This window comes from Micromonospora sp. NPDC005324, assembly GCF_040607155.1.
Taxonomy (GTDB): domain Bacteria; phylum Actinomycetota; class Actinomycetes; order Mycobacteriales; family Micromonosporaceae; genus Micromonospora; species Micromonospora trifolii.
In genome coordinates this window covers 171,501-383,036 of record NZ_JBEXGE010000002.1, presented here as the reverse complement: position 1 = coordinate 383,036, position 211,536 = coordinate 171,501, and the positions used below count along the sequence as shown (strand labels likewise).

The following is a 211,536-nucleotide window of genomic DNA, read 5'->3' as shown; positions in this document are numbered from 1 at the left end:
TAACACCCCCCACCCACACATAAAGTGCGGGGGGGCCCCCCCACAGCGCCCCCCCCCCCCACCGCTTGCGAGATCACTGTCAGACGCGGGTGAGGCGTACGGCGTCGGCGATGACCAGGCCGGTGGTGTTGCTCCACCGGCTCACGCCCACCCGGTTGGCGTCACCGGCCGGGAGTGTGAACGTGCCGAGGATGCGCCACTGCCCGCCGGTGGCCCGTTGGTCGACCCGGACGGTCTGGTTGCCGGTGCTGGTGGCGACGATGTACGGCGCGGCGCTGTTGTAGCCCGAGTTCGCCGGCCACCAGGCATCGACCCGGTAGCTGGCGGTGGCCGGGACGTTGAACCGGTACCACGCGACGTCGCTGGCGGCGACCGGATCCGCGTAGCGGTAGTCGGCGCCGTACCGCTGACTGGAGTACGACGACACGCCCCAGTTGGCGCTGGCGGTGAACCGACCGCTGGTGGTGTTGTCCACGGTGGAGGACCATGCCGTGCCGCCGCCGGCCATTCTCGCCGCCACGTCGGCGCGCATGACGTTCAGGTCGATGAACGACGGGTCGATCTTGCCGGTGGTGCTGGTCTCCCGGTGGCCCCGGGCGTAGCTGCTGTCCCGGCCGAGCCGGGTGAGCACGGCGGCGGTGGCGGCCAGCGACGCGTTGTACTGCGCGGCCGTCATCTCCTGGTTGACGCCGTTGTAGTCGATCTCCCACCCGATCAAGAGGGTGTTGCCGTCCCCGGCCGGGATCGGCCCACTGCCGCCGCTCACCCCGGCGTGGTTGCACCGGCCGGCGGAGATGACGTGGAAGACACCGTTGTAGTCGACGAGCGCCTGGCACAGCGGCCCCGGCAGGTCGGATCGGCCGTTGATGCAGATGCCGAGCGCCGGGTGCGGGTTGCTGGCGCTGGAGGTCGAGGCGGTGTGGTGCCAGAGCACCCCGATCGGGTCGAAGGAGCCGGGCCGCATCCGGTTGAGCCAGTCGCCCTCGACCACGACCTGGACCCCGGCGGCGCGCAGCACGTCCACCAGCCAGGGAATCGTCGCCATCAGGCGTCCTGGAGCAGGTCGGCGAGGCACTCGGCCTTCGGCGCGGCGCTGGCCGCGGTGGGTCGGGCGACGACGGTCAGCGCGGCCACCACCAGAGCGGGGATGCCGAGCACCCCACGGCGGCGCAGACGGATGGACGGGGTTCGGGCCATGGCGATCCTCCAGCGACGGCGGGTACGAACGGATCGACGAACGTGATGACGGGCACGCTATACCGTCACGTACGTCGATGTCGATACCCTTCACGGCCGCGTCGCAGGCTGAAGGAATTCGCCGATTCAGACCTCGCCGAGCGCGTCGATGTCGCGCATCTCCTCGGCCGTGAGCGAGAAGTGGAAGACGTCGAAGTTGGCGGTGATCCGCTCCGGGGTGACCGATTTCGGGATCACCACGATTTCGTGGTCGATGTGCCACCGCAGCACCACCTGCGCCGGGGAGACAGCGTGCGCGCCGGCGATCCTGGTCAGCACCGGGTCACTGAGGTCGCTGGTCTTGAACGGGCTGTACCCCTCCAGCACCACCCCCCGGTCCCGGTGCTCGGCGTGCCGCTGCCTGTCGTACAGCGACGGGCTCCACCGGATCTGGTTGACCGCCGGGTTCTCCTCGGTGGACTGGATCAGCTCGTCGATCTCCGCGGTGCTGTAGTTGCTCACCCCGACCGCCCGGGCGAGGTTCTCGTCGCGGGCGGCGAGCAGCTCGCGCCAGAGCGGGATGCTGTCCCCCGGTGACGACGGCGGCCAGTGGATCAGCCAGAGGTCCACGTGCTCGACGCCGAGCGCCTCCAGGCTGGCCTCCAGCGTCGCGCGCTCCCGGCCCACCCGGTCCGGCGGAAGCTTGGTGGTGATGAAGAGATCCTCCCGACGCAGCCCGCTCTCCCGCACCGCCCGGCCGACCTCCCGCTCGTTGCCGTACACGGTGGCGGTGTCGAGGTGCCGGTAGCCGGTGTCGAGCGCGGCCAGCACGGCGTCGTAACCGGCCTGGCCGGTGGCCTGCCAGGTGCCGAAGCCGAGCAGGGGCATCCGCACGTCACCGGGGAGCAGGGCGGTGGGCTGGTCGGTGAGGTCCATGAGGTCCGTTCTACCCCGCCGCGGCCCCCGCCGCCGAGCGAACCGGACACTCCGGCACCCAGCGGCTGGTCTTGGCCGGTACGCACTGGCAGACTCCCCATCGACGCGGTGTGACGGCGAGGAGCGACGTGTACCTGACCCACCTGGACTGCCCGCGCTGCGGCAAGGAGCACGCCGCCGACCGGTTACAGAATCTCTGCGAGTGCGGGTCGCCGCTGCTGGCCCGCTACGACCTGCCGGCGGTGGCGAAGGCGGTCACCCCGGAACGCTTTCCCCTGCGCCCGGCCGACCTGTGGCGCTACCGGGAGGTGCTGCCGGTCGCCGACCCTCGGCACGTCACCACGCTGGGTGAGGGCTGGACTCCGCTGTTGCGCGCCCCGGCGTACGGCACCGAGATCGGCATCGCGGACCTGATGGTCAAGGACGAGGGGTTGATCCCGACCGGCTCGTTCAAGGCCCGGGGCGCTGCGGTCGGGGTGAGCCGGGCCCGCGAGCTGGGCGTCGAGCGGATCGCGATGCCCACAAACGGCAACGCCGGGTCGGCCTGGGCCACGTACGCCGCGCGGGCCGGAATGGGCGCGACAATCGTCATGCCGCTGGAGGCGCCGAGCATCTGCCGGCGCGAGTGCGTCGCCGCCGGCGCCGACCTGCGCCTGATCGACGGCCTGATCGGCGACGCCGGTCGGCGGGTGGCCGAGCTGATCGCGGAGTCGAATGGGGCGATCTTCGACGCCGGCACGCTGCGCGAGCCCTACCGGCTGGAGGGCAAGAAGACGATGGGGTACGAGATCGTCGAGCAGCTCGGCTGGCAGGCGCCCGACGTGATCATCTATCCGACCGGCGGCGGTGTCGGCCTGATCGGCATCCACAAGGCGCTGCACGAGATGCGCGAGCTGGGCTGGATCGGCGACAAGCTGCCCCGGCTGGTGGCGGTGCAGTCCACCGGCTGCGCGCCGATCGTGCGGGCGTTCGCCGCCGGCGAGGATCGGGCGCAGCCCTGGGCGGACGCGCACACCGTGGCGTTCGGCATCACCGTTCCGGCCCCGTTGGGCGACGAGCTGATCCTGGCGGCGCTGCGGGAGTCCTCCGGTACTGCCGTCGCCGTCGACGACGCGGACATCCTGGCCGATCTGCGGGACTTCGCCGCCCGGGAGGGGCTGCTGCTCTGCCCGGAGGGGGCGGCCTGCCTCACGGCGGCGCGGCAACTGCGCGCGGGCGGGTGGATCCGGGCCGGCGAGCGGGTGGTGGTGCTCAACACCGGCTCCGGGCTGAAGTATCCGGACACCGTCGACGTCTCCGGCGTACCCCTGATGGGGTGAGGTGACGGCACCCCGCGGACCGGGGTACGCGGGGTGCCGTCGTGCCGGTCTACTGGTAGGTGATGTCCGAGGGCGAGTAGAGGCAGTTGACGCCGTCGGCGCCCTCGCCGATCTCGGTCGGCTCGCTGCCCTTCGGCACGCCCTTGTACTTCACGCAGATCGAGGTCTCCCGGTCCGGGTCGCCGACGATGGTGATCCGGCTGAACCGGGCGGTGTCGCCCCAGTTGGTGTTGATGCCGGCGATCGCGTCGGTGTTCCGGACGATCACGTTGTCGAACACCACGTGCCGCTGGTACGACGTGGAGCAGTTGCCGCAGGCGCGGTAGAGCTTGCCGGCGTTCTCCACCCGGAAGTTCTTGATGTAGACGGTGCCCGAGCCGTTGTGCTGGAAGACCTTGTCGCTGGCGGAGCGGGCCCCGCCGCCGTCGACGGTGTACGTGGTGCCGCCGCGGAAGGTCGCGGCGTCCTCGCCGACGTCCTCCCACCAGACGTTGATCAGGGTGCAGTTGCCCTCGCAGTGCACGCCGTCGCCGGCCGGGGCGCCGATGATCACGTTGCGCAGGGTGGCGCCGGCGGCCAGCTCGAACATCGGGTCCTGGCTCTCGCTCTGCCCGCCGTCACCGATGCCGTAGTAGCGCTTGAGCCCACCGTCGAAGGTGCCGGAGACCGCTATCGTCGCGTCCACCTTCTGGCTGCTGGTGGGCGTCGGCCAGCCAGCCGGCGGAGGTGTGGTGGTCGGCGGTGGCGTGGTGGTGGGTGGTGGGGTGGTGGTCGGCGGCGTGGTCGGGGTGCCGCCGCCGGAGGAGTCGACAGCCACGTCGTCGAAGCCGCCACTGGCGTACACGGTGACCAGTCCGATCCGGCCCGCGCCGGCCAGGCTGTTGCTGCCGGACGCGATCTGGGTGCCGTTGACGAAGCCGCGGATCGTGCTGCCGCTGGTCTCGATGCGCAGTGTGTACCAGGTGCCGGTGCCGACGCCCAGCGCGGCGGAACCGATCGCCGTGACGGAGCTGCCGTTGACCGCCTGGAGCTCGGCCCGGCCGGAGCCGAGCAGGGCCAGCCGGTACATCTTGGTGCTGCTGGTGGAGCGGGCGGCGAGCCCTACCAGGGCGCTGGACGAGCCGAAGTTCACCGGCCTGACCCGGGCCTGCACGGAGTAGTTGGTCCAGCTGGTCTGGCCGGCGAACTGCCGGGCCAGCTCGCTGCCGGCGTTGGACTGGTTGAGCACGCCCGAGCCGTCGACGGTCCAGGTGCCGCCGGACTTGGACCAGCCGGAGGTGTCGCCGTCGGTGAAGTCGTCGCTGAAGACGGTGGCCGCGAAGGCCGAGGTCATGCCGGCGGCGAGGGCCGCCGCTGTCACCCCGGCACCCACCGCCAGCAGGAGTGGTCGGCGGCCGGTGAGTCGTCTTTTCTGCACAGGTGTCCTCCTTGACGCATGTGGTGGTGATCCCTCGGCGGCCGTACCGAGACGTGTCGGCACGGCGTGCTGCGCTGAACGGGATCGGTGTGCGCCCCCGCCGGACGCCCGGATCCGAAGCGGAGTGAAGCGGGATCGAAGCCCTGGGGAAAGGGCTTTCCCGATGCTTCGAGGCTAGGACTGTCCAACCATCAGCGTCAATGCCTGGCGCTTGCAGGTCTGTTGCAGGATTCCGGCCCTGACGGAAACGCCGACCGATCAGTAGCTCTCCGGCTCGGTGATCCGCCAGGCCGCGTTGATCAGCCCGATGTGCGAGAGCGCCTGCGGGGTGTTGCCGAGCTGCATGCCGGTGGTGAGGTCGATCTGCTCGCTGAACAGCCCCACGTCGTTGGAGTAACCGACGACCCGCTCGAAGAGCGCCTCGGCGCGCTGCTGCTCGCCCGTCATCACCAGGCACTCCACCAGCCAGAACGAGCACAGCAGGAATCCGGCCGGGTCGGTCGTCCAGCGGCGCAGCAGGCCGTCCTCGGTGCCCAGCTCGCGCTCGACCATCGCGATCGTCGAGCGCATCCGCGGGTCGGTGGCCGGCAGGAAGTGCGTGACCGGCAGGGCGAGCACCGAGGCGTCCAGCTCCGCCGAACCGAACGCGCCGGTGAACGCCCCGATCCGCTCGTTCCACCCCTCGCGCAGCACGGTGTCGCGGATCTCGTCGCGTACCCGGGCCCAGCGAAGGGGGTCGGCCCGATCACCGAGCCGGTCGGCGAGGCCCACCGCCCGGTCCATCGTCAACCAGCAGGACACCTTGGACGAGACGTAGTGGCGCTCCTCGTCGCGGGTCTCCCAGATGCCCCGGTCCGGCAGGTGCCACGTCGCGGCCACCTGCTCGGTCAGCCCGAGCACCATCTCCCGCAGCTCGTCCTCGAACCGCGCGCCGAGGTAGTCGCGCAGCCGCCACACCGCCGACATCACCTCACCCGGCACGTCGAGCTGCCGCTGCCGCCAGGCGTCGTTGCCGACCCGCACGGGTCGACTGTCGCGGTAGCCGCGCAGGTGGGTGCAGTGGTGCTCGGAGAGGTCGCGCTCCCCCTCCAGCCCGAAGAGCACCGGCACGGGCTCATCGCCGAACCTCCCGATCGAGCGGGTCGCCCAGGCGAACAGCCGGGACGTCTCGTCGGGGCAGGCCGCCACCCAGAGCGCCCGCATCGTCAACGAGAAGTCCCGCAGCCAGGAGTAGCGGTAGTCGTAGTTCCGGTCGCCGCCGATCTGCTCCGGCAGCGAGGAGGTCAGCGCGGCGGCGACAGCGCCACTGCGGGCGTACGTGAGGCCGGTCAGGACCGTCGAGCTGTGTGTGACGAGTTCGGGGTAACGGCCGGAGTACCCGTGCGTCTCCCGGAACGCCTGCCACGCCGCTGTCGTCTCGGCGAGGGTGGTCAGCGGGTCCACCCGGGCCGGCGGGTCGCCGTACGCCTCGCCGAACGCGAGGTCCATCCCGATCACCTGACCGGCGGAGACCTCGAACTCGTGGGTCACCCGGTCGGCGCCCGCCCGCAGGTGCAGGCCCCCGGCGCGCAACATCAGCACCACCGGGCCGGCGCCGGCCAGCACCCCGCCGTCCGGCTGCTCGTGCAGGTACGGCGTGAGCAGGCCGTACTCCGGGCGGGGCGCGAAGTCCAGCGCCATCCGCACCCGCCCGGAGAGCCCCTCGACCACCCGGATCAGCACGGCGGGTGAGTTCTTGCCCAGCTCGTGGGCGCGGGCGCCGACCTCGGCGGCCAGCGCGTCGGTGACCGCCACGCTGCCCTGCGGGGTGTGGTGCACCGTCCGCAGAACCAACGTGTCCGGCAGGTACGCGCGCTCCACCCGGTGACCCGGGCCGCCGACACCGACCGGCGCCAGCCGGAAGTGGCCGGCCCCCGGGTCGAGCAGCCGCGCGAACACCGACGCCCCGTCGAACCGATGCGGGCACCACCAGTCGATCGAGCCGTCCTTGCCGACCAGCGCACCCGAACGAGAGTCCGAGAGGAACCCGTAGTCGGAGATCTGCGGCTGCTGCTCCACCCGCCGGGGGTACCCGCATCGGCCCGGATCAGGCCGGAGGCGATCACTCGGTCGGTGGCTCGTCCTCGCCCGCCGCCTCGGCCGCGTCGGCCTCTTCCTTGGTCTTGTGCACGGCCTTGTCGGCGTGCTCCGGCGGCCCGTAGACCGTGTACAGCACCAGCGGGTTGGGGCCGGTGTTGACGAAGTTGTGCTTAGTGCCCGCCGGCACCACGACCAGGTCGCCCGCGACGACCTTCCGCTTCGCGCCGGCGACCCGCGCCTCGCCGACGCCGCTCACGAAGGTGAGGATCTGATCGGTGTCCTCGTGAACCTCCTCGCCGATCTCTCCATCGGCAGGGATGGTCATGATGACCAGCTGAGTGTGCTCACCGGTCCACAGCACGCGCCGGAAATCCGGGCTCTTCTCGGCGACAGTCGCGATAGTGAAATGCTCCATGTCCACGCTCATACCCCGTCCGGCGGCCCGCCACGCCGGGACTCGCGAATGGTGGAATTTCCCACGCTGGGCGGGTTTGGATCCGCACGGAACGGGGATCGAGAAGCGGACCGGCACGATGGGCCGGTCGAGCCAGGTCCCCGCTGGCGTACCGCCGAACGGCTGCGATGGTGGGAGACGGCCAGAGCGCGGCGACGTTCCGATCACGGAGCGGCGCCGCGCGCTCTTGTGCGCCCGTAGGGCTAGCGGTGCAGCCAGGTGAGCAGGTCGGGCGGGGCCAGCTTCGCGGCCCTCTCCCGGTAGCGGGCCAGGCCGGCGTTGTCCAGGAGGTCGCGTCCCTGACCTGAGCCGCCTCGGCGGAAGAACGCCTGGCGGTCACGCAGCACGCCCAGCGTGTCCGGTGCGAGCCGGTCGGCGCGCTCCCGCATGCGACCGAAGGTGGCGGCCTCCACCAACTCCGGCCCCGGGCTCGGGAGTTTCCACGGGTCGGCGAGCCGGCGCATCTCACCGCCCAGATCGGCCAGCAGGTCGTCGTAGTGCACCAGCTCGACGTTCGGCTCGTGCCGGCGGGCCCACGCGTCACTCAGGTGCATCAGCACCCCGGGCAGTGAATCCAGCTCGGTGTGCGGGTCCACCTCCCGGTCGACCCAGCTCAGCAGCCACTCCCGCACTCCGGGCCGCTCTCGGGGTGGCCCGGCCGGGGCCGGTTGACCGGTCAGCTCGGCGAGGCGCGCCCGGTCCAGGTTGGCGCCCTGGTGGTAGAGGGAGACCGCCATGTCCAGCGGATGCCGGGCCACCACCACGTAGTGCGCCCGAGGGTCGAGCGGCACCCCGTCCAGCGGGGTGTGCGTCTTGATGAACCGCCGGTGTTCCTGGGCGGCCAGCCGGTCGTACACAGTGGCCTGCGGCTCGCCCAACCAGTCCAGCCACGGCGACAGCACCGTCAGCGGCGCCGGCAACTCCGGGGTACGAAGCACCAGGAGCGCACAGATCATCTGCATCCAGGTGGTGCCGCTCTTCGACCGGGTGCTGATCACGATGTCGCCGTCACGGAACGGGAAACCGCTCCACCGCGCGCTGTCCTCGTCGTCGGATCGGTATCTGTGGATTGGCTTGGGCACCGGTGGATGGTAGTCGCCGAACCGACAGTCCAGCAGCCGAATTCCGGCTTACATCCCTGGGTGATGTGCGTATGCCTGGCTAGATTGAACTATGGTGCCCGCCGACGGGGGCCGGGCGGCGGCACCGGTCTACCGCCCCATCCTCGCCAACCGACGGGGCGAGCTTGAGGCCCTGAACCACCTCGATCCCGCGTACGTCGCACTGGTCGCCCCGATCCTGGACATCGGCGAAATCGGTCGGTCCACGATGGACGCCATCCGCCGGTTGCCGTCCGGGCTGCTGCCCGCCATCGACGTCAGCGCGCTGCCCGACATCCCCGAGGCGGAGCTGACCCGTTGGGGCGTACCGGTGGTGCCGGTGATCGGGCTCTCCGAGAGCGACCACCGGCTGGTCGCGCACGGCGCGGCGGCGCGGGCGTACGGCCGGCGCGCGCTCATCCGGCTGCGGGCCGGTCGGGACCGGGCCGGGCCGGACGCGAGCACCACCGCCGTGGAACGGATCTGGCGGTTCACCGACCTCGTCCCGGAGGAGTGCGACCTGCTGGTGGACGCGGGGGACGTCTGCTGCCCGGCGGACGTGCGGGCCACCGAGCCGCGGGTACGCCACCTGCTGGACTGGGCGCGCCGCCACGCCTGGCGGTCGGTGACGGTGGCGGCGGGCGGTATGCCGCCGACGCTGTCCCGGTTGCCCACCGACGAGCCGGTCCAGCTGGACCGTTGGGACTGGCAACTGTGGCGACGACTTGCCGACGCCGGGGTCGACTACGGCGACTACGGCGTCCACCCGGCCGGGCCGGCCACCGGTGACGGCGACCGGTTGCCGACCGTGCGGTACACCGACGACGGCAGCTGGTGGGTCTACCGCTGGGCGCGACGCGGCGGCCGGGGCGACGACCGGTTCGCCGACCTGTGTCGCACGCTGGTGTCGGCGCCACACTGGCCGACCAGCGGGGCGGCCTTCTCCTGGGGTGACCACGAGCTGCTGCGCCGGGCCCGCCGGGGCGCCGGGGCCGGCTCGACCGCCAACTGGGCGGCGTGGAGCACCTCGCACCACCTGGCCCACGTGCTCGGCACACTGTTGCACCCGGCCGGCGACGGCGCGCCGCGGTGGCACCCCGGGCAGGGTCCACCGCAGCGGGGACGACCGCTGCGCTGAGGCCGGGTCTACTGCTTCTCGGTGAAGCCGAACTGGATGATGCCCTCGTCGTCGACGGTGGCGTCCACCGACGCGTCGCCGAGCAACTCGGCGGCGTCCTCGTCCAGGAAGATCCGGGCGCCCTGGTTGTCGACCACCCGATCGCCCTGTACCGGCTCGGGCACCAGCTCGACGCTGAGCGAGCCGGCCTCGGTGTCGGCGGCGATACGCACACCGCCGTCCTGGGCGACGTCCTGTTGGTTGGCGAGGTCACGGATGACGAGCACGGCGTTGTCGGTCATGGTGAGCATTGTTGGAACTCCTCGTGGATTCTCGGCTCGCGGTCGGATACCACACGGACCGGACAGTCAGCCCGCGTACGAGCACACGTGGGAGGCGACAGAGGGGCGAACGGTCATCGCCGTCGCATCGGATCGGGGCAGCTGACGGCCCCGTCACTCCCACCGTGCCCGCTGCCGGACCATCCGTCAAATAGAGCCAGGTCAGTGGAGAGCGGGGGCCGGCGCCAGCCAGGCGCGAATCTCGTTGACCGCCGTGCGGCCGGCCCGGTTGGCCCCGATCGTGCTGGCCGAGGGGCCGTACCCGACCAGGTGAACCCGTGGGTCGGCGACCACCCGGGTGCCGTCCATCGTGATACCGCCGCCCGGCGCGCGCAGCCCCAGCGGGGCGAGATGGTCGATGGCCGCCCGGAAGCCGGTGCACCAGAGGATCACGTCCGCCGACACGTTCCGCCCGTCCGTCCAGGCCACCCCGTCGGGCGTGATCCGGTCGAACATGGGTAGACGGTCCAGGACGCCGCGCTCGCGCAGTCGGCGTACCTCCGGGGTGACCGGAAGCCCGGTCACGCCCACCACGCTCCCCGGCGGTCGGCCGGCACGGACCGCCTCGTCCACCCGGGCCACCGCGGCGCGACCCAGTTCCGGGCCGAACTCCTCGTCGTTGAAGATCGGCGGCCGGCGGGTCACCCAGGTGGTGGCCGCCGCGACGGTGGAGACCTCGCCGAGCAGTTGCACGGCCGAGGTGCCGCCTCCGACCACCACGACGCGCAGGCCGGTGAACTCGGCCGGCCCCCGATAGTCGGCGGTGTGCAGTTGCCGCCCCCGGAAGGTCGACCGGCCCGGGTAGTGCGGCCAGAACGGTCGCGTCCAGGTGCCTGTGGCGTTGATCAGGGCCCGGGCGGTCCAGGTGCCCCGGTCGGTGTGCACATCCAGCCGGCCGTCCGGGCGGGAGCGCACCGCCCGGACCCGCACCGGCCGCCGCACCGGGAGGTCGAAGGCCCTTTCGTACGCGGCGAAGTAGGCGCTGACCTGCTCGGAGGCCGGGCGTTGGGGATCGGTGGGCGGCAGCGGCAGACCGGGCAGGTCGTGGAAGCCGTGCACCCGGTCGAAGACCAGCGTCGGCCAGCGGTGCTGCCAGGCGCCGCCGGGCCCGTCGTCGGCGTCGAGGATGACGAAGCCGCTGCCGGGCGCGAATCCGGTGCGGTGCAGGTGGTGGCCGGCGCTCAGGCCGGCCTGCCCAGCGCCGATCACCACGACGTCCGCGGGGTGGGTGTCCACGTGGACTACAACGCGTCGGACGTCGTCGCTGTGCCCGTGCTCGACCGTCGCGCCGATCACAGACGGCCATTCCGGCTTCGACCACCTGACCTGCACTTACGCTGAGTGCATGAGCGACTTCCGTCGGTACGCGGCCGAGTTCCTCGGCACCCTGCTGCTGGTGTTCTTCGGGGTGGGCAGCGCGGTCGCCGCACGGGTCCAGGGCGGCGTGGTGGTGGTGGCGCTGGCCTTCGGGTTCGTGATGGTGGCCCTCGTCTACACGATCGGCCCACTCTCCGGCAGCCACGTCAACCCAGCGGTCACGCTCGGTGTGCTGCTCTCCGGCAAGATCTCGCTGCTCGGGGCGGTGGCGTACTGGATCGCGCAGTTCGTCGGCGCGACCGTCGCGGGCTTCGTGCTCTGGGCGCTCACCCGGTGGGGTGACGTCGCGGACCAGACCGGGGCCCTGGGCACCAACGGTTACGGCGCGCACATCAACCGGGGCGGCGCGGCAGTGCTGGAAGTCGTGCTGACCTTTCTCTTCGTGCTGGTCGTGCTGGTGGTGACCAGTCGGAGCGAGAATCCGGGCACCGCCGGACTGGCCATCGGGTTGGCCCTCGCCGCGACCCAACTGGTGGGCGTGACGCTCACCGGCGCGGCGGTCAACCCGGCCCGCGCGTTCGGCCCGGCGGTCTTCGAGGGCGGTGCAGCCCTGCGGCAGCTCTGGGTGTTCATCGTCTTCCCGCTGCTCGGCGGGGCGCTCGCCGCACTGGTCGCGCCCATGGTCATGGGGGCCCAGCGGCACTACTGGGGTGGTCACGAGAAGTCGGTCGGCGGGCCGAAGTAGCCCAGACGGCAACATCTTTCGCCGGAGGGCCTTCTCCGGCGAATATCTCCGTGACAGCATCAGCGGATGCATCGCCGTCACTTTCCCCGGGCCCTCGCGCTGCTCGCGCTGGTAGCCACCGCGGCCACCGCCGGCGCGCCCGGCGCCACGGCCGAGTCGCCCACCGCCGCGACGACCCAGTTGCGCGCCACCATCGACACGATCCTCGCCGACAGCCGGCTGGCCGGCGCGCAGGCGTCGGTGGTCGTGGTCGACACCAGCACGGGACAGACGCTCTACGACCGCAACGGCGACCGCCGGCTGGTCCCGGCGTCCAACACCAAGCTGCTGACCTCGACGGCCGCCCTTGAGCTGCTCGGCCCGGGGCACCGCTTCAGCACCGACGTACGGGCCAGCGGCAAACGCCGTGGGGGCCTGCTCTCCGGCAACCTCTACCTGCGCGGCGGGGGCGACCCGACAATGCTCGCCGCCGACTACGACGCGCTCGCCGCGCAGGTCGCCGCCGACGGCGTCCGGGTCGTCAGTGGAAACCTGGTCGCCGACGACACCCGCTACGACCGCACCCGACTCGGCCCCGACTGGACCTGGGACGACGAGCCCTACTACTACGCCGCCCAGGTCTCCGCGCTGACCGTCGCCCCGGACACCGACTACGACGCGGGCACCGTGATCGTGCACGCCGCACCGGCCGACCGGGCCGGCGCCCCGCCGGTGGTCACCACCACCCCCGCCACCGGGTACGTCCACGTCGACAACCGCGCCCAGACGGTCAGCGACGGCGCGACCTCGATCTCGATCGAGCGCGAGCACGGCGGCAACACCGTCGTGGTGACCGGTCAGATCGCCGTCGGCGACGAGCCCGCCAGCGACTGGGTCACCGTCTGGGAACCCAGCGGCTACGCGGCCGACGTGTTCCGGGCGGCGCTGCACCGACACGGCGTCCGGGTGCTCGGCCAGACAGTGCTCGGCCAGCCGACCCCAGAGAGGGCGCACCCGGTGGCGCGCCACGACTCGATGAGTCTGGGCGAGCTGATGACGCCATTTCTGAAGCTGTCCAACAACGGGCACGCCGAGGTGTTGACCAAGGAGATCGGCCGCGTGCTCTCCGGCTCGGGCACCTGGACGGCCGGTATCACAGCGATCAGCGAGTACGTCGCCGACACCGGGATGGACACCGGGAAACTGCGCCAGCGTGACGGCTCAGGGTTGTCCCGGCGCAACCTGATCCCGGCGGCGGAGTTCGTCGACCTCCTGAGTGCCGTCCGCGCCGAACCGTGGTTCGCGACCTGGTACGCGGCGCTGCCGATCGCCGGCCGGCCCGAGCGGTTCGTCGGCGGCACCCTGCGCAGCCGGATGGTCGGCACGCCGGCGGCGGGCAACGTGCACGCCAAGACCGGCAGCCTGACCGGTGTCTCCGGGCTCTCCGGCTACGTCACCAGCGCCGATGGTCGACTGCTGGCGTTCTCCATCCTGCTGAACAACTACCTGACGGCGTCGGTGAAGTCGCTGGAGGACCAGATCGCCGTGGCGCTGGCCGGCTTCCGCGAGGGTGGTGCGTCGAGGGCACGGGTGGCCCCGCCGGCGGTGCCGGAGACGCCGCGCACCCCGGAGGGCGTCGAGTGCTCCTGGGTCAAACCGATCACCTGCTGAGCGGCGGCCGGGAGGCGCGAACGCGCCTCCCGGCCCGGCGAGCGCTCAGGCCGGACGGTCTGGTGGGGGGACCACCGCCGTCGGGTCACCACGTTCGATGAGCGCGGCGATCTCAGCGGCCCGCAGCCCGCGCAGCGCCAGCACCCGGGTGCCCCAGCGGTGCAGGCGGCACGGGTGCGGGCTGGCATCGTTGCGGCAGACCACACCACCGGACCACCGTCGGGGGGCGTGCACCACCACCGCCCGTACGGCGAACTGGGTGTCCTCGCCCGTCACGTACGGCGGCAGGGGGATGTCGCGAAGAACCTCCCCGGACGCTTCACCGATACCGGACGAAGCGGCATGACGGACGCGGTGGGCGGTGCTGCTACTCATCTCCGCTGCCTCCACACTGGATGGTCGGATGGGGACAGCAGAAAGTTACGACGCATTCGACAGTCCGCGACGGACAAACTGTCCCGCTGTCCCGATGCGCAGCGATCAGTCAGTCAGTCAACGCACCGTCACGGCCTGGAGGCCGACGTTGCCGCAGTGCTGCGTGAAGACCTTCTCGACGGTCCAGTTCAGCAGCAGCCGGGCGCCCTTCGGCACCGTGAAACGGATGGTGAACTGGGCGCTCTGACTGGTGTAGGGGTCTTCCAGTCGAGCGGTGCTGGCGGGTCCGCCGGTGGACAGCCGCGCCTCCAGCCGCCCCCGGGCCATCCAGATGCCGGCGTAGAGCTGGACCGTGCGCGGCTCGCCGCTGCCGGCGACGGCGAGGCTGAACCCGTTCCCGGCACCGCAGGCGTAGACGCCGTTGGAGCTGCCGTTCGTCGACCGCTCCGGTGTGCCGTCGGACCAGCGCACGTACTCCTGGTTGCCGTCCCAGCCGACCCGCCGGCCGGCGCCACCCCCGTCGATGATCTCGCCGGAGCCGGAGCGCTTACGGTTCGTCGACCGGCCGCCGCGCTCTCCCCAGTGCACCCAGTCCCGGGCGCCCACCGCAGTGAGGTCGACGATGGCGGGCATCTCGCCCCTGCTCACCGTCAGCGCCGGCGCACCGGGCTTCGCCGGCGGCGGGGCCGGCGCGCTGGCCGACGGGGTCGGCTCCGGCGAGGGTGGGCGCTGGCGCGGACGCAGGCCGGGCGTCGCCGGCCCCGCCTCGCCGGTGCGCCCGTCGGCGGCCGGGAGACCGGGGGAACGGGCCCCGACGGGCACGCCGCCCGGACCCGCCTGGTCGTCGTCCGGCGCCGGACCGGACCGGGTGGCGAGGTAGGAGATCAACACCACCAGGCAGACGAGTACGGCGGCTCCCTCCACCGCCCAGCGTCGCCGCTGTCGGGCGCGGCGCAACAGGCTGCGGGTCACCCCGGCGGTAATGGCACGCGGACGGTGCCTCGGCGGCGCGTCGCCAGCCCTCGAACCAGCCCGCGTGCGGTCTTCGTCCGCCACCGACCCCTCCAACTCCGCCGCCCGGCCGTTGTGGACCGCCGAGGACCACACCATCCACTGTGGGCAGTTTCACGTTTGTCCGGGCGTGGACGACACGCTAGATCCGGACTACCGGACGTGTCCAGCCCACAATGGGACGCTGTCGGACAACCCGGCCCGCCCGGACGGACACTTCGGCAGACCACGAGCGCCTTTCCGGTCAGCCGATCCGGAAGCCGAGCAGTTGTGCGACGACCACGGCCTGCTCGACGTCGATCACGGCACCGGCCCGTTCGACGACCGTCGGGTCCAGCGCGGTGAGATCGCTGCCCCGCAGGTCGGCGCCCCCGAGCCGGACGTTGGTCAGCTGCGCCCCGGAAAGATCGACACCGGTGACCGTAGCACCGGTGAGATTGGCCCGGGTGAGGTCCACCTCGCGCATGCGCACCCCGGTCAGCCGAACACCACGCAGGTCGGCACCGGGCAGCGCGACGAAGGACCAGTCGCCGCCGTCCACCGTCAACGGACGCAGATCACACTCGCTGAAGGTGCTGCCGACCAGCTTGCAGCCGGTGAACTCGGCCTCGAAGAAGTTGCACCGCCGAAAGACGCAACGGGTGAAGGCGGAGTCGACATGCCGGGAGGCGTTGAACGCCACGTTGCCGAACGTGCACCCGGTGAAGACCGCCCCTCTGCTCACCGCCTCGGTCAGGTCCACCCCGAAGAACTCGCAACCCACGAAGTGCCGGTCGGTCAGCTCCTCGCCGTACCAGTCCTCGTTGCGGAAGGTCACGTCCTCGGTCAACTCCGGCATCCGGCCAGGCTAGTGGGCGCCGCCGACAGCCGACGGCCGGCGGGCCGGTGCCGGCCCCTTCCGGTGTCGGTGTACCGGCGAGTACGTTCGGCGGCGTGAGTGTGGCTCGGAGCAAGGACCCGGATCAGATCGGTTTCGACAGGGCGCGGCTGGCGCGGATCGACGAGCACTTCGGCCGGTACGTCGACGACGGCCGGCTGGCCGGCTGGCAGGTGGTGGTCACCCGTCGCGGCGAGGTGGCGCACTCCTCGACGTACGGGCTGCGCGACCGGGAGTCGGGCGCACCGGTCGAGGCCGACACCCTCTGGCGGATCTACTCGATGACCAAGCCGGTCACCTCGGTCGCGGCGATGATGCTGTGGGAGGAGGGCCGGTTCGAGCTGACCGACGAGATCAGCCGCTGGCTGCCCGAGTTCGCCGACCTGCGGGTCTACTCCAAGGGGTCGGCGCTCAAGCCGTACACGGTGCCGGCGGTCGAGCCGATCCGGGTCTGGCACCTGCTCACCCACACGGCGGGCCTGACGTACGGCTTCATGCAGACCTCGGTGGTCGACGGGCTCTACCGGGCCGCCGGCTACGACCTGTACCCGCCGGCGGACGTCGACCTGGCCGGCGCCTGCGCGGCCTTCGGCGAGCTGCCGCTGCTGTTTCAGCCCGGCTCCGCGTGGGGCTACTCCGTCGCCACCGACGTGCTCGGTCGACTCGTCGAGGTGATCTCCGGGCAGAGCCTCGACGCGTTCTTCGCCGACCGGATCTTCGACCCCCTGGGCATGACCGACACCCGCTGGTGGGCCGACGGCGACGAGGCCGACCGGCTGGCCGCGCTCTACGTACCGGAACCGCGCAGTGGCCGGGCCGTCCGCTACGACAGGCTCGGGTCGCTCGCGTTCAGCAAGCCGGCCCTGCTCTCCGGCGGTGGCGGCCTGATCTCCAGCGCCGCCGACTACCACCGGTTCACACAGTTGCTGCTGCGCGGCGGCGAGCTGGACGGCGTCCGGCTACTCGGGCCGCGCACCGTGCGGTTCATGACCCGCAACCACCTGCCCGGCGGTCAGGACCTGGGCACCCTGTCCACCGGCGGCTTCGCCGAGACCACCCTGGACGGGATCGGCTTCGGCCTCGGCTTCGCGGTGGTCGACGACCCGATCCCGAGCCGGGTGCCGAGCAGCGTCGGCGAATACTACTGGGGCGGGGTGGCCAGCACCGCGTTCTGGGTCGACCCGGCCGAGGAGATCACCGCGTTGCTGTTCACGCAGCTGATGCCGTCGAGCACCTACCCGCTCCGCTCCCAGCTGCGCCAGCTCGTCTACGCCGCCCTGGTCTGACGGACCCCGCACCGGCCCTACCGGACGGTCAGTCGGCGAGGCGGGCCGGGAAGCCACCGGTGGCGATCGGACCCCAGGCGTCGATGGTGACCCGGATCAGCGACTTGCCCTGGCGCACCATCGCCGCCCGGTAGTCGTCCCAGTCCGGGTGCTCGCCGGAGATGCTGCGGAAGTATTCGACAAGTGGCTCCAGCGCCTCGGGCAGATCGAGCACCTCGGCGGTGCCGTCGATCTGCACCCAGGGGCCGTTCCAGTCGTCGCTGAGCACGCAGGCCGAGACCCGGGGGTCGCGGCGGAGGTTGCTCACCTTGGCCCGTTCGGGGTAGGTGGAGACGACCAGCCGCCCCTGCCCGTCGACCCCGGCGGAGACCGGGGAGGACTGCGGGCGCCCGTCGGCCCGGGTGGTCAGCAACACGACGCGGTGCCGGGGCCGGAGGAAGTCGAGCAGGCCGTCGCGGTCGACCCGGGTGTTCCTTGCGATGCTGCGTGCCATCCCCCGTTCCTACCAGGGCGCGGGCGCAGCCGGGCCGGCGGGTCAGCGGGGCGGGGCCGCGGCGCGGTGCACCGCCTGGGTGGGCACCCGGGGACGGCCGGACGGACGCCAGGCCCGACCGTTGGCGTAGATCACCCGGAAACCGAGGTACGACGCGAGCGGCGCCCAGTGGGCGGAGCCCATCCGCAGCTCGGCGGCATTGTGTCGCTGGCCGTTGGCGAGCACGTCGAGGAGCACTGTTTCGAAGGCCGCCGATTCGACCCAGTCGACCTCCCGGGTGAACCCGCAGATCAGAGCGGCTCCGGTGACCTCCAGGAACTCGCGCAGCACCGCGTCCGAGGCGCGCAGCACCGAGCAGCTGCCGAAATAGAGTCGTCGCCCCTCCGCGCGGCCGGCCATCAGCTCGGCCACCTCGTTCAACTCCACGGACTGCCAGTCGGTGAGGCAGAGCCGGCTCGGCTCGCCGTGCATGGCGAAGAAGCCGACCCGGTGGTCGGCGTACTGCTTGAGCAGCCAACGGTCCAGGAAGTAGAACAACTCGTCGCGGGTGGCCGCGTCCTTGTGGATGAAGCGGATCTTGCCCAGCCGCTCGAGCAGCTCCAGGGTGGGCAGCACCGAGCCCCGCTCGTTGAGGTCACGGTGCCACTGACCCTCGACACAGAAGACGCCACCGCGTGCCACGCGCACCTCCGCCAGTCCGCCGTCCCGAGGCTGACGTTACCGGCCGCCATCGCCCCGGGAACATCACCCTCCGTGTGGCAGATTGCGACGTTCGGTGCGCTTGGTGGTAGGAGGGGTGATCGGTCGGAAATGGCTGTTTCGCAAATCAGCCGAATTCCCAGCCAATACCCAGGGACAGCGGATTGTGAGCACGATTCTCGTTAACCACCTCCAACGGCACTGATCAGTGCGAGGGTGGAAATCACGGGACTTCTCGGTCGATGTCCTGGTGCCACCCCATTCGCTCTCCTATCGGGAGGACTTCTGTGCGCGTAAACACCTTGAAGCGGGTCGCCGTCGCGTTCGCCCTGGCACTGCCCGGGGCCGCAATCGCCACGGTGGTCGCCGCACCGGCGGCGCACGCGGACGGCTGTTACACCTGGAACCGCACCCTGACCCAGGGGCGCTCCGGCGATGACGTCCGCCAGTTGCAGCTCCGAATCGCCGGATGGGCCGGCTACCGGGACATCGTGGAGAACGACGGCCGCTACGGGCCGAAGACCGCCGCCGCGGTCAAGCGGTTCCAGCAGGCGTACGGGCTGCGCGCCGACGGCATCGCCGGCCCACAGACCTTCGCCAAGCTGTACCAACTCCAGGACAACGACTGCACGCCCGCGCACTTCAGCTACGGCGAGCTGGACAACGGGTGCGGCGGCAGCGGATACAGCGGCGGCCCGCTGTCGGCGAACCAGACCAAGCAGAACGCGCTGCGCACCATGTGGAAGCTGGAGGCGCTGCGCAAGAGCCTCGGCGACAAGCCGCTCAACGTGTCCAGCGGGTTCCGCAGTCGCGCCTGCAACAACCAGGTCGGCGGCGCGTCCGACAGCCAACACCTGTACGGCAACGCGGCCGACGTGACCTCACGGACGTCCTCGCTGTGCCAGGTCGCCCGCGGCGCCCGTAACAACGGCTTCAGTGGGATCTACGGGCCGGGCTACCCCGACCACGACGACCACGTGCACGTCGACTCGCGTCGGGAGAACAACAGCGACAGCAGCTCGAACACGACGAGCTGGTCCGCCCCGGACTGCGGGGTCGGCAACTGAGCGCACCCGCTCGGAGCGACGTCGGCCCGACGCGGAGGGGGAATCTTCGCGCCGGGCCGACGTGGTGTCGCCCCGGGTCGGGTGGGCGGAGGGGGTAGCGCGCTCAGCTCGCCCGGGGCCAGCGCGGCGCGGTGACGGGGGGAGTCACCGGCCGGCCAGCAGCGGTGGGCCGTACCCCCTGGGCGACGACCCGCGCGGCCTGTTGCCGCGACGGCCCGGTCGCCGTGAACGGGAAGGGCACGTGCACGAACGGATTGCCGTGCCGGATCAACGCCTCGATCTGCCGCTCGTTGAGCCCGTGTGTCTCCAACACCCGCCGCCCCCAACGGTGCAGGCGGCACGGGTAGGAGGCGCCGTCGTTGCGGCACAGCGGCCCCGTGGGCCACTCCTCGGCGGTGTGCACGACCACCGCCCGGACCGCGAGCCGGACATCCTCCGGGGTCAGAGGTGCCGGCATTGGCACCTCACCCAGTACCTGATCGATGGGATCCGTCGACTGCTCACCAACTCGCACGGCAGGCCTCCCGCAGTTCGGCAGCGGTACGGCGGACCCACCGCACCGACATCCTCGGCCATGGGTACGGCGGACACCTGACGAAAGTTCAATTCCGGTACGCGGTAAGCAAATCCTCCGCCGACAGCACCCGGATGCCGTCGACTGCAGTGCCGCTGCGCGACACGGCGACGACCGGCACCGAGTCGTCAGCGCCGGGAAGCAGGGACCGGTGCAGGAGCAGCCGGCCCAGGTCATGCGCGTCGAAGGGTCGGCTCTCCTGCCACTTGACCGATCCGACGAAGCTGATGCTCCGAGCGACGGGCCCACGGTCGGCGCCGACTATGTCGATCTCCGGATCGTTGGTCCGGGTCCAGTAGCCGCCGATCATCGCCGCCTCAGCCGGTAGCTGGTCACCGGGCAGCCGGCAAAGCGCCTCCCGGACGACAGGTTCGATGGCCCGCCCCCGCCAGGACGTCCACGACCTGTCGATCCGGTCCAGGGTCAGATCGCCCCGCCCCCGCTCGATCTCGGAGAGGTGTGGCCCCAGGAACGACAACCAGAAACGCAGGTACGGATCGGCCACCACGTACCGGGTCTCCCGCGACGGCTTGGTCGACAGCGGAACGGTGACCTCCACGGCCCGCTTCTGGGTCAGCAGGCGCAGGGCGCGATTGAGGGACGCCTGCGGAAGATCCCCTGCCGCGCGGGAGATCAGCGAGAAGGTCCGCTCACCGGAGCCGATGGCCCGCAGCACCAGACCCGCCTGGGACTGCGGCGGGAACTCCGCCGCCAGTGCCCGCTCGCCGCTGACCAGCAGGGCAGAGGTCGGATCCCGTACCGCGTCGGTCAGATACTCGTGGACGGACGCACCGGTCGGCCACTCGTCGAGGATCAGTGGCAAACCGCCGGACACCAGGTAGGCGTCGAACGCGTCGGCGGCGGACAGGTCGAGCATGTCGCTGACGTCGGCCGGGCTCAGCGGCGGAATGACCATCTCCGTGGCTCGCTGGTGGAACGGCCGGCCGTAGTCGTTGAGGGCTTCCATCATGGCCAGGTCCGATCCGACGCAGATCAGGAGGACCGGTCGCCGGGACAACTCGCGATCGAAGACCTTCTGCAACGTTCCCTCGAAGCCCGGGTCGCCCGCGATGAGGTACGGCATCTCGTCCAGGACGACGACGCTCGGCCGGTCGGACGGCAGCGCGGCGGCGAGCAGGGTCAGCGCGGCGTCCCAAGTCCGTGGTTGCTGTTCCCGAAGAATCTGCGCACCCGGCAGCGTAGAGGCGGCCGCCTCCTCCACGAACAGGGCGAGCTCGGCCGCGACGCTCGGCTGTGCCGAGGCGGTGAAGAAGAGGTACGGCACCTCGGCCCGCTCCACGAATTCCTCGACCAGTCGGGACTTGCCAACCCGCCGGCGGCCGCGCATGAGAAGGGCCCGCCCAGGCCGACCAGCACGACCACCCCGTTGCACCCGAGAAAGCATGCCGCCCAGGAGGTCGAGTTCACGGTCCCGCCCGACAAAGCCGTCCACGATCACTCCTGACACAACCAACGATGGAACAATCAAAAATGAGTGTAACCTTATCCACGTTGGTGTACCCGGCCGTCTGGGCCAGCGAACCGTTCGTCAGACGAGGCCGGCGTCGTGCACGAGCAGCGCCACCTGGACCCGGTTGTTCAGCTCCAGTCGGGTCAGCAGCCGGGAGACGTACGCCTTCACCGTCGCCACGCTCATGAACAGCTCCCCCGCGATCTCCGCGTTGGTCTGGCCGCGCCCCAGCGCGACCGCCACCTGTCGCTCCCGCTCGCTGAGCCCGGTGAGCAGCCGCAGCGCCCGTTCGCGGCGCGGGTCCGGGCCGACCGGGCCGGGGGCGGCGGCGGTCACGTGGGCGATCAATGTCCGGGTCACCGTCGGGGAGAGCGTCGCCTCGCCCGCCGCGACCCGGCGTACGGCGCGCACGATCTCCGCCGGTGGGGTGTCCTTGAGCAGGAAACCGGCCGCCCCGGCGCGGAGCGCCCGCAGCACCTGTTCGTCGGCGTCGAAGGTGGTCAGCACCAGCACCTCCGGCGGATGCGGTTGGGTACGCAGCGCCTCGGTGGCGGTCAGCCCGTCGACACGGGGCATCCGGATGTCCATCAGCACCACGTCCGGGGCGTACGCGGCGACGGCCGCCGGCACCTCGCCACCGTCGGCAGCCTCGCCGACCACTGTCAGGTCCGGCAGACCGCCGAGGATCATGGAGAGCCCGGCCCGGACCAACGCGTCGTCGTCCACGATCAGCACGCGCACCGGCGGCGCGGCCGCGCCGGCCGGCCCGGTCGTGTTCGGCGGCCCGGTCGCGCCGTCTGGGCTGGTCACGCCGGCCACGGCAGCCAGGCGGCCAGCCGGAAGTCACCGCTGTCGTCCCGACCGTAGGCGAGCCGCCCACCGGCCAGGGTGACCCGCTCGCTGATGCCGACCAGGCCGGTGCCCGCTCCCGGCAGGGTGCCGCCGGCCGGTGCGCCGACCGGCCACCGGTTGCCGATCGCCACGGTCAGCCCGTCACCCGGCCGGCCGGCCACGTCCACGGTGACGGCAGCACCGGCCGCGTGTTTGCGGGCGTTGGTCAGCCCCTCCTGCACGATCCGGTAGGCGGCCCGGCCCAGCGCCGCCGGCACCTGCTCCGGGCTGGCGACGCTGTCGCTGACGTTCACCCGCACCCCGGCCGACCGCGACTCGGCGATCAGGCCCGGCAGGTCGGCGAGGGTGGGCTGCGGCGGCTCGGGGGCGTCGCCGGCACCGTCGTCCGCGGCGCGGAGCACCCCGATCACCTCCCGCAGGTCCTGTAGGGCGGCGTGCGCGCTGCCCCGGATCACCCCGGCGGCCCGCGCCACCTCGTCGGCCGGCGCGTCCGGGCGGAACTCCAGCGCACCCGCGTGCAGGCTGAGCAGGGAGATCCGGTGGGCCAGCACGTCGTGCATCTCCCGGGCGATCCGGGTGCGTTCGAGGTGGCGGGCCTGGGTGACCCGCAGCTGCTGCTCGGCTTCGGCCCGCTCGGCCCGCTCCCGCAGCGACACGATCAACTGCCGGCGGGCCCGGACGAACATCCCCCAGGCCAGCACGGCGAAGCTGAACACCACGCCCCACGACGCGGTGGCCCAGTACGCCATGGTCGGGTCCGGGCGCAGCCAACTGAAGACCAGGTTGGTGACCAGACCAGCACCGGTCACCGCCATCGCGACGGCGGTCCGGCGATACACCACCACGGTGAAGAACATGATCAGCAGCGGAATGGCGGCGGCCATCGAAAACATGGTCAGCGGCGTGGTGGCCACCAGCAGCCCGAGCGGCCACCGCCGACGCAGCCAGAGCAGCCCGCAGCAGACCAGCCCGATCAGGGCGTCCGCGACGACCATCCAGTCGTGCGGCAGCGGGATCGCCATTGTCGGATCCGGGGACAGGGCGTCCGCCGTGACGACCAGCACCCAGAGCAGGGAGACCAGGAACGCGAGGACGTCCACGACCCAGTCGCGGGTGGTGCGGCGCGGACGCGTACGCCCACGGTCGGCCGGCACCACCAGCTCCCCTGGCAGCAGCCAGGGGTGCTCCGGGACGGCGAGGCTGGTCACGCGCCCATGCTAGGCAGCATCGGGCCCCGGTAACCAGCTACCAAAGTCGAGATCCGATGATCGACCAAGGTCGACGCGGCACCGACCGGTGGCCGCAGCGGATGGCCAGGCGGAGCGGGCAGGCTCAACCACATGATCACCGTGGAGAACCTCACCAAGCGATACGGGCCACACCCGGCGGTGGACGACGTCTCGTTCCACTGCGAGCCGGGCACCGTCACCGGCTTCCTCGGTCCCAACGGCGCCGGCAAGTCGACCACCATGCGCATGATCTGCGGGCTCACCGCGCCGACGGCCGGCCGCGCCACCGTCTCCGGTCACCCGTACCGGGACCTGCCCAACCCGGGACGGGAGGTCGGGGTGCTGCTGGACGCCTCCGCCCAGCACGCCGGGCGCACCGGCCGCGAGGCGTTGACGCTGTCCGCGTACACCATGGGGTTGGACCGGCGCGAGGTCGCCGCGAAGCTCGACCTGGTCGGTTTGAACGCGGTGGCGGCGAAACGTCGGGTACGGGCGTACTCGTTGGGCATGCGCCAGCGCCTCGGCCTGGCGCAGGCGCTGCTCGGCGACCCCCGGGTGCTGATCCTCGACGAGCCGGCCAACGGCCTGGACCCGGAGGGGATCTTCTGGATGCGCGGCCTGCTGCGCGACTTCGCCGACCGGGGCGGCACCGTGCTGCTCTCCTCCCACCTGCTGCGCGAGGTGGAGGCGGTCGCGGACCGGCTGGTGGTGATCGGGGGCGGCCGGATCGTGGCCCAGGGCGACAAGAACGAGTTGCTGGCCGGCGGCGGCACCGTGGTCCGGGCCCGCGACGGCGCGGCGTTGCGCCGGGCGCTGGAGGTGGCCGGGCTGAGCGCCGCCGACAGCTCCGAAGGACTGCTCGTGCAGGCCGACGCCGAGGCGGTCGGCCAGGCCGCCGCGGATGCCGGCGTCGCGTTGGCCGAGCTGCGCCCCGGCAATGGCGGCGGCCTCGAACAGCTCTTCCTCACCCTGACCGCCGGCGAATCCACCAAGGAGGCCGTCCGATGACCACCACCGCGCCCGCCGCCGGCGCCGTCGCGCCCCGGCACCACACTCCGGTACGCCGACCGTCGCTGCTCCGCCTCACCGGCGTTGAACTGCGCAAACTCGTCGACACCCGGGCCGGCCGCTGGCTGTTGATCACTATCGGCCTGATCGCCGCCGTGGTCGTCACCCTTCAGTTGATCTACGCCGAGGAGGCCGACCAGACGTTCGGCAGCTTCTTCGTCCCCTCGCTGCTGCCGGTGGGGGTGCTACTGCCGGTGCTCGGCATCCTCTCGATCACCAGTGAGTGGTCGCAGCGGACCGCTCTCACCACGTACGCCCTGGTGCCCCGCCGGGAGCGGGTGGTGACCGCGAAGCTGGTCGCGGTCATGGTGGCGGCGCTCGGTTCGGTGCTGGCCAGCCTCGCCCTCGCCGCCGTCGGGACGCTGGTGGCCTCCGCAACCGGCGGCGCGGGCACCTGGCAGCTCGACGGCTCACTGGTCCTGAACGCGGTGATCCTCCAGGTCACCAGCGTGCTCATGGGCGCCGCCTTCGGCCTGCTGCTGCTCAACCCGCCGCTCGCCATCGTCGGCTACTTCCTGCTGCCCACGGTCTGGGGAGTGCTGGGCGAGATGGTCCGGCCCCTGCGCGGCCCGTCCGAATGGCTGGACACCAGCAAGACCATGGAACCGCTGTTCAGCAGCGACGCGCTCACCGGGGAGCAGTGGGGGCGGATCGTCGTGTCCCTGCTGGTCTGGATGGTCCTCCCGCTGGCCGCCGGCCTGTTCCGGACGCTGCGCCGCGAGGTGTCCTGACCATGGACACGGCCGGCTACCGTCCGCGCACAGTGGTCAGCGGAGGCCCGCTGGAGCTGGCGGTCCTGTGGGGTGGCTTCCCGCTGCTCGGCGCGGGCGCCGGATGGCTCCTCGCGGCGGCGACGGGCTGGCTCGCCCGGCTGCCCTGGGTGCCGTTCGGCGACCTGGTCGAGTGGTTGGACCGGCTGCCCGAGCCGCAGGCCACCGCCGGCACCATCGCGGTGGGCGTCATCGCCGGCCTGGTCATCGCCGGGATCGGCACCGCCGAACGGCTGATCGTCACAGTCGACGCGGCGCAGGCCCAGCTGCGCCGCTCCGACGAGAACCGGACCATCACCCGGGCCGACACCCGGGTGGTCTTCCTCGCCGACAAGCACCTGGTGCTGCTCGACGCCGACGGCGCGGAACTGGTCCGGGAGTCGACGGACCTGCCGGCCGCCCAACTGGCGGCGGCGTTCCGGTCGCACGGCTGGGGTTGGGCGGACGACGACCCGCACCGGTCGGCGTACCGGCTGTGGGTGCCGGACCTGCCCGGGTTGCCGGCCGGCGCGGATGCGCTGCTGCGCGCCCGGGAACGGGCGATGCAGCGGGACCGCCGCGACGACGCCCGGGAGTTGCGCCGCGAACTGGGCCAGATGGGGGTGGTGCTGCGCGACGAGGGCAAGCGGCAGTACTGGCGGTTGACCACCCGGGCCCACGCCCCCGGGCCGGAGCAGCCGACTTCGGCCGAGCGGGAGGCGGACGGGCGGTAGCGTCTGTCCCAGCAGACCCTGGGAGCCGCGCGATGACCGAACAGCAGCCGTACCGGGTGGTGTCCCGACACCCCGGCTTCGAGCTGCGTCGGTACCCCGCCCACCTGGTGGCCGAGATGCAGATCCAGGCGTCGTTCACCCGGGCGCCGATCGAGGCGTTCCGGCCGCTTGCCGCGTACATCGGTGGCGCCAATCGGGCCCGGCACCCGATCGGCTCCGCCGCTCCGGCGATGGCGACGGCCAGCGGCTCGGAGAAGATCGCCATGACCGTGCCGGTGGTGCAGATCGAGGGTGAGTGGCCGGGCGCGTACCTGATCCAATTCGTCATGCCAGCCACCTTCACCAGCGCCACCCTGCCCGAGCCGGTGGACGCCCGGGTGCGGATCCGCGCGGTTCCGGCGCGGCTGGCGGCGGCGATGCGGTTCTCCGGACGGTGGACGGAGCAGGCGTTCAGCCAGCGGGCCACCATGCTCGGCCGGTCGGTGACCGCTGCCGGGCTGCAACCGACCGGCGCCATCAGGTACGCGCGCTTCGACCTGCCGTGGAAACCGTGGTTCCTGCGCCGCAACGAGGTGGTGCTGCCGGTCGTCGAGTGAGCTACCTGAGCTGCCGACGATCCTCGACGCTCGGTCGCGCCAGCAGCACTGCCATTCCCAGCCCGGAGAGCAGCCCGGCCAGGGAGACCAGCAGGTCGGAGTCGGCGGCGTGGATCGGGCTGTTGCCGGCCAGCGCGGTGAGACTCGCGCCGATCGGCATCATGATCATCATGGGGACGGCCGTGGCCACCAGGAAGACCACCGGGCCCACCAATGCGATGAGCGCGGCCACTGCGTGGTGCCACCAGATCGGCCGGCCACCCGGCCAGTCCCAGGCCAGCACTGTGACCCCGGTGAGCAGCACCGCCCCGAGAGCGACCTCCGGCAGGAGTCGAGCGCCGGGCGCTGTGGCACGGACCAGCCCGACGCCGAGCAACGCCACCACTGTGAGACCGACAGCCAGCCCGACCCGGGCCCGGGTCCGCGCCGGGGCCGCCGCCAGCGCGGCACCGACAGCCACTGCCACCAGCAGCGCCGCGGTGGCCAGGGCGCCCTGGTTCAGCTCCGGCTCCCGGTCGGTCGGTGACTCCATTGCGGCCGCCACCAGCGTCAGCACCCCGGCCACGCAGGCCACGCCGGTCAGCACCCGCCGGTCGGCCGCCGGAGTCGTGCCAGGCTCGCGCGTCTGCGGGGTGCGGCGCTCCCACCAGAGCAGCAGCGTCGCGACCACGCCGAGCACCGCACAGCCGGCGACGGCGAGCAGCACCGTCGCGTCGACGCCGATCGGGTCGGCCCGGTCGATCGCCACGTCGGCGGCGATCCAGCAGCCGCCCAGCACCACCGCCGGGCCGCCCCACCGCACCTGCCCCCGGCCGGCCAGCACCAGCCCGAGCGGCACCGCCATGATCGCCATGAACCGCAGGTCGCGCGCCCAGTAGGCGTTGTTGCCCGGCAGGCGCTCCGACCACGGGCCGAGCGGCTCGGTCAGCGGTTGCCACGTGGTCATGCCGTACGCCCAGAGCGCGACGGCGGCGGCGGAGAGGAGCAGCCCGACCGGGCGCGCGGATCGCATCCGTGGACGGTAGCCGCACGGTCGCCCCCGCGGGGGGCACTGTCATCCGCCGACCGGTGAGCGGGCGGGACGGTGACGCAGCAGCCGCCACGTCGGCAGCACACTGGCCAGCACCGCGAGCAGCAGGCACAGCCCCACCACCCCGGCGACCACCGCCCACGGCACCACCAGGTCGACGGGGGCGCCGACCTGCTCGGCTAGGCCGGCGCTGATGCTGAGCAGACCGACGAACGCGACAGCCCCACCCAGCAGGGCGCCGATCAGGACCACCAGGGCGGACTCCGCCGTGACCAGCCAGATGACCTGCCGTCGGGTCGCCCCGGCCATCCGGATCAGCCGCAGATCCGCGGCCCGGCCGGCGGCGGCCAGCAGCAGCGTGTTGGCCACCGCGATGGCCCCGTAGCCGGCGGACACCCCGATCAGCAGCACTGTGAAGAGCCAGACGAGGCGGTCCTCGGCGGCGTCCGCCTCGGCCGCCCAGCCCGGGACGTCGAGGATCCGCGCCCCGACCGGCGGATCGATGCGGTCCCGGACGTACACGGTGGACGTCAGCGCCGACGGGTCGTGCGCCCGCACCACGGCCCGGGGCACGAGCAGGTCGCCGGGGATCGAGGTGTCGTCGACCACTGCGACGACGCGCAACGACACCGATGTCCCGTCGGCGAAGACCACCGGGTACGGCTCGGACGGCAGCCGGTTCGCCGAGGCGGTGACCACCACTGTGTCGTCACCCAACAGGTCGTTCAGCGAGCCGGCGACGACGGTGAGCACGCGGTTCGCGGCGGCGAAGCCCTCCGGATCCACGCCGAGCGCCGTCATCGGCTGGTTCTGCGGCGACGTTCCCGGATCGGTGCGGTAGACGGTGGTCGGCAGCAGGGCGGTGCCACCGGTTGCCGCGACTGCCCGGTCGGACAGGCCGGGCGCGCGGTCCGGCACGACGATCCAGCCGGCGTTCACGTTGTCCGCCCGACCTGCCGCGTACGCGGCGGTGGTGGTGCGCACCATCCCGGACACCAGCACCGCGAACGCGACAGTGAGGAGCACCGGCGCGGCGATGGCGGCGGTCCGCCGGGTCGCGGTCAACGCCCCGCCCCGGACCAGCATCCCGATCGCGCCACCGGGCCGACGCACCGGAGAGCGCAGCAGTCGCACCAGCGGCCCGACCACCACCGGGGCGAGCACTGTGGTGCCGGCCACCAGCGCCATCACCGCGTAGAGCGCGTACTGGGCGCTGACCCGCGCCTCGTCGGCGGTCGCCGTGCCGATACTGAGAGCCGCCCCCGTCGCGAGGAGCAGCCCCCCGCTGACGACGCGCAGCCGTCCGATCGGTCGCTGTTCCACAGCGGCCTCGCGGAGCGCCTCCAACGGGCGCACCCGCGCCGCGCGGCGGGACGCCGACCAGACGGCCAGCAACGCGATCACCGGCCCGGCGGCCAGCGAGACCGCGACCGGCCAGAGTTCGTAGCGGACCCGGAAGGTCGACGGTTCGTAGCCGACGTCGACGAGCAGCCGACCCAGCAAGGGGGCGAGCGCCGCGCCCACCAGCAGCCCGACGAGCCCCGCCGAGACGCCGACGGCGAGCGCCTCGGCGTAGACCATGCGGCGGACCTGGCGTCCGGTGGCGCCGACGGCGCGCAGCAGTCCCAGCTCACGGCGGCGCTGCGCGATGGTGAAGGCGAAGGTGGAGGCGACCACGAACACCGTGACGAAGCCGGCGAGGGCCGCCGTGGCGGTGAGCACCTGCATGCCGATCCACCGGGTACGGGCGTCGCCGCGCGGCTCCAGCGCACCACGGGCGTCACCGGTCGACACCTGTCCGTCGTCGCCGACGACTCCGCGAGCCGCCGTGGCGACCCGCTCGGCATCGGCGCCCGGCGCGAGCACCAGCCCGATGGCCCGCACGCCGGGCGCGAGCGCGGCCGCGACCTCGTCCGCCACATGGACGCCGGGCCCGTCGACCAGACCGGTGACGGTGTACGGCTCCGGGCCCACAGCGGTCAGCACTGTGACCGGTGCGCCGGCGCGCAGCCCGAGCGCGCTGTCGACGACCACCTCGCCGGGCCGGCGGGGTGGCTCGCCAGCCGTGAGGCGCAGTCCACCCAGTTGGGCGCTGGACCAGCCGTGCCCCTGGTAGGCGTCCTCCCTCCGGGTGTCGGCGGCCGAGGGCCGGCCGTCGACGAGCGGCTGCGCGTAGAAGGTGCGGTCCGGCACCGCCGCCACCACGTCCGGCAGGCCGCCCAGCCTGCCGACGAACTCCGCGGCGGTGGTGGCGGACCAGGGCCGGGTCGGCACGAACTCGTCAGCGGACGCACTCGCCTCGGGGCTCTGCACCACGACCGCCGCCCGCGCCAGCCGGTCCGGCACCTGCGGGCGGCCCGACGCGAGCAGCACTGTGGCCGCCGCGACCAGCGTGACCCCGATGGCGACGGCCACGAACGCGCTGGCCGACCGCCGGACGCTCAGCACGACGACTCCACGACGGTTTCCCGCTCGGTGATCCGGGCGGCGACGACGGCGGCGGTGATCCCGTCGGTCAGCTCGTCCACGACCCGGCCGTCGGCCAGCAGGAGGACCCGATCGGCGTACGCGGCGGCGGCGGGATCGTGGGTCACCATCACCACGGTCTGGCCGTGGTCGTCGACGAGTGCCCGCAGCAGCCGAAGCACCTGCCGGGAGGAGGCACTGTCCAACGCCCCGGTCGGTTCGTCGGCGAAGACCACCGCCGGGCGGCTGATCAACGCTCGGGCCACGGCGACGCGCTGCTGCTCCCCGCCGGACAGTTCGCTCGGCCGGTGTCCGGCCCGGTCGGCGAGGCCGACGGCGTCGAGGGCGGCGGCGACGTCCCGGGCCGGCGGGCGGCGGCGGGCCAGGCGCGACGGCAACTCGACGTTCTGCGCGGCGGTCAGCGTGGACACGAGGTTGAACGCCTGGAAGACGAAGCCGATCCGGTCCCGCCGCAGCCGGGTCAGCTCGTCCTCACCGAGGTCGTTGAGGCTGGTGCCGTCGATCGTGACGGTCCCCTCGGTCGGGCGGTCCAGCCCCGCCGCGCAGTGCAGCAGTGTGGACTTTCCCGAGCCGGAGGGGCCCATCACCGCCGTGAACGTGCCGCTCGCGAAGCCGGTGGTCACGCCGTCGAGCGCCGTCACCCGCCGGGTTCCGGTGCCGTACACCGCGCGCAGCCCCGTCAGGGTCACCGTCTGTGTGGTCATGACCGTTACGGTGCCGAATGCCGGGGCTGCGGCGCGTCGTGCCAGGGCGGGCACTTCCCGGCCCTCCCCTGGGTGGAGTCGACGGCCCGCACACGCCGGTACGTCGTCCTGCGGGATGACCACCCGCAGGCGGACGCGCCCGACCCAGCCGGCCGTTACCGTTCGACGGGTGACCGCTCTCCTGCTGACCCGACGGATGCGGCCGGTGGACCTGTACACAGTGGACGCTCTGCTGGCGGTGGCCGTCGGTGGGCTGCTCTGCCCGTACGCGGCGCTGGAGTCGCCGCTGCACGGCGGCGTTCGCGAGCCGCTCTGGGTGTCGGTGCTGGTCGGGATGGCCCTCGGGCTGCCGTTGGCCGTCCGGCGGCGGTGGCCGATGGCGGTGGCCGTCGTGATCAGCTCCATCACCACCGTTGCCCTGGTCACCGGTGTGATACCCAACTTCGCGGCCGCCGCGCCGGCGTTCGCCATCGGCCTGTCCTTCTACACGGTGGCCGTGGCGACGCCCACCCGCCGGTCGATGCTCTGCGCCGCCGGTTGTCTCGCGCTGGTGAGCGTCGGCCTGGTGCTCACCGCTGGCGACCTCTGGTCGCGGACCGGCGGGGTCGTCTACGCCGCCGTCATGGTGGCGCCGGCCTGGGCGATCGGTTGGCTGATCCGGGAGCGACGCGCCCTCGCCACCCGGCAGAGCGACCAGTTGGTCCGTCAGGCCGCCACCGAGGAGCGGTTGCGGGTGGCGCGTGAGCTGCACGACGTGGTCGCGCACACGCTGAGCCTGATCGTGGTGAAGGCGGCCGTCGCCAACCACGTCGCCGAGGCCGACCCCCGCGAGGCGGGCGCAGCCCTCCGGGTCATCGAGGAGACCGGCCGCAGCGCGCTGACCGACGTGCGTCGGGTGCTCGGCGTGCTGCGCGAGGACAGCCCGTACGCGCCGACGCCCGGGCTGGACGAGTTGCCCCTCCTCGCCCGGCAGGCGGCGATCGGCGGCGTCGATGTGCACCTCGACGTGCGGCGGGACGAGCCGGCCGGCGCGGTGCCGGAGTCGGTGAGCCTCGCTGTGTACCGGATCGTGCAGGAGGCCGTGACGAACGTGGTGAAGCACGCGGCGCCGGCCGCCTGCCGGGTTACGGTGACCGTCCTGCCCGACGAGGTGCGGGTGGAGGTGACCGACGACGGCCGGCGGCCGGTCCTGCTCGGCGGGGAGGGGCACGGGTTGATCGGCATGCGGGAACGGGTGGCGTTGCACGGCGGGGAGTTCCGCGCCGGCCCACGCTCCGACGGTGGCTTCGCGGTGACGGCCAGCCTGCCCTACCGGGTGGCCGCGTGATCCGCGTGCTGATCGCCGACGACCAGGCGTTGCTGCGCGGCAGTTTCCGGCTGCTTGTCGATCTCAGCCCGGATTGCACCACCGTCGGCGAGGCGGGCACCGGCGTGGAGGCCATCGCGTTGACCGAGCGGCACCGGCCGGATGTGGTGCTGATGGACGTCCGGATGCCGGAGATGGACGGCATCGAGGCGACCCGGCGGATCTGCGCCGACCCGGCGACGGCCGGCACCCGGGTCATCATCCTGACCACGTTCGACCTCGACGAGTACGTCTACGGTGCGCTGCGCGCCGGGGCCAGTGGGTTCCTGCTCAAGGACACCCCACCGGCGGACCTGCTGACCGGGATCCGGGTGGTCGCCGCCGGCGAGGGGCTGCTCGCGCCGACGGTGACCCGCCGGCTGATCGACGAGTTCGCCCGCCAGCCGGTGCCGACCCGGCCGCTGCCCCGGCAGCTCGACGGGGTGACCGATCGGGAACGGGAGGTGCTCGCGCTGATCGCGCGGGGCCTGTCCAACGCGGAGTTGGCCGCGCACCTCAACCTCAGCCAGGCCACCGTCAAGACGCACGTCGGGCGGCTGCTGACCAAGCTGGCGGTACGCGACCGGGCGCAACTGGTCATCGTCGCGTACGAGACGGGCCTGGTGGGGCCGGGCGGCCTACGCTGAGCCGGTCGGCCACACCCGAGGAGGAGCCATGACCCGGTACGTCGCCCTGCTGCGCGGGGTCAACGTCGGCACCACCCGGCTGGCGATGGCCGACCTGCGCCGGATCGTCACCGACCTCGGGCACGATGACGTCAAGACCTACCTGCAGAGCGGCAACGTGGCCTTCGGCAGCACGGTGCGCGACGCGGAGAAGCTGGCCGCCGGGATCGCACGGGCGCTCACCGACGAGCTGGCGTTGACGGTGCCGGTGCTGGTGCGCAGCGGCCGGGAGTTGGCGGCGATCGCCGGCGGCAACCCGTACGCCGACCGGGAGGACGACCCGACGCGACTGATGGTGGCCTTCCTCGCCACCGCGCCGAAGAAGTCCACAGTCGACGCGCTGGCCGTGCCCGGTGGTGAGAACGTGTCGTTCACTGTGACCGGCCGGGAGGCGTTCCTGCACTACGTCGACGGCGGTTACGGGCGGTCGAAGTTCACGAACGCGTACCTGGAGAAGAAGCTCGGTGTGGTGGCCACCTCCCGCAACTGGAAGTCGGTGCGGGCCCTGGCGGAGATGACCGCCTCCTGACCGCCGGGGTGGGGGCCGCCGCTCGGCGACCCCCACCGTCGCCGCTCAGAAGTGGTACGCGGTCTCGTACTCGGGCACCAGCACCCGGCTGCGCGGCGAGATCCGGCGCACCGCCGCGATCATCTCGTTCAGCCGGGTGCGGTCGGTCGGGGCGACCGGCGGCGGGTTCTGCAACGCCGTCTCGAAGTTGTCGTAGTGCACCGGCACCACGACCTTCGGGTAGTCGAGGCCGGCCAGCAGCCGGGGCAGGTAGTCGCCGGTGGTGGTGGCGTTCTGCATGGCCACCATCGCCACGTCGGGCGCGAGGCCGGTGAGGTTCCGCTCGGCGACGTCGCTGGCACCGGTGAAGTAGACCGACGGCCCGCTGTCGACCCGCAGCAGGTACCCCAGCGTGTCGCCCTCCGGCAGGTCGGCGATGGTGACCGGCTGCGGCGGCGGGCTCACCCGAACCCCGGGGAAGGCCACCGAGTACGACGGGTTGCGGCTGTGCAGCGCGCCGACCACCTCGACGCTGTGGTCGCCGAAGTCCAGCACCTCCCCACCCTTCACGGCGCTGAGCTGCGTCGACGGCAACCCGTAGGCCAACCCCAGGTGGTACGCGGTGAGCGTGCCGAACACCCGCGCGCCGGTGCGCTTGGCGATGTAGGGCACGTCCATGAAGTGGTCCCAGTGGGTGTGCGTGACCAGCACCGTCATGGCCCGGTCGACCCGTGGGTCGATCACGTCGGTGCGCACTGTCAACGCCTTGGCCGGGTTGAACGGGCCGGTGAACAGCCCGGTGTCGATCCGGCTGAGGAACGGGTCGACGAGGACGGTGCGCTCACCGATGTCGACGCGCCAGCCGGCAGTACCCCACCAGCGGAAGCTGACCGCACCCCTGCGGCGAGCGGCCGGCGTGGGCGCGGCGGTCGATGGCGCGGCCTGGGCCGGGGTGGCGACGCCGGCGGCGAGGCCACCGGTGGAGACCAGTGCGCTGGTGGCGGCGGCGTCGCGCAGGAAGCGTCGGCGGTCGAGACTGGGCATGCGGATCTACTCCCCGTGGTCGGGCGATGTGTCGACCACGAGCCAACCAGCGGCACCGGGCCCTGGTCCAAGATCAAGGGCCGTCGGCTCCGATACGCCAGCGGATATCGGTCCTGCTCGGCGGGGGTGCGGCGCCCCCTGGACGAGGGCGAAATCAGTCGCCGCGCAGCGCCTCGACGGCCGTCCGGGCGGCCTCCCCCATCGCCAGGTCCACGTCGATGCGGCGCGGGGTCAACTGCTCCGCGCGGGCGAAGACGGCGATCGCGTACCGGCCGCCGTCGGGGTATTCGGCGACCCCGGCCTCCAGGTGGAACCCGGGCAGGGTGCCGGTCTTTCCGGAGACCCGCACGCCGGGCGGGAACCCGGCGGCCAGCCGGGTCCAGAAGATCTGTCGGGCCATCCAGGTCCGGACCATCGCACAGGCCGCCGCCGGCCCGGCCTCGTCCCGCCAGATCAGCGTGAGCAGCCGGGTGATCTCCCGGGCGGTGCTGGACGTGGTGTGCGCGGGGTCGAAGACCCGCATGGCCCGGACCCGGTCCGCCGGCAGCGTGGGGAAGATCCGGGCGAACTCCGCCTCGGTCCGGGCGCCCACGTCGGCGAGCATCATCTCGACCAGTTCCCGAGGACCACCGAGGATCTGGGTACGGGTCAGCCCCAGCTCGACGGCGAGCATCGGCAGCAGGTCCGGGCCGACCCGGCGCAGCAGCAGGTCGGCGGCCGTGTTGTCGGTGACCGACATGGCGAAGTACGCGAGGTCGCGCAGCGACACCTCGGCGTCGTCGGCGCACCCGGCCAGACCCCACCCACCGAGCCGGTCCGCGGCGGTGACCACTACCCGCTCGGTCGGGTCCAGCTGACCGGCCTCGACCTGCCGGGCGAACTCCAGCACCAACAGGATCTTGAAGATCGAGGCGATCACCACCTGCTCGTCGGCCCGCACCCCGACCTCACGAAGACCGCCGCCGACCGGTCCGCCGTCTTCGACGGCGCTCAGGTCGACGGCGTCCAGGTCCACGACGTGCAGGCTGGCCGTCACGCCGACGGCGGCGAAGATGGCTCCGATGCGTTTCTCCACGTCCACGCCAGCACGGTATCCAGCGCCACCGCGGCCGCGCTGGCGTAGGGTCCCGGCCGTGGATCTGCTCCGGCACCTGCGGCACTTCGTGGTGGTCGCACACGAACTGCACTTCGGCCGGGCCGCGGAGCTGCTCGGGATGGCCCAGCCGCCGCTGAGCCAGTCGATCCAGCGGCTGGAACGGGAGCTGACTGTCGAGCTGTTCGACAGGTCCCGCCGCCAGGTACGCCTCACCACCGCCGGTGAGCTGCTGCTCGGCGAGGCGGAGGAGCTGCTCGCCGGCGAGGGTCGACTTCGCAGCCTGATGGGGCAGATCCGCGCCGGTGAGCTGGGCGTACTCCGGGCCGGGGTGCCACCGGAGACGCCCGCCGTGACGCTGCGTTCGCTGCTGGACGGGCTCACCACCCGGGCGCCCGGCCTGGACGTCGAGCTGCACGAGCTGACCACTGCCGAGCAGGTGCGGATGCTCACCGAGCGGACCCTCGACGTGGGGCTCGTGCATCACCCGGTGGCGGCGGACGGGCTGCGCTTCGGCGCCCCGGTCGACGTACCCCTGGGGGTGCTGCTGCCGCGCACCTCGCCGCTGGCCCGCGGCCGCGAGGTGACGCTCGCGTCGCTGGCCGGTCTGGATCTGGTGGCCGCGCCGCGCGCCACCGCCCCCGGCTGGCACGACCACCTGCTGGCGGTGTGCCGGCAGCACGGTTGGCGTCCGGCCCGGGTGCGTCCGGCCCGCAACCCGGAGTTTCTCTTCGGGCTGGTGCTGGCCGGAGGCGGGGTGGCAGTGGAACCGGCGGCGGTGGCCCGCCGGGAACCCCGGATGGCCTGGCGGCCGATCACGGATGCGCCGCTGGCCAAGCGCACCTCGGCGGCCTGGCCGGACCGGTCGGCGCACCCGGCGGCGGCGATGTTCGGCCAACTCGCCGCGGAGGTGCTGGCCGACGCCGAGCCCACCGCGCCCGCGCCGCACGCTACGTCGGTGCCGGCGGCACGGCCGTGGCCGGTGCTGTTCGACACGACCGGGTGAACCGACGCGCCGTTGCCTTCGTCACCCTCGGTTGGGCGGTGGATCGTCCACAGACCCGGGTATGGATGACAGGTAACGAAGACGCGAAGGAGCCGCAGTGGCACTCACGATTCCCGACATCAGCCTGAACGACGGCAACACCATTCCGCAGCTTGGCTTCGGGGTGTTCCAGATCGAGCCGAAGGACACCGTCGCGGCGGTGACCACCGCCTTCGAGGTGGGCTACCGGCACATCGACACCGCTGAGATGTACGGCAACGAGGCCGAGGTCGGCGAGGCGGTACGCGTGTCCGGCCTCGACCGGAGTTCGGTCTACGTGACCAGCAAGCTCAACAACGGCTTCCACCGCCCCGACGACGCCCGCAGGGCGTTCGACTCGACCCTGGCGGCGTTGAAGATGGACTACATCGACCTGTTCCTGATCCACTGGCCGCTGCCGACCCTGTACGACGGCGACTACGTCTCGACCTGGAAGGTGCTGGAGGAGTTCCAGCGCGACGGCCGGGCCCGCTCGATCGGCGTGTCTAACTTCCAGGTTTCGCACCTGGAGCGGCTGGCCGCCGAGGCGAGCGTCGTGCCGGTGGTCAACCAGATCGAGGCGCACCCGTACTTCGGCAACGACGAGGTCCGCGCCTACGGCCGTGAGCACAACATCCTCACCGAGGCGTGGTCGCCGATCGCGCAGGGCAAGGTGCTCGACGACCCGACGGTGGTCGACATCGCCGGGCAGCTCGACCGGACCCCGGCGCAGGTGGTGCTCCGCTGGCACGTGCAGCGCGGCGACATCATCTTCCCGAAGTCGACTACCCCGAAGCGGATCGAGGAGAACACCCGGATCTTCGACTTCGAGTTGGACGACGCGGCGATGGAGCGGATCACCGCGCTGAACAAGGGCGAGGCCGGCCGGCAGGGCCCGAACCCGGACACCTTCGCCTACCTGCCCAACTGACCTGAGCCGCCGACCCGTCGGCGGTGATGCCCCGGTGAGCGCCGTACCGCACAGTCATTTTCACCTGACCCTGAGGTACGGCGCTTCTCGGCGTCTGGGCGCTTGACCTGGAGTGCGCTCCAGCCGGCAGTGTGACTCGTGCGCCCACCGGTAGGGCGCACGAGAGGAGACCCCCATGCGGTACCGCACGATCGGCGCTGACCCGAAGACCCGGCGCGAGGTCAGCGTGCTCAGCCTCGGCGCGATGCTCTTCGGCAGCGCCACCGACGAGGCCACCTCGTACGCGATCCTCGACCGGTACGTCGAGGCCGGCGGCACGTTCATCGACACGTCGGACAACTACGCCTTCTGGGTGGACGGCGGGCAGGGCGGGCAGAGCGAGGAACTGCTCGGCCGGTGGCGGCGCAGCAGGGGCGTCGGCGCCGAGATCGTCATCGCCACCAAGCTGGGCGCCCGACCGCTGGCCCCGGGGACCAGCTACCTGGACAACGCCGAGGGCCTCTCCGCCAAGGTGATCCGCGAGTCCGCGGAGCGCAGCCGGGAACGGCTCGGGGTGGAGCGGCTGGACCTGCTCTACGCGCACATCGAGGACCGGACCGTGCCGCTCCAGGAGACCGTCGAGGGCTTCGCCGAGCTTGTCGCCGAGGGCACTGTGGGTCTGCTGGGCGCCAGCAACCACCGGGCCTGGCGGGTGGAGCGGGCCCGCTCGTTGGCCGCCACCGCCGGCCTGCCGGGGTACGAGGTGCTCCAGTACCACCGCAGTTACCTGCCGAACCGCACCGACATGGTCAGCGAACTGGACCCGGACGGCGAGCCGGGCGGCGTCAGCGGTGACCTGCTCAGCTATCTGCGTGCCGAGCCCGAGCTGACGCTGGTGGCGTACTCGCCGCTGCTCAAGGGGGCGTTCACCCGGGCGGACAAGCCGCTCAGCTCGGCGTACGACCTGCCGAGCGCGCCCCGGCGGCTGGCCGCGCTGCGGGAGGTGGCCGGGCAGAGCGGCGCGACTGTCAACCAGGTGGTGCTCGCCTGGTTGCTGGGCGGTGAGCTGCCGTCCATCCCGCTGGTGGGCGCCTCGTCCGTGGCGCAACTGGAGGAGAGCCTGGCGGCTGTCGACCTGGAGCTGACCGCCGAGCAACGGCAGCGCCTCGACACCACTTGGTGACCTGTCGCCGGCCGCCCCGCCGACCTCAGCTTCCGGTCGGTGGGGCGGTCAGGTCGAGCTGCCAGTCGTTGGCCCGCATCATCTGCCCCGGCGGGTATTCGAAGCCGGTCTCGCCGAGCAGCGTGAAGCCGGCCTTGCGGCACACCGCGTTCGAGGCGGGATTGTCGACCGAGGGGTAGGCGTGGGCGTGGTGCCGGTCCCGTCGGGCGCGAGCGACGTCCACCACCGCGCGCACCGCCGCCGTGGCCAGCCCCTGCCCCCGGTACGCGGGCAGCACCGCCCAGCCCAGCTCGTACACCGGCTGGTCGCGCCACTCGCGGGCCCAGTAGCCGACGCTGCCCGCCCGTGCCCCGTCCGGCAGCACCAGCGTGAACATGCAGCCCTGCCCGGTGCCCGAGAAGTGCACGTACCTGTCGTGCCGGGCGAGCACCTGCTCGTCGGTCTCCGGGCCGCCGGTGTGCTTGCGGGTGTCCGGTGAGTTGAGCTGCCTCAGCAGGTCGAGGTCGTCCTCGTGCCATGGCTCGATGCGTACCTGTGCCATTCCGCTCCCCCATTCGTCGACCCCAGTCAAGCCGATCCCACCGACATTTCGCCCCGACACGCGCCCGCTAGATCGGATCTAGCGGGCGCGTGTCGTCACCTCGCGCCTTCAGTGTGGAAGGGGGTGGCCATGACACAGTTGCGGATCGCCGTGATCGTCGGCAGCACCCGGGAGGGGCGGGTCGGCGACCGGCTCGCCCACTGGTTCGTCGAGCAGGCCGAGCGGCACGACGACCTGGCGGTGAGCGTCGTTGACCTGACCGAGTACGACTTCCCGGCCACCTACCCCGCCGAGCCGACCGCGTCCATCCGGGCGTTCGTCCGCGAGGTGGGCCGGGCGGACGCGTTCGTCGTGGTCACCCCCGAGTACAACCACAGCTTCCCGGCACCTCTGAAACAAGCCATCGACTACGCGTACGACGAGTGGCAGGCCAAAGCGGTCGGCTTCGTGTCGTACGGCTGTCGGTCCACCGGCCTGCACGCGGTCGACCAACTACGTACCGTCTTCACCGCACTGCACGCGATGACGGTGCGCGACGTCGTCGGGATCGACCTGCTCGCCGGCGAGCCGACCGCCCAGTGCACCGACGAGCTGCAACGCGACGTCGGCGTCCTGATCGACCAGCTGCGCTGGTGGGGTCTGGCACTGCGCGACGGCCGGGCGGCTCGGCCCTACGTCTCCTGAACACGCCCAACACGAAAGGTAAGGATCATGAGTAGACGCACCACCGGTCTGGCCATCGAGGCCGAAGGGCTCACCCGCTCATTCGGTGACACCAGGGCGTTGGCCGGCATCGACCTCCAGGTGCCCGCGGGCACCGTCTACGGTCTGCTCGGCCCGAACGGCGCGGGCAAGACCACAGCGGTCCGGGTGCTCGCCACGTTGTTGCGGCCCGACGGCGGCTCGGCCCGGGTCTTCGGGCACGACGTGGTCACCGAGGCCGACAAGGTCCGTTCCCGGGTCAGCCTCACCGGCCAGTACGCCTCCGTCGACGAGGACCTGACCGGTACGGAGAACCTGGTGCTCCTCGCCCGCCTGCTCGGCCTGCGCAAGCCGGCCGCTCGGGAGCGCGCAGCGGCCCTGCTCGCCGCTTTCGGGCTGACCGAGGCGAGCGACCGCCAGGTGAAGAAGTACTCGGGTGGGATGCGGCGACGCATCGACATCGCCGCCAGCATCCTGAACACCCCGGATCTGCTCTTCCTCGACGAGCCGACGACCGGCCTCGACCCGCGCAGCCGCAACCAGGTGTGGGAGATCATCCGGGCGGTGGTGTCGCACGGCACGACGGTGCTGCTGACCACCCAGTACCTCGACGAGGCCGACCAGCTCGCCGGGCGGATCGCGGTCGTCGACCACGGCCGGGTGATCGCGGAGGGCACCCCTGGTGAGTTGAAGTCGTCGATCGGCTCCGGCACCGTCCACCTGCGACTGCGCGACCCCGCTCAGCGCCCCGAGGCGGAGCGGGTGCTCCGGGAGGCGCTCGACGTGCCGGTGCAGCTCGCCGCCGACCCGGTGGCGTTGACCGCCCGCGTCGGTGAGGCCGGCACCGACCTCGACGCCAGCGCCCAGGCCGCTCGCGTGCTCAGCGACCTGGCCCGTGCCGGCATCGTCGTCGACAACTTCTCCCTCGGCCAGCCGAGCCTGGACGAGGTCTTCCTGGCCCTGACCGACCACCCCGCCGTGCCGACCGACGAGCGCGACGACGAACTGGAGGCAGCCCGATGAGCGACACCACCACCACTACCGAACGGGCGCCGACCGTCTACGTCCCGTCCGCCGAGGCGCTGGCTACCGTGCTCGCGCCCGGTGCCCGACCGCCCCGCCCGAGCGCGCTGAGCGCGTCGCTCACCTTCGGCTGGCGGGCCATGCTGAAGGTCAAGCACGTGCCGGAGCAGCTCTTCGACGTGACCGCGTTCCCGATCATCATGGTGCTGATGTTCACGTACCTGTTCGGTGGCGCCCTCGCCGGCAGCCCGCGTGACTACCTTCAGTTCTTCCTGCCCGGCATCATGGTGACCAGCGTCGTCATGATCACCATGTACACCGGCGTCGGCCTCAACACCGACATCGAGAAGGGCATCTTCGACCGGTTCCGGACGCTGCCCGTCTGGCGCCCGGCCGCCCTGGTCGGCATGATCTTCGGCGACGTGCTGCGCTACATCCTCGCCGCCGTGGTGATCCTGAGCCTCGGGCTGGTGCTCGGGTTCCGCCCCGAAGGCGGGGTGGTCGGGGTTGTCGTCGGGATCGGGCTGCTGGTCATCTTCTCGTTCGCGTTCTCCTGGGTGTGGACGTTCTTCGGGCTGATCCTGCGCAGCGAGAAGTCGGTGATGGGGGTCAGCATGATGGTGCTGTTCCCGCTGACGTTCCTGAGCAACGTCTTCGTCGAGCCGAGCACCATGCCCGGCTGGCTCCAGGCGTTCGTGAAGGTCAACCCGGTGACGCAGCTGGTCGCCGCGATCCGCGGAGCGATGAGCGGTGAGTCGGACCCGTCGGCCACGATGTGGCTGCTGCTGTGGAGCGCCGGCTTCGTCCTGGTCTTCGGCACCCTGACCATGTACAAGTACAACCGCCGCTAACCAACCCCACCCCCGCCCCGCCCTCGCCCTCGCGATCTTGCACTTGCTGTCCCGACAGAGGTGGCAAATCAACCTCGATCGGCGACCGAAAGTGCAAGATCGCGGAGGGCTGGGGGTGGGGGGTGGGGGCCGTGGGGATCAGAGCCGCCAGGGCAGCGGGGTGGGGGGTAGGTAGCGGCAGGTGGTGCCGGTGGAGACGGAGTCGCGCAGGTGGCTCGCCAGTGCCGGGTGTCGGTCGTCCAGCTTGCGCAACGTGTCGCGGATTCGCGCGGTCACCGTCTTGCGGGCCCGCTCGGCCTCGTCGCCCAGGCGGCGGCTCCGGCCGGCGAGGCCCGCCGCGGCACGCAGCTCGTCGAGCAGAGCACCCCGTTCGGCGTCCAGCGTGGACACCTTCCGGTCGTCGTCGCGGGCGGCGGCCCGGTCGATCTCCTCGTCGAGGCGGGCCAGGTGCCGCCGGTAGCGGGCCTTCGCCTCGTCGTCGAGGACCGGGTCGGCCCCCATCCGGCGGGCGGCGACCAGCTCCGGCCCTGCCGCAGGGTCGAGCAACTCGACGGCCGGTACGTCGCTGCCCGGGCGGCTGAGCAGCAGGTGCAGGTCGTGCAACCCCTTGGCGTCGGGCAGGTGCACCACGACACCGTCGTACGCGAGCTGCCAGACCGGCCCGTTGCGCCGAAACTCGTACCCCTCGATCGCGGTCGCGACCGGCGCGGCCTGGCCGGACGCGACGACCTGACCCGACCCGACGGCCCGGCCCCAACCAGCAACCTGGCCCGGCGCGGTGATCTGGCCCGGCGCGGTGATCTGGCCCGGCGCGGTGATCTGGCCCGGCGCGGTGATCTGGCCTGACCCGACCGCCTGGCCCAGCCCAGTGGTCTCGGCCGGCCCGGCGGCCCGGTCCGGGAGGTCGGCGTCGGCGGCCGTCGGGGCGGCGAGCCGGTGGAGCACCTGCGTCATGCCGAGGGCGGTCGCCTCCCGAACGGCGGCGGCGCGCAGCGCTGTCGACGTCGCGGTGTCGCCCGGGTGACCTCGGCCGGAGAGGGCGTTCGCGAGGCCGGTGCGGGCGAGCAGCGACCAGGGTCGCGAGCCCAGCCGGTCGGCGGAGTCCCGAGCGGCGGTGAAGCCGGCGATGGCGTCGTCCCAGCGTTCCTGCGCGGCGTCGATCAGCGCCAGCCAGTGGTCGACGGGGCCACTGATGTCGCAGCCGAAGAGCCCTACCGTCCACTCTCCACGGTGCGGGGCGAGCGCGGCCCGCGCGGCGTCGCAGCGCTGCGGGTCGGCGGACGCGGCGGCGGCCTGCGCGCGTAGCCGTAGCCAGAGCGGTGACACCGGGCGCGGGTACCGGATGGCGGCGGCCTCGATGCCGGCGGTCAGCCGGATCGCCGTCTCGCCGTCGCCGCGCTCGGCCGCGGTGATCGCCCGCAGCAGCTCCCGGTAGGGGTAGTCGATCGGGGCCAGCCCGTCCACCAGCGCGGCGGCCTCGGCGCCCCGGCCCTGGAGCAGCAGTCGGGACCAGCGCAGGTGGTGGCCCATGAACCCGAACTCGGTGTGGCCCGGGTCGCTCTGGTCGGTGAGGATGGCGAACCGCTCGTCGGCCGTGGCGAAGTCACCCTGGAACGCCGCGATGATCCCGCTGTCGACGGCCGCGGCCATCCGGTGCCGGGCGAAGTCGCCCTGCCGTTCGGCGTCGACGAAGGTGGTGAGCTCCTCGGCGAAGCGCGGGTCGCCCAACTCCAGCAGTGCCACCCAGCGCAGCGAGGTGGCCCACAGCTCGGTTTCCCGGTCGCCCGTTCGACGGGCCACGTCCCGGATCTCGGCGGTGAGCGCCGCTCGGGCCGCGGCGGTGCCGAGCCCCCAGGTCGTGTCGTGACGGGCCCAGAGGCTGAAGGTGAGCGCCTCGTCGTCCTGCCCTCGACGGGCGATCGTCTCGCTGGCGGTGATCAGGTCCGCGACCAGGGCGCCGACCGTCGCCGCGGCGTCCGGTTCGCCGATCAAGCGGCGGTACGCCTCGCGCACCAACTCTGCCGACTCGATCGACTGGGCGGTATCGACCTGCCGGGAGCGGTTCACTGTGAGCGCGACCCGGGCCAGCAGCACCGGGTCGTCGAGTGAACGGGCCAGCTTGGCGGCCTCGGCCAGGAGTCGCGTGACCTCTTCCCGGCGGGCGTGGTGATAGTGCGACTCGGCGAACTCGACGAGGATCCGCACACGTTGTGCCGGGTCCTCGACGACCTCGAGGGCTCGGCGGAAGTGCACCGCCGCCTCGTCGCCGGCCAGCCGGGCGAAGGCGTCCCGCCCGGCGGCGACCAGCAGCGTGGCCACCCGGGCCCGGTCGAGCGCGGGGCCGGCCAGGTAGGCGTGGCGGGCGAGGTCGGCCGGGATCAGCCGGTCAGTGAGCTCCCGCAGGTCGTCGACAGCCCGGACGACAGCGCCATGGCGGGCCCGCCGGTCGTCGTCGGTCAGCCCGTCGTAGAGGGTTTCGCGGACCAGGTCGTGGGCGAAGGCGAAGCGGCCACCGCCCCGGGTGACCACCAGTCGGGCGGTCACCGCCCGGTCGAGCAGCCGATCGACCTGCGCCGCCGGGGCGGCCGCGCAGGCGGCGAGGACCTGACGGTGGAACTCGCGACCCAGTACGGCGGCGACGGTCAGCGCCTCCACCACGGCGGCGGGCAGCTGGGCCAGGCGGCGGCGCACCGCCTCCCGCACGCCGGGTGCGATGGTGCCGACCGCGTCGTCGGCGTGCCACAGCCGTGCGGTCTGCTCGACGAAGAACGGGTTGCCGCCGGTGCGCCGGTGCACCTCGTCGACCAGGCTGGCCTCGGGCTTCCGGCCGGCGGTCCGGGTCATCAGTGCGGCCACCTCGTCGCGGGTGAAACCGGTGAGGGTGATCGTGGTGGCCTTCGCGACCAGCGGCATCAGCAGCGGGCGCAACGGATGCTCGCCCGACTCGACCTCGGCGTCGCGGTAGGTGCCGATCAGCAGGAGCCGCTCGAACCAGGTGTGCTGGGCGGCGAAGCTCAGCAACCGCAGCGAGGCCGGATCGGCCCAGTGCAGGTCGTCGAGGACGACCACCACCGGCCGGTGCTGGGAGACGGCGACCAGCGCGGCGGTCACCGCGTCGTACAGCGCGAACGCCTCCTGGTCGGCGGTGTCCGGGCCGGGGTCGACGCCGGCCCAACTGGCCAGGCGACCGGCCTGCTCGCCACCGGTGCCGGACTGGCCGAGCAGGGCCGCGAGGGCCGGCTCGGCGGACTGCCGCGCCACCGCCCAGTCGTCGGCGGAGCGCCGCAGGGCACGCAGCACCTGCACCCACGGCCAGTAGCCGGGGGCGCTGTCGGAATCCCAGCAGGCGGCGCCGAGCACCAGCGCGCCCCGCTGCCGGGCCTCCCGTGCCGCCGACGTGACGAGGGTCGTCTTGCCGATGCCCGGCTCGCCGGTGACCAGGGCGAGACCGCCGTGGCTGGTGGTGGCGCGATCCAGCTCGGCGCGCAGCAGGCCCGCGGGGTGATCCCGCCCGATGATGGCGTCGCCGAGCGCGTCCATGGTCCCCAGACGGTACTGGAACCGTCCGACAGCGCGAGCGAGTTAGCTGGCCGAACGCCCCCAGGGCCTCGCCGTCCCAGTGGGTCCTTTCGAGCTGATGTCGCCAACGAGTCGACCCAATCACTCCCCATGCTTCCCTATTCGGGTAGCATAAGTAACGATGACGGAAGAAATATACTCAGTTGAGCAGGTGGCCGACCGGCTCAACCTGCACGTGCGGACCGTGCGCGGCTACATCCGCTCGGGCCGGCTGCGCGCGGTGCGGATCGGCAAGCAGTACCGGATCGCCGCCAGCGACCTCGACGCGCTCACCGGGCAGGCTCCGGCCGCGCCCAGCCTCGCCAGGCAGGCGGAGGTGTCGAGCATCGTGCAGATCGACGGCGTCGACCGGGCCGCCGCCGACCGACTCGGCACGCTCGTGCTCACCAGCGCCAACACCGCCCACGACCAGGCCAACCCGCTGCGGGTGCAGACCGTGTACGACGAGCAACGCCACCGCATGAAGATCATCATCCTGGGTGACCCGGCCGCCACCGCCGAGTTGCTGCACCTGCTCGATGCCGTCCTCAACGCCGACAACGGCCTGCTCGACCGGGAGGTCCACGATGTCTGACGAGATCCAGGAACGCGCCGGGGTGCCGGTGCTGGTCTGCGACCCGGCGGGGCCGCCGGTGGCCACCGAGCAGGACGCGCTGGACCTGATCGGGGCGGCGTTCCTCGGCGCCCAGGTGGTGGCCGTGCCGGCCAACCGACTCGACGAGCGCTTCTTCTCGTTGGGCACCCGCTTCGCCGGCGACGTGATGCAGAAGTTCGTCAACTACCGGGTGCGGCTGGCCGTCGTCGGCGACATCTCGGCGCAGCTCGCGGAGAGTTCCGCGTTGCGCGCCCTGGTGCACGAGTCGAACCAGGGCGGGCAGATCTGGTTCGTCCCCGACCTCGACGCGCTGGACACCCGCCTACGCGCCGCACGGTAGCCACCTCACCGGTCGGACACGACCGCCATCTCCACCGCGTCCGGCTCCACTCCCCTGATCCGAGCCTGCTCGGCCGCCCACCGCAGGTAGGCCAGCCACTCCTCGGACGACCAGCCGTTGCGCCGGCCGACACCCGCCTCGGCGGGAAGTTGGCCGGCCACGACACGGTCGAGGATCAGGGGCTGCACGCCGCCCACCCCGCGCCGGTAGCCGACGAAGTAGAGAACCTTCGTGAACAGGCCCGGCCCCAACCAGGGCAGGCGAGCGTGGTCCGGGTCGCGGAAGCGGCGGTACGCCGTGAGCAGCGCGTCCTCGTCGGGCGCCGGCGTGGACACCTCTTCCAGCGCGTACGCCAGGCGTTTGCCCTCCGGATCGGCGTCGAGCGACCTTGCGGCGCGCCACGGGCCGTACCCGATGGGGCCGTAAGCCCAGGCCAGCACGGCCGTCAGTAGTTGCCGTGGGCTCGCGGACCCCGCCCGGTACGCGCCGGCCACCGCGAAGACGTCGCGCCGGCAGAATTTCCCGCTTGCCGGAAGAATGTCGGGCCACGCGTCCGGCGGCAGCCCCGCGCGCCACCGGTCCACCCGGACAGTGACCGAGGCTCGCTCTCCCGACAAAGGATCACGCATGTTGGCCTCCCTCGACTCGCGTCCTCTCCTCCGGACGCTATGGCCGAGGCACGCCTGCCGACCGCCCGCTGACGCCATATCGCGGTAACGAGCACGGGTGTGGCCGCCCCGCGTGCGGGGCGGCCACGCATCAGCGTTACGGCGTGGCGCAGATGGCGTACGCCGTGTCGGACCAGTTCCCGGCGAACGCGTCCTCCTCGTACGCGCCGGACGCTGCGGACGTCGGGGCGGTCGCGGGGCCGCCGTTGGGGCGGAAGTCGTCCACGATGCCCTCGCCGGTCACCCCGTTCAGCTCGTAGCCGGCGCCGGTCAGCACCTTCCCGACCGGACAGGTCGCCGTGACGCTTCGGAAGTCGAGGGAGTTGCTGGCCCCCACGGCTGAGGCGCGCACCAGGCCCGCGAGGGGGTTGGCGCAGATCGCGTACGCGGTGGCGGACCAGTTCAGCGCCGTCCCGACTCGTACGCGCCGACGGTGACAGCAGTCGGTGCCGTGGCGACGCCGCCGTTGGGCCGGAAGTCGTCGACGACACCTTCGCCGGTGACGCCGTTCAGCTCGTAGCCCGTGCCGGTCAGCACCTTCCCCGCCGGGCAGGTCGCCGTGACGCTGCGGTAGTCGACCGAGTTGCTGACGCCGGCCGTGGTGACCCGGACCAGGCCGGGCAGCGGGTTGGCGCAGATCGCGTACGCCGTCACCGACCAGTTCCCCGCGAACGCCTCGGTCTCGTAGGCGCCGACGGTGACAGCTGTCGGCGCCGTGGCGACGCCACCGTTGGGGCGCAGGTCGTCGACGATGCCCTCGCCGGTGACGCCGTTGAGTTCGTAGCCGGTGCCGGTGAGCACCTTCCCGACCGGGCACGTCGCCGTGACGCTGTGGTAGTCGGCCGAGCTGCTGACGCTGGTCGCGGCGACCCGCACCAGGCCGGGGACCGCGGCGGACGCCGGGCTCGCCGGGGCGAGCACCGCTCCGGTCGCGACAAGACCGAGCACGAGTACGGACGCCCGAGCGCCGAACCGCCGGCTTGTGTTCTGAGTACGCATAGGTTCTCTCCCGTCTGAGGCCGGACGGGGCGGCAGGTGCGACGCCGACGTCGAGGCCGTTCGTGATGACGGGTTGACGCTAGGTAGTCCCCTGACCAGGCATTATCTCCAAACCGACTACGTCGCGTAACGGACTGGATCCGCCCTTGGCGTCACTGGACTGACGGACGATGCCCTGGCATCGATGCCTGTGCATATCATTCGGCTATGCCTGCTCGCCGCGTGACCGCCACCATCGCCCTCGCCGCGCTGGCGAGCCTGCTCGCCGTCAACGCCGCCCGCGCCGACGGCCCGGCGATCAGCACCCCGGGCACCCCGACGGTGGTCTCGAACGAACCGCATCAGCTCACGCTCAGCTGGGCGCCCTCCACCTGGGTCGAGCCCGGCGCGGAGCAGCCGATCAACTATGAGGTGCAGGTGCCGCTGGGGCCGAACACGTACCGCTTCCTCGGCGCCACCACCGACACCACGATCACGCTGACCGATCTCGCACCCGGCACGACGTACCGGATAGCGGTTGCCGCCCGCGCGCTCGGCGGCTACTCCGACACCTCGCCCACCACCACAGTGCGCACCGCGGCCGGCCGCGCGACGGTCAGCTACCTCAACCTGGACTGGTCACCCACGAACAACCAGATCCAGCACCTCCTGAAGGTGACAAACACCGGCACCGGGCCACTCGACCTGAGCACGGTGCGGGTGCGCTATCACCTGCGCTTCGAGGGCGGCAACACCTCGCTGGTGCCGAACTGCGACTGGGCAGCGCTGGGTTGTGACCGGATCCGGCAGACAGTGCAGTTCTTCGTCCCGCCAGGCGGGCCCTCCGCGATGACGACGCCGGCGCCGCCCGGCCCCCCGCCGGGCACACCGGTCCCCGGCTGGGTGGAGCTGACCTTCACCGACGGCACGCTCGCGCCAGGCCAGTCGACTGGGCCGATCCAGCTACGTCATCACCGGCACAGCTGGAGCACCATCGACGAACGCGACGACCCGAGCTGGCTCGCCGCCACCGGCCAGTGGATCGACAACGGGCGGATCACGCTGGACGTCGACGGGGTACGCGAGTTCGGCGACACCTCCTCCTGACCTTTCCGACCATGCGCCGGGCGACCGGCGTGCCCCGGGTGCGGGTGGCCTTGTCCCTGACGAGCGTGATGCCTGTGAGTCATCACGCTGACTGACAGGCATCACGCTTCTCGGGGAACTACTCCCGACCGTCTGGCGCCCCGGGTGCTGGGCAGGCGGATGCGGGCGGCGGGGATGCCGAGGTCGATCAGCCGTGACCGCGCGCCGGTCAGCATCGCGGGCGGGCCGCAAAGGTAGACGTCCTGGCCCGGCTGGTGGTGTTCGAGGGCGATGGTCAGGGCGTCGCCCTGTTCGGCCGGCTCGGCGCAGGGGTCGTCGGAGAGCGCCGGCACGATGGTCAGCCAGTCGTGGGCGGATTGCAGCTTGTCGAGGGCGATCGAGTCGTACAGGTCGGTGAAGGTGCGCGCGCCGACGATCAGCGTCACCCGCCGGCCGTCCGGAGCAGCGGCGACCTGCTCGACCAGGGCGCGCAGCGGTGCCAGGCCAGTGCCACCGGCGACGAGCAGCAGATCGCTCGTGCTCGCCGGGTCGAGGCTCAGCCCGGTGTCGACGGGTGGGCCGAGCCAGAGCAGCTCGCCGGGGCGTACCTCATGGACCAGGCGGTGGGAGACGGTGCCGGCGGGTACGGCGCGGACGTGCAGCTCGACGGTGCCTTCCGCGCGTGGGGCGTTGGCCGGTGAGAGCCAGCGCCAGTGCCCGGGCAGGCGCGGCGTGCAGACCGGAACGGCCTGACCTGGCTGGAAGGGCAGCCGCCGCCAGGGACGTACCGTCAGGATGGCGATGTCGGGCGACGGCCGGTCATGGCCGATCACCTCGACGTGCCACCAGGCCCGGCCGTCGCCGGCCTGCGCGGCGGCGCGTCGGACGGCGCGCGCGGCGCGGCACAGGGCGCGCTCGGCGGCGACGGTGAGCTGCGGCGTCCACAGTGGATGAGCTTGGCGGGCCACAGTGGCGAGCAGCGCGTCGCCGATGGTGGTGGCGTGCGGGAGCAGGTCGAAGTGACGGTACGCGCTGCCGAGCACCCGGAGCAGCGCCGCCCGGTTCGCCGGGTCGTCACCGCCGACCAGGAGGCGGCCCAGCGCGGTGAAGAACAGCGGCGCGTCGCGGTGTGGGAGCAGCCCGGGTCGGCGGTCTTCGACTGTGCACCAGAAGTCACCGGCGGCCCGCACGTCGACCGACTCCCAGGCAGCGGCCAGGCACCCATTGGCGGGGTGGTCGTCGTCGATCACGGTGGGCATGCCGGCTCCAAGAGGTTGATTCATGGGCTGGCACCGGGGCGGGAGGAGCTGCGCCGTTGAGGGCCGGCGCAACTCCGGGACAGGGCACCCGCCCCGGGCCATGCGTCGACTCTCGCGGCTGACCAGGGACAACGGCATGTCACGGTGATCGTCGGCGGCATACGTGATCGGTATGCGCTCGACGCCGCGACTGTCGAATCGGGCAGACTGCGGGCATGACAGAACGCCCGGTGCTGTACCTGGTCGTCTGCGCCGCGGGCCCGGCGGAACACATCGACGAGCTGGTCGACCTCCTGATCGCCGACGGGTGGCGGGTGTGCATGATCGTCAGCCCGACCGCCGCGCCGTGGCTCGACCGTCAGGCGTTGCAAGACAAGACCGGCTATCTGGTACGCGTGGAGTGGCGGATGCCCGGCGACCCGGAGCCCCACCCGCCGGCTGATGTGGTGGTGGCCGCGCCGCTCACCTTCAACACGGTGACGAAGTGGGCGTTGGGCATCAACGACACGCTGGCGCTCGGCGTCCTCAACGAGTCGCTGGGGGCGGGGCTGCCGATCGTGGCGTTTCCGCACACCAAGGCGGAGCTGGCCGCCCATCCGGCGTATGCGGGTCACCTGGCGGTGCTGCGCGCTGCCGGCGTGGTCGTCGCAGATGGGAAGCCGTTGAACTCGGTGAACGGGCCGGGGCGTTGGGGCGTGGTCATCGAGGCGCTGCGCTCGACTCGATGGTCTTGAGGGCGTCTCCTGTCTGCTTTGTCGAGCCGCCGCGCCCCCGGTAGGCCGACCACCAATGCGCCGCATCCAGGAGCGGGCCGTGGTGAGGTGCCGACGCGGCAAGCTGCTTGCGTCGCCAGAGCCGCGTCAGGGCGTCGGCGAAGCTAGTCACCGACTGTTCGGGTGCGGAGACGTACGCGGGGATCTGCGTCGCCCAAGCCTCGGCGGCAGCCGGTGTGTGACCAGCGCGAACGAGTCGGAGCAGAAGAAATGCGGCGTCGACCCAGGCGGCGCCACGGGCGGGGCTGGACCAGTCGACGAGTCGAACTATCGTCGCTGACCCTGCTTCTCCCGTGGACACCAGGAAATTCCGGGGCGTCATGTCGGTGTGCAGGAGGGTGTCGCCTTCGACCAATTCGGGGGCGATCAGGCTGTCCCAGCGCTCGGCGAAGGGCCGCACTGCGACCGGCGGGCAAGGCGTCAGTTGGCCACCCAGCTCGATGAGCAGTGCTGCCAGCAGCGGCAGGTCGGGTGATCCGGGGGCCAGGTCGGGGTGCCTCCCCGCGACGTGCTGGAAGCCCAGGAGTAGCCACCCGTTGCGCTCAACGCTCCAGAGCAGGCGGGGCGCCGCCTCCGGCAGCCACGGGTTGACGCGAGCCTCGTTGCGGTAGAGCCAGGCGGCCGGGCTGGTCGACTCCCCGCCCTTGCAGAAGACTCGACCTGCGGCGGTGTCGAGGGTGACCGCCACCTGACAGGCGGCCCCGGTGCGGATCGTCTCGGTCGAACGGATCGGGCCGGTCTGCCGCTCGACTTCTGCCCGTACCGGCTCGGGAAGCTCGTGCCAGTGACGACGGCGTGGCATGCAGCGGCCCTCCCAACGGCGAGCGGTCCCGGGCAGTCTATGCCCGGGACCGCTGGTCACCCGCCCTATCCGGTCGGGCTGTCAGTGCACCCGGCGTGGCACTGGGTGCACTCGGCCACGCCCTCATTCGTCCAGAGCGCAGCGTCGACGATGAAGCCGGCGGCTCGCATCGCGTTGACCGTCCGCGAGATGGGGGCGCCGATCGGTTGCGGGACGTCATCGTCAGGGGTGGGCTCGGGCTCGTGGTGGATGAAGCGGCCGGCGATGCGGTGGCAGAACTGCGCATAGTCCTGGGTGTGAAGGATGAACGCGTGCCAGCCGATGTCGACCAAGGCGCTCGGACCGATCGGCTCGGCGGCGACGGCGCAGGCACCGAGGAAGGCGAGCGCCTGGTCCAGGATCCTGGGCAGCAGATGGGGGGCTAGCTCGGGGTGGTCGTGGGCGATGCGGGCGGACAGCCGGGTGAAGAGTTCGTCGGAGACGAGCTCCCTCCCCGTGCTCGGTCGGGTTGTGGTCAGCACCATGGTGCTCCTTTCGGTGGCCTTCACCGACGATGCGGTCCGGCGGTCCGGCTGCGGATGACGGCGCGAGCATCATCGATATGCGCGCTGCGTATACCGCGCCTCCACGGAGCGGGTTCAATAGATAGGCTCGATGAAGCTGGATGGATGGAGCCGCCGGTGACCCACTCGAACTGCCCCCGATGCGGCGGACGGCTGGCCCGAGACAACGGCAGCGGAAGGTGTACGCCGTGCCAGGCCGCCGAACGGGACCGGTTGAGTGCGCCGCCGACGGTTCCGGCGAGCTTCTGGGACCACGAACCGGTCCGGCGGGCGCTCACGGAGCGGCATCTGGGGCGGGTGATCAGGGCTTACCGGTGCCATCCGTACCACGGGCGCGTCGCGTTGCCCCAGACCGTGGTGGCAGGGTGGCTGGGGATCACGCAGGCGCAGCTCAGTCGGGTGGAGAATGGGCCACCGCTGGTGCACCTGGACCGGCTGGCGCACTGGGCGAAGATCCTTCGAGTGCCGCCGGAAGACCTCTGGTTCCGCCTTCCTGATCAGCATTGCTGGACCGACGCAAGCCCCATGGGTGGCGGAACAATCAGCGCACATGCCGACGATCAGGTGGTCGAGCGAGGCGAACGGGCAGCCTTGGCGGTTAACGTGGAACAGGCACCAAGCCAAGGGGGTGGCGTTACGGACCGCCGGCGCTTCAACGTAATGGCCGCACTCGCCGGACTCGCTGCGGGCGGCCACACGTACCTGCTCCCCGGGCCGCCTGCTGAGGTGCCGGGAAACATCGGCATGGAGCAGGTTCGGCTAGCGAGTTCCCTGGTTGCCGATCTCCGGCGGGCTGATGCGGCGGCCGGCGCTGACCTACTCTGCGACATCGCCATACAGGCGCAGATCAGGCTGTCGGCCTGGGCAGCACGGGCGAGCTACACCAGAGAGGTCGGCGACGCGCTCCAAAGCGCCCTGGCTGATCTATCCATCGAGGCCGCCTGGCTCGCCATCGACGCCGATCGACGGCATGAGGCGAGGCCGTACCTGCATGAGGCCATCACTCGTGCGCGTATCGCGGACGACCCGCAGGTAGAAGTCCGTGCCCTCACGCACCTGTCACTGTTGATCCGCGAGAGTCAGCCTGGCGAGTCGCTGCACTGCGCCGAAGCAGCCCTACGGATATCCGCCGGGTGGGCCACACCTCGACTCACCACGTTGCTGCACCTACGACGGGCACCTGCATACGCGGTTCTCGGGGATGCCAGCGGATTCAGTCGCGAGATGACCAAGGCTCGCCGGGAGTTGGACCGCGGCTCTCACGAGGATGACCAGGGTTTCGTGCACTTCGTGAACGCCCAAGAGCTGAAGGGGATCGAAGGGCTCTCCTACCTTGCCCTCGACAGACCCGAGCGCGCTGTTCAGTCGTTGCGCTCAATCACTACCAACCCCTCCCCTAGCCATCGACGGAACCAGGTCTACTACACGGTGCGGCTCTCGGAGGCCACGTTTCAGCAGGGCGACGTCAACGAGGCGGCACGTATCGCCCTGGACGTCCTGCCTGCCGTGCTACAGATCAACTCCAAGCGAGTGAGCCAACATCTCGCGCAGGTGCGCCGGAGTCTGGCGGCTCCACGGCAGGCGACCACGACGACCCGCCAATTCGTCGACGCCTACGACCAGGCGGTGAGCCTGTGATCGAGGGTCTGCAACTACGCCATCACGGCGCTGACGGGGCTAGGGAGATCCTCGATCAGCTCTTGGACCTCTACCTAGAGGTCTACGCGGGTGGAGGCGAGTTCTACAGCGAGGACCGCTACCGGCGTCAGCTCGACTTACATATGCAGCGAGCTGGGTGGGAGTTGGTCACCGCAACGGTCGACGCGGCATTGGTCGGCTATATCTATGGGTTTCCACTACCTCCGAAGACACGGTGGTGGGATGGAATCCACGAGCCTGTGCCGCCCGGGTTCACCGAGGAGGACGGGAAGCGCACCTTTGCGGTCAGCGAACTGCTGGTACACCCCGACCGGCGACGTCAGGGCATTGCGGTGGCGCTGCACGACGAGCTGCTCGCCAACCGGGGTGAGCCGCGAACCACGCTTTTGGTCCGCCCCGATAATTCCGTTGCCCAAATCGCGTACCACTCTTGGGGATGGAGCAAAGCCACACAATTGCAGCCAAAATGGGACGGTGCACCAATCTTTAATGTTCTGGTTCGCCCCGCAGACGTCCGCCCACGTCCGATCAGTGAGCCGAAAGTTCCGAAGACACCCAGTCAGACAGACTGCAAGTGATTCTGCAGCGACGACACGGGCGAATCCTAAGCCAGCCGAGCCAACTAAAGCATCACTGCCCCTTGCAGCCAGAATCGACTAGCACGCCAAGCTTCAACTCCATTGTTCAACCCACCCCCTCGCGAGCGGCTCGCCTATGATCTACACGTCCGACGCCGCGACCGCATGCTGAGACATCGGAAATCAACGGCGTGGATGAACCTTGGCGCTGTCATTATTCTAGACTCACGCCTGTCGAGGTTCTTTTTGGTCCGAAGACTGTTCTAGCTGGAGTTCGCGCTTCCGCTGCTCGTCCTTAAGCTCCTCGACGGCTTGAGCAAAAATCCGGAGTGCTTCTTCCTCAGTCTTTCCGGCGTACTCCCGAATTCCCAACTCTAGAGCCTTTTGATGCTTCTCCATAGCATCCGCCGTCTGTTGCTGATTGAATCCGCGTTCCCTGAACTTGAAGAATCCAGTCACACCCGCTGCGATACTAACGACGGCACTCACCCCGGCCGCGACCCACCGCACCCACTCAGCGCTCGCAGCAGCAGCCCCGGCCGTAATGCTAGTCAGGCTTGTGGCGGCAACCGAACCAACAATAATTGCCCATTGAAGAAAATTGCTATAGCGCCGACTAACCTTAGCTTTGGCCCGATATTGGTCAATGTCATCCAGTGCTCCGATTCGGTAAACGCGAAGAGCAGCCCTCGTGTCAGATGCCGCCTCCGCAGCCAGCCGAAGGCGATCTGACTGGAGTTGCACAAGATCGTACTTTTCGGCGTCGATTCCAGGTTGGTGCTGCAACAGAAAATAGGCGGCGGCCACGGTCGACAACATCGCTGCGACCGTTCCTATTACACTAAAGGGACCCCTGTAGCTCGTCCATATTCCAACGAACATGGCCCAGCCAAGAAAGCCAACACATAGGATGCTAGCGATTAGCCACGCAACGCGAAGTCGCTGGAGAGTCCGTAGAGCGCGGAGGCGCGTCTCACGAAGATCAAGCTCTTTGGCATTCTCCCTACGCTTACCATCGTTGGACCCTAAAGAACTAGTTTGCATCAAATCCTCAATTGTCGGCCCTGACATTACTCGTGAGTTCATTTCTGGTGCAGCAATCCCGGTCGACCCTCGTCAGCCAGCCGGTCTTACCCTCCGGGCCACTGCACGCCTCCCACAAGCCCTTGCCAGGACATTACCGGTAGAACCCCGACCGGCGGGACCCACAAATGGGGCCCGACGACCAAGCCGGGACCTATTGCTAGTCAAGTAGGCAACTGCCTGCACGCTCATCGAGGCATCCGCTGTCTACTTAAGGCCGGATATCTGCTGGTCATCCCCATTGGCTGCGGGCAGGAGACCCCTCAACAGGGTGACAGCGGGACGATTCAGCTGAATTTGTCGGGGACCCGACAGGCTGGAAACTAAGAATGTGCTTGCCATCCCAGATCCCGTTGCAGCTGCCAGGCGGTGGTCGATCGAACGTCGAGCGGCCCGGGGTCTGCGGAATTTCTGAAACAGGCCGCCAGCACACGCGGAGCACGCCGGAAGACGGCTACCGTGTTCGGATGACGGATCTTGAGCGGGGTGTGTATGAGCACCTGATCACCCGTGAGCTGGCCACCCGCCTTCAGCACGTCGATCCCGCCCTGATCCAGCACCACAAGCTCGACCCCGCCGACGCGCACAACACCCTCGCCCGTCACATCGCCACCCTGGCCGCCCGCGCCCTCCAGTCCGTCCCCAACGGCGACGACAAGCTCCACCACCAGGTCGAGTTGGCGAACCAGATCGCCGAAGCCATCGCCACCCTGAACCCGAAAGCCGCGACGGATCAAGACCAGGTCACCGACGCCAAGCACCTGCTGCACGCCATCGCCGCCCCACCAACCGCACCCGCGCAAGCCACCTTCCCGCAGCGCCCCACCACTCCCCTCTCCACCGGCGCGCTGCTCGTCAACGGCCGCCACCAGCCCCGCATCGGCCACGAGGTCAACCACGAGATGGCCTCCGCCGAGAGCGTCGACCTGCTCTGCGCGTTCATCAAGTGGTACGGCCTCCGCATCGTCGAGCCAGCTATCCGCGAGCTGATCGCCCGAGGCGGCAAGATCCGCATTATCACCACCACCTACCTCGGCGCGACCGATCAGCGAGCGCTAGACCGGCTCAAAGAGCTCGGCGCTGAGGTCAAGGTGTCCTACGAGACGCGGACCACCCGCCTGCACGCCAAGGCGTGGCTGTTCCGTCGCAAGAACGGCACCACCACGGCGTACGTCGGCTCGTCGAATCTGTCCAAGACCGCGCTGGTAGACGGCGTGGAGTGGAACGTCCGCATCTCGAACATGGAGCAGCCGCACGTCATCGACACGTTCACGGCGACGTTCGAGGACTACTGGAACGATCCGGCGTTCGAGGCGTACGACACGATCAGGGACGCCGAGCGGCTGCGGCATGCGCTCACCGGAGAACGCCGCGATGAGTCATCGACGGAGATCTCGAACATCGACGTACGCCCGTACCCGTACCAGGCGGAGATCCTGGCCGACCTGGACGCCGAGCGTCTGGTGCACGGGCGCTGGCGCAACCTGGTGGTGATGGCGACCGGTACCGGCAAGACCGTCGTCGCCGCCCTCGACTACCACCGGCTACACAAGGCTGGACGAGCAGATTCGCTGCTGTTCGTGGCTCATCAGGAGCAGATCCTGCGGCAGAGCCTGTCCACGTTCCGGCAGGTTATGGGTGACGGCAGCTTCGGCGAGATACTTGTCGCGGGCGAGAAGCCGAACGGTTGGAAGCACGTCTTCGCCTCCATCCAGTCGCTGCACCGCCGCGAGGTCGACCCCGAGGCGTACGACATGGTGATCGTCGACGAATTCCACCATGCCGAGGCCCCGACGTACACGCGGCTGTTGGAACGGCTGCGTCCCCGCGTACTCCTGGGCCTCACCGCGACCCCCGACCGGGCCGATGGCGGCGATGTGCGCCGGTGGTTCGACGGGCGCGCGGCCGTTGAGCTGCATCTGTGGGAAGCGTTGGAGCGACAGTTGTTGTCGCCGTTCCAATACTTCGGGCTGCACGACGACGAGGACCTCTCGCACCTCGCCTGGAAGCGCGGCCAGGGCTACGACCCGACGCAGCTGAGCACCATCTACACCGGCAACGATGCGCGGGCGCGGACGGTGCTGCGCGCGGTCCGCGAGAAGGTGGACGTTGGGCGGATGCGCGCGCTCGGGTTCTGCGTGAGCATCGGGCACGCGGAGTTCATGGCCAACTCGTTCCGGAAGCACGGCGTCGAGGCGGCGGCAGTGACCTCGCGCGCCGGCACCGATCGGGCCACCCTGCTGCGGGACTTCAAGGCCGGCAAGTTGCGGGTGCTCTTCACCGTAGACCTGTTCAATGAGGGCGTTGACCTGCCGATGGTCGACACGATCCTGATGTTGCGACCCACCGAGAGCGCCACGATCTTCCTGCAACAGCTCGGCCGTGGCCTGCGCCTCGACGACGACAAGCCCTGCCTCACGGTGCTCGACTTCATCGGGGGGCAGAACGCCAACTTCCGCTTCGACCTGCGGTGGCGTGCCCTGACCGGGGTGAGCCGGCGGGCGATCACCGAGGCCGTTCGTGACGACTTCCCGAGCCTGCCGAGCGGCTGCCATGTCGAGCTGGACCGGGTGGCGAAGGAGATCGTGCTCGCCAACCTGCGATCAGCGCTGCCCACCTCGAAGACCGGCCTGGTGGCCGAGCTGCGGCAACTCGGTGACGTCACCCTCGCCACGTTCCTCCGCGAGACCGGCCTGGAGATCGAGGACGTGTACCGATCGGCCAGCATCGGCGGCTGGACCGGCTTGCGACGGCTCGCCGGCATCGAGACGTCCGCGCCCGGACCCGACGACCGGGAGTTGGGCCGGGCCATCGGTCGCATGCTGCACACCGACGACGTCGACCGGCTGGAGCTGCTGACGAAGGTCGCGGCCGGACCGCCCGCGCCAGGCCAGCAGGTGTACGCGGGCGGCAACCGACTGCTGGACATGCTGCACTTCAGCCTTTGGGGACCGAACGCCCCCCTCGCAACGCGGGACGAACGGCTGGCGCGACTGTGGAAGGAGCCGGCACGCCGCGCCGAGTTGCGGCAGGTCGCCGAGGTGCTGCGGGACCGCATCCACCGGGTCACGCCGACCGCCGCCCCGGGAGCGGTGCCGCTGCGGGTGCACGCCCGCTACAGCCGCAACGAGGCATGTGCCGCCTTCGGGATGACCAACCCCGGATCGCTGCGGGAGGGAGTGAAATGGCTGCCCGACGCCCAGGCCGACCTGTTCTTCGTCACCCTGGTCAAGTCAGAGGCGCACTACTCCCCCACCACCATGTACGCCGACCGGGCCATCACCGACACCCTGTTCCAGTGGGAGTCGCAGAGCACCACCTCGGCGGCGTCGGCGACCGGGCAGCGCTACAGGTCGGGCGGCTCGGCAGTGCACCTCTTCGTTCGGGAATCCCGCATCGCGGACCGCGACCTGGGCGCGCCGCCGTACCTCTACGCCGGCACCATGACCTACGACTCGCACACCGGCGACCGACCCATGCGCGTCCTGTGGCAACTCGAACATGCCCTACCCGCCGACGTGTACGCCACCGCCCGAACGATCGCCGCCTAGCCTTCTCCGGCCATTGGTCAGGCTGCATCCAGATTCGGTGTGAACCTGACGTCCAGTCGCCTGTCCAGGGCTCGGGCTAGCCGCTCCAGGACCGGCAAGGTCGGCACGGTCCCGCCTGCCTCGAAGCGGGCCACCGCGGACTGAGTCATGCCGGCGGCGCGGGCCAACTGGCTCTGACTCCAACCGTGCCCTTCGCGCAGGTGGCGCACCTCCTGCCCAAGCTCGAAGGCGATCCGAGTCGCCTCGTAGGTCTCGGCCGCCCCTGACTCCACCATCCGGCGCTCACGCAGGTCGTTCCAGTCCAGGCGATCACTCATCGCTCTGCCCCCTCGTTCACGATGTGCCGCTCCGCCACGCACCGGCTACCCCAATCCATAGCATCGATGCTATGGGTTGGGCCGTTCCCACCGCACTTCATCGAACGCGTGTCGGCGATGACTTCAGCGATGCCCTTGCCGCGCCCGGGTGGCAACAACGTCGAGGCCGCCTGCCGCGACTCCGCGTGATCGCGCGTTAGGTTGAAGACCATGGAGCAGCGAATCAGCCTGATCACCCTGGGCGTCGCGGACGTAGCCCGCGCGAAGGCGTTCTACGAGCAGCTCGGCTGGCAGGGCCAGGAGGTCGAGGAGACGGTCTTCATCCAGGCCGGTGGCATGGCCCTCGTCCTGTGGGGCCGCGACAAGCTCGCCGACGATGCGGGCATCGACGACCCGGGAACCGCCGGTTTCGGCGGGATGACTCTCGCCCAGAACGTCCGCTCCCGCGCGGAGGTCGACGAGGTGATCGCCACCGCGGCCAAGGCCGGCGCCACGGTGACCAAGCCGGCCGAGGAGACCTTCTACGGCGGCTACGCCGGCTACTTCGCCGACCCGGACGGTCACCTCTGGGAGATCGCCTGGAACCCGGGCTTCACCCTCGCCGAGGACGGCACCCTCACCGTCCCCGACTTCAGCGCCACGAACTAAGCCGCGCGCGGGCGAAGACGCTGATCAGGGCGCCGGAGTCGGGCAGAGCAGCGGATCCAGCACCGGCAGTTGAAGAGGGTCCAGGCAGATCGCCAGCAGCCCCGGATCCGGCGAGGGCGTCGCGCTCGGGGTCACACTTGGCGTCGGCGAGGGCGACGCGACGGGCGGTGTCGGCAGTGCTGACGCGGGCGGGGCCGTCGTCGGGACCGGACCAGGCGTCGGCACCGAACTGGCCGACGGAATCGGGACGACGGACGGCGAAGCGGCCGGCGGCAGGGCCACCGCCACGACAGGGGAATCCACTGTAGAGCCGACTGCCGGAACCGACGGCCGGACAGCCGGAGCATGCGGCGGGCTCCACACGGCACTATCGGCCAAGCCGACCCGCGACCTGGGTGCCACCGGCCCAACAGAACCAATCGGAACGAGGACCGCCCCAGCCCTCGGGGCGTCCAAGGCGACGACCTCCGCCGAGGGCACCGCTCCGCGAGGGCCCCACGCGCCAGGCCCCAGGGCGCCCGGCCCGAGCGTCACGAACACCACGGCCGCGACGGCGGCAGCGCCGAGCGCCCGGCGGTCGGGGCGTACCGCGGTCGGCGGTGCGTCATCGGGGTGCACCAGACAAGAAGGCGCAGGCCGGGCGTCCTGGTGCGCGGCCAGCAGCGCGTCGACCTGCGCGATGACGTCAGCGCGGTCGTCGGCAGCCGCGAGGGTGAGGTAGAAGCGGAAGTTCACCACGGCACCGGCCGGGACCAGCAGCCCATCAAGTCGACAGCGGTTGGGCAGCAGCGTGACCGGGACATCGGGGTGGTGTGCGGGGCCGACCAGGTCCGCGTACCGCCACTCGCGCCGGTGCTCACGACCGCCGAAGGCCACCCGTCGACTGGTCACGACGGCCATGCCGGTGTCGACGATCCGCAGGCCCGCCGGCAGGGCCTCGGAAGAGGGCTCAGCAAAGGAGCACAGACCAGGGGTAGGCAGCCCGGGGATGTGTCGCGCCTCGGCCTCGACGAGCTGGGCGATGGGGAGGACGCGGAAGACGAGTTCGTCGTCGTCGAGGTCCACCGGTAGGCCGGTGCGGGGCTGCGTACACCCGAGGAAGCTGGCGGCTTCGATGCGGAGCCGGGCCAGGTGGTCGTCGCGGCGCACCCAGGCGTCGGTGGCGTCGCGGTACGCGCGCTGCCGGCGCTCGTTCTCGCGCTCGGCCCACGCGATCCGCCATGGGGCGCAGGCCACAGAGGTCACGGTCACACGCGGTACAACCGCTCACGTACGTGACAGGCAACGCGGGCCGGATCGATGTATCCCGTTGCGGGCGAAAGGAGAGAATTGCAGGATCACCGAGTCCCGGTCGATGCTGCTAGCAGTCCATCGGCTCGGTCAGGAAGTCGATGATGAGGCGGTTGCACAGGTCGGGCTTGTCGGCGAGCAGACCGTGACCGGTGCCCGGCACCACGGCGAGTTGCGCCTGCGGCAGTCCTTCACGCAGCGCCAGGGTGTGCTCAACGCGTACCTCGTCGTCGTCGGCGACCATCACCAGCGCCGGACCGGGATAGGCGGCCAGGTCGGCGACGGTCAGCGTGGGTTCCTCGCGGTGCATGCGGTCCAACTTGTCCTTGACGATCGGGAACTGCTGCGGCCCGTCCGGGGACACCTCGCCGTGGTATTGCACGAAGAACTCGACGGTCTCGTCGTCCAGGTCGATGGCGCCGTCGATCCAGCCGGTCTGGTGGAACACGCCGGCGGCGAGCACCAGCCGGCGGACCAGGTCGGGTCGGCGCAGCGCTACCAGCAGCGCGACCGGAGTGCCGTCGCTGTGCCCGACCAGGTACGCGGGCCCGCCCACCACCTGCTCCAGGAAGGCGATGGTGTCCTGAGCCATCAGCTCGTAGCTGATCGGGCCTTCGACGTCGGGAGTGCGGCCGTGCCCGCGGCGGTCCGGTCGGTAGACGGTGAAGTGGTCCGCCAGCCCCGGCACGTTCTGCCCGAAGGCTCGGGAGTCGGCGAAACCCGGGTGCAGCAGCACGAGCGGCTCACCCGCGCCGTCCCTCTCGTAGTACGTGTTGACCTCGCCGAGCTGGACATAGCCGGACATCCGGGCTCCCTTCCGGGCGGAGGTCGCCCGGGCGTGATGACTGTGCGGTATCGATATACCCCAGAGGTATCACGCTCGTCCGACACTTCCGCCCGCCGCGCCGCGCGGCCAGCCGTCAACCGGCCTGTCGGCGGTACGGCTGCGGCCCTCGGGCCGGAAACCGCGACTGGGTACGCGGTGGGTACGCCTCGCAGTGCTCGGCCCAGTGCTCGGCGGCGGTGACCAGGGCGTCCGCGGAGACGGTGAGGACCAGCGGGTAGATCGCTGTGGACGGGCGGCGCATCCACGGTGGCAGTGACTCGGCGGAGAACTCCACGACCAGCTCCAGCCGGCGGCGACGCAGCACCCGGCTGCGCAGGGCCAGGTTGGGTTCGGTGAAGCGCACCATCGCCGGTGGCGCGCTGAGCCCGAGGGCGGCGGTGGCCTGCCCGTGCAGCCAGCCGCCGAGCGCGCGGGCCTCTTCCACCATGAGGCTCGGGTAGTGGTGCGACCAGGTCTGGCCGTCGGCGGTGCGGGCGTCCACCTCAATGAGCAGCCAGTCGTGCCAGCCGGGCGTGGCCCCGTCGGGGTCGTCGGGCGGGTCGATGCCGGGCTGGTAGCCGACGGGGCGTACCCGCACCCGAGCGCCATCGTCAGACCGGATCTCCACTCGATCATTCTGGCCGAGCGAAGCGGACTTTAGGCACCGAATCGGTCACTTCGTGATGGTCCGCCGCACGCCCTGGTGCTCGGCGCAGGCGTTGGACCGGCCGCCGGCCAGGCTCACCGAACCGTCGCGGCACTGCACGAGGTAACCGCGTCCCGCCCAGAACTCCGGTACGCAGTCGAACCAGTCGCACACCTCGGCGGCCGGCTTGCGGATCCGTGGGCCGCCACAGAAGTCGTACCCCAGCGGGTTCTCCGGTGCCCCGCAGCGCGGGCCCTGGGTCGCGCTGGGCGACGGGCGTGGAGACTCTGCCTGCTTCGGCGGCGGGTTCTTCAGCGCGAGCGCCGGGCCGGCCGGTCGGATCAGCGCGGGTGCCACGCTGGTGGTGGGCGCCGGGGTGGCAGCCGCGGCGACCTCCGCGCCACCTGTCGGGTCGGACGGGTCCGACTCGATCAGCGCCGCCGGCACCAGCAGCGCGATGGCCGCCGCCACCGCGATGGTCCTGCGGCCACCCGGTACCCGCGCGGAGAACCGGGCCTGCGCCGGTGTGTTCACTGCCGGCCGGAACGGCTTGAGCTGGGCGTGCTCGGCGATCAGCTCGTCGAGTTGGGCGATCACCGCGGCGCGCTGTTCGATCGCGTCGGCGAAGGCCAGCGTGAGCTTGAACCGGAAGTCCGGCGCGGCGTCGGTGGGCAGCAACAACCCGGAGGTACGCCGCCGGTCCAGCACCTGGATCACTGTGACCGGCGCCGCCGGGTCGTGGGCCAGGCCGGTTATTCGGCCGTACGCCCAGTCGCGCCGGCCCCGCCCGCCGAGCAGCACGAGTCGACGGCTGGTGATCACGGCCATGCCGGCGTCGGTGACGCGTACGCCGTCCGGGCGGCGCGGGCGCAGCGGCCCGGTTCCCGGGGCGACAGTGAGGTCCGGCGCGGGCAGCACCGTGGTGTGCCGTACCTCGACCAGTTGCGCTGCGGGTAGTGCCCAGAGCACCACCTCGTCGGCGGCCAACTCCAACGCCAGCCCGGCGCCGGCGGCTGCCGAGCCCTGGAAGTCGGCGGCCAGGGCGCGTAGCCGTCGTAACTCGTCGTCGCGTCGCCGCCACGCCGCCTCGGCGCCGCGGTACGTGCTGACCCGCCGCACGTTCTGCCGGTGCGCCCACCGGTACCGCCATGTGGAACCCGTCGAATCAGTCTTCGCCACGCCGACTCCTTCGCCGCGCTGGCCACCAATCAGGGGGTGTCACACGGTTTAACAGGTCCGGCGCGGCGCCCGGACACGCCGAAACGGGCGAACTACCCGATCGGCGGAGCAACCAGCACGATAGGGCGATAGTGTTGCGTCGATTCACGTTTCGGAAAGGAGTGACGCCGTGCCGCACGTCACGCTGCCCGGGGTCGTGATCGGGGTCGACATCGGCACCACCAGCACGAAGGCCGTGGCGTACGACACCGACGGGCGGCAGCTCGGCAGTCACCTGGTCGGCTACCCGCTAGACAACCCGCAGCCCGGCTACGCCGAGCAGGACCCGCAGCTCATCCTCGAAGCGGTGTTCAAGACGATCAGCATGGTCGTGGCCGAGCTGGTCCAGCCGGTGGCCGGGCTGTCGTTCGGCTCCGCCATGCACAGCCTGATCGGGTTGGACCGCGACGGCAATCCGCTCACCCCGTCGGTGACCTGGGCCGACTCGCGGTCCACCCGGCAGGCCGAGCGGTTGCGGGCGGTGCCGTCGGGGCTGGCCCTGCACCGGCGCACCGGCACGCCGATGCATCCGATGGCACCGCTGCCCAAGCTGCTCTGGTTCGCCGAGCAGGAGCCGAAACTCTTCGAGCGGGTGACGCACTGGGTCGGCATCAAGGACTGGGTGCTGCTGCGGCTCTGCGGCGCGCTGGTCACCGACCACTCGATCGCCTCGGCCACCGGCCTGCTCGACATCCACAAGCTGGAGTGGGACCGCGAGGCGCTGACCATCGCCGGCATCACCCCGGAGCAGCTTCCGCAGCTCGTCGCCACCACCGCCGTGCTGCCCAGCCTGATCCCGCAGGCCGCGGCCGAGACCGGCCTGCCGGAGCGCACCCCGGTGGTGGTCGGCGCGGGCGACGGACCGCTGGCGAACCTGGGCCTGGGCGCTGTGCACCCCGGCATGGTGGCCTGCTCGATCGGCACCAGCGGCGCGATGCGGGTGATGGTCGAGCGGCCCGGCGTGGACCCGCTCGGCGGAGTGTTCTGCTACGCGTTGACCGAGCAGCGTTGGGCGGTCGGTGGCGCGATCAACAACGGCGGCATCGTGCTCAAGTGGGCCGGCGCGGCGCTCGCCCCGGATCTGGGCGAGCACTCCGAGGAGGACCTGGTCGCCCTGGCGGCCCGCGCGCCGGTCGGTTCGGGTGGGCTCATCATGCTGCCGTACCTGCACAGCGAACGGGCACCGCACTGGAGCGCCCTGCCGCGCGGCGCGTACGTGGGGTTGACCCACGCACACCGTCGCGAACATCTGGTGCGGGCCGCGTTGGAGGGCGTCTGCCAGCAGCTCGCGCTGGTGCTCAGCTCGGTGCGCGCGGCCGGCAACGAGGTCCGGGAGGTCCGGGCCGGTGGCGGCTTCGCCCGCAGCGGCCTGTGGCGGCAGATGCTCGCCGATGCCCTCGGCCTGCCGGTGAGCTTTCCGGCCGCGCACGAGGGGTCGAGCTTCGGCGCGGCGCTGCTCGGCATGGAGGCGCTCGGGCTGATCCCCAGCATCGACGTCGCCGCCGACCTGGTGCGGATCGAGGAGACGGTCCGCCCCGACCCGGCCGCCGCCGCCACCTACGCGGCGCTGCTGCCGCTCTTCGCCGAGCTGTACGAGGCCCTCACGCCCACCTTCGCCTCGATCCGTCGGATGGCACCCGGCCTGCCCACCGGCCCCCTGCCACCGGCGTGATCGTTGCCGGCTCGCCGGTGGGTCAGGGCGCCTCGACACCGGCGATCAGGTAGCGCTGCACGTCGGCGTCGAGGATGGCCGCTTCCTGCGCGTCCTCCGGCCCGGAGCCACGGAACGCGGCCAACTGCTCTGCGGACTCCCACCGTTCGTAGACGTGGATCCGGTCGGGCTCCAACGGGTCGGCCACCAGCAGGAAGTCGAGGCAGCCGGCGGTGGCGCGCGCCCGCGCGATGACCGTGCCGCAGTCGGACAGGTAGGCGTCGCGGGTGGCCGGTTCGACACGCAAGCTGCCTGCGATGATCAACAAGGTGGACCTCCAGGGGATCGGGGTTGCTGATGAGCATGATGCCTGTGAGTCATTGTGATGTCTCTGTGTCATCACGCTCGTTGGGGCATCGCCGCCCGGACGGGTGACACCGGTCCCGCTGGCCTCACCCGCCCCCAGCGCTTCATATCGTGCAAACGTGAGAAAAAGCGACAAGAGGCGCTCATCTTCCCTGCTGGGGAACTCTGCCCGCGTACCCCTGAAGTGGCTGACGGCGGCGGTCGCGCTCGCGGTGCTCGCGACGACCGGGCCGGCCACCGCGGACGGCCCGGGCCACGAGCCCGTCGCGGAGAGCCACGAGCCCGGGGTGGACCCGACGCCGGAGCGCCCGCCGACCAGCGAGGTGTCCTGGCTGTCGTTCCCCGGCGGGGTGTTCGCTGTGGACTCGCTCGGGCATACGGTGCGCTACCGCGCCTGCGACGGCGACACCGGCCGCGTCGCCGACCCGACCATGCGGGTCGCCGCCGGAGTGGCCAGCGGGGCGGTCGTCGTCGGAGGCACTGCCTACCGCTACCGGGTGCCGCTGGTCGGGCGCGGCGAGGGCACCCTCGAGGTGATCCAGCGGCACCGCGCGCCGACGACGCTGACCGGCGTGGTGGTCACCAGCCCGCAGCCACCCACCGACCCGGTCGCCGGTGCCCGGCTGTTCCCGCTCAGCGGGCAGCTCGCCCGGGTGGTCGCCGACGCGAGCCTCAACCCGTCCGGGGTCACCGTCCGCGACCTGTCCGGCCGCTACGGCGACCAGCAGATCGCCGTCAACGGATCGCTGCGCCCCAAGGCGGCCAGCGTCATCAAACTGTGGATCCTCGTCGAACTGCTGCGTCGCGTCGACTGTGGACAGGTCTTCCTCGACGACGGGGTGCTGGTCACCCCGGAGGACGTGGTCGGCGGCACCGGTCAACTTCAGTTCGAGACGTTCCCGCAGGTCGTCACAGTGCACCGGCTCGCCCAGTACCTGATCAAGTACAGCGACAACGTGGCCGCGAACGTGCTGATCACCTACCTGGGTGGGTTCGCCCCGGTCAACGCGCTGATCGACTCGATGAACCAACGCTCCACCATCCTGGCCCGCCGGATGCTCGACAGCGCGGCGGCGCAACGCGGCGAGGAGAACTACACAAGCCCCGGACGACGTGGTGTCACTGCTCGGCGCGGTCTGGGACGGCGAGATCCTCACCCCCGCCTCCCGCGACCTGATGATCGGGTTCATGCGGGAGCAGACCCTGAACACGAAGATCCCGGCGGCGTTGCCCCCCGGCGTGCCGGTGGCCCACAAGACCGGTGACCTGCCGGACGCCTCACACGACGTCGGCTACTACCTGATCCCCGGCACCGAGACCGCCGTCGCGTTCCTCACCGCCGGACCCATGGCCACCGGCGACGAGACGGTCCGGCGGATGGCCCGCACCGTCTACGACTTCCTGGTCACCCCGGTCGACGGGGCGGTCGAGGAGTGAGCCGACCTCAGGCGCCGGGAATGTTCGCCGGCGGGTCCTCGCCCACCAGGTCGGCCGCCGGCGGATCCGCCGACACCGGCAGCCCGAAGTCCGAGTACGTCAGGTCGAGCTGGGCGGTCTGCGACTGCTCGCTGGCCAACTCGATGCGGTAGCGGACCAGCCGACCCTGCTCGTCCACGGCCGCGGTGAACGGCACCGCGCCGGCCCGCTCCCCGAGCACACGGCCGACGCCGCTGCCCAGCACCGCTCCGCTCTGCCGCAGGTCCAGCGTGCCCGCGTACTCCCGCTCGCCGGTCGACCGGACCCCCGCCGGCGTGCCCAGCGTGCTGGCCAGCCGGGTGTTGTCCAGGCCCTGCTTGGCCGCCGGGGCGCCCGGGGCGCCGACGTGCCACCAGGTCTTGCCGTCCCAGACCGGCACACGGCGGTCCGGGGCGGTGACCCGCACGTACACGTCCGGCCCGGTGGTCAACCGCTCGATCTTCACCACACCTGTGGGCACCTTCAGTGACGTGGTCTCCAGACCACGTTTCGCCTTCGGGTCCCACAGCAGCACCGTCGCGTCGCCGTCCGTACCACCGGTGCCCACTGTCAGCTTGTACGGCTGCTCGTCGGCCTTCGCGGCGGCGGCCTTCAGCACACCGACCGGGTCGGCGCTCGCCGACGCCGCCGGGCGACCCGCGTCCGGTTCGTCGTCTCCGGCGGCGACCAGCGCCCACGCTCCGGCGCCGACCGCCACCACGAGCACGGCGACAGCGGCGATCAGCTTCGGTTTCTGCACTGTCATCTCCCCCGGGCGGTGCGGTCCGGCCAGACTAGCCGGACCGCACCTCGTCACGCCCGGCTGATCGCGTTGGCGTGGATCGCCTCGTGCAGATAGCCGGCCAGCCCCGGGGCGATGTTCTCGAAGTACGCGGTGAACCGCTCGTCGGCCAGGTACATGTCGGCCAACCCGGTCTGCATCTCGTACGAGCACTCGTAGAACCAGCGGCTGATGAGCTGCCGGTGCTCCTCGGCCAGGTCCATCGCCTCCGGGCTGTCCGCCGGCACGCCCGAGGCCAGCACGGCGACGATCCGCCGACCCCAGTCCTCGTTCTCCGCCTTATTCCGCAGCCAGTCTTCCTTGCTGTAGCGGGCGACCCGCCGGTTCGACTCCCGGTACGCGTCGGTGTCACCCCACCGCTGCTCCGCCTCTGCCTGGTGCTCCTCCGGATCGACGTCACCGAAGACCTCGAACCGCTCCTCCGGCGTGAGTTGGATGTTCATCCTGCTCGCCTCCATCGCGAACTCGATCGCCGTGACCATCTCCTGCAACCGCTTGAGCCGTACCGTCAGCAGTTCGTGCTGTCGGCGCAGGTGCGCGGCCGGATCGGCCGCCGGGTCGTCGATGATCGCGGTGATCTCCTCAAGCGGGAAACCCAGCTCCCGGTAGTACAGGACGAGTTGCAGCCGTTGCAGGTCCGCGTCGTCGTAGCGGCGGTAACCGGCCGAGGTGCGCCCGCTGGGCGAGAGCAACCCGATCTCGTCGTAGTGGTGCAGCGTCCGCACCGTCACGCCGGCCACCTTCGCGACCTGACCCACCGTGTACGCCATGGTCCCCCTCCCTTCCGGGAACCAGGCTCCTGCCTGCCGTTACGTGAGAGTCAACTCCGATTCTGGCCCACCATGGCGGGGGCGTCCGGCCGCCCGTACAGATAGCCCTGGCCGCGTGGGCAGCCGATCGCGGTGACCGCCTCGTGCTGACGCTCGGTCTCCACCCCCTCGGCGACCACAGCCAGGTCGAACGCGCCGGCCAGGCGGGTGACCATCTCCACAGTGGCGTACGCCCGGTCGTCGGTGCCCAATCGGGCCACGAACGACCTGTCGATCTTCAGCTCGGTGGCCGGGATGCGGTGCAGGTAGCTCAGCGACGAGTAGCCGGTGCCGAAGTCGTCGATGGCGATCCGGATGCCCAGCTCGCGGAGCTGGTGCAGCCGCTCCAGCACCGCCTCGGTGCCCTCGATCAGCGCCGACTCGGTCAACTCCAGGGTCAACGCCCGCGGTGCCAGCCCGGCGGCGCTGGTGGCTGCCGTGACAGTGGCGATCAGGTCCGGCCGACGCAGGTGCGCGGCGGCGATGTTCACAGCGACGGTCGCCTCCGGCGCCCGGCCCCGCCAGGTCGCGGCGGCCCGGCACGCCTCGTGGATCACCCAGCGGTCGATCGGCAGGATCAGCCCGGTCTCCTCGGCCAGCGGCAGGAACTTCGCCGGCGGCAACATCCCCAGCCGAGGGTGCCGCCAGCGCACCAACGCCTCGGCGCTGCGCACCGCGCCCGTGGTCAGGTCGACGATGGGTTGGAACTCCAGGTGCAGCTGGTCCTCGTCGACAGCGCGGCGCAGGTCGGCGATCAACTCGGCGCGGGAGACGGCCGACTCGCGCAACGCCGGCGTGCACGTCCGGTACGCGGACTTTCCGGCCGCCTTGGCCGCGTACATGGCGATGTCGGCGTCGCGCAGCAGGTCGGTGTGGGAGGCGTGCTGCGGGCCGTACTCGGCGATGCCGATGCTCGCCGACGGGTGCACCCCGACGTCCTCCTCGTCGTCGGAGGGCCGCAGCGCGTCCAGCAGCCGCTCGGCGAGCCGCTCCGGTGAGACCGGTCGCTCGCCGTCCACCAGCACCGCGAACTCGTCACCGCCGAGCCGGGCGATGGTGCCGTCGCCGTTCACGGCGGTGTGCATCCGGGCCGCGAGCCCGGTCAGCAGGGTGTCACCGGTGGCGTGCCCGAACCGGTCGTTGACCTGCTTGAAACCGTCCAGGTCGAGCAGCAGCACGGCCACCGGTCGCCCGTCGCGCAGGGCCAGGCGCAGCCGCCGGTTGAACAACAGCCGGTTGGGCAGCCCGGTGAGCTGGTCGCCGTAGGCGAGCCGGCGCAGCCGGGCCACCAACCGGAGGTTCTCGTTGGCAGCCAACCCCTGCCGAACGGCGAGGGCCGCCAGCAACACCATCATGGTCACGAACACCAGCTGCGGGGTCTGCCCGGTGGGCCGACGGGCCAGCACCACAGCGATGATCGCCCCACCCACCGGCAGGTACGGCAGCGCCACCCGCCACCAGGGCGGCAGCGGCGACTCGGCGGTGTCGTCGGTGCCGTCGCAGTCCGGGGGCGGCGGGTTGCGGGTGGCCAGGCCGATCAGCAGGTAGCTCAACGGCCAGCACAGGTCGATCGGGTGACCAGCGGTGTAGTCGGCGCGGGCGACCAGCGACACGTAGACGACGTCGGCGACGACCCGCAGCGTGAGGCTCGCCGCGAGGACGGTCATCGGCCGCCACATCGGCCGGGCCGGCCCGGAGACCGCGACCAGGATGGTGAGCTGCATCAGGTCGAACATCGGGAAGAGCAGCCCCAGCGTGCGCGCCGGGTCGGCCAGCTCGGCGGCGGCGACCCCCCGGAAGACCAGCACCCAACCGATCGGCACCAGGGCCAGGGCGACGATCACCCCGTCCAGCAACGTACGGGCCCGCCCGACCGCTGTCCTCGGTGCGGACGGCGAGCTGAGCAGCGCGGCCGTGCCGGTGAGGATGCCGGCGGTGAAGACCACCCCGACCACCGGTGTGTGCGGCAGGTCGCCGCCGACGAGCCGCAGCACCGTCCAGATCGCCCGGCCGGTCGCGGCGAGCGCCATGGTGAGGGCGAGCAGCGTCCAGAACCGGCGCAGCGGCGCCGGATGCCGACGGGCCACCCCGACGCACGCGAACGTCGCCCAACCGGCGACCAGCATCGCACCGATGTCGCTGACCAGCGCGGCGCCGGGCAACGCGGCGACCAGCCAGCCCGCCTCCACCAGGATGACCGCAGCCGCGACGAACACGCCGGCGGGGTTGAGCGTCCCCGCAGCCTGCTTTCCGTCCTGTCGGGACACGATCGCTCCGGCTCTTTCGTCGTGCGTGCACCCTCGGCGGCGCCGGTCCACGGCAAACCCCGAAAGCCTAACCAGCGCTCAGAAACGCCGCCAGAGCCGAACGTTCACCCCGCTGCGGCTCCAGCCCTGGGCCCCGGCCTCCGGGGATCGGCCAGGGTCAGCGGCCCGCAGATCGGTTCCAGGGTGAACGGGGCAGCGCGGTGCCGGCCAACGGACGGCGGGCGCGGCGGCGTCTACGCCGGCCAGGGGTGCAGGGCGGGCGGGCAACGGTGTGCACTGCCACGTCGGCCGAGGACGTTTGTCGGCCGATCAGCCAGCAGAGGAAGCGTTCCATCGTCGGATCAGCCGACCGGAAGGCGCTCGGCATCGGACCTGGAGATCTCATACTCCGCCCCGCAGAACGTGCACTGCTGCGCGTACCGGGTGCGGATCGGAATGAGGGGGATGAAGAAGAGTGTGAATTTCGTCGAGCGGCGGGTGATCACCTGCGCGGCCTGGTTGCCGCAGTGGCGGCAGACCTGCTGCACGACACCGGACCGGGCGACCTTGGTACGCAGACCAAAGATGAAGAACATCGCCAGCCAGTACCCACCCAACAGCGAAAAGTCACCAGATCCCGCCATCGGATCCCCCGGACCCCACGCCCGCACACACAAGATCGTGCTCGACCCAGGAGGTAGTGGCCTCTTCGTGGAACGAGGCCACTACCTCCCTGATCGAGCACGATCAAGGCGAGACGGTCAAGACGAAACGCTCAGCTGGCCGGCGCGGGCTCCAGGCCGGGGATCTCCTCGGAGATCCAGATCGGCTGCCAGTTCGGCACCTCGTGGAAGCGGCGCAGCTCGAACAGCCCGGCAACCGACCCGCTCCAGGCCCCGTACGGGGGGTTGGCCTCGTCGAAGCCGCTCTGCACGAAGGTCAGCGTGGTCCGGCCACCGGACTCGGCCAGCTCCCAGTTCGTCACGCCGGTCGGTCCCCAGTCCACGGACATGCGCCGGCCGGGCTCCAGGTCGACCACCTTGGCCGCGTAGCCGGTCTCGAAGCCGCCCATGGCGTACCGGCCGCCGACCCAGGGCTCGATGCCGATCGGGTAGCCGAACCAGGCGGTGGCCTGCTCGGAGTCGGTCAGCGACTCCCACACCTTGTCGGCGGGGGCGGCGATGACCAGCTCACCGCGCAGGTCGGCGGAGGTGAAGTCGGTGCGGGGCAGCAGTGGCTTGCCCTCCACGTGGGCGGCCAGGTTGGCGATGGACAGCGCCCAGTAGGTCTGGAGCACGCCCCGGATGGTGGAGCCGCTCATCGCCTCGGCGAAGTCGAAGTGGCTCTGGATCAGCGTCAGCACGGTGCTGTCGGTGCCCTCGGCGGTCAACTGAAACTCGGTGGTGGTCTCCACCCCGTCGAGCAGCCAGCCGAAGCGCAGCGTGTCGTCGTCGGCGTGCAGCAGCCGCTGGTGCGGGGCGTCGCCCTCGGGCGTGTAGCGGCCCCAGAACTCGTACCGCTGGGGCAGCTCGACCTCGGCGTGCTCGGCCAGCCAGAGACGCAGCTCGCCCGGGTCGGTCAGGGCCTGGCGGACGCGCCCGACGGGCGCCGAGAGACGGGCCTGGACCTTCATCGGCTCACTCATTGTCGTTCCCTTTCGGATAGCAGGCGACGGCCAGCTTGAAGGCATCTCCTTCGCTGCCGCCGTAGCGGGTGAACAACTCCTGAAGTGCGGTTTGCAGGTCGTGCAGGAACTGCTGGCGCTGCTCGGCCGGCACCCGGATCTCGCCGGAGACCCCGATCGAGGGCAGCTCGGGTGCCGCCCGGTCCAGGCCGGCGATGTCGGCCTGGACCTCCTCCATCAGGTCGAGCAGGTAGCCCAGGCTCAGCTCGTCGCGGGCCCGGCGCAGGCCGATCCGGCCGACGAGCCGCGGGGAGAGCCAGTAGGACCGGGCGGCGGCCTGGTAGATGCCTTCGGTGATGCCGCGGACCTTGCGTTCGTTGACCAGCTCGACGAGGCCGGCCGCGACGAGCTGCTTGACGTGGTAGTAGACGCGCTGCGGCGTCTGGTCGAGTCGGGCCGCGACCTCGGTGCAGGTGCGCGGCTCGGCCAGTTGCCGCAGCACCTCGACGCGCTGCGGCTTGAGCAGGACTTCGGCCTGCTCGATCTGCTCCAGGTACAGGACATCTCTCATGGCAAAATCAGTTTGTACGTACAAAACTTCTTTGTCAATCGCTTCGCGAGAAGCCGCGCCGACTTTTTCGGCGCGGCTTCAGGCAGCGCTCAGCGGGTGATCAGGGCAACCAGTCCGGTCGCAGCGGGTAGCCGCTCACGCCGTTCGGGCCGTTGTGGGTGGCCAACACCTGGTGCAGCTGGATGCCGTTGCGTTCGAACGCCATCCGCGACCCGGCCATGTAGAGCCCCCACACCCGGGCGGTGCCCGCGCCCACCTCCGAGACGCAGAAGTCCCAGTGCTCGACCAGGTTGCGGCACCAGGCGGCCAGCGTCAGCGCGTAGTGCTGGCGCAGGTTCTCCTCGTGATGCACCTCGAACCCGGCGTCGTGCACCTCACTGATCAGCCGGCCCGGACCGGCCAGCTCACCGTCCGGAAAGACGTACCGGTCGATGAACGCGCCCGAGCGGTGCGGCGCGCGGTTGTCGGCGCGGGTGATGCAGTGGTTGAGCAGTCGCCCGCCCTGCCGCAGACGGCTGCGCAACGCCCCGAAGTAGGCCGGGTAGTTGCGCACCCCGATGTGCTCGGTCAACCCGATCGAGGAGATGGCGTCGAACTGCTCGGCCGGCGCGTCCCGGTAGTCGAGGTATCGCACCTCCGCCAGCTCGGTCAGCCCCTCCCGCTCGATCGCGGCCTGCGCCCACTGCGCCTGCGCCTTCGACAGGGTCACCCCGAGGGCCTTGACGCCGTACTCGCGGGCGGCGTGGCGCACCATGCCACCCCAGCCGCACCCGACATCCAGCAGACGCATCCCCTTCTTCAGCGCCAGCTTGCCGGCGACCAGGTCGTACTTCGCCGCCTGGGCCTGCTCCAGCGTGTCGTTCGGAGACCGGAAAACCGCGCAGGTGTACGTCATCGACGGGCCGAGCACCTTCTCGTAGAAGGCGTTGGAGACGTCGTAGTGATGCGAGATGGCTGTGCTGTCCCGCACCCGCGAGTGGACCAGCCCGTTCATCACCCGCTTCCAGCGCGGAAGCGCCTCCTGCGGTGGTGCCGGCGGCGGCATCAGCCGCTCCCAACCCAACCCTCGGACCAGCGCCAGCCCCTCGGCCAGCGACGGCGAGCGCAGCCGCAGCTCGTCCTTGAGCACCGTCAACGCCTCGTACGGGTCGCCCGGGTGCACGCCCTGCAACGCCAGATCACCACTGACGTACGCCCGGGCCATGCCCAGGTCGCCGGGTGCGGTGAGCAGGTAGGACAAACCCCGCTCGGAATGGATCGCCAGGGTGATGCCGGCGTCGGACGGGCCGACGGCGCTGCCGTCGTACCCGGTGATCCGCACCGGCAACGGCCCCGTGGTGACCGCGCGGATGACATCCGCGACGGTCGGACCCGTGTGCCGGCCCCCCGCCGGCGGGGTGGCGGCGGCGCTCGCCGCCCCCTGATCTCTGTCGGTCAGGCTCATGCTCGTGCTACCGCCTTTTCGTACAGTCCCGTCAGCCGGTGGTCCGGGTCGTAGCGGTCTTTCACCGCGCGCCACGTGTCGCCCCCGTAGAGGCGATCAAAGGCGTCCCGGTCGTAGTACGCGTCGGAGTAGAGCGACTTGTGCCCGCCCGACTCCGACACCCTGCGTTCGATCGTGCGGTTGACGTCGCCGTCGGCGGCGCCCGGCGCGATCGACACGCTCCCCCAGAAACCGATGTTGACGTAGTCCTGCCCCGGCCGCAGCGGATACAGCGGCCAGGACCGCGCCGAACCGGGCCCCGCCGGCTCACGCAGTCGCAACGGGCACAGCCACACCGGGTTCATTCCCACACTGCCTGCGAACCAGCGCAGGAAGTCGGCAGTACGGTCCAGCGGGATCTCCACGTCCTGCACGACCCGCTCCCGGGCCGGCTGCCCGCGCAGCCGGTCGATCCGGGCCGCCACCTGATGGCGGTGCTCCAGCCGGACCAGTCGGTGGTAGAAGTCGCTGCGCCGGTAACGCGCCGGCCAGAGCCTGCGCACGACCGGGTGCTGCGCGCCGAACGCCGACGAGCACCAGAACCAGTCGGTGTCCCAGCGCCACAGATAGTCGTACGCGGTGAGCACGTCGCGGGTGCGCCGGCGCAACGACCGGTAGTAGATCGCCTGACCGGTGTAGTCGCTGGGCGGGTCGGCCGCGTCGGTGAACGTGGCGAGGACCAGGTACGCCTCGCCGGGGCTGAACATCACCCCGTCCATCGCGTCCACCGGTTCGCCGGCCCAGGACCGGGTGGCGCTCACCTCGGCGATCGCGTCGGTCAGCGCCTCCAGTTCGGTGAACCGGACGTTGCGCAACGCCACGTACCGGCCGACCGGTTGCAGCTCGATGCGCAGCCGGGTGGCGTAACCGAGGCTGCCCAGCGAGTTGGGGAACGCGGTGAACAGGTCGGCGTGCTCGCCGTCGGGTCGGGCGGTGATGATCTCGCCGGAGCCGGTGAGCACGTCCAGCTCCTGGACCGACTCGTGCGGCAGGCCGTTGCGGAACGAGGTCGACTCGATCCCGAGGCCGGTCACCGCGCCGCCCAGCGTGATGGTGCGCAACTGCGGCACCACCAGCGGCATCAGGCCGTGCGGCAGCGTCGCGTCGACCAGGTCCTCGTAGGTGCACATGCCCTGCACGTCAGCGGTACGGCCGGCCGGGTCGACCGACAGCACGCCGTTCAGGCCACTCACGTCGAGCCCCGGAGTCCGGGGAGCGGACCGGGGGCGGAACAGGTTGGAGGTGCGTTTGGCCAGCCGGACAGGCTCGCCTGTGGGCACCGCGGCGTACGACCGCCGCAGCGTGTCCACCGCTTGATCATGGTCAATCGGTTGATCCACACGCTCAGCGCGCATGTGATCACCTTACGCTCGCCGTTTCGAAACCGTGGGATGTCGGCGGTGGCAGTTTCCCGTCCGGTGGCAGGCCAGACGGCTACCGTGGCGGGCATGCCATCGCCAGCGATCACCGCACTGGACGCCGCCGAACTGCCGTATCGGCTGGTCAGCCACGGTGCGGTCGGCAGTCTCGCGGAGGCCGCCGCCGCCCGGGGCGTGGCCGTCCCCGACGTGGTCAAGACGATAGTGGTCCGGCGCGGTGGGAACGATCACCTGTTCGTGCTGACCCCCGGCGACCGGGTCATCTCCTGGCCCAAGCTGCGCGCCCTGCTCGGGGTGCACCGGCTCTCCATGCCGGACGCGGCGGGCGCCCTGGCCGCCACCGGCTACGAACGCGGCACCATCACCCCGTTCGGCGCGAGCACGGCCTGGCCGGTGGTCGCCGACGAGCGACTACGCGGCCGGGAGATCACCCTGGGCGCCGGCGAGCGTGGTCTCGCCATCGCTGTAGACGCCGACGCCGCGATCGCCGCCCTCGACGCCACAGTGGCCGACGTCACCGACCCGCAGCCCACCCGCTGAGCGCGGCCGGGGCGGCGGCGCGGCCTACTGTTGGGACATGCCAAGAGCCGTGTGGAACGACCTGGTCGTCGCCGAGAGCGACGACACCGTGCTGGTGGAGGGCAACCACTACTTTCCCCGCTCCGCCCTGCGCGACGACCTGATCCGCGAGTCCGCCACGCACACCGTCTGCCCGTGGAAGGGCACCGCCTCCTACTACTCCCTCGAACACGAGGGCAGCACCAGCAAGGACGCGGTCTGGTATTACCCGGAGCCCAAACCGGACGCCGAGATGGTGCGTGACCGGGTGGCGTTCTGGAAGGACGTCCGGGTCGTCGACTGACGGCGCCGACTGGCCGCGGCCGACGGCGGTGGGTGAGGATGGCCCGTATGTCCGCGCCCGAGGAACGCCCCGACCCCGCCGGCACCGTCTACGGCGGTCACCGGGCACCGCGCTCCGGCCCGCTGGCTGATCCGTTGCTGCGGGTCGCGGTGGCCGTCGGGGTCGTCGGCGTACTCCTGGGGGTCGTCTTCGCCACCGGGCTGCTCGACGGTGACGACGAGCCGGCGGTGCCGGCGTCGGTCGGTACCCCGTCCAGCGCGGCGCAGCCCAGCGTGCCGGTCGGCGAGCCGAGCCCCACCGCGCCGACCGAGCCGTCACCGACCCCGGCGGCCAGCACGCCGGCCGCCCCGCCCACCGGGCCCCGGGTGTTACGCGCCGCCTCGGGCCTCTGCCTGGGGCTCGACGGTGACGGCGAGAAGGCCGAGGCCGAGTTGGCCGTGTGCAACGGCGCCCCGGAGCAGCAGTGGGTGGTCAGCCCGGCCGGCGCGGGCGTGCTGACGTTGACGAACGCCGCGTACGGGCAGTGCCTCGACGTCGAGGGCGGCAGTGGGGAGGACGGCGCGCGGTTGCAGCAGTTCCCCTGCCACGGCGAGGCCAACCAGCAGTGGCGGTTCGGCGGGACCGGCACCAGTGCGGTGCTGCTCGTCGCCGCCCACAGCAACAAGTGCGCCCAGGCCGACGACGACGCCGTCGAGGCCGGCGAGGACATCCGGCAGCGACAGTGCGACGGCCGGCCGGCCCAGCAGTGGACAGTGGGCTGACCGGCCGACGCGTCGCGGTTCAGCCCCGGAAGCTCCACGCCCTGGGCGCGGTCGCGGCGACCAGCACGGCCTCCGGCACCGGCCGCCCCGGGCGGCGGCGCAGCAGCAACGACAGCCCGGCGGCGCCGATCGACAGCGCGCCCGCCACATACCAGGCCATCGCGTAGTCGCCCAGCCGGTCCCGCACCAGCCCCGCGCCGGTCGCGGCGACCGCGGCACCGAGTTGGTGCGCGGCGAACACCCAGCCGAACACCACCGCTCCGGCGCCACCGAAGTACTCCCGGCACAGCGCCACCGTCGGCGGCACGGTGGCCACCCAGTCCAGACCGTAGAAGACGATGAACACCAGCATGCTCGGCTCGGCGGTGCCGGAGAACAGGCTCGGCAGCACCAGCAGGGACAACCCGCGCAGCGCGTAGTACATGCCGAGCAGCAGGCGGCTGTCCACCCGGTCGGTGAGCCAGCCGGAGGCGATGGTGCCGACGATGTCGAAGAGCCCCACCAGGGCGAGCAACCCGGCCGCGGTGGTCTGGGCCATGCCGTGGTCGTGCGCGGCCGGCACGAAGTGCGTACCGACCAGGCCGTTGGTGGTCGCCCCGCAGATCGCGAACCCTCCGGCCAGCAGCCAGAACGGTCGGGTCCGAGCCGCGGTGGCCAGCGCTCCGAGCGCCCGGGCCGCCGCTCCGCCGGTCGCCGGCGGCGCCGCGACGACAGCCGTCGCCCCGTAGGCGGGCAGGCCGAGATCCGCCGGGTGCTCGCGCAGCAGCCACACCACCAGGGGTACGACCGCCAGCGCCGCCGCGGCCACCACGAGCGCGGCGGTACGCCAGCCGTGGTCGCGGACCAGGATGGCGATCAGTGGCAGGAACACCAGTTGCCCGGCCGCCCCGCCGGCGGTCAGCACTCCGGTGACCAGGCCCCGCCGGTGGACGAACCAACGGCCGGTGATGGTGGCCACGAACGCCAGCGCCATCGAGCCGGTGCCCAGCCCCACCAGCACACCCCAGCAGAGCAGGAGCTGCCAGCTGGCCGTCATGAAGATCGTCAACCCGCTGCCCGCGGCGACCAGCAGCAACGCCACCGAGACCACCCGGCGGATGCCGAACCGGTCCATCAGGGCGGCCGCGAACGGCGCGGTGAGGCCGTAGAGGAGCAGGTTGACCGAGACGGCCGCGGAGATCGTGGCCAGAGGCCAGTCGAACTCCTCGTGCAGTGGGTGCAGCAGCACCGACGGGGTGGCGCGGAAGCCGGCCGCGCCGACCAGCGCCACGAAGGCGACGGCGGCGACCAGCCAGGCGGGATGCAGACGGCGGTTCTTTGTCACGGAACAAGTCTGGGCCGGTCCACCCACCTCGACGAGTGGCCGGAAAGCCATCATGCGCAATAATCGGGCCATGAGCGCTCGCCCGCACCGGATCGCCGTACTCGCTCTGCACCAGGTGGTTGGCCTGGACCTCGGCACCCCGTCCCAGGTCTTCAGCACCGCGCGGGCCGCCGACGGGACACCCTTCTACGACGTCCGGGTGTGCACCCCGGGCGGGCAGCCGGTGCGCAGCACCGCCGGCTTCCAGGTGGTCCCCGACCACGGTCTGGAGCTGCTCGACACCGCCGACACGGTGATCGTCCCCGGCATCCACGACGGCACCGCGTTGACCTCGGGCGTCGTCGAGCCGGAGGTGACCGGGGCGCTGCGCGCGGCGTACGAGCGGGGTGCCCGGGTCATGTCGATCTGCACCGGGGCGTTCGTGCTCGCCGCCGCCGGGCTCCTCGACGGGCGGCGGGCGACCACCCACTGGGCGTACGCCGAGCGGTTCCGCCACCTGCACCCCCGGGTGGACCTCGACCCGGGCGTGCTCTTCATCGCCGACGACCGGGTGCTCACCTCGGCCGGAGTCGCCGCCGGCATCGACCTCTGCCTGCACGTCATCCGCCTCGACCACGGCAGCGAGGTGGCCAACCGGGCGGCGCGCCGCTGCGTGATGCCACCGTGGCGCGACGGCGGTCAGGCGCAGTACATCGAGCAGCCGGTGCCGAAGGCGACCGACACCAGCACGGCGGGCGCCCGGGAGTGGGCACGGCAGCGACTGCACGAGCCGATCGCGCTGCGCGACCTGGCCGAGCAGGCGCGGATGAGCGTGCGCACCTTCACCCGACGCTTCCGGTCGGAGACCGGCCTGAGCCCGGCCCAGTGGCTGCTGCAACAGCGCACCGACCACGCGAGACTGCTGCTGGAGACGACCGAGCTCACCGTCGACCAGATCGCCCACCGCTGCGGGTTCGGCACCACCGCCGCCCTACGCCAGCAACTCCACCAACGAATCGGCGTGGCCCCGTCCACCTACCGCCGCACCTTCCACCCCCGCCCAGCCCTAGCCAAACCCTGACCCACCCCCGCACCCGACGGAGAGCTTGGGGTGAGGTCGGGTGGGGCAACGAGCGTGATGTCTGTGAGTCATCACGATGACTCACAGACATCACGCTCAATATGGCAAGACCCCCGACACTCGCCGCCACGCCGGCCGGCCGACGGCTTCTCGGGGCCGTTCGGGCCGAGTGTCTCTGGCCGCTCAGGACCGGAGCAGGTGCAGTTGGGACTGGTGCTTCGGCAGGTGCACCCGGGTGTGCAGATCCAGGGTGCGGGACCAGGGCAGCGGCTCGTCGACGATGAGGTCGAAGCCCTCGCGCAGGTGCGTCTCGACCGGCGTCTCCGCTGCCAGGCCGAGCTGGTCGACCAGCCCGCACAGCCGGTCGCTGGTGCCGTGCAGCAGCGCGGTCAGGCCACGCAGACCACCCTGCTCGGCGGCGAGCGCGTCGAGCTGCGGGCGGTGCATGTCCTCTGCCAACTCGTAGTAGGCGAACGGCGACCCGGCCAGCAACGCCTCGGTGGCCTGGATCATCAGCTCGTCGTTGGCGACCAGATGCGCGACGATCTGCTCGGCACTGAGCTGCCCCTCCGGAGCCGGACCGAACCCGCCAGCGTCGACCTCCGCGAACAGGGCGCCGTAAGCCCGCCGCAATCCCCCGCTCTCCATCCCCCCAGTCAACCCGCCGCGGCGGGAGTTAGCGGCGGGATTGGCGGGAGCGGAGGTAGTCGCTGACCACGTACTCGCCCAGGTCGTCGGTGTCCGGGGTGAACATGCGGCCGCGGCTGCGGCGGGCCACCGCGTCGACGAAGCGTCGCAGGCCCGGGTCGTCGCCGAGCATGAACAGGTTGAGCGTGGCGCCGTAGCGGCTCAACCGGTCCACCTCGCGGACCGTCGCCTCGATCGTCTCCGGCAGCGGCGGCCAGTGGAACAGCGCCTCCCCGTCGTCCGGGTCCAGGTGCGCGGTCGGCTCGCCGTCGGTGACCACCAGCACGATCGGCTCGGCGTCCGGGTGCCGGCGCAGGTGCCGGCCCGCCAACCGCAGCGCGTGCTGGAGGTTGGTGCCCTGCTCCATGTCCGGCTCCACGGCCGCCAACTCCTGCTGGGTGAGCGTCATCGCCTCCCGGCCGAAGCCCACGATCTGGAGGGCGTCCTGCGGGAAGCGCGTCTCCATCAGGTGTGCCAGCGCCAGCGCCGTCTGCTTCATCGGCCCCCAACGACCCTGAGAAATCATCGAGTACGACAAATCGACGCAGAGCACCACAGCGGCCGAGGCCCGTCTCTCGGTCTCCACCACCTCGAAGTCGTCCACAGCGAGCTGCACCGGGACCGTCGGCCCCGCCCGACTGACCGCCCGGGTCAACGTGCGGACCACGTCCAACGGTTGCTCGTCGCCGTACTGCCAGGGCCTGGACGCGCCGCTGACCTCGCCCGCCGCGCCGGCCGAGCGCAGGTCGTGCTGGCCGCGCGGCCCGGCTGTCAGCTCCGCGAAGACCTGCCGCAGCGCGGTCCCGCCGAGCCGGCGCAGCGCCTTCGGGCTCAGCGTGAGCCCTTCGGCGTCGCGGCTCACCCAACCCTGGCGGCGCAGCTCCCGCTCCAGGTCGCGCAGCCGGCGAACGTCGTCGGCCGCGTCCCGGCCCAGCGTGCGCGCCACCGCGTCGACGTCCACGTCGTCGAGGGTCGCCCCCGGGTGTTCCTGGTCGAGCTGGTCCAGCAGGTCGTCCAGGTCGCCGATCTCACCCAGCGCGCCAGCCGCGTCGGCGTAGTCCAAGGGTTGGTCGCCGCGGACCCGCTCGCCCCGCCCCCAGCGCAGATCGGGTCGCAGCGCCCGCAGGTTCGCGTCGAGCGCGGACAACTCCCCGGCGAGGCGGTCGCCGAGCGACTGCTGCATGAGGCCGGCCAGCTCGGCGCGCTGCCGCTCGGAGAGCGAGTTCATCAGCCGCTCACCGGCCGCCGCCCGGCGGGCCAGCACATCGATCAACTCGTCGACGTTCGCCGGCTTCTCCGGAAAGAAGTCGCCGTGTCGGCGCATGAACTCGGCGAACGCGTCGGTGGTGTCCTCCGCGCGACCGTGCCGGGCGAGCAGGTCGTTCAGGTCGCCCATCATCTCGGCGAGCCGCTGCTGGGCGGCCGGATCGGCGGAGGCGCGCACCGCGTCGCGCAGCCCGGCGAAGCGCTGACCGAGCACGTCGTCGCGGAGTTGGTCGAGGATCTGCTGGTACGAGCGGCGGGCGTCGTCGCTGGCCCACTGGTAGCCGGACAGCTCCTCCACCGCCCGCGCCGTCGAGCGCGGCAGATTGTCGAGCACCGCCTCGGCGAACCGCGCGGCGTCGTCGTCGCGACCCCGCAGCTCGTCCCGCTCGGCGGCGAGGGCCTGGTCGAGCAGGGCCTGGGCGCGGGTCACCGCGCCGTCCAGGTCGCCCCTGCGCAGCGCCTCCCGGCGCAGCCGCCGAGCCCGGGCGGCCAGGTCGTCCAGGCCACCCGTTCCCTGCGGGCCACGGCGCAGCAGGTCACGCAGCGCCTCCCGCAGGCTGCCGCCGGCCAGCACCTCGGCACCGACCGCGTCCACCGCCTCGCGCACGTCGTACGGGGGTGCGAGCGGGTCGGGCCCGCCGTTCCACTGCCCGTAACGGAACCGGTTGCCGGCCACTGTCAGCCCCGGCCGCCGTAGACGGTGCGCCCCGAGTCGGTGACGTCCTTGCCGAGCCGGCGGGTCAGGTGCAGCCCTTCCAGCACGAACTCGACGGCGGCGGCAGCCTCTTCCGAGGTTGGCGCGTCGCCCAGGTCGAGCCGGTCCAGGACCTTCGCCAACCCGGGTACGGTGCCGACCTGGCGCAGCAACTCGGCGGCGCTGACCAACTCGCCGGTCTCGATCGCGGCACCGTCCTCGACCAGGGCGGTGAACCCGGACAGGTCCAGCCCGGCCAGGTGGGCCCGGAACGTCTCGGCGGTCGCGGTCCGCAGCAGGTGCGCGAGGATCTCCGTCTCCCGGCCCTCCTCGCCGCTCTCAAACTCGACCTTGCCGCGCAACGTGCTGGTCACCGACACCGCGTCGCCGACGCGGGCAACGGCGGCCTCGGGGCGTCCGTCCGGGGTGCCGGAGGCGGCGAGCAGACCGGCGCGGCGCAGCGCGGCACCGGCGACCGTCTCGGCGGCGGCGATGGCGAATCGGGCGGAGACGCCGGAGCGCGGGTCCACCGATGGCGACTCCCGCACGGCGCGGGCGAAGCGGGCCAGCACCTCCAGCACGTGCTCCGGCACCTCGGCGACCAGGTCGGCCTCCTGGCGGATCAGCGCCAGCTCCAACTCCAGGTCGACCGGGTAGTGGGTGCGGATCTCCGCGCCGAACCGGTCCTTGAGGGGGGTGATGATCCGGCCCCGGTTGGTGTAGTCCTCCGGGTTGGCGCTGGCCACCAGGAGCAGATCCAGTGGCAGGCGCAGCTGGTAGCCGCGAACCTGGATGTCCCGCTCCTCCAGCACGTTGAGCAGCGCCACCTGGATGCGCTCGGCCAGGTCGGGCAGCTCGTTCACGGCGAAGATGCCCCGGTTGGTGCGCGGCACCAACCCGAAGTGGATGGTCTCCGGGTCGCCGAGGGTCCGACCCTGGGCGATGCGGATCGGGTCGACGTCACCGATCAGGTCACCGACGCTGGTGTCCGGGGTGGCCAACTTCTCGCCGTACCGCATCGAGCGGTGCAGCCAGCCGATCGGCAGCTCGTCGCCGGCGTCGGCGACCTGGGCGACCGACGCCGGGGTGAGCGGGTGCATCGGGTGCTCGTTGAGCACCGAGCCGGGCAGAACGGGGGTCCACTCGTCGAGCAACGCGCCCAGTGAGCGGATCAGCCGGGTCTTGCCCTGGCCGCGCTCGCCGAGCAGCACCATGTCGTGCCCGGCGAGCAGGGCCCGCTCGACCTCGGGCAGCACTGTGTCGTCGTAGCCGACGATGCCGGGGAAACGGGTCTCGCCGGAGCGCATCCGGGCGAGGAGGTTGTCGCGGAGTTCCTGCTTGACGGTGCGGTACTGGTGACCGGCCGCCCGTAGCGCGCCGAGCGTGCCGGGCAGGTCGGCCGGTGGAACCGGGATTACCGGGGTAGGCGCAGTCACCCGACCCACGCTAGCTCACATTCGCCGGGGCGCCCCGGGCATCAGGGGCACCCCCCGCTGCCACCCTCAGCCCCGGTCGCACAGCTGGCAGGTGCCGCGGCGGCGCAGGTGGTACGCGTAGGTGGCCGCGCCGAGCGCCACGCCCCACACCGGCCAGAGCAGCATCGGCGCCCCGGTGAGGCTCAACCCGCCGGTCAGCCGCCAGAACTCGGGGTTGCTGAGCAGCCCCAGCGAGGCCGCGGTCACGGAGATGGCGACCAGGGTGGCCGGCACCACGGCCAGCTTCACCGGCACCCGCCGGCCGGCGAGGCCGATCATCCAGCGCGGGAACCTTTCGCCCCAGCGCTGCACCAGGCCGAGGGTGAGGATCGCGCCGACGGTGGCGAACGCGGCCAGCCCGAACCCGGCCCAGACCAGCCCGGTGTCCTGCATCTCGGTCAGGAACTCGCGGGAGATGCCGAGCGGAATGCCGGCCGCCCAGGCGAACCGGGTCAACGCGTACGTGAACGGGATGACCGCAGCGATGCCCACTGCCCACCGGCCCCAGCGGGTGGCGGCGGCCGGGGTGGTCCACAGCTGGCCGGTGTCGGCGCGGCCGCAGCCGACGCAGGCCCCGGCGGTACGGCGCTGCCAGGCGAGCACCGCCCCGGCCAGCAGCAGCCCGCCGGCCAGCGCCGCGAACCGAGCGAACAGCGCCCAGTTGAAGAGGTCGGAGTAGTCGACCGGCGGCCAGCCGAACGGCGCTCCGACGATCAGTATCGGCAGGTAGCCGAGCATGAGCAGCACCCGAACATCCGGCACGACCAGGACGAGCACGAACGCGACCGCCCAGCCGTATCCGGCGAGCAGCCCTCGCAGCGGGCCGGGTGGGCGTGCCGCCGGGCGGCTCATGGCCAGGGCGGCCACCGCGGCGGTGAGCAGTACGCCGGCGAAGAGCGGGGTGGCCACCTCCGCCGGCACCAGACGCAGCAGGCTGACGTCGCCGCCGTTGCTGTCGTTCGGGCCGAACGGGTAGCCGGCGCCGGTGAGCGTGCCGATCAGGGCGAGCACGCCCCACAGGCCGAGCCAACCGGCGGCCAGTGGGGCGAGCCGGTCCGGCCAGCGGGAGTCGGTACGGGGTGGGGAGGCAGTGATCGTTGTCATGCTCTCAGCCTCGACGGACAGCCGGCGGATTCCCTCCCGGCCGGCGGTGAACCCGCTCCCCCGGTGGAGGGACCGATCAGCCGGACGGGGTGACGAAGCCGGACTCGTAGGCGGCGATGACCGCCTGCGTGCGGTCGCGGACGCCCAGCTTGGCCAGCACGTTGCCGACGTGCGTCTTGACCGTCTCCACCCCCACCACCAGGTGCGCGGCGATCTCCGGGTTGGACCGGCCGGTGGTCATCAACCGCAGCACCTCGGCCTCCCGTTCGGTGAGCCGGGCGGCGCTCAACCGGTCGCCGCCCGTCGGCCCGTACGCCCCGACCAGTTGGCGGATCGCGGCCGGGAAGAGCAGCGACTCGCCGGCGGCGACCACCCGGACCGCCTCCACCACCTCGGCGGGGCGGGCCCGTTTGAGCAGGAACCCCGAGGCGCCGGCGCGTAGCGCCTCGTAGACGTACTCGTCGTTGGCGAACGTGGTGACCACCAGCACCCGGGGCGGGTCGGCGGAGGTGGCCAGCAGGTGCCGGGTGGCCTGGATGCCGTCGATGCCGGGCATCCGCACGTCCATCAGCACGACGTCGGGCCGGTGCCGGGCGACCAGCGGCGGCACCTCGGCGCCGTCGGCGGCCTCGGCGAGCACGTGCAGGTCGGGCTGTGCGTCGAGAATGGCACGCAGCCCCACCCGGATCAGCTCGTCGTCGTCGACGATGAGCACTCCGGTGGTCATAGCGTCTCCTCGTAGGGCAGGCGGGCTCGGATCAGCCACCTGTCGCCGTCCGGGCCCACTGTGAGCCGGCCGCCGAGCAGCAGCACCCGTTCCCGCATGCCGTCCAGGCCTCGACCGCCCCGCCCCGGCTGGGCCCGGTCGGGGCGGCGCACCCCGTTGACAAGCTCCAGCTCCAGTGCGTCGCTGTGCAGGTCCAGGCGTACCGTCACCGGCCCGTGGCCGTGCCGGGCCGCGTTTGTCAGTCCTTCCTGGACGATCCGGTAGCCCTCCCGGGAGACCACAGCGGGCACCCGGGTGGGGTCGCCGACGCGTTGCGCGTGCACGGCCAGGCCGGCAGCGCGGGCGTCGGTGACCAACCGGTCCAGGTCGGCGAGGGTACGCTGCGGCGCCACCACGGGTCTGTCGCGTCCGTTCTCCCGGAGCAGCCCGAGCACGTGGTCGAGGTCGTCCATGGCGGTCCGCCCGACGTCCTCGATGGCGGTGAGTGCCCGCCGGACGAACTCGGGGTCGGTGTCGAGGACCTCGCGGGCCGCCCCGGCCTGGAGGGTGGCCACTGTCAGCGCGTGGCCGACCGAGTCGTGCAGCTCCCGGGCCAGCCGGTTGCGTTCGGCGAGACGGGCGGCTTGTGCTTCGAGGGCGGCGATCCGCTCGGCCTGAGCCGGGCCGAGCAGCACCGGTGCCATGGATCCGGCGAGCGCGCCGAGCCCGGCGACGGCGTAGCCGAGGCCGACCAGCATGAGCACCCCGGTCACTGTCAGCCAGCCGCTGTCCTGCCCGTCCAGCGGCCCGAATCGTTCCCTGCTGGTCAGCTCTTCGCCGATGCCGAACTGCTGGGCGATGAACGCCAGCGCCATCGGCAGGGCGCTGAACAGCGCGAGCCCCACCAGCGCGCCGACGATGAGGTGGGTGGCGATCCAGAGCGCGCTGCGCAGCCGGGTCTCCCGGTCGCCGTGGTGCCCGGGCGCGGGTTCGGGCAGGTCGACGCCGAGCAGGGCCCGCACGGCGGCGATCTCCAAGACCCGGCTGCCGTCGAGCAGCAACGGGACGACGGCGATCAGCACGGCGATGAGCAGCAGGACGTAGACCAGTGGGCGCGGGATCGCCGAGTCGGCGAGCAGTTGGGCGAAGGTCACCGCGAGCAGCCCGTACGGCAGCGCCAGCACACCGCCGAGCAGCAGGAACACGCCGCGTCGCCAGGTGGTGCCGGCGACCAGCGGGGCCAGCGCCGCTCGGAGGGTCACCTCGTCATTCTGCTGCCCGGCCGGGTCCCGGCGACTCCCCCGTGCCGGGGAGATGTCAGCGGTGGTCGGCGACGTACCGCTGGGGGTCCTTGTCGCGGAAGGGAAGGTTGCGACCGTTCTTGTGCTCGCCGTAGAAGGTCAGCCAGCGTTGGCCCAGCTCGGCGCGGAGTTCGGTGCTGGCGTGCCGGCGGAAGTCGGGCAGCGCCTCGTCCTCCTCCTCGGCCAGGTGTTCGCTGTTCTCCCGGCGGGCGGTGCCGACCGCCTCCCACCACTGGTCCGAGCCGACCGGGTGCAGCTTCGCCTCGGCGATGGCGTCGCGGATCTTGTTGTGGTCGCCGATCGCGTCGGCGGTCTCGTCCTCGCCGTCGTCGCCGTGCTTGACCAGGTGTGGGTAGAGGATCGCCTCTTCCGCCTCGGCGTGGATGTCCAGGTGCAGGGCGAGGGCGTCCCAGATGGCGAGCATCTCCTGCTCGTCGCGGGCGTCGTCGAGCCGGGCGAAGCCACGCCGGAAGGCGGCGTGGTCGTCCAGGATCAGCGCGGTGATGTCGTCCACTGTGCTCACTTTCCGGTTGGGTTGCCGAACCGGGCACGCAGCATCGCCGGCATGGCGGCGAGGCCGGTGATCGGGCGGAAGCGTTTCGCGGCCTCGGCCAGCGCCGTGTACTCGTCGTCGGCGAGGTCGATGTCGGCTGCCGCCGCGTTGCGTTCCATCTGCTCGACGCCGGACGCGCCGGGGATGGCGAGCACGTTCGGGTGGCGCAGCAGGTACGCCAACGCGATCTGGCTGGGGGTGGCGTCGTGGGTGTCGGCGACCTGGCGCACCGTGTCGATCAGGGCCGCGCCGCGCTCCAGGTTCTCCGGCAGGAAGTACGGGTTGGCGCGCCGTACCGCGCCGGTCGGCGGGTTCCTGGCGTCGTAGCGGCCGGAGAGGAAGCCCTGCGCCAACGGGCTGTACGCGATGACCACCCGACCGGCCTGCCGCGCGTACGGCAGCAGGTCCTGCTCGGGTGCGCGGTCCAGCATGCTGTAGCGGACCTGGTTGCTGAGCACCCGCCGGCCGAGCGCCGCTTCGGCTACCTGCCAGCGGCGCAGCCCGTAGTTGCTCACGCCGACCTCGCCGACCAGCCCGACGTCCTGCAAGGTCCGCATGCCGCGCATTGTGGTGTGGTCGGCGACCAGCGGGTTGGGCTGGTGCACCTGGTAGAGGTCGATGCTGGTGACGCCGAGCCGGGCCGCCGAGGCGACCGCCCGCTGCTGCACCACTGCGGCCACCGGCAGCACCGGCAGGATCTTGCTGGCGACCACCACCTTCGGCCGGTCGTCGCCGAGGGCCGCGCCGAGGATGCGTTCGCTGCGTCCGAAGCCGTAGATCTCCGCGCTGTCGAAGACCGTCACGCCCAGCTCGACGGCCCGCCGGACGATCTGTGCCGCCTGCCGCTCGAAGTCCGGGCCATACCCCCACTCCCGGGAGCCGAACTGCCAGGTGCCCAAGCCGATCTTGGACAACGGTTTGGGGGTGTCGAGCGCAATGAAACGCATGGCGTCGAAACTACCCCGATGTCCCGGTTTCCACGCCCGATCCGCGTCACGGTGGGCCGGCACTAGGCTCATGATCGTGACTTACCTCGCCGCGGATGACCGCTACGACACCATGACCTACCGGCGCAGCGGACGCAGTGGCCTGCGGCTGCCCGCCGTCTCGCTCGGGCTGTGGCACAACTTCGGGCCGGACCGCCCGTTCGAACGGCAGCGCGACATCGTGCGCCGCGCCTTCGACCTGGGTGTCACCCACTTCGACCTGGCCAACAACTACGGCCCGCCGCCCGGTTCGGCGGAGGAGAACTTCGGCCGGATGCTCGCCACCGACCTGAAGCCGTACCGCGACGAGGTGGTCATCTCCAGCAAGGCCGGGTACCTGATGTGGCCCGGCCCGTACGGCGAGTGGGGCTCGCGCAAGAACCTGATCTCGTCGCTGGACCAGTCGCTGGGCCGGATGGGGCTGGACTACGTCGACATCTTCTACTCGCACCGGTTCGACCCGGACACCCCCCTTGAGGAGACGATGGGGGCGCTCGACGCCATCGTCCGCTCCGGCAAGGCGCTCTACGTCGGCATCTCGAACTACAACTCGCAGCAGACCACGCGAGCCGCCGCGATCCTGCGCGAGCTGGGTACGCCGCTGCTGATCAACCAGCCGTCGTACTCGATGCTCAACCGCTGGACCGAGTCCGACGGGCTGCTCGACACGCTGGAGCAGGTCGGCGCCGGCTGCATCGCGTACAGCCCGCTGGCCCAGGGCCTGCTGACCGACCGTTACCTGGGTGGCATCCCGGCCGACTCGCGGGTTCGCACCAGCGTCTTCCTCAACGAGAGCGACCTCAGCGAGGAGAAGATGGCCACGATTCGTGGGCTCGGCGCGGTCGCCGAGCGGCGCGGTCAGTCCCTCGCTCAGCTCGCGCTGGCCTGGGCGCTGCGTGACCCGCGGATGACCAGCCTGATCATCGGGGCGAGCAGCGTCGAGCAGTTGGAGACGAACATCGCCGCGCTGGACAATCTCGACTTCACTGCCGACGAGTTGGCCGAGATCGAGCGCCACCTGGGCTGAGCGCCGTCGGACCCCGGGCGGGTCGGGTCACCAGATCCGGCGCCGCCCGGCCCGGTGGTTGCGTACCTCGCACTGCCGGCCCACCGGTGCGGCGGCGCTGCGGCGGCGCCGTCCGGCACCGATCAGCAGCGCCAGGAGCAGCACGGCGGCGGCACCGGCCAGCACCGGCCACCGGTCGCCGAGGTTGGTCACCGACGCCACCGGCACGCCCGGGTCGGCCGCCGCCGCCACCGCCGGCCCCGTGGTGGCCGGTCCACTCGCGGCGGTACGCGGGGCAGCCGCCGTGCTCTTCGTCGCGGCGGCCTTCGCCGGGGTGGCGGTGGCCCTGGCACCCCGGAACACCACGTCCGAGCAGGAGTAGTAGGTGTCCGGGGTGTTGGAGTTCTGCCAGATCGTGTAGATCAGGTGTCGGCCGCTGCGGCCCGCCGGCAACCGACCCGCCAACTGGTACGCCCCGGCCCGCACCGGCGGGTCGGTCAGCGTCAGAAACGGGCGTGACTCCAGATCCGCCCAGGTCAGCCTCTTGCGGGGGTCGTAGTCGGGCGTGGTGACGTAGAGCCGGAAGGTGCCCCGGTGCTCGATGGTGGTCCGGTACCGGAAGGTGAATGTCGCGCCGGTGGTCAGCGTGGTACTGGGCCAGTCGGTGCGGGGCAGGTCCAGTCCCCGGTACGCGGACAGTCCGCCGCTGCACAGCTCACCGTCCGGGATCCGTTCCCGATCTCGCCCGTTGATCGTGGAAACGCGTATGTTGTCCCATTCGCGGACGGCCGCGCCGGCCTCGATCGCCGCCCGGCAGGCGCTGGTGGCCGCGTACCGGCCCTCGGGGCCGCAGGCCGCCGCGCGACTGATCGGGTCGGTCGGCGCACCGTGGGCGGCTGCGGGTGTGGCGGCCACTGGCACTGTCGCGGCAGCGACCAGCACCGTGGCGAGGAGCCGGCGTACGGGCATGAGGATGACCTCCGCCCAGAGGTACGGCCCGGAGACGGCAAAGGTTCGACGCCGGCCGGCCGGGAATCTGGCGGGTGGGTGCGGCGTTTCGATACTCGGAACCGCTTGCACCGAGGAGGCAGAGATGAAGGTACGTAGCTCGTTGCGTGCACTGAAGCAGAAGCCGGGTTCGGTGGTGGTCCGCCGTCGCGGCCGGGTGGTCGTGGTGAACCGCGCCAACCCGCAGTGGAAGAGCCGTCAGGGCTGATCCAGCCCGGCGTGATCTTGTCTTGAGAACAGTGAAACGCCCTGGTCGGATTATCCCGACCAGGGCGTTTCTCAAGGGTGGAGCCGAGGGGACTCGAACCCCTGACCCCCACACTGCCAGTGTGGTGCGCTACCAGCTGCGCCACGGCCCCTTGCTGTCGTCCCGGTCGCCCGGGCACTGGGAAACTATACACAGACCGGCAGGCATGGTCATCTCGCGGGGTCCCCCGCCGAGCCGGGTCAGTTGAGCGCCACGTCCGGTGGGAAGTGCGCGACGGCGGCCATCATCCCGCCCTGCCGCCGCAGCACCATCGGCCACAGGTCGTCGGGCCGGTCGACGAAGGCGTCCCCGGGCAGCCCGTCCAGCACGAACCAGGACCCGTCGGCGATCTCCTGCTCCAACTGGCCGCTGCCCCAGCCGGAGTAGCCGGCGAAGACCCGGATGCCACCGATGCTTTCCCGCAGCCGCTCCGGGTCGACCGAGAGGTCGATGGTGCCGACCGCCCCGGAAACCTGGTGGAAGCCCTTCACCCGGCGCATCGGGTGCCGCATCCGGGCCAGGCAGATGGCCGAGTCGGGCTGCACCGGGCCACCCTCGAAGAGCACCGCCGGGTGGCGGGCCAGGTCGCTCCAGTCACCGAGCACCTCGGCCACCGGCACCTCGGTGGCCCGGTTCAGCACCACGCCGAGCGCGCCGCCCGGCTCGTGGGCGACCAGCAGCACCACCGTGCGGTCGAAGTTCGGGTCCTTGAGCGCCGGAGTCGCGACCAGCAGCCGCCCGGTCATCAACTCCATCGCTCGTCCGCCGATCGCCTGGCCCTCTCCCTGCATGCCACACACCCGTCAACCGTGAGCCCGCGCCGAAGGCCGGTCATCGACCGGATCCGCCTGCCGCATCGGGTTCAGCCGCCCTGTCAACGCCATGCCTGGCACCATAGCCTGCGTGCTGGGTGCTGGCTAAGGTCTGACCGGCGGGTGATCGGACAGTTAAGACGAAGGGCCGGGGCACCCGACGGCGGACCTTGCGGTGATCGACCGATCGGGACCACCGGCGGCAGAGAAACGCCCGAAAGGTCCGTCACATCCCGATAGATTCGGCTGATCGGGAGGGCGACCGCGGTTGCCCCTGCCCGCGACACGGAGGCGGGTGGCGATGGCAACTGTCCGGGACGCGACGTACGACGTGCTCCGCACCCTCGGTATGACCACCGTCTTCGGCAACCCCGGCTCCACCGAGGAGCCGTTCCTCCAGGACTTCCCCACCGACTTCCACTACGTCCACGCGCTGCACGAGGCGACGGCCGTCGCGATGGCCGACGGCTACGCCCAGGCCAGCGGAGTGCCAGCGCACGTCAACCTGCACACCGCCCCGGGCACCGGCAACGGCATGGGCAACCTGGTCACCGCCTGGCACAACAAGACTCCGCTGATCGTCACCGCCGGCCAGCAGACCCGGGAGATGCTGCTCCTGGAACCCCGGCTGGCCAGCCGCCGACCGACCGAGCTTCCGCAGCCCTACGTGAAGTGGGCCTACGAGCCGGCCCGGCCGCAGGACATCCCCGCGGCGATGCTGCGGGCGTACGCGACGGCGGTGCAGCCACCGGCCGGGCCGGTCTTCCTCTCCCTGCCGATGGACGACTGGGCCCAGCCAGCCGACCCGCCGCCCGCGCCGCGAACGGTGGCCACCCGGTTCGCGCCGGACCCGCAGCGGTTGGAGGAGTTCGTCCGGGTGCTGGCCGGCAGCCGCAACCCGGTGCTCGTGTACGGGCCGGGGGTGGACCGCTCCGCGAGCTGGGCGACCGCCGTCGCGCTGGCGGAGCGACTCGCCGCGCCGGTCTGGTCGGCTCCCGCCACCGAGCGGGCGGTGTTCCCCGAGGACCACCCGCACTTCCGCGGCGTGCTGCCGTACGCGATCGGTCCGCTCGCCGAGGCGCTGAGCGGACACGACACGGTGCTGGTCGTCGGCGCCCCGGTGTTCCGCTACTACCCGTACGTGCCGGGCGGGCACCTGCCCGACGGCGCCCGACTGCTGCATATCACTGACGACCCCGACGAGGCCGCGCGAGCCCCGGTCGGTGACAGCCTGCTCAGCGACCCGGGGCTGGCCCTGACCGCGCTCGTCGAACGGGTGCCGCCGAGCGACCGGCCGGCACCCACGCGGCGGGACGCACTGCCACTGCCGGAGGTCGGCACCCCACTGAGCGCGGACGCCATGTTCGCCGCCCTGGCCGCACACTGGCCGACCGACGGCGTGCTGGTGCAGGAGTCACCATCCAATCTGTCCGCGCTGCGTCGTCAGCTGCGGATCAGCCGCCCGGCGTCGTACTTCACGATGGCCAGCGGCGGCCTCGGCTACGGTCTGCCGGCGGCGGTCGGCATCGCACTGGCCGAGCGGGACAGCGGGCGCGGTCGCCCGGTGGTGGCGGTGATCGGCGACGGCTCCTTCCACTACTCGGTGCAGGCGCTCTGGACGGCCGCGCGCCTGGCGCTGCCGGTGGTGGTCGTCGTCCCGGTCAACCAGCAGTACGCGATCCTCAAGGCGTTCGCCGAGCTGAAGCACACCCCCGGGGTGCCCGGCCTGGACCTGCCGGGGTTGGACGTCGTCGCGATCGCGGCCGGTTACGGCTGTGCCACGCAGGTGGTGGAGACCCCCGATCAGCTCGGCGCGGCGCTCGCCACCGGGCTGCGCGCCGACCGGCCCACCGTGTTGCCGGTGCCGATCAGCACCGACGTGCCCAGCCTCCTCTGAGCCGGGTCAGCGCGGTGCTGTCGACAGCGGGGCGCCGGTGAAGACGTCCAGCACCGGCCGGCTGCCCAGCGGCGCCGCGAGGGTGACGGTGACCGGCGCCAGTTTCAGCAGGGCGATGCATTCGCCGGTGGCCCGGGTGACGCCGCCACCGACCACCACGACGTCCGGCCGTTCCCACACCAGCGGCGTGATCCCGGTGTCGCACGCGCCGACGCCGAGCCGCACGGTCAGCCGGGCGCCGTCAACGGCGGCCAGGTCCTGGGCCGCCACCAACCCGTCCGGCAGCGGCCGGGCCGGCGCGGTGGGCTCGGGGACGGGAGTGACCGCCGTCGGCGCGACGGCGAGCCGGACCACCGGGGTGGCCAACTCCTTGATGGTGAACAGCCAGGCCGGGACCTGCGCCACGCCCCGACTCGTGCGCACCGGCACGGCGCCGAACGTGACACCGGTGACGGTGAGCGGGAGACACGCGGTCTGCGTGCTGCTCGTGGTCCACCCGTCGGGCCCAGGTTCGACGGTGGGGCCGCCGGGGGTGGGCCGGCCGGGCTGCTTCGGCCGCCCCGGGCAGGGCAGTGGGTCACCCTGGTCGAGCTGCCGGTACGCCTCGGCGGCGCTGACCAACGGCAGCGTCAGCCGTCCGTCCGGGAACTGGATCTCGCCGCCGACCCGGGTGGGGGGTATGCCGACCTGCTCGCGGTACCACCCGGCCCGGAAGGCCGCCTCGGTCTCGGGGGTGAAGCCCGGGTCAGCGGTGAGCACTGTCGGCCCCTCCAACGGCACGTAGCCAGTGCGCCAGTCGGGGCCGGGCCGCCACGCCTCGGCGACCTGAGCGGCCCGCTGGTCGAACGCCTCCGCGCCGCGCGTCGGGCTGCGCGGGCCGCCGGCCGGACCGGCGTCGGTCGCGGCACATCCCGCCACGAGCAGCAACGGGAGCACGAGCAGCAGGGCAGGCCGATTCATGTACGGTTCGACGCCTCCGCCGACCGACCGGTTCCCGACCTGGGCTCAGGTCTCGCCACCCAGGTCCGTCTGGTACGCCTCCCAGAGCAGGTCGGCGCCGCGCCGCCGATGCCGGGCCAACCTCCGCAGCAGATGCCCGGCCCGGTGTCGCAGCTCATCGGGGTGCGCCTCGGGCCGCTCGGCGATCTGCTGGACCGCCAGGATCGCGGCGACGATAGCCACGTGTTCCCGGGTCAGCAGCCGCACGCCGTGGACCAGTCGCGGCGACTGGGTGAGCAACTCCCGGTAGAGGCCGGTGGGGCCCTCGGTGACCCGGACGTGCTCGGCGAAGCCCTGGCGCACCGGACGCAGCCGAAGGAGAACGTCGTCGCGCCAACGCGGCTCGGTGCTGGCGACGGCGACGGCCCGGCCGAGGGCGTGCACGTCACCGGCGAGGCCGGCCGGGCGCGGCTCACCGGGTAGACCGATGGATTGGGGATCGGCGGGAAGCCCCGCCGGATGCGCGACGCGCGGTCGGGTGACGAGTGACGGCTGCTGGACCGGACCGGTGACCATGGCACCTCCCGCGCGGCGGCGCTGCTACCCCGTACCGCGATGGTGAGGCTGCCCGGCACGCCCTGTCCAGAGCCCTGAGCCGTCTCTTCTGCCCCTGTGAACCCACCGACCCCACCAGCCCCGCTGGTGCGCCCTCACCACCGCACGGGCCGCCTGCGACGTACGACCGCCTCAGTCGGTCGACTGGTGCTGAGCGTAAGACCCTTTCGACACAACGAAGCGCCCCGGCCGGTGGGCCGGGGCGCTTCGTTCGAGGTGGTGGAGGTGCCGGGAATCGAACCCGGGTCCTTCGCCGGTTTGTCAGGGCTTCTCCGAGCGCAGCTCGCTGTGCCTCTACTCGGCCCCACCGCTCACGCGAGCAAGTTGGTGTGACGGGCCCAGTCGCTGATTAATCTCGCCGCACGGACCCCGCGACCGGGTCCGATTGGCCAGCCTCCTAGCTGATGCCGGCTACTGGGACGAAGGCGTTCCCAGGCCGACAGACTTAGCTACTCGCCTCAGGCGGCGAGAGCGAAGTCAGCGCGATTTTGCTTGGCGCTTATAAGTTTCCGACGACCGATTCTCGAGACGACGTCGGCTTCCTCGGCTCGCTTCCCCTGTCGCTGCGTACGAAGTCGAAACCAGTCACCCCCTCGACAGGCCGCCGATGTGGCGGCACTGACAAGACTAACGCCTGCCGCAACAGCTTTCATCCCGAGCCCCGGGCCGGCACGCCGACCCGGACAAACAGGATGAGCTAGTCGTCCATGCCCTTGCCGCGTCGACCGGACACCCGGGCGATCTCCCGGTCCGCGTCCCGCTTGGCGAGGTCCTGACGCTTGTCGTACGACTTCTTGCCCTTGGCCAGGGCGATCTCGACCTTGGCCCAGCCGTCCGAGAAGTAGACCTGCAACGGGACGATGGTGAAACCGCCCTCGCGGGTCCTGCCGAGGAGCTTGTCGATCTCGCCCCGGTTGAGCAGCAGCTTGCGGGTACGCCGGGGCTCATGGTTGGTCCAGGTGCCCTGGGTGTACTCCGGGATGTGCATCGCGTGCAGGAACAACTCGCCGTCACGTTCCTGCGCGAACGCGTCGACAAGTGACGCACGCCCGGCCCGAAGCGACTTGACCTCGGTGCCGGTCAGCGCCATGCCCGCCTCGTACGTGTCGAAGATGGCGTAGTCGTGGCGCGCCTTCTTGTTGGAGGCGACCACCTTGCGCCCCTTTTCCCGTGGCATCGGTGCCACCCCCTCTCCTTCGTCAGCGGCCGGGCTCACCCCGGCCGGACAACCGATCATGCTACCCGAATCACAAGGACCCTCCCGCGCCGTTTATTTCCGGCTGCGGGAGGGCCCTCGGGAGACGACGGGACGACCCGTCCGGTGCCTAGACCCGCAGGTAGAAGCGCAGGGTGACCCAGGCGGTGCCCGCGCTGACCAGAACACCGACGCCGGCCATCAACGGGAAGATGAACAGGATGTCGCCCCAGGTGATCGGCGAGAGCAGACCCTGCAACGCGCTCAACGACCCGTCGAAGAGCAGATACTTCGCCGCGACCAGGGCCACCAGACCGAGCAGTGAGCCGATCAGGCCGGCCACCACGGCCTCCAGCACGAACGGCGCCTGGATGAACCAGTTGGACGCGCCGACCAGCTTCATGACCGCCACCTCACGCCGCTTGCTGTACGCGGCCACCTGAATGGTGTTCGCGACCAGCAGCAGGGCGGCGATCGCCATCACGACGGCGGCAGCCAGAGCGATGTTCTGGATCGAGGTGAGGATGTTGAAGATCTTGTCGAGCAGTCGACTCTGGTCGATGATCTCCTCGACGCCCGCGGTGTCCTTGTACTGGTCGTAGACGTTCTTGTACTGCTCCGGGTTGTTCAGCTTGAGCCGGAACGCCTCGGGCAGTTGGTCCGGCTTCACGGCGTTCACCAGGTCCGGCGCGTCCTGGTACATCTCCTTGAAGCGCTTGTACGCCTCGTCCTTGTTGACGTAGATGACGTCCTTGACCAGGGGGTCGCCATCGAGCTTGGTCTGGAGGTCGGTGCGCTCCTGCTCGGTCACCTCCTGGGTCAAGAAGATCGAGACTTCGATGTTCTTGTAGTAGAGGTCCTTCATGTCGTCGACCTGGCGGTACATGAGACCGCTGGCGCCGAGCATGGTCAGCGAGACCGCCATCGTGATGATCATCGCGATGGACATGGTCACGTTGCGCCACAGTCCGACCAGTACCTCGGACAGGACGTATTTCACGCGCATCGGGATTTCCTCCGGGTCTCCGGCATGAGGTGTTCGTCGTCAGGCTGCGCAGGGGTGGAGCGCCGGCTCACCCGTAAACGCCGCGGGCCTGGTCACGCACGATGCGACCGCTCTCAATCTCAACGACGCGGCGGCGCATCTGGTTCACGATGTTGGAGTCGTGGGTGACCATCACGACGGTCGTGCCGGTGCGGTTGATCCGGTCCAGCAGGCGCATGATCTCGATCGAGGTGTCCGGGTCCAGGTTTCCGGTGGGCTCGTCCGCCAGCAGGATCAGCGGACGGTTCACGAACGCCCGGGCGACGGCGACCCGCTGCTGCTCACCACCGGAGAGCTCGTGCGGATAGCGGTGCTCCTTGCCACCGAGCCCGACCAGCTCCAGCACCTCCGGCACGACCCGGCGGGCAACCGCCTTCGTCTTGCCGATCACCTCGAGGGCGAACGCCACGTTCTCGTAGGCGGTGCGGTTGGGCAGCAGCCGGAAGTCCTGGAAGACACAGCCGATCGAACGCCGGAAGTGGGGTCGCTTCCAGGAGCGCATCGACGTGACGTCCTTGCCGTTGACGACGACGCGGCCCTTGTTGGGGGCCACCTCGTGCAGCAGCATTTTGATGATCGTGGACTTGCCGGAGCCGGATGGACCGATGAAGAAGACGAACTCGCCCTTCTCGATCGAGACGGACACGTTGTCGAGCGAAGGCCGGGACGCCTTCGGGTACGTCTTCGTCACTTGCTCAAGCTGAATCACGGGTGGTGAGTCTACGCGGTGTAACAACTGAGCCAAGCCCCACGCCCCGCCGATCCGGCGCGAGTCGTCGAATCAGGCTCCTACCTGGAGATCGACGACGCGCTCCGCCCGCGCACCGTCACGCACCGTCGCCGGCGAGCTGCCGCTGCTTGCGCCAACGGATGCCCGCCTCGATGAAGCTGTCCAGATCGCCATCGAAGACCCCGCTCGGATTGCCGGTCTCCTGCTCAGTTCGGAGATCCTTCACCATCTGATACGGGTGCAGGACGTAGGAGCGCATCTGGTCGCCCCACGAGCCGGCCGCGTTCTCCTTGAGCCCCTCGAGCTTGGCCTGCTCCTCCTGGCGCTTGCGCTCCAGCAGTCGGGCCTGGAGCACCCGCAGCGCGGAGGCCTTGTTCTGCAACTGGGACTTCTCGTTCTGGCAGGTCACCACGATGCCGGTCGGGACGTGTGTCAGGCGCACCGCCGAGTCGGTGGTGTTGACGCTCTGCCCACCCGGCCCGGAGGAGCGGTAGACGTCGACCCGAATCTCGTTCTCCGGGATGTCGATGTGGTCGGTCTGCTCGGTCACCGGCAGAACCTCGACGCCCGCGAAGCTGGTCTGCCGACGACCCTGGTTGTCGAACGGGCTGATCCGGACCAGCCGGTGCGTGCCCGACTCGACGCTGAGCGTGCCGTAGGCGTACGGCACCTTGACCGCGAAGGTGGCCGACTTGAGGCCCGCCTCCTCGGCGTACGAGGTCTCATAGACCTCGGTCGGGTAGCCGTGCCGCTCCGCCCAGCGCAGGTACATCCGCAGCAGCATCTCGGCGAAGTCCGCGGCGTCCACGCCACCCGCGCCGGCCCGGATGGCGACCAGCGCCTCCCGGGAGTCGTACTCGCCGGAGAGGAGCGTGCGGACCTCCATCTCCTGGATGGCCTTGGTCAGCCCGGTGATCTCCGACTCGACCTCGGTCAGCACACCCGGGTCGGCCTCGGCCTCGGCCAGCTCCAGCAGCACCTGGGCGTCGTCGAGGCCGGAACGCAGGCTGCCCAGCTTGCTGATCTCGCCGTTGACGTACGACAGCTGCGAGGTGACCTGCTGGGCCTTGGCCTGGTCGTCCCACAGGTCGGGGGCGGAGGCCTCCTGCTCAAGGCGGGCCTTGTCCTCGTGCAGACGGTCGAGGTTGAGGACGGCCTCGATGTTTCGCAGGGTCGCGTCGAGTTCCTTGAGCTGTTCGGCGTAATCGGCAGCGGTCACGACACACAAGCGTACTGCGCGGACGAGGAGTGAGCTTGCGAGCCCCGCAGGTTCGCGCCAAATCGGCCCTGCGCTCCCGCTGCTGGAGCAGCGCGTCTGCTGTCGGCGAATCTGCCGGCCGTCACCCGACGGGGGCGGACTTCAACCACGACAGGGCCGCCCGGTGGTAGGCGACGGCGAACTCCAGCGCGCTGGCGTCGTACGTCTCGCCGTCCCGTTTGGCGTTCTTCACCTGCTCCCGGACCTGGGCGAGGGCCTCGGTGTGGTATTCGTTGGCCGAGGCGTACAGGCCCTTCAGCTGGCTGGCGGAGTGCAGGTTGCCGAAGGCCATCCGGAGCGCTATCGGGTTGCGGATGGTGTCCCGCCCCGGGTTCTCCGCGAGCCAGCGGGAAAACGTTCGTTTTCCGGTGGCGGTGAGTGCGTAGGGCTGGCTCATCCGCGGGCCCGGCTTGCCGAGCCGCACGAAACCCCGCTCAGCCAGCACCGGCAACTCGCGGTACACCTGACTGCGGGTCATCGACCAGTACGGCGCCAGACGGCGCTCAGCGGCGGCCATCAACTGACCGCCTGTCATCGGGCCCTCGTGGAGGAGGCCGAGCAGGGCCGCCGCCGTAGGGTTGACTCCGGAATCCGCCATGCCCACTACGCTGCCACTTTGCGCACCCGGCGTCCAGGATTTGCCGGTTTGCCACCCGACAGGACTTCCTAAGTGCACTGTCGGCGACAGACTGTCCGTTGAGGACTATCGATGGATTGCCACATTCCGGGCGTCCGCCGGCGGCGCCAACGCGCGCCGCCGGCGGGTCGGCGCCGGTCAGCCCATGTGGGGGTACGTGTGGTCGGTCGGCGGCACGAAGGTCTCCTTGATCGTCCGCGGGGAGACCCAGCGGACGAGGTTGAGCCAGGAGCCGGCCTTGTCGTTGGTGCCACTGGCGCGGGCGCCTCCGAAGGGCTGCTGCCCGACCACCGCGCCGGTCGGCTTGTCGTTGATGTAGAAGTTGCCGGCCGCGTACCGCATGCGTTCACCGACCGACTCGACGACCCGGCGGTCGGTGGCGAACACCGAGCCGGTCAGCGCGTACGGGGCGATCGACTCGGCCTGCGCGACCACCTCGTCGAACCGGGCGTCGTCGAACACGTGCACGCCCAGGATCGGCCCGAAGTACTCGGTGGTGAAGGTCTCGTGGGCGGCGTCGCCGCACTCGAAGAGCGTCGGTCGCACGAAGTAGCCGACCGAGTCGTCGGCGGTGCCACCGGCCAGCACCCGGCAACTGTCGTCGCCGGCGATCAGCTCCAGCGCGGCGGTGTGCCGGGCGAACGCCTTGTCGTCGATCACCGCGCCGCCGAAGTTGCCGAAGTCGGCCACGTCACCGTAGGTCAGCGAGTCGGCGGTGGCCGCCAGCCGGTCCCGCAGCCCACCCTCCCAGATAGAGCGCGGCACGTACGCCCGCGAGGCCGCCGAGCACTTCTGGCCCTGGTATTCGAACGCGCCGCGGATCAGCGCGGTGTGCAGCGCGTCCACGTCGGCGCTGGTGTGCGCGACGACGAAGTCCTTGCCGCCGGTCTCGCCGACCAGGCGCGGGTAGCCCCGGTAACGGGAGATGTTGTCGCCCACGGTCCGCCACAACTGCTGGAAGACCTTCGTCGAACCGGTGAAGTGGATGCCGGCCAGATCCGGGTCGGCGAGCACGACGTCGGAGACCTCCTCGCCCCGGCCGGTGACCATGTTGATCACGCCAGGCGGAAGGCCGGCGGCCTCGAACAGCCGCATGGTGAAGTGCGCGGCGAACTGCTGGGTCGGGCCCGGCTTCCAGACCACAGTGTTGCCCAGCAGGGCCGGCGCCGACGGCAGGTTGCCGGCGATGGCGGTGAAGTTGAACGGGGTGACCGCGTAGACGAAGCCCTCCAGCGGGCGGTGGTCGAAGCGGTTCCAGACGCCGGGCGAGGACGCCGGCTGCTCCTCGAGCAGGCGACGCGCGAAGTGCACGTTGAACCGCAGGAAGTCGATGAACTCGCACGCCGCGTCGATCTCCGCCTGGATCGCGGTCTTCGACTGGCCGAGCATGGTGGCGGCGTTGAGAGTGTCCCGCCAGGGACCCGCGAGCAGCTCGGCGGCGCGCAGGAAGATCGCGGCGCGCTCCTCGAAGGGCAGCGCCCTCCACATCGGCGCGGCGTCCTTGGCCGCCCTGGTCGCGGCGCGCGCGTCGTCGTGGGTGGCGTGCGCGGTCACCCCCAGCACGTGGGCGTGCTTGTGCGGCTGCACCACGTTGATCGGGTCACCGCCGGCCATCCGCTGCTCACCGCCGATGGTCATCGGCAGGTCGATGCGCTCGGCGGCGAGCTCGGTCAGCCGCCGCTGGAGCCGGTCCCGGTCGGGGCTGCCCGGCTCGTAGTTGCGAACCGGCTCGTTGCGCGGCTCGGGAACGGAGAACACGGCATCCATCAAGGCTCCTGGCGATCTCGACAGCAGTGGCGAAACCGGACCCGCGGGCACCGACCGGATGGCCGGACACCGGACGCCACACGGGAGGCCGAGCAGCGGCGGGACCTCCCGTGATCCTCCCACGGCGGGCTACGCGACCCACGTCCGCCATCGCCCTGCGCCAAGGACCGCCCCACCCCTCCTCCCCTTACCGAACGGCCTCGATCCGTCCCGCTGTCCCGGGGCGACAGGCTGCCCAGCCGGCCCGCGTACCCTGAATGGTCGGTGACCTGCCGCCTCGAAGGGGAGACGATGACCAAGCAGCCCGGCCGCGTCCCGGCCGCTGAGTCGGACGAGCCGGCGGTCGACGCGGCCAGCGCCGGCAGTCGGCCGCTGCCCGCCCCCGGCGCAGCAGTGCTCGCGCTGCTGGCGCTCGGTTGGCTGGCTGCCATGCTCTGGTCCACCCGGGAGGCCATCACCTCGGCGGCGGCCGGGGTCACCGCGATCAGCCTCTCCGCGTTCGCCCTGCCCGGCGTGATCTCGGCCGCGCTGGTGGCCGGGGCGGCCGTCGCGCTGGCCGGTGGCAACCTGCTGGCCCGCCGCTACGGCGACTGGGCCACACTGCGCTTCGCCGGGGCGATCGGCGGCGGAATGCTGGTCGGGCTCGCTGCCGCGGTGGCCATCAACCTCACCTACTTCGACACGTCCACCACCAACGTGATCGCCGGCACCACGGCGGCGGCGGCGATCATCGGGGGCGCGCTGGCCGGCGCGCGGACCGCCCCGGCGATCGGTGCTGTGGTCACCGCCGCGCTGGGCACGCTGATCTTCGTGGTCGCGTTCAGCCGCGCCCGGGACCCGCTGTTCGACCTCTTCGGTGCCGGCGACAGCCAGGAATCGTTGATAAACGCGGCCAAGTGGGTGTCCCGTACCGAATCGCTCGTCGCCGGGCTGCTCGCCGGGCTACTGGCCTTCGGCTACCTGACCTGGGCACGGCGTCGCGCCGTCCGCCGCGACCCGGACACCCCGGCGCTGCGCTGGCCGGCGTATCTGCTCGCCGGGGCCGGCCCGGGGCTCCTCCTGCTGCTCGCCGAAGTGATCATCCGGATCGGCGGCCGGTCGCTGCTCGACCTCGCCAGCGCGCTGAGCGAGGCGGACGCCGTGGCGCAGACCTCGCTGGGCACCTCGCGGGTGGACAACGGCATCTGGGTGCTCTTCGTGGGGGCGCTGACAGCGCTCATCGCGTTCGGCCGCACGCTCAGCCCGGCCCACAGCGACGACGACGAACCGGCCGACGGTCCGGACCCGGTGGCGGACCAGCTCGCCCCGGAGGACGACAAGCCGGGCTACGCCAAGGCGTTCGACGCCGACCCGGCCGAGACGTCCGACGGCGACGCGGCTGAGACGTCCGACGCGGACCCCGCGAAGGCGGACCCGGCTCGCTGACCAGGCGCGCCAGGACGTTGGTCCTCATGGACGGCATGATCGCGGTCCTGCGGTGGCTTCAGGAGAGAGGCGGATCTCCTGGGGCTGTTGGAACTCGCCGCGCTGCCGACCATTCGGGAAGAGCGCCATCAAGGTCGTCGATGGCGGTGTTGACGTCGTCTCCGAAGGCGACTGGAGACTGATCAACCCCTGACCGGGACGTCCCTTCAGCCGAGCCGGGTGTCCGGCTCAGGCTGCCGCTCCGGGCTCCGACCTGCTCAGTCGGTCGCGCCTAGCAACTGGTCCAGCTCCGTCACGTCGTACCACTCCAGCTCGTGGTCCTCGGCGCCGTCGACGGTGAACTGGGCGTCCGGGTCACCAGCCGCCGCCTCGGCCACCACGTCGGCCGCCGCGCCGATCCCCTCGGCCGCGTCCGCGCTGTCCACGTGGATGGCCGCGACGGCGCCCACCGGCACGGCGTCGGTCAACGTCACAGTGCTGGAGCCCAGCTCACCGTCGCCACGACCGACAGCTGCCGACGGCAGGTCGACCGAGACGACGACGCGTCGGCGAGGAGCGGTCGGGTCGGCCCGGAGCAGGTGCAGGGCGTCCTGGGCAGCTCGGGTGAAGGCGACGTACTCCAACTCCTCCTCGTCACCCTCGGCGTACCACTCGCGCAGCGCCGGGGTCACGGCGTGCGCCTGGTCGGCGGCCAGCCCTTCCTCACGCAGCCGGGCCAGCATCGGCACGGTCGCCGGCACGTACACCCGGACAAGCTCGTCGGTCACCGGTCGTCTCCCCGCGTCGTCCTCCACCGGCGGCCGCCGGCACGGGCGCAGATCATGCCGCACGCCGTGACCGTCATACACCCCGCCTCCGCCCGGAGGAAGCTCCCAGCCGGTGTGTCCCGCGTGGTCGCCCCGGCCCCCGACCCGGGGCTGGTGCTGGGCGGCGGAGGCTGTCGGTGGCAAACTGAGCCAAACGACATCAACCCCGGGAGTTCCTGTGGAGCCGAGGTTCCTGCTGCTCTCCGACGTGGCCGCCGAGCTCAACGTGTCTGACTCGCAGGTCTACCACATGGTGCGCAGCGGAGAACTGCCGGCGATCAAGATCGGCGGGCGCGGCCAGTGGCGCGTCGAGCGCGCCCGCCTGGAGGAGTACATAGCGCGCAAATATGACGAGACGGCAGACTGGGTGCAGAGCAACCCGCTGGTCGACCGCGACCCCGAGTAGCACAGCCCCGACCTGACTTGTTCGCCCCACCCGCGCCGGAGCGTGATCCACACGGTTTTGCGGAAGTCGGGGTATTCGGACCGCTTGGGACCCCGCGATTTCAAGGAACCCGAGTGGATCATGCGCCTCGTCGGGCGGAGGCTGCCTCGAAGCCATTGACCGGGACCGTTCTGTCGCTCAGAATTGAGCTGGTCGTAGGCAAACGAAGGCAAACGCAAGATCAAGGGGGCCATGATGAGCGGAGCGCGACCCGGTCCTTCCCGACCACCCGTGCGACTGCGCCCCGTCCCGCCCTTCGACCCGCCGTACGTTGACGAGGCCGACGGGTCGTACTGGCCGGTGCCGACCGACGGTCAGCTCGCCCTCGACCTTTTCGCCTCCACCCGGCCCAGCCCGGTCCGGCCGCCGGAACGGCGAGCAGCCCTGCGCCCGGTGCCCAGCCGGTCCACCACCACCCATCCGGTCGCGTCGTTGCCGCCGTCGACCGCGCCGGAAACCACCCGAGCCGCGCACCGCTTCGTCGGCACGTGCCTGGAGGTGGTCAACGGCTACCGTTCGCCGACCCAGGTGCGAGCGCTGCTCGACCCGGCCAGAGCGGGCGACCTGCTCACCGAACTCGCCCGCGCACCCGGCCGGGCCGGGACATCCCGCCGCCGCACCGGCCGGCCACTGGTGCGGCTGTTACGCCTGCGAGTCTGCGAGCCCCGGGAGACCGCTGTAGAGGCGGCAGCCGTCCTCACCGGCACGGGCGGCCGCAGTTGGGCGATGGCACTGCGCCTCGAACATCGCCGGGGCCGCTGGCTCTGCGTTGCCCTCCACGTGCTCTGACCACACCTGCCCCCGGTCGTCGGCGGGGGCTCGACGACACCGACGGGCCCCAGCCTGGGTAGGCCGGGACCCGTCGGTCAGACGCTGTCAGTGCGGCTGCTGTCGGCGCAGACGCTCTCGGTGCAGGTGCTGTTGGTCAGTTGCCGCCGTTGGGTGCGCCATGGCAGCGCTTGTACTTGCGGCCCGAGCCACACGGGCACGGCGCGTTGCGGGACGGGCCGTTGCTCGCCTCCGCCTGGTTCGGCGCCGGCCGGCGGGCGGCCGACGGAACAGTCGGGCCACGCAGCCCGGACGCCGGCCGCTGCGGAGCGGACGGCGCGCTCTGCCCCGGTGCCGCCGGAGCACCCTGAGCCGGTCGGCCCACACCGAGCGCCGGAGCCTGCTGCTGGGCCTGCTCCACGGCGACCGCGCCGGGGCTGGCCTCACCGTCGATGGTGGGCGCGGAGTATTGCAGGCCCTGCCGCCGCGGTGCCTGGTTGAGGCCCTTGGCCCGGATCTCCACCGGCTTGTCGAGCAGGGTGACCTCGTCGGCCCCCTCCTCCGGCTCCGGTTCGGTCACCTGGACGTCGACGTTGTAGAGGAAACCGACGGTCTCCTCCTTGATGCCGTCCATCATGGTGGCGAACATGTCGAAGCCCTCGCGCTGGTATTCCACCACCGGGTCGCGCTGGGCGTACGCACGGAGGTTGATGCCCTCCTGGAGGTAGTCCATCTCGTAGAGGTGCTCGCGCCACTTGCGGTCGATGACCTGGAGCAGCACCATCCGCTCGAGTTGGCGCACGCCCTCGGAGCCGACCTCCTCCTCACGCCGGTCGTACGCGGCGTTGGCGTCCTCCTTGATGCGGGCGACAAGGAAGTCGGCGTCCATGCCGGCCCGGGAGCCACCGGCCTCCTCCTCCAGCTCCTCGATCGTCACGCCGACCGGGTAGAGCTGCTTCAGGCTGGACCAGAGCTGCTCAAGGTCCCAGTCTTCGCCGTAGCCGTCGGAGGTGGCACCCCGCACGTACGCCTCGACGGTGTCATCGATCATGTTGCGGACCTGGTCGGAGAGGTCTTCGCCGTTGAGCACCCGGAGCCGCTCGGCGTAGACGACCTGGCGCTGCTTGTTGAGCACCTCGTCGTACTTGAGCACGTTCTTGCGGATCTCGGCGTTCTGGCCCTCGATCTGGGCCTGGGCGCTCTTGATCTGCTTGCTGACCATCTTCGACTCGATGGGCACGTCCTCCGGGATGTTGAAGCGCTCCATCACCGCCTCGACCGCGCCGGCTCGGAAGCGTCGCATCAGCTCGTCCTGAAGGGACAGGTAGAACCGGGACTCGCCCGGGTCGCCCTGCCGGCCGGCGCGACCGCGCAGCTGGTTGTCGATCCGCCGGGACTCGTGCCGCTCGGTGCCCAGCACGTAGAGGCCACCGGCGGCCGAGACCTCTTCCGCCTCGGTGTCGCAGGCCTGCTTCCAGGTGGGAAGGACCTCCTCCAACGCCTTGGCGTAATCCTCCTCGTTCTCCAGCGGGTCGAGGCCGCGCTGGCGCAGCTCGTTAGCGGCGAGGAACTCAGGGTTGCCGCCGAGGAGGATGTCGGTGCCACGGCCGGCCATGTTGGTGGCCACGGTGACCCCGCCCTTCCGCCCGGCCTGGGCGATGATCTCGGCCTCCCGGGCGTGGAACTTGGCGTTCAGCACGTTGTGCGGGATGCCGCGTCGGCGCAGCAACTGGGAGAGGATCTCGGAGTTTTCCACCGAGACGGTGCCGACCAGCACCGGCTGGCCCATCTGGTGCCGCTCGGCGATGTCCTCGATGACGGCGTTGAACTTGGCCTTCTCCGTCTTGTAGATGACGTCCGGCCGGTCCTCGCGAACCATCGGGCGGTGGGTCGGGATGGTCACGACGCCGACCTTGTAGACCTTGTTGAACTCGCTCGCCTCGGTCTGCGCCGTACCGGTCATTCCGGACAGCTTCTCGTAGAGGCGGAAGTAGTTCTGGAGGGTGATGGTGGCCAGGGTCTGGTTCTCCTGCTTGATCTCCACCCCCTCCTTGGCCTCGATCGCCTGGTGCATGCCCTCGTTGTAGCGACGGCCGTGCAGGATGCGACCGGTGAACTCGTCGACGATCAGGACCTCACCGTCGCTGACGATGTAGTCCTTGTCGCGCTTGTAGAGCTCCTTGGCCTTGATGGCGTTGTTGAGGTAGCCGACCAGCGGGGTGTTCACCGACTCGTACAGGTTGTCGATGCCCAGCCGGTCCTCGACCTTGGCGACACCCCGCTCGGTCACCGCGATGGTGCGCTTGGAGTAGTCGACCTCGTAGTCGCCCTCACCGTCGGTGCCGGGCTGGAGCCGAGCCACCACGCCGGCGAACTCGCCGTACCAGCGGGCGGAGTGCTCGGCCGGGCCGGAGATGATCAGCGGGGTGCGGGCCTCGTCGATCAGGATGGAGTCGACCTCGTCGACCACCGCGAAGTTGTGCCCGCGCTGCACCAGCTCGTCCTTCGACCAGGCCATGTTGTCGCGCAGGTAGTCGAAGCCGAACTCGTTGTTGGTGCCGTAGGTGATGTCGCACTCGTAGGCGGCCTTGTGCTCGGTGGCCGGCCGGTTGGGCAGCACCACGCCGACGGTCAGCCCGAGGAACTCGTGCACCCGGCCCATCCACGCCGCGTCACGCTGGGCGAGGTAGTCGTTGACCGTGATCACGTGGACGCCCTTGCCGGAGAGGGCGTTGAGGTAGACGGCCATGACCGAGGTCAGCGTCTTACCCTCACCGGTCTTCATCTCGGCGATGTTGCCGAAGTGCAGCGCCGCGCCGCCCATCACCTGGACGTCGTACGGGCGCTGGCCGAGCACCCTGGCGGCCGCCTCGCGGGCCACCGCGAACGCCTCCGGCAGCAGGTCGTCGAGGGTCTCACCCTCGTCGAGCCGCTCCCGGAACTGTTCGGTCATGCCGGCCAGTTCCTCATCGGTGAGGTTGACGTAGTCGTCCTCGATCGAGGTGACGGCGGCGGCGATGGCCTTGAGCCGTCGCACCATGCGGCCCTCGCCCGCGTTAAGGACCTTTTCCAGAATCGACACGGATCAACGCTCCCCTAGACAGTCTCGAACCATCGTAGGCGCTCCATCGGCGCGATGGTCACTGGTGGCGGTGCTCGACCCCACCGAACCCGACATAACTCGCGTCCGGCGCACGCTCCAAACGTTATCCGGTTACGCCGTCGGCGAACGCTACGGCAGGATGCACGAGTGGAGCCTGTGGAGATCATCGAGGACGGCGTGCTGCTGCGGCCCTGGCGAGAGACGGATGCCGAGGCCGTGCACCGAGCCTGCCAGGACCCGGACATTCAGCGTTGGACCACCGTACCGCGCCCGTACCGGCCGGAACACGCGCACGGATTTGTCACCGGGATGAGCCGGACGGCGTGGGCCGACGGCACCGGGGCACCGTTCGCGGTCTGCGATCCGAGCACCGGGGAGCTGCTGGGCTCCAGCGGGCTGATCTCGATCGACAAGGACGGCACCGGTGAGATCGGCTACTGGACGGCGCCCTGGGCGCGTGGTCGGGGCGTGATGGTCCGGGCCGCCCGGGCAGTGGCCCGCTGGTCCTTCGACACCCTCGGGCTTCGCCGGCTCATCTGGCAGGCCGAGGTGGGCAACCACGCCTCCCGGCTGGTGGCCCTCCGGGCTGGTTTCCGGATCGACGGCCGGTTGCGGCTGGCCAACCCGGCGCTGCACGGCAGCGCGGACGGCTGGATCGGCTCGCTGCTGCCCGGCGAGGTGCCGGCCGCCGGGTCGACCGGGCCGGCCGGACCGGGCACCCTCGCCGCCCGGCGGGCCGCCGTCTTCGGCCGCCCGCAGCCCGTTCTGTTCGCCGAGTCCAGGGCCGGCGAGCTTCGTCTGCGGCCCATGGAGGAGCAGGACCTGGACGCCGTGGTGCAGACCTCCCAGGACCCGGAGACCATCCGCTGGACGACGGTGCCGGACCCGTACGAGCGCGCCGACGCGCAGGGCTTCCAGGCTTACGGCCGGGACGCCTGGGCTCGGGGGGACGCCGCCTGCTTCGTGATCGCCGACCCCGACGACCGGTACGCGGGCACGCTCGAACTGCGGCTCTCCCCCGCCGACCCGCTGGTGGCCGACGTCGGCTTCGTGACCGCGCCGACGGCCCGGGGTCGGGGCTATCTGCCTGCCGCGCTTGTCGCGGTCAGCGCCTGGGGCTTCAGCACGTTGGGCCTGGCGCGGATCGAGTGGAAGGCGAACGTGGGCAACACGGCCTCCCGCCGGGCGGCGGAGAAGGCGGGCTTCCTGATCGAGGGAACCGCCCGCGGCGGTGTGCAGCACCGGGGTGAACGGGTGGACGTGTGGGTCGGTGCGCTTCTCGCGAAGGATCTGGGATGAACCTGCGGCCGGTCGTCGAGGCGTACGGGGTGCGGCTGCGCCCGTTCCGCGCGCAGGACAGCGCCGACGTGGTCGACGGCTGCGCGGACCCGCTGACTCAACGGTTCGTGTCGAACCTGCCGACGCCGTACACCGAGACCGATGCCCGCTGGTGGATCGACGTCGGCGCCCCCGCGGCCTGGACCGGCGGCGGCACGGCGTACGCCGTCGCGGACCCCGCTACCGATCGGCTGCTCGGAGCTGTGGGGTCGAACAACCCGGTGCCCGCCCGGGGTCAGCTGGAGATCGGCTACTGGATGCGGCCGGTGGCGCGCGGTCGCGGGCTGGCCACCGCGGCGACTCGCGCGCTGAGTGAGCACGCGTTCGACGCCGGGGCGGCCCGACTGGAGCTGCTCACCGAACCGGAGAACGGCCCGAGCCAGCGGGTCGCGCTGGCCGCCGGCTTCGGCTACGAGGGTCTGCGCCGGTCGGCTGGTGCGTCCCGCGACGCGGGCCGGCACGATCTGCTGGCCTGGGTACGCGTCGCCGGTGATCCGCCCGGCCCGGCCGCCCGGCTGCTGCCCGACCTGCCCGGCGGGGTGCTCACCGACCAGGTGGTGGCGCTGCGTCCGCTCGCGCCGGACGACGCGGCGCTGATGTACCTGCTGCACAGCCGACCCGAGGTGGTGGCGAACCAGGCGCCGCCGGTGCCGCCGACCCGTGAGGCGATGGAGCGGCGTTGTCGTCTCTCCCAGAGCGGCTGGCTGACCGGCGAGATCGCCCGGCTGCTGATCACGGACGTGGCCAGCGGAGAGCCCGTGGGCAGTTGCGGGTTGTCGTACACCGACGTGGCCGTCGGCGAGGCGTCGGTCGGCTACGCGTTGCTGCCGGACTGGCGTGGCCGGGGGTACGCGACGCGGGCGGTCCGGTTGCTCGCGGGCTGGGCGTTCGGCCCGGCCGGTATCGCCCGGCTGTCGGCCGGCACGGTGCCGGACAACACCGCGTCGCACCGGGTGCTGGAGCGGGTCGGGTTTCGGCGCGAGGCCGTTCAGCGCGGCCGGCTGCCCGGGCTGGCCGGCGCCCGTCTGGACGACCTGACCTTCGCGCTGCTCCCCGCCGACCTCCGCTGACGGATCATGGAGTTGTGGTGGGCGTTTCCCCACCACAACTCCATGATCGACGCGGATCGGCTACCTGTCAGGTGGCGAGGGAGATGATGCCGTAGTCGTACGCGTGACGCCGGTAGACGACGCTCGGGCGGCCGGACTCCTTGTCCTGGAAAAGGTAGAAGTCGTGGCCGACAAGCTCCATCTCGAACAACGCGTCGTCGATGGTCATCGGCTCGGCCGGGTGCACCTTCTCCCGGGCGATGTGCCACGGCTGGTCGTCGTGCTCCTCTTCGACGCGCTCCGCGACCGCGGTGCCGGCGCGGGCGCCATCGCTCGGCGCGCTCAGCGCGCTGGGCACCAGGTCCGCGACCGGCAGGCCCGCTGTGGCCTCGGCGACGGAGATCGGCGCGTGCCGGCCCCGGTGTACGCGGCGGCGGTCGGCCGCGCGGCGCAGTCGGGTGTCGAGCTTCGCGATGGCCGCGTCGAGCGCGCTGTAGAAGTCGTTGGTGCAGGCTTCGGCCCGAATGACCGGGCCCCGGGAAACGCAGGTGATCTCCACCCGCTGGCAGTGGTCGGCCTGGCGCGGATTGCGCTCGTGAAACAGCTCGACATCAACGCGAATAAGTTTGTGGTCGTAGCGTTCGATCTTCGCGAGTTTCTCGGCTACGTGTACCCGGTAATGGTCCGGCACTTCGACGTTTCGGCCCTTGACCACGATGTCCACGTGACCTCCCTTGTTCGGACGGTCTTCGATCCGGTTACCCGGCCGCGCGCCGTGGGGAGACCCGCTGGCGTCGACCGGTTGGTACGGCTACGCCTCCTCTCACCGCCAGGGGCGGGTGGAACGACCTCCTACCCCCGACAGCGAAACGCTAACTCTTGTTTGCCCGGCCGTCACCCCATGTTGCCGAGACCGCCCAGGATTTTTCGCACCTCATACACCAACGGGTGAAACGGAAACACTATCGGTTACGACTGGTGTCTTTTCTCGGTCGCCGCGAGCACCGCCGCGACGCTCGGTCCCCATCCCGTCGCGGTCAGCACCCGGCTCGCGGCGGCGAGGGTCACGCCGGTGGTGACGATGTCGTCGAGCAGCACCACGACCGGCGCCGCGCCTCCGGCACGACCCCGGACCGGCCCGGTCGAGCGGGGCTGGAAGGCCGCCTCGGCCGCCGCCGCGCGCCCGGCGCTGTCCAGGGTGACCGAGTCGGGCCGGGGCGACGCCCGCAGCGGACGATGCACCCGCACCGCCCAACCGCTGCGGTGGAGCCGGGCCGCGCAGTGCCGGGCCAGCCGGTCGAGGTGGTCCCCGTAGCGGGACCGGGCCGCCGCCGCGGTGTCCGGGACCGGAACCAACGCCAGCGGGCGGGCCCCACCGACGGCCGCCGCGACGACCTCGGCGAGCAGCGCGCCGAGCGGGCGGGCCAGGCCGTGTCGGCCGTGTTCCTTGTACGCCAGCAGAGCCTCGCGCAGCGGACCCGCGTACGGGCCGAGGGCGACGCAGGACGGCAGGCCCGGCGGGGCGGGGGTGGGGCGGACCGCCCGTGGCCGCAGTTCACCCAGGGCCACGACACAGGCTGGACAGACCCCGTGCCGCAGGCCGGGTCGGCGCTCCCGACAACCGGCGCAGTCGGCGGGCAGCACCAGGTCGGCGAGGTCCGCCCAGAGACCGCTCACCGTGTCAGTAGAGGAAGAACGGCGCCGACGGGTTGCTCGGCCGGACACCTGTCGGCACCGGGGCGATGTCGCGTACCCGGCCGGGCTCGATCCGTTCGAACGGGCTGCTGCGGTAGGCCACCCCGTTCGCCTCGTACATGTAGGCCCCGCTGGGCGCCCGCACGCTGCGGTTGGTCGGGTACGCGGTCAGGTGGGTGACCTTGGCGCCGAGTTCGGTCTTCAGCGGCGTCTCCAGGGCGCCGTCGACACTGACCTCGTAGATCGCCGGCTGGCCGAACGACCCCGCCACCACGAGCTGGTCCTCCCTGCCCCAGTCGACAGCCGTCGGGTTGGTCAGCGAGGTCACCAGCTCTCGGGGCGGGCCGATGGAGACCCCGCCGCCGTCGAGGTTGACAGCGGCGACGTAGAGACGGCCGCCGGCGATCAGCGCCACCCGCTGGCCGTCCAACGCGGCGGCCACCGCGGTGACCCCGGCGGAGGGCAGGTTGAGCGGCACCGGATACATCCGGGCCGCCTCGTCGAACCGGTAGAGCTGCCCGTCGGCCACCACCAGGCCGCGGCTGGGACGGTTGTCGACGGTACGCAGCCAGACCGGTCGACCTATCGCGGAGTAGTCGGTGCCGCTGCGGCTGAGCACGGAGACCGGGTCGGCACCCGTGCCGACGGCGAGTCGGTACCGGTTCTTGCCGCTGCCGGAGACCACCATCGCGGCGAGGATCCGGCGGTCCTTGGCCAGCCCGAGGCTGGCGGAGACGACGTTGCGGTTGGCCTCGGGTGTCAACGGCACCGTGCCGCTGGGCTCGCCTTCGAAGTCGAGTGGGTGGATCGCGCCGTCGTACACACCGAAGCGCTGCGGGCTGGCGGCATGCGGGTAGAGCGCCCGGGAGCCTCGTCGCTCACCCAGGTCCACAACGGGCTGCGCGTTGTTGCGGATCTTCAACTCCAGTTGGCCGGGGAGGTCGCCCAACGACCAGGCGATCTGCGTGATCAACTGATCGATTCCGTTCTGGTCGTCACCGGACATGTCCAGGTTGACCTCCCATCGACCGTTCCCGCCGGTGGCGTTGTTGATCAGCTCGGTGCGGTCCGGCAGCCCGACGACTCCCGGGCGCAACCAGTCGGAGGGGCCGCCGACCAGCCACTTCACCACCTCGTTGACCTGCCGCTCAACCGGCACCGCCTGCGGCCGGTAGCGCTGGTCGGGCACCAGGCGGCTGCGGTCCGAACTCCAGAAGTAGATCGTCTCGTCCTGGTAGTACTGACGAAGGGCGATGTCGCTGAGCAGCAGCACGTTGGGCGGGTTGATGATGTAGAGGCCGGCCCGGTCCTCGTTGGCGCCGCTGTTGGAGGACGCGATGCGCAGGCCGAACTCGTACTCCGTCTCGGTCGCCACCGGTGGGGCCAGGGTGCCGTTGGTCCGCAGCACCCCGATCTGCTGCACGGCGATCTTCACGGTCGTGGTCGTGTCTCTGTTGAGGGTGTAGACCGCCTCGCGCAGCCGGACCACGTTCAGCGCGACCTCGCTGCCCTTCTTGTCCTGTAGGCGGATCCTGTCCTCCGGGGCGATGAACGCCTTGACCCGCTCGTACGCCCGATCCGGCTCGCCTGCGGCGGCGGACAGGAAGTTGCTGACGAACGTCTCGTTGACGCTGCCGCTGGCCGACCGCGTCGGTGGCTCACTGCCCCGACTGATCACACCGGCCTCGGTCGCGGCGCCGCCCTTGCCGTCGACCCGCACGTCGGATGCCGCCGGGATGCCACAGCCGGCGCCCAGCAGCACCATCACGCCGAGAGCCCCGAGCACAGTTGGCCGTCTCACGAGCGCACCTCCGTCCGCTGCCCGTCCCCGGCCGGAGCCGGGCCGATCGCCAGTGCCCCGCCGGTGCCGGGACCGATGGCCAGTGGGCCACCGTCGCGGGGGCCGAGGAACGGCAGGGCGGCGTCGGCCGGCACCAGCCGCAGCGGTGAGGTGGTCAGCCGATCGCCCGCGCGGGCCGGCAGGGTGAGCCGGAACTGCGCGCCCTGGCCGGGAGCACCCCACGCCTCCAGCCAGCCGCCGTGCAGCCGAGCGTCCTCCAGGCTGATCGACAGGCCCAGGCCGGTGCCCCCGGTCTGCCGGGCGCGGGACGGGTCCGCCCGCCAGAACCGGTTGAACACCAGCTTCTCCTCGCCCACCTTCAGCCCCACGCCGTGGTCGCGGACGGTGATCGCCACGGCGGTCTCGTCGATGCCGAGGGTGATCAGCACCGGGCGGGCCTCACCGTGTTCGACGGCGTTGCCGACGAGGTTGCGCAACACCCGCTCGACCCGGCGCGGGTCGACCTCGGCGATCACCGGCGTGCCCGGCAGGTCGAGTTCGATCGGTACGCCCACCCGCTCGGCCAGGCCAGCCAGCCGGTCGACCACCCGGTGCACCACCGGCACCAGATCGGTCGGCTCGGAATCCAGCATGGCGAAGCCCGCGTCGAACCGACTGATCTCCAGCAGGTCGGTGAGCAGCTCCTCGAATCGATCCAGCTCGGCCTGGAGCAGCTCGGCGCTGCGGGCGACCGCCGGGTCGAACTCGTCGCGCTCGGCGAAGATCAGGTCGGCGGCCATCCGGACCGTGGTCAGCGGGGTACGCAGCTCGTGGGAGACGTCGGAGGTGAAGCGGCGCTGCAACCGGGACATCTCTTCCAGGCGCAGGATCTGCCGTTGCAGGTTGGTGGCCATCTGGTTGAACGACGCGGCGAGCAGGGCCAGGTCGTCCTCGCCGTTGACCACCATCCGCTGGTCGAGCAGGCCCGCGGAGAGCCGCTGGGCGGTTCGTGCGGCGACCCGGACCGGGTTGACCACCAGCCGGGTGACCAGCGCCGCGAGCAACCCGAGCAGGATCACCAGCGCGACCCCGGTGGCCACCACTGTGGCTCGGGCGTCGCCGGCGGTGACGTCCTGCCGGCCCAGCGGCACCAGATAGTAGAGCTCGATCTGGCCGAAGCGGGTGGGCACCGGCGAGCCGTAGACCAGGTATTTGGTGGTATCGCCGGTGAGTCGCCCGGTGCGGATCTGGCTGGCGACCTTGCCGTCGGCGATCGCGGCACGCAGCTCGGGGCTGATCAGCGACTGGACGTTCGCGGAGGGCGAGGTGCGCGTCTGGATGTCGTTGGGGTAGTCGTCGGCGGTGATCGCCACCACCACACCGCTGGTCTGCTGGGGGTCGCCGCCGGCCAGGTAGTTGACAGTGCCGTCGATCGTCTCCTGGAGCTGCGCCTCCTGCGGCTGCCCGTAGAAGGAGACCTGCTTGGCCGCGTAGCTGGCGCCGCTGGTCACCCGCTGCCGGACGTCGCTGCGAGCACTGTCGAGCAGGATCGTGGTGATCTTGTCGGCGATCAGGAACGCGAACCCGCCGACCAGCAGGCTGGACGCGACGAGCGTGATGGTCACGACCCGGACCTGGAGCGAGCGGCGCCAGGTCTGGTGCGCCCGACCCACCGCCCGGGCGACCCGACCGCTCACCGCACGCCAGAGCTCCCCGCCGGCGCTGGGCCGGCGGGCAGCAATACTCGGGGCGGGTGGGGGCGGCGAGGTCGACACAGTGCGACCAGGCTATCCGGTCCCTGCCTTGTAGCCCACGCCCCGCACGGTCAGGATGATTTCCGGTCGCTCCGGGTCCGGCTCGATCTTGGCCCGCAACCGCTGGACGTGCACGTTGACCAGACGGGTGTCGGCCGCGTGCCGGTAGCCCCAGACCTGTTCGAGCAGCACCTCGCGGGTGAAGACCTGACGTGGCTTGCGGGCGAGCGCGACCAGCAGGTCGAACTCCAGCGGCGTCAGCTTCACCTCCTCGTCGTTGCGGCTCACGGTGTGCGCCGGCACGTCGATGGTGATCTGGTTGTCGGGCGGCCCGATGGTGAGCATCTCCGGGGCCACGTCCTCGCCCCGGCGCAGTCGGGCCCGCATCCGGGCCACCAGTTCCTTGGGCTTGAACGGCTTGACCACGTAGTCGTCGGCGCCGGACTCCAGGCCGAGCACGACGTCCACGGTGTCGCTCTTGGCGGTCAGCATGACGATGGGCACGCCGGACTCCGCACGGATCGACCGGGCGACGTCGATACCGCTCATACCGGGAAGCATCAGGTCAAGCAGCACGATATCGGGACGACTGTCGCGAAAAGCGGCCAACGCCCGCTCGCCGTCCGCCACAAACGAGGGCAGGAAACCCTCACTGCGCAGCACGATGCCGAGCATCTCGGCGAGCGCGGGGTCATCGTCGACCACCAGTACGCGGGCTCTCATGGGATTAATATTGCATCCTCATTCAGTTCGGTGGGACCGGCGTCCGCCGGTAATGCTTCGCGCCGCCGTCAGAACGGTGACCGCGGTCCGCCGCGGCGGCGCCACGGGCTGCGGTACCTGGCGCACGGATGGCCGTCGCCAGGCTGCCACCATGATCCCCCTTCGGCGCCGCCCGGCGCCACCGCAGGCCGGGCCGATCCGGTTGTCGCCATCCGGACGACGGTCAGCCGAACAGCCCACGCCCCCAGTGGTCCCCGCCGTCGCGTACCCCGGGCGGACAGGCGAACACGCCGCTGGAGACGTGTCGTAGGTACTCGTTCATCACGTCGTGCCGGGCCAACTGCGTCTGGATCGGTACGAACTGACGCCGTGGATCGCGCTGGTAGGCGATGAAGAAGAGACCCGCGTCGAGCCGGCCGAGGCCGTCCGAGCCGTCGACGAAGTTGTAACCCCGGCGCAGCAGCTGGGCGCCGCTGTTCCGGCTCGGGTGGGCCAGCGCGACATGGGCGTGCTCGGCGATCACCGGCTTCCCGTCCGCGCCACGCGCGGCGAAGTCGGGCTGGTCGAACTCGTCGCTTCGACCCAGTGGCGCGCCACTGCCCTTGGTCCGGCCGACGATCTCCTCCTGCTCGGCGAGGGAGGTCCGGTCCCAGGTCTCCACGAGCATCCGGATCTTGCGGGTGACCAGGTACGAGCCTCCGGCCATCCAGTCCGGCCCGTCGCCCGGCTGCACCCACAACTGGTCGCGCAGCAGCTCGGTGTCCTCGGCCTTGAGGTTGGCAGTGCCGTCCTTGAACCCGAAGAGGTTGCGCGCGGTGGCCTGGTCCCGTGAGGTCGACGAGGTGCGGCCGAAGCCGAGCTGCGACCAGCGGACGCTCACCACGCCCATGCCGAGCCGGGCCAGGTTGCGGATCGCGTGCACCGCCACCTGCGGGTCGTTGGCGCAGGCCTGGACGCAGAGGTCGCCGCCGGAGAGCTGCGCCTGCAACGCGTCGCCGGGAAACTTCGGCAGCTCGGCAAGGGCTGCGGGCCGACGGTCGGCGAGGCCGAAGCGGTCCCGCCCGTCGGCGTCGCGGAACAACGTCGGCCCGAACCCGATGGTGAGGGTGAGCTGCGAGGGAGGCAGGCCGAGCGCTTCGCCGGTGTCGTCCGGTGGGGCCTCCGGCATTCCGCCGACCGCACCGAGCACCCCGGCGTCGCGTCCCGCGGTCATCCGGGCGGCGGCGGCCGTCCACTGCTCGAGCAGTTCGATCAGCCGGGCCCGGTCCTTGGTGATCACGTCGAAGGCCACGAAGTGCAGCCGGTCCTGCGCCGGGGTGACGATGCCGGCCTGGTGCTCACCGTGGAACGGCACCGCCCCGGCCGGGTGGTCGCTCGCCGCGGCCGGGCCATGGGAGCCGTTCAACAGCGCCCCGGCGCCGGCCGCCACTCCGGCGACCCCGGCCACCCCGGCGCCGGCCAGGGTGATCGCCCGGCGCCGGGTGAACCTGCTCCCGCTCATCGACTCGACCCTTTCTGCCAGGTGGTCACTTCGCGACGGCCGCGGCGACCTTGCTGATCGGCTCGGCGAGCGCGTTGATCCCGTCGGAGAGCTCCTTGAGCTCGGCCTTGCTCAGCGCGGTGTGCAGCTTCCACCCGTCGCCGTCGCGGTGCTTGCCGAGCAGTCCCTCGACGTTGGTGAACTCGGTGTCCAGCTGCGTGACCAGCTCCGGCGAGCGCTGCTGCAACGCGGGCCGCAGGGCGGACACGGCGGCCTTGGAACCTTCGAGGTTGGCGGCGAAGTCCCACAGGTCGGTGTGCGAGTAGCGGTCCTCCTCGCCGGTGATCTTGCCGCTGGCCACCTCGTCGAGCAGTTCCTTGGCACCGTTGGCGAGCTGGAGCGGGGAGAGCTTCTCGGCGTTGGCCTTGGCCACGATCTCCTTGACGTCGACCAGCAGTCGGTCGGCGATCGGGCCGTCCTTGCTGATGTCACCGGACTGCCAGAGGTCCTTCTCGATCCGGTGGAAGCCGGTGAACTCCATCCCCTCCTCGATGACCTCCTCGCGGCCGTCGATCTTGGGGTCGAGGTCACCGAAGATCTCGGCGACCGGCTCGATCCGCTCCCAGTAGGTGCGGGCGACCGGGTACAGCGCCTTCGACTTCGCCACATCGCCGGCCTTGACCGCGCCGACGAACTCCTCGGTCTTGTCCAACAGCGCTGTGGTCTGGCTCTTGACGTAGCGCTGGTAGTTGTCGGTGGCGTCACCCAGCGCGGCGTCGGCGGTGAGCGGCTGCGCCGACCCGCTGACCTTGAGCGCGCCCCGGATGCCCTTGCCACTCATCCCCGGCTTGCAGGCCGTCTGGTACGTGCCGGCAGGCAACTCCACGTGCAGCTCGCGGCTCAGCCCGGGGGCGATGTTCTCCACCTCGCCCATCACCCGGTCGCCGTCGGCGTACACGTAGAACTCGGTCACCTTCACGCCCGAGTTGGTGATCTTGAAGGTGGCGGTGCCGGCGCCCAGGTCGGTCGAGCCGACCTCACAGGCGGTGTCGCTGGCCTTGACCACGATCGGTCCCCCGGACGCGGCCGGGTCACCCTTGTCGGAGTCGGAGCAGGCGGCCAGACCGGCCGTCGCCAGCACGCCGGCGGCGGCCAGCGCGAAGAACTGGGTGGTACGCATCTGGGCTGTCTCTCCTCGTGGGTCAGGCACGCTGCGGCGTGGACGCCGCCTCGGCCTCGGCGCCGGTGTCGGCCCCGCGCTCGGTGACGGTGGTGGTGGTCGCGGTGGGTGCCGGCTTGCGCCGGGCCGGTCGCAGGAAGAGCAGGAGCACCGGTACGGCGTACGCGACCCAGGCGATCATCTCCAGCACGGTGGGCGCGGGAGTGACGTTGAACATGCCGGCGAGCAGGGCTGCGTACCAGGTGCTCGGGTCGAGCACGCTGGTGATGTCGAAGGCCAGGTCGTTCAGGCCGGGCAGGACGCCGGCCTCCTGGAAGTCGTGCACGCCGTACTTGAGGATGCCGGCAGCGACCAGGATCAGCAGCGCGCCGGTCCAGGTAAAGAACTTGCTGAGGTTGATCCGCAGGGCGCTGGCGTAGAGCAGCACGCCGAGGACCACGGCGGTGACGATGCCGCCGATCAACGCGAGCAGCGGGCCGCTGTCGCCGGCCGCGCCCTGGGCGGCCGAGTAGAAGATCAGCGCGGTCTCCAGCCCCTCGCGGATCACCGCGAGGAAGGCCATGCCGGCGACGGCGAGGGACCCGACGGCCAGCGCCTCGGTGAGCTTGCCCCGCAGTTCGCCGGCGATGGTCCGGGCGGCCCGACGCATCCAGAAGATCATCCAGGTCACGAAGACCACGGCGGCGACCGAGGTGATCGCCTCGAACAGCTCGCGATCCTCGGAACGGGACAGCAGCGAGGTCGACGTGTACTCGATCAGCCAGCCGAAGAGCACCGAGAGCGCCACGGCCAGGCCGACGCCCGCCCAGACCTGCGGCAGCCGATCCCGCCGCTGCGACTTCACCAGGAAGGCGACCAGGATGCTGACCACCAGGGTGGCTTCCAGCCCTTCCCGCAGACCGATCAGGTAGGTGGCGAACATCCGAGCTCCGAGTAGGTTAGGCACGCCTTGGCTGACTTAGGGCAGGCATACCTTCCTCCCTGCTCAGGGCGCTCGTCAAGTCGTTCACGACAAGCTCACTGGCCCGTGACGAAGACCCACGGCCGCCCGGCACCCGGTCGGCTGTGGGAGGATCCCCGCCGTGAGGGGATTCCTGCCGTGGTTGGCGGTGCTGGCCGTGGTGCTGCTGCTCAGCGCGCTACGTCTGCGGGCGCTGGCCACAGTCGTGTCGGTCGGCTGGCTGGTCTGGTGCCTCTGGACCTGGTTCCGCCCCACCCGCCGCAGCTGACCGCGCCCCCGCCCCCGCCTTCATCCCCGCGATCTTGCACTTCCTGCGGCGGCATATCGCGCCAAAAGCCGCAACCCTCCAACCGAAACTGCAAGATCGCGGAAGTGGTGGGACGACGAACCGGGCCGGCTGCGAACAGCCGACCCGGTCCGGAGATGTCGATCAGTAGCGGTAGTGATCCGGCTTGAACGGACCCTCAGTGGAGACGCCGAGGTAGGCGGCCTGCTCCTTGGTCAGCGTGCTCAGCTTGGCACCGAGCGCGCCGAGGTGCAGCCGGGCCACCTTCTCGTCCAGGTGCTTGGGCAGCACGTAGACGCCGATCGGGTACTCCTCGGTCTTGGTGAAGAGCTCGATCTGGGCGATCGTCTGGTTGGCGAACGAGTTCGACATGACGAAGCTCGGGTGCCCGGTCGCGTTGCCCAGGTTCAGCAGGCGACCCTCGGAGAGCACGATGATGGCGTGCCCGTCGGCGAAGCGCCACAGGTCGACCTGCGGCTTGATGTTGATCCGCTCGACGTCGGAGCGCTTGGCCAGCCCGGCCATGTCGATCTCGTTGTCGAAGTGGCCGATGTTGCCGACGATGGCCTGGTGCTTCATCCGGGCCATGTGCTCGTTGGTGATGACGTCGAAGCAGCCGGTGGCGGTGATGAAGATGTCGGCCTGCTCGACCACGTCGTCCAGGGTGGCGACCTGGTAGCCGTCCATCGCGGCCTGCAACGCGCAGATCGGGTCCACCTCGGTCACCACGACCCGGGCACCCTGGCCGCGCAGCGACTCGGCGCAACCCTTGCCCACGTCGCCGTAGCCCATGACGACAGCCATCTTGCCGCCGATCAGCACGTCGGTGGCGCGGTTGATGCCGTCGATGAGCGAGTGCCGGCAGCCGTACTTGTTGTCGAACTTGCTCTTGGTCACCGAGTCGTTGACGTTGATGGCCGGGAAGATCAGGGTGCCGGCCCGGTGCATCTCGTAGAGCCGGTGCACGCCGGTGGTGGTCTCCTCGGTCACGCCCTTGATGCCGGCGGAGATCCGGGTCCAGCGCTGGCCGTCCTCGCCGAGCGAGCGGTGCAGCAGCTGGAGGATGACCGCGTACTCCTCGGAGTCGGCGGACTCGACCGGCGGGACCGCCCCGGCCCGCTCGAACTCGGCGCCCTTGTGTACGAGCAGAGTGGCGTCGCCGCCGTCGTCGAGGATCATGTTGGGGCCATTGCCGGCTTCGCCGGTATCGCCAGCCGAGCCCGCAGGCCATGTCAGAGCCTTTTCGGTGCACCACCAGTACTCCGGCAGGGTCTCGCCCTTCCAGGCGTACACCGGAACCCCGGCCGGAGCCTCGGGGGTGCCGTCCGGGCCGACGACGATCGCCGCCGCGGCGTGGTCCTGCGTGGAGAAGATGTTGCAGGACGCCCAGCGCACCTGCGCGCCGAGCGCGACCAACGTCTCGATCAGGACGGCGGTCTGGATGGTCATGTGCAGGGAGCCGGTGATCCGCGCGCCGGCGAGCGGCTGTGCCTCCGCGAACTCGCGACGGATCGCCATCAGGCCGGGCATCTCGTGCTCGGCGAGCTGGATCTCTTTACGCCCGAACTCGGCGAGGGACAGATCCGCCACCTTGAAGTCGCCGTCGGCGAGCGTGCTCGGCCGGGCCTCGGACGGCGTGCCGCTGGCGGCTGCCGGGAGGGTGCTGGTCATGAAAGCTCCTGTCGAACGATGTCTGCGCCGACCCTCCACCTTACGCGCGTCGACAACGGGCATCAGGCACGGTCCGCGGACAGCGCACGGGGCGGTCGGTGGTGGACGGACCTTCCCGCCCACGTCCCGCCCGCCCCGTGCATCCCCCCGGTTTGGTTCCCCCGCACGTTCTCGGACCGTCGTCGCGATAACGCTGCGTACTCATAGAGTCACACTCAGGCAAGTCGGCGTCAAGCTATTCCGGGAAAGTCGGACTTGTGTCGTTGTTCGGAGCTGGAGTCAGCGCAGCCCGGACGTCGCCACGTACGCCACGCCGGCACCCTCGATGCGCAGCGGCGCTCCCGACGCCGTGCCGATCGCCGCCTCGCCCGAGGCCAGCGTCAACGCGCCGGCACCGTCGTCCACGGTGATCGAACCGCCGGCGCAGAGCACCACCCGAGGGCCGGGCAGCGGCAGCGGCAACGTCACCGAGGGCACCGCCGCGTCGACCCGCACCCGGTGCAGCGCGAAATCGTCCACCGGCACGGGCCACCAGTCCACGCCCGGGCCGACCGGCTGCGCGGCCCGCACCGGATCATCGAGCACCTCGAAGCGCAGCACCCGCAACAACTCGTCGACGTCCACCCGCTTCGGGGTCAGGCCGCCGCGTAGCACGTTGTCGCTGGCCGCCATGATCTCCACGCCGCAGCCGCTCAGGTAGGCGTGCAGATTGCCGGCGGGCATCCAGATCGCCTCCCCCGCCTCCAGCCGCAGGTGGTGCAACAGCAGCGCGACAAGCGCACCCGGATCCCCCGGGTACGCCTCGGCCAGCCGGCGGGTCAGCTCCGCGTCCGGGCCGTCGGCCGGCGATGCCACCACCGAGGCCAGCAGGTCGTGCCGCTTGGCGACCGGCCAGCCGAGCAGCGTCCGCACCGCCGTCCGCAACCCCGCCGGCCCGGCCCGCAACGCGGCGACCACCGGCGCCAACGCCGGTACGCCGAACGCGGCGATCGCCTCGGCCGACTCCGCCGGATCCCGGAACCCGCACAGCGCATCGAACGGGGTGAGAGCGACCAGCAACTCCGGCTTGTGGTGCGGGTCGGAGTAGTTGCGCCGCCCCTCGGGGCGCCCCGCCTCCGCCGCGTAGCCGGCCTGCGCCTGTTCGGCGTCCGGGTGGGCCTGCAGGCTCAGCGGGGCATCGGCCGCGAGCACCTTGAGCAGGAACGGCAGCCGGCTGCCGAACCGCTCGGACACCCGCTGGCCGAGCCACTGACCTGGTTCGTCCCGCACCAGGTCACAGAGGCTCACCCGCAGACCGGCGCGATCCACGTGGGCCGGGCCGCCCGGGTGGGCCCCCAACCACAGCTCCGCCTCCGGGCCCGCGCTCGGCACCGATCGCCCCTGGAGGAGGGCGATGGCCGAGCGCGAGCCCCAGGCGTAGTCCCGGATCGGCCCGTACAGTGGCTCCACCCGTCAGCCCCCGGGCCGCCCGGCCGCCTCGCCCGACGCGTCCTGCGGCTGCGGCACGGCGGTGTCGGCAGCGGCACCGGTGCCGGCCTCGGCGGCGGCGGCGCTGTAGACGTCCGGCTCCAAATAGATCACCCGGGCGACCGGCACCGCTGCGCGGATCCGCGCCTCGACGGCGTTGATGCCACGGGCCAGGTCGTGGGCGCTCTCCCACTCCGGAACGGCGATCTTGGCAGCCACCATCAGCTCTTCCGGGCCCAGGTAGAGCGTCTTCATGTGGATGATCCGCTCCACCTCGGGGCCGTCGGTGACGGCCCGCTCGATGGTTGCCAGCTCGGACGCCTCGGCGCCCTCACCGAGCAGCAGGCTCTTCGTCTCGATGGCCAGCACGACGGCGATGACGACCAGCAGGATGCCGATCATCGCGGTGCCCGCGGCGTCCCACTCGCCGTTGCCGGTGATCAGCGTCATGGTGACGCCGAACAGGGCGAACACCAGACCGACCAGCGCGCCGAAGTCCTCCAGGAGCACCACCGGCAGCTCCGGCGCCTTGGCGCGACGGATGAAACGCACCCAGGACTGGTTGCCCCGGACGTGGTTGGACTCCTTGATGGCGGTGCGGAAGGAGAACGACTCCATGATGATCGCCGCCACCAGCACGACCACCGGCAGCCAGTGCCAGGACTCGATGCCGCCCTTTTGATGCCACTTGTGGTACGCCTCATAGAGCGCGAACAGGCCACCGATGCTGAACAGCACGATGGACACGATGAACGCGTAGATGTAGCGCTCCCGGCCGTACCCGAACGGGTGTTCCGGGGTGGCCGCCCGCTTCGCCCGCTTGCCGCCGAGCAGCAGGAGGCCCTGGTTTCCGGAGTCGGCGACCGAGTGGACCGCCTCGGCCAGCATCGACGACGAGCCGGAGAGCAGGAACGCGATGAACTTGGTGACGGCGATGCCGATGTTGGCCAGCAGGGCGGCGACAATCGCCTTCGTCCCACCGTTGGCGCTCATGCCACCGCTCCGCTTCGCCGCACGAAGCCGACCGGTCCGCGCATGACGCGCCGCCCCCTACGTTCGTTCACTGGTTCGACAGCTCCTTCATTTCGGTGATGGCCGGAACGGCCATCGGGTCAAGCCCGTGTGCCAGGGCAAGGTAGATCGAGGCGAAATCCGGAACGGCGATCAGCGACGCCAGCCGCTCCAGCGCGGAGCCGCCCTCGGCGGTCACCACGTCGCACCGCACGCCACGGCGCTCCGCGAGGGTCTGCACCGCGTCCGCACGGCGCTCCTCGACGGCGAGCGGCTCGTCGGTGTCGTCCTCGGCGTTGAGCCCGCCGTCGCGCAGCAGCACCAGCCGCAGCCGGGTGCCCTCGCCGTCGTCCTCGGCCGGGTCGGCGAAGATGTCCCGCTCCCCCTCGGCCAGGCCGCCGAAGACGCCGTCGAGCAGCCCGACCCGACCCCGCCCGGCCTCACCCAGCGCCCCGGTGACCACCGGGTAGCGGGCGTTGGCCGACAGGGTGTCGCCGAACCGGCGGGCCGCCACCGTGGCCAGTGGGGACGAACCCCAGACGATCGGGATCGAGCCGGCCAGAGCCAGCGCCAGCGACTTCGCCGGGTTGACGAAGGACTCCGCGGCGGACCGGCAGCGGTCTGCGTCCGCGTCGAGCCGGGCAGCGGTCTCCGCCAGGTCCGCCTCGTTGACCTTCACGAGCCCGAGGGAACGGGCGGCGAGCAGGACCGGCACGGTCAGCGCCCAGAGGCTGGCCCGGGCCGGGGCACGCCGGGGCACCGGGATGAACGGCGCCCGGGCCTGCTCGGCGATCGACTGCAACTGCGAGTCCGGGGCACCCACGGCGACGAGTCGGGCACCACGGCGGTGGGCCGCCTCGGCGGCGCCGAGCGCCTCCGGGCTACGTCCGGACGCGCTCACCGCGATCACCACGTCGGCGGCGCCCACCCAGCCGGGTACGCCGGCGGAACGGTGCCCGATGATCGGGACCGGGCAGCGTGGCCCGGCGACAGTGGCCAGCACGTCCCCGGTACGCCCGGCGGTGCCGATGCCGGCGATCACGACGGCTCGGGGCCGCCCGTCGTCGGCGAGCACCGCGAGGTTCGCCTCGGCCGCCAGCGCGGCGCTCTCGCGAACCTGCGCACCGGCCGACGCCGTGTGCCGGAGCATGCCGCCCGGGTCGGCCTCGGCCAACGCCTGCGGGTTGTCGAGCAGGGCCTCGTCGGCGTCACGACGCCCGCTGACCCCGGCCGTACCGTCGATCATGAGGACTGCCCGGGGCCGCCGCGCGCCTCGTCGAGCAGCAGCACCGGCACGTCGTCGCGGACCTCGAAGATCCGACCGCACTCCGTACAGGTCAACGTCTGCGCCTCGGCGTCATAGGAGAGCGGGGCGTGGTGCGTGTCCGGACAGGCGAGGATCTCGAGCAACTGCGGATCCAGGGCCATGGCGCGGCTCCTTCCACGTGTACGGCTTGACCGACGGCGGTGCCGACCGGCGCAGGCGATCTTATCGGCGAACGCGGTCGAGCACGTCGTCCCGGAGCGAGACCATCCGATCCCGGGTGGGCGCCTCGACGTTGAGCCGCAGCAGCGGCTCCGTGTTGGAGGCGCGCAGGTTGAACCAGGCGCCGTCGGGGAAACGCAGGGTGAGTCCGTCCATCTCGTCAGCCACCGCGTCGGGGTACGCGGCGCGCACCTCGGCCACCGCCGCCGCCTGGTCGGCCACCGTCGAGTTGATCTCGCCGGAGGCGATGTAGCGCTCGTACTCACCGGCCAACACGGACATCGGCAGCGACTGCTCGCCCAGCGCGGCCAACGTGTGCATCGCCGCCAGCATCCCGGTGTCGGCGAACCAGAAGTCCCGGAAGTAGTAGTGCGCGGAGTGCTCGCCGCCGAAGACGGCGTTGGTGCGGGCCATCTCCGCCTTGATGAAGGAGTGCCCGACCCGGGCGACGACCGGCTGCCCACCGTGCTCGCGGATGATCTCCGCGACGGCGCTGGAGGTGATCAGGCCGTGGATCACCGTGGAACCCGGGTGCTTGGCCAGCTCACGGGCGGCGACGAGTGCGGTGATCGCCGACGGTGAGACCGGCTCCCCGCGCTCGTCCACCACGAAGCACCGGTCGGCGTCACCGTCGAAGGCCAACCCGATGTCGGCCCCGTGCTCGACCACCGCGCGCTGGAGGTCGACCAGGTTCGCCGGGTCGAGTGGGTTGGCCTCGTGGTTGGGGAAGCTGCCGTCCAACTCGAAGTAGAGCGGAACGATCTCCAGAGGCAGCGGCGACAGGGCCGCGTCGCCCAGCACTGTCGGAACGGTGAAGCCACCCATGCCGTTGCCGGCGTCGACGACCACCTTCAACGGCCGGATGCCGGAGAGGTCGACCAGCTTGCGCAGGTAGCCGGCGTAGTCGGGGAGCAGGTCGCGCCGCTCGGCGGGCCGGGTCGGCGCACCGGCGGGACGCGCGTCGCCCGAGTCCAGGAGGGCCTGGGCCCGCTCCCGGATCTCGGCCAGGCCACTCTCCTGGCCGATCGGGCGCGCGCCGGAGCGGCACATCTTGATGCCGTTGTACTGCGCGGGGTTGTGGCTGGCGGTGAACATCGCGCCGGGCAGGTTGAGCGAGCCGGACGCGTAGTAGAGCAGGTCGGTGGAGGCGAGGCCGATCTCGATCACCGAGCGCCCCTCGGCGCGTACGCCGGCGGCGAACGCGGCGGCCAGGCCGGGCGAGGTGGCCCGCATGTCGTACCCGACGACGACGGCGTCTCCCGGCTCGTCGGTGGAGGTGAGAAGCTGGGTGAAGGCGGCGCCCAGTGCCCTGGCGGCCCGTTCGTCCCACTGGTCCGGCACCGTCCCGCGGACGTCGTACGCCTTCACAATCTGGGACAGATCAGACACGTGTTCCACTCCTTGGCCGCAGGTTAGACACCGATCCTGAGCCTAACGGAGGGCCAGGCCGTACTCCGCTCAGCCGGGGAGCCGGGGAATGAACACGGTGTGGCCGCCGCCGTCGGTGGGCGGATCACCGGGGTTCGGGCGACCGTCGGGCCGGGCCGGCATCGGCTGGGTGGCCTCCGGTGCCGGGGCGGGGGTCGTGTCCGGCCGGGCACCGTAGACCCCGCCGGCGGCGGGACGCGGTGACGGCACCGGACCACCCCAGGCGGCGGCCGGCGGCTGCTGGCCGTACACCTGACCCGGGCGACCGGGCGCGGCCGGCAACCCACCCCCGGCGCGGTAGGTGGTGCCGCCGGGGTTGTCCGGCAGCGTGCCGGGCGCGTCGTCGGACGGCTTCCGGTCCTGCCGCGAGCGACGGAACAGCAGCACGATGAGCAGCAGGCCGACCGCCACCAGCACGATGCCGAAGTACATCACCGGGGATCCTCCTCCGGACGACTCGGCGGCGGTCGCCGTGGTGTTCGGCGCGGCGGTGACGCCGCCCTGCGCCGCCGGGTTCACCGCCTCGTCGACGGTCGCGACCTCGGTCGGGCTCGGAGTCGGCGTCGGCTTCTTCGACGGCGACGGCGTCGGCGACGGGGTGACCCGCGCTCCGGTCAGCCGCGCCGCGTCGGTGGCGTGACCCAGCGTCTGGCCGGCTGCGCTGATGCCCGCGCCCGTGACCACGAGACGGCCGCCCGGCGAACCCGCCGCGAACGCCACCCGGTAGCGCACCGTGATGCCCTTGCCCTTGCACAGCGTCGGCTTCGAGGGTGACGTCTGCGCTGTCGACACGGTCCCGGCGCCACCGGTGACGGCCACCGGGAACCAGCGCCCGCCCGCGTTGACCTCGACCGTCACCTGGTTCGGCTGGAGACCCTCCAGGCTGAAGCCCAGCGCGGTACGCAGCAGGACGCACCCGTCGGTGCGCTTACGCACCGCGACGTTCACCCCCTGCGCGGAACCACCGGCGGCGAAGCTGCTGGCCGCGCCCACCCGGACCGAGTCCTGATCGGCCAGCGCCGGCGACGCACCGAGCATCACCAGGCCGCCCGCAAGACCGCAGACCGCCGCGAGCCGTGCCGCGCGTCGACGCACTGTCATGATTACCTCGCCGTTCTCCCCGGGTGGGGTCCGCGGGTCAGGCTACTACCGGCCCACCTGCCCCACCGGTGATAGAGCGCCCCGGATGTGTGCGGCGTTACGGTTTACGGCTCGCCGCGCCGACCTGCTGGTGACCGGACTGACCAGCCAGTCAGCGCTCCTGCTCTGCCTCGGCGAGGACGTCGCGGCACAGTCGGTCGGCGGTGCGGGTCGTCTCCGGCAGTCGGTAGCGCGGAGTCAACGCCAGCACCTGCGCGGTCGCGTTCTCCAGGCTCATTCGATGGCCGACGCTGACGAAGACCGGCTTCACCCCGTCGCGGGTCCGCAGCACCCGACCGACGACCTCACCACCGTCGCGCAACGACGACCAGGAGCCCCGCTCGGCGGACGGCGGATTCCACACCCCGACCAGCGGCGTCTTCGCCACCCCGATCGCGGGCAATCCGGTGACCACCCCGAGATGGCAGGCGAGCCCGAACCGGCGCGGATGGGCCAACCCGTGCCCGTCGCAGACCAGCAGGTCCGGGATGGTCGTCAGGCGGTCGAGCGCGGCGAGCAGCGCGGGCAACTCACGGAAGGCGAACAACCCCGGCACATAGTCGAACGCGGGTCGCCCCACACCGACAGCGGAGTCCACCACCGCCAGGGTCCGGGCGTCCAGGACCGTCACGGCCGCCGCCAGCAGGTCACCACCCTCGGCGTACGCGACGTCCAGGCCGGCCACCGTCGCGGGCAGGCTCGGCCCCGGCCCGACCAGGTCCACCAGCGGCCGCAACTCCTCCTGTACGGCCACGGCCTCGGCGACACTGCCCGGCCCTGCGGTCCGCGTGGCCGCCGCGCTCGTCGCTTGCGGTGATCCACTCGGCTCCACGGAAGTCGGGCCATCCCACGGCCCCGGATGCCCCGACTTCAAGGAACCGGAGTGGATCACCCTCGGCCGGAGGCGTCGGCGCCATCCCCGGCGGCGCTACCGTCCGGGCGACCCCGGGCAGGGTCACCGTCGGTCCGACCCCTGATCGCACCCAGGCCGAGCGCGAAGGCAATGCCGAGCGCGACACCGAAGGCGACGCCACCCTTCGCACCGAACACGGGTATGCCGATCGCCAGGCCGATCAGGATGCCAACCGGCCAGGTCCAGAGGTAGGACTTGTCGCTCTGCATACCGGATCTCGCCATGCGTCGATCTTATTCGGCTCCGCCGGGGCCCCGCCGATCGCCTTTCACGCTGAGGAAAGCCCCAACTCGTCGCGGGCCTCCTCGACCCACCGACCAACCCCGTGCGCGCCGCTGTCGGCCGCCAGCCCGGCCGCCTCGTCGAGCAACTCACGGGCCGCATCCCGATCACCGTCGCTCGCGGCGAGATCCGCCAGACCGATCAGATTCGCCGCGACACCGGCGGTGAAGGACAACTTCCGGCGCAACCGGGTCGACTCGGTCAACAGCTCCCGCGCCCCATCAACACGACCGGCGGCCTGCTCACCGAAGCAGAGGTGCCGCAACACGTACGACAGCGTCAGCTCATCCCCTGCCGCGGTAGCCAACTCGCGCGCCCGGGCGAAGACCGGGTCAGCGGCCGCCTGGTCCTGCCGGATCACCTGGTGGACCGTCCCCACCCAGAAGAGCGACTCGCCCTCACCGCGGGCATCGCCCAACTCCCGGTAGAGCCCCGCCGCCCGCTCGAAGAGCGGCAGCTCCTCCGCGTCCTCCACCCCGGTGTCGAGGAAGCGGGCGTGCAGGAGCCGCCCCCGAGCCAGCGCCACATCCGCGTCCAACGCGGTGAGGTCACGCTCCGCCTCGTCCAACGGCTTCGCGTCGCCACCGAAGACCGCCTGCTCGTACCGCACCCGCGCCCGTACCAGCCGGGCGTCCAGTCCATCGGTCGTCATCGACCCGTCCCTCCGTCTGTCCATCCGCGAAGCATGCCTACTTCACTCTCGCTATATCGGGGTCCGCGCCCGGATCACCGGCCGCGCGAAGCTGCTCCTTGAACATGACAAACGTCCGCTGCCGAATCCCACGAATGAGCGCCACCTGTCCCCTCGCACGCTCAATCACTGCCGACCAGATGACTGCGGGCCACTGGCGCTGGCACCAGGCGTGAACATGGCTCGGATGCCGTCCTCGTCGGGCAGCGCGGTGCCCCCGCTGACGGTCTCAGCCACCCTCTCGGCCGTCGCCCGATCAACGGTTTCGAAGCGGTCGACGTTTCGATAGTCGTTGACGAAGCGCACGACCAGTGCTGGATCGAAGGCCCAGTGCCCACTGCGGTGATCCCAGAGGATGGCGTTACCTGCGCCTACGTCCATCACGAAGAGTCCGGCTGGACCCCCGAGCCTCTCGTCATTCCGGTAGATCACGTAATACGTCAACAATCTCTTTCTCCAAATTGGTGGCGACGTCCGCAGCTATTGGGAAATCAGAAGAATCTAAACCCAAGTCATGCAACACCTGTGAGAAGCTGATCCCTTGACGTTCGAGCCACGACCGATACTTCTGCCAGGCGTCTCCGTTCTTGCTCAACCACTTGGCAAAGCTTGCGTCCTTGGTCGGGAAATAATCCTCCAAGCCGGGCGGGACAGAGTCCGACATCCGGCGCTCACGGTTAGTGGCAAGCATCCGGAGGAACGCGTGCACATGCTCCTCCGGCCGGCTAGAAACCCGGCGCAGGATCTCGTAGTCGCCGTGAGTCTGCATCCACGCTTCCCGTGAGTCACGCGTGTGCAACTGCAGTTCAACTAGGAATCCGTCGGCAGCTCGTAGGGTGCAGTTGAATCCGTAGAACCTGTTGCCTGCCCTCCAAAAGTTCTTGAGGTCCGACTGTGGAACGGAGAACCCGGCTTCCGTGAGGCCCGCGAGCACCAATTGAACGCCCCGCCGATAGTTCTCCCCCGATGGCATCTCGAACAAGAACCGGAGGACGTCGTTCACCGTCTGCGAGAATTCCTCGACCCCAATGTTCAGACCCCGTGCCTCATCGACGAACTTCCGTGCCAGCGAGCCCAGCCCTTTCACGCGAAAGTCGCGGTCGCGCAGCTGCACCAGCTCTTCAAGGCCCAGAGCCTCCGTCACATTGCGCCCGACCTGGGTCAGAGTCTCTTCGACTCGATCGGCGACTGCAAGGGCGCGACGTTGGAGCTCCGTCAGAGCCGCCAACTCGCCTACGGAAAGTCCCGCCAACTCAACGGCTGGATTAGCTAGTTCATTCGCTGCGGTCGGATCACTACCCAGCCTGTCCGGATGCTGCGAAGAACCTGGGCCGTCGAGGAGCAGGTACATCCGGTTGATGTACGGGTCGCCGTGGCCGCCGTCGTCGTGCGTCGGCGGGTGATCCGGCAGGTCGGGCCGTTCGCTGAACCTGCCCCGGGGTAGTCCGCCGAGCGGCATCGGTCTGCCGTCCCCGCTCAGCACCAGCGCGTCGATGCCGACCACGTCGCTGTAGAGCGGTCGGTCCCGGACCACGCCGTTCTGCGGGTCCACGTAGAGCACAGTGCCGTTCTGGTTGAGCGCCACCCAGGCGTGCGAACCGCCGTGCGCCCACTCGGTGACCAGGAACGAGTAGCTGCCGTGGCCGCCCAGCAGCAGTTGGTCGTGCAGGTTGCGGTAGCCCCGGTCGGCGGCCTGCCGCGCTTGGGCGGCGTCCGTACGTTGGCCGGGGGCGAGGAGTTGCTGGAAGCGCCCGCCGGTCGCGTCCTCCACGCGGCCCGGGCCGCCCGACTCGCCACGAATGGGGCGCCGGATGTCACCGTCGAGGTAGCCGTCGAAGGTTCGGGGCGCCGACACGCGGGGGCGCCCGTGCACCCATGTCTCGAACAGCGACAGTGTGCAGTCCAGGCAGTTGATGCCCCGGGTGGCGTCGGCCGCGGGACCACCGTCGTTGAGCAGCCCGAACCAGCCGCCCCGTCGGGGGTCGGCAGTGCGGGTGACGGTGCCGTCCGGATCGCGGGGCATCTGTCGCTCGACGTCGACCTGGTGCAGGGCGAGCGGTGGCCGGAGTCCTCCGGGCTGCCCGTACGGCCGGAAGTCGTCGATCGGCGGCGGATCGTCGTCGCCGGTGAGCCTGGACGGGCCGGCAGTCTCCACAGCGCCGAGTGCGAGGGCGCCCACGTCCCGGTTGGCGTGCTCGAAGGTGGCGCTGATGTCCACGACCGGCGGGGCCGTGGTGCCGGCCAGCACCGCGTCTGCCAGGTCACGCCATTCGGAGTACGCGCGAGCTTCCTCGTTCGCGGCGCGCTGCCAGCCGTCGGCCCACTGCCGGTTGCCGGCCTGGTGCAGTTGTCGGGCGTAGGTGGCGTACTCGACGGCTCGGCGATCGTGCTCCACGGCACGGGTGCGCAGTCGGGCGGCTTCGGCCTGCCGGCGGTTGTCCTCGAACCCGATCCGCAGCGATTCGTAGTGGTCCTGGTAGCGCCGCCGCTCGGCGGCCTCCGCCGCTGCGGCCCACTGCGCCGCGTACGCGTCGTTGGTCTCGGGCTCACGCACCCTCGGGGCGCCGAACGCGGCCACGTCGACGGGGATCGACGCCCTTCCCCGGGCCGGATGGTCGGGCGCTCGCACCGGTGCGGGTGTCTCTCGGGTCGGGATGCGCGACGGCACGGCGAACCGACCCACCACTGGTGGGGTGGGGGCGACCGGCAGCGGGCCGTTGGTGGTGGTGGGGACGCCGAAGGTGACGGGTGCCGCCAGCCCGGGGTTGATCGTCGGTGTTGAGGGTCCAGTCGCCGGAGACCAGGCGGTCGGTCCAGAGGTGGTGGCGTGCGCCGAACCGCCGGGGTGGGCCGGCGGCGCACCGGTGGCAGTCGGCCCGCCGCCCGATTCGAGGGGGCCGGCCACGGGCGCGGACACCGACGAAAGCCTCGGATCAGCACCCATCGCCGATGTGGCCGGATCAGCACTTACCGCCGACGTGGCCGGATCAGCACCCACTGCCGAGAGCGTGGGGTCGGCCGCTACCGGGTGCGGGACTCCCGCTCTGTCCCCGAGCGACCCGCCCGTCGACGCTGTCGCCTCGGAAGCGCCTATCGGCTGGTCAACCGCGTCCATGTCGGACACGGCACCGACCGGCATCGGTGCGGGCGCGACCGGAGATGCCAGCCCGGCTCCCCGTGACTGCTCGACAACCGGTGGCGTCGGCGCAGCCAACTGGTTCGGCGACGACGCGGCGACGGGCTCCGTCGCCTGCGCCGGAACGCCCGCAGCCGTAACCAGACCCCCCGAAGCCAGACCACCGGCAGCCCCCGCAGACACAGCCCCCGCCGCAGGCGGGACGGCCGCAGACGCGGCCTCCGAGGAGGAGAGAGCCGCATCCCCCGCGACAGGCAGCACGGACGGCAGGGAGGGTCCGGTGAACGACGCTCCGGCGAGGGCGTTGGCCTGCGCGTCGAGCCGGGCGCGTAGCGCGTGGTCGGTCTGCCCGGTCGCCGAGCCGGTGGCCCCGGACGCGGCGGCGCGCGCCACGTCCTCCATCGAGGTCAGGCCCTGACCGGTGGCCAGGCTCGCCGCGCTCTCGGCGAGCACCTCGCCGGTCATCTCCCGCCCCAGGTGCTCCCCGACTTTCGCCGCTCGCCCGGTCGCGTGCCGGCCCAGGCCGGCCAACGGCGCCACCGCCCCGCCGGCCAGCCCGCCCACCGCCGAGGCGCCGAGATCGGTCAGGTCCAGGCCGTGTGCCCGCCCGGTGGAGTTCTGGTACGCCTGAGTGGCCAGGGTGACACCGGCCTCCTCGGCGGCCTCCTCCAACCCTCCCCGGGTGGCCCGCTTGGCGAGCCCGCGTGCGCCACCTCGGGCGACCTCCTTGGCGGCCCGCTCGCCGGCCTCCTTGAGCCCGTGTTTGAGGGACTTGCTGGCCAGTTGGCCCATCAGCCGCTTGAAGATCTGTTGAACCAGCAGCCGCGTCGCGGTGATCGCCGCGCCGGCGGCCGGGGTTGCCGCACCGGCGGTCAACACCGCCGCCACTGCCACGGTGAGCAACTCGATGACCAGGATGCCCAGCTCGATCCAGACTTCCAGCTTGGCGCCCTCGATGTCGCAACCGCACTCCTCGACCAGTCGGCCCAGGTCGGCCGTGACCGCGAGCAGCACGGGCAGCGGGGCGTCGGCGCCCTCGGCGATCCCCCGCCAGGCCGCCTCGAACGCCGCGTCGACAGCCCCGACGCCGCCGTACCCGTTGTGCACCTCGACGGCGGCCGCCGCGGCGTCGGCGTGCGGCCCGGCGAGCACCGAGGCGACCGCGTACCACTGGTCGGCGACGTCCCAGACGGCCCGCTCGTTGCCCTCCGGCCACTGCACGCCGACCACCCAGTCGAGGGCCTCGTAGATCCAGCCGGGCACGTCCCAGGGCGCGTGGTCCAGCGGGTGCGGGATGGGGCTCGGCAGCACGCTCATCTCAGATCGTCGGCCGTCAGCGCCGGTCGGCGGCCCGACCGACCCGGGCGGCGCTGGCCCCGTCGGTCTGCACGCTCGCGTCGACCGCCTCGACCACGTCGCTGCCCAGTTCGGTGATGCGGTGCCCGACGCCGGCCCAGGCTCGCAGCACGGTCTGCTCGAACCCGCGGTAGTTGCGCTCGAAGGCGGCGCCGATGTCGTCGCGACCCCAGGGTCGGACGCCGCTGGCGGCCTCGATCGCGCCACCCTCCGCCGCACGGCGGGCAGTCACCGCCTCGCCGGCGAGCGCCAGGTCGGCACCACCCCGGCGGGCCCGGGACGGATCGAGCCAGAGCTGCCCGTCGGTCATGGCGTCGCCTCACCTTTGCCGAGGACGGCGTCGGCCCGACCGAGCAGCGTGGCGTAATCGCCGGTCTTGAGGAAGTCCATCGTTCCGGAGCCGGCCGGCATGGTCTCGGCGACGAGGTCGCGGGTGGCGTCGGCGGCGGCGGTCGCGGCGGCCCGGATCGTTTCGGTGATCTTTCGGCTGAGCGCGTCAGCGTCGCGGTCCCGGTAGATGGCCGGCGTCAGCTCGACCTCGATCACCTGGCCCTGCGCGCCCACTGTCGCCGTCACCTGCCCGTCGGCCGACCGGCGGGTCACCCGCAGCGCGGCGAGTCGCGTCTGGAGAGTGTCCAAACCGGATCTCAGCTGCCGGTACTGTCCATAAACGTCGTCGAATCGGGCCCGTAGCTCGCGATTGACGCCGCGGTCCGCCTGTTCGTCCACCGCCGCCCTCCCGTCACCGTCGGTAGAGCGAAACAATACCGGCTGCCATCGATCCGTGTAGTCCGGTAGTTTCAATGCGTGATCGACCGTCAACAGGCCGAGCAGCTCGCGGCCACCTGGGCCCGCCGTGACTCGCAGCGCCTCGGCCACGAGTGCACGGCGATGGTCGACGAGTTCGACCTGGGGTGGGTCATCACGTCCGTCGTGCCCACCGAGGTGCGCACGGTGCCGGGCGACCTGCCGACGACAGTCATCGACAAGCAGACCGGCACTGTCACCACCTGGCCTCGGGTGCCGAGCACTGTGGTGGCGGAGCTGTACCGGCGCAGCCAGCCCCCTGGGCCGACCGCTCCCCGCACTGTCGACCCGTCGAGCCTGCTGCTCCGGGAAATCCATCGGGGCGCCACCCCGAACACCGCCGCGCACCTGACCATCGACGGACGGCTCTGGACGGCTCAGGGCACGAAGGCCGACGTGCCACTCCGCCATCACCCGCTGGTCCGCGACTATCTCGACCAGTTGCCACCCGGCGAGCTGGTTCGCGGCGGGGAGGCTCACGCCGAGCTGATCGTGATCTCCGACGTCCTGCACGAGTACGACCACCGCCGCGCCGCCGAGGGCATCGCGCCGATGGGGCGGGCCGAGGCGGCGGCGCTGCTGGAGGGCGCTCGCTTCGAGATCTTCCGGGTCCGCGAGCCGGGTGATCCCGCTGGTGGGCCCGCCGAGCGACCCTGCGACTCGTGCATCTCCTTCCTGGTGCGGGCGAACGTCCTGCCGGAGTCGGCCCGCGCCTACACCGAGACCTGGCAGGCGCCGGAGGCCCCCGACCCCGATCCTGGGCGGTTCCCGGCGGAGGTCGCGAACGCGCTGGTCGCGGCCGGTTGGCGGCCACACATCGGGGATCAGATCATGGCCGCCGCCGCCGTACGGGACGTCACGTCGGTGCCGGGGCGCAACCATCGGCACGAGGTCTTTCCCGCCGCCGTGGAGGCGCTCACCGCGTTCCCCAGCCTGGTCGGTGCGCGGCGCGGCCGGGGCGAGCAGGTGTGGATCTCCCGTTTCGACATCCGCCCGCACGCCATCGCACACACCGCCGACACCCTCGCGGACTTCGGCGTGGTGCTCGGCGTACGCCTCTTTCCGATCGGCACCGAGCAGCAGGACAGCATCCTGGCGGTGGACGAGCGCGGCCGGGTCTTCGCGCTCGACCAGTCCGGCGAGTGGTTCCTCGGTGACACCATCGACGCCGCGCTGACCACCCTGCTGCTCGGCCGCGCCCCCGCCCGGGTGCGCGACGACGGCACCTGGCAGGCCGACCAGGTGCCGGCCTAGAGCGTGAGGCCGGTCAGCACCATGACCCGGGGCTCGGTGTAGTCGTCCATCGCGCTGCGCAGCCCTTCCCGGCCGACGCCGCTGCCCTTCACCCCGCCGTAGGGCATCTGGTCGGCGCGGTACGACGGCACGTCGCCGACGATCACGCCGCCCACCTCCAGCGCGCGGGCGGCGGCGAAGGCCACGTCCAGGCGCCGTGTGAAGACGCCGGCCTGCAAGCCATACGCCGAGTCGTTGACAGCTGTGAACGCGGCCTGGTCGTCGGCGACCGGGGCGACCACCAGCACGGGTCCGAAGACCTCCTCGGCCACGACCTTGGCGTTCGCCGGCACGCCGATGAGCACCGTCGGGGGGTAGGTCGCGCCGTCGCGGAGGCCGCCCACCTCGACGGTGCCGCCGGCGGCGACGGCCTCGGCCACCCACGTCTCGACCCGGCGGGCCGCGTCCTCGGACACCATCGGCCCGACGTCGGTCAGCTCGGACGCGGGGTCTCCGGTCCGCAGCCCCCGCACCGCCGCCACCAGTCGGGGCAGGAAGTCGGCGTACAGGGCGTGGTGCACGTACACCCGTTGGACGGCGATGCACGACTGGCCGGCCTGGTAGTTGGCGAACGTCGCGATGCGCTGCGCGGCGAAGTCCAGGTCCTCGTCAGCGGTCCAGTCCGCACAGAGCACCGCGGCGGCGTTGCCGCCCAGCTCCAGCGTCACGTGTTTCTCCGGCACGGCGCGGCGGATGGCCGCGCCCACCGGCCCGGAGCCGGTGAACGACACCACCGGTAGCCGGGGTTCGGTGACCAGTTCGGCGGCGCGGTCGTTGGGCAGCGGCAGCACCGAGAACATCCCGGCCGGGAGGTCGGTCTCGGCCAGCAGTTCGCCGAGCAGCAGCGCGGTCAGGGGCGTCGCGGGAGCGGGCTTGACGATGATCGGCGCGCCGACGGCGATGGCCGGCGCCACCTTGTGGGCGACGAGGTTGAGCGGGAAGTTGAACGGCGTGATGCCCAGCACCGGCCCGCGCGGCACCCTGCGGACCAGGGCGATCCGCCCGCCGGCGGCCGGGTCGGTGTCGAGTCGTTGCAACTCGCCGGAGAAGCGGCGGGCCTCCTCGGCGGCCCAGCGGAAGGTCGACACCGCACGCCCGACCTCGGCGCGGGCCCACTTGAGCGGCTTGCCGTTCTCCGCGGTGATCAGGGCGGCGATCTCGTCCGCGCGCTCGGCGAGCCGTCGGGACACGTGGTCGAGGGCCGCCGCGCGGGCGTGCGCGGGCAGGGCCGCGGCCTGCGCGGCCACCCCGGCCGCCGCGGCGACGGCGGCGTCGACCTGGTCGGGCGTGGCGACTGTGGTACGCCCCACCGGGCGGCCGTCGTACGGGTGGTGGACGGTCAACTCACCCTCGCCGGTGGCGGGGCGGGAGGCGACGAAGAAGGCTGCGGGCTCCACGCCGAGCAGCGTAGCCGAGCTACCAGTCGACGGAAACAGTCGCGATAACCCTTGTCTGCCGCGAATTCAGTAGCGAAGATGGCAGAGAGATTGCGATAACCGCCGCAGAACCGCGCCCCCGGCCCCCTCGGAGTGATCCCTCATGAGTGACCAGCAGCAGCTGCGCAACTTCGTCAACGGCTCCTACGTCGACCCCTCCGATGGCGGTTACGCCGACCTGGTCGACCCCTGCACGGGTGAGGTGTTCGCCCAGGCCCCGGTCTCCGGCGCCGCCGACGTGGACGCGGCGATGAGCGCCGCCGCCACCGCGTTCGAGAGCTGGCGGGAGGTCACCCCCGCCGATCGGCAGCGGGCACTGCTCAAGCTCGCCGACGCCGTGGAGGCACGCGCCGCCGAGCTGGTCGACGCCGAGGTGCGCAACACCGGCAAGCCCCGCCAGCTCACCGCCGAGGAGGAGCTTCCACCGGCGGTGGACCAGTTCCGGTTCTTCGCCGGTGCCGCCCGAATGTTGGAGGGGCGGTCCGCCGGGGAGTACCTGGCCGGGCACACTTCCTACGTGCGGCGTGAGCCGATCGGCGTGTGCGCACAGGTCACTCCCTGGAACTACCCGCTGATGATGGCGGTCTGGAAGATCGCCCCCGCGCTCGCCGCCGGCAACACCGTGGTGCTCAAGCCGTCGGACACCACCCCGGTGTCCACGCTGCTGCTCGCCGAGATCGCCGCCGAGTTCTTCCCGCCGGGGGTGTTCAACGTGGTCTGCGGCGACCGGGACACCGGTCGTACCCTCGTGTCGCACCCGACCCCGCAGCTGGTGTCGATCACCGGCTCGACCCGCGCGGGCATGGAGGTCGCCGCCGCGGCGGCCCCCGACCTGAAGCGCACCCACCTGGAGTTGGGCGGCAAGGCCCCGGTGGTGATCTTCGACGACGCGGACGTGTCGGCGGCCGCCGAGGCCATCGCGCTGGGCGGCTACTTCAACGCCGGGCAGGACTGCACGGCGGCCACCCGGGTGCTCGCCGGCCCCGGCGTCCACGACGACTTCGTGGCGGCGCTCGCCGAGCAGGCCCGCAACACGAAGACCGGCGCCCCGGACGACGCCGACGTGCTCTACGGTCCGCTGAACAACGCCAACCAGCTCACCCGGGTCAGCGGCTTCGTGGACCGCCTGCCGGACCACGCGGCGATCCAGACCGGCGGGTCCCGGCAGGGCGAACGCGGCTACTTCTACGCGCCGACGGTGGTCTCCGGGCTGCGTCAGGCCGACGAGATCATCCAGGACGAGGTGTTCGGGCCGGTCATCACCGTGCAACGCTTCTCCGACGAGGACGAAGCGGTGCGCTGGGCCAACGGCGTCGACTACGGCCTGTCCGCGTCGGTCTGGACGCGCGACCACGGCCGGGCCATGCGGATGACCCGTCGACTGGACTTCGGCTGCGTCTGGGTCAACACGCACATCCCGTTCGTCTCCGAGATGCCGCACGGTGGCTTCAAGCACTCCGGGCACGGCAAGGACCTCTCGGTCTACAGCCTGGAGGACTACACCCGGATCAAGCACGTCATGCACAACCTGGGGAGCTGACCCATGCCGACTTCCGAGGAGCTGCACAAACGGCGCGGCGATGCCGTGGCCCGGGGTGTCGGCAGTGTGATCCCGTCCTACGTGGACACGGCGGCGGGCGCAACGATCACCGATGTCGACGGCCGGGAGTGGATCGACTTCGCCGCCGGCATCGCCGTGACCAGCGTGGGCAACTCGGCTCCGAGGGTGGTCGAGGCGGTCCGGGCGCAGGTGGAGCGGTTCACCCACACCTGCTTCATGGTCGCGCCGTACGAGTCGTACGTGGCGGTGTGCGAGCAGCTCAACGCGTTGACGCCCGGCGGGTTCGCGAAACGCTCGGCGTTGTTCAACTCCGGCGCGGAGGCGGTGGAGAACGCCGTCAAGGTCGCCCGGCACGCCACCGGGCGGCCGGCGGTCGTGGTGTTCGACCACGCGTACCACGGCCGGACCAACCTGACCATGGCGTTGACCGCGAAGAACATGCCGTACAAGCACCGGTTCGGGCCGTTCGCCGGGGAGATCTACCGGGTGCCGATGTCAAACCCGCTGCGCGATGGTGGGCTCTCCGGCGCGGAGGCGGCGGCCCGGGCCGTCGAGATGATCGAGAAGCAGGTCGGCGCGGAGAACGTCGCCGCGCTGCTCATCGAGCCGATCCAGGGCGAGGGTGGCTTCGTCGTACCCGCGCCGGGTTTCCTGCCCGCGCTGCGCGCGTGGGCGACGGCGGCCGGGGTGGTCTTCGTCGCGGATGAGATCCAGACCGGTTTCTGCCGAACCGGTGACTGGTTCGCCTGCCAGCACGAGGGCGTCGAACCCGACCTGGTGACGCTGGCCAAGGGCATCGCCGGTGGTCTGCCGCTGGCCGCGGTGACCGGCCGGGCCGAGCTGATGGACGCGGTGCACGTGGGCGGGCTCGGCGGCACGTACGGCGGCAACCCGATCGCCTGCGCCGCCGCGCTGGCCACCATCGAGACCATGCACGAGCTGGACCTGGCCGGCGCGGCCCGACGGATCGAGTCGGTGCTGGTCCCCCGGCTACGGGCCATCGCCGAGCGGAACCCCCGGGTCGCCGAGGTACGCGGCCGGGGCGCGATGCTCGCCGTGGAGCTGGTGCTGCCAGGCACCCTCACCCCCGACCCGGTCGCCACCGCGGCGATCTCGGCGGCCTGTCACGCCGCCGGCCTGCTCACCCTGACCTGCGGCACGTACGGCAACGTGCTGCGCCTCCTGCCCCCGCTGGTGATCTCCGACGGGCAGCTCGGTCGGGGTGCCGACCTCCTAGACGCCGCCTTCGGCTGAGCGGCAGAGCAGGCTGGGCGGCCGAGCAGGCTGGGCGGCCGAGCAGGCTGAGCGGCGGAGGGGCCTGGTGCACGGGCCCCTCCGGCACTGTCAGCGAAGCACCTCAACCGTGTTGCGACGCACCAGGTTCTTGCCCGGCTCGCGGATCTGCTCCATGGCGGCGGAGTTGAGCAGCACGCAGCTGCCCGACGGGCCGGTCACCGTCACAGTGGTCGCCCGGTTGTTGTCCAGGTTGGTCACCCGCAGCCGGGTCCCCACCGGGAACTGCCCACTGGTCGCCGCCGGCCCGGCCGCCTCCTCGAAGAAGGTGATCGCCCCCGAGCACGCCGACCGGGGCGCCGGGCCGGGCGCGCCGGGCGACGCGGCGCCGGGACGGACGGTGCCGGGGGCCGGAGCGCCGGCGGGCGGGGCCGCACCGTCGACGCGTTCCACCACGTTGCGGCGGATCACGTTCTTCCCCGGCTCGCGGACCAGCTCCATGGCCGCCGCGTTGAGCAGCACGCAACTGCCCGAGGGGCCGGTCACCGTCACAGTGGCCGCCCGGTTGTTGTCCAGGTTGGTCACCCGCAGCCGGGTCCCCACCGGGAACCTGTCGCTGGTCGCCGCCGGCGCCCCGCCCTCCGCCGAGAAGGTGACCGAGCCGGAGCAGACCGACGACCGTGCCGGAGACGTGTCGGCGAACCCGAAGCTGGTCCCGACCGACACGCCCACCGCGGCGAGCACCGCCACGCTCGCTGCCAGCACGTGCCTGCGCTGCACCCTCATCGCCGTCACTCCCGTCCTCGGTGGTGTCCTCCACCCACCGGTACGGACCTGAGCGTCCTACCGTTCAGCCGGCACGGGTATCGATCGTGCGGCGGCCAGGTCCACCGGCCCGTACCGGGTGTGCGGGGCACCGGTGATGAGCGCCCAGTAACGGTCGCCGTACGACCAGTGCCACCACTCGGTCGGGTAGTTCACCATCCCCGCGCCGCCGAGAGCGTCCACCAGGATCTGCCGGTGCCGACGGGCGGTGCCGCCGATAGTCGGCGCGTCGGTGAAGCAGGCGTCGGCGCTGTCCTCCGGGGTGGCGTCGATGGCCGTGCCGAGATCCAGCTCCACCCCGTCGTCGGTGCTGAGCGTCAGGTCCACAGCGCCGCCCGTGCTGTGCGGGGCCACCTCGACCGGTGCGACGAACTTCGTGGTCTCCCGGTGCAGCCGCTGCGGTGACCAGCCCGGGTGCCGTCGGCGCAGCTCGTCCCGGTAGCCGGTGAAGATGGCCAGTTGCGCCCGGTACGGCCGGTAGCCCTCGACCACCAGCAGCCGCAGCCCAGCGGGCAGGGCACGCTGCGCGGCCAGCAGGCGGTCCACGACACCGACGCGCAACCGGGCGTACGCCCCGGCGGGATCGGCGGCCCGGCCGTCGAGCCGCAAATCCGGCAGCTCACGCAGGTCCACGAACTCCTCGCCGTCGTCGGCGCTGGGCACCGCCGCCACCCGGGGGTCGGAGAGCAGGATCATCGGATGCTCCCCGCCGTGCTCGTGAATCGTTCTGCGTGCCGGACCCGGGCCAACTCCACGAGTCGGTCCACCACCTCCCGGTAGCTGACCCCGACGGCGGCCCACACCTTCGGGTACATCGAGTGCGCGGTGAAGCCGGGCATCGTGTTCAGCTCGTTGACGTACAGCTCACCGGCCGTCTCGTCGTAGAAGAAGTCGACCCGGGCCAGACCCCAACCGCCGATCGCGGCGAACGCGCGCAGCGAGAGCTCGCGGACCCGCGCGGTCACCTCGTCCGGCAGCACGGCGGGAACGATCATCGGGTCGGCGTCGCCGAAGTACTTCTGCTGGTAGTCGAACCAGCCGCCGGTCACCCGCACCTCGCCCACCGCCGACGCCTCGGGACGCCAGCCACCGAGCACCGCGCACTCCAACTCCCGGCCGGCGACCCCCTGCTCGACAATGACGAGTTGGTCGTGGCGAAGCGCCTTCTCCACTGCGGCGGCCAGGTCGTCACCCTCGCCGACGCGGGAGATGCCGATCGACGAACCCATGCTGGCCGGTTTGACGAAGAGTGGCCGGCTCAGCCCGGTCACCAGCTTCTCCGGGTCGTCGGCCGCCCGGTAGGTGTGCGCGTCGAACGACACGTACGGGGTGACGGGGATGCCCTCGGCGCGCAGCGCCCGCTTCATCGCCACCTTGTTCATGCCCACCGCCGAGGCGAGGATGCCGCACCCGACGTACGGCACGTTCAGTGACTCCAGCAGCCCCTGCACCACACCGTCCTCGCCGTACGGGCCGTGTAGCACCGGGAAGACCACGTCCAGCTCGGCGTGCACAGCGCCGGGGGCGTTACCGGCGGACACCTGCACGACACCCGGACGCGGACCGGCCCGCAACTCGACGGCCGGCCCGGTCACCACCAACTGGTCGTCGATGGCCCGCTCGCCGGCCGGTCGGTCGCGCAACTCGGCCAGCAGCGCGTCGGGCATCAGCCGGAACCCGCCGCTGCGGGTGACGCCGATGGCGACAGTGCGGTAGCCGCCGCCGGCGAGCGCCCGGGCCACCCCGAGCGCGGAGGCACAGGAGACCTCGTGCTCCGCCGACGGTCCACCGAACAGGATTCCGATCCGAACTGGCGCGCTCACGCCGCCGCCCCTTCCTCAGCCAGGTCGGCGGATCGCGGGGCCATCAACCGGGCCACCAGCGTCGCCTCCACGTTCCCGCCGGTCAGCACCACGCCGACCGTCCGCTGTCGGTCTCTCGCCGGTGGAAGCCGGAGGGCGCCGGCCAGGCCGGCCGCCCCGGACGGCTCGGCGAGCACCTTGAGCTCCGTCAGGATCAGCCGGAACGCCGCAGCGATCTCGTCGTCGTCGACCCGGACGACCCCGCGCAGCCTGTCCCGCACGATGGCGAACGGCAGCTCACCCACGCAGGACGGCCGCAGCCCGTCCGCGATGGTGAGCCCCGGCGCGACCGGCACGCGTACACCTGCCGCGAGGCTGCGGGCGAGCGAGTCGCAGCCCACCGGCTCCACGCCGTACACCTCGATGCCGGAGCCGGCGGCGGCCAGGCACGCGCCGGCCACCCCGCCACCACCACCCACCGGTACGACCAGCACGTCCAACGGCGTCCCCGCGCGCTCGGCGTCCTCGATCAGCTCCAGGCTCGCGGTGCCCTGCCCGGCGATCACGTCCGGGTGGTCGTACGCGTCGACGACGGGGTGACCGCTGTCGTCGCTGAGCCCGTTGGCCACCGCCACCCGCTCGTCGACGCCGGTGCCGGCGAACACCACCCGTGCCCCCGCCGCGCGCGCCCGGTCGACCTTCGTCGATGCCGCGTCGACAGGCAGCACCACTGTCGCCGCAAGGCCGTGCTGCCGGGCCGCCAACGCCACAGCCACCGCGTGGTTGCCGGTGCTCTGCGCGATCACCCCGCTGTGGCCGGCCGCGGCGAGTCGTCCGACCGCGCGCAACGCGCCCCGCATCTTGTACGAGCCGCCGTCCTGGAGGTTCTCCGCCTTGAGCAGGACCCGCGCTCCGGCAAGCTCGTCGATCACCGGGGAGCGCAGCACGGGTGTGCGGACCACGCGGCCGGCAAGCCAGCGGCTGGCCTCCTCGACATCGGCCCGGACCTGGCCAACGGTGCGTGTCATCGTCTCTCCTCTTTCGGGCACACCACAGGCGGGGTCCAGCGGTACGTGGACCCCGGCAAAGGTGGGTGGAAGTGTCAGTTCAAGGTCGGTAGCTGGACGTCGACCCGCAGACCGCCGTACTCGGCGGGCCGGGCCGCGATGATGCCGTCGTGGGCCTGGGTGATCGAGCGGGCGATGGCCAGGCCCAGGCCGGCCCCGCCCCCCTGCGAGGTCCGGTCCCGAGCGAGTCGGCGGAACGGCTCGAACAGACCGGCCACCGCCTCGGCCGGCACGGGCTGGCCGGTGTTGACCACGGACAGCGCGGGCACGCCGCTCACCACGACGGTCAGTGAGCCGCCCGGCCGGTTGTACTTGATCCCGTTCTCCACCAGGTTGGTGACCAGGCGTTCCAGCAGCACCCGCTCGCCGACGACGACCCGGGGTTCGAGGTGGGTCTCCACAGTGACCCCGGCCTCCCGGGCCCGGTCCAGGTACCCGGCCAGCACCGCCTCGACGATCGTGTCCAACCGCTGCGGTATCCGCGAACGGAGGCCCTGGTCGCTCTCGCTGAGCGCGAGCAGCCCCTCGATCAGGCGTTCGTTGCGCTCGTTGGTCTCCAGCAGCTGACTGGTCAGCAGCTCCAACTGATCGCCGCTGAGCGCTCTGGCCATGCCGACCTCGATGAGCGTCCGCTGCACGGCGAGGGGAGTCCGCAGCTCGTGCGAGGCGTTCGCGGCGAAGCGCCGCTGCCCCTCGTACCCGGCGGAGACGCGTTCCATCATCTCGTCGATCGCCCGGGACAGCCGGGCCAACTCGTCGCTGCCCCGGGGCCGGATCCGGTGACCGAGGTTCTGCGGGCCGAGGTGCCCGATCGGCCCGGCCAGGTCGGCGACCGGGCGCAGGCACCACACCGCGGCGAACCAGAGCCCCACCAGGGCGGCCACTGTCACCAGCAGGACGGCCACCAGGGGCAGCATGAACGCCCCCGGCCGCACGTTGTCGCACGCCGTTGTCACCCCGGGCACCGGCAGATAACAGAACCGCCGCCCCCAGCTCCAGGTCACCTCAGCCAACCACTTGCCCATCGCCGGAAGCACCGGCCCGGCCAGCAGCGCCAGCAACCCCAGCAGAATGACCCGACGTCGGGGCGTCCAGCTCACGCCGTGCCACCGATGCGGTAGCCGGCCTTAGGAACGGTGTGGATGATCGCGGGATCGCCGAGCTTCTTGCGCAGGGTCATCACAGTGACCCGTACGGCGTTGGTGAAAGGGTCAGCGAACTCGTCCCAGGCCTGCTCCAGCAACTCCTCGGCGCTGACCACCTGGCCGTCCGCGCGCAGCAGCACGTGCAGCACCGCGAACTCCTTGGGGCTCAACGCGAGGGGGCGGCCGTCCCGGGTGGCCAGGTGCCGGCCCACGTCCAGCGCCAGGCCGTCCTGGGCGAGCACCGGTGGCAGCGCCGGGGCGGACCGTCGCCCGAGGGCCTGCACCCGGGCCACCAACTCGGCGAAGGCGAACGGCTTGGTCAGATAGTCGTCCGCGCCGAGGCCGAGACCCTCGACCCGGTCCCGGATGCCGGCCGCCGCGGTGAGCAGCAGCACCCGGGTGCCGACCTGTGCGTCGGTGATGCTGCGGCAGACCTCGTCGCCGGTGTGGCCGGGCATGTCCCGGTCCAGCACCGCGACGTCGTACCGGTTCACGCCGACGCGCTCCAGCGCGCCGTCACCGTCGTAGCAGACGTCGACGGCCATCGAGAGGCGGCGCAGCCCTTCGGCCACCGTGTCCGCCAACAACCGCTCGTCGTCCGCCACCAGCACCCGCACGTTTGTCCGCTCCCCCAGTTCGGCTTGCCCGGCATACCGTCGCAGGCCCGGGTTAAGGGTTCTGTAAGCACCCGCCGCAGCCATCCTCCACGCGGCTGTCCAGCGGGCAAACCACCGCAAGCCAGTCCTGGGAGACTTCGTGCCCGTGTCGCGTCATCTGCGTCGTCCGTCCCCGAAGGCCACGACGGCTGGCGCTCAAAGGTGAGCTGCATCACGAAAAGCACAGACCCCACCCCACCCCACCCCGCCCACCACCCCGCCGATCATGGAGTTGTGGTGGGCGTTGACTCCCGTTTCACGCCTTATATGGGGCACCAGAACTCCATGATCGACGGGGGCGTGGCGGGGCGAGGGCGGCAGCTAGGGGCAGAGGAGGGGGAGCAAGGTTCGGATGATGTGGGCGGGGCGCCGGTAGAGGTCCTGGTCCGTGAAGTGGCGCATTTGCCATCCGTTGGCGGCGAGCCAGTTCATACGAGCGCGATCGTGCCGGAGGCGGACGCGGTCCAGGTGGGACGAACCGTCGTACTCGACACCGACGCGGTGTCGTCGGTACCCGAGATCCAGGCGGTAGAGCGGTATCCCGTTGCGATCCGAGACCCAGACCTGTGGCTCTGGCGTTGGCAGACCGCCGTCCATCAGCACCAGGCGCAGTTGGCTCTCCTGCCGACACTCTGCCCGAGGATCGGCGCGCGGCACGAGATCGCGCGCCTGGCAGACTCCACGCAAACGATCGTGCCGAGCGACCTCGACCCGGAGGTCGTCGGGCTGACAGGCGCCTACGCGAAGGCAAAGATCCAGCAGCGGCATCGCTTCCATCCGATGCAACGAGCGGGCCAGGTCCACCGCGCATCTGGCGGCGGGGGCACAGGGCACTCCGGCCAGCAGCACCGGATCACGCACCGGCAGCACCGCCTCGTGGGTAACGACGCCTCGGATACGCGGGACGTTCTCCCCCGCCGGCACGATTACGTGCACGTTGGGGCTTCGCGTGTCGCCGAAGCCATGCAATTGCGCGCCGGTATGAAAGCCGACGACGGCGCTGGCGGGTAGCCGCCGGAAGATTGCCGGTAGGCGTTCGGCCTGGCCGGCCGATGGCGCGTAGATGCTCCGCGACAGCCGGTGCAGGCGGGACAGCTCGTCAACCTGCGCAGTCGTTCCCGGCTGAGGCCGGCCGCGATTAACTCGGAGTATCGATACAGAGGCTCTGCCATGCCGCAAAAATCTGCTGCACCAGCTCGAACCCCTCGACCCCGACAGAGCGTCCTGTGGATAACCACCCGTCCTGTGCACAACCCCCGCAGCCGTCCCCCTGCGTGCTATACGACAGGTCGGCCGGGGTCGATCATGGAGTTGTGGTGGGGGACAGATGCCCTGTAATAGCGCATTCATCCCACCACAACTCCATGATCGACCCGGTCGGGTCGGGGCGGGGCGGGGCGGGGCGGGATTGGGATCAGTCGCAGCCGTAACCGTCCTTGTCGTTGTCCAAGCGGTAGATGTCCTCTCCGATGACCTTGACGGGTCCGGTTACGTAGGCGGGGCCGTCGCCCTTGCCAGGCAGGCAGTCGACGTCGCTGGCGATCGGGACGCAGCCGCTGTAGTTCGGGTCGCACTTCGACGACTGCGGCTTCTTGGTGCCGACGGCGACGACCTGGGTCACCGGCTGCTTCGTCACGGCGGATTTGACCAGCTTCTTGGCCGTCCGCACGCCGTCGGTGGTGGTCACCTCGTAGATCAGGGTTCGGACGCCGTTCACGCCCTTGGTCCGGACGACCCGCTTGCCCTCGGCCAGCGACGAGTCCTTGACGGTCCGCTCGCCGTACCGGACCGTGGCCCGCTCGGTCACTGTCGTCACCTGCACCACCGGCACGGCCGCCGCCGACGAAGGCGCCGTGGCGGGCTCCGACGAGGGCACGGCAGAGGGCACCGTGGAGGGCGCGGCGATCGGCGACTCCTGGGCCGGGGCTTCCTCGGTCGGCTCGCCGGGCGCGGCCAGAATCGGCTGCTGCGGCTGCTCGGCGGCGGTCCCGGTCTTCGTCGGCTCCGGCTCGCCGGTCAGCGCGCCGACGATGGCGGTGCCGGTGCAGCAGAGCAGCAGGAGCGACAGGGTCACCGAGCCGAGGATCACGGCGACCCGGCTGGCGGGAGTTGCGCGGCGGAACCAGTTCCTTCGGGGCGTCTGGCCGAACGACGGCGGATACTGCGGCCCCGGGTGCTGTGGTGGTTGCATCGTCACGGCGATGAGTGTCGTCGCAAACACAGTCTGCAATATCCCCCGTCGCGTCCGTCACCTGCGCCTTTCGCTCCGCGGGAAAGATCGGTGGGCGCGCTCACGGGCGACGAGTCGACAGGCGCGGCAACCCGGCAGGTCAACAGGGCAGGGCCGATCGTGCGCGTGTCGGCACCAACAAAAGCCGCAGATCCCCACGCACCTCATCGACAAGCGAGCAGAGGCCGAACGGCGACGACGGAACTGTCGCGAAGCCGTCAGCGGGGCAGACTCACCGCTCCTCCATCGCCCATGGTGACCCGTAACCGTTCAGCAGGTCGAGGAAGGGCATCGGGGGCAGTGCTTCCGGCCCGAGCACCCCGACGCCGGCCCACGCGCCGCTGGCAAGCAACTCCAACGCGACGACCGGGTTGACGGCGGTCTGCCAGACCACGGCCTGGTGCCCGTACTCCCGCATCGACCATTCGTTGTCCACCACGTGGTACAGGTAGACCTCGCGGGGTTGCCCGTCCGGGCCGAGGCCGCGGACCCAGGTGCCGGCGCAGGTCTTGCCGCGCATCCGGGCACCGAGCGTGGCCGGGTCGGGCAGACTCGCGGCCACCACGTCGCGCGGGGAGACGTCGACGCCGCGTACCCGCACCGGGGCGACCGCGTCCAGGCCGAGCTTGTGCAGCGTCTTGAGCACCTCGATGAACTCGTCGCCGAGGCCGTACTTGAAGGTGACCCGCCGGGCCTTGACCCAGCGCGGGATGAGCAGCACCTCCTCGTGCTCGACGTTGACGCACTCGACCGGCCCGATCCCCTCCGGGAAGTGGAAGACCTCCGGCTCGGAGAACGGTTCGGTGGTGAACCAGCCCCGGTCCCTCTCCCACACGACCGGCGGGTTGAGGCACTCCTCGATGGTGGTCCAGATGGAGAACGAGGGCGCGAAGTCGTACCCGTCGACGGTGAGGTTCGCCCCGTCCCGGACACCGATCTCGTCGATCTCACTGAACAGCTCGTCGGCGGCGTACCGGGCGAACACGTCGGAGAGGCCGGGCTCGACCCCGATGCCGCACAGCGCCAGCCGACCGGCCGCCGACCAGGTGTCGGCCAGCGCGAACTGTTCGTCGCCGAGCTTCACGCCGGTCTCGACGTGCGACAGCGACATCGCCATGTCCAGGTAGTCCGCGCCGGCCGCGAACGCGCCTTCGAAGATCGGCATGACGAACCGCGGGTCGACGGCGTTGAGCACGTGCGTGATCCGGTGCTCCCGGCACAGCGCGGTGACGGCGTCGGCCGAGGAGGCGTCCACCTGAGCGGCGACGAAACGGTCACCGTGCCCGGCGACCGCCCGCTCGGCCCGGACGGGGTCGTGGTCGGCGACGACCATGGTCTCGAAGAAGGTCCGCCGGGCGGCGATGGCTACGGCGGCGGAGCCGACGCCACCGGCGCCGACGAGGAGGACACGCATCAGGAATCAAACCCCAAACCGAAACGATCGAGAGTACGGAGCCAGAGGTCGCGCCGGCCCTCGCGCGCGTCGGCGCGGGCCAGTGACCAGCGGGTGAGATTGATGCCGACCGCGCGGACGGGTTCCGGCGGAAACGGCAGTGGCTTGCGGCGAACCAGGTCGAGCCCTGTCAGCGGGGTGTTCCCGCCGTCGAGCAAATCGAGCAGCACGCGGGCGCCGAAGCGGGTGGCCCCGACGCCGAGGCCGGTGTAGCCGGCCGCGTACGCCAGCCGACCGCCGTAGGCGGTGCCGAAGAACGGGCAGAACCGGGTGCAGGTGTCGATGACACCGCCCCAGCGGTGGCTGAACCGCACGTCGGCGAGCTGCGGGAACGTGGTGAAGAAGTGGCGGGCGAGGGTGGTGAAGGTGGCCGGTCGTTGCTCAAGCTCGGGCGCGACCCGGTTGCCGTAGTGGTAGACGGCGTCGTAGCCGCCGAAGAGGATCCGCCCGTCGGCGGTGAGCCGGTAGTAGTGGAACTGGTTGGCGGTGTCGGCGAGCCCCTGTCGGTTGCGCCAACCGATGGCGTCGCGCTGGGCCGGGGTGAGCGGTTCGGTCATCAGCACGTGGTCGTAGACCGGCACCAGGTACGCCCGCAGCCGGCGCAGCAGCGGCGGGAACGCGTTGGTGGCCAGCACGACCCGGCGCGCCCGTACCGAGCCGGGTTGGCCGGCGGCCCGGGTGTCGGCCGGGCCAGGGTCGGCCGGGTGGGCAGCGGGATCGGTGCCCAGGGTGCTGGCGTGCAGGGCCGCGCCGTCGGCGCGCAGGCCGGTGACCCGGGTGTGCTCGTGCACCCGTACGCCGAGGTCGAGGCAGGCGCGGCGCAGCCCCCAGGCCAGCTTCGCCGGGTCCACCATGGCCACCCGGTCGGCGTCGAACATTCCACCCAGGTACGTCGGCGAGTGCACCTCGGCGCGCACCTCGTCCCGGTCGAGCAGCCGCACCCGGTGGCCGTACCGGCGAGCCAGGTCGGCGTCGGCGGCCAGCCCGTCGAGTTGGTACGGCTCGACGGCGACGGCCAGCTCACCGGTGCGCTCGAAGTCGCAGTCGATGTCGAACGTCGCGACCGTGGCGGCGATGGCGTCCAGGTTGTCCCGGCCGAGGCGTTCCAACTCGCCGACCTCGTCGGGGAACCTGTCGACGCCGTTGGCGAGGCCGTGGGTCAGGGAGGCGGCGCAGAACCCGCCGTTGCGCCCGGACGCGGCCCAACCACAGGTCCCGGCGTCGACGAGCAGCACGTCGCGGTCCGGGTCCGCCTGTTTCGCCAACAGCGCGGCCCACAGTCCGCCGTAACCGCCGCCGATCACCAGCAGGTCGGCGGAGTGCCGACCGCTCAGTGGCGGTAGCGGGTCGGGGCGGTCCGGGCGATCGAGCCAGTACGGCACGGGTGCCGCGTCGGCCAGAGCACGGCCGGCATGCGCGGGCGTCATCAGGGCAGACCCCACACCCGGGGCGGGTGCCCCGCAGGACGGCCACCCCGATCGGCGCGGCGGGCTGTGGTCATGACGGCCGCCGCGCCTGCGGTGCCGGCCCGGACAGCAGGTTGGCGCGGCGGGCGCGTCGACCGCGCAGCGAGCTGAGCCCCACGAGCAGCAGCGCGACCGCGAACATCGCGGTGCCGATCACGTTGACCTGCGAAGGGATGCCACGCTGGGCGGCGCCCCAGACGTACATCGGGAACGTGACAGTGGTGCCGGCGTTGAAGTTCGTGATGATGAAGTCGTCGAAGCTCAGCGAGAAGGCCAGCAACGCGGCGGCCACGATGCCGGGCAGCACCAGCGGCAGGGTGATCCGCCGGAAGGTCTGCCACTCGTTGGCGTAGAGATCCATGGCGGCCTCCTCCAGCCGCCGGTCCATCCCCGCGAGCCGGGCCTTCACTGTGACCACCACGAACGAGACGCAGAACATCACGTGCGCGATCACGATGGTCCAGAAACCCTGCGGTACGCCCGCCGACACGAACAGGGCCAGCAACGACGTGCCCATCACCAGCTCCGGGGTGGCCATCGGCAGGAAGATCAGCACGTTGATCCCGGATCGGCCACGGAAGCGGTGCCGGACCAGTGCGAAGGCCATCAGAGTACCGAGCACTGTGGCGACCACCGTGGCGAGAAAGCCGATCTGCACGCTGCGGACCACAGCGTCGCACATGTCCGAGGTGGCGCACGGCTGCCGCCAGTTGTCCAGTGTGAACTCGTTGAAGTCGTACGACAGCCGGCTCGACGGCCTGTTGAACGACAGCGCGGCCACCACCAGGATCGGCAGCGCCAGGTAGCCGAGCACCAGCAATGCCACGATCATCACCCAGCGGTCCGCCAACCAGCGCGAGAGTCGCATTAGAGGACCTCCTCCGTGCCGGCTCGACGGAGGTAGCCGTAGACCACAGCGAGGATCGCCGCCATCAGCAGGAACGACAGCGCGGCGCCCTGCGGGTAGTCCAGTCGGACCAGGAACGCCGAGTCGATGACGTTGCCGATCATGTATTCGTTCGGGGTGCCGAGCAGTTCGGCGTTGATGTAGTCGCCGCTTGCCGGGATGAAGAACAGCAGCGTGCCGGCGACCAGACCGGGCATGGACAGCGGCAGCGTCACCCGACGGAACGCCTGCACCGGGCTCGCGTACAGGTCGGTGGCCGCCTCCAGCAACCGGGGGTCCAGCCGCTCCAGGCTCGCGTACAGCGGCAGCACCAGGAACGGCAGGAAGTTGTACGTCAGGCCGAGCACCACAGCGAACGGGGTGGCCAGCAGCCGACCGTCCGGGGCGAGCAGGTGCACGTCGCGCAGCAGACCAACGAGCGCGCCGTTGTCCGAGAGGATCGTCTTCCAGGCCAGGGTGCGGACCAGGAAGCTGGTGAACATCGGCGCGACGACGCACACCAGCAGCAGGTTCTTCCAGCGGCCGGCCTTCTGCGCGATGGCGTACGCCAGTGGGTAGCCCAGCAGCAACGCCAGCACCAGGGCCAGCCCGGCGTAGCCAAAGGAGCGCAGGAACTGCGGCCAGTACGCCTGCACCACGTCCGGGTAGTTGCTGACCGCCCAGGTCATCGCGTACCCGGTGGAGAGCGAGCCGCTGGGGTCGTACAGGCTGGCCGCCGCCAACTGCACCAGCGGCACACCGAAGAAGATGAGCAGCCAGGCCGCACCGGGCAACAACAGGAGGTACGGCAGGAGCCGGCGTCGCCCGGACCGGGCTGCCGGTGGCGCGGGTGGCGGGTGCCCCGCTCCGGTGGGCGCCAGCAGGGTCACGACGACGCACCCACCGGCTCGTCGAGGACCGGCGACGTCCGGTCGGTGTCGGCGGCGTCGCGGGGCAGCAGGAACGCGTGCTGCGGATCCCAGTACGCCACTGCCTCGCTGCCGACCGCCACCCGCGCCGACGTTCCGCTGTTGGCGGCGAAGACCGACAACTCGGTGCCCCAGCCGGTGCGCAGCAGGTACTGCGTGCTGACTCCCACGTACGACGCGTCGGTGACCACTCCGGAGACGTGCTGATGCCCTGCGGGCACCTGGTCGGCGGAGCCGACCAGAATCAGCTTCTCCGGGCGTACCCCCAGGTAAACCGGGCCGTGCTCGGCCCGCGACCGGCCGGCGGGCACCGAGAAGCGCGTGCCGTGCGCCGTCACCGCGACGTCGCCGCCACTGGGGCCGGTGGCCTCGCCGGCGAGCAGGTTGGACTGGCCGAGGAAGTTCGCCACGAAGGCGGTGGCGGGAAACTCGTAGAGGTCGGCCGGGGCACCCAGCTGCTCGATCTGGCCGGCGTTCATCACCGCGACGGTGTCGGCCATGGTCATGGCCTCCTCCTGGTCGTGGGTGACGTGCACGAAGGTGATGCCGACCTCGGTCTGGATGCGCTTCAGCTCGATCTGCATCTGTCGGCGCAACTTGAGGTCGAGGGCGCCCAGCGGCTCGTCGAGCAGCAGCACCTGCGGCCGGTTGATCAGGGCGCGGGCCAGCGCGACACGCTGCTGCTGACCTCCGGAGAGCTGGGCCGGGCGGCGGCTGCCGTAGCCGTCGAGTTGCACGAGCGACAGCATCCGGGTGACCTCGTCGTCGACCGAGCGGATGCCGCGTCGGCGCAGCCCGAAGGCGACGTTCTCGAAGATGGTGAGGTGCGGGAAGAGCGCGTAGCTCTGGAAGACGGTGTTGACCGGTCGCTTGTACGGCCGCAGCCGGGCAATGTCCCGGTCACCGAGCAGCACCTGGCCGCTGGTCGGCTCCTCCAGGCCCGCGATCATCCGCAACGTGGTGGTCTTGCCGCAGCCGGACGCGCCGAGCAGCGCGAAGAACGAGCCCTGCTCGATGGTCAGGCTCAGGTCGTCGACGGCGGTGAAGACGCCGAACCGTTTGGTGAGGTTGGCCAGGCGCAGGTCGCCGGCGGGTGTCTCGTGCGCCATCCTCATCACGCCCCGATGACCTGTTGGAACTTGCCCTCGTACTCCTTCTCCTGCTTCTCGTCCAGGGCCATGAATACCTTGGACTTCGACAGCAGCGCCTCGTCCGGGAAGATCAGCGGGTTGGCGGCCAACTCGGGGTCGATCTTCTCCATCTCGGCCTGAGCGCCAGTGACCGGGCAGATGTAGTTGACGTACGCGGCCAGCTTCGCCGCTACCGCCGGCTCGTAGTAGTAGTTGATCAGCGCTTCGGCGTTGCCCCTGTGGGTGGCCTTGTTGGGGACCATCATGTTGTCGCTGTAGAGCATCACGCCGGAGTCCGGCGCGACGAACCGCACCTTCTCGTCCTCACCGGACAGTTGGATGACGTCGCCGGACCAGCCGATGCACGCGGCGATGTCGCCCTTGGCCAGGTCGGGCGCGTAGTCGTTGCCGGTGAACTTGCGGATCTGCCCGGAGTCGACGGCCTTCTTGAGCTTGTTGAGGGCGTCGTCGAACTGGGCGGCGGTGAAGTTCGCCGGGTCGTGCCCGTTGGACCCGAGCAGCAGGCCCATGGTGTCGCGCATCTCGCTGAGCGCTGTCACCTTGCCCTTGAGGTCGGGGCGGGTGAGCAACTCGTCGACAGTCCGCAGTTCCTTGGTGACGTTGCCGTTGTACGCCAGACCGGCGAGGCCGGACTGCCACGGAATGGAGATCCGGTTCTCGGCGTCGAAGGGGCGGTTGAGCAGGGACGGAAGCAGGTTGGCCTGCACGTTCGGGATCTTCGCCGGGTCCAGCTTCTGGATCCAGCCGAGCCGGATCATCCGGGCCGCCATCCAGTCGGTCAGCACGATGATGTCCCGGTCGGTGCTCTGGCAGGCGGCGAGCTGGTTCTGCACCTTGCCGAAGAATTCGTTGTTGTCGTTGATGTCCTCGGTGTAGGTCACCTGAATGCCGGTCTTCGTGATGAACTCGTCGAGGCTCGGTCGCTTGGACTCGTCAGTCTCGTCAACGTCCATGTACTGCGGCCAGTTGGCGAAGGCCAGTTTCTTCTCGGTACCGGAGAGGTCCTCGCTGACGCAGCCAGCTTCGGTCTGCTGCGCGCCCTTGGTGCCGCAGCCCGCGAGGCTGCCGCCCATGGTGAGCAGGGCGGCCGAACCGAGAGTGCCGGTGAGCAGTCCACGCCGGGAGAGGGGCCGGAGGGGAGTACGCATGACGACTCCTAGGGGGTCATCGTCGGCGGGCGGGACGGGGAGGCACGCCGGCGGGAATGTCGGGAGGGTCAAGTGCCATGGACGACTGATCCTGACATGAGGTGACCTCCCTTACAAGGGATTCCGTTGCGGGAATAGCGATGCACGACGAAATACGCCAGACTACGCGGGGATACACGCGCGACATCACGATTCGGGACATGGGGAGCGGGCAATGACAAACCGGCAGCACGAGAACAGCAACGGCGGTCGCCGCGTCGCTGTCCGTGAAGGCGCCAATCACGCTCTGCTGGATGACGTGGCCAAGCAGATCATCGAGCAGCTCCAGGAGGACGGCCGCCGCCCGTACGCGACGATCGGCAAGGCGGTGGGGCTGTCCGAGGCGGCGGTCCGCCAGCGGGTGCAGCGGCTGCTCGACTCCGGCGTGGTGCAGATCGTGGCGGTGACCGATCCGCTCCAGCTCGGCTTCAACAGGCAGGCGATGATCGGCCTGCGTACCGACGGCGACCTGGAGGCGGTCGCGGACCGGCTGGCCGAGTTGGACGAGGTCGACTACGTGGTGATCACCGCTGGGTCGTTCGACCTGCTCACCGAGGTGGTCTGCCGCAACGACGACCACCTGCTGGAGATCCTGCAACGGCTGCGCGCGGTGCCCGGGGTGCTCTCCACCGAGGCGTTCGTCTATCTCAAGCTGCGCAAGCAGACCTACACCTGGGGTACGGCCTGACGCCTGGTCTTGATCTGCGATCCCGGGGGAATCAGCGGCGCGTGGTGCGGACCTCTTGGACGAACGACGCCCAGGCTGTCGGCGCGAAGGTCAGGGTGCCGCCGTCGCGGTCCTTGCTGTCACGCACCAGCACCCGGCCGGGCAGGTTGTCGGCCACCTCGACGCAGTCACCACCGTTGTTGCTGCTGCGGGTCGAGGTGCGCCAGCGGGCGTCGGTCATGTCCATGTCGTGGCCACTTCCCTGATCAGCTCGATCGACCGGCGTTGGGGGAACGCCTCGCCGGTGACGCTCTCCCACCTGCGTCCCAGGCTAGCGACGTCGAGGGGATCGGTCACGACCTGACCGCGGAGCTGGTTGTCGAGATACGCCAATTTCGTCCCGTCGGGCAGCCGGCCCAGCACGAAGGGGCCGGCCAGCCCGGTGTGCCACGGGCTCTCGGCCGGGATGACCCGGACCTGCACATGCTCCCACTCGGCCACCCTCGCGAGGTGGGCCAGTTGAGCGGCCATCACGGTGCGGTCGCCGACCGGCCGGCGCAGCACCACCTCGTCGATCACCGCCACGAGCTGCGGTGGAGCATCGCGGCACAGGACCGCCTGCCGTTCGAGGCGGCCCGCCACGATCTGGTCCACCTCGGACGATGCGACCAGCCCACCGGTGCCCAGGATCGCCCGGGCGTACCCCTCGGTCTGGAGCAGACCTGGCACGAGCAGCGGCTGGTAGGACCGGAGCGAGGTCGCGTCCTGCTCCAGCTCGGCCCACGGCCGGAACCACGACGGCGGAACGGCTCCGGCCAGAGGTCGGCCGCGTCCCGACGCAGAACCTCGGCCACCGCCACCCGGGTACGCGGATGCGGAATGCGCCCCGCAGCGAGCCACCGTGCCGCCGTCTTCGGGTCGACGCGGACCTTCTCGGCCAACGACTCGACAGTCTCCCCCGCCTCGGCCATCGCCACCCGCAACGCCTCGTTCGCCATCGGACCCTCCCGCCGCTCCTCCGTGCCGTGTCGGACGACCCCTGACCCTCCGCCCAGCAGGCGCGCTGCGACGCCGCTCGATGCACGTTGCGGCGGACGTTAGCCACGCTGCGTGTCCGTGTCTGCGACTTACCGGCGTGTTGCGGTGGGACGTGTTGGAGGGCAAGCAGGACGCCCTGCGACCGTCCCCGAAGTGCCCCACCAGCGTCCCCAGGCCGGCGCCTCCCCCGACCCAGGGCCGACCGGCGGCCGAGGGAGGCGCCACCACCGGCGGGCCCTTTGGAGCTGATGTCGCAAACGATTCGACGGTCGGCAGGCGCGACCTGGCGCCTTCAACGCCCGCCAACACGCCCGCAGAGCCGAGCGCCATCCCGACCGGCGGCCGTGATGTCGCAGACGATTCAGCTCCAAAGGCCGACACCAGCACACCTCCGCCTCCCGCCGACCGCCGACCGCCCAGGCAGCTGTGCGGATTCCGTTGCATCCTTGACACCTGTGCGCTAAATCCGTCGCCAACTGGCCGTGATACCGCCGATAACACTTGCTTCGGAGGTCGAGACTGTGCGATAACCGTTGGCAGAGCGGCCGGCCTCATCCCTTTGACCGGCCCGACGACCGATGGGGCTGACATGGCCAACGCCACCGACCACCTCTGGATGCACTTCACCCGGATGGCGAGCTACTCCGCCGGCGAGGTGCCGACCATCGTGCGCGGCGAGGGAGCGTACGTGTGGGACGCGCAGGGTCGCCGCTACCTGGACGGGCTCGCCGGGCTCTTCGTGGTCAACGCCGGCCACGGCCGCACCGAGCTGGCCGAGGCCGCCGCCAAGCAGGCCGGCGAGCTGGCCTACTTCCCGCTCTGGTCGTACGCGCACCCGAAGGCCATCGAGCTGGCCGAGAGGATCGCCGCGCTCACCCCCGGCGACCTCAACCGGATCTTCTTCACCACCGGCGGCTCCGAGGCCGTCGAGGCGGCGTGGAAGCTGGCCCGCGCCTACTTCAAGCGCACCGGGAAGCCCAACAAGTACAAGGTGATCAGCCGGTACATCGCCTACCACGGCACCTCCATGGGCGCTCTGTCGATCACCGGCCTGCCCGGCATCAAGAGCGACTTCGAGCCACTGGTGCCGGGCGCGATCAAGGTGCCGAACACGAACTTCTACCGGGCGCCCGAGCACGGCGACGACCCCGAGGCGTTCGGCCGCTGGGCCGCCGACGAGATCGGTCGGGCCATCGAACGGGAGGGCCCGGACACGGTCGCCGCGGTCTTCCTCGAGCCCGTACAGAACTCCGGCGGGTGCTTCCCACCGCCGCCCGGCTACTTCGAGCGGGTACGGGAGATCTGCGACGCGTACGACGTGCTGCTCGTCTCGGACGAGGTGATCTGCTCCTGGGGGAGGCTGGGCGAGTACTTCGGCGCGGTGCGCTACGGCTACCAGCCGGACATCATCACCACCGCCAAGGCCATCACCTCCGGCTACGCCCCGCTCGGCGCGATGATCGCCAGCGACCGGCTGATGGAACCGTTCCTCACCGAGACCGGCATGTTCGCCCACGGGGTGACCTTCGGTGGGCACCCGGTCTCCTGCGCGGTGGCCCTGGCCAACCTGGAGGTCTTCGCCCGCGAGGACCTGGTCGGGCACGTACGCGCCAACGAGGACGCCTTCCGGGCCACCCTGGAGAAGCTGTACGACCTGCCGATCGTCGGCGACATCCGTGGCGACGGCTACTTCTACGGCATCGAGTTGGTCAAGGACAAGACCACCCGGGAGACCTTCACCGAGGCCGAGTCGGAGCGCCTGCTGCGCGGCTTCCTCTCCACCGCCCTGTTCCAGGCGGGCCTCTACTGCCGGGCCGACGACCGGGGCGACCCCGTCATCCAGCTGGCCCCACCTCTGATCGCCGAGCAGCAGCACTTCGACGAGATCGAGCAGACCCTCCGCACAGTGTTAACCGAGGCCTGGACCAAGCTCTAACCCCACCCACCCCCTGTTGATCATGAAGTTGTTGCCATGACACGACGAGGCGGAGGGCAACAACTTCATGATCAACGCCGGAAAGGGCGGGGGCCCGGGGGGCAGGGTTAGTGGTTGGGGGGGATTACTCGGAGGTGGCCTCGGCGGCCGGTCTGGTGCGGGTTCTCGGGGCGGTGCTGGTCCGGCTCCGGCGGGCGGGGGGCCGGGCGGGCGGCTTCGCGGACCGCTTCGGCCAACGCGACCAGGTCGTCAGTGGTGGGCGGCGGCGGCTCGAACTCGCCCTCGTGGCGGACGACGTCCCAGCCCCGCGGCGCGGTGAGGCTGCGGGCGTGCGGCTCGCACAGGTCGTACGTGTGCGGCTCGGCGAACGCCGCCAGCGGCCCCACCACCGCTGTCGACTCGTTGTAGACATAGGTCAATGTGGCGACCGCTTGCCGGGGGCAGCCGTTACGGGAGCAGCGCCGTGGTGACCTCACGTGCGGCAGGGTATCTCCATTACCGGGTCCGGCGCATCGCTTCGCGTTGCGACACGCCCGTCATGGTGATCACAGTCGACCGTCCTGGGCGCGCCGCGCCACGGGAGCGGCGCTGCCGCTGACCAGCCCGAGGCGGGCGCTACCCTTTGCCTCATGACGACCCCGGAACACCGCCGCCCCGGCTCCGGCCGGCGTGCGCATCGTGACCGGCACGGTCGCGGCCTGCGCGGACGGCTGGTGCCGGCCACCGTGCCGCTGGCGCGGACCAAGGCCGAGGTCTTCGACGACCTGGTCCTGGACACCGTCGAGACGCTGGAGCGTCGGTTCGCCAAGGAGCTGGCCGGGGTCGAGTTCGCGGTCGAGGACGTCCCGCCGGATCTGAACGTCTACGACTCGGACGTGCTGGAGGACGGCGAGGTCCCGTTGGCCCGGCTGCTGCCCGGTCGCCCGGGCCGGCAGGAGGTGCCGCCGCGGATCGTGCTGTACCGGCGGCCCCTGGAGTTCCGGGCGATGGACCGTGAGGACCTCGCCGACCTCGTCCACGACGTGATCATCGAACAGGTGGCGAACCTTCTCGGGGTGGACCCGGACGAGCTCGCCTGAGCCAACCCCGGGCGGAGAGTCGGGCGGCCCCCACCGCCTCGACCTCACACCGCTCCGGCGGCCCCCCGCCCAGGTCTGTCGCCCAGACCTGCACCGCTCAGGCGGCCCGCCGCTTCAACTTGCGCCGCTCCCGCTCGGAGAGCCCACCCCAGATGCCGAACCGCTCGTCGTGACCCAGTGCGTATTCGAGGCACTCGGTCTTGACCTCGCAACGCGAGCAGATTCGCTTCGCCTCGCGGGTCGAGCCGCCCTTCTCGGGAAAGAACGCCTCGGGGTCGGTCTGCGAGCACAACGCCCGCTCCTGCCACTCCGGCGCGTTTCCGAGCAGGTCGGCCACCTCAAGCTGGCCGTCCATCAAATGCCTCCTTGTCGCGCACCGGCGTCATCGCCGCTGCAACCCCCCACGCGAAAGGCGTGCTTGTCCGTCCGGTCCCGTTTTGTTGCGTTCCGTGCGAACAACCCCATTCAAATTACACGCGTGTAATGCGTGCGCCGTCAAGCCAAACTTGATAATGGAGTCGCCCTCCCGACACCCCCGGTCGGCCACTCGGGCCGTCCAGCCTCGCAACCTGCCCTATCGATTCAGACCCCGGCCGAGTAACGCCCTCTCCGGCGAGTTGCCCGACTTTTCTGCCGTGGCGCTTCTCCGACGAGTCGTCGACCGGACGGCACCAGAGACCTCCACCCCTAAGCTGATCTTGGTGGGGGACAGGTTAACGCGGTGCGGCGCAGACTGCCCGTCGAGCTGCGGACAGCACTCGCGCCCCGTCCACATTGTGGACGGGGCGCTGTGGTGGAACCGATGCGTCGAGGTCAGCCGGCGGCCCCAAAACTGCTGCTGGGCCAGGCAAACTCGGCTATCTCTCCACCGTGGACAGAGGTCGTGCCGGCGGGCGTACGATCGTCCCACCAGACGGTATAAGTTCCGCTCGGCAGATCGGGATAGACCGCACTGTGGACGAGCCGTCCCGCACCCGACGCTCACGCACCGCCGAGTGGAGCCGCCGTTCGTCGTCGCGACTGATCTCGATCTCCCGACCGTGCAGATCCCGCCCCCTGTAGACGATCAGGGCACCGGTGTCGCCGCCCAGATCGCGACGCCGCCGGGCCCCTGAGGGGACACCGGCGGCGGTCCTCGCCGCGACCGCCGCCGGCACCGCGTGGTACGGCCGGTGGCGGGGAAAGGTTCGACGTCAGGGTCGGGCGTGACCGTACGCAGTCGACCGCTTGCGCGCCGGACGACCGGCGGCCTTCGCGATGGCCCGCAACTGCTCCTCGGTACGCGCCGACCCGTTGTCGGAGCCGGCCATCCGGGAGATCGTCTCCTCCATCAGCGTGCCGCCGAGGTCGTTGCAGCCGCCCTGCAGCATCGCGACGGAGCCCTCGTCACCGAGCTTCACCCAGGAGCACTGGATGTTGTCGATCCGGCCGTGCAGCAGCAAGCGGGACATGGCGTGCACCGCCCGGTTCTCCCGCCAGGTCGGCCCGGGCCTGGCGATACCCGCCAGATAGATCGGAGCATTGGTGTGCACGAACGGCAGCGCCACGAACTCGGTGAAGCCGCCGGTGCGGTCCTGCACACCGGCCAGCACCCGGAAATGCGCCAGCCACTGCCCGGGGTGGTCGACGTGGCCGTACATCATCGTGGAGCTGGACCGAATGCCCAGCTCGTGGGCCGTGCTGACCACCTCGACCCAGGCGGCGGCCGGGAGTTTGCCCTTTGTCAGCACCCAGCGCACGTCGTCGTCGAGGATCTCGGCGGCGGTGCCCGGGATGGTGTCCAGCCCGGCCTCACGCAGCTGGAGCAGCCACTCACGGATCGGCACCCCGGCCTTCGCGGCGGCGGTGACGATCTCCATGGGCGAGAACGCGTGCACGTGCATCTCGGGCACCCGGGCCTTGATCGCGCGCACGATGTCGGCGTACCCGGTGACCGGCATCTTCGGGTCGATGCCGCCCTGGAGGCACACCTCGCTGGCACCGGCCGCCCACGCCTGCTCGGCCCGGTCAGCGACCTGCTCGACGGAGAGCCGGTACGCGTCGGCGTCCCGCTCACGCTGCGCGAACGCACAGAAACGGCAGCCCACGTAGCAGACGTTACTGAAGTTGATGTTGCGGTTGACCACGTAGGTGACGTCGTCGCCGACCGCCGCGCGGCGCACGTCGTCGGCGAGGCGGCACAGCTCGTCGAGCGCCGGCCCGTCCGCGCCGAACAGCGCCAACGCGGCATCGGTGTGTCGGGGGTCGAGCAGCGTCGCCGGGTCGTCGGCGGCGAGCTTGAGCCCGGCCGCCAGGTCACGGTCCGCGCCAATACCGGCCGACACCGGGGGTACGCCCGCCCGGCGCGCGGCCGCCTCCGGGGTGACCTTCCCAGCGACCTCGGACCAGTCGCCGTAGACGCTGTCGAAGTCACCGCGCCGGTCGTCGGTGCGGCCGGTGGTGTCGATGGTGGCGTGCAGGTCGACCCGCCCGCCGAACACCTCCTCCGGCTCCTGCCACGGTCGCCCCTGCGGCATCGCCGACTCGACCGCCATGCCGGTCGACGGATCGGCCAGGGCACCGACGTGCGGCAGCAACCGTGGGTCGAGCCACGGGTCGCCCGCGCGCACGTACTCGGGGTAGATTGTCAACCGCTCCCGCAACGTGAACCCGGCCAGCTCGGTGTGCCGGGCCAACTCCTCGATCTGCGGCCAGGGGCGCTCCGGGTTGACGTGGTCGGGGGTGAGCGGGGAGACGCCACCCCAGTCGTCGATGCCGGCGCGCAGCAGCAGGTCGTACTCGCCGGCGATGAGATTAGGCGGGGCCTGGATCCGGGCCTTCGGGCCGAGCAACAGCCGGGCCACCGCCACCGTGGCGGCCAGGTCGTGCAACTCCGCGTCGGGCATGCCGCGCATCGCCGTGTCCGGCTTGGCGCGGAAGTTCTGCACGATCACCTCCTGGAGGTGGCCGTACTCCCGGTGGGCGCGACGGATTGCGAAGAGCGCGTCCACCCGCTCGGCCGGGGTCTCGCCGATGCCGATCAGGATGCCGGTGGTGAACGGCACCCCGACCCGGCCGGCGTCCTCGAGCACCCGCAACCGGACCGCCGGCTCCTTGTCCGGTGAGCCGAAGTGCGGACCACCCGGCTCGGACCAGAGCCGGGTAGCTGTCGTCTCCAGCATCATGCCCATGCTCGGCGCGACCGGCTTGAGCCGTTGCAGCTCCGACCAGGACAGCACCCCGGGGTTGAGGTGCGGCAGCAGGCCGGTCTCCTCCAGCACCGCCACCGCGCAGGCGCGCAGGTAGTCCACTGTCGAGTCGTAACCGCGTTCGTCCAACCAGGTACGGGCCGCCGGCCAGCGTTCCTCCGGCCGGTCACCCAGGGTGAACAGCGCCTCCTTGCAACCCTGCGCGGCGCCGGCCCGGGCGATCGCGAGGACCTCGTCGCGGTCCAGGAACGGCGCCGGCAGCCGGTGCGGCACCGTCGCGAAGGTGCAGTAGTGGCAGCGGTCCCGGCAGAGCCGGGTCAGCGGAATGAAGACCTTCTTGGAGTACGTGACCACACCCGGCCGCCCAGCGTCCCGCAGCCCGGCGTCGCGGATCCCGCCGGCAAGCCGGAGCAACTCGTTGAGCGCGGCACCGCGGGCGGACAGCAGCGCGGTCGCCTCGTCGACATCAAGCGCCCGCCCGTTCGCGGCCCGGCCCAGGGCCCGCCGCACGCTCGCATCGCTCGGGCCGGAGTGGGTGCGATCAACCATCCACTCACCCTATGCGCAGCCCGACGCCACCCAACCAGTCCCCACCACGCCCGCCCCCACCACGCCCCCGCCCGTGCCGTGCCGTACGCCTCGCCGCCTCGCCCGTGCCGCGCCCACGCCCGTGCCGTGCCCGTGCCGTGCAGCGTCCCGTGCCCGTGCCGTGCCGCGCCCACGCCCGTGCCGCGCCCGTGCCGCGCCCCGCCCACGCCCACGCCCGTGCCGTGTCCCACGTTCCGCCCGCGCCGCGCCCCGCCCCATGCCACGCCCGTGCCATGCCCACGCCCGTGCCGTGCCCCACGCCGCGCCCGTGCCATGCCCCGTTTGCCGGCCACGCCCGTGCCGCGCCCCGCCCACGCCCGTGCCGTGCCCCACGCCGCGCCCGTGCCATGCCCCGTGCCGCGACGCGCCCTGCCCGGCTCCATCGCAGCCCCGCGCCGCGCCGTCAACCCGCCCTGGGCGGGGGCGCACCACCCACCTCGCCCCGTCGATCAAGGAGTTGTGGTGGGTGACAAAGTGTCTCGTAAGGCGCGAATCCGGCACCACAACTCCATGATCGACGGAGTTGTGGTGCCGGAGGCTCGCGATCTTGCAGTTTGTGTCCCCGACTTAGGGACATCTCGCTCGTTTCGACTACCGAAAGTGCAAGATCGGCGCGGTCTTCGGGTCAGCGGGGCTGGTCGGGGTGGTCGTTGGGCTTGATGTGTTGGGTGCGGTCGGTGTCCGGGTCGGCCGGGTGGGAGATGGCCTCGGTCGGGTCGGCGGACTGACGCGGGATCGCCTGAGTGGGGTCGGCCGACGGCGGCTGCCCGAACGGCGGCGCGGCGGGTGGCGGCGCGGCCGGGGACGGCGGCACCGACTGGGGAGCGGGGTTCGCCGGCGGCGCGGACTGCGGGAACGGCGGAGCCGACTGCGGATGCGACGGCGCGGACTGCGGGAACGGCGGCGCGGACTGCGGGAACGGCGGAGCCGACTGCGGGGCCTGGAACGGCGGCGACTGCTGGCCGTACTGGCCAGCCTGCGGGTAGCCGCCGGGCTGGCCGGCCTGCGGGTAGCCACCCGGCTGGCCGGCCTGCGGGTAGCCACCCGGCTGACCGGCCTGCGGGTAGCCACCCGGCTGGCCGGCCTGCGGGTAGCCGCCCGGCTGGCCGGCCTGCGGGTAGCCGCCCGGCTGGCCGGCCTGCGGGTAGCCGCCGGGCTGGCCGGGAGCGGGCCATCCGCCCTGCGGCTGGCCGCCGGGCTGACCCGGGGCCGGCCAGCCACCCTGCTGCTGCGGCCAGCCCGGCTGGGGCTGGCCGTAGACGCCCGGCTGCGGCTTGGGGCGCGGCACGTAGTAGTGGGCACGCCAGATGGTGTAGACCACCCAGGCGGCGATCGCGAAGATCACCATCCAGGCGAACCGGGTGAGCACACCGAGCAGCGCGTCGAGCACCTCGGCCTCGGCCAGCCGGCCCACCGTCCAGATCAGCATGGTCAGCGTGCCGAACAGGGCGCTGACCGCGTACTCGACGACGGCTGCCTGCGTGATCAGCTTCGCCTTCGCCAACACCGGCGAGATGTGCGTGGCCAGCAGCACCGCGAGCAGTGGGAGGCCCACCGCCTCCACCCCGATGAACGCGTAGAAGGCGCTGCCCGCGCGGTCGGTGAAGGAGCTGTAGTCGTTCGGGGCGATGAGCCGGAGCAGGCCCACGAAGAGGAACACGGCGTTGGCGCCAAGCAGCGCGAGCGCGGCGAGCTCCCGTAGCGGCTTGGTCAGCTGGCGGGCCTGCGTCGCGTCAGCGGACGCGGGCTCGGCGGGGCTGGTCACGAGCTCCCCCTCGGGGCATCAACGGACAGGGTGCACGTGAGCCTAGTCTCTAGGGCCACCCAGGGATCGCAGGCGTCACGTGCGCGAGGATGGTCGACATGCGCATCGTGGTTCTGGCCGGCGGCATCGGCGGCGCCCGGTTCCTGCTCGGGGTCCGGGCGTACGCCCGTGACGTCGGCGCGGAGGTGACCGCCGTGGTCAACGTCGGCGACGACCTGTGGTTACACGGGTTGAAGATCTGCCCCGACCTGGACAGCGTCATGTACACGCTCGGCGGGGGCGCCGACCCGGAACGGGGCTGGGGTCGGGTCGGCGAGAGCTGGACGGTCAAACAGGAGTTGGCCGCGTACGGGGCGGAGCCGACCTGGTTCGGCCTCGGCGACAAGGACATCGCCACCCACCTGGTCCGCAGCACCATGCTCAACGGCGGTTATCCGTTGAGCGCTGTCACCGAGGCGCTGGCCAGCCGCTGGGAGCCGGGCGTACGCCTGTTGCCGGCGACGGACGACCGCCTGGAGACCCATGCCGTGGTGGAGGACGACCAGGGCCAGCGAGCGATCCACTTCCAGGAGTGGTGGGTGCGGTATCGCGCCGACATCCCCACGCATCGTTTCGTGTTCGTCGGCGCGGAGACGGCGAAGCCGGCGCCCGGGGTGCTGGACGCGATCGCCTCGGCCGATCTGGTGCTCATCGCGCCGAGCAACCCGGTGGTGAGCGTCGCGCCGGTGCTGGCCGTACCGGGGATGCGTGCGGCGGTGGCGGACGGCCCGGCGCCGGTGGTGGGTGTCTCCCCGATCATCGGCGGCGCGCCGGTGCGGGGAATGGCCGACCGATGCCTGGCCGTGCTCGGTGTGGAGTGCAGCGCGGCGGGGGTGGGGCGGCTCTACGGCGGGCGGGCGAGCGGCGGCCTGCTCGACGGTTGGCTGGTGGCCGAGGAGGACGCGGGCACTGTGGTGCCCGAGGTGACGGTCCGCGCGGTGCCGCTGCGGATGACCGACGAGGTGGCGACGGCGGCGATGGTCCGCGCCGCGGTGGAGTTGACGTGAGGCTGGAGATATTGCCGGTGCTCGGCATCGGTCACGTGACCGGGGGTGACGACCTGGCCGCGGTGATCGCGACTGCCGCGCCGTGGCTGCGCAACGGCGACGTGCTGGTGGTGACCAGCAAGATCGTTTCCAAGGCGGAGGGGCGGCTCGTCGACGTGCCGGCGGACGGGCCGGAACGGCTGGCCGCCCGGGACGAGGTCCTGGCCGGTGAGACCGCCCGGGTGGTCGCCAGCAGGGGGCCGACCCGGATCGTGCAGACCCACCACGGCTTCGTGATGGCCTCGGCGGGGATCGACGCGTCGAACGTGGACAAGACCCAACTGGTGCTGCTGCCGGTCGACCCGGACGCCTCGGCGCGGGCCCTGCGGGACGCGCTGCGGGAGCGTTACGACCTGGACCTGGCCGTGATCGTCAGTGACACGATGGGTCGGCCCTGGCGCAACGGGCTCACCGACGTGGCGCTCGGCGTGGCTGGGATGCCGGCCATTCGCGACCACCGGGGCGAGGTCGACCCGTACGGCAACGAGTTGCAGTTGACCCAGATGGCCGTGGTGGACGAGTTGGCGGGTGCCGGCGAGCTGATCAAGGGCAAGTGCGATCAGGTCCCCGTCGCTGTGGTGCGGGGCTACCTGCCCGCCACCAGTCCGGACGACGCCGGTGGCGCGCGGGCGCTGATTCGTGACGCGGCGCAGGACCTGTTCTCGCTCGGTACCGCCGAGGCTCGCGCCGCGGGGCTCTCCGACGCCGCCACCCTGGCCGACGGTCCCGGTCCGACACCGGCCGACCTGACCGCTGTGCGACGGGCGATCGACGCGGTCGCCGAGGTGGTCGCCCCCGGCACGGTCTTCACACTGGTCGACGAGGCCGAGGTACGCGCCGGTCTGGTCGCCGAGATGCCCGGGTGGCCGGACGGCGCCGACCTGCTGCTCGGCTCGGCCCCGACGCCCGTCGAGCCGATGGGTCTGGTCCGCTTCGGCGCCGATCTGCACCGGCTGCGCGTCGCCCTGGCCGCCCAGGGCGTCGGGTCGACCCTGTTGCCGCCGCCTCCCGGCAGCCCGGCGAGCGCCGCGCTCGCCCTGTAGCGCCGAGCTCACCCTTCGCGGAACGGCCGGGTCACGCGTCCAGCATGGCCCGGCCCAGCGGGGTCAACGTGTGCAGCACACTGTTGCGTTCGCGGTGACTGACCAGCAGGCCGGCGTTGCGCAGCACCGTTGCGTGCTGACTCGCCGCCGCCGGTGAGATGTTGAGCCGGCGGGCGACCTCGCCGGTGGTGCAGCCCTCGTCGCTGGCCTGCAACACCGCCGCCCTGGTGCGGCCCACCAGCGCGGCGAGTGATTCACGGGCAGCACCGGACGCGGCGCCGGCGTCGGCGGACACCAGCGCGCCCAGCCGGTCCACCGGGTAGACCAGCACCGGTGGCAGCGCCGGGTCGAGCAGTGCGACCGGGGTGGCCGCGCAGAAGAACGACGGCACCAGCAGCAGCCCACGGCCGTCCAGGTGCAGCTCCCGGCTGTGCGGGTAGCTGCGGACCTCCAGCACCCCGCTCTCCCAGCGCATCGCCGGCCGGAGGCTGGTGAGCAGGCCCTCGACACCGCCGTCGAGCAGCGCCCGGGCCCGACGCGCGCGGTCCGCCGCCACCGCGGCCTGGATCCGACTCCAGTACGGGCTGATCGCCAGCGACCGGTACTGCTCCATCGAGTCGGCCAGGTGGTGCAGCGCCGACACCTCACCCCGAGCGAGCGCGGCCGCCGAGGAGGGCAGTTGATTCTCGGCGGCCAGCACGCTCAGGTCCCGGTGCAGCAACTCGGTGGGGGTACTGCGGACCGCGTCCAGACCGGCCTCGAAGCCGCCGACGCTGGCGTACGGGGTGAGGAAGTCGGGGAAGTAGCCACGCGGCGGGTTCAACGCGAAGAGCAGGCGGAGCTGATCGGAGGCGGAGTCCTGGCGCAGATCCCGGGCCACGCTGCGCCGCCAGTTGGCGGTCAGCGGATCGCGGGTGCGGCCGCGTAGCACGTGCAGGCTGAGGACCAGCTCCCAGACCGGGTCCGCCGCCGGCGCCACCCGGGTCCGGAGGATGTCCTCCCCAGAGAAGTGGATCTTCAGCATGGAGCGCTCCCGTGTCGCCGGCAGGGGGGTGCCGGTTGACCGTTCGACTCTACCTGGCCGGCACTATTCTCCATCTTTAAGCCTGGACTGAAAAACCTCGACGCCTCCGGGGCCGGTTCGGCATGCTTCCCATGCCCGAACACGGCGCCGCGCGTCAGTGACGCCCGCGCTGCCGGGGGCACCGGGACCGGGGAGGCCCCGGTGATCGGACGGCACCACGAGGGTCTGCGGCCCTTGCTCCGCGGAGGTGCCGTCCGGTCATCCCGCCCCCGCGCCCGCGCCGGCTCAGCCGACCCAGAGCGCGACCCGATGGTCCTCGTCGGTGACGTAGAACGGTCGCCCGTCCAGCTCCGCCACCCCCTCGACGTGGTGAAACGGGGCCAGGTCCGCCACCTGCTCCCCGACGAGCCGGCGCCCGTCGCCCGCCTCGCCGGCGGTAAGCCGGAAGCGGACGTGCCGGGAGGTCACCTCACCCCCACCCGGATGGTCGTCGAGCAGGACCGACCCCTTGCCCAGCGCGTCGATCGACCCGATCACTGCCGCGTACCCGCCGTCCGCCGTCGGAGTGATCGCGCGGAAGCCGGTCAGCTGCCCCGGTGGAGTGACACCTGTCAACACGTACGCGCCCAACGCCCGCGGCCACGCCGGCTCGGCCGTGAACATGCCCGGCACACCGGCCACCTCGACCAGGATCGGCTCACCGGCGTCGGTGACCGGAAAACGCAGCCCGAGCAGCACCGTCCCGGCCGGAGTGAACGCCGCCGCCTCCACGTTCAACGGCAGGTCGCCCGGGGCCAACCGGCTCACCCAGCTCTTCTCCCGGACGGTCCCCCGGGCCAGCGTCTCCACGATGAACCGCTCCCGCACCCGCTCCCCCGCCGGCAGGAGGGTCAGCGGCGACGCCGCGAGAGCGTCGTTCACCGCCCGGTGCAGTCGAAACGAGTTGCGCACCACGTGCACCGGCACCGGCCCGGCCGCCGCGTCGTCCTCGCGGAACCGGGCCACGAAGGCACGCCGAGGTCGCAGCGGGCCAGCCTTCGAGCCGAAGTGGGAGCCGAAGACGTACACCCAGCCGTCGTGGTGGGCGAGCGCCTCACCGTCCTCGGTCCGCCCGTTCTCCACACCGGCATCCGCCCGCACGTGCCGGGCCGTCCACTCCCCGTCGTCGCGCTCCACCAGCAGCGCGAGGCAGCGCTCCACCGGCCCCTCGTCCAGCACCGTCCAGAAGCCCCGCCGGGCACCGTACGCGCGCAGCAGCGCCGCCGACCGCACCGGCAACAGATCGCTGGCCTCGTTACCGGCCACCACGAATTCGACGAGTCGCACTGTCATCGAGCCAGCGTACGGAGCACACGCTCGTACAGTGACGGGGTGCCCGACACCGTGATCACCGGCCCGACCGCCCAGACCACCGACCCCGAGACGTACAAGGCGCTGCACGCCGACGCCACCGCGTTGCTGGAGGGCTGGCAGCCCACCAGCCCGGACGCGGCCAGCGCGCGCGACCGGACCCTCGCGCTGCTCGCCGCCGGCCCGGTCGCGATGAGCCGGCAGCACCGGCCCGGGCACGTCACCGCCAGCGCGTTGGTGCTGGACTCCACCGGCTCCCGGGTGCTGCTCTGCCTGCACGTCAAGTTCGGGCGTTGGGTGCAGCTCGGCGGGCACTGCGAGCCGACCGACCAGACAGTGGTCGCCGCCGCGCTCCGCGAGGCCACCGAGGAGTCCGGGATCGCCGGCCTGCGCATCGACCCGGTGCCGATCGACGTGGACGTGCACCAGGTGCAGTGTCAGGGCGGCTCGGCGCACCACGACGTCCGGTTCGCGGTGATCGCCCCGCCCTCGGCGGTGGAGCAGGTCAGCGACGAGGCCGAGGAGCTGGGCTGGTTCCCACCGGATGAGCTGCCCGAGCCCCTGGCCGGCGGGACCGTCCAACTGATCGCGCCGGCCCTCGCCGCCCTCAGACGTAGCCCTCTTCGCCTCGCTCCTTGAGCTCGTCGACCAGGGCCTTGACGTCCTGTGCCCGGTCGCGCGGGCAGACCAGCACCGCGTCCGGGGTGTCCACCACGATCAGGTCGCGCAGACCGAGCACGGCCACCAACCGACCCGACTGCGGCACGACCACGAGGTTGCTGCTGTCCCGCAGCAGCACGCCCGGCTTGGCCTCCGTGCCGAGCACCACGTTGCCCGCGTCGTCGGCCGGCAGCACGTCGCCGAGGGTGTGGAAGTCACCTACGTCGTTCCAACCGAAGTCGCCCGGCACCGTCGCGACCCGACCCGCCGTGGCCGCGCCCTCCATCACCGCGTAGTCGACGGAGATCTTCGGCAGGGTCGGCCAGATCGCGCCCAGGACGTCGTCCTGCTCCGGGGTGCCCCAGGCGGCGGCGATCGAGGCGACGCCGGCGTGCAGTGCCGGCTGCTGGCGGGCCAGCTCGGCGAGGAAGACGTCCACCCGCCAGACGAACATGCTCGCGTTCCACAGGTGCCGGCCCGAACTGACGTACGCCTCGGCGACCTCGGCGGCCGGCTTCTCCTTGAACTCGGCCACCGGCCGCCACGGCACACCCTCGGTCGGATCGCCGGTCTCCAGGTAGCCGTAGCCGGTTTCGGCACGGGTCGGGGTGATCCCGACGGTCATCAGCATGCCCTGCTCGGCCCCGCGGACCGCCTCCTGGACGGTGCGGACCCAGCTGTCCGGGTCGCGGATCAGGTGGTCGGCCGCGAAGCTGCCCATCACCGCGTTCGGGTCGCGCGTCGCGATCACCGCGGCGGCCAACGCGATCGCCGCGCACGAATCCCGGGGGGAGGGCTCGACCAGGATGTTCTCCTCCGGCAGCACGGTCAGCTGCCGTGCCACCGCCGCGACGTGCGCGGCACCGGTGACCACAAGGGTCCGATCCGGTGTGGTCAGCGGCGCGAGCCGTTCCACGGTCGCCTGGAGCAGCGAGGCGCTGGTGCCGGACAACGGGTGGAGGAACTTGGGATGGCCGGCGCGGGACAGCGGCCACAACCTCGTGCCACTGCCACCTGCCGGAATGACCGCATAGAGCATCCGCACATCATGCCCGACGTACCTGCCCAAAGTGGCACGGGTCACCTGCGGCGGCGCGGAGGATCAGGAGCGGGCGCGACTCCACGCCGCGATGTGCACCTCGGCGCTGGACTCCCAGGTGAATTCCTTGGCCCGGTCGAACCCCGCCTTTGCCAGCGACAACCGCCGCTGCTCGTCGTCGAGCAGGGCAGCCAGGTCGGTGCCGATCTGCTCCGGGTCCTCCGAGGTGTACGCGACCGCGTCGCCGCCCACCTCGGGCAGCGAGAGCCGGGGCGTGGTCAGCACCGGGGCGGCGCACGCCATCGCCTCCAGGATCGGCAGCCCGAACCCCTCGCCGTAGGACGGGTACGCGGCGACAAGGGCACCGCCGAGGAAACCCGGCAGGTCGGCGTAGCGCAGATAGCCGGGGCGCAGCAGACGCAGATGCGACGGCACCTCGGCCACTGCCCGGTCGATGTCTTCGTCGTGCCCCTGCCCACCGGCGATCACCAGGGCCGGCGGGTCGACCCGGTCAGCCACCGCCCGCGCCCACCCACGGATCAGGTTGGGCACGTTCTTGCGGGGCTCCTTGGCACCGAGGAAGGCGACGTAGCTGCTGTTGCCCAGCCCCAGACGCGCGCGTACCCGGGCCTTCTCCTCCTCGGTGGGAGCATGGAAGGCAGCCTGGTCGACGCCGTGGTAGGCCACGTCGATCCGCGTCGGGTCGGCGTCGAGCAGCCGGATCAGCTCGTCCCGGGTGGCCTTGCTGGGCACGATGACCCGGTTGGCGCGGCGCAGCGAGGTCTTGATGGCGCTGCGGAAGAACGTGCGGCGCGACTTGTCGTAATGCTCCGGCTCGGTGAAGAACGTCGCATCGTGCACGGTGACCGTGACCGGACACCCGGCCCGCAGCGGGCAGGTGTAGAAGGGCGAGTGCAGCACCTCTGCGCCCACCTGCTGGGCGAGCAGCGGCAGGCCGGTCTGCTCCCAGGCGAGCCGGGCCGGGCGGTGCGCCACGGCGGCCGGGGCCGGGATGATCTCCGCGCCGGGCAGCATGCGGGTGTAGCGCTCCAGATCGGTGCGGAGGCTGACCACCGCCAGCTCCACCCCCGACCCGCACACCTTGCCGAGGGCACCGAGCAGACCGTCGACGTATCGACCGACACCACCACGGTCGGTGGGGACACTCGTGGCGTCGATGAGCACGCGGGGCGGGCGACCGGCGGTCACGGGGCGACTCCTTGAACTGGCGGGCCTGTGGGGAACAACACTCCGGGGGTAAAGCCTACGCCGGGGCGCGGGGCCGACGCTGACTGCGACCCGACGGTACGCCGACTTGTCATCGTCATCGAGTACGGCCCGCAGGGGCGTATCGTTCGCGCCGATGGCCGACAACATTGCCCGGGTGTTCGCCGACGCGATCGCGACCGACCCGACCCGACCGCTGCTCACCTGGTACGACGACGCCACCGGCGACCGCACCGAACTCTCCGGCGTCACCCTGGCGAACTGGGTGGCGAAGACCGCCAACCTCCTCGTCGACGAGGTCGGCCTCGCGCCGGGCACCCCGGCCGGCGTGCTGCTGCCGCCACACTGGCAGACCGCGGCGGTGCTGCTGGGCTGCTGGTCGGCCAAGCTGAGCGTCATCGACACGCCGGGCGACGTGGGGGTGCTGTTCGCCGCCGCCGACCGGTTCGACGAGGCGCAGTCCTGGTCCGCCGACGAGCGGTACGCCCTCGGGTTGGCCCCGCTCGCCGCCCCGCTCCGGCAGGTGCCGCCCGGGTTCGTCGACTACGTCGTCGAGGTACGCGGGCACGGTGACCACTTCACGCCGCAATCCGGCCCCGGCCCCACCGACGCGCACCTGCTGGGTCGCGCCGAGGCCCGCGCCACCGAGTTGGGCATCGAGCCCGGCGCGCGAATCTTCGTGGACGCCACCCGCTACCCCGACCCGGTCGACTGGCTGCTGGCCCCGCTGACCCGGGCCGCCACAGTGGTCCTCTGCGCCAACCTGGACCCCGCTCGCGTGACCGGCCGCCAGGCCGCCGAAAAGGTCACCCAGACCCTCCCCTGAGCCCCGCCACCCCACCCCACCCCACCCCGCCCCGCCCCGCCGATCTTGCGGTTTCGGTCGTCGAGATGGGTGGAATGCCCCTTGAGTCGGGACAGAAAGTGCAAGATCGCGGGGAGGGGTCAGGACGTCGCGCGGCGTTGGGCCAGGGCGGCGAACGCGGTCAGGGACTCGGGATTGACCAGGGCGCCCTTCGCCGCGGCCTGGTCGACCGGCGTGCCGGTGAGGATCTTCTTGACCGGCACCTCCAGCTTCTTCGCCGAGAGGGTACGGGGCACCGAGCGCACCTGATGGATCTCGTCGGGCACGTGCCGGGGTGAGAGCGCCGTACGCAGTTCACGGCAGATCTTCGCGCGCATCGGGTCGTCCAACTCCAGACCCTCGGCCAGCACCACGAAGAGCAGCAGCTCACCGGCGCCGCCCTCGTCGTCCTCCAGGTGCACGACGACCGAGTCGAGCACCTCGTCGAGCCCTTCCACGACCGAGTAGAACTCGGCGGTGCCGAGCCGCACCCCACCACGGTTGAGTGTGGCGTCGGAGCGGCCGGTGATCACGCAGCCGCCCCGCTCGTTGATGGTGATCCAGTCGCCGTGCCGCCAGACGCCGGGGTAGACGTCGAAGTACGCCTCCGCGTAGCGGGTGCCGTCCCTGTCGTTCCAGAAGCCCACCGGCATGCTCGGCATCGGTTCGGTGATCACCAGCTCGCCGAGCTCACCGATGACCGGCGTGCCGTCGGCGGAACGGGCCTCCACCTTGGCGCCCAACGCCCGGCAGGCGATCTCACCGGCGTACACCGGCAGCAGCGGCACCCCACCGACGAAACCGGTGCACACGTCGGTGCCGCCGGAGAGCGACTGGAGCTGGAGGTGGTCACCGACGGTCTCGTACACCCAGCGGAAGCCCTCGGCGGGCAGTGGCGCACCTGTGGAACCCACGCCGCGCAGCGCCGACAGGTCGGCGACGTCCCGGGGGACCAACCCGGCCTTGCGGCAGGCCAGCAGGTACGGCGCGGAGGTGCCGAAGTACGTGGTGCCGGTCTCCGCCGCCAGCCGCCACAGCCCGCCGAGGTCAGGCTCGGCCGGCCGGCCGGGCTCCGCCCGGACTCCCGGGTTGCCGTCGAAGAGCACGATGGCCGCACCCACCGCCGGGCCGGAGACCAGGAAGTTCCACATCATCCAGCCGGTGGTGGTGAACCAGAAGAACCGGTCGGCCGGGCCCAGGTCGTGGTGCAGGGCGAGCATCTTCAGGTGCTCCAGCAGGATGCCGCCGTGGCCGTGCACGATCGGCTTCGGCAGCCCGGTGGTGCCCGAGGAGTAGAGCACGTAGAGCGGGTGGTCGAACGGCACCGGCGTGAACGTCAACGGCTCGTCGGTGGGCGCGGCCAGCTCGGCCCAGCCCAGCGCGCCCTCGGGCGCGGGGCCCGTCGGGTCGAGGTAGCCGATGCTGACCGTGTGGCGCAGCGACGGCAGCGCGGCCCGGATCGCAGCGACCTCGGCACGCCGGTCCACCGGCTTGTCGCCGTACCGGTAGCCGTCCACGGCGACCAGCACCGTCGGTTCGATCTGCTGCCAACGGTCGGTGACGCTGCGGGTGCCGAACTCGGGCGCGCAGGACGAGAAGATCGCACCCAGGCTGGCGGTGGCCAGCAGCAGGACGTAGGTCTCAGCGATGTTCGGGGCGTACGCCGCCACCCGGTCGCCCGGCGTGACGCCGAGCCGACGCAGCCCGGCCGACACCCGGCGGACCTGCTCGCGCAGCTCACCGGCGCTCAGCGTGACCGGCGCCCGGGTCTGGCCGTGGGAGATCACCACCGGGTCGTCGTCGGCCCGCCCCGGCATCCGCAGCACGTTCTCCGCGTAGTTGAGCGTGGCGTCGGGGAACCAACGGGCACCGGGCATTCCCCGCTCGGCCAGGGTGGCGGTCGGCGGGGTGTGCGCGATCACCACGAAGTGGTCCCAGATCGAGCGCCAGAACCCGTCCAGGTCGGTGGTGGACCAGCGCCACAGCGCGTCGTAGTCGGCAAAGTCCAGCCCGCGGTGCTCCCGCAGCCAGCGCAGGTAGGCGCCGATCCGGGACCGCTCACGTACGTCCGCCGGCGGCGTCCACAGCATGTCACCCACTGCTCCACCCTCCCCCTGGCCCGACACGACACTGTGACTGGGCCGTGGCGCCATCTTGCCCTACCTCGAAGCGCCATTCTGCGCACCGGGTAGGCCAACCGACGCGTGCCCGTCCCACACTCCAACCCGGCACCCCATGTGGGTCAGCCGGCGCGGTGGGCCTGGATGGCGCGGCGGCGGGCCAGCCGGTGCGCTCGGCGGATCTCCGCCTCCTTGTACCGGCGCTCGTCCTCCGCCGTCTCCGGCAGCACCGGGCGGACCGCCCGCGGCGCCCCACCGACGTCCACTCCGACGAACACCAGGTACGCGGTGGCCACCCGGACCGGCGCGTCCTCGGCCGAGTCCCACCGTTCGGCCACCACCCGCACGCCCACCTCCATCGAGGTCTGGCCGGTCCAGTTCACCTGGGCGTGCGCGTGCACCAGGTCGCCCACCCGGACCGCCTCGGAGAAGACGATCTCGTCGATCGCCGCGGTCACCGCGGTGCCGCCGCTGTGTCGGGCGGCAGCGGCCCCGGCCACGTCGTCGACGAACTTCATCAGAACCCCGCCGTGCACGGTGCCGTAGAGGTTGACGTCCACCGCGGTCATGATCTTGCTGAGAGTGACGCGCGAGTACGACGTCGGCTTGCCGGTTGGAGCGGCGGAGAGGTGCTCAGTCATGTCGAAAACGGTACGGTGCGCGGATGCGACATCTCTGGAGCTTCCTCGCCGGGCTGGTGGTGGCGCCCATCACCTGGGTGCTGGTCACACTGGGGCAGGACGGGTCGAGCCGGACGGTCGACCGCTGGGTGGAGATCGGCACGTTCAACACCGCCAACCTGATCGAGCCGGCCGTGTACCTCGGTGTCGGCGGTGTCCTGCTGGGCCTGCTCGGCACGCTGCGCTTCTCGCCGCTGGGCCCGATGGTGGCCGGAGCGCTGCTGGTCACCCCGTACATCGGGATGTTCGTGGCGCCCTTCTCGGTGCGCGACGCGATCCCGCACGAGTGGAAGGTGTTCGGCGACCCGTTGCCGCTGCGACTGCCAGTGGAGAACGGCACGCTCTTCCTGCTCGGCCTGCTGCTGCTGATGGCGACCTTCAGCCAACAGCGGTGGCGGCAGTGGCCGAGCTCGGCGACCGAACCGGCAGCGGCACCCACCCCCGCGTCGGACGGAGGCCCCCGCGACGACGACTTCACGTTGACCGACTGGCCGGCCCCCGCGCCCGCGGAGCGCGACACCGCGCCCCTGACTCTGGGTTACCCGGCGGACTCGACAGCGACCGAGCCGCTGCCCCGCCGGGTGGGTGGCGAATCACCCTGGTCCGCCCCACCGCGCGGTCAACCGCGCCCCGAGGACACCACCGAGATCCGCTGACCGTCGGGGCGGGCCGGTCGACCGGCCCGCCCCTTTCGTCTTCCGGGCTAGTGCAGCGCGACCGCCAGGTCCCTGTCGACAGTGCCGAGGCTGGCGCGGGGAACGACGAGGACCATGACGATCAGCGCGGCGGCCATGCCGCCCGCGATGACGATCGCCATCGGTACGCTCCCGGTGCCGAACAGACCGGCCAGTGGCGCCGACACCGCGCCGATGCCGAACTGCACCGCGCCGAGCAGCGCCGCAGCGGTGCCAGCGGCCTCGCTGTGCCGGCTCATGGCCAGCGCCGGCGCGTTGGGCAGAGCCAGGCCGGCCGCGGCCAGGACCAGCCACAGTGACGCGAGCAGGGTGCCCAGGCCACCGATACCGGTCGCCGCGAACATGACCAGCAGCAGGCCGGCCGCCGTGCCGGCGACCAGCGCGCCGACCAGGATCTGCTGTGGGGTGTAGCGGCGCAGCAGCCGCACGTTGAACTGGGTGGCCCCGATCAGGCCCACCGCGCCGGCCCCGAAGGCGATGCCGAACTGCTGCTCGTCCAGGCCGTACTCCTGCTGGAGCACGAACGACGAACCCGAGACGTACGCGAACAGGGCCGCCATCGCCAGCCCGGCGACGAGCACCAGGCCGACGAACGCCCGGTCGTTGACCAATCCCCGGTAGTCGCGCAGTGTGGCGCGCACCCCGCCGTGCCGCCGACGCGCCACCGGAAGGGTCTCCGGGAGCCGGAACGCCGCCACGACGATCAGCAGCGCGCCCAGCACCGCCAGCGCCGCGAAGACGCCCCGCCAGTCTGTCCAGCTCAGCAGGCCGCTGCCCAAGGTCGGCGCGAGGATGGGCGCCAGGCCCATGACGAGCATCAGCCGGGAGAAGATCCGGGCGAAGGAGGCCCCGCTGAACAGGTCGCGGACCACGGCGGTCGCGACCACTGTGGCGGCGGCGACGCCGAGCCCCTGGAGGACGCGCAGCCCGCCGAGCACCGCGATGTTCGGCGCGAAGACGCACAGGACGGAGGCCACGATGTGCGCGGCCAACCCGGCCAGCAGCGGCACCCGCCGCCCGACCACGTCGGAGAGCGGCCCGATCAACAGTTGCCCCAGCGCGAGGCCGACGAGCGTGCCGGTCAGCGTCAACTGCACAGCGGTCTCGGTGGTTTGCAGGCCCGCCGTGATGGCGGGTAGCGCGGGCAGGTACATGTCGATGGTCAACGGGCCGATCGCGATCAACGCGCCCAGTACGAGGACGAGTTGTGCCCGTTGACGGTTGGTCATCAGGTCGCCGGGCGGCACCTCTTGCGCGACGACGGCATCGCGTCCGGTCTTCTCCACCAACTGCTTCATCATCTCGATCTCTCTGCGGGGCGCGTCGTCACGAGCGGCGGCGCGGGGCGTCACCGGGACCGCGTGGACGTGGCGGCACGGTGTGGGATGCCCGACGGTGGGCAGCGTGGATGTGACGAGGCAGGGTCGTGGCGGGGGCGGCCGGTGAGGCGATGATCCGAGGGTGATCCTCTCGCTCGGCAACCCCTCGGGGGCCCACGGCGTTCCCGGTGTGTGGGGAGTCACCCCGCGCGGTCCATGCTGGCACCGGGACCCTTCAGAGGTACCGCGCCAGGGGGCCCGCCAACTCTTCGTAGAGCTTTCCCCCGCTTCTCCACGATGCCAGCACCAGACCGAGGACGAGCGCGTAGAACGCGAACACCGCGACCCGGGCGCAGACCGGCAGGCCCGGAGCTTGGGACACCAGGTAGATGGTGTAGCCGATCGCGAGGATGAGGGTGGCCGCGTACGAAAAGACGTTCGCCAGCTTGTGCGGCCACTTGCCCTTCTCGTCCCCGAGGTTCATCACCCTCTCCAGTGCCCGAAGACCCATGCCTTCGGACTCTTCGGGCGTGAAGCTCGTGTGCCTGAACAGCTTGTACTCCAGCGCGCGAACCGACAGCGACCGGATCATCGCGGTGACGACGATCAGCGATTGAAAAGCCGCGATGATCCAGACCGGGATCGGAACAAATACGGCAGCCCAGCCCAAGCGGGCGAAAATGTCCTCCGAGAAGGTCGAGCTGGCCGAAATGTAGGCGACGCCGGCGGCGAGCAGCGCAAGTACCGTGCTCTGGCTCGCGGCGCCGTCCGTGCGCTCGGCCTCGTACAGGGATCCGAGGGCCGCTACCTCGTCGGACGGCAACACGTCACTGGTGGAGAGCTGATCGGGCATGACTCGACTCCGTTTCCGCGCCGACAACGGGGCTAGCTGCCGTGAAGCCCGGACCTGGAGGCGAACCACGAAAGCCATTCCAGCCATTACCCAGCGATGAGCATTTCGATGAGTCGATCCAGAGCCCAACATCGAAGCATATGGGTATTGCAGTCAGCGGCGGTTCCGCACGGCGGCGACGGCACGGGCGAGCCGGCGTACGCCTTCGTCGAGAGGGGTGCGGCTGCGGCGGTGGTGAGCAGGCCGGGCAGGTGCCGGCGTGTGCCACCGAACCTCAGCCTGGACGCACCCCGCCAACCGAAAGATCAACCCAGCCTGAGCTGGGAGAACAGCCTAGACGACGTCGGCCAGCAGCTGCCGCGCCATGACGATGCGCTGCACCTGGTTGGTACCTTCGTAGATCTGGGTGATCTTGGCGTCCCGCATCATCCGCTCGACCGGGTAGTCGCGCGTGTAGCCGTAGCCGCCGAGCAACTGCACCGCGTCGGTGGTGATCTCCATGGCCGCGTCGGAGGCGAAGCACTTCGCCGCCGCGCCGAAGTAGGTGAGATCCGCGTCGCCGCGCTCCGACTTGCCGGCGGCCGCGTACGTGAGCTGCCGGGCCGCCTCGAGCTTCATGCCCATGTCGGCCAGCATGAACTGGATCCCCTGGAACTCGGCGACAGCCTTGCCGAACTGTCGGCGCTCGGCCACGTACCCCTTCGCGTAGTCGAGCGCGCCCTGCGCGATCCCGACGGCCTGCGCGGCGATGGTGACCCGGGTGTGGTCCAGGGTCTTCATCGCTGTCGCGAAGCCGGTGCCCTCCGCGCCGATCATCCGGTCGGCCGGGATTCGCACGTTGTCGAGGTAGACCTCGCGGGTGGGCGAGCCCTTGATGCCGAGCTTCTTCTCCGGCGCGCCGAAGCTCACGCCGACATCGGACTTCTCGACCACGAAGGCCGAGATGCCCCGGGACCGGGCGGACGGGTCGGTGACGGCGAAGACGGTATAGAACTCGGACACTCCGGCGTTCGTGATCCACCGCTTCACACCGTTGAGCACCCAGTGATCCCCGTCACGTACCGCCCTGGTGGTCATCGACGCCGCGTCGCTGCCCGCCTCCGGCTCGGAGAGGCAGTACGAGAACATCGCGTCACCGGCGGCGACCGGCGTCAGGTAACGGCTCTTGAGGTCGGCGGAACCGGACAACAACAGCGGCATGGTGCCGAGTTTGTTCACCGCCGGGATCAGCGAGGAGGACGCGCAGGCGCGGGCCACCTCTTCGATGACGATGGCGGTGGCCAGCGCGTCCGCGCCCGCGCCGCCGTACTCCTCGGGGATGTGCGGTGCGTGGAAGTCGGCAGCTCGCAGCGCGTCGTAGGACGCCTTGGGGAACTCCCCGGTCTCGTCGGCCTCGGCGGCGTGCGGAGCCACCTTCGCGGCGCAGACCTCTCGCACGGCTTCCCGGATCGCCTCGTGCTCCTCGGGCAACCGGTAGACGTCGAACGACTCCCCTGCGGCCATCTCGGCCCTCCTCTTCACCACTATCATGCGCAGTCTGTGACGACTCCTGACCGCCGACCGCGCAGACTGAAGACTAGCGACTGCAGTTCAGGTGATGTTACCGGCGCGTAGGTATGGGCAAGATGGCGGACCTTACGCGCTCAGCGATGATGGAGATTGAGACAGTGAGCCACCCTCCGGTGCCCCGCCCAGGCGCCGCAGCAGAATGCGACGCGACGACGCGACGCCAGCGCGAGCGGAGAAGACAGGCGTGACGATCCCCTACCCCACCATCCAGCCGACCCCCGCCATCGCCGCGGTGACTCCGCCCTCGGGCGCACCCCGGCCGCGGGTGACGTTCCTAGGGACGGGTTACCTCGGTGCGACGTACGCCATCTGCTACGCCGAACTGGGCTACGAGGTCCTCGGGTTCGACGTCGACGCCGACAAGATCGCGATGCTGAACGCCGGTCAGGTGCCGATCCACGAGCCCGGCCTGGACGAGCTGCTCCGGCGCAACCTCGCCGCCGGCCGCCTCCGGTTCAGCACCGACATCGCCGAGACCGCCGACTTCGGTGACGTGCACTTCATCTGCGTCGGCACCCCCCAGCGGGCCGACGGCATGGGCGCGGACCTGTCGTACGTCGAGGCGTCGGTCACCAGCCTCGCGCAGCACCTGACCCGCAAGGCGTTGATCGTCGGCAAGTCCACGGTGCCGGTCGGCACCGCCGAGTGGGTCGAGCAGCTCGTCGGGAAGCACACCCCGAACGACCTGGACGTCGAGGTGGCGTGGAGCCCCGAGTTCCTCCAGGAGGGCTTCGCCGTCGACGACGTCCTGCGGCCCAACCGGATCGTGGTCGGCGTCAAGAGCGAGTGGGCCAACGGCATGCTCTACGCCGCGCACAAGGGCGTTTTCGACCTGGCCGCCACGGAGGACCGCGAGGTGCCCCTGGTGGTCACCGACTTCTCCACCGCCGAGCTGGTCAAGGTCGCCGCGAACGCCTTCCTGGCCACCAAGATCTCCTTCATCAACGCGATGGCCGAGGTCTGCGAGGCCTCCGGTGGCGACGTCACCCAGCTCGCCCGCGCGATCGGCTACGACCCGCGGATCGGCAACCGGTTCCTCCAGGCCGGCCTCGGCTTCGGAGGCGCCTGCCTGCCCAAGGACATCCGGGCCTTCCAGGCCCGCGCCCAGGAGCTGGGCGCCGGCGAGGCGCTGCGCTTCCTGCACGAGGTCGACCTGATCAACCTGCGTCGGCGTACCCGGGTGCTCCAGCTCGCCGCGGACCTGCTCGGCCGCCGCTCCGGCCCGGCCGGCCCGGACTTCTCCGGCACCCGGATCGCCGTGCTCGGTGCCACCTTCAAGCCCAACACCGACGACGTCCGCGACGCCCCGGCGCTCGCGGTCGCCGCGCTGCTGCACAAGGCCGGCGCCGACGTGCACGTGTACGACCCGCAGGGCACCGAGAACGCCCGCCGCGCGGTTCCCGAGTTGACCTACGAGAGCAGCATCAACGAGGCGGTCAACGACGCCGACCTGGTCTGCGTCCTCACCGAGTGGGCCGACTTCCGCAATGCCGACCCGGTAGCCCTCGGCGAGTTGGTCAAGGGTCGCAAGGTCGTCGACGGCCGCAACTGCCTCGACCCGGCACTGTGGACCCAGGCGGGCTGGGAGTACCGGGGCATGGGTCGCCCCTGACGAGACGCACTCGCCACCGGCCGGTCATCGAGCATCTCGATGGCCGGCCGCTGTCGTTGTTTGCCCCGGACCCGCCGACAAGAGTCGAAATCCGCGCCAGCTTTGGGCATGCTGCGACAGTGGGAGTCCACAGTGCGGGTGGAGGGGTGTCGTGGCGACCTTTCAATGCTCCTCGTGCGGCCGGGAGATCAAGCCGGCCGTTCGATGCCCGCACTGTGGGGCAGATCAACCACAGTGGGTCGAGCACCTGGGCGACATTGAGCGTTCGATCGCGGAGATGAAGGCGCGCGACGCCGCCATCGCCCGCGAGCAGCGGCAGATCGCCGCCAAGATGCAGGCCGCGCTCTTCCAGCGGGACATCCTCGCCCACGCCGGCGAGGAGCGGATCAAGCAGGCCACCCGGCCACGCCGGGTGCTGCGCCGCCGTCCCGGCCGGCGGCCACCGACCGCCACCATGGGCGCGCCGCCCCGGGTGCCCCGCCAGGGCACCCCGCCCGCCCCGGAAGATCCGCCGCCGCCCCCGCCCCGGGCCGCCTGGCTGGACGTGGACGACCCGGAGCACCCGCCGGAGGCGTCCTCGCGCGAGGTGCAGAACATCCCGCTCGGGCTGGGCGCGCTGCTGCTCGGCGTGGCCGCGGTGGTCTTCGCCGCGGTGGCCACCAGCTCGATGGACGCGCTGGCCCGGCTCGGCATCCTGCTCCTGGCCACCGTGCTGATGCTGCTCGCCCCACCGGCGCTGGCCCGGCGAGGGCTCACCTCGACCGCCGAGACCATCGCCGCGGTCGGCCTGCTGCTGGTGCCGCTCGCCGGCAACGCCCTCTGGGCGGTGGACCGGATCGGCGTCGGCGGCGGCTCCGGCACGATCTTCGCCGGGATGATCTTCGCGGTCACCGCCGCCGTCGCGTTCGGGTACGCCGGTTGGACCGGTCTGCGCGCGCCCCGCTTCGCCACAGTGCTGGCCGCGCAGCCGGTGCTGCCCCTGCTGGCGTACGACCACATCACCGGCCCGGGCGGCTGGGCGCTGGTGCTGGCCCTCGTCGCCCTCGTCAACCTCGGCCTGGTCCGCTCCGGCGTGACCGTCGAGCGCCCCGTCCGGCAGGACCTGCCGTCGCCGGGCACGCCGTCCGCGTCCCCCCAACGCGACGCGGAGAGCCGGCCGGAGGGCGACCCGGAGGAGGCCGCCGAGCTGATCGACGCCACCGCCGGCACCGCCGACCCCCAGCCGACCCGCCCGGTGCCCGGCCTGCGTGAGCTGACCTGGTTGCTGCACGCCCTGGCGGTCGCCGTCTCCCTGGCGTACGCGGTCACCGCCCTGCTGCGGGCAGAGACCGTGCCGACCGCGACCGGTGCCGGGGTGGTGCTGCTGCTGGCCGCGATGATCGGGCTGGCCGGCGCGCTGGTGCTGCGTCGCCCGCCGCTGCCCGACGTCGCGGCCGGCATCGTCACCCTGGCGGTGATCGGCTCGCTCAGCCGAATCGCGTCGGTGGCACTCCCCGGCCGGGCGCTGCTGCTGATCGCGGCGGTCATCACGGTGACCGGGCTGGCGGTGCGGGCGGTCCCGGAGGCGGCCCGACGTGGTCCACAGATCGCCTCCGCGGTGGCGCTGACCGTCAGTGGTCTGGTGGTCGCCGGCGGCGCGCTACGCGCCGGGGTGGCACCGGTCCGGGCGGCCCTGCCCGCCTGGAATCCCGACCTGAGCCAGTACCCGGGCGAGTTGGCAGCTGCCGTCGGGCCGACCACCTGGCAGCTCGCGGTTGCCGCGTTCCTGCTCACCATCGCGGCGGTGCTGGCCCTGCCCACCGAGATCCGCCGGGAGTTCGCGGTCGCCGGCGCGGCGCTGACAGCGCTCGCCGTCCCGGCCTCGTTCGGTCTCGGCTGGTCGATGGCACCCTGGCCAATGGTGATCACCGCGATCGGCATCGGGGTCATCGGGCTCTCCGCCCGCACCGACCGTGCCGCGGTGGCGCACGCCATCGGGGCGGCCGTGGTCGGCCTGTTCGGCGCGGGCGCCAGCCTGGCCAGCCCCACCCTCACGGCCGCGGTCCTGATCAGCCTGTTCGTGGCCGGCACGCTGGTCGCGCTGGCGCCCCGGATCCGGATCGCCTCGGCCGCCTCCGACACGGTCACCGCCTGGGCCGCGGGCGGCGCCGCGTTCGCGCTGCCCGGGGCGGTGGCGGCGTTCGTGGCCGCGACCATGCCGAGCGACCCGACCCCCACCCCGGCGAGTCTCCGCGAGGTGACCGTCCCGGTCCTGGCGGCCAGCTTCCTGGCGGTCTGCGTGACCCTCGGCTACGCCGCCGTCGTGCAGGTCTCCCAGCGCCACATCCCGGCGCCGCTGTCGGTCGGCACCGGGTTGGGCGCGCTGATGGTCACCGCCGCCGCGTTCGGGGCGCCCGGCGCGACAGTCGCCGACGCCTGGGTGGGCGCGCTCCTGCTGGTCGCGGCGGTGCTGCTCTTCCTGGCCCCCTCCATCGACGCCGGCCGTCGAGCCGACCTTACCCTCGACGGCTCGGACCTGGCCGCCGCGGCGGTCACCACCGCCCTGATCGCCACGCTGGTACGGATCGGGGCGGTGCTCGCCCCGGGTGGGCAGCTGGCGGTGGCCGCCGCCCTGCTCCTGGTGGTCGCCGTGGGGGCCCGCAGCATGCCGGAGGAGTGGCGACGCGGGCCGATCCTCGGCCTCACCGTGGGCGGTGTCCTGATCGGCGTCCTCGCCGGCTGGTCGGCGGTGCGCGGTGGGGTCGGCGTGCTGGCCACCCCCGGCCCGATCTGGAGAGGCGACCTGAGCGACTGGCCGGCCGCCCCCGTCGGCGGTGCCACCTGGCAGGCGCCGGTCGCGCTGGCGCTGCTGGCCCTCGCCGCCGGCATCCTGCTCCCGCCGCCGTGGCGCTGGGACGTGTCCGGCGTGGCGGTGGTGCTCGCCACGATCGGCGCGCCTGCCGCATTCGATCTGGCCTGGTGGTCACCGGTCCTGGTCGGCGGCATGGTCGCCACCGTGTTCGGCATGGCCGCGGTGGCCACGGAGGAGGCGCGCGCCGGGCTGTCCCGGGCCACGGTGGCCGGGGTCGTCGCGCTGCACGCCGCCGGAGCCGGACTGGTCCGCCCGTGGACCACGGCCCTGGCGCTGGGCAGCATCGCGCTGATCGGTGTGGTGGTGGCCATGCTGGCCCGCGTCCTCGCCGGCCCACAGGTCACCGACATCGAGACCGAGGGGATGCCGCCGCACCTGGCGCAGATCGGCGGCGCGGCGATCGGTGCCGCCCTGTTGGCCCTCCCCGGTGCCGTGGCGGCGCTGTCCGCCGAGTTCGAACACTCGGCACAGGTGGTGCTGACCGCCGCGCTGGCCGCGACCAGCCTCGGCCTGGCCGCCGTGGCCGCGGTCCGCCGGCAGGTTCCGCAGTATCTGCCCTGGGTCAGCGTGGCGGTGGTCGGCGGGGCCGCCATCAGCGCCCTCGCCGCCATTCCCACCGGCCTCGCCGCCGGCGTCTACGCGGCCGCCGCCGCCCTGCTCGGCGTACTGGCCGAGTTGATCCGCGCGGCCACCGTGCCGCCCACCGGTGCGGCCCAGCCGGTCCGGCGCTGGGCGGTACGACTCGACGGCGCCCTACGGCGGCTGCCGGACGACCCGGAGCGGCGGCGGTGGCGGGTCAACCCGGCCGCGGGTGCGTTGGCGGCGGCGGCGCTTCCGACCGCCCTGGCACTCGCCTCGATCGCACCCGCGCTGGTCACCGCCCTGGTCGAGCCCCACCGCACACTGACCCGCATCTGGCAGGGCCCGCCGCCGGAGCTGCTCACCCCACCACCGGACGTGGTCAACCCGACCCATGTGCTGACGGCGTTACTGCTCACCGCGACCGCCGCATTGGCCGCCACCGGCTTCAGCGGCGGGCGACGGTCCCGGGCCGTGCCGGTGGTGCTGCCCGGGGCAGCCGTCACCCTGCTGATCGCACCCATCGCGCTGGGCCAGGGCTGGCCCGCCAGCACCGTCGCCGCGCTCTCCGTCTTCACCATCGCGATGCTCGGTCTCGCACTGACCCCACCGCCGCCGTTGGCCGAGCGGGCCCGCTCGCTGCGGCTGGCCCGGGTGCTGGTGTTCGCCATCGGGCTGGCCGGTGGCAGCGCCGGGCTAGCCGGCAGCCTGGCCGACCGGCAGATGACACTGCTCACCCTCGGCAGCGCGGTCGGGGTGGGCGCGGTGGCGGCGCTGTTCGGCACCACCCAGCGTGCGCGCATCCTCGGCTGGCTCTTCGCCTCACTCATGGCGCAGCTCTTCGTGCTCACCGCCGGACTGGTCGCCGGGCTGGCGGCGGTCTGGTCCGCGTTCGGGGTGCTCGCCGTCGGCGCGGTCCTCCAGGTGCTCGCCGCGACCCTGCCCCGGCTGCGCCGTCCCGAGGCGCAGCGTGAAGCCTCCACCGTGGAATGGACCGGGTACGCTGCCGCGCTGATCGCGTTGGCCCTCGCCTTCGACTCGCCCCGCCACATCGCCGCCCTGCTGGCCGCCTGGGGCGCTGTCCTCGGGGTGGCGGCGACCCGACCCGGCCGCCGGCCGGTGGAACGCCGGATCCTGTTCTGGGCGGTGGTGGTCTGTGAGATCACCGCATGGTGGATCCTGATGCGAGTCGCCGACGTGGCACTGCCCGAGGCGTACACGCTGCCGTTCGCCGTGCTGGCCCTCCTCGTCGGAGTTCTGGAGCTGCGCCACCGACCCGACATGAGCAGTTGGGTGGCGTACGGGCCGGCGCTGGTCGCGGCCTTCGTGCCGACGCTGGCGATCGTGCTGGCCACCGAGTCCAGCACGGTGCGGCAGATGCTCCTGCTGCTCGGCGCGGTCGCGGTGCTGATCTTCGGGTCGTCCAGTCGGCAGCAGGCGCCGGTGATCGTCGGCGCGTCGGTCACCGCGATCACGGCGATCCACGCCCTGTTCAGCCTGGGCCCGTGGCTGGCGCTGATCCCGGTGGGCATCCTGCTGCTGGTGCTCGGGGCGAGCAACGAGCGCCGCCGCCGCGCCCAGGAACGCCTACAGACCGCCCTACGCGGCATGAGATGAGTCGGAGGGGCCCTGCGGTGTGATTGACGGGGCCAGGGTGGGTGGGCGCGGCTCGTGGGCGCGAGTCCCGTTTACGTCGACCGTGGGCGTGTGCGTCGACCGTGGGCGTGGGCGTGTGCGTTGATCATGGGCGTGTGCGTTGACCGTGGGCGTGTGCGTCGACCGTGGGCGTGTGCGTCGATCATGGAGTTGTGGTGGGGGACAAAAACCCCGAGTGCCCTCATCTCGGGCACCACAAGTCCATGATCGACGCGTTCGGGTCGGGGCTCGCAGGGGCGAGCCGGGTGTGCGGGCCAACCTTGCGCGATCTTGCACTTTCTGTTGCGACATAAGGCGTGAAAGCCACAAAGCAACAACAGAAGGTGCAAGATCGCCGGGGTGAGGGTGGGAGCGCCGAGGCTGAGGGCTTGCGGGGTGGGGCGGGGCGGGGCTTGCGGGGTGGGACGGGGCTCGCGGGGTGGGACGGGGCTCGCGGGGGTGAGGGCTGGGGCTAGCGCTGGGGCAGGGTTGCCTGGAGGGCGGCTTCCTTTGTTGCTACCAGCTTTTCCAGGTCCTGCTGGTAGGTCGTCATCTTGGCGCGCAGGCCCTCGTCGGCGGCACCGAGGATCCGCACGGCGAGCAGGCCGGCGTTGCGGGCGTTGCCGATCGACACTGTGGCGACCGGGATCCCGGCCGGCATCTGCACGATGGACAGCAGCGAATCCATGCCGTCGAGGTGCTTCAGCGGCACCGGCACACCGATCACCGGCAGCGGCGTCACCGAGGCCACCATGCCGGGCAGCGCGGCGGCACCCCCCGCCCCCGCGATGATCACCTTGAGGCCCCGGTCGGCGGCGTCGCGCCCGTACTCGATCATCGCGACCGGAGTCCGGTGCGCCGAGATCACCCGGACCTCGTACGCCACGCCGAAGTCGTCCAACACCTCGGCCGCACCCCGCATTGTCGGCCAGTCCGAGTCGCTGCCCATGATCAAGCCAACCGTGCTCACTGCGGCCCTCTCCTCGCTGCCGAAACCGTCACTCACTCGTGGCCCTCGCGCAGCCAACGCGCGGCCCTCGCGGCCCGGGCCCGCAGGTCGTCCAGGTCGTCACCGAGCACCGTGACGTGCCCGATCTTGCGGCCGGGTCGCACCTGCTTGCCGTACAGGTGCACCTTGGCACCCGGCTCGGCGGCGAAGAGGTGGTGCAACCGCTCGTCGATCGACATCCCGCCCGGCTCACCGCCGAGCACGTTCGCCGACACCACCACCGGGGCGGTCAGCGCGGTGTCACCCATCGGGTAGTCCAGCACGGCCCGCAGGTGCTGCTCGAACTGCGAGGTCCGGGCACCCTCGATGGTCCAGTGCCCGGAGTTGTGCGGACGCATCGCCAGCTCGTTGACCACGATCGCGGGCCGGCCGGCGGTGTCGCGCACCTCGAACAGCTCAACGGCCAGCAGGCCGATCACACCGAGCGCGGTGGCCAGGTCGATGGCGAGCTGCTGAGCGGAGACCGCCAGCTCCTCGTCCAGGCCGGGCGCCGGGGCCAGCACCTCCACGTTGATGCCGTCGCGCTGCACCGTCTCGACCACCGGGTACGCGGCCACCTGACCGAACGGCGAACGGGCCACCTGTACGGCCAACTCCCGCCGCAGTGGCACCCGCTCCTCGACGATCAGCCGGGTGCCGCCAGCGAGCAGCGTGGTCGCCAACTCGGTGGCCTGTACGGCGTCGTCGACCATCCAGACGCCCCGACCGTCGTACCCACCCCGGGCCGCCTTGAGCACCACCGGCCAGCCGACCTGCTCGCCGAAGCCGACGAGGTCGGCGGGCTCCCCGACCGGCCGCCAGGCCGGGTTGGGCGCACCCAGCTCGGCCAGGCGCTCCCGCATGACCTGCTTGTCCTGGGCGTGCAGAAGCGCGTCCGCCGGCGGGTAGAGGGACACCCCTTCCGCCGCCAGCGTGCAGATGTGCTCGGAGGGCACGTGCTCGTGGTCGAAGGTGACCACGTCGCAGCCCCTGGCGAAGGTGCGCAGGGCGGCCAGGTCGGTGTGGTCGCCGTACTGGACGTCGGCGGCGACCAGCGCCGCGCCGTCGTCGGGGGCGGTCGCGAGCACACGCAGTGACTGGCCGAGGGCGATCGCGGCCTGGTGGGTCATCCGGGCCAACTGGCCGCCACCCACCATGCCGACAACTGGCAGACCGGTACGGGAATCCATAGCGCGGCCAGCCTATCCGGGCCGGCGGCGGGCCCACCGGGAGGGCTGGCGACCCGCCTTTCGAAGCGCTGGCGGGACCACCCGACGGGCGGCGCGGGCGACTACCGGGCGTGGCCGTGCGTTCAGCCCAGCTCGGCTACCAGGTCCTCGACCGAGGTGACCGGCCGCTGGCAGACGAAACCCCGGCAGACGTACGCGGCGGACCGCCCCTCGACCAACGGACGGTCGGCGAGCAGCGGCACACCCGGCTGGTCCGGACGCCCGGCGACGACCACAGCTCCGGGCGGGGCGTGCCGGCGGGCGGCGGCCACCAGGGGATCGCCGGCCGGGTCGTCGGTGACAACGGCGATCTCGTACGGCCCGGAGAGCAACGCCTCGCCGACCATGGCCGCGTACCCGGTGAAGCGGGGGTGCTTCCCGACGATCGGCGCGACGGTGCCGAGGGCCGCTTCGGCGGCCTCCCGGTAGCGCGTCTCCCCGGTCAGCGCCGAGTACGCCACCAGCCCGGCGATCATTGCCGACCGGCCGGACGGGGTGGCGTTGTCGGTCGGGTCGGCCGGCCGGGCGACGAGCCGCTCCGCGTCGTCGGCGGTGTCGTAGAAGGCGCCGCCGGGCGCGGCGAAGTGCGCCAGCGCGGTGTCCAGCAGCTCGCCGGCCACTGTGAGCCAGCGGCCCTCCCCGGTGAGCTGGTGCAGCGCGCAGAAGGCCTCGGCCACGCAGCCGTAGTCCTCCAGGACACCAGCCGGCTCGCCGACCTTGCCGTCCCGGGAGACCCGGCGCAGCCGGCCGTCCACCAGGTGCACGGTGGCCAGGTGCTCGGCGGCCTGGCGCATCGCACCGTCGGCGACGATGGTGACGCCGTCCATCAGGTTGGCATCCACGTCCTGCGGGGACGCGTAGACGGCGGCGACCTGCTGGAACTCGGCGATGGCGGTGATCGCCAGGCCGTTCCAGGCGGCCACCACCTTGTCGTCGAGGGCCGGCTGTGGGCGGGTGTCCCGGGCGGCGAGCAGCCGCCCGACCACCTGCTGCCAGCGGGCGCGTACCTCGGGCGCGGCATCGTCCACGTCCCGGGCGAGCTTGAGCACGCTCGCGCCCTTTTCGAAGGTGCCCTCGTCGGTGACGGTGAACAGGTCGGCGGCGAACCGGCCGTCCTCCTCGCCCAACGCCTCGACGAGTTGGGCGGGCGTCCAGGCGTAGGTGAGCCCCTCGACGCCCTCGGTGTCGGCGTCCAGTGCGGACGCGAACCCCTGCCCCGGCCGGTGCAGCTCGTCGGCGAGGAACCGGGCGGTGTCCCGAGCCACCCGGCGGGCCAACGGGTCACCGGTGAGTCGCCACAGCTGGGTGTAGACCCGCAGCAGCAGCGCGTTGTCGTAGAGCATCTTCTCGAAGTGCGGCACCGTCCAGTGCGCATCCACCGAGTAGCGGGCGAAGCCGCCCGCGAGCTGGTCGTAGATGCCGCCCCGCGCCATGGCCTCGGCGGTGTGCCGGGTGATCTCCAGGCTGCCCGGTTCGCCGGTGCGCTGATGGTGGCGCAGCAGGAAGAGCAGGTTCATGTGCGGCGGAAACTTCGGGGCGCCACCGAACCCGCCGTTCGTGGCGTCGTACTCGCTGGCCAGCCTGGCGGCCGCCGCGTCGAGCAGCGGGGCGTCCAGCGGCGCGGTGGGGCCGCCCACGGCCTGCGCGCCGCCGATCGCCTCGACCACGGCGGCGCCCTGGCCCAGCACCGCCTCGCGCTGCTCCCGCCAGGCGGTGGCGACCGACTGGAGCAGCTGGACGAAGTTGGGTCGCGGGAAGTAGGTGCCGCAGAAGAACGGGGTGCCGTCCGGTGTGGCGAAGACGGTCATCGGCCAACCGCCCTGGCCGGTCATCGCCTGGGTGGCGGTCATGTAGACCGCGTCCACGTCCGGGCGCTCCTCACGATCCACCTTGATCGACACGAAGTTGTCGTTCATCAGGGCGCCGACCTGCGCGTTCTCGAACGACTCGTGCGCCATGACGTGGCACCAGTGGCAGGCCGCGTAGCCCACCGAGATGAGCACCGGAACGTCCCGCCGCTTCGCCTCGGCGAACGCATCGTCCGACCACTGCCACCAGTCGACCGGGTTGTCGGCGTGCTGGAGCAGGTACGGACTGGTGGCATCGGCGAGTCGGTTCACCTGACGACCATAGCCAGCCCCGGCGCGGACCGCGCGGGCTCCACCCGGACGGTCAGGACGCGCCGTCGGCGCGGAGCCGGAACACGTTCGACTCCGCCGAGTCGCGCAGCGATCCCAGCACCGCGCCGATCTTGTCCGCCGGCATCGGCTTGAAGAAGTGGTATCCCTGCGCGGAGGTGCAACCCAACTCGGCCAGTGCCATCCGCTGCTCGGCGGTCTCCACCCCTTCGGCGACCACCCGCAGCCCCAACTCGTGAGCGAGGCCGACGGTCGTCCGGACGATCGCGGCGGCCTCCGGCGAGTCGGCCATCCGGATGACGAAGGAGCGGTCCACCTTCAACTCGTCCACGGCGATCCGGGTGAGGAAGGTCAGCGACGAGAAGCCGGTGCCGAAGTCGTCGACGGCGAGTTGCACGCCCATCGACCGGAGCGTCGCCAGCACCTCGTCGATGACCTCCAGCTCGCTCATCACCACCGTCTCGGTGATCTCCAGAACGAGCCGGTGCGGCGGCACCTGGTGGCGGCGCAACGCGTCGGCGATCTCCGCCGGCAACCGGGGGTCGAGCAGGCTGCGTGCCGAGAGGTTGACCGAGATCGGGACGTCCAGCCCCTCCCGGGCCCAACTGGCGGCCACACTGAGCGCCTTGTTCAGCACGTAGCGGGTGAAGGTGCCGAGCTGCTCGCTGTTCTCCACCGGCCGGATGAAGTCGGCCGGGTTCAGCCACCCACGCCGGGGGTGCTGCCAACGGATCAGCGCCTCCACCCCGGTGGGAGCGCCCGTGGCCAGGTCGACAGCCGGCTGCAACGCCAGCACCAGCTGATCGTCGACCTTCAACGCCTCACGCAGCTCGGCGAGCAGGGCGAGCTGGTCGGTGCTGGCCGCGTCGCGCGCGCCGTCGTACGCGGCGACGTTGCCGCCGCCCTCCTTGGCCTGGTACATCGCGATGTCGGCCCGACGCAGCAGCTCGGTCAGGTCCGCGGTGCCCGCGGCGGCCACCACCACCCCGACCGAGACCTCGATGGACATCCGTACGCCGGCCACCTCGGTCGGCGCAGCCAGCCGCTCGGCGATCTCGCGGGCCTGACGCAACGCGTGGGCCATCGGGGCGGCCCGGTCGCCGAGCACCGGCACCGCCGTGAGCAGCAGGGCGAACTCGTCGCCGCCGAGCCGGCCGAGCAGGTCGCCGGCGCGGACCAGCGCGTTGAGGCGGTTCGCGGTCAGCCGCAGCAGCTGGTCACCCGCCGCGTGGCCGAGGGTGTCGTTGACTTCCTTGAACTGGTTGATGTCCAACAGCAGCAGCGCCACCGGGTGGTCGTGGCTGAGCTGTCGCAGCGACTGGTCGCCCTTGCTCAGCATCGCCGCCCGGTTGGCGAGCCCGGTGAGCGGGTCGTGCACCGCCTCGTACGACGAACGGGCGGTCACCAGCCGCAGCTCGTGGTGTGTCGCGGCGTCGTGCAGCGCGGCGGCGAGCGCGTCGCCGAACGCGGCCACCGCGTCGTGTTCCCGGGCCGTGGGCGGGGCCGAGCGGGGGAACCGCACCCGCAGCCGACCGACCGGCGCGGCGCCGACCGACAGCGCCCGGCTCAGCTCGTGCTCGTCCGGCTCCGACTGGTCCGGTGGGCCGGTCTCCCGGTCGACCAGCTGACCGCTGGCGTCGCCCCGGTAGCGGTGCCACCGGCCGTCGGCCCGGGCCACGTCGACGTCCACCAGCTCGGCGTTGAACAGCGTCAGCGCCCCGGTGACGGCGGCGCTGGCCACGCCCCGCTCGTCGAGCTGGTTGAGGGCCGCGGTGGCCTCGGCGAAGGCCCGCCAGGTGCGGCGCTCCTGATCGGAGCGCAGCCGGTAACGGTAGGTCTGCTGCAACAGCCACAGCAGCGGCGGCAGCAACAGCAACCAGCGCGGGTCGAGCTCCAGCAGAGCGACCACCACGAGGCCGACCGCCACGTTGCCGACGAACATCAGCAGCTTGCCGCGCAGCGCGGCGAGCAGCGGCGGCCCGATCGGCAGCCCGTGCCGCAGGCCCAGCGTCACGCCGCCCAGCCAGGCGGTCACCAGGAGGTACGTCACCGACCCGGCGATCACGGCGAGCGCCAGCGTCGGGGTGGGTGGCGAGAGCAGCGGCCGCCCGAGCGCGGTGGTCACGGAGACGGCCAGCGCCGACGCGGCGGCCAGCGACGCGGCGATCCGGACGATCTCCAGGGCCGGACGACGGTCGTTGTGCAGTGACAGCAGTGTCCAGGCCAGCCCGGTGCCGAGCAGCGTGGCGGACGGGAGCCAGCCGGCCGGGGTCAGGTAGAGGCAGACGATCAGGGCCGCCTCGCCCCAGGTGATGCTGACCATGCCCGCGGCCGAGCGGAATCGCAGCCGGGCGAGCTGGGCGAGGGCCAGGACGGCGACGGCGATGCCGAAGCGGGCCGGACCGCCGAGAGGGTCGTCGGCCGGCAGCCGGACCGGGAGGGTCAACCCGACCGCGGCGGCGGCCAGGGCGGTCAGCGTGACGGCGGCGGTGAGCACGAGCAGCCGGCCCGGTGTGCCACGCACCCCGAGCCGATCGAACGGGTCGTCGGCCGGATCGGAGGTCATCGACCTCCCCCGTCAGCCGACCGACCGACGTCGCGGTGGGCGGCCGGTGCTGTGCTGGTCATCGGCGCCCCCTCCCGCACACGGCTCGGGGACTTTTGGTCCCCCCGGCGGAAGGCTAAGCCAAACCGGGTGGCCGCAACAGGGGGCGACCACCCGGTTCGGCGTGATTCACGCGCGGACTACCCGTTCAGGTGCTGCTGGTGCCCATTGGGAGCGGGCGTGGATGAATCACGCCCCCCGGTCCCGTCTGTCGGATCGACGACTGCCGCATCGGCCCTGGTCGAGTCGGTGGACCCGGACTGCTGGGGGAAACGGTCCGGCAGGCGGCGCAGCCGAGCGTTCATGTTGCGGATCAGCAGGATGGTCGCGGTGGCCAGCAGCAGGATGAGGAAGAGGCCCATCGGCCCGGCCAGACCACCCGTGCGGGTGTCCCCGAAGTTGTTCTCCGCGAGCACCTGGGCAGCGGTCAGCATGGCGTTCCTCCGATGTGCGGTTGGTAACCAGGGTAGCCCCGACGGGAATCAGCGCGCGTGCGCCGTCTCCCGCACCCCCGCGAAGAGATCGGACTCGGGCAGCGGGCTGTCGACCATCGAGCGGGCCAGCTCGTAATCCTCGGTCGGCCAGGCGCGTCGCTGGAGCTCCATCGGCACGTGGAACCAGAAGCCGTCCGGGTCGACCTGGGTGGCGTGGGCGCGCAGCGCGTCGTCGCGGACCGGGAAGTATTCGGCGCACTCGACCCGGGTGGTGATCCGAGGGCCCTTGTCGGGCCGATCCTCCCACCTCTTGAGCCACTCCTCGTAGGGCGACTCGAGACCCGCGGCCAGCATGCCCTCGTGCAAGGCCATGATCTTGCCCTTGGAGAAGCCGATGTCGTAGTAGAGCTTCAGCGGCTGCCAGGGCGCGCCGAGCTCCGGGTAGCGCTCCGGGTCGCCAGCGGCCTCGAACGCGGCCACGCTCACCTTGTGACACATGATGTGGTCCGGGTGCGGGTAGCCACCCTCCTCGTCGTACGTGGTCACGACGTGCGGACGGAACTCGCGCATCAGCCGCACCAGCGGGCCCGCGGCGACCTCGACGTCCTGGAGGGCGAAGCAGCCCTCGGGCAGCGGCGGCAACGGATCGCCCTCGGGCAGGCCCGAGTCGACGAAGCCCAGCCAGGCCTGGTCGACGCCGAGGATCGCCCGCGCGGCGTCCATCTCGGCACGCCGGATCTCGCCGATGTTGGCCCACACGTCGGGCCGGTCGAGCTTGGGGTTGAGCACGCTCCCGCGCTCGCCGCCGGTGCACGTCACGACCAGGACGTCCACCCCCTGAGCGACATACTTCGCCGTCGTCGCCGCGCCCTTGCTCGACTCGTCGTCCGGGTGCGCGTGCACGGCCATGAGACGCAGTTGCTCTGCCAACTTCGGCGCTCCTCGTCTGTGCCGGACGGTTGACCCGACCGGGCTCGACCGGCTGACCTGCCGGGATCTTTCCTCACCGCACCCTGTCGCCGGCCAGCAGCGCCGGGCATGACCTGCCATTCCTGCCGCTGGACCGGGTGGGAGGATGGGCTCTGTCATTCTTGCCGATGCCGCCGACAACAACGCCAGGAGATACCCGCCGGTGACCGAGACGCACGCCACAATTTCACCAGGCGCGCCGGTATTCCCGGCCGGGCGCTACGGCCGCCGTCGGGCACCGGGCGGAAAGCGCCGCCGTACGCTACTTGCCGCGCTGGCGCTGTTGGCGCTGTTGGCGACGCTGACGGTGATCTCGGTCCGGCTCTACCGCCAGTACGGCGACCCGGTCTACGACGCCCAAGTGATCACCTACACCGACATCACGGACAAGCAGGTGCTTGTCGACTTTCGGGTGACCGTCCCACCGGGTGGATCAGCGGTCTGTGTGCTGCGCGCCCGGGACCGCGCCGGTGCCGAGGTGGGCCGCGAACAGGTCACCGTGACCGCCGATCCCGGGGATCGGCACGTGACGACCCAGCACCGCCTGACCACCACCGCGCGGCCGTTCATCGGTGAGGTTCTGCGCTGCCGACCACCGTCCTGAGCTGCGCGAACAGCACCAGAAGCGGGGCTGACGGGGCGCCTACCCCCGGTGTCGGATCCGGACACCGGCGGTGATGGCCGACACGCTGTGTCGTACCGCACTGGTAACTTGGTAATTCACCTGTCAGCCAGCCACGCACAACTGAGGAGAACGCCTGTGTCCACTGGCAACGAGGCGCCCGCCACCTGGCTGTCGCAGGACGCGCACGACCGCCTCCAGGCCGAGCTCGACGAGCACATCGCCAACCGCCCGGCGATCGCAGCCGAGATCAACGCTCGGCGCGAGGAGGGCGACCTGAAGGAGAACGGCGGCTACCACGCCGCCCGCGAGGAGCAGGGCAAGGCCGAGGGTCGCATCCGCTACCTGCAGGAGCTGCTGCGCACCGCGAAGGTCGGCACGGCGCCCACGGCGGACGCGGTGTCGCCCGGCATGGTCGTGACGATCTACTTCGACGACGACACCAACGACACCGAGACCTTCCTGCTCGGTTCCCGGGAGATCGCGGCCACCACCGACCTGACCGTCTACAGCCCCGAGTCCGCGCTCGGCAAGGCGATCCTGGGCGGCCGGGCCGGGCAGACCTGCACCTACACGGCGCCCAGCGGCGCCGACATCAAGGTGACAGTGGTCAGCTTCGAACCGTTCTCCGGCTGACCGTCGCCGACCGCGCTACCCGTCGCCGACCGCGCTACCCGCTGCCGGCCGGGCTGACCGTCGCCGGCACCCGCTGTCTCAGCACCCCGCATCCGAGGCGTGACACCCACCGGTGTCACGCCTCGGCCGCGAAGACCACCTGGTAGCCGCTGGCCCGCAGGGCGCTGATCAGCGTGTCCGAGTGCTCGACGCCCCGGGTCTCCACCGACAGCGCCACCTCCACCTCGCCGAGGCTGAGGTGCGGGTTGGCCCGCTGGTGCTCCACGTCAACCACGTTTGCCCGGTGCTCGGCGATCTGGCTGAGCAACGACGCGAGCTGCCCCGGCCGATCCGAGCAGCGAACGGTCACCCGCAGGTAGCGACCTGCCGCGGCCAACCCGTGCTCGATCACCCGCAGCATCAGCAACGGGTCGATGTTGCCGCCGGAGAGCACCGCGACCACCGGGGTCTGCACCTCGACCACGCCGGCCAGCAGCGCGGCCACACCGACAGCCCCGGCCGGCTCGACCACCTGCTTGCCCCGCTCCAGCAGCATCAGCAGGGCCCGGGAGATGTCCTCCTCGGAGACCGTGACGATCTCGTCGACCAGCTTGCGCACGTGGTTGAAGGTGATCTCCCCCGGCCGGCCGACCGCGATGCCGTCGGCGATGGTGGAGAAGATGGGCAGCCGTACCGGTTCCCCGGCCACCAGTGAGGGCGGGAAGGCCGCCGCCCCGGCCGCCTGGACGCCGATGATCCGGACGTCCGGCCGCAACGCCTTCACGGCCACCGCCATGCCCGAGATCAGACCGCCGCCACCCACCCCGGTGATGATCGTCTTCACGTCCGGGCACTGTTCGAGGATCTCCAGCGCCACAGTGCCCTGCCCGGCGATCACATCGGGGTGGTCGAACGGGTGGATCAGCACCGCGCCGGTGCGCTCGGCGTACGTGTGCGCGGCGACCAGCGACTCGTCCACTGTGTTGCCGGCCAACTCGACCTGCGCGCCGTACCCCTTCGTGGCGGCCACCTTCGGCAGCGGCGCGTTGACCGGCATGAAGACGGTGGCGTGCGTGCCCACCAGGCCGGCGGCGAGAGCCACGCCCTGCGCGTGGTTGCCCGCGCTCGCCGCGACAACGCCGCGCTCCCGCTCGGCCGCCGACAACCGGGAGATCCGCACGTACGCGCCCCGCACCTTGTACGAGCCGGCGCGCTGCACGTTCTCGCACTTGAGCCACGTCGGCCCGCCCAGTGCCGCGCTGAGCGGCCGGGAGGGCTCCAACGGGGTGGTGCGGATGACGCCAGCGAGCAACTCCCGTGCGGCCCGCACGTCGTCGAGACCGACCAGTTCCGTCATGCCCCGATCGTGCCACCCGCACTCCCCGACCAACCCGCGGGCCAGGCCGACCGAACCGGCGGCCGTTCAGGGCGCCGGCCCACCAGGGCGCCGGCCGACCGGACCGGGTTGATCCACTCGGTATCCCGGAAAGCGCGGTATCCGGGCCGCTTGGACCCCCCGACTTCAATGATCCCGAGTGGATCACGAAGCTGGCGCGACTCCCGGCACCTCCGGGGCGGGCTGCGCCGCCGAAGCGGGCTGCGCCGCCGGAGCTGCGGGCCAGGTCTGGGCCGGCCAGACCGGGGCGATCGGCCACTGCGGGGTGGCGCCGTCAATCCGGGCCTCCTGAGCAGCGGAGATGCGGTGGATCAGCATGATCAGCGTCACCGCCGCGATCACGCAGCCCAGCGCGGGAAGCGTGGCGCGGCCCAGGGAGTCCTGGTACATGTCGACGTACGCCTGGTAGCCGGCATCGTTGAACGGGATCTCTGCCAGCTTTTCGTAGGCCCGGCCGTCGGCGCGGCTGGCGAGCCGCTCACCGACGCTGAACACCAGCCAGGAGCACCACCAGACGGAGACGAGCGCCGGCGTGGCCCGCCGCCAGAGGCTGTCCCGGGCCACTCCCGCCACGACCCGGGCCGGCACTACGAAGTTCGCGAAGGGCACCAGCCAGCCGGCGATCGCCCAACCGGGCCGGAAGGCCGGTTCGGCGCCGGGGAAGGCGTCGGTGTTCCTGCGGGCCCGCCAGGTCCAGATGATCACCAGTACGGCGGCGGCGAGGTGTACCACCGTCATGATCATCGCCACCACTGCGACGATGATCCCCGCGCCGACGAGCAGGTCCGGGTCGTCGTTGGCCTTGGCCCGCCGGGCCAGCACGATGCCGATGAGCGAGGACAGCGCAACCACCAGATAGAGCACGGCTGTCGCGCCGACGGCGACGTTCGCCGCGAGGCCGATCCCACGTACCCGGTAGGTCGGCAGCCCCGGCCTGACGGCGGGCTGGCCGAGGGGCGTGAAGCACCGTGGGCAGTGGTCGATTTCGGGGGACGTGGCGTCCCCGCAGGTCTGGCAGCGCATAGGTGTCCCCCGGGTCCGCGCGACGATGCGCGCACACCCTAGACGATCATGCGGTGGCCGGTGACCCTGTGCCGACTCGGGGATAGCCGGGGGCGTGACGCGTCCACGGGGCGGCCATCTCGAACTGACCGGCCACACCGAGCAGCAGCAGCTCCGAGCCGGGCGGACCGACCAGTTGCACGGCGACCGGCAGGCCGTCCGGGCGACGACCGACCGGCACGACGACAGCCGGCAGGCCGGCGATGTTCCAGGGCGCGGCGTACGGGGCGTACCGGATGTTGGCTGTCATGTTCGCCCGCCAGGACCGCTGCGACCAGCGGGCCGCCTCCGGTGGCGCGCTGGCCAGGGCCGGGGTGAGCAGCAGGTCGACCGAGTGGTCGGTGAAGAAGTCGACCGACCGTTGCCGCCACGCGGCCCGGTCCGCCTCCCGCACGTAGCCGCGACGCTGCGCCCACTCGCCCAGCGCGACGTGCCGTCGGGTACGCCGTTGCAGCCCACGCCGGTCCAGACCGGAGGCCCGGACGTCGGTGGCGGCTGCGGCGAACCAGGTGGCGATGCCCTGGAGGCCGAGCGCGGTGGGGTAGACCGGATCGGCCGGCACCGTGTCGTGCCCGGCAGTGGCGAGGAGCCGGCCGGCGGCGGCGACCGCGTCCCGGTTGGGCGCGTCCGGTGCGACACCGCGCACCGGGGAGCGCAGCGAGACTCCCACCCGCAGCCGCTGCGGGGGGACCAGCTTCTCGGGACGCCGGCCGGCGAGCACCGAGAACCCGACCGCCGCGTCGGCGACCGTGCTGGTCAACATGCCGTGCTCGGTGAGGCCGAACCAGTCGTCCGCCCCGAGCTGGCAGGGGACCACGCCCCGACCGGGCTTGAGCCCGACGAGTCCGCAGCAGGCAGCGGGAATCCGGATCGAGCCGAGACCGTCGTTGGCGTGCGCGATCGGCACCAGCCCGGCCGCGACCGCGGCGGCGGCACCACCCGAGGACCCACCGGGGGTACGGGTGCTGTCCCACGGGTTACGGGTCACCGCGCTGTCGTCGTCGGTCAGCGCCCACAGCCCCAACTCCGGCATCCGGGTCACGCCGAGGATCACCGCGCCGGCGCCGCGCAGCCGACGCACCACCTCGTGGTCCGCCTCCGCCACGTCGGTGCGGGCGGCGGCCGACCCGTTCCAGGTGGGCAGGCCGGCGACCGGGGTGTTCTCCTTGACCGCCACCGGAACCCCGGCCAGCGGCAGATTGGCCAGGTCCTCCTGCTCGTCGACCTTCTCCGCCTCGGTGATCGCCTCACCGCCGCGAACGGCGCGGAACGCGGCCAGCTCACGGTCGGCTCGGGAGATGTACTCGAGGTGGTCGGCGACGACCTGGGTCGCCGAGACGTCACCTCGGCGTACGCCCCGGGCGATCTGCTTGGCGGTCGCTCCGACCCAGGTCGCCATGATGTCCTGCACGGCCATCCTCCCCCAGCGGTCAGCCCAGCGCCTGCTCCAGATCGGCGAGTAGGTCGTCGACCGTCTCGATGCCGACAGACAGTCGCACGAGATCGCCGGGAACTTCAAGCGGCGAGCCGGCAGCACTTGCGTGTGTCATCCGACCCGGGTGCTCGATCAGGGATTCCACACCGCCCAGCGACTCGGCGAGCACGAAGAGCTTGGCCCGGTTGCAGATGTCCACGGCGTGGTCCTCACCACCGGCGGCGCGGAACGAGATCATGCCGCCGAACCGGCGCATCTGCTTGGCGGCCACCTCGTGACCGGGGTGCGAGGGCAGCCCCGGATAGAGCACCTGGGCGACCTTGGCGTGCCCGTCGAGGTACGCGGCGAGCCGCTCGGCGTTGTCGCAGTGCCGGTCCATGCGTACCCCGAGGGTCTTGATGCCGCGCAGGGTGAGCCAGGCGTCGAACGGGCCGTTGATCGCGCCCATCGCGTTCTGGTGGTAGCGCAACTCCTCGCCGAGCCCGGCGTCGGCGACGACGAGCGCGCCACCGACCACGTCGGAGTGCCCACCGACGTACTTGGTGGTGGAGTGCACCACCACGTCCGCGCCGAAGGCGATCGGCTGCTGGAGGTACGGCGAGGCGAAGGTGTTGTCCACCACCAGCAGGGCGCCAGCGTCGTGGGCCACGGCGGCCAGGGCGGCGATGTCGGCGATGCCGAGCAGCGGGTTGGTCGGCGTCTCCACCCAGACGATCTTCGTGCGGCCGGGCTGTACGGCCGCCCGGATCGAGGCCGGGTCGGAGACCTTGGCGGGGCTGAACTCCAGGCCCCAGCGCTGGGCGACCCGGGCGAAGAGTCGGTACGTGCCGCCGTACGCGTCGTCCGGGATCACCACGTGGTCGCCGGGCTGACACACGGCCCGCAGCAGGGTGTCCTCCGCCGCCAGGCCGCTGGCGAAGGCGAGCCCCACCGGCCCGCCCTCCAGCGCCGCCAGGCACTCCTGGAGCGCGTCACGGGTCGGGTTGCCGGAACGGCTGTACTCGTAGCCGAGGCGGGGTGCGCCGACGGCGTCCTGGGCGTACGTGCTGGTCTGGTAGATCGGCGGGATCACCGCGCCGGTGCGGGCCTCGGGGTCCTGACCGGCGTGGATGGCGAGCGTCTCGAAGCCGTGACTCATTCTGGTGAGGCTAGTGCCCCTTCGGAGAGGGCTGGAACGGAACCCGTGCTCCCGGGCGGGAGCCGGACCGTCCGGGGCACCGGCATAGCCTGGCCGGATGAGCGGTTGCGTGTTCTGCGGGATCGTGGCGGGCGAGGTGCCGGCGTTCCGGGTGGCCGACACCTCGGACGGGGTGGCGTTCCTGGACACCCGTCCGGTGTTCAAGGGGCATGTGCTGGTGGTGCCCCGGGTGCACCTGGTGACCCTGGCGGAGTTGCCGGCCGACCTGCTGCCCGGCTACTTCGCCATGGTTCAGCGGATGGCGGTGGCGGTGGAGACCGCTCTCGGCGCCGGTGGGACATTCGTGGCGATGAACAACAAGGTGTCCCAGTCCGTGCCCCACCTGCACACCCACGTGGTCCCGCGTACCAAGGGCGACGGGTTGCGCGGCTTCTTCTGGCCGCGCACCCGCTACGGGGACGACACCGAGGCCCAGACGTACGCGGACCGGATCGCGACGGCGCTCCCCGGTGGGGCCTGACTGACTGTCACGCGGGTAAGGAAGGTGGACCCTCCGGTGTTACACGCTGGGAGAGGTACGAGAGGAGATCCCACCGTGTTTTTGCGCCGTACGAACGCCGATATGGTCTCGCCCGACCAGGCCCTGCCGGGCCGCCCGATCGCCATGCCGGTCGCCGACCGCCACGAGGTGCTGGGCACCCCGTTGAGGGGCCCGTTCCCTGAGGGCCTTCAGGTCGCGGTCTTCGGCATGGGCTGTTTCTGGGGTGCCGAGCGGCTGTTCTGGACGCTTCCCGGCGTCTACACCACCTCCGCCGGCTACGCGGGTGGCGTCACCAAGAACCCGACGTACGAGGAGACGTGCTCCGGCCGGACCGGGCACGCCGAGGTCGTCCAGGTGGTGTACGACCCCAGCAAGATCAACTATGAGGACCTGCTGAAGGTCTTCTGGGAGAACCACGACCCGACCCAGGGCATGCGCCAGGGCAACGACGTGGGCACCCAGTACCGCTCGGCGATCTACACGACCACCGACGAGCAGCGGACCATCGCGGAGTCGTCCCGGGACGCGTTCCAGCCGATCGTGACGCGGGCCGGCAAGGCTGAGATCACCACTGAGATCGCCCCGCTCGGCGGCTACTACTTCGCCGAGGACTACCACCAGCAGTACCTGGCACCGACCAAGAACCCGAACGGGTACTGCAACCACGGCCCGAACGGGCTGAGCTGCCCGGTCGGGGTGGCCCGAGTCGGCGGCTGAGTCGAGGCGTCAGCCTGATTCGGACGTAAGGAGGGCACGATAATCGGCGATAGCGCTAGCCGTCCGCACGGTTACGCCAAGCCGGTCGTCGTGCCCGAAAACCTTAATCAGCTTCGCGGGCCCACGTCCGGGGTGATTGATCTACCACGCGGCCCGGGGCGGTGCCTGCTACGTGTCGGCGACGTACACGCCTGACCCCCGGACGCCGACCACGATTCCCCGCGCTTTCAACCCCTCAACGGCGCGCGCCACAGTGCGCCGGGCCGAGCCGTATTCATCGGCCAGCGCGTCGTACGTCGGGAGGCGCTGGCCGCGCGGGAACTCGCCAGCGCCGATGCGCCGCAACAAATCAGCCTCGATCTCATGCGCGGTGTGAGGTATCGGCACGCACACAGGCTGCGCCTTCCCACAGCGGGGACTACTTACACCCATTGCCTTACTGGCACTACTGGCACTACTGTCAAATCTGCGTGGTGGGTGGTGGATCTGGGATCGGTGCCCGTCGCTGCACCCAAGGGGCGTCCGCCGGTCTCGCCGATCATGCGGGCGCCCCTCATACGGCAGGGAGTAGAAGTGTTCAGTGCGCGGGCAGAGGTCGATCAGCCGGTTCGGGTGCCACTTGAGCTAGAAGTATCGACATGGAGCATCGTCGTCACCGGCCGGGTCACGTGCGGCAAGTGCTGGTGGCCGCTACGAGTGGACACAGCCACGACACCAGGCGAGATTGCCGAAGTCGTCGGTGACCATCGGGAACGCTGCGCGCGGACGCCTCTACGGCCGGCACCCTAGCTCAGGACGGGGCCGCCTGGGCTCAGCGGCTGCGGCGCCGCCCGTGACAGCCAGGCGGGTGGAATTCCGCGCAGGAGTCCTGACTCGTACCTCGGTCAGAACTTGCACCGGTCGCACCTGCCTGATCGCCGCCGTCAGCGCTCTGCCGAGGTGCCCGGGCATTCCCGTTCGGCCCTGTGATGGAAATCCGTTGCCGAGCCCGACGAGAACTCGATAACGTGGCCGTACACGTGAAAGGAGGTGGTCCCGACTTGTATAGCAATCGGACTCGTGAGGTGGCTGTCAGCTAGCCGCTGTCCTCGACAGTGATCGGCCTGCCGCGAGGCGGGCAGAAGCACCATCGTCGAGACCGTGTGGCAGCGGTGCGGCGAATCCACGACAGCCATCCGACCCCCGGGGTGCCGGCCAAGTCCAGCCGGCCCGCGCACATGCGCGGAGCGCCCCGGGGGTCGCTCCATATCCACGGGAGTGGCGATGTCCATGCGCGAGCTGGTGGTGCTGGGGACGGCCAGCCAGGCGCCGACCCGTCAACGCAACCACAACGGGTACGTGCTGCGCTGGGACGACGAGGTGATCCTCTTCGACCCGGGTGAGGGCAGCCAGCGTCAACTCCTGCACACCACTGTCACCGCCACCGACCTGACCCGGATCTGCGTCACCCACTTCCACGGCGACCACTGCCTGGGCCTGCCCGGCACCATCCAGCGACTCTCCCTGGACCGGGTGGCCCACCCGGTCGCCGTGCACTTCCCCGCCGGCGGCGCCGAATACTTCGCCCGGCTGCGGTACGCCACCTCGTTCTACGAGACCGCCGAACTGCGGGTCGAGCCCATCGAGGCCGACGGGCAGCAGATCGCCCTACGCTGCGGCACGCTGGAGGCACGCCGGCTCCGCCACCCCATCGAGACGTACGGCTACCGGCTGGTCGAGCCGGACGGGCACCGGATGCTGCCGGAGAAGCTGGCCGCGTACGGCATCGCCGGGCCGGCCGTCGGCGAGCTGATCCGCGACGGGCACCTGGACCTCGACGGACGCCGCGTCACCCGGGCCGAGGTGAGCGTGCCCCGCCCGGGCCAGCGGTTCGCGTTCGTGATGGACACCGGCCTCTGCGACGGGGTGTACGCCCTCGCCGAGCACGCCGACCTGCTGGTCATCGAGTCGACGTTCCTGGAGTCGGAGGCCGCGCTCGCCGCCGAGGTCGGCCACCTGACCGCGGCGCAGGCCGCCCGGGTGGCGACCGAGTCCGGGGTACGCCGACTCGTGCTCACCCACTTCTCCCAGCGCTACCCCGACCCGCGACGGTTCCACGACGAGGCGCGCGCACACTTCGACGGCGAGCTGATCATCGCCGAGGATCTGACCACGGTGCAGCTTCCGCCGCGCCGGGTAGCCTCGGCCGGGTGACCGTCACGCTCCGCCCCGCGACCGAAGGCGACCTGATGGCGGTGGGTGCCCTGCACCAGCGCTCCCGGGTCGCCGCGTACTCCGCCTTCCTGCCGGCCGAGGCGCTGGCCGACCCGACACCGGAGGCGATGGGGCGGTACTGGGTCGAGCGGTGGATCTGGGAGCGGGACACCCACCGGATGACAGTGGCCGAGCGGGCCGGGGCGCTGGTCGGGTTCAGCCACCTGGGCCCGGACGACGAGGACGACCCCACCACCGGGCTGCTCAACGCGATCCACCTCGACCCGGCCGAGCAGGGCCGCGGCGTCGGCCGAACCCTGATGGTGGACGCGCTGGACGCCATGCGGGCGCAGGGCTGGCGGCGTGCCGTGCTCTGGGTGCTGCGGGACAACGCCCACGCCCGCGCCTTCTACGAGCGCGGCGGCTGGACCCCGACCGGGGACGAACGGGACGAGGCAATCGGGTCGGCCCCGACCCGACAACTCCGCTACACCCGCCCCCTCTAACCTCACCCCACCCCCACCTTCCACCTCGCCGATCTTGCACTTTCTGCTGCGACAAGACACCGCAATAGCGACATTCAGGCGACAGTAAGTGCAAGATCGGCGGGGACGGGGAGGTTAGTGGGCGCCCAGGTGGGACAGGAGGTCCTGGCGGGTGAGGACGCCCTTGGGCTTGCCGTCGACCAGGACCAGGGCGGCGTCGGACTTCTCCAGCATGCCCACCGCCTCGCTCACCGGCTGGCCACCACCGATCATCGGCAGCGGGTCGCCCATGTGCCGCTCGATCGTGTCGTGCAGGTGGGCCTGGCCGGTGAACAGCGCGTCGAGCAGGTCCCGCTCGGCGATCGAGCCGGCGACCTCACCGGTCACCACGGGCGGCTCGGCCTTGAGCACCGGAAGCTGCGAAACGCCGTACTCGCGCATGTAGTCGATCGCGTCGCGGACGGTCTCGGTCGGGTGCACGTGCACCAGCTCGGGCAGCCCGCCCGGCTTGCTGGCCAGCGCGTCGGCCACCGTCGGCTCGGCACCGGAGTTGTCGAGAAAGCCGTACCGGGCCATCCACGAGTCGTTGAAGATCTTGGAGAGGTAGCCTCGGCCGCCGTCGGGCAGCAGCACCACCACCACGTCGTCCGGGCCGGCCCGGCGGGCGACCTCCAGGGCGGCGACCACCGCCATGCCGCAGGAACCGCCGACCAGCAGACCCTCCTCGCGGGCCAGCCGCCGGGTCATCTCGAAGGACGCCTTGTCGGAGACCTCCACGATCTCGTCGGCGACACCCCGGTCGTACGTCTCCGGCCAGAAGTCCTCGCCGACGCCCTCGACCAGGTACGGCCGGCCGGTGCCGCCGGAGTAGACCGAGCCCTCCGGGTCGGCCCCGACGATCCGCACGCGGCCCTCGGACGCCTCCTTGAGGTACCGGCCGATGCCGGAGATGGTGCCGCCGGTGCCGACGCCGGTCACGAAGTGGGTGAGCTCGCCGTCGGTCTGCTTCCACAGCTCCGGGCCGGTCGTCTCGTAGTGCGAGCGCGGGTTGGCCGGGTTGCTGTACTGGTTGGGCTTCCAGGCGCCGGGGATCTCCCGGGTCAGCCGGTCGGAGACGTTGTAGTACGAGCGCGGGTCCTCCGGCGCGACGGCGGTCGGGCAGACCACCACCTCGGCGCCGTACGCCCGGAGCACGTCCTGCTTGTCCTGGCTGACCTTGTCGGGGCAGACGAAGACGCACTTGTAGCCCTTGAGCTGGGCCACCAGGGCCAACCCGACGCCGGTGTTGCCGCTCGTCGGCTCGACGATGGTGCCGCCGGGCTTGAGCAGACCGGCGGCCTCGGCGTCCTCCACCATCCGCAGCGCGATCCGGTCCTTCACCGAGCCGCCCGGGTTGACGTACTCCACCTTCGCCAGCACTGTGGCCTGGATGCCCTCGGTGACGTTACGCAGACGCACCAGCGGGGTGTTTCCGATCATGTCGACGACGTTGTCGTAGTACTGCACGGTGTGCCCTTCGTTGCGGCGCCGGCGGTGGGCGGCCGGGAAGACGTTTGCTCACCGCCCAGCGTACGTGTCGTCAGGGCACCAGCCCCCCGGGGATGACCGAGCCGCGGCGGGCCTCCCACTCCAGGAACCGGTCGGTCTCGGCGAGCACGCTGCCGGCCAACCAGGTGACCATGACCGCGTCGTCGGCCAGCCCGAAGATCGCCAGCGGGATCTCCGGGAGCAGGTCGATCGGCGAGACGATGTACGCCGTCGCCGCGGTCATCAGGGCCAGGCGAAGGCCGCCGTCGTACTCTCCCTTGACGGTGGCCCGGATCATCCGGGGCAGCGCGGCCAACCGCGTGCCGATGGACGGCCCGTTGCGCGCCCCTGCCGCCAGGGCCCGCGCCAGGGCCGTGAACGCCGCGCTGCGCTTCAGTGTCTTACTCATCGTCGCGCTCCTCTCCGCCGGATCAGCGTGGCGGGTCGGCGCAAGTCGGCCGGCCTCATCCACCCAGGTACCCCGTCGCGTCGGTTTCCAGGCACCCGGGTGCCGTCACGACGACAGCGGTGTGTCGGGCCAGCGCGATAATGTCGCGGTATGGGGGTGGCACATTCCGTCGTACCCGGTGGTGAGCGCTGGCGGCAGGCCCGGCGGCTCGTCCGGCTGGCCGCCATCGGCACCGGCGCCACCGCGGCGGCCGCGGTGGCGACCGGCGGGGTGCTGGTCGGCCAGGCCCGCCAGGCTCGACGGACCATCCCGATGGCCCAGGCGCCGCCGCCCCGCTGCGACGGGATGTACGGCGCGAAGTTCCCCGGTCCTGCGCTCACCATGGTCGTGCTCGGTGACTCGTCGGCGGCCGGCTACGGGGTGCACCGCCGTCGGGAGACGCCCGGGGCGTTGCTCGCCACCGGCCTGTCCCGTCGACTGCACCGGCCGGTGCAGGTGCACCGCTTCGCTGTGGTCGGCGCCATCTCGGCGGCGCTTCGCCACCAGGTGGAGGCGGCGCTGGAGTGCCGGCCCGACATCGCGGTGATCCTCATCGGCGGCAACGACATCACCAACCGCACCCCGCGCGGCCTGGCGGTGCGCTACCTGGTCGAGGCGGTGCACACTTTGCGCGACGCGGGGTGCGAGGTGGTCGTCGGCACCTGCCCCGACCTGGGCGCGATCCGCCCGATCCAGCCACCTCTGCGCTGGCTGGCGCACCGCTGGAGCCGCCAGCTCGCGGCCGCCCAGACGGTGGCCGTGGTAGAGGCGGGTGGCTGGACGGTCTCCCTCGGTGACCTGCTCGGCCCCCGGTTCACGGCCGAGCCGACCCGGATGTTCGCCTGGGACCGGTTCCATCCCTCCGCCGAGGGGTACGCGATGGCCGCCGCCGCGCTGCTGCCCACGATGCTCTCCGCCCTCGGCGCGACGCCGGAACGACGGGCCACACCGACGCGGGCAGAGGGCGTACGGTCGCTGCCGGAGGCCGCCCAGGAGGCGGCCCGGCACGCCGGCACGGAGGTCAGCGGCACCCAGGTCCGGGGCCGCGACCGAGGGCCGGCCGGTCGGTGGGCGCAGCTGCGCCGCCGGGCGTTCTTCGGTGTCGGCGCGGTGCCGCAGCACGGGTCCGCCTCGGACACCTCGACAGTGGAGGGACTGGCATGAACGAGCGCAGCGCGCGGAGCGTGACCTCCGGCCTCGCCGGCCGACTGGGTCGGGCGGCGGCGATGTCGCTGCTCGCCGGCACCGTCGGGGGCGCCGCCGTCCTCGCTGGTGAGGCGTTCGTGGCCCGGCACCGGCGCTACGCCGAACCGGAGCTGGGGCTGGCCCTGCGCGCCACGATCGGGCGGGCGGGTGCCCCGGAGCTGCGACTGGTGCTGCTGGGCGACTCGTCGGCACTGGGCG

195 protein-coding genes, 1 tRNA gene, 1 other RNA gene and 1 pseudogene (1 of these 198 cut by a window edge) are annotated in these 211,536 nt (G+C 71.5%); 64 read left to right on the top strand and 134 right to left on the bottom strand.

The window, feature by feature from the left end:
• Window positions 1–79: 79 nt before the first annotated feature.
• From ABZS40_RS03800 to ABZS40_RS03790, 3 genes are all read right to left on the bottom strand, one after another.
• Window positions 80–1,045: an N-acetylmuramoyl-L-alanine amidase gene (locus tag ABZS40_RS03800; RefSeq protein WP_354941574.1), complete on the bottom strand. Its 966-nt coding sequence runs from the start codon at window positions 1,043–1,045 to the stop codon at window positions 80–82.
• A complete protein-coding gene (locus ABZS40_RS03795; RefSeq protein WP_354941572.1) occupies window positions 1,045–1,197 on the bottom strand; it encodes a hypothetical protein in 153 nt (50 codons plus the stop codon). The genes ABZS40_RS03800 and ABZS40_RS03795 overlap by 1 nt, the downstream gene beginning before the upstream one ends.
• Window positions 1,198–1,323: 126 nt before the next feature.
• The gene (locus ABZS40_RS03790; RefSeq protein ID WP_354941570.1) at window positions 1,324–2,112 is read right to left on the bottom strand and encodes an aldo/keto reductase; all 789 of its coding nucleotides are present in this window, start codon (window positions 2,110–2,112) and stop codon (window positions 1,324–1,326) included.
• A gap of 128 nt (window positions 2,113–2,240) precedes the next feature.
• On the opposite strand from ABZS40_RS03790, the gene ABZS40_RS03785 reads away from it, so the two are divergent.
• Window positions 2,241–3,431, top strand: coding sequence for a threonine synthase (locus ABZS40_RS03785; RefSeq protein WP_354941568.1), 1,191 nt, complete (start codon window positions 2,241–2,243; stop codon window positions 3,429–3,431).
• Window positions 3,432–3,480: 49 nt separating this feature from the next.
• On the opposite strand, the gene ABZS40_RS03780 is transcribed toward ABZS40_RS03785, so the two are convergent.
• The 4 genes from ABZS40_RS03780 to ABZS40_RS03765 form a co-directional block, all read right to left on the bottom strand.
• Window positions 3,481–4,848, bottom strand: coding sequence for a pectate lyase (locus ABZS40_RS03780; protein ID WP_354941566.1), 1,368 nt, complete (start codon window positions 4,846–4,848; stop codon window positions 3,481–3,483).
• Window positions 4,849–5,106: 258 nt separating this feature from the next.
• Window positions 5,107–6,906 (bottom strand): glycoside hydrolase family 15 protein, encoded by a 1,800-nt coding sequence (locus tag ABZS40_RS03775; RefSeq protein WP_354941564.1) that lies wholly within the window; start codon window positions 6,904–6,906, stop codon window positions 5,107–5,109.
• Between the two features lie 43 nt (window positions 6,907–6,949).
• Window positions 6,950–7,342: a cupin domain-containing protein gene (locus tag ABZS40_RS03770; RefSeq protein WP_354941562.1), complete on the bottom strand. Its 393-nt coding sequence runs from the start codon at window positions 7,340–7,342 to the stop codon at window positions 6,950–6,952.
• A 242-nt stretch (window positions 7,343–7,584) separates the two neighbouring features.
• Complete coding sequence (locus tag ABZS40_RS03765; protein ID WP_354941560.1) at window positions 7,585–8,463, bottom strand: sulfotransferase domain-containing protein; 879 nt, start codon at window positions 8,461–8,463, stop codon at window positions 7,585–7,587.
• Window positions 8,464–8,554: 91 nt separating this feature from the next.
• On the opposite strand from ABZS40_RS03765, the gene ABZS40_RS03760 reads away from it, so the two are divergent.
• Entirely contained in the window at window positions 8,555–9,619 is a 1,065-nt protein-coding gene (locus ABZS40_RS03760) for a hypothetical protein (protein ID WP_354941558.1), read from the top strand.
• 8 nt (window positions 9,620–9,627) lie between these two features.
• Here the strand turns inward: ABZS40_RS03760 and ABZS40_RS03755 are convergent, their stop codons facing one another.
• Together ABZS40_RS03755 and ABZS40_RS03750 are read right to left on the bottom strand one after the other, a co-directional pair.
• Window positions 9,628–9,909, bottom strand: coding sequence for an adhesin (locus tag ABZS40_RS03755; protein ID WP_354941556.1), 282 nt, complete (start codon window positions 9,907–9,909; stop codon window positions 9,628–9,630).
• Window positions 9,910–10,101: 192 nt separating this feature from the next.
• Window positions 10,102–11,235: an NAD(P)-binding domain-containing protein gene (locus tag ABZS40_RS03750; RefSeq protein WP_354941554.1), complete on the bottom strand. Its 1,134-nt coding sequence runs from the start codon at window positions 11,233–11,235 to the stop codon at window positions 10,102–10,104.
• Between the two features lie 49 nt (window positions 11,236–11,284).
• Between ABZS40_RS03750 and ABZS40_RS03745 the strand changes: the two genes are divergently transcribed.
• A complete protein-coding gene (locus ABZS40_RS03745; protein WP_354941552.1) occupies window positions 11,285–12,001 on the top strand; it encodes an aquaporin in 717 nt (238 codons plus the stop codon).
• A gap of 66 nt (window positions 12,002–12,067) precedes the next feature.
• Window positions 12,068–13,651: a D-alanyl-D-alanine carboxypeptidase/D-alanyl-D-alanine-endopeptidase gene (gene dacB / locus ABZS40_RS03740; protein ID WP_354941550.1), complete on the top strand. Its 1,584-nt coding sequence runs from the start codon at window positions 12,068–12,070 to the stop codon at window positions 13,649–13,651.
• Window positions 13,652–13,696: 45 nt separating this feature from the next.
• On the opposite strand, the gene ABZS40_RS03735 is transcribed toward dacB, so the two are convergent.
• The 3 genes from ABZS40_RS03735 to ABZS40_RS03725 all read right to left on the bottom strand — a co-directional run bounded on the left by ABZS40_RS03735 (window position 13,697) and on the right by ABZS40_RS03725 (window position 15,875).
• The gene (locus ABZS40_RS03735) at window positions 13,697–14,026 is read right to left on the bottom strand and encodes a hypothetical protein (protein ID WP_354941548.1); all 330 of its coding nucleotides are present in this window, start codon (window positions 14,024–14,026) and stop codon (window positions 13,697–13,699) included.
• Window positions 14,027–14,143: 117 nt separating this feature from the next.
• Entirely contained in the window at window positions 14,144–14,998 is an 855-nt protein-coding gene (locus ABZS40_RS03730; RefSeq protein ID WP_354941546.1) for a hypothetical protein, read from the bottom strand.
• A 283-nt stretch (window positions 14,999–15,281) separates the two neighbouring features.
• The gene (locus ABZS40_RS03725; protein ID WP_112582257.1) at window positions 15,282–15,875 is read right to left on the bottom strand and encodes a pentapeptide repeat-containing protein; all 594 of its coding nucleotides are present in this window, start codon (window positions 15,873–15,875) and stop codon (window positions 15,282–15,284) included.
• 95 nt (window positions 15,876–15,970) lie between these two features.
• On the opposite strand from ABZS40_RS03725, the gene ABZS40_RS03720 reads away from it, so the two are divergent.
• Window positions 15,971–17,200 (top strand): serine hydrolase domain-containing protein, encoded by a 1,230-nt coding sequence (locus tag ABZS40_RS03720; RefSeq protein WP_354941543.1) that lies wholly within the window; start codon window positions 15,971–15,973, stop codon window positions 17,198–17,200.
• Between the two features lie 28 nt (window positions 17,201–17,228).
• Here the strand turns inward: ABZS40_RS03720 and ABZS40_RS03715 are convergent, their stop codons facing one another.
• Together ABZS40_RS03715 and ABZS40_RS03710 are read right to left on the bottom strand one after the other, a co-directional pair.
• Complete coding sequence (locus ABZS40_RS03715) at window positions 17,229–17,693, bottom strand: PPOX class F420-dependent oxidoreductase (protein WP_354941541.1); 465 nt, start codon at window positions 17,691–17,693, stop codon at window positions 17,229–17,231.
• A 42-nt stretch (window positions 17,694–17,735) separates the two neighbouring features.
• Window positions 17,736–18,374: a DUF6642 family protein gene (locus ABZS40_RS03710; RefSeq protein ID WP_124857839.1), complete on the bottom strand. Its 639-nt coding sequence runs from the start codon at window positions 18,372–18,374 to the stop codon at window positions 17,736–17,738.
• A gap of 305 nt (window positions 18,375–18,679) precedes the next feature.
• Between ABZS40_RS03710 and ABZS40_RS03705 the strand changes: the two genes are divergently transcribed.
• Window positions 18,680–19,459: a D-Ala-D-Ala carboxypeptidase family metallohydrolase gene (locus ABZS40_RS03705; RefSeq protein ID WP_354941538.1), complete on the top strand. Its 780-nt coding sequence runs from the start codon at window positions 18,680–18,682 to the stop codon at window positions 19,457–19,459.
• A 103-nt stretch (window positions 19,460–19,562) separates the two neighbouring features.
• Here the strand turns inward: ABZS40_RS03705 and ABZS40_RS03700 are convergent, their stop codons facing one another.
• From ABZS40_RS03700 to ABZS40_RS03685, 4 genes are all read right to left on the bottom strand, one after another.
• On the bottom strand, window positions 19,563–19,916 hold the full coding sequence (locus ABZS40_RS03700; RefSeq protein ID WP_354941536.1) for a hypothetical protein: 354 nt from the start codon (window positions 19,914–19,916) through the stop codon (window positions 19,563–19,565).
• A 145-nt stretch (window positions 19,917–20,061) separates the two neighbouring features.
• Window positions 20,062–21,486, bottom strand: a complete 1,425-nt coding sequence (locus ABZS40_RS03695; RefSeq protein WP_354941534.1) for a DUF234 domain-containing protein — start codon at window positions 21,484–21,486, stop codon at window positions 20,062–20,064.
• Between the two features lie 96 nt (window positions 21,487–21,582).
• Complete coding sequence (locus tag ABZS40_RS03690) at window positions 21,583–22,332, bottom strand: response regulator transcription factor (protein ID WP_354941605.1); 750 nt, start codon at window positions 22,330–22,332, stop codon at window positions 21,583–21,585.
• A complete protein-coding gene (locus tag ABZS40_RS03685) occupies window positions 22,311–23,564 on the bottom strand; it encodes a histidine kinase (RefSeq protein ID WP_354941532.1) in 1,254 nt (417 codons plus the stop codon). The genes ABZS40_RS03690 and ABZS40_RS03685 overlap by 22 nt, the downstream gene beginning before the upstream one ends.
• Window positions 23,565–23,696: 132 nt before the next feature.
• Here ABZS40_RS03685 and ABZS40_RS03680 point away from each other — a divergent pair, with 132 nt between their 5' ends.
• Genes ABZS40_RS03680 through ABZS40_RS03665 form a run of 4 tightly spaced genes read left to right on the top strand, consistent with a single transcriptional unit; the run spans window position 23,697 to window position 26,732 of the window.
• On the top strand, window positions 23,697–24,593 hold the full coding sequence (locus ABZS40_RS03680; protein ID WP_354941530.1) for an ATP-binding cassette domain-containing protein: 897 nt from the start codon (window positions 23,697–23,699) through the stop codon (window positions 24,591–24,593).
• Window positions 24,590–25,384, top strand: a complete 795-nt coding sequence (locus tag ABZS40_RS03675; protein ID WP_354941528.1) for an ABC transporter permease — start codon at window positions 24,590–24,592, stop codon at window positions 25,382–25,384. The genes ABZS40_RS03680 and ABZS40_RS03675 overlap by 4 nt, the downstream gene beginning before the upstream one ends.
• 2 nt (window positions 25,385–25,386) lie before the next feature.
• On the top strand, window positions 25,387–26,136 hold the full coding sequence (locus tag ABZS40_RS03670; protein ID WP_354941526.1) for a hypothetical protein: 750 nt from the start codon (window positions 25,387–25,389) through the stop codon (window positions 26,134–26,136).
• 32 nt (window positions 26,137–26,168) lie between these two features.
• Window positions 26,169–26,732 (top strand): heme-binding protein, encoded by a 564-nt coding sequence (locus ABZS40_RS03665; protein WP_354941524.1) that lies wholly within the window; start codon window positions 26,169–26,171, stop codon window positions 26,730–26,732.
• Between the two features lies 1 nt (window position 26,733).
• Here the strand turns inward: ABZS40_RS03665 and ABZS40_RS03660 are convergent, their stop codons facing one another.
• From ABZS40_RS03660 to ABZS40_RS03650, 3 genes are read right to left on the bottom strand one after another with little or no spacing between them, the layout of a single operon-like run.
• Entirely contained in the window at window positions 26,734–27,744 is a 1,011-nt protein-coding gene (locus tag ABZS40_RS03660) for a hypothetical protein (RefSeq protein WP_354941522.1), read from the bottom strand.
• Window positions 27,745–27,786: 42 nt separating this feature from the next.
• On the bottom strand, window positions 27,787–30,210 hold the full coding sequence (locus ABZS40_RS03655) for an ABC transporter permease (protein WP_354941520.1): 2,424 nt from the start codon (window positions 30,208–30,210) through the stop codon (window positions 27,787–27,789).
• Window positions 30,204–30,953: an ABC transporter ATP-binding protein gene (locus ABZS40_RS03650; protein ID WP_354941518.1), complete on the bottom strand. Its 750-nt coding sequence runs from the start codon at window positions 30,951–30,953 to the stop codon at window positions 30,204–30,206. Before ABZS40_RS03650 ends, ABZS40_RS03655 begins: the two co-directional genes overlap by 7 nt.
• A gap of 169 nt (window positions 30,954–31,122) precedes the next feature.
• Between ABZS40_RS03650 and ABZS40_RS03645 the strand changes: the two genes are divergently transcribed.
• The 3 genes from ABZS40_RS03645 to ABZS40_RS03635 are packed head-to-tail and all read left to right on the top strand — an operon-like array spanning window position 31,123 to window position 33,513.
• Window positions 31,123–32,280 (top strand): sensor histidine kinase, encoded by a 1,158-nt coding sequence (locus ABZS40_RS03645; protein ID WP_354941516.1) that lies wholly within the window; start codon window positions 31,123–31,125, stop codon window positions 32,278–32,280.
• The gene (locus tag ABZS40_RS03640) at window positions 32,277–32,945 is read left to right on the top strand and encodes a response regulator transcription factor (RefSeq protein ID WP_354941514.1); all 669 of its coding nucleotides are present in this window, start codon (window positions 32,277–32,279) and stop codon (window positions 32,943–32,945) included. The genes ABZS40_RS03645 and ABZS40_RS03640 overlap by 4 nt, the downstream gene beginning before the upstream one ends.
• 28 nt (window positions 32,946–32,973) lie before the next feature.
• On the top strand, window positions 32,974–33,513 hold the full coding sequence (locus tag ABZS40_RS03635) for a DUF1697 domain-containing protein (protein WP_354941512.1): 540 nt from the start codon (window positions 32,974–32,976) through the stop codon (window positions 33,511–33,513).
• 45 nt (window positions 33,514–33,558) lie between these two features.
• Here the strand turns inward: ABZS40_RS03635 and ABZS40_RS03630 are convergent, their stop codons facing one another.
• Entirely contained in the window at window positions 33,559–34,536 is a 978-nt protein-coding gene (locus ABZS40_RS03630; protein WP_354941510.1) for an MBL fold metallo-hydrolase, read from the bottom strand.
• A 154-nt stretch (window positions 34,537–34,690) separates the two neighbouring features.
• Complete coding sequence (locus tag ABZS40_RS03625; RefSeq protein WP_354941508.1) at window positions 34,691–35,617, bottom strand: serine hydrolase; 927 nt, start codon at window positions 35,615–35,617, stop codon at window positions 34,691–34,693.
• A gap of 52 nt (window positions 35,618–35,669) precedes the next feature.
• Here ABZS40_RS03625 and ABZS40_RS03620 point away from each other — a divergent pair, with 52 nt between their 5' ends.
• From ABZS40_RS03620 to ABZS40_RS03610, 3 genes are all read left to right on the top strand, one after another.
• On the top strand, window positions 35,670–36,635 hold the full coding sequence (locus ABZS40_RS03620; RefSeq protein ID WP_354941506.1) for a LysR family transcriptional regulator: 966 nt from the start codon (window positions 35,670–35,672) through the stop codon (window positions 36,633–36,635).
• Between the two features lie 97 nt (window positions 36,636–36,732).
• Window positions 36,733–37,584, top strand: coding sequence for an aldo/keto reductase (locus tag ABZS40_RS03615; RefSeq protein WP_238677656.1), 852 nt, complete (start codon window positions 36,733–36,735; stop codon window positions 37,582–37,584).
• 175 nt (window positions 37,585–37,759) lie between these two features.
• Complete coding sequence (locus tag ABZS40_RS03610) at window positions 37,760–38,746, top strand: aldo/keto reductase (RefSeq protein ID WP_354941504.1); 987 nt, start codon at window positions 37,760–37,762, stop codon at window positions 38,744–38,746.
• A gap of 25 nt (window positions 38,747–38,771) precedes the next feature.
• On the opposite strand, the gene ABZS40_RS03605 is transcribed toward ABZS40_RS03610, so the two are convergent.
• Window positions 38,772–39,287 carry a GNAT family N-acetyltransferase gene (locus ABZS40_RS03605; protein ID WP_354941502.1) on the bottom strand — a complete coding sequence of 172 codons (516 nt, stop codon included), beginning with the start codon at window positions 39,285–39,287 and terminating at the stop codon, window positions 38,772–38,774.
• Between the two features lie 129 nt (window positions 39,288–39,416).
• On the opposite strand from ABZS40_RS03605, the gene ABZS40_RS03600 reads away from it, so the two are divergent.
• From ABZS40_RS03600 to ABZS40_RS03590, 3 genes are read left to right on the top strand one after another with little or no spacing between them, the layout of a single operon-like run.
• The gene (locus ABZS40_RS03600; protein WP_354941500.1) at window positions 39,417–39,971 is read left to right on the top strand and encodes an NAD(P)H-dependent oxidoreductase; all 555 of its coding nucleotides are present in this window, start codon (window positions 39,417–39,419) and stop codon (window positions 39,969–39,971) included.
• A gap of 27 nt (window positions 39,972–39,998) precedes the next feature.
• Window positions 39,999–41,012: an ATP-binding cassette domain-containing protein gene (locus ABZS40_RS03595; protein WP_354941498.1), complete on the top strand. Its 1,014-nt coding sequence runs from the start codon at window positions 39,999–40,001 to the stop codon at window positions 41,010–41,012.
• Window positions 41,009–41,863, top strand: coding sequence for an ABC transporter permease (locus ABZS40_RS03590; protein ID WP_354941496.1), 855 nt, complete (start codon window positions 41,009–41,011; stop codon window positions 41,861–41,863). The genes ABZS40_RS03595 and ABZS40_RS03590 overlap by 4 nt, the downstream gene beginning before the upstream one ends.
• A gap of 138 nt (window positions 41,864–42,001) precedes the next feature.
• Here the strand turns inward: ABZS40_RS03590 and ABZS40_RS03585 are convergent, their stop codons facing one another.
• Complete coding sequence (locus ABZS40_RS03585; RefSeq protein WP_354941494.1) at window positions 42,002–45,403, bottom strand: AAA family ATPase; 3,402 nt, start codon at window positions 45,401–45,403, stop codon at window positions 42,002–42,004.
• A gap of 160 nt (window positions 45,404–45,563) precedes the next feature.
• Here ABZS40_RS03585 and ABZS40_RS03580 point away from each other — a divergent pair, with 160 nt between their 5' ends.
• Both ABZS40_RS03580 and ABZS40_RS03575 read left to right on the top strand, forming a co-directional pair.
• Window positions 45,564–46,016: a helix-turn-helix domain-containing protein gene (locus ABZS40_RS03580; protein ID WP_354941492.1), complete on the top strand. Its 453-nt coding sequence runs from the start codon at window positions 45,564–45,566 to the stop codon at window positions 46,014–46,016.
• Window positions 46,009–46,377, top strand: coding sequence for a DUF4180 domain-containing protein (locus tag ABZS40_RS03575; RefSeq protein ID WP_112725645.1), 369 nt, complete (start codon window positions 46,009–46,011; stop codon window positions 46,375–46,377). The genes ABZS40_RS03580 and ABZS40_RS03575 overlap by 8 nt, the downstream gene beginning before the upstream one ends.
• 5 nt (window positions 46,378–46,382) lie before the next feature.
• Here ABZS40_RS03575 and ABZS40_RS03570 read toward each other — a convergent pair whose 3' ends face one another.
• The 3 genes from ABZS40_RS03570 to ABZS40_RS03560 form a co-directional block, all read right to left on the bottom strand.
• Window positions 46,383–47,006 carry a hypothetical protein gene (locus ABZS40_RS03570; protein WP_354941489.1) on the bottom strand — a complete coding sequence of 208 codons (624 nt, stop codon included), beginning with the start codon at window positions 47,004–47,006 and terminating at the stop codon, window positions 46,383–46,385.
• A 136-nt stretch (window positions 47,007–47,142) separates the two neighbouring features.
• Window positions 47,143–47,322, bottom strand: coding sequence for a hypothetical protein (locus ABZS40_RS03565; protein WP_354941487.1), 180 nt, complete (start codon window positions 47,320–47,322; stop codon window positions 47,143–47,145).
• Between the two features lie 125 nt (window positions 47,323–47,447).
• Window positions 47,448–48,044 (bottom strand): hypothetical protein, encoded by a 597-nt coding sequence (locus ABZS40_RS03560; protein WP_354941485.1) that lies wholly within the window; start codon window positions 48,042–48,044, stop codon window positions 47,448–47,450.
• 207 nt (window positions 48,045–48,251) lie between these two features.
• Between ABZS40_RS03560 and ABZS40_RS03555 the strand changes: the two genes are divergently transcribed.
• On the top strand, window positions 48,252–49,130 hold the full coding sequence (locus ABZS40_RS03555) for a cellulose binding domain-containing protein (RefSeq protein ID WP_354941483.1): 879 nt from the start codon (window positions 48,252–48,254) through the stop codon (window positions 49,128–49,130).
• Window positions 49,131–49,231: 101 nt separating this feature from the next.
• Here ABZS40_RS03555 and ABZS40_RS03550 read toward each other — a convergent pair whose 3' ends face one another.
• On the bottom strand, window positions 49,232–50,368 hold the full coding sequence (locus tag ABZS40_RS03550; RefSeq protein WP_354941481.1) for an FAD-binding oxidoreductase: 1,137 nt from the start codon (window positions 50,366–50,368) through the stop codon (window positions 49,232–49,234).
• A gap of 215 nt (window positions 50,369–50,583) precedes the next feature.
• On the opposite strand from ABZS40_RS03550, the gene ABZS40_RS03545 reads away from it, so the two are divergent.
• Complete coding sequence (locus ABZS40_RS03545; protein WP_354941479.1) at window positions 50,584–51,102, top strand: flavoprotein; 519 nt, start codon at window positions 50,584–50,586, stop codon at window positions 51,100–51,102.
• Here ABZS40_RS03545 and ABZS40_RS03540 read toward each other — a convergent pair.
• Together ABZS40_RS03540 and ABZS40_RS03535 are read right to left on the bottom strand one after the other, a co-directional pair.
• Entirely contained in the window at window positions 51,068–51,943 is an 876-nt protein-coding gene (locus tag ABZS40_RS03540) for a hypothetical protein (protein ID WP_354941477.1), read from the bottom strand. The two genes, ABZS40_RS03545 and ABZS40_RS03540, sit on opposite strands and share 35 nt — an antisense overlap.
• A gap of 65 nt (window positions 51,944–52,008) precedes the next feature.
• A complete protein-coding gene (locus tag ABZS40_RS03535) occupies window positions 52,009–52,467 on the bottom strand; it encodes a hypothetical protein (RefSeq protein ID WP_354941475.1) in 459 nt (152 codons plus the stop codon).
• A gap of 156 nt (window positions 52,468–52,623) precedes the next feature.
• Between ABZS40_RS03535 and ABZS40_RS03530 the strand changes: the two genes are divergently transcribed.
• Both ABZS40_RS03530 and ABZS40_RS03525 read left to right on the top strand, forming a co-directional pair.
• Window positions 52,624–54,144, top strand: coding sequence for a helix-turn-helix transcriptional regulator (locus ABZS40_RS03530; protein WP_354941473.1), 1,521 nt, complete (start codon window positions 52,624–52,626; stop codon window positions 54,142–54,144).
• The gene (locus ABZS40_RS03525; RefSeq protein WP_354941471.1) at window positions 54,141–54,743 is read left to right on the top strand and encodes a GNAT family N-acetyltransferase; all 603 of its coding nucleotides are present in this window, start codon (window positions 54,141–54,143) and stop codon (window positions 54,741–54,743) included. The genes ABZS40_RS03530 and ABZS40_RS03525 overlap by 4 nt, the downstream gene beginning before the upstream one ends.
• Window positions 54,744–54,968: 225 nt before the next feature.
• On the opposite strand, the gene ABZS40_RS03520 is transcribed toward ABZS40_RS03525, so the two are convergent.
• Complete coding sequence (locus ABZS40_RS03520) at window positions 54,969–55,562, bottom strand: DUF4231 domain-containing protein (protein ID WP_354941469.1); 594 nt, start codon at window positions 55,560–55,562, stop codon at window positions 54,969–54,971.
• Window positions 55,563–56,293: 731 nt separating this feature from the next.
• Here ABZS40_RS03520 and ABZS40_RS03515 point away from each other — a divergent pair.
• Window positions 56,294–59,377 (top strand): DUF3427 domain-containing protein, encoded by a 3,084-nt coding sequence (locus ABZS40_RS03515; RefSeq protein WP_354941467.1) that lies wholly within the window; start codon window positions 56,294–56,296, stop codon window positions 59,375–59,377.
• A 17-nt stretch (window positions 59,378–59,394) separates the two neighbouring features.
• On the opposite strand, the gene ABZS40_RS03510 is transcribed toward ABZS40_RS03515, so the two are convergent.
• Entirely contained in the window at window positions 59,395–59,694 is a 300-nt protein-coding gene (locus ABZS40_RS03510) for a helix-turn-helix transcriptional regulator (protein WP_354941465.1), read from the bottom strand.
• Window positions 59,695–59,904: 210 nt separating this feature from the next.
• Here ABZS40_RS03510 and ABZS40_RS03505 point away from each other — a divergent pair, with 210 nt between their 5' ends.
• Window positions 59,905–60,342 (top strand): VOC family protein, encoded by a 438-nt coding sequence (locus ABZS40_RS03505; RefSeq protein WP_354941463.1) that lies wholly within the window; start codon window positions 59,905–59,907, stop codon window positions 60,340–60,342.
• Window positions 60,343–60,366: 24 nt separating this feature from the next.
• On the opposite strand, the gene ABZS40_RS03500 is transcribed toward ABZS40_RS03505, so the two are convergent.
• From ABZS40_RS03500 to ABZS40_RS03485, 4 genes are all read right to left on the bottom strand, one after another.
• Complete coding sequence (locus tag ABZS40_RS03500; protein WP_354941461.1) at window positions 60,367–61,593, bottom strand: hypothetical protein; 1,227 nt, start codon at window positions 61,591–61,593, stop codon at window positions 60,367–60,369.
• A gap of 109 nt (window positions 61,594–61,702) precedes the next feature.
• A complete protein-coding gene (locus ABZS40_RS03495; RefSeq protein WP_354941459.1) occupies window positions 61,703–62,437 on the bottom strand; it encodes an alpha/beta hydrolase in 735 nt (244 codons plus the stop codon).
• A 115-nt stretch (window positions 62,438–62,552) separates the two neighbouring features.
• Window positions 62,553–63,086, bottom strand: coding sequence for a hypothetical protein (locus tag ABZS40_RS03490; protein ID WP_354941457.1), 534 nt, complete (start codon window positions 63,084–63,086; stop codon window positions 62,553–62,555).
• 45 nt (window positions 63,087–63,131) lie between these two features.
• Window positions 63,132–64,283 (bottom strand): hypothetical protein, encoded by a 1,152-nt coding sequence (locus tag ABZS40_RS03485; protein ID WP_354941455.1) that lies wholly within the window; start codon window positions 64,281–64,283, stop codon window positions 63,132–63,134.
• Between the two features lie 169 nt (window positions 64,284–64,452).
• Between ABZS40_RS03485 and ABZS40_RS03480 the strand changes: the two genes are divergently transcribed.
• Window positions 64,453–65,994: a gluconokinase gene (locus ABZS40_RS03480; protein ID WP_354941453.1), complete on the top strand. Its 1,542-nt coding sequence runs from the start codon at window positions 64,453–64,455 to the stop codon at window positions 65,992–65,994.
• 22 nt (window positions 65,995–66,016) lie between these two features.
• Here the strand turns inward: ABZS40_RS03480 and ABZS40_RS03475 are convergent, their stop codons facing one another.
• Window positions 66,017–66,301: an antibiotic biosynthesis monooxygenase gene (locus tag ABZS40_RS03475; RefSeq protein WP_354941451.1), complete on the bottom strand. Its 285-nt coding sequence runs from the start codon at window positions 66,299–66,301 to the stop codon at window positions 66,017–66,019.
• A gap of 157 nt (window positions 66,302–66,458) precedes the next feature.
• On the opposite strand from ABZS40_RS03475, the gene ABZS40_RS03470 reads away from it, so the two are divergent.
• Together ABZS40_RS03470 and ABZS40_RS03465 are read left to right on the top strand one after the other, a co-directional pair.
• Complete coding sequence (locus tag ABZS40_RS03470) at window positions 66,459–67,604, top strand: serine hydrolase (RefSeq protein ID WP_354941449.1); 1,146 nt, start codon at window positions 66,459–66,461, stop codon at window positions 67,602–67,604.
• Window positions 67,489–67,776, top strand: a complete 288-nt coding sequence (locus tag ABZS40_RS03465; protein ID WP_354941602.1) for a serine hydrolase — start codon at window positions 67,489–67,491, stop codon at window positions 67,774–67,776. The genes ABZS40_RS03470 and ABZS40_RS03465 overlap by 116 nt, the downstream gene beginning before the upstream one ends.
• A gap of 7 nt (window positions 67,777–67,783) precedes the next feature.
• Here ABZS40_RS03465 and ABZS40_RS03460 read toward each other — a convergent pair whose 3' ends face one another.
• The 8 genes from ABZS40_RS03460 to ABZS40_RS03425 form a co-directional block, all read right to left on the bottom strand.
• The gene (locus ABZS40_RS03460) at window positions 67,784–68,554 is read right to left on the bottom strand and encodes a hypothetical protein (protein ID WP_354941447.1); all 771 of its coding nucleotides are present in this window, start codon (window positions 68,552–68,554) and stop codon (window positions 67,784–67,786) included.
• Between the two features lie 53 nt (window positions 68,555–68,607).
• Entirely contained in the window at window positions 68,608–69,366 is a 759-nt protein-coding gene (locus ABZS40_RS03455; RefSeq protein ID WP_354941445.1) for a MerR family transcriptional regulator, read from the bottom strand.
• A 50-nt stretch (window positions 69,367–69,416) separates the two neighbouring features.
• Window positions 69,417–71,672 (bottom strand): EAL domain-containing protein, encoded by a 2,256-nt coding sequence (locus ABZS40_RS03450; protein WP_354941443.1) that lies wholly within the window; start codon window positions 71,670–71,672, stop codon window positions 69,417–69,419.
• A 341-nt stretch (window positions 71,673–72,013) separates the two neighbouring features.
• Window positions 72,014–72,295 (bottom strand): zinc-ribbon domain-containing protein, encoded by a 282-nt coding sequence (locus ABZS40_RS03445; RefSeq protein ID WP_354941441.1) that lies wholly within the window; start codon window positions 72,293–72,295, stop codon window positions 72,014–72,016.
• Between the two features lie 131 nt (window positions 72,296–72,426).
• Window positions 72,427–73,296, bottom strand: a complete 870-nt coding sequence (locus ABZS40_RS03440; protein WP_354941439.1) for an SRPBCC family protein — start codon at window positions 73,294–73,296, stop codon at window positions 72,427–72,429.
• Window positions 73,289–73,846: a helix-turn-helix domain-containing protein gene (locus tag ABZS40_RS03435; protein ID WP_124820022.1), complete on the bottom strand. Its 558-nt coding sequence runs from the start codon at window positions 73,844–73,846 to the stop codon at window positions 73,289–73,291. Before ABZS40_RS03435 ends, ABZS40_RS03440 begins: the two co-directional genes overlap by 8 nt.
• A 100-nt stretch (window positions 73,847–73,946) precedes the next feature.
• Window positions 73,947–75,290: a class I SAM-dependent methyltransferase gene (locus ABZS40_RS03430; RefSeq protein ID WP_354941437.1), complete on the bottom strand. Its 1,344-nt coding sequence runs from the start codon at window positions 75,288–75,290 to the stop codon at window positions 73,947–73,949.
• Window positions 75,287–76,684, bottom strand: coding sequence for an FAD-binding oxidoreductase (locus ABZS40_RS03425; RefSeq protein ID WP_354941435.1), 1,398 nt, complete (start codon window positions 76,682–76,684; stop codon window positions 75,287–75,289). Before ABZS40_RS03425 ends, ABZS40_RS03430 begins: the two co-directional genes overlap by 4 nt.
• A 93-nt stretch (window positions 76,685–76,777) precedes the next feature.
• Here ABZS40_RS03425 and ABZS40_RS03420 point away from each other — a divergent pair, with 93 nt between their 5' ends.
• The 3 genes from ABZS40_RS03420 to ABZS40_RS03410 are packed head-to-tail and all read left to right on the top strand — an operon-like array spanning window position 76,778 to window position 78,331.
• Window positions 76,778–77,248 (top strand): YbaK/EbsC family protein, encoded by a 471-nt coding sequence (locus ABZS40_RS03420; protein WP_354941433.1) that lies wholly within the window; start codon window positions 76,778–76,780, stop codon window positions 77,246–77,248.
• Between the two features lie 37 nt (window positions 77,249–77,285).
• Window positions 77,286–77,570, top strand: coding sequence for a DUF427 domain-containing protein (locus ABZS40_RS03415; protein WP_354941431.1), 285 nt, complete (start codon window positions 77,286–77,288; stop codon window positions 77,568–77,570).
• A 47-nt stretch (window positions 77,571–77,617) separates the two neighbouring features.
• Window positions 77,618–78,331, top strand: coding sequence for an RICIN domain-containing protein (locus ABZS40_RS03410; RefSeq protein ID WP_354941429.1), 714 nt, complete (start codon window positions 77,618–77,620; stop codon window positions 78,329–78,331).
• Between the two features lie 19 nt (window positions 78,332–78,350).
• Here ABZS40_RS03410 and ABZS40_RS03405 read toward each other — a convergent pair whose 3' ends face one another.
• Window positions 78,351–79,655, bottom strand: coding sequence for an MFS transporter (locus ABZS40_RS03405; RefSeq protein ID WP_354941427.1), 1,305 nt, complete (start codon window positions 79,653–79,655; stop codon window positions 78,351–78,353).
• A gap of 52 nt (window positions 79,656–79,707) precedes the next feature.
• On the opposite strand from ABZS40_RS03405, the gene ABZS40_RS03400 reads away from it, so the two are divergent.
• Complete coding sequence (locus tag ABZS40_RS03400; protein WP_354941425.1) at window positions 79,708–80,715, top strand: helix-turn-helix domain-containing protein; 1,008 nt, start codon at window positions 79,708–79,710, stop codon at window positions 80,713–80,715.
• 183 nt (window positions 80,716–80,898) lie between these two features.
• On the opposite strand, the gene ABZS40_RS03395 is transcribed toward ABZS40_RS03400, so the two are convergent.
• From ABZS40_RS03395 to ABZS40_RS03360, 8 genes are all read right to left on the bottom strand, one after another.
• Window positions 80,899–81,363: a hypothetical protein gene (locus ABZS40_RS03395; protein WP_112678956.1), complete on the bottom strand. Its 465-nt coding sequence runs from the start codon at window positions 81,361–81,363 to the stop codon at window positions 80,899–80,901.
• A gap of 28 nt (window positions 81,364–81,391) precedes the next feature.
• Window positions 81,392–83,344 (bottom strand): VWA domain-containing protein, encoded by a 1,953-nt coding sequence (locus ABZS40_RS03390; protein WP_354941422.1) that lies wholly within the window; start codon window positions 83,342–83,344, stop codon window positions 81,392–81,394.
• A gap of 2 nt (window positions 83,345–83,346) precedes the next feature.
• Complete coding sequence (locus tag ABZS40_RS03385; protein ID WP_354941420.1) at window positions 83,347–84,807, bottom strand: sigma 54-interacting transcriptional regulator; 1,461 nt, start codon at window positions 84,805–84,807, stop codon at window positions 83,347–83,349.
• A 57-nt stretch (window positions 84,808–84,864) separates the two neighbouring features.
• Window positions 84,865–85,941 carry a hypothetical protein gene (locus ABZS40_RS03380; RefSeq protein ID WP_354941418.1) on the bottom strand — a complete coding sequence of 359 codons (1,077 nt, stop codon included), beginning with the start codon at window positions 85,939–85,941 and terminating at the stop codon, window positions 84,865–84,867.
• A gap of 76 nt (window positions 85,942–86,017) precedes the next feature.
• Entirely contained in the window at window positions 86,018–86,668 is a 651-nt protein-coding gene (locus ABZS40_RS03375) for a response regulator transcription factor (RefSeq protein ID WP_354941416.1), read from the bottom strand.
• Window positions 86,665–87,909: a histidine kinase gene (locus ABZS40_RS03370; RefSeq protein ID WP_354941414.1), complete on the bottom strand. Its 1,245-nt coding sequence runs from the start codon at window positions 87,907–87,909 to the stop codon at window positions 86,665–86,667. Before ABZS40_RS03370 ends, ABZS40_RS03375 begins: the two co-directional genes overlap by 4 nt.
• 55 nt (window positions 87,910–87,964) lie before the next feature.
• On the bottom strand, window positions 87,965–88,471 hold the full coding sequence (locus ABZS40_RS03365; RefSeq protein ID WP_354941412.1) for a hemerythrin domain-containing protein: 507 nt from the start codon (window positions 88,469–88,471) through the stop codon (window positions 87,965–87,967).
• Complete coding sequence (locus tag ABZS40_RS03360; RefSeq protein WP_354941410.1) at window positions 88,468–89,448, bottom strand: aldo/keto reductase; 981 nt, start codon at window positions 89,446–89,448, stop codon at window positions 88,468–88,470. The genes ABZS40_RS03365 and ABZS40_RS03360 overlap by 4 nt, the downstream gene beginning before the upstream one ends.
• Window positions 89,449–89,518: 70 nt before the next feature.
• Here ABZS40_RS03360 and mgrA point away from each other — a divergent pair, with 70 nt between their 5' ends.
• Complete coding sequence (gene mgrA / locus ABZS40_RS03355; protein WP_354941408.1) at window positions 89,519–90,514, top strand: L-glyceraldehyde 3-phosphate reductase; 996 nt, start codon at window positions 89,519–89,521, stop codon at window positions 90,512–90,514.
• A 27-nt stretch (window positions 90,515–90,541) separates the two neighbouring features.
• On the opposite strand, the gene ABZS40_RS03350 is transcribed toward mgrA, so the two are convergent.
• Window positions 90,542–91,462: a lytic polysaccharide monooxygenase gene (locus ABZS40_RS03350; RefSeq protein ID WP_354941406.1), complete on the bottom strand. Its 921-nt coding sequence runs from the start codon at window positions 91,460–91,462 to the stop codon at window positions 90,542–90,544.
• A gap of 124 nt (window positions 91,463–91,586) precedes the next feature.
• Between ABZS40_RS03350 and ABZS40_RS03345 the strand changes: the two genes are divergently transcribed.
• Complete coding sequence (locus tag ABZS40_RS03345; RefSeq protein ID WP_030490864.1) at window positions 91,587–91,709, top strand: 50S ribosomal protein L36; 123 nt, start codon at window positions 91,587–91,589, stop codon at window positions 91,707–91,709.
• A 78-nt stretch (window positions 91,710–91,787) separates the two neighbouring features.
• On the opposite strand, the gene ABZS40_RS03340 is transcribed toward ABZS40_RS03345, so the two are convergent.
• Together ABZS40_RS03340 and ABZS40_RS03335 are read right to left on the bottom strand one after the other, a co-directional pair.
• Window positions 91,788–91,860 (bottom strand) — tRNA-Ala (locus tag ABZS40_RS03340).
• Between the two features lie 88 nt (window positions 91,861–91,948).
• A complete protein-coding gene (locus ABZS40_RS03335; RefSeq protein ID WP_354941404.1) occupies window positions 91,949–92,539 on the bottom strand; it encodes a YqgE/AlgH family protein in 591 nt (196 codons plus the stop codon).
• Between the two features lie 322 nt (window positions 92,540–92,861).
• Between ABZS40_RS03335 and mdlC the strand changes: the two genes are divergently transcribed.
• Entirely contained in the window at window positions 92,862–94,457 is a 1,596-nt protein-coding gene (gene mdlC, locus ABZS40_RS03330; protein WP_354941402.1) for a benzoylformate decarboxylase, read from the top strand.
• 6 nt (window positions 94,458–94,463) lie between these two features.
• Here the strand turns inward: mdlC and ABZS40_RS03325 are convergent, their stop codons facing one another.
• The 9 genes from ABZS40_RS03325 to pruA all read right to left on the bottom strand — a co-directional run bounded on the left by ABZS40_RS03325 (window position 94,464) and on the right by pruA (window position 102,643).
• Entirely contained in the window at window positions 94,464–95,417 is a 954-nt protein-coding gene (locus ABZS40_RS03325) for a hypothetical protein (RefSeq protein WP_354941400.1), read from the bottom strand.
• Window positions 95,418–95,462: 45 nt separating this feature from the next.
• Complete coding sequence (locus tag ABZS40_RS03320; protein WP_354941398.1) at window positions 95,463–95,972, bottom strand: hypothetical protein; 510 nt, start codon at window positions 95,970–95,972, stop codon at window positions 95,463–95,465.
• 256 nt (window positions 95,973–96,228) lie between these two features.
• Window positions 96,229–96,604: a transfer-messenger RNA gene (ssrA, locus tag ABZS40_RS03315) on the bottom strand.
• A 104-nt stretch (window positions 96,605–96,708) separates the two neighbouring features.
• Window positions 96,709–97,188, bottom strand: coding sequence for an SsrA-binding protein SmpB (gene smpB / locus ABZS40_RS03310; protein WP_124854050.1), 480 nt, complete (start codon window positions 97,186–97,188; stop codon window positions 96,709–96,711).
• Between the two features lie 148 nt (window positions 97,189–97,336).
• Window positions 97,337–98,212 carry a permease-like cell division protein FtsX gene (gene ftsX / locus ABZS40_RS03305; protein ID WP_354941396.1) on the bottom strand — a complete coding sequence of 292 codons (876 nt, stop codon included), beginning with the start codon at window positions 98,210–98,212 and terminating at the stop codon, window positions 97,337–97,339.
• 67 nt (window positions 98,213–98,279) lie between these two features.
• Window positions 98,280–98,960, bottom strand: coding sequence for a cell division ATP-binding protein FtsE (ftsE, locus tag ABZS40_RS03300; RefSeq protein WP_030331491.1), 681 nt, complete (start codon window positions 98,958–98,960; stop codon window positions 98,280–98,282).
• 118 nt (window positions 98,961–99,078) lie between these two features.
• On the bottom strand, window positions 99,079–100,200 hold the full coding sequence (prfB, locus tag ABZS40_RS03295) for a peptide chain release factor 2 (RefSeq protein ID WP_354941394.1): 1,122 nt from the start codon (window positions 100,198–100,200) through the stop codon (window positions 99,079–99,081).
• A 121-nt stretch (window positions 100,201–100,321) separates the two neighbouring features.
• Window positions 100,322–100,837: a PadR family transcriptional regulator gene (locus tag ABZS40_RS03290; RefSeq protein WP_354941392.1), complete on the bottom strand. Its 516-nt coding sequence runs from the start codon at window positions 100,835–100,837 to the stop codon at window positions 100,322–100,324.
• Between the two features lie 177 nt (window positions 100,838–101,014).
• On the bottom strand, window positions 101,015–102,643 hold the full coding sequence (gene pruA, locus ABZS40_RS03285) for an L-glutamate gamma-semialdehyde dehydrogenase (protein WP_354941390.1): 1,629 nt from the start codon (window positions 102,641–102,643) through the stop codon (window positions 101,015–101,017).
• Between the two features lie 291 nt (window positions 102,644–102,934).
• Between pruA and ABZS40_RS03280 the strand changes: the two genes are divergently transcribed.
• On the top strand, window positions 102,935–104,068 hold the full coding sequence (locus ABZS40_RS03280) for a hypothetical protein (RefSeq protein ID WP_354941388.1): 1,134 nt from the start codon (window positions 102,935–102,937) through the stop codon (window positions 104,066–104,068).
• A gap of 257 nt (window positions 104,069–104,325) precedes the next feature.
• Here the strand turns inward: ABZS40_RS03280 and ABZS40_RS03275 are convergent, their stop codons facing one another.
• Window positions 104,326–104,835 carry a hypothetical protein gene (locus tag ABZS40_RS03275; protein ID WP_354941386.1) on the bottom strand — a complete coding sequence of 170 codons (510 nt, stop codon included), beginning with the start codon at window positions 104,833–104,835 and terminating at the stop codon, window positions 104,326–104,328.
• Window positions 104,836–105,052: 217 nt separating this feature from the next.
• Between ABZS40_RS03275 and ABZS40_RS03270 the strand changes: the two genes are divergently transcribed.
• Entirely contained in the window at window positions 105,053–105,280 is a 228-nt protein-coding gene (locus ABZS40_RS03270; protein WP_030490852.1) for a helix-turn-helix domain-containing protein, read from the top strand.
• Window positions 105,281–105,511: 231 nt separating this feature from the next.
• Window positions 105,512–106,108 carry an Rv3235 family protein gene (locus tag ABZS40_RS03265; protein ID WP_354941384.1) on the top strand — a complete coding sequence of 199 codons (597 nt, stop codon included), beginning with the start codon at window positions 105,512–105,514 and terminating at the stop codon, window positions 106,106–106,108.
• A 136-nt stretch (window positions 106,109–106,244) separates the two neighbouring features.
• Here the strand turns inward: ABZS40_RS03265 and secA are convergent, their stop codons facing one another.
• Window positions 106,245–109,169, bottom strand: coding sequence for a preprotein translocase subunit SecA (gene secA, locus ABZS40_RS03260; protein WP_354941382.1), 2,925 nt, complete (start codon window positions 109,167–109,169; stop codon window positions 106,245–106,247).
• A 168-nt stretch (window positions 109,170–109,337) separates the two neighbouring features.
• On the opposite strand from secA, the gene ABZS40_RS03255 reads away from it, so the two are divergent.
• The gene (locus ABZS40_RS03255) at window positions 109,338–110,489 is read left to right on the top strand and encodes a GNAT family N-acetyltransferase (protein ID WP_354941380.1); all 1,152 of its coding nucleotides are present in this window, start codon (window positions 109,338–109,340) and stop codon (window positions 110,487–110,489) included.
• Window positions 110,486–111,598, top strand: a complete 1,113-nt coding sequence (locus tag ABZS40_RS03250; RefSeq protein WP_354941378.1) for a GNAT family N-acetyltransferase — start codon at window positions 110,486–110,488, stop codon at window positions 111,596–111,598. Before ABZS40_RS03255 ends, ABZS40_RS03250 begins: the two co-directional genes overlap by 4 nt.
• A 67-nt stretch (window positions 111,599–111,665) precedes the next feature.
• On the opposite strand, the gene raiA is transcribed toward ABZS40_RS03250, so the two are convergent.
• From raiA to efeU, 8 genes are all read right to left on the bottom strand, one after another.
• A complete protein-coding gene (gene raiA, locus ABZS40_RS03245) occupies window positions 111,666–112,301 on the bottom strand; it encodes a ribosome-associated translation inhibitor RaiA (protein ID WP_196921222.1) in 636 nt (211 codons plus the stop codon).
• A 245-nt stretch (window positions 112,302–112,546) separates the two neighbouring features.
• Window positions 112,547–113,254 carry a ComF family protein gene (locus ABZS40_RS03240; protein ID WP_354941376.1) on the bottom strand — a complete coding sequence of 236 codons (708 nt, stop codon included), beginning with the start codon at window positions 113,252–113,254 and terminating at the stop codon, window positions 112,547–112,549.
• 4 nt (window positions 113,255–113,258) lie between these two features.
• Window positions 113,259–115,037, bottom strand: a complete 1,779-nt coding sequence (locus ABZS40_RS03235) for an LpqB family beta-propeller domain-containing protein (RefSeq protein WP_354941600.1) — start codon at window positions 115,035–115,037, stop codon at window positions 113,259–113,261.
• Window positions 115,038–115,069: 32 nt separating this feature from the next.
• Entirely contained in the window at window positions 115,070–116,827 is a 1,758-nt protein-coding gene (gene mtrB / locus ABZS40_RS03230) for an MtrAB system histidine kinase MtrB (RefSeq protein WP_354941374.1), read from the bottom strand.
• 12 nt (window positions 116,828–116,839) lie between these two features.
• Entirely contained in the window at window positions 116,840–117,529 is a 690-nt protein-coding gene (gene mtrA, locus ABZS40_RS03225; protein ID WP_030331519.1) for an MtrAB system response regulator MtrA, read from the bottom strand.
• Between the two features lie 223 nt (window positions 117,530–117,752).
• Window positions 117,753–119,030, bottom strand: coding sequence for an iron uptake transporter deferrochelatase/peroxidase subunit (gene efeB / locus ABZS40_RS03220; protein ID WP_354941371.1), 1,278 nt, complete (start codon window positions 119,028–119,030; stop codon window positions 117,753–117,755).
• Window positions 119,031–119,055: 25 nt separating this feature from the next.
• Window positions 119,056–120,189 carry an iron uptake system protein EfeO gene (efeO, locus tag ABZS40_RS03215; RefSeq protein WP_354941369.1) on the bottom strand — a complete coding sequence of 378 codons (1,134 nt, stop codon included), beginning with the start codon at window positions 120,187–120,189 and terminating at the stop codon, window positions 119,056–119,058.
• 22 nt (window positions 120,190–120,211) lie between these two features.
• The gene (gene efeU, locus ABZS40_RS03210; RefSeq protein WP_354941367.1) at window positions 120,212–121,111 is read right to left on the bottom strand and encodes an iron uptake transporter permease EfeU; all 900 of its coding nucleotides are present in this window, start codon (window positions 121,109–121,111) and stop codon (window positions 120,212–120,214) included.
• Between the two features lie 160 nt (window positions 121,112–121,271).
• Here efeU and ABZS40_RS03205 point away from each other — a divergent pair, with 160 nt between their 5' ends.
• Window positions 121,272–121,418 (top strand): hypothetical protein, encoded by a 147-nt coding sequence (locus ABZS40_RS03205; RefSeq protein WP_354941365.1) that lies wholly within the window; start codon window positions 121,272–121,274, stop codon window positions 121,416–121,418.
• Between the two features lie 162 nt (window positions 121,419–121,580).
• Here the strand turns inward: ABZS40_RS03205 and ahcY are convergent, their stop codons facing one another.
• The 14 genes from ahcY to ABZS40_RS03135 all read right to left on the bottom strand — a co-directional run bounded on the left by ahcY (window position 121,581) and on the right by ABZS40_RS03135 (window position 136,746).
• Entirely contained in the window at window positions 121,581–123,107 is a 1,527-nt protein-coding gene (gene ahcY / locus ABZS40_RS03200) for an adenosylhomocysteinase (RefSeq protein ID WP_354941363.1), read from the bottom strand.
• Window positions 123,108–123,386: 279 nt separating this feature from the next.
• A complete protein-coding gene (gene manA, locus ABZS40_RS03195; RefSeq protein ID WP_354941361.1) occupies window positions 123,387–124,556 on the bottom strand; it encodes a mannose-6-phosphate isomerase, class I in 1,170 nt (389 codons plus the stop codon).
• 3 nt (window positions 124,557–124,559) lie between these two features.
• Window positions 124,560–125,567: a cation diffusion facilitator family transporter gene (locus ABZS40_RS03190; RefSeq protein ID WP_354941359.1), complete on the bottom strand. Its 1,008-nt coding sequence runs from the start codon at window positions 125,565–125,567 to the stop codon at window positions 124,560–124,562.
• A 67-nt stretch (window positions 125,568–125,634) separates the two neighbouring features.
• Entirely contained in the window at window positions 125,635–126,831 is a 1,197-nt protein-coding gene (locus tag ABZS40_RS03185; protein ID WP_145787176.1) for an SIS domain-containing protein, read from the bottom strand.
• The gene (locus ABZS40_RS03180; protein ID WP_354941357.1) at window positions 126,828–127,013 is read right to left on the bottom strand and encodes a Trm112 family protein; all 186 of its coding nucleotides are present in this window, start codon (window positions 127,011–127,013) and stop codon (window positions 126,828–126,830) included. Before ABZS40_RS03180 ends, ABZS40_RS03185 begins: the two co-directional genes overlap by 4 nt.
• A 61-nt stretch (window positions 127,014–127,074) precedes the next feature.
• On the bottom strand, window positions 127,075–128,460 hold the full coding sequence (locus ABZS40_RS03175) for a phosphomannomutase/phosphoglucomutase (protein ID WP_354941355.1): 1,386 nt from the start codon (window positions 128,458–128,460) through the stop codon (window positions 127,075–127,077).
• A gap of 69 nt (window positions 128,461–128,529) precedes the next feature.
• Window positions 128,530–129,600: a hypothetical protein gene (locus ABZS40_RS03170; RefSeq protein ID WP_354941353.1), complete on the bottom strand. Its 1,071-nt coding sequence runs from the start codon at window positions 129,598–129,600 to the stop codon at window positions 128,530–128,532.
• Window positions 129,601–129,751: 151 nt separating this feature from the next.
• Window positions 129,752–130,393, bottom strand: coding sequence for a deoxyribonuclease V (nfi, locus tag ABZS40_RS03165; protein ID WP_354941351.1), 642 nt, complete (start codon window positions 130,391–130,393; stop codon window positions 129,752–129,754).
• A 134-nt stretch (window positions 130,394–130,527) separates the two neighbouring features.
• A complete protein-coding gene (locus tag ABZS40_RS03160; RefSeq protein WP_354941349.1) occupies window positions 130,528–130,776 on the bottom strand; it encodes a hypothetical protein in 249 nt (82 codons plus the stop codon).
• A 44-nt stretch (window positions 130,777–130,820) separates the two neighbouring features.
• A complete protein-coding gene (locus ABZS40_RS03155; RefSeq protein WP_354941347.1) occupies window positions 130,821–131,486 on the bottom strand; it encodes a tetratricopeptide repeat protein in 666 nt (221 codons plus the stop codon).
• 165 nt (window positions 131,487–131,651) lie between these two features.
• On the bottom strand, window positions 131,652–131,969 hold the full coding sequence (locus tag ABZS40_RS03150) for a hypothetical protein (protein WP_354941345.1): 318 nt from the start codon (window positions 131,967–131,969) through the stop codon (window positions 131,652–131,654).
• Window positions 131,941–135,978 (bottom strand): toxin glutamine deamidase domain-containing protein, encoded by a 4,038-nt coding sequence (locus ABZS40_RS03145; RefSeq protein WP_354941343.1) that lies wholly within the window; start codon window positions 135,976–135,978, stop codon window positions 131,941–131,943. The genes ABZS40_RS03150 and ABZS40_RS03145 overlap by 29 nt, the downstream gene beginning before the upstream one ends.
• A gap of 16 nt (window positions 135,979–135,994) precedes the next feature.
• Entirely contained in the window at window positions 135,995–136,327 is a 333-nt protein-coding gene (locus tag ABZS40_RS03140) for a hypothetical protein (RefSeq protein WP_354941341.1), read from the bottom strand.
• Window positions 136,324–136,746 carry a YbaB/EbfC family nucleoid-associated protein gene (locus ABZS40_RS03135; RefSeq protein WP_354941339.1) on the bottom strand — a complete coding sequence of 141 codons (423 nt, stop codon included), beginning with the start codon at window positions 136,744–136,746 and terminating at the stop codon, window positions 136,324–136,326. Before ABZS40_RS03135 ends, ABZS40_RS03140 begins: the two co-directional genes overlap by 4 nt.
• A gap of 78 nt (window positions 136,747–136,824) precedes the next feature.
• Between ABZS40_RS03135 and ABZS40_RS03130 the strand changes: the two genes are divergently transcribed.
• Complete coding sequence (locus tag ABZS40_RS03130; RefSeq protein ID WP_354941337.1) at window positions 136,825–138,078, top strand: SUKH-3 domain-containing protein; 1,254 nt, start codon at window positions 136,825–136,827, stop codon at window positions 138,076–138,078.
• On the opposite strand, the gene ABZS40_RS03125 is transcribed toward ABZS40_RS03130, so the two are convergent.
• Window positions 138,075–139,514, bottom strand: coding sequence for an aldehyde dehydrogenase family protein (locus ABZS40_RS03125; protein WP_354941335.1), 1,440 nt, complete (start codon window positions 139,512–139,514; stop codon window positions 138,075–138,077). The two genes, ABZS40_RS03130 and ABZS40_RS03125, sit on opposite strands and share 4 nt — an antisense overlap.
• Before the next feature lie 142 nt (window positions 139,515–139,656).
• On the opposite strand from ABZS40_RS03125, the gene ABZS40_RS03120 reads away from it, so the two are divergent.
• Window positions 139,657–141,093 (top strand): gamma-aminobutyraldehyde dehydrogenase, encoded by a 1,437-nt coding sequence (locus tag ABZS40_RS03120; protein ID WP_354941333.1) that lies wholly within the window; start codon window positions 139,657–139,659, stop codon window positions 141,091–141,093.
• Window positions 141,094–141,096: 3 nt separating this feature from the next.
• Complete coding sequence (gabT, locus tag ABZS40_RS03115) at window positions 141,097–142,368, top strand: 4-aminobutyrate--2-oxoglutarate transaminase (protein ID WP_354941331.1); 1,272 nt, start codon at window positions 141,097–141,099, stop codon at window positions 142,366–142,368.
• A gap of 90 nt (window positions 142,369–142,458) precedes the next feature.
• Here the strand turns inward: gabT and ABZS40_RS03110 are convergent, their stop codons facing one another.
• The 14 genes from ABZS40_RS03110 to ABZS40_RS03045 form a co-directional block, all read right to left on the bottom strand.
• Entirely contained in the window at window positions 142,459–143,133 is a 675-nt protein-coding gene (locus ABZS40_RS03110; protein ID WP_354941329.1) for a hypothetical protein, read from the bottom strand.
• Window positions 143,134–143,190: 57 nt separating this feature from the next.
• Window positions 143,191–143,868 (bottom strand): M15 family metallopeptidase, encoded by a 678-nt coding sequence (locus ABZS40_RS03105; RefSeq protein ID WP_354941327.1) that lies wholly within the window; start codon window positions 143,866–143,868, stop codon window positions 143,191–143,193.
• A complete protein-coding gene (locus tag ABZS40_RS03100; RefSeq protein ID WP_354941326.1) occupies window positions 143,865–144,995 on the bottom strand; it encodes a D-alanine--D-alanine ligase family protein in 1,131 nt (376 codons plus the stop codon). Before ABZS40_RS03100 ends, ABZS40_RS03105 begins: the two co-directional genes overlap by 4 nt.
• Entirely contained in the window at window positions 144,992–146,002 is a 1,011-nt protein-coding gene (locus ABZS40_RS03095) for a pyridoxal-phosphate dependent enzyme (RefSeq protein ID WP_354941324.1), read from the bottom strand. The genes ABZS40_RS03100 and ABZS40_RS03095 overlap by 4 nt, the downstream gene beginning before the upstream one ends.
• A gap of 74 nt (window positions 146,003–146,076) precedes the next feature.
• Complete coding sequence (locus ABZS40_RS03090) at window positions 146,077–147,141, bottom strand: HAMP domain-containing sensor histidine kinase (protein WP_354941322.1); 1,065 nt, start codon at window positions 147,139–147,141, stop codon at window positions 146,077–146,079.
• Window positions 147,138–147,803: a response regulator transcription factor gene (locus ABZS40_RS03085; protein WP_238677757.1), complete on the bottom strand. Its 666-nt coding sequence runs from the start codon at window positions 147,801–147,803 to the stop codon at window positions 147,138–147,140. The genes ABZS40_RS03090 and ABZS40_RS03085 overlap by 4 nt, the downstream gene beginning before the upstream one ends.
• Before the next feature lie 360 nt (window positions 147,804–148,163).
• Entirely contained in the window at window positions 148,164–148,439 is a 276-nt protein-coding gene (locus tag ABZS40_RS03080; RefSeq protein WP_354941598.1) for a DUF559 domain-containing protein, read from the bottom strand.
• Window positions 148,440–149,256: 817 nt separating this feature from the next.
• Window positions 149,257–150,033 carry a G5 domain-containing protein gene (locus ABZS40_RS03075; protein WP_354941596.1) on the bottom strand — a complete coding sequence of 259 codons (777 nt, stop codon included), beginning with the start codon at window positions 150,031–150,033 and terminating at the stop codon, window positions 149,257–149,259.
• A gap of 271 nt (window positions 150,034–150,304) precedes the next feature.
• Window positions 150,305–151,486 (bottom strand): saccharopine dehydrogenase C-terminal domain-containing protein, encoded by a 1,182-nt coding sequence (locus ABZS40_RS03070; RefSeq protein WP_354941319.1) that lies wholly within the window; start codon window positions 151,484–151,486, stop codon window positions 150,305–150,307.
• The gene (locus ABZS40_RS03065) at window positions 151,486–152,952 is read right to left on the bottom strand and encodes an FAD-dependent oxidoreductase (RefSeq protein WP_354941317.1); all 1,467 of its coding nucleotides are present in this window, start codon (window positions 152,950–152,952) and stop codon (window positions 151,486–151,488) included. The genes ABZS40_RS03070 and ABZS40_RS03065 overlap by 1 nt, the downstream gene beginning before the upstream one ends.
• Window positions 152,953–153,022: 70 nt before the next feature.
• A complete protein-coding gene (locus tag ABZS40_RS03060) occupies window positions 153,023–153,859 on the bottom strand; it encodes an ABC transporter permease (protein ID WP_354941315.1) in 837 nt (278 codons plus the stop codon).
• Window positions 153,859–154,767 (bottom strand): ABC transporter permease, encoded by a 909-nt coding sequence (locus ABZS40_RS03055; protein WP_354941313.1) that lies wholly within the window; start codon window positions 154,765–154,767, stop codon window positions 153,859–153,861. The genes ABZS40_RS03060 and ABZS40_RS03055 overlap by 1 nt, the downstream gene beginning before the upstream one ends.
• The gene (locus tag ABZS40_RS03050) at window positions 154,764–155,921 is read right to left on the bottom strand and encodes an ABC transporter ATP-binding protein (protein WP_354941311.1); all 1,158 of its coding nucleotides are present in this window, start codon (window positions 155,919–155,921) and stop codon (window positions 154,764–154,766) included. The genes ABZS40_RS03055 and ABZS40_RS03050 overlap by 4 nt, the downstream gene beginning before the upstream one ends.
• Window positions 155,921–157,105, bottom strand: a complete 1,185-nt coding sequence (locus ABZS40_RS03045; protein WP_354941309.1) for a spermidine/putrescine ABC transporter substrate-binding protein — start codon at window positions 157,103–157,105, stop codon at window positions 155,921–155,923. The genes ABZS40_RS03050 and ABZS40_RS03045 overlap by 1 nt, the downstream gene beginning before the upstream one ends.
• 214 nt (window positions 157,106–157,319) lie before the next feature.
• Between ABZS40_RS03045 and ABZS40_RS03040 the strand changes: the two genes are divergently transcribed.
• A complete protein-coding gene (locus tag ABZS40_RS03040; RefSeq protein ID WP_354941307.1) occupies window positions 157,320–157,832 on the top strand; it encodes an Lrp/AsnC family transcriptional regulator in 513 nt (170 codons plus the stop codon).
• 31 nt (window positions 157,833–157,863) lie between these two features.
• Here ABZS40_RS03040 and ABZS40_RS03035 read toward each other — a convergent pair whose 3' ends face one another.
• Window positions 157,864–158,058: a DUF397 domain-containing protein gene (locus ABZS40_RS03035; protein WP_354941305.1), complete on the bottom strand. Its 195-nt coding sequence runs from the start codon at window positions 158,056–158,058 to the stop codon at window positions 157,864–157,866.
• Window positions 158,049–158,809: pseudogene (locus ABZS40_RS03030) on the bottom strand (helix-turn-helix transcriptional regulator). Before ABZS40_RS03030 ends, ABZS40_RS03035 begins: the two are co-directional and overlap by 10 nt.
• A gap of 629 nt (window positions 158,810–159,438) precedes the next feature.
• Here ABZS40_RS03030 and ABZS40_RS03025 point away from each other — a divergent pair.
• Window positions 159,439–160,785 (top strand): aspartate aminotransferase family protein, encoded by a 1,347-nt coding sequence (locus ABZS40_RS03025; protein WP_354941303.1) that lies wholly within the window; start codon window positions 159,439–159,441, stop codon window positions 160,783–160,785.
• A 107-nt stretch (window positions 160,786–160,892) separates the two neighbouring features.
• Here ABZS40_RS03025 and ABZS40_RS03020 read toward each other — a convergent pair whose 3' ends face one another.
• On the bottom strand, window positions 160,893–161,261 hold the full coding sequence (locus ABZS40_RS03020; RefSeq protein WP_354941301.1) for a DUF3499 domain-containing protein: 369 nt from the start codon (window positions 161,259–161,261) through the stop codon (window positions 160,893–160,895).
• Between the two features lie 153 nt (window positions 161,262–161,414).
• Between ABZS40_RS03020 and ABZS40_RS03015 the strand changes: the two genes are divergently transcribed.
• Window positions 161,415–161,864, top strand: coding sequence for a metallopeptidase family protein (locus ABZS40_RS03015; protein ID WP_354941299.1), 450 nt, complete (start codon window positions 161,415–161,417; stop codon window positions 161,862–161,864).
• A gap of 97 nt (window positions 161,865–161,961) precedes the next feature.
• Here ABZS40_RS03015 and ABZS40_RS03010 read toward each other — a convergent pair whose 3' ends face one another.
• From ABZS40_RS03010 to ABZS40_RS03000, 3 genes are all read right to left on the bottom strand, one after another.
• Entirely contained in the window at window positions 161,962–162,219 is a 258-nt protein-coding gene (locus ABZS40_RS03010) for a WhiB family transcriptional regulator (RefSeq protein WP_007455784.1), read from the bottom strand.
• Between the two features lie 838 nt (window positions 162,220–163,057).
• Entirely contained in the window at window positions 163,058–165,601 is a 2,544-nt protein-coding gene (locus tag ABZS40_RS03005; protein ID WP_354941297.1) for a bifunctional FO biosynthesis protein CofGH, read from the bottom strand.
• 664 nt (window positions 165,602–166,265) lie between these two features.
• Window positions 166,266–167,405 (bottom strand): hypothetical protein, encoded by a 1,140-nt coding sequence (locus tag ABZS40_RS03000; protein WP_354941295.1) that lies wholly within the window; start codon window positions 167,403–167,405, stop codon window positions 166,266–166,268.
• A 98-nt stretch (window positions 167,406–167,503) separates the two neighbouring features.
• On the opposite strand from ABZS40_RS03000, the gene cofD reads away from it, so the two are divergent.
• Window positions 167,504–168,451, top strand: coding sequence for a 2-phospho-L-lactate transferase (gene cofD, locus ABZS40_RS02995; RefSeq protein WP_354941293.1), 948 nt, complete (start codon window positions 167,504–167,506; stop codon window positions 168,449–168,451).
• Window positions 168,448–169,533, top strand: coding sequence for a coenzyme F420-0:L-glutamate ligase (locus ABZS40_RS02990; RefSeq protein WP_354941291.1), 1,086 nt, complete (start codon window positions 168,448–168,450; stop codon window positions 169,531–169,533). Before cofD ends, ABZS40_RS02990 begins: the two co-directional genes overlap by 4 nt.
• 31 nt (window positions 169,534–169,564) lie before the next feature.
• On the opposite strand, the gene ABZS40_RS02985 is transcribed toward ABZS40_RS02990, so the two are convergent.
• A complete protein-coding gene (locus tag ABZS40_RS02985; RefSeq protein ID WP_354941289.1) occupies window positions 169,565–170,557 on the bottom strand; it encodes a winged helix-turn-helix domain-containing protein in 993 nt (330 codons plus the stop codon).
• 285 nt (window positions 170,558–170,842) lie between these two features.
• Window positions 170,843–171,889 carry a hypothetical protein gene (locus ABZS40_RS02980; protein ID WP_354941287.1) on the bottom strand — a complete coding sequence of 349 codons (1,047 nt, stop codon included), beginning with the start codon at window positions 171,887–171,889 and terminating at the stop codon, window positions 170,843–170,845.
• Between the two features lie 39 nt (window positions 171,890–171,928).
• Between ABZS40_RS02980 and ABZS40_RS02975 the strand changes: the two genes are divergently transcribed.
• Window positions 171,929–172,546, top strand: a complete 618-nt coding sequence (locus ABZS40_RS02975; protein WP_354941286.1) for an NUDIX domain-containing protein — start codon at window positions 171,929–171,931, stop codon at window positions 172,544–172,546.
• Here ABZS40_RS02975 and ABZS40_RS02970 read toward each other — a convergent pair.
• On the bottom strand, window positions 172,515–173,606 hold the full coding sequence (locus tag ABZS40_RS02970) for a sugar phosphate nucleotidyltransferase (RefSeq protein WP_354941284.1): 1,092 nt from the start codon (window positions 173,604–173,606) through the stop codon (window positions 172,515–172,517). The genes ABZS40_RS02975 and ABZS40_RS02970 overlap by 32 nt on opposite strands.
• A 63-nt stretch (window positions 173,607–173,669) precedes the next feature.
• Window positions 173,670–174,815 carry a glycosyltransferase family 1 protein gene (locus tag ABZS40_RS02965; protein WP_354941282.1) on the bottom strand — a complete coding sequence of 382 codons (1,146 nt, stop codon included), beginning with the start codon at window positions 174,813–174,815 and terminating at the stop codon, window positions 173,670–173,672.
• A gap of 154 nt (window positions 174,816–174,969) precedes the next feature.
• Between ABZS40_RS02965 and ABZS40_RS02960 the strand changes: the two genes are divergently transcribed.
• Complete coding sequence (locus ABZS40_RS02960; RefSeq protein ID WP_354941280.1) at window positions 174,970–175,659, top strand: TIGR03089 family protein; 690 nt, start codon at window positions 174,970–174,972, stop codon at window positions 175,657–175,659.
• A 119-nt stretch (window positions 175,660–175,778) separates the two neighbouring features.
• Here the strand turns inward: ABZS40_RS02960 and ABZS40_RS02955 are convergent, their stop codons facing one another.
• Window positions 175,779–177,776 (bottom strand): acetoacetate--CoA ligase, encoded by a 1,998-nt coding sequence (locus ABZS40_RS02955; protein ID WP_354941278.1) that lies wholly within the window; start codon window positions 177,774–177,776, stop codon window positions 175,779–175,781.
• A gap of 143 nt (window positions 177,777–177,919) precedes the next feature.
• Window positions 177,920–178,438: a hotdog domain-containing protein gene (locus ABZS40_RS02950; RefSeq protein WP_091394150.1), complete on the bottom strand. Its 519-nt coding sequence runs from the start codon at window positions 178,436–178,438 to the stop codon at window positions 177,920–177,922.
• A gap of 23 nt (window positions 178,439–178,461) precedes the next feature.
• Here ABZS40_RS02950 and ABZS40_RS02945 point away from each other — a divergent pair, with 23 nt between their 5' ends.
• Window positions 178,462–179,133 carry a hypothetical protein gene (locus ABZS40_RS02945; protein ID WP_354941275.1) on the top strand — a complete coding sequence of 224 codons (672 nt, stop codon included), beginning with the start codon at window positions 178,462–178,464 and terminating at the stop codon, window positions 179,131–179,133.
• A 47-nt stretch (window positions 179,134–179,180) separates the two neighbouring features.
• Here the strand turns inward: ABZS40_RS02945 and ABZS40_RS02940 are convergent, their stop codons facing one another.
• From ABZS40_RS02940 to ABZS40_RS02930, 3 genes are all read right to left on the bottom strand, one after another.
• Complete coding sequence (locus ABZS40_RS02940; protein ID WP_354941594.1) at window positions 179,181–180,401, bottom strand: multidrug effflux MFS transporter; 1,221 nt, start codon at window positions 180,399–180,401, stop codon at window positions 179,181–179,183.
• A 325-nt stretch (window positions 180,402–180,726) separates the two neighbouring features.
• The gene (locus tag ABZS40_RS02935; protein WP_354941273.1) at window positions 180,727–181,344 is read right to left on the bottom strand and encodes a hypothetical protein; all 618 of its coding nucleotides are present in this window, start codon (window positions 181,342–181,344) and stop codon (window positions 180,727–180,729) included.
• Window positions 181,345–181,677: 333 nt separating this feature from the next.
• On the bottom strand, window positions 181,678–182,847 hold the full coding sequence (locus tag ABZS40_RS02930) for an acyl-CoA dehydrogenase family protein (RefSeq protein WP_354941271.1): 1,170 nt from the start codon (window positions 182,845–182,847) through the stop codon (window positions 181,678–181,680).
• A gap of 250 nt (window positions 182,848–183,097) precedes the next feature.
• Between ABZS40_RS02930 and ABZS40_RS02925 the strand changes: the two genes are divergently transcribed.
• Together ABZS40_RS02925 and ABZS40_RS02920 are read left to right on the top strand one after the other, a co-directional pair.
• Window positions 183,098–184,525, top strand: a complete 1,428-nt coding sequence (locus ABZS40_RS02925) for a UDP-glucose/GDP-mannose dehydrogenase family protein (protein ID WP_238679775.1) — start codon at window positions 183,098–183,100, stop codon at window positions 184,523–184,525.
• A 151-nt stretch (window positions 184,526–184,676) separates the two neighbouring features.
• Complete coding sequence (locus ABZS40_RS02920; RefSeq protein WP_354941269.1) at window positions 184,677–189,572, top strand: permease; 4,896 nt, start codon at window positions 184,677–184,679, stop codon at window positions 189,570–189,572.
• 490 nt (window positions 189,573–190,062) lie between these two features.
• On the opposite strand, the gene purE is transcribed toward ABZS40_RS02920, so the two are convergent.
• From purE to mca, 6 genes are all read right to left on the bottom strand, one after another.
• Window positions 190,063–190,560: a 5-(carboxyamino)imidazole ribonucleotide mutase gene (purE, locus tag ABZS40_RS02915; RefSeq protein ID WP_354941267.1), complete on the bottom strand. Its 498-nt coding sequence runs from the start codon at window positions 190,558–190,560 to the stop codon at window positions 190,063–190,065.
• Between the two features lie 32 nt (window positions 190,561–190,592).
• Window positions 190,593–191,768, bottom strand: a complete 1,176-nt coding sequence (locus ABZS40_RS02910; RefSeq protein ID WP_354941265.1) for a 5-(carboxyamino)imidazole ribonucleotide synthase — start codon at window positions 191,766–191,768, stop codon at window positions 190,593–190,595.
• A 122-nt stretch (window positions 191,769–191,890) separates the two neighbouring features.
• Entirely contained in the window at window positions 191,891–193,927 is a 2,037-nt protein-coding gene (locus ABZS40_RS02905) for a thioredoxin domain-containing protein (RefSeq protein WP_354941263.1), read from the bottom strand.
• 52 nt (window positions 193,928–193,979) lie between these two features.
• The gene (locus ABZS40_RS02900) at window positions 193,980–196,511 is read right to left on the bottom strand and encodes a bifunctional diguanylate cyclase/phosphodiesterase (RefSeq protein ID WP_354941261.1); all 2,532 of its coding nucleotides are present in this window, start codon (window positions 196,509–196,511) and stop codon (window positions 193,980–193,982) included.
• 179 nt (window positions 196,512–196,690) lie between these two features.
• A complete protein-coding gene (locus ABZS40_RS02895) occupies window positions 196,691–196,984 on the bottom strand; it encodes a hypothetical protein (RefSeq protein ID WP_354941259.1) in 294 nt (97 codons plus the stop codon).
• 48 nt (window positions 196,985–197,032) lie between these two features.
• Window positions 197,033–197,914, bottom strand: coding sequence for a mycothiol conjugate amidase Mca (gene mca, locus ABZS40_RS02890; protein ID WP_203126352.1), 882 nt, complete (start codon window positions 197,912–197,914; stop codon window positions 197,033–197,035).
• Between the two features lie 202 nt (window positions 197,915–198,116).
• Here mca and ABZS40_RS02885 point away from each other — a divergent pair, with 202 nt between their 5' ends.
• Both ABZS40_RS02885 and greA read left to right on the top strand, forming a co-directional pair.
• Window positions 198,117–198,557 (top strand): DUF4307 domain-containing protein, encoded by a 441-nt coding sequence (locus tag ABZS40_RS02885; RefSeq protein ID WP_354941592.1) that lies wholly within the window; start codon window positions 198,117–198,119, stop codon window positions 198,555–198,557.
• A 156-nt stretch (window positions 198,558–198,713) separates the two neighbouring features.
• A complete protein-coding gene (greA, locus tag ABZS40_RS02880; protein WP_145787265.1) occupies window positions 198,714–199,211 on the top strand; it encodes a transcription elongation factor GreA in 498 nt (165 codons plus the stop codon).
• A 115-nt stretch (window positions 199,212–199,326) separates the two neighbouring features.
• On the opposite strand, the gene ilvA is transcribed toward greA, so the two are convergent.
• The 4 genes from ilvA to ABZS40_RS02860 all read right to left on the bottom strand — a co-directional run bounded on the left by ilvA (window position 199,327) and on the right by ABZS40_RS02860 (window position 204,221).
• Window positions 199,327–200,547 carry a threonine ammonia-lyase gene (gene ilvA, locus ABZS40_RS02875; protein WP_354941256.1) on the bottom strand — a complete coding sequence of 407 codons (1,221 nt, stop codon included), beginning with the start codon at window positions 200,545–200,547 and terminating at the stop codon, window positions 199,327–199,329.
• 183 nt (window positions 200,548–200,730) lie between these two features.
• Complete coding sequence (locus tag ABZS40_RS02870; RefSeq protein WP_354941254.1) at window positions 200,731–201,609, bottom strand: DUF4328 domain-containing protein; 879 nt, start codon at window positions 201,607–201,609, stop codon at window positions 200,731–200,733.
• 46 nt (window positions 201,610–201,655) lie between these two features.
• Window positions 201,656–203,065 (bottom strand): amidase family protein, encoded by a 1,410-nt coding sequence (locus tag ABZS40_RS02865; protein ID WP_354941252.1) that lies wholly within the window; start codon window positions 203,063–203,065, stop codon window positions 201,656–201,658.
• 13 nt (window positions 203,066–203,078) lie between these two features.
• The gene (locus tag ABZS40_RS02860) at window positions 203,079–204,221 is read right to left on the bottom strand and encodes a cystathionine gamma-synthase (RefSeq protein ID WP_354941250.1); all 1,143 of its coding nucleotides are present in this window, start codon (window positions 204,219–204,221) and stop codon (window positions 203,079–203,081) included.
• Window positions 204,222–204,318: 97 nt separating this feature from the next.
• On the opposite strand from ABZS40_RS02860, the gene ABZS40_RS02855 reads away from it, so the two are divergent.
• Both ABZS40_RS02855 and msrA read left to right on the top strand, forming a co-directional pair.
• Entirely contained in the window at window positions 204,319–204,741 is a 423-nt protein-coding gene (locus tag ABZS40_RS02855) for an HIT family protein (RefSeq protein ID WP_354941248.1), read from the top strand.
• A 75-nt stretch (window positions 204,742–204,816) separates the two neighbouring features.
• Window positions 204,817–205,479 (top strand): peptide-methionine (S)-S-oxide reductase MsrA, encoded by a 663-nt coding sequence (gene msrA / locus ABZS40_RS02850; RefSeq protein ID WP_354941246.1) that lies wholly within the window; start codon window positions 204,817–204,819, stop codon window positions 205,477–205,479.
• Between the two features lie 168 nt (window positions 205,480–205,647).
• Here msrA and ABZS40_RS02845 read toward each other — a convergent pair whose 3' ends face one another.
• A complete protein-coding gene (locus ABZS40_RS02845; protein WP_354941244.1) occupies window positions 205,648–205,866 on the bottom strand; it encodes a GntR family transcriptional regulator in 219 nt (72 codons plus the stop codon).
• A gap of 876 nt (window positions 205,867–206,742) precedes the next feature.
• Here ABZS40_RS02845 and ABZS40_RS02840 point away from each other — a divergent pair.
• Entirely contained in the window at window positions 206,743–207,672 is a 930-nt protein-coding gene (locus ABZS40_RS02840; RefSeq protein WP_354941242.1) for a ribonuclease Z, read from the top strand.
• Window positions 207,669–208,178 (top strand): GNAT family N-acetyltransferase, encoded by a 510-nt coding sequence (locus ABZS40_RS02835; protein WP_354941240.1) that lies wholly within the window; start codon window positions 207,669–207,671, stop codon window positions 208,176–208,178. The genes ABZS40_RS02840 and ABZS40_RS02835 overlap by 4 nt, the downstream gene beginning before the upstream one ends.
• Window positions 208,179–208,292: 114 nt before the next feature.
• On the opposite strand, the gene ABZS40_RS02830 is transcribed toward ABZS40_RS02835, so the two are convergent.
• Both ABZS40_RS02830 and ABZS40_RS02825 read right to left on the bottom strand, forming a co-directional pair.
• On the bottom strand, window positions 208,293–209,663 hold the full coding sequence (locus ABZS40_RS02830) for a cystathionine beta-synthase (RefSeq protein ID WP_210787667.1): 1,371 nt from the start codon (window positions 209,661–209,663) through the stop codon (window positions 208,293–208,295).
• Window positions 209,664–209,736: 73 nt separating this feature from the next.
• The gene (locus ABZS40_RS02825) at window positions 209,737–210,093 is read right to left on the bottom strand and encodes a YkvA family protein (protein ID WP_354941238.1); all 357 of its coding nucleotides are present in this window, start codon (window positions 210,091–210,093) and stop codon (window positions 209,737–209,739) included.
• Window positions 210,094–210,243: 150 nt separating this feature from the next.
• Between ABZS40_RS02825 and ABZS40_RS02820 the strand changes: the two genes are divergently transcribed.
• Both ABZS40_RS02820 and ABZS40_RS02815 read left to right on the top strand, forming a co-directional pair.
• A complete protein-coding gene (locus tag ABZS40_RS02820; RefSeq protein ID WP_354941236.1) occupies window positions 210,244–211,296 on the top strand; it encodes an SGNH/GDSL hydrolase family protein in 1,053 nt (350 codons plus the stop codon).
• Window positions 211,293–211,536, top strand: the beginning of a protein-coding gene (locus tag ABZS40_RS02815) for an SGNH/GDSL hydrolase family protein (protein ID WP_354941234.1). It continues 569 nt past the right edge of the window; 244 of the gene's 813 nt are visible here — the first part of the coding sequence; the start codon lies at window positions 211,293–211,295; its stop codon lies off the right edge, out of view. The genes ABZS40_RS02820 and ABZS40_RS02815 overlap by 4 nt, the downstream gene beginning before the upstream one ends.

What these genes read in the sequence shown, in the direction of transcription:
- ABZS40_RS03070 (WP_354941319.1), bottom strand. Translation starts at nt 151,486, where the DNA reads ATGCGTGTCCTCCTCGTCGGCGCCGGTGGCGTCGGCTCCGCCGCCGTA.
- ABZS40_RS03495 (WP_354941459.1), bottom strand. Translation starts at nt 62,437, where the DNA reads ATGTCCGGCTATGTCCAGCTCGGCGAGGTCAACACGTACTACGAGAGG.
- ABZS40_RS03120 (WP_354941333.1), top strand. Translation starts at nt 139,657, where the DNA reads ATGAGTGACCAGCAGCAGCTGCGCAACTTCGTCAACGGCTCCTACGTC.
- ABZS40_RS02860 (WP_354941250.1), bottom strand. Translation starts at nt 204,221, where the DNA reads ATGAGTCACGGCTTCGAGACGCTCGCCATCCACGCCGGTCAGGACCCC.
- ABZS40_RS03265 (WP_354941384.1), top strand. Translation starts at nt 105,512, where the DNA reads ATGATGAGCGGAGCGCGACCCGGTCCTTCCCGACCACCCGTGCGACTG.
- ABZS40_RS03155 (WP_354941347.1), bottom strand. Translation starts at nt 131,486, where the DNA reads ATGACGACCGATGGACTGGACGCCCGGCTGGTACGGGCGCGGGTGCGG.
- ABZS40_RS03630 (WP_354941510.1), bottom strand. Translation starts at nt 34,536, where the DNA reads ATGCCCAGTCTCGACCGCCGACGCTTCCTGCGCGACGCCGCCGCCACC.
- dacB (WP_354941550.1), top strand. Translation starts at nt 12,068, where the DNA reads ATGCATCGCCGTCACTTTCCCCGGGCCCTCGCGCTGCTCGCGCTGGTA.
- ABZS40_RS03185 (WP_145787176.1), bottom strand. Translation starts at nt 126,831, where the DNA reads ATGATCGACGGTACGGCCGGGGTCAGCGGGCGTCGTGACGCCGACGAG.
- ABZS40_RS03250 (WP_354941378.1), top strand. Translation starts at nt 110,486, where the DNA reads ATGAACCTGCGGCCGGTCGTCGAGGCGTACGGGGTGCGGCTGCGCCCG.
- ABZS40_RS03670 (WP_354941526.1), top strand. Translation starts at nt 25,387, where the DNA reads ATGGACACGGCCGGCTACCGTCCGCGCACAGTGGTCAGCGGAGGCCCG.
- ABZS40_RS03015 (WP_354941299.1), top strand. Translation starts at nt 161,415, where the DNA reads ATGACGACCCCGGAACACCGCCGCCCCGGCTCCGGCCGGCGTGCGCAT.
- ABZS40_RS03560 (WP_354941485.1), bottom strand. Translation starts at nt 48,044, where the DNA reads ATGCGTACTCAGAACACAAGCCGGCGGTTCGGCGCTCGGGCGTCCGTA.
- ABZS40_RS03660 (WP_354941522.1), bottom strand. Translation starts at nt 27,744, where the DNA reads ATGCGATCCGCGCGCCCGGTCGGGCTGCTCCTCTCCGCCGCCGCCGTC.
- efeB (WP_354941371.1), bottom strand. Translation starts at nt 119,030, where the DNA reads ATGAGCGGGAGCAGGTTCACCCGGCGCCGGGCGATCACCCTGGCCGGC.
- ABZS40_RS02865 (WP_354941252.1), bottom strand. Translation starts at nt 203,065, where the DNA reads ATGGCCGTGCAGGACATCATGGCGACCTGGGTCGGAGCGACCGCCAAG.
- ABZS40_RS03430 (WP_354941437.1), bottom strand. Translation starts at nt 75,290, where the DNA reads ATGAGCCTGACCGACAGAGATCAGGGGGCGGCGAGCGCCGCCGCCACC.
- ABZS40_RS03555 (WP_354941483.1), top strand. Translation starts at nt 48,252, where the DNA reads ATGCCTGCTCGCCGCGTGACCGCCACCATCGCCCTCGCCGCGCTGGCG.
- ABZS40_RS03715 (WP_354941541.1), bottom strand. Translation starts at nt 17,693, where the DNA reads ATGGCACGCAGCATCGCAAGGAACACCCGGGTCGACCGCGACGGCCTG.
- ABZS40_RS03605 (WP_354941502.1), bottom strand. Translation starts at nt 39,287, where the DNA reads ATGGCACAGGTACGCATCGAGCCATGGCACGAGGACGACCTCGACCTG.
- efeU (WP_354941367.1), bottom strand. Translation starts at nt 121,111, where the DNA reads ATGTTCGCCACCTACCTGATCGGTCTGCGGGAAGGGCTGGAAGCCACC.
- ABZS40_RS02825 (WP_354941238.1), bottom strand. Translation starts at nt 210,093, where the DNA reads ATGAGTAAGACACTGAAGCGCAGCGCGGCGTTCACGGCCCTGGCGCGG.
- ABZS40_RS02950 (WP_091394150.1), bottom strand. Translation starts at nt 178,438, where the DNA reads ATGACTGAGCACCTCTCCGCCGCTCCAACCGGCAAGCCGACGTCGTAC.
- ABZS40_RS03280 (WP_354941388.1), top strand. Translation starts at nt 102,935, where the DNA reads ATGACCAAGCAGCCCGGCCGCGTCCCGGCCGCTGAGTCGGACGAGCCG.
- ABZS40_RS02940 (WP_354941594.1), bottom strand. Translation starts at nt 180,401, where the DNA reads ATGACCAACCGTCAACGGGCACAACTCGTCCTCGTACTGGGCGCGTTG.
- ABZS40_RS03140 (WP_354941341.1), bottom strand. Translation starts at nt 136,327, where the DNA reads ATGACCGACGGGCAGCTCTGGCTCGATCCGTCCCGGGCCCGCCGGGGT.
- ABZS40_RS03325 (WP_354941400.1), bottom strand. Translation starts at nt 95,417, where the DNA reads ATGAATCGGCCTGCCCTGCTGCTCGTGCTCCCGTTGCTGCTCGTGGCG.
- ABZS40_RS03095 (WP_354941324.1), bottom strand. Translation starts at nt 146,002, where the DNA reads ATGACACGCACCGTTGGCCAGGTCCGGGCCGATGTCGAGGAGGCCAGC.
- ABZS40_RS03035 (WP_354941305.1), bottom strand. Translation starts at nt 158,058, where the DNA reads ATGGACATGACCGACGCCCGCTGGCGCACCTCGACCCGCAGCAGCAAC.
- ABZS40_RS02910 (WP_354941265.1), bottom strand. Translation starts at nt 191,768, where the DNA reads ATGGATTCCCGTACCGGTCTGCCAGTTGTCGGCATGGTGGGTGGCGGC.
- ABZS40_RS03515 (WP_354941467.1), top strand. Translation starts at nt 56,294, where the DNA reads ATGACGGATCTTGAGCGGGGTGTGTATGAGCACCTGATCACCCGTGAG.
- ABZS40_RS02985 (WP_354941289.1), bottom strand. Translation starts at nt 170,557, where the DNA reads ATGCTGAAGATCCACTTCTCTGGGGAGGACATCCTCCGGACCCGGGTG.
- ABZS40_RS03795 (WP_354941572.1), bottom strand. Translation starts at nt 1,197, where the DNA reads ATGGCCCGAACCCCGTCCATCCGTCTGCGCCGCCGTGGGGTGCTCGGC.
- ABZS40_RS03290 (WP_354941392.1), bottom strand. Translation starts at nt 100,837, where the DNA reads ATGGCGGATTCCGGAGTCAACCCTACGGCGGCGGCCCTGCTCGGCCTC.
- smpB (WP_124854050.1), bottom strand. Translation starts at nt 97,188, where the DNA reads ATGCCACGGGAAAAGGGGCGCAAGGTGGTCGCCTCCAACAAGAAGGCG.
- pruA (WP_354941390.1), bottom strand. Translation starts at nt 102,643, where the DNA reads ATGGATGCCGTGTTCTCCGTTCCCGAGCCGCGCAACGAGCCGGTTCGC.
- ABZS40_RS03105 (WP_354941327.1), bottom strand. Translation starts at nt 143,868, where the DNA reads ATGATCCTGCTCTCCGACCCCCGGGTGGCGGCGGTGCCCAGCGCCGAC.
- ABZS40_RS02855 (WP_354941248.1), top strand. Translation starts at nt 204,319, where the DNA reads ATGAGCGGTTGCGTGTTCTGCGGGATCGTGGCGGGCGAGGTGCCGGCG.
- cofD (WP_354941293.1), top strand. Translation starts at nt 167,504, where the DNA reads ATGCGCATCGTGGTTCTGGCCGGCGGCATCGGCGGCGCCCGGTTCCTG.
- ABZS40_RS03075 (WP_354941596.1), bottom strand. Translation starts at nt 150,033, where the DNA reads ATGCAACCACCACAGCACCCGGGGCCGCAGTATCCGCCGTCGTTCGGC.
- ABZS40_RS02900 (WP_354941261.1), bottom strand. Translation starts at nt 196,511, where the DNA reads ATGACCTCCGATCCGGCCGACGACCCGTTCGATCGGCTCGGGGTGCGT.
- ABZS40_RS03595 (WP_354941498.1), top strand. Translation starts at nt 39,999, where the DNA reads ATGAGTAGACGCACCACCGGTCTGGCCATCGAGGCCGAAGGGCTCACC.
- ABZS40_RS03790 (WP_354941570.1), bottom strand. Translation starts at nt 2,112, where the DNA reads ATGGACCTCACCGACCAGCCCACCGCCCTGCTCCCCGGTGACGTGCGG.
- ABZS40_RS03700 (WP_354941536.1), bottom strand. Translation starts at nt 19,916, where the DNA reads ATGCCGGCACCTCTGACCCCGGAGGATGTCCGGCTCGCGGTCCGGGCG.
- ABZS40_RS03160 (WP_354941349.1), bottom strand. Translation starts at nt 130,776, where the DNA reads ATGGCGAGATCCGGTATGCAGAGCGACAAGTCCTACCTCTGGACCTGG.
- ABZS40_RS03800 (WP_354941574.1), bottom strand. Translation starts at nt 1,045, where the DNA reads ATGGCGACGATTCCCTGGCTGGTGGACGTGCTGCGCGCCGCCGGGGTC.
- ABZS40_RS03025 (WP_354941303.1), top strand. Translation starts at nt 159,439, where the DNA reads ATGGCCAACGCCACCGACCACCTCTGGATGCACTTCACCCGGATGGCG.
- ABZS40_RS03110 (WP_354941329.1), bottom strand. Translation starts at nt 143,133, where the DNA reads ATGAGGGTGCAGCGCAGGCACGTGCTGGCAGCGAGCGTGGCGGTGCTC.
- ABZS40_RS03010 (WP_007455784.1), bottom strand. Translation starts at nt 162,219, where the DNA reads ATGGACGGCCAGCTTGAGGTGGCCGACCTGCTCGGAAACGCGCCGGAG.
- ahcY (WP_354941363.1), bottom strand. Translation starts at nt 123,107, where the DNA reads ATGACCAGCACCCTCCCGGCAGCCGCCAGCGGCACGCCGTCCGAGGCC.
- ABZS40_RS03550 (WP_354941481.1), bottom strand. Translation starts at nt 50,368, where the DNA reads ATGCCCACCGTGATCGACGACGACCACCCCGCCAATGGGTGCCTGGCC.
- ABZS40_RS03665 (WP_354941524.1), top strand. Translation starts at nt 26,169, where the DNA reads ATGACCGAACAGCAGCCGTACCGGGTGGTGTCCCGACACCCCGGCTTC.
- ABZS40_RS03545 (WP_354941479.1), top strand. Translation starts at nt 50,584, where the DNA reads ATGACAGAACGCCCGGTGCTGTACCTGGTCGTCTGCGCCGCGGGCCCG.
- ABZS40_RS03675 (WP_354941528.1), top strand. Translation starts at nt 24,590, where the DNA reads ATGACCACCACCGCGCCCGCCGCCGGCGCCGTCGCGCCCCGGCACCAC.
- mgrA (WP_354941408.1), top strand. Translation starts at nt 89,519, where the DNA reads ATGATCGTGACTTACCTCGCCGCGGATGACCGCTACGACACCATGACC.
- ABZS40_RS03600 (WP_354941500.1), top strand. Translation starts at nt 39,417, where the DNA reads ATGACACAGTTGCGGATCGCCGTGATCGTCGGCAGCACCCGGGAGGGG.
- ABZS40_RS03335 (WP_354941404.1), bottom strand. Translation starts at nt 92,539, where the DNA reads ATGCAGGGAGAGGGCCAGGCGATCGGCGGACGAGCGATGGAGTTGATG.
- ABZS40_RS03145 (WP_354941343.1), bottom strand. Translation starts at nt 135,978, where the DNA reads ATGAGCGTGCTGCCGAGCCCCATCCCGCACCCGCTGGACCACGCGCCC.
- ABZS40_RS03395 (WP_112678956.1), bottom strand. Translation starts at nt 81,363, where the DNA reads ATGGAGAGCGGGGGATTGCGGCGGGCTTACGGCGCCCTGTTCGCGGAG.
- ABZS40_RS03180 (WP_354941357.1), bottom strand. Translation starts at nt 127,013, where the DNA reads ATGGCCCTGGATCCGCAGTTGCTCGAGATCCTCGCCTGTCCGGACACG.
- ABZS40_RS02960 (WP_354941280.1), top strand. Translation starts at nt 174,970, where the DNA reads ATGGCCGACAACATTGCCCGGGTGTTCGCCGACGCGATCGCGACCGAC.
- ABZS40_RS03235 (WP_354941600.1), bottom strand. Translation starts at nt 115,037, where the DNA reads ATGGTGCTGCTGGGCGCCGGCTGTGGCATCCCGGCGGCATCCGACGTG.
- ABZS40_RS03065 (WP_354941317.1), bottom strand. Translation starts at nt 152,952, where the DNA reads ATGACGCCCGCGCATGCCGGCCGTGCTCTGGCCGACGCGGCACCCGTG.
- ABZS40_RS03420 (WP_354941433.1), top strand. Translation starts at nt 76,778, where the DNA reads ATGCCATCGCCAGCGATCACCGCACTGGACGCCGCCGAACTGCCGTAT.
- ABZS40_RS03760 (WP_354941558.1), top strand. Translation starts at nt 8,555, where the DNA reads ATGGTGCCCGCCGACGGGGGCCGGGCGGCGGCACCGGTCTACCGCCCC.
- ABZS40_RS03060 (WP_354941315.1), bottom strand. Translation starts at nt 153,859, where the DNA reads ATGCGACTCTCGCGCTGGTTGGCGGACCGCTGGGTGATGATCGTGGCA.
- ABZS40_RS03570 (WP_354941489.1), bottom strand. Translation starts at nt 47,006, where the DNA reads ATGCGTGATCCTTTGTCGGGAGAGCGAGCCTCGGTCACTGTCCGGGTG.
- ABZS40_RS03380 (WP_354941418.1), bottom strand. Translation starts at nt 85,941, where the DNA reads ATGACAACGATCACTGCCTCCCCACCCCGTACCGACTCCCGCTGGCCG.
- ABZS40_RS02895 (WP_354941259.1), bottom strand. Translation starts at nt 196,984, where the DNA reads ATGCTGACCGCTGCCCAGGTGCTCGCGGAGAACAACTTCGGGGACACC.
- ABZS40_RS02820 (WP_354941236.1), top strand. Translation starts at nt 210,244, where the DNA reads ATGGGGGTGGCACATTCCGTCGTACCCGGTGGTGAGCGCTGGCGGCAG.
- ABZS40_RS03770 (WP_354941562.1), bottom strand. Translation starts at nt 7,342, where the DNA reads ATGGAGCATTTCACTATCGCGACTGTCGCCGAGAAGAGCCCGGATTTC.
- ABZS40_RS03650 (WP_354941518.1), bottom strand. Translation starts at nt 30,953, where the DNA reads ATGACCACACAGACGGTGACCCTGACGGGGCTGCGCGCGGTGTACGGC.
- ABZS40_RS03350 (WP_354941406.1), bottom strand. Translation starts at nt 91,462, where the DNA reads ATGCCCGTACGCCGGCTCCTCGCCACGGTGCTGGTCGCTGCCGCGACA.
- ABZS40_RS03410 (WP_354941429.1), top strand. Translation starts at nt 77,618, where the DNA reads ATGTCCGCGCCCGAGGAACGCCCCGACCCCGCCGGCACCGTCTACGGC.
- ABZS40_RS03505 (WP_354941463.1), top strand. Translation starts at nt 59,905, where the DNA reads ATGGAGCAGCGAATCAGCCTGATCACCCTGGGCGTCGCGGACGTAGCC.
- ABZS40_RS03445 (WP_354941441.1), bottom strand. Translation starts at nt 72,295, where the DNA reads ATGGCGGGATCTGGTGACTTTTCGCTGTTGGGTGGGTACTGGCTGGCG.
- ABZS40_RS03535 (WP_354941475.1), bottom strand. Translation starts at nt 52,467, where the DNA reads ATGGTGCTGACCACAACCCGACCGAGCACGGGGAGGGAGCTCGTCTCC.
- ABZS40_RS03080 (WP_354941598.1), bottom strand. Translation starts at nt 148,439, where the DNA reads ATGGACGGCGGTCTGCCAACGCCAGAGCCACAGGTCTGGGTCTCGGAT.
- ABZS40_RS03575 (WP_112725645.1), top strand. Translation starts at nt 46,009, where the DNA reads ATGTCTGACGAGATCCAGGAACGCGCCGGGGTGCCGGTGCTGGTCTGC.
- ilvA (WP_354941256.1), bottom strand. Translation starts at nt 200,547, where the DNA reads ATGACGGAACTGGTCGGTCTCGACGACGTGCGGGCCGCACGGGAGTTG.
- ABZS40_RS03455 (WP_354941445.1), bottom strand. Translation starts at nt 69,366, where the DNA reads ATGGCGTACACGGTGGGTCAGGTCGCGAAGGTGGCCGGCGTGACGGTG.
- ABZS40_RS03435 (WP_124820022.1), bottom strand. Translation starts at nt 73,846, where the DNA reads ATGAGAGATGTCCTGTACCTGGAGCAGATCGAGCAGGCCGAAGTCCTG.
- ABZS40_RS03745 (WP_354941552.1), top strand. Translation starts at nt 11,285, where the DNA reads ATGAGCGACTTCCGTCGGTACGCGGCCGAGTTCCTCGGCACCCTGCTG.
- gabT (WP_354941331.1), top strand. Translation starts at nt 141,097, where the DNA reads ATGCCGACTTCCGAGGAGCTGCACAAACGGCGCGGCGATGCCGTGGCC.
- ABZS40_RS02945 (WP_354941275.1), top strand. Translation starts at nt 178,462, where the DNA reads ATGCGACATCTCTGGAGCTTCCTCGCCGGGCTGGTGGTGGCGCCCATC.
- ABZS40_RS03725 (WP_112582257.1), bottom strand. Translation starts at nt 15,875, where the DNA reads ATGCCGGAGTTGACCGAGGACGTGACCTTCCGCAACGAGGACTGGTAC.
- ABZS40_RS02935 (WP_354941273.1), bottom strand. Translation starts at nt 181,344, where the DNA reads ATGCCCGATCAGCTCTCCACCAGTGACGTGTTGCCGTCCGACGAGGTA.
- ABZS40_RS03040 (WP_354941307.1), top strand. Translation starts at nt 157,320, where the DNA reads ATGACAAACCGGCAGCACGAGAACAGCAACGGCGGTCGCCGCGTCGCT.
- ABZS40_RS02870 (WP_354941254.1), bottom strand. Translation starts at nt 201,609, where the DNA reads ATGCGCTGCCAGACCTGCGGGGACGCCACGTCCCCCGAAATCGACCAC.
- ABZS40_RS03400 (WP_354941425.1), top strand. Translation starts at nt 79,708, where the DNA reads ATGCGCAATAATCGGGCCATGAGCGCTCGCCCGCACCGGATCGCCGTA.
- ABZS40_RS03635 (WP_354941512.1), top strand. Translation starts at nt 32,974, where the DNA reads ATGACCCGGTACGTCGCCCTGCTGCGCGGGGTCAACGTCGGCACCACC.
- ABZS40_RS03170 (WP_354941353.1), bottom strand. Translation starts at nt 129,600, where the DNA reads ATGACAGTGCGTCGACGCGCGGCACGGCTCGCGGCGGTCTGCGGTCTT.
- ABZS40_RS03580 (WP_354941492.1), top strand. Translation starts at nt 45,564, where the DNA reads ATGACGGAAGAAATATACTCAGTTGAGCAGGTGGCCGACCGGCTCAAC.
- ABZS40_RS03440 (WP_354941439.1), bottom strand. Translation starts at nt 73,296, where the DNA reads ATGAGTGAGCCGATGAAGGTCCAGGCCCGTCTCTCGGCGCCCGTCGGG.
- ABZS40_RS03610 (WP_354941504.1), top strand. Translation starts at nt 37,760, where the DNA reads ATGCGGTACCGCACGATCGGCGCTGACCCGAAGACCCGGCGCGAGGTC.
- ABZS40_RS03005 (WP_354941297.1), bottom strand. Translation starts at nt 165,601, where the DNA reads ATGGTTGATCGCACCCACTCCGGCCCGAGCGATGCGAGCGTGCGGCGG.
- efeO (WP_354941369.1), bottom strand. Translation starts at nt 120,189, where the DNA reads ATGCGTACCACCCAGTTCTTCGCGCTGGCCGCCGCCGGCGTGCTGGCG.
- ABZS40_RS03680 (WP_354941530.1), top strand. Translation starts at nt 23,697, where the DNA reads ATGATCACCGTGGAGAACCTCACCAAGCGATACGGGCCACACCCGGCG.
- ABZS40_RS03345 (WP_030490864.1), top strand. Translation starts at nt 91,587, where the DNA reads ATGAAGGTACGTAGCTCGTTGCGTGCACTGAAGCAGAAGCCGGGTTCG.
- ABZS40_RS03585 (WP_354941494.1), bottom strand. Translation starts at nt 45,403, where the DNA reads ATGGACGCGCTCGGCGACGCCATCATCGGGCGGGATCACCCCGCGGGC.
- ABZS40_RS03590 (WP_354941496.1), top strand. Translation starts at nt 41,009, where the DNA reads ATGAGCGACACCACCACCACTACCGAACGGGCGCCGACCGTCTACGTC.
- mtrA (WP_030331519.1), bottom strand. Translation starts at nt 117,529, where the DNA reads ATGAGAGCCCGCGTACTGGTGGTCGACGATGACCCCGCGCTCGCCGAG.
- ABZS40_RS03735 (WP_354941548.1), bottom strand. Translation starts at nt 14,026, where the DNA reads ATGAGTAGCAGCACCGCCCACCGCGTCCGTCATGCCGCTTCGTCCGGT.
- ABZS40_RS03360 (WP_354941410.1), bottom strand. Translation starts at nt 89,448, where the DNA reads ATGCGTTTCATTGCGCTCGACACCCCCAAACCGTTGTCCAAGATCGGC.
- ABZS40_RS02840 (WP_354941242.1), top strand. Translation starts at nt 206,743, where the DNA reads ATGTCCATGCGCGAGCTGGTGGTGCTGGGGACGGCCAGCCAGGCGCCG.
- mdlC (WP_354941402.1), top strand. Translation starts at nt 92,862, where the DNA reads ATGGCAACTGTCCGGGACGCGACGTACGACGTGCTCCGCACCCTCGGT.
- ABZS40_RS03375 (WP_354941416.1), bottom strand. Translation starts at nt 86,668, where the DNA reads ATGACCACCGGAGTGCTCATCGTCGACGACGACGAGCTGATCCGGGTG.
- ABZS40_RS02980 (WP_354941287.1), bottom strand. Translation starts at nt 171,889, where the DNA reads ATGACAGTGCGACTCGTCGAATTCGTGGTGGCCGGTAACGAGGCCAGC.
- ftsX (WP_354941396.1), bottom strand. Translation starts at nt 98,212, where the DNA reads ATGCGCGTGAAATACGTCCTGTCCGAGGTACTGGTCGGACTGTGGCGC.
- ABZS40_RS03050 (WP_354941311.1), bottom strand. Translation starts at nt 155,921, where the DNA reads ATGAGGATGGCGCACGAGACACCCGCCGGCGACCTGCGCCTGGCCAAC.
- ABZS40_RS02970 (WP_354941284.1), bottom strand. Translation starts at nt 173,606, where the DNA reads ATGCTCTATGCGGTCATTCCGGCAGGTGGCAGTGGCACGAGGTTGTGG.
- ABZS40_RS03520 (WP_354941469.1), bottom strand. Translation starts at nt 55,562, where the DNA reads ATGTTGTCGACCGTGGCCGCCGCCTATTTTCTGTTGCAGCACCAACCT.
- ABZS40_RS03045 (WP_354941309.1), bottom strand. Translation starts at nt 157,105, where the DNA reads ATGCGTACTCCCCTCCGGCCCCTCTCCCGGCGTGGACTGCTCACCGGC.
- ABZS40_RS03425 (WP_354941435.1), bottom strand. Translation starts at nt 76,684, where the DNA reads ATGCGCGCTGAGCGTGTGGATCAACCGATTGACCATGATCAAGCGGTG.
- ABZS40_RS03190 (WP_354941359.1), bottom strand. Translation starts at nt 125,567, where the DNA reads ATGAGCGCCAACGGTGGGACGAAGGCGATTGTCGCCGCCCTGCTGGCC.
- ABZS40_RS03540 (WP_354941477.1), bottom strand. Translation starts at nt 51,943, where the DNA reads ATGCCACGCCGTCGTCACTGGCACGAGCTTCCCGAGCCGGTACGGGCA.
- ABZS40_RS03320 (WP_354941398.1), bottom strand. Translation starts at nt 95,972, where the DNA reads ATGGTCACCGGTCCGGTCCAGCAGCCGTCACTCGTCACCCGACCGCGC.
- ABZS40_RS03415 (WP_354941431.1), top strand. Translation starts at nt 77,286, where the DNA reads ATGCCAAGAGCCGTGTGGAACGACCTGGTCGTCGCCGAGAGCGACGAC.
- ABZS40_RS02930 (WP_354941271.1), bottom strand. Translation starts at nt 182,847, where the DNA reads ATGGCCGCAGGGGAGTCGTTCGACGTCTACCGGTTGCCCGAGGAGCAC.
- ABZS40_RS03510 (WP_354941465.1), bottom strand. Translation starts at nt 59,694, where the DNA reads ATGAGTGATCGCCTGGACTGGAACGACCTGCGTGAGCGCCGGATGGTG.
- ABZS40_RS03755 (WP_354941556.1), bottom strand. Translation starts at nt 9,909, where the DNA reads ATGCTCACCATGACCGACAACGCCGTGCTCGTCATCCGTGACCTCGCC.